This is a genomic window from Pseudonocardia oceani (assembly GCF_019263585.2).
GTDB classification, from domain to species: domain Bacteria; phylum Actinomycetota; class Actinomycetes; order Mycobacteriales; family Pseudonocardiaceae; genus Pseudonocardia; species Pseudonocardia oceani.
On record NZ_JADQDF010000001.1, the window covers coordinates 339450 to 564056 of the forward strand.

Annotated in this window: 228 protein-coding genes, 12 pseudogenes and 2 other annotated features (1 of these 242 cut by a window edge); of the genes and pseudogenes, 92 read left to right on the plus strand and 148 right to left on the minus strand. The window is 71.4% G+C overall.

Features of this window, described 5'->3' with window-relative positions:
* From I4I82_RS01630 to I4I82_RS01710, 17 genes are all read right to left on the minus strand, one after another.
* Positions 1-628, minus strand: partial view of a VOC family protein gene (locus I4I82_RS01630; RefSeq protein ID WP_218588706.1) — the 5' portion only. 287 nt of this gene lie to the left of the window's left edge; only the first 628 of its 915 coding nucleotides appear in the window; its start codon is at positions 626-628; the stop codon falls past the left edge of the window.
* Positions 629-702: 74 nt separating this feature from the next.
* Complete coding sequence (gene hcaB, locus I4I82_RS01635) at positions 703-1527, minus strand: 3-(cis-5,6-dihydroxycyclohexa-1,3-dien-1-yl)propanoate dehydrogenase (protein ID WP_218588705.1); 825 nt, start codon at positions 1525-1527, stop codon at positions 703-705.
* Positions 1528-1576: 49 nt separating this feature from the next.
* On the minus strand, positions 1577-2137 hold the full coding sequence (locus I4I82_RS01640) for an aromatic-ring-hydroxylating dioxygenase subunit beta (protein ID WP_218588704.1): 561 nt from the start codon (positions 2135-2137) through the stop codon (positions 1577-1579).
* 30 nt (positions 2138-2167) lie between these two features.
* Positions 2168-3541, minus strand: coding sequence for an aromatic ring-hydroxylating oxygenase subunit alpha (locus I4I82_RS01645; protein WP_218588703.1), 1374 nt, complete (start codon positions 3539-3541; stop codon positions 2168-2170).
* A 111-nt stretch (positions 3542-3652) separates the two neighbouring features.
* On the minus strand, positions 3653-4273 hold the full coding sequence (locus I4I82_RS01650; protein WP_218588702.1) for a response regulator transcription factor: 621 nt from the start codon (positions 4271-4273) through the stop codon (positions 3653-3655).
* Positions 4251-8321 carry an AAA family ATPase gene (locus tag I4I82_RS01655; protein WP_218588701.1) on the minus strand — a complete coding sequence of 1357 codons (4071 nt, stop codon included), beginning with the start codon at positions 8319-8321 and terminating at the stop codon, positions 4251-4253. The genes I4I82_RS01650 and I4I82_RS01655 overlap by 23 nt, the downstream gene beginning before the upstream one ends.
* Before the next feature lie 86 nt (positions 8322-8407).
* On the minus strand, positions 8408-9184 hold the full coding sequence (locus I4I82_RS01660; protein ID WP_218588700.1) for an SDR family NAD(P)-dependent oxidoreductase: 777 nt from the start codon (positions 9182-9184) through the stop codon (positions 8408-8410).
* The gene (locus tag I4I82_RS01665) at positions 9181-9696 is read right to left on the minus strand and encodes an aromatic-ring-hydroxylating dioxygenase subunit beta (RefSeq protein ID WP_226369822.1); all 516 of its coding nucleotides are present in this window, start codon (positions 9694-9696) and stop codon (positions 9181-9183) included. The genes I4I82_RS01660 and I4I82_RS01665 overlap by 4 nt, the downstream gene beginning before the upstream one ends.
* Complete coding sequence (locus I4I82_RS01670) at positions 9693-10976, minus strand: aromatic ring-hydroxylating oxygenase subunit alpha (protein ID WP_226369823.1); 1284 nt, start codon at positions 10974-10976, stop codon at positions 9693-9695. The genes I4I82_RS01665 and I4I82_RS01670 overlap by 4 nt, the downstream gene beginning before the upstream one ends.
* Entirely contained in the window at positions 10973-11830 is an 858-nt protein-coding gene (locus I4I82_RS01675) for an alpha/beta fold hydrolase (protein ID WP_218588699.1), read from the minus strand. The genes I4I82_RS01670 and I4I82_RS01675 overlap by 4 nt, the downstream gene beginning before the upstream one ends.
* Positions 11827-12918 carry a DODA-type extradiol aromatic ring-opening family dioxygenase gene (locus I4I82_RS01680; RefSeq protein WP_218588698.1) on the minus strand — a complete coding sequence of 364 codons (1092 nt, stop codon included), beginning with the start codon at positions 12916-12918 and terminating at the stop codon, positions 11827-11829. Before I4I82_RS01680 ends, I4I82_RS01675 begins: the two co-directional genes overlap by 4 nt.
* Entirely contained in the window at positions 12891-13943 is a 1053-nt protein-coding gene (locus I4I82_RS01685; protein ID WP_218588697.1) for an amidohydrolase family protein, read from the minus strand. The genes I4I82_RS01680 and I4I82_RS01685 overlap by 28 nt, the downstream gene beginning before the upstream one ends.
* Positions 13944-13968: 25 nt before the next feature.
* Entirely contained in the window at positions 13969-14214 is a 246-nt protein-coding gene (locus tag I4I82_RS01690; protein ID WP_218588696.1) for a hypothetical protein, read from the minus strand.
* The gene (locus tag I4I82_RS01695; protein ID WP_218588695.1) at positions 14211-15584 is read right to left on the minus strand and encodes a phenylacetate--CoA ligase family protein; all 1374 of its coding nucleotides are present in this window, start codon (positions 15582-15584) and stop codon (positions 14211-14213) included. Before I4I82_RS01695 ends, I4I82_RS01690 begins: the two co-directional genes overlap by 4 nt.
* An 8-nt stretch (positions 15585-15592) precedes the next feature.
* A complete protein-coding gene (locus I4I82_RS01700) occupies positions 15593-16384 on the minus strand; it encodes an enoyl-CoA hydratase/isomerase family protein (protein WP_218588693.1) in 792 nt (263 codons plus the stop codon).
* Entirely contained in the window at positions 16384-16710 is a 327-nt protein-coding gene (locus I4I82_RS01705; protein ID WP_267461567.1) for a MaoC/PaaZ C-terminal domain-containing protein, read from the minus strand. The genes I4I82_RS01700 and I4I82_RS01705 overlap by 1 nt, the downstream gene beginning before the upstream one ends.
* Before the next feature lie 26 nt (positions 16711-16736).
* Positions 16737-17129, minus strand: a complete 393-nt coding sequence (locus I4I82_RS01710) for an FAS1-like dehydratase domain-containing protein (protein WP_218588691.1) — start codon at positions 17127-17129, stop codon at positions 16737-16739.
* Between the two features lie 176 nt (positions 17130-17305).
* Between I4I82_RS01710 and I4I82_RS01715 the strand changes: the two genes are divergently transcribed.
* From I4I82_RS01715 to I4I82_RS01735, 5 genes are all read left to right on the plus strand, one after another.
* Positions 17306-18028, plus strand: a complete 723-nt coding sequence (locus I4I82_RS01715; RefSeq protein ID WP_218588690.1) for a Phenylacetic acid catabolic protein — start codon at positions 17306-17308, stop codon at positions 18026-18028.
* The gene (locus I4I82_RS01720) at positions 18028-18318 is read left to right on the plus strand and encodes a hypothetical protein (RefSeq protein ID WP_218588689.1); all 291 of its coding nucleotides are present in this window, start codon (positions 18028-18030) and stop codon (positions 18316-18318) included. Before I4I82_RS01715 ends, I4I82_RS01720 begins: the two co-directional genes overlap by 1 nt.
* Positions 18315-18596, plus strand: coding sequence for a hypothetical protein (locus I4I82_RS01725; RefSeq protein WP_218588688.1), 282 nt, complete (start codon positions 18315-18317; stop codon positions 18594-18596). The genes I4I82_RS01720 and I4I82_RS01725 overlap by 4 nt, the downstream gene beginning before the upstream one ends.
* 147 nt (positions 18597-18743) lie before the next feature.
* Positions 18744-19883 carry an alkane 1-monooxygenase gene (locus tag I4I82_RS01730; protein ID WP_218588687.1) on the plus strand — a complete coding sequence of 380 codons (1140 nt, stop codon included), beginning with the start codon at positions 18744-18746 and terminating at the stop codon, positions 19881-19883.
* Between the two features lie 66 nt (positions 19884-19949).
* A complete protein-coding gene (locus I4I82_RS01735; protein ID WP_218588686.1) occupies positions 19950-21005 on the plus strand; it encodes a 2Fe-2S iron-sulfur cluster-binding protein in 1056 nt (351 codons plus the stop codon).
* 4 nt (positions 21006-21009) lie between these two features.
* Here I4I82_RS01735 and I4I82_RS01740 read toward each other — a convergent pair whose 3' ends face one another.
* Both I4I82_RS01740 and I4I82_RS01745 read right to left on the minus strand, forming a co-directional pair.
* Complete coding sequence (locus I4I82_RS01740; protein WP_218588684.1) at positions 21010-22050, minus strand: BtrH N-terminal domain-containing protein; 1041 nt, start codon at positions 22048-22050, stop codon at positions 21010-21012.
* Positions 22050-22616, minus strand: a complete 567-nt coding sequence (locus I4I82_RS01745) for a PaaI family thioesterase (protein ID WP_218588682.1) — start codon at positions 22614-22616, stop codon at positions 22050-22052. The genes I4I82_RS01740 and I4I82_RS01745 overlap by 1 nt, the downstream gene beginning before the upstream one ends.
* A gap of 67 nt (positions 22617-22683) precedes the next feature.
* On the opposite strand from I4I82_RS01745, the gene I4I82_RS01750 reads away from it, so the two are divergent.
* On the plus strand, positions 22684-23286 hold the full coding sequence (locus I4I82_RS01750) for a TetR/AcrR family transcriptional regulator (RefSeq protein ID WP_218588681.1): 603 nt from the start codon (positions 22684-22686) through the stop codon (positions 23284-23286).
* A 34-nt stretch (positions 23287-23320) separates the two neighbouring features.
* Here I4I82_RS01750 and I4I82_RS01755 read toward each other — a convergent pair whose 3' ends face one another.
* Positions 23321-24025, minus strand: a complete 705-nt coding sequence (locus I4I82_RS01755) for a TetR/AcrR family transcriptional regulator (RefSeq protein WP_218588680.1) — start codon at positions 24023-24025, stop codon at positions 23321-23323.
* Positions 24026-24268: 243 nt separating this feature from the next.
* Here I4I82_RS01755 and I4I82_RS01760 point away from each other — a divergent pair, with 243 nt between their 5' ends.
* From I4I82_RS01760 to I4I82_RS01770, 3 genes are read left to right on the plus strand one after another with little or no spacing between them, the layout of a single operon-like run.
* Positions 24269-24895, plus strand: coding sequence for a DUF6230 family protein (locus I4I82_RS01760; RefSeq protein ID WP_218595004.1), 627 nt, complete (start codon positions 24269-24271; stop codon positions 24893-24895).
* Positions 24895-25329 carry a DUF6114 domain-containing protein gene (locus I4I82_RS01765; protein WP_225920470.1) on the plus strand — a complete coding sequence of 145 codons (435 nt, stop codon included), beginning with the start codon at positions 24895-24897 and terminating at the stop codon, positions 25327-25329. The genes I4I82_RS01760 and I4I82_RS01765 overlap by 1 nt, the downstream gene beginning before the upstream one ends.
* Positions 25326-26090 (plus strand): MerR family transcriptional regulator, encoded by a 765-nt coding sequence (locus I4I82_RS01770; protein WP_218588677.1) that lies wholly within the window; start codon positions 25326-25328, stop codon positions 26088-26090. The genes I4I82_RS01765 and I4I82_RS01770 overlap by 4 nt, the downstream gene beginning before the upstream one ends.
* Positions 26091-26313: 223 nt before the next feature.
* On the opposite strand, the gene I4I82_RS01775 is transcribed toward I4I82_RS01770, so the two are convergent.
* Positions 26314-30354, minus strand: coding sequence for an efflux RND transporter permease subunit (locus tag I4I82_RS01775; protein ID WP_218588676.1), 4041 nt, complete (start codon positions 30352-30354; stop codon positions 26314-26316).
* Positions 30355-30430: 76 nt separating this feature from the next.
* Between I4I82_RS01775 and I4I82_RS01780 the strand changes: the two genes are divergently transcribed.
* A complete protein-coding gene (locus tag I4I82_RS01780; protein ID WP_218588675.1) occupies positions 30431-30895 on the plus strand; it encodes a MarR family winged helix-turn-helix transcriptional regulator in 465 nt (154 codons plus the stop codon).
* A 96-nt stretch (positions 30896-30991) separates the two neighbouring features.
* Here I4I82_RS01780 and I4I82_RS01785 read toward each other — a convergent pair whose 3' ends face one another.
* Genes I4I82_RS01785 through I4I82_RS01795 form a run of 3 tightly spaced genes read right to left on the minus strand, consistent with a single transcriptional unit; the run spans position 30992 to position 34115 of the window.
* Positions 30992-31273, minus strand: a complete 282-nt coding sequence (locus I4I82_RS01785) for a hypothetical protein (protein WP_218588674.1) — start codon at positions 31271-31273, stop codon at positions 30992-30994.
* A gap of 11 nt (positions 31274-31284) precedes the next feature.
* A complete protein-coding gene (locus tag I4I82_RS01790) occupies positions 31285-31761 on the minus strand; it encodes a (2Fe-2S)-binding protein (RefSeq protein WP_218588673.1) in 477 nt (158 codons plus the stop codon).
* A gap of 11 nt (positions 31762-31772) precedes the next feature.
* The gene (locus I4I82_RS01795) at positions 31773-34115 is read right to left on the minus strand and encodes a molybdopterin cofactor-binding domain-containing protein (RefSeq protein WP_218588672.1); all 2343 of its coding nucleotides are present in this window, start codon (positions 34113-34115) and stop codon (positions 31773-31775) included.
* A 365-nt stretch (positions 34116-34480) separates the two neighbouring features.
* Here I4I82_RS01795 and I4I82_RS34830 point away from each other — a divergent pair.
* Positions 34481-34852 (plus strand): annotated as a pseudogene (locus I4I82_RS34830) (transposase); the annotation flags it as partial.
* 87 nt (positions 34853-34939) lie between these two features.
* Here the strand turns inward: I4I82_RS34830 and I4I82_RS01805 are convergent.
* Together I4I82_RS01805 and I4I82_RS01810 are read right to left on the minus strand one after the other, a co-directional pair.
* The gene (locus I4I82_RS01805) at positions 34940-35980 is read right to left on the minus strand and encodes a BtrH N-terminal domain-containing protein (RefSeq protein WP_218595006.1); all 1041 of its coding nucleotides are present in this window, start codon (positions 35978-35980) and stop codon (positions 34940-34942) included.
* Positions 35980-36546 carry a PaaI family thioesterase gene (locus tag I4I82_RS01810; RefSeq protein ID WP_218588682.1) on the minus strand — a complete coding sequence of 189 codons (567 nt, stop codon included), beginning with the start codon at positions 36544-36546 and terminating at the stop codon, positions 35980-35982. The genes I4I82_RS01805 and I4I82_RS01810 overlap by 1 nt, the downstream gene beginning before the upstream one ends.
* A 67-nt stretch (positions 36547-36613) precedes the next feature.
* On the opposite strand from I4I82_RS01810, the gene I4I82_RS01815 reads away from it, so the two are divergent.
* Positions 36614-37216 carry a TetR/AcrR family transcriptional regulator gene (locus I4I82_RS01815; RefSeq protein WP_218588681.1) on the plus strand — a complete coding sequence of 201 codons (603 nt, stop codon included), beginning with the start codon at positions 36614-36616 and terminating at the stop codon, positions 37214-37216.
* 123 nt (positions 37217-37339) lie between these two features.
* Here the strand turns inward: I4I82_RS01815 and I4I82_RS01820 are convergent, their stop codons facing one another.
* The 5 genes from I4I82_RS01820 to I4I82_RS01840 form a co-directional block, all read right to left on the minus strand.
* Positions 37340-37831 carry a hypothetical protein gene (locus I4I82_RS01820; RefSeq protein ID WP_218595007.1) on the minus strand — a complete coding sequence of 164 codons (492 nt, stop codon included), beginning with the start codon at positions 37829-37831 and terminating at the stop codon, positions 37340-37342.
* 275 nt (positions 37832-38106) lie between these two features.
* Positions 38107-38295, minus strand: a complete 189-nt coding sequence (locus I4I82_RS01825; protein ID WP_218589335.1) for a nuclear transport factor 2 family protein — start codon at positions 38293-38295, stop codon at positions 38107-38109.
* A 381-nt stretch (positions 38296-38676) separates the two neighbouring features.
* Entirely contained in the window at positions 38677-39822 is a 1146-nt protein-coding gene (locus I4I82_RS01830) for an acyl-CoA dehydrogenase family protein (protein WP_225920471.1), read from the minus strand.
* A 31-nt stretch (positions 39823-39853) separates the two neighbouring features.
* Positions 39854-41098, minus strand: a complete 1245-nt coding sequence (locus tag I4I82_RS01835) for a cytochrome P450 (protein ID WP_218589334.1) — start codon at positions 41096-41098, stop codon at positions 39854-39856.
* Positions 41095-42543, minus strand: a complete 1449-nt coding sequence (locus I4I82_RS01840) for a cytochrome P450 (RefSeq protein WP_372481293.1) — start codon at positions 42541-42543, stop codon at positions 41095-41097. The genes I4I82_RS01835 and I4I82_RS01840 overlap by 4 nt, the downstream gene beginning before the upstream one ends.
* Before the next feature lie 97 nt (positions 42544-42640).
* Between I4I82_RS01840 and I4I82_RS01845 the strand changes: the two genes are divergently transcribed.
* Positions 42641-43246, plus strand: coding sequence for a TetR/AcrR family transcriptional regulator (locus I4I82_RS01845; RefSeq protein ID WP_218595008.1), 606 nt, complete (start codon positions 42641-42643; stop codon positions 43244-43246).
* A 125-nt stretch (positions 43247-43371) separates the two neighbouring features.
* Here the strand turns inward: I4I82_RS01845 and I4I82_RS01850 are convergent, their stop codons facing one another.
* The 8 genes from I4I82_RS01850 to I4I82_RS01885 form a co-directional block, all read right to left on the minus strand.
* A complete protein-coding gene (locus I4I82_RS01850; RefSeq protein ID WP_218589331.1) occupies positions 43372-44898 on the minus strand; it encodes an ABC1 kinase family protein in 1527 nt (508 codons plus the stop codon).
* On the minus strand, positions 44898-45398 hold the full coding sequence (locus tag I4I82_RS01855) for an SRPBCC family protein (protein ID WP_218589330.1): 501 nt from the start codon (positions 45396-45398) through the stop codon (positions 44898-44900). Before I4I82_RS01855 ends, I4I82_RS01850 begins: the two co-directional genes overlap by 1 nt.
* Complete coding sequence (locus tag I4I82_RS01860; RefSeq protein WP_218589329.1) at positions 45388-45801, minus strand: hypothetical protein; 414 nt, start codon at positions 45799-45801, stop codon at positions 45388-45390. Before I4I82_RS01860 ends, I4I82_RS01855 begins: the two co-directional genes overlap by 11 nt.
* A 63-nt stretch (positions 45802-45864) precedes the next feature.
* Complete coding sequence (locus I4I82_RS01865; RefSeq protein WP_218589328.1) at positions 45865-46122, minus strand: hypothetical protein; 258 nt, start codon at positions 46120-46122, stop codon at positions 45865-45867.
* An 81-nt stretch (positions 46123-46203) separates the two neighbouring features.
* Positions 46204-47208: an NAD(P)/FAD-dependent oxidoreductase gene (locus I4I82_RS01870; RefSeq protein ID WP_218589327.1), complete on the minus strand. Its 1005-nt coding sequence runs from the start codon at positions 47206-47208 to the stop codon at positions 46204-46206.
* 5 nt (positions 47209-47213) lie between these two features.
* A complete protein-coding gene (fdxA, locus tag I4I82_RS01875; protein WP_185716994.1) occupies positions 47214-47531 on the minus strand; it encodes a ferredoxin in 318 nt (105 codons plus the stop codon).
* Between the two features lie 69 nt (positions 47532-47600).
* Positions 47601-48593 carry a R2-like ligand-binding oxidase gene (locus tag I4I82_RS01880; RefSeq protein WP_218589326.1) on the minus strand — a complete coding sequence of 331 codons (993 nt, stop codon included), beginning with the start codon at positions 48591-48593 and terminating at the stop codon, positions 47601-47603.
* A 47-nt stretch (positions 48594-48640) separates the two neighbouring features.
* Positions 48641-49747 (minus strand): NDMA-dependent alcohol dehydrogenase, encoded by a 1107-nt coding sequence (locus I4I82_RS01885; RefSeq protein WP_218589325.1) that lies wholly within the window; start codon positions 49745-49747, stop codon positions 48641-48643.
* A 153-nt stretch (positions 49748-49900) separates the two neighbouring features.
* Between I4I82_RS01885 and I4I82_RS01890 the strand changes: the two genes are divergently transcribed.
* Positions 49901-50356 (plus strand): hypothetical protein, encoded by a 456-nt coding sequence (locus I4I82_RS01890; RefSeq protein ID WP_218589324.1) that lies wholly within the window; start codon positions 49901-49903, stop codon positions 50354-50356.
* The gene (locus tag I4I82_RS01895) at positions 50346-51608 is read left to right on the plus strand and encodes a sensor histidine kinase (protein WP_218589323.1); all 1263 of its coding nucleotides are present in this window, start codon (positions 50346-50348) and stop codon (positions 51606-51608) included. Before I4I82_RS01890 ends, I4I82_RS01895 begins: the two co-directional genes overlap by 11 nt.
* Before the next feature lie 36 nt (positions 51609-51644).
* Here I4I82_RS01895 and I4I82_RS01900 read toward each other — a convergent pair whose 3' ends face one another.
* The 14 genes from I4I82_RS01900 to I4I82_RS01965 all read right to left on the minus strand — a co-directional run bounded on the left by I4I82_RS01900 (position 51645) and on the right by I4I82_RS01965 (position 68258).
* Positions 51645-52340, minus strand: a complete 696-nt coding sequence (locus tag I4I82_RS01900) for a response regulator transcription factor (RefSeq protein ID WP_218595009.1) — start codon at positions 52338-52340, stop codon at positions 51645-51647.
* 80 nt (positions 52341-52420) lie between these two features.
* The gene (locus I4I82_RS01905; protein ID WP_218589321.1) at positions 52421-52642 is read right to left on the minus strand and encodes a hypothetical protein; all 222 of its coding nucleotides are present in this window, start codon (positions 52640-52642) and stop codon (positions 52421-52423) included.
* Positions 52639-54027 (minus strand): peptidyl-prolyl cis-trans isomerase, encoded by a 1389-nt coding sequence (locus I4I82_RS01910; RefSeq protein WP_218589320.1) that lies wholly within the window; start codon positions 54025-54027, stop codon positions 52639-52641. The genes I4I82_RS01905 and I4I82_RS01910 overlap by 4 nt, the downstream gene beginning before the upstream one ends.
* Positions 54027-56276, minus strand: a complete 2250-nt coding sequence (locus I4I82_RS01915) for an MMPL family transporter (protein WP_226369824.1) — start codon at positions 56274-56276, stop codon at positions 54027-54029. The genes I4I82_RS01910 and I4I82_RS01915 overlap by 1 nt, the downstream gene beginning before the upstream one ends.
* A gap of 198 nt (positions 56277-56474) precedes the next feature.
* Positions 56475-57785: an MlaD family protein gene (locus I4I82_RS01920; RefSeq protein ID WP_218589319.1), complete on the minus strand. Its 1311-nt coding sequence runs from the start codon at positions 57783-57785 to the stop codon at positions 56475-56477.
* 9 nt (positions 57786-57794) lie between these two features.
* Positions 57795-59057, minus strand: coding sequence for an MlaD family protein (locus I4I82_RS01925; protein WP_218589318.1), 1263 nt, complete (start codon positions 59055-59057; stop codon positions 57795-57797).
* The gene (locus tag I4I82_RS01930; protein ID WP_218589317.1) at positions 59054-60367 is read right to left on the minus strand and encodes an MlaD family protein; all 1314 of its coding nucleotides are present in this window, start codon (positions 60365-60367) and stop codon (positions 59054-59056) included. The genes I4I82_RS01925 and I4I82_RS01930 overlap by 4 nt, the downstream gene beginning before the upstream one ends.
* Positions 60367-61665 (minus strand): MlaD family protein, encoded by a 1299-nt coding sequence (locus I4I82_RS01935; RefSeq protein WP_218589316.1) that lies wholly within the window; start codon positions 61663-61665, stop codon positions 60367-60369. Before I4I82_RS01935 ends, I4I82_RS01930 begins: the two co-directional genes overlap by 1 nt.
* Positions 61662-63032 carry an MlaD family protein gene (locus I4I82_RS01940; protein ID WP_218589315.1) on the minus strand — a complete coding sequence of 457 codons (1371 nt, stop codon included), beginning with the start codon at positions 63030-63032 and terminating at the stop codon, positions 61662-61664. Before I4I82_RS01940 ends, I4I82_RS01935 begins: the two co-directional genes overlap by 4 nt.
* Positions 63029-64261: an MlaD family protein gene (locus I4I82_RS01945; protein WP_226369825.1), complete on the minus strand. Its 1233-nt coding sequence runs from the start codon at positions 64259-64261 to the stop codon at positions 63029-63031. The genes I4I82_RS01940 and I4I82_RS01945 overlap by 4 nt, the downstream gene beginning before the upstream one ends.
* A 1-nt stretch (position 64262) precedes the next feature.
* Positions 64263-65102 carry an ABC transporter ATP-binding protein gene (locus I4I82_RS01950; protein WP_218589314.1) on the minus strand — a complete coding sequence of 280 codons (840 nt, stop codon included), beginning with the start codon at positions 65100-65102 and terminating at the stop codon, positions 64263-64265.
* 44 nt (positions 65103-65146) lie between these two features.
* A complete protein-coding gene (locus I4I82_RS01955) occupies positions 65147-66010 on the minus strand; it encodes an ABC transporter permease (RefSeq protein WP_218589313.1) in 864 nt (287 codons plus the stop codon).
* A gap of 13 nt (positions 66011-66023) precedes the next feature.
* Positions 66024-66818 (minus strand): MlaE family ABC transporter permease, encoded by a 795-nt coding sequence (locus I4I82_RS01960; RefSeq protein WP_226369826.1) that lies wholly within the window; start codon positions 66816-66818, stop codon positions 66024-66026.
* A gap of 273 nt (positions 66819-67091) precedes the next feature.
* Positions 67092-68258: a sensor histidine kinase gene (locus tag I4I82_RS01965; protein WP_218595010.1), complete on the minus strand. Its 1167-nt coding sequence runs from the start codon at positions 68256-68258 to the stop codon at positions 67092-67094.
* A gap of 106 nt (positions 68259-68364) precedes the next feature.
* Here I4I82_RS01965 and I4I82_RS01970 point away from each other — a divergent pair, with 106 nt between their 5' ends.
* Positions 68365-68778 carry a hypothetical protein gene (locus tag I4I82_RS01970; RefSeq protein ID WP_218589311.1) on the plus strand — a complete coding sequence of 138 codons (414 nt, stop codon included), beginning with the start codon at positions 68365-68367 and terminating at the stop codon, positions 68776-68778.
* Between the two features lie 92 nt (positions 68779-68870).
* Here I4I82_RS01970 and I4I82_RS01975 read toward each other — a convergent pair whose 3' ends face one another.
* The 4 genes from I4I82_RS01975 to I4I82_RS01990 all read right to left on the minus strand — a co-directional run bounded on the left by I4I82_RS01975 (position 68871) and on the right by I4I82_RS01990 (position 73089).
* Positions 68871-70502 (minus strand): long-chain fatty acid--CoA ligase, encoded by a 1632-nt coding sequence (locus I4I82_RS01975; RefSeq protein ID WP_218589310.1) that lies wholly within the window; start codon positions 70500-70502, stop codon positions 68871-68873.
* Positions 70503-70535: 33 nt separating this feature from the next.
* On the minus strand, positions 70536-70946 hold the full coding sequence (locus tag I4I82_RS01980; RefSeq protein ID WP_218589309.1) for an SCP2 sterol-binding domain-containing protein: 411 nt from the start codon (positions 70944-70946) through the stop codon (positions 70536-70538).
* A gap of 52 nt (positions 70947-70998) precedes the next feature.
* Entirely contained in the window at positions 70999-72498 is a 1500-nt protein-coding gene (locus I4I82_RS01985; RefSeq protein ID WP_218589308.1) for an aldehyde dehydrogenase family protein, read from the minus strand.
* Between the two features lie 138 nt (positions 72499-72636).
* Positions 72637-73089 carry a universal stress protein gene (locus tag I4I82_RS01990; RefSeq protein WP_218589307.1) on the minus strand — a complete coding sequence of 151 codons (453 nt, stop codon included), beginning with the start codon at positions 73087-73089 and terminating at the stop codon, positions 72637-72639.
* 97 nt (positions 73090-73186) lie between these two features.
* Here I4I82_RS01990 and I4I82_RS01995 point away from each other — a divergent pair, with 97 nt between their 5' ends.
* A complete protein-coding gene (locus I4I82_RS01995) occupies positions 73187-74212 on the plus strand; it encodes an ABC transporter ATP-binding protein (protein ID WP_225920474.1) in 1026 nt (341 codons plus the stop codon).
* A gap of 312 nt (positions 74213-74524) precedes the next feature.
* On the opposite strand, the pseudogene I4I82_RS02000 reads toward I4I82_RS01995, so the two are convergent.
* From I4I82_RS02000 to I4I82_RS02010, 3 genes and pseudogenes are all read right to left on the minus strand, one after another.
* Positions 74525-74766 (minus strand): annotated as a pseudogene (locus I4I82_RS02000) (integrase core domain-containing protein); the annotation flags it as partial.
* Between the two features lie 213 nt (positions 74767-74979).
* A pseudogene (locus tag I4I82_RS02005) lies at positions 74980-75267 on the minus strand (IS30 family transposase); the annotation flags it as partial.
* Positions 75248-75820, minus strand: a complete 573-nt coding sequence (locus I4I82_RS02010; RefSeq protein ID WP_218589305.1) for a helix-turn-helix domain-containing protein — start codon at positions 75818-75820, stop codon at positions 75248-75250. The pseudogene I4I82_RS02005 and the gene I4I82_RS02010, both read right to left, overlap by 20 nt.
* Before the next feature lie 231 nt (positions 75821-76051).
* Between I4I82_RS02010 and I4I82_RS02015 the strand changes: the two are divergent.
* Positions 76052-76933: pseudogene (locus I4I82_RS02015) on the plus strand (IS3 family transposase); the annotation flags it as partial.
* Positions 76934-77381: 448 nt separating this feature from the next.
* A pseudogene (locus tag I4I82_RS02020) lies at positions 77382-78628 on the plus strand (IS3 family transposase).
* Positions 77663-77791: a sequence feature (AL1L pseudoknot), on the plus strand. It overlaps the preceding pseudogene by 129 nt.
* Here I4I82_RS02020 and I4I82_RS02025 read toward each other — a convergent pair.
* The 3 genes from I4I82_RS02025 to I4I82_RS02035 form a co-directional block, all read right to left on the minus strand.
* The gene (locus I4I82_RS02025) at positions 78584-78823 is read right to left on the minus strand and encodes a single-stranded DNA-binding protein (RefSeq protein ID WP_218595011.1); all 240 of its coding nucleotides are present in this window, start codon (positions 78821-78823) and stop codon (positions 78584-78586) included. The pseudogene I4I82_RS02020 and the gene I4I82_RS02025 overlap by 45 nt on opposite strands.
* A gap of 380 nt (positions 78824-79203) precedes the next feature.
* Positions 79204-80805: a ParB/RepB/Spo0J family partition protein gene (locus I4I82_RS02030; RefSeq protein ID WP_218594565.1), complete on the minus strand. Its 1602-nt coding sequence runs from the start codon at positions 80803-80805 to the stop codon at positions 79204-79206.
* A gap of 228 nt (positions 80806-81033) precedes the next feature.
* The gene (locus I4I82_RS02035) at positions 81034-82335 is read right to left on the minus strand and encodes an IS110 family RNA-guided transposase (RefSeq protein WP_226369827.1); all 1302 of its coding nucleotides are present in this window, start codon (positions 82333-82335) and stop codon (positions 81034-81036) included.
* Here I4I82_RS02035 and I4I82_RS02040 point away from each other — a divergent pair.
* Positions 82225-83487, plus strand: coding sequence for an IS256 family transposase (locus tag I4I82_RS02040; RefSeq protein ID WP_225920475.1), 1263 nt, complete (start codon positions 82225-82227; stop codon positions 83485-83487). The genes I4I82_RS02035 and I4I82_RS02040 overlap by 111 nt on opposite strands.
* A gap of 6 nt (positions 83488-83493) precedes the next feature.
* On the opposite strand, the gene I4I82_RS02045 is transcribed toward I4I82_RS02040, so the two are convergent.
* Positions 83494-83790, minus strand: coding sequence for a hypothetical protein (locus I4I82_RS02045; protein ID WP_218595013.1), 297 nt, complete (start codon positions 83788-83790; stop codon positions 83494-83496).
* A 1367-nt stretch (positions 83791-85157) separates the two neighbouring features.
* Between I4I82_RS02045 and I4I82_RS02050 the strand changes: the two genes are divergently transcribed.
* Both I4I82_RS02050 and I4I82_RS02055 read left to right on the plus strand, forming a co-directional pair.
* A complete protein-coding gene (locus tag I4I82_RS02050; RefSeq protein ID WP_226369828.1) occupies positions 85158-85424 on the plus strand; it encodes a helix-turn-helix domain-containing protein in 267 nt (88 codons plus the stop codon).
* A gap of 86 nt (positions 85425-85510) precedes the next feature.
* Positions 85511-86629, plus strand: coding sequence for a site-specific integrase (locus tag I4I82_RS02055; protein ID WP_218591921.1), 1119 nt, complete (start codon positions 85511-85513; stop codon positions 86627-86629).
* A 508-nt stretch (positions 86630-87137) separates the two neighbouring features.
* Here the strand turns inward: I4I82_RS02055 and I4I82_RS02060 are convergent.
* From I4I82_RS02060 to ssb, 8 genes and pseudogenes are all read right to left on the minus strand, one after another.
* A complete protein-coding gene (locus I4I82_RS02060; RefSeq protein WP_218595014.1) occupies positions 87138-87359 on the minus strand; it encodes a hypothetical protein in 222 nt (73 codons plus the stop codon).
* 400 nt (positions 87360-87759) lie between these two features.
* Positions 87760-88545: a bifunctional DNA primase/polymerase gene (locus tag I4I82_RS02065; protein WP_225920848.1), complete on the minus strand. Its 786-nt coding sequence runs from the start codon at positions 88543-88545 to the stop codon at positions 87760-87762.
* A pseudogene (locus I4I82_RS02070) lies at positions 88542-88862 on the minus strand (integrase core domain-containing protein); the annotation flags it as partial. The pseudogene I4I82_RS02070 and the gene I4I82_RS02065, both read right to left, overlap by 4 nt.
* 7 nt (positions 88863-88869) lie before the next feature.
* Complete coding sequence (locus tag I4I82_RS02075; protein WP_218595016.1) at positions 88870-90264, minus strand: IS30 family transposase; 1395 nt, start codon at positions 90262-90264, stop codon at positions 88870-88872.
* On the minus strand, positions 90216-90968 hold the full coding sequence (locus tag I4I82_RS02080; RefSeq protein ID WP_218595017.1) for an IS3 family transposase: 753 nt from the start codon (positions 90966-90968) through the stop codon (positions 90216-90218). Before I4I82_RS02080 ends, I4I82_RS02075 begins: the two co-directional genes overlap by 49 nt.
* Positions 90876-91007: a sequence feature (AL1L pseudoknot), on the minus strand. It overlaps the preceding gene by 93 nt.
* On the minus strand, positions 90965-91291 hold the full coding sequence (locus I4I82_RS02085) for a transposase (protein ID WP_218595018.1): 327 nt from the start codon (positions 91289-91291) through the stop codon (positions 90965-90967). (Overlaps the previous feature by 43 nt.) Before I4I82_RS02085 ends, I4I82_RS02080 begins: the two co-directional genes overlap by 4 nt.
* Before the next feature lie 21 nt (positions 91292-91312).
* Entirely contained in the window at positions 91313-91504 is a 192-nt protein-coding gene (locus I4I82_RS02090; protein WP_218595019.1) for a bifunctional DNA primase/polymerase, read from the minus strand.
* A 216-nt stretch (positions 91505-91720) separates the two neighbouring features.
* Complete coding sequence (gene ssb / locus I4I82_RS02095) at positions 91721-92188, minus strand: single-stranded DNA-binding protein (RefSeq protein WP_218595020.1); 468 nt, start codon at positions 92186-92188, stop codon at positions 91721-91723.
* A gap of 658 nt (positions 92189-92846) precedes the next feature.
* Here ssb and I4I82_RS02100 point away from each other — a divergent pair.
* Positions 92847-93140, plus strand: a complete 294-nt coding sequence (locus I4I82_RS02100) for a histidine phosphatase family protein (protein ID WP_267461568.1) — start codon at positions 92847-92849, stop codon at positions 93138-93140.
* An 84-nt stretch (positions 93141-93224) separates the two neighbouring features.
* Here I4I82_RS02100 and nicT read toward each other — a convergent pair.
* Positions 93225-94319 (minus strand): annotated as a pseudogene (gene nicT / locus I4I82_RS02105) (Nickel transporter NicT); the annotation flags it as partial.
* A 343-nt stretch (positions 94320-94662) separates the two neighbouring features.
* Between nicT and I4I82_RS02110 the strand changes: the two are divergent.
* Positions 94663-94812 (plus strand): hypothetical protein, encoded by a 150-nt coding sequence (locus I4I82_RS02110; RefSeq protein WP_218595023.1) that lies wholly within the window; start codon positions 94663-94665, stop codon positions 94810-94812.
* A gap of 20 nt (positions 94813-94832) precedes the next feature.
* Here the strand turns inward: I4I82_RS02110 and I4I82_RS02115 are convergent, their stop codons facing one another.
* From I4I82_RS02115 to ctaD, 3 genes are all read right to left on the minus strand, one after another.
* Positions 94833-95339, minus strand: coding sequence for a hypothetical protein (locus I4I82_RS02115; protein WP_218595024.1), 507 nt, complete (start codon positions 95337-95339; stop codon positions 94833-94835).
* Between the two features lie 28 nt (positions 95340-95367).
* Positions 95368-95499: a hypothetical protein gene (locus tag I4I82_RS34345; RefSeq protein ID WP_267460598.1), complete on the minus strand. Its 132-nt coding sequence runs from the start codon at positions 95497-95499 to the stop codon at positions 95368-95370.
* 1238 nt (positions 95500-96737) lie between these two features.
* Positions 96738-98492 (minus strand): aa3-type cytochrome oxidase subunit I, encoded by a 1755-nt coding sequence (gene ctaD / locus I4I82_RS02120; RefSeq protein WP_218595025.1) that lies wholly within the window; start codon positions 98490-98492, stop codon positions 96738-96740.
* A gap of 513 nt (positions 98493-99005) precedes the next feature.
* Here ctaD and I4I82_RS02125 point away from each other — a divergent pair.
* A complete protein-coding gene (locus I4I82_RS02125) occupies positions 99006-100028 on the plus strand; it encodes a cellulase family glycosylhydrolase (protein WP_218595026.1) in 1023 nt (340 codons plus the stop codon).
* Between the two features lie 126 nt (positions 100029-100154).
* Here the strand turns inward: I4I82_RS02125 and mptB (I4I82_RS02130) are convergent, their stop codons facing one another.
* Positions 100155-100334 carry a polyprenol phosphomannose-dependent alpha 1,6 mannosyltransferase MptB gene (gene mptB, locus I4I82_RS02130; protein WP_267461569.1) on the minus strand — a complete coding sequence of 60 codons (180 nt, stop codon included), beginning with the start codon at positions 100332-100334 and terminating at the stop codon, positions 100155-100157.
* Between the two features lie 622 nt (positions 100335-100956).
* Here mptB (I4I82_RS02130) and I4I82_RS02135 point away from each other — a divergent pair.
* Positions 100957-101610, plus strand: a complete 654-nt coding sequence (locus I4I82_RS02135; RefSeq protein WP_218597207.1) for a CPBP family intramembrane glutamic endopeptidase — start codon at positions 100957-100959, stop codon at positions 101608-101610.
* 246 nt (positions 101611-101856) lie between these two features.
* Here the strand turns inward: I4I82_RS02135 and I4I82_RS02140 are convergent, their stop codons facing one another.
* The 8 genes from I4I82_RS02140 to I4I82_RS02170 all read right to left on the minus strand — a co-directional run bounded on the left by I4I82_RS02140 (position 101857) and on the right by I4I82_RS02170 (position 107570).
* Positions 101857-103107: a coiled-coil domain-containing protein gene (locus I4I82_RS02140; RefSeq protein ID WP_218595028.1), complete on the minus strand. Its 1251-nt coding sequence runs from the start codon at positions 103105-103107 to the stop codon at positions 101857-101859.
* 455 nt (positions 103108-103562) lie between these two features.
* Positions 103563-104867: a hypothetical protein gene (locus tag I4I82_RS02145; protein WP_218595029.1), complete on the minus strand. Its 1305-nt coding sequence runs from the start codon at positions 104865-104867 to the stop codon at positions 103563-103565.
* Positions 104867-105283, minus strand: coding sequence for a cupredoxin domain-containing protein (locus I4I82_RS02150; RefSeq protein WP_218595030.1), 417 nt, complete (start codon positions 105281-105283; stop codon positions 104867-104869). Before I4I82_RS02150 ends, I4I82_RS02145 begins: the two co-directional genes overlap by 1 nt.
* Positions 105280-106257, minus strand: coding sequence for a hypothetical protein (locus I4I82_RS02155; protein WP_218595031.1), 978 nt, complete (start codon positions 106255-106257; stop codon positions 105280-105282). The genes I4I82_RS02150 and I4I82_RS02155 overlap by 4 nt, the downstream gene beginning before the upstream one ends.
* Positions 106254-106376 carry a hypothetical protein gene (locus I4I82_RS34350; RefSeq protein ID WP_267460597.1) on the minus strand — a complete coding sequence of 41 codons (123 nt, stop codon included), beginning with the start codon at positions 106374-106376 and terminating at the stop codon, positions 106254-106256. The genes I4I82_RS02155 and I4I82_RS34350 overlap by 4 nt, the downstream gene beginning before the upstream one ends.
* 3 nt (positions 106377-106379) lie before the next feature.
* On the minus strand, positions 106380-106562 hold the full coding sequence (locus I4I82_RS02160; RefSeq protein WP_218595032.1) for an ArsR/SmtB family transcription factor: 183 nt from the start codon (positions 106560-106562) through the stop codon (positions 106380-106382).
* Between the two features lie 37 nt (positions 106563-106599).
* The gene (locus I4I82_RS02165) at positions 106600-107343 is read right to left on the minus strand and encodes a CbtA family protein (protein ID WP_218595033.1); all 744 of its coding nucleotides are present in this window, start codon (positions 107341-107343) and stop codon (positions 106600-106602) included.
* 17 nt (positions 107344-107360) lie between these two features.
* Entirely contained in the window at positions 107361-107570 is a 210-nt protein-coding gene (locus tag I4I82_RS02170; protein WP_218595034.1) for a CbtB domain-containing protein, read from the minus strand.
* 141 nt (positions 107571-107711) lie between these two features.
* On the opposite strand from I4I82_RS02170, the gene I4I82_RS02175 reads away from it, so the two are divergent.
* A complete protein-coding gene (locus I4I82_RS02175; RefSeq protein WP_218595035.1) occupies positions 107712-108293 on the plus strand; it encodes a histidine phosphatase family protein in 582 nt (193 codons plus the stop codon).
* Positions 108294-108377: 84 nt separating this feature from the next.
* On the opposite strand, the pseudogene I4I82_RS02180 reads toward I4I82_RS02175, so the two are convergent.
* Positions 108378-108896: pseudogene (locus tag I4I82_RS02180) on the minus strand (HoxN/HupN/NixA family nickel/cobalt transporter); the annotation flags it as partial.
* Between the two features lie 40 nt (positions 108897-108936).
* Here I4I82_RS02180 and I4I82_RS02185 point away from each other — a divergent pair.
* Positions 108937-109242, plus strand: a complete 306-nt coding sequence (locus tag I4I82_RS02185) for an integrase core domain-containing protein (RefSeq protein ID WP_372451707.1) — start codon at positions 108937-108939, stop codon at positions 109240-109242.
* 115 nt (positions 109243-109357) lie between these two features.
* Here I4I82_RS02185 and I4I82_RS02190 read toward each other — a convergent pair whose 3' ends face one another.
* Positions 109358-110110, minus strand: coding sequence for a cytochrome c biogenesis CcdA family protein (locus tag I4I82_RS02190; RefSeq protein WP_218595037.1), 753 nt, complete (start codon positions 110108-110110; stop codon positions 109358-109360).
* A 123-nt stretch (positions 110111-110233) separates the two neighbouring features.
* Between I4I82_RS02190 and I4I82_RS02195 the strand changes: the two genes are divergently transcribed.
* The 11 genes from I4I82_RS02195 to I4I82_RS02240 are packed head-to-tail and all read left to right on the plus strand — an operon-like array spanning position 110234 to position 117917.
* The gene (locus I4I82_RS02195) at positions 110234-110938 is read left to right on the plus strand and encodes an ABC transporter ATP-binding protein (protein WP_218595038.1); all 705 of its coding nucleotides are present in this window, start codon (positions 110234-110236) and stop codon (positions 110936-110938) included.
* Positions 110935-111615 (plus strand): heme exporter protein CcmB, encoded by a 681-nt coding sequence (locus I4I82_RS02200; RefSeq protein WP_218595039.1) that lies wholly within the window; start codon positions 110935-110937, stop codon positions 111613-111615. The genes I4I82_RS02195 and I4I82_RS02200 overlap by 4 nt, the downstream gene beginning before the upstream one ends.
* Positions 111612-112370, plus strand: a complete 759-nt coding sequence (ccsA, locus tag I4I82_RS02205) for a cytochrome c biogenesis protein CcsA (RefSeq protein WP_218595040.1) — start codon at positions 111612-111614, stop codon at positions 112368-112370. Before I4I82_RS02200 ends, ccsA begins: the two co-directional genes overlap by 4 nt.
* Entirely contained in the window at positions 112363-112485 is a 123-nt protein-coding gene (locus tag I4I82_RS34355) for a hypothetical protein (RefSeq protein ID WP_267460568.1), read from the plus strand. The genes ccsA and I4I82_RS34355 overlap by 8 nt, the downstream gene beginning before the upstream one ends.
* Complete coding sequence (locus tag I4I82_RS02210; protein ID WP_218595041.1) at positions 112482-112925, plus strand: cytochrome c maturation protein CcmE; 444 nt, start codon at positions 112482-112484, stop codon at positions 112923-112925. The genes I4I82_RS34355 and I4I82_RS02210 overlap by 4 nt, the downstream gene beginning before the upstream one ends.
* The gene (locus I4I82_RS02215; protein WP_218595042.1) at positions 112922-114901 is read left to right on the plus strand and encodes a heme lyase CcmF/NrfE family subunit; all 1980 of its coding nucleotides are present in this window, start codon (positions 112922-112924) and stop codon (positions 114899-114901) included. Before I4I82_RS02210 ends, I4I82_RS02215 begins: the two co-directional genes overlap by 4 nt.
* Entirely contained in the window at positions 114894-115385 is a 492-nt protein-coding gene (locus I4I82_RS02220) for a cytochrome c-type biogenesis protein (protein WP_218595043.1), read from the plus strand. The genes I4I82_RS02215 and I4I82_RS02220 overlap by 8 nt, the downstream gene beginning before the upstream one ends.
* On the plus strand, positions 115382-116203 hold the full coding sequence (locus I4I82_RS02225) for a tetratricopeptide repeat protein (RefSeq protein ID WP_218595044.1): 822 nt from the start codon (positions 115382-115384) through the stop codon (positions 116201-116203). The genes I4I82_RS02220 and I4I82_RS02225 overlap by 4 nt, the downstream gene beginning before the upstream one ends.
* The gene (locus tag I4I82_RS02230) at positions 116200-116856 is read left to right on the plus strand and encodes a TlpA family protein disulfide reductase (protein WP_218595045.1); all 657 of its coding nucleotides are present in this window, start codon (positions 116200-116202) and stop codon (positions 116854-116856) included. Before I4I82_RS02225 ends, I4I82_RS02230 begins: the two co-directional genes overlap by 4 nt.
* Positions 116856-117518: a TlpA family protein disulfide reductase gene (locus tag I4I82_RS02235; protein WP_218595046.1), complete on the plus strand. Its 663-nt coding sequence runs from the start codon at positions 116856-116858 to the stop codon at positions 117516-117518. Before I4I82_RS02230 ends, I4I82_RS02235 begins: the two co-directional genes overlap by 1 nt.
* Positions 117519-117536: 18 nt before the next feature.
* Positions 117537-117917 carry a hypothetical protein gene (locus I4I82_RS02240; RefSeq protein ID WP_218595047.1) on the plus strand — a complete coding sequence of 127 codons (381 nt, stop codon included), beginning with the start codon at positions 117537-117539 and terminating at the stop codon, positions 117915-117917.
* A gap of 6 nt (positions 117918-117923) precedes the next feature.
* Here the strand turns inward: I4I82_RS02240 and I4I82_RS02245 are convergent, their stop codons facing one another.
* The gene (locus I4I82_RS02245) at positions 117924-118730 is read right to left on the minus strand and encodes a CPBP family intramembrane glutamic endopeptidase (protein WP_226369829.1); all 807 of its coding nucleotides are present in this window, start codon (positions 118728-118730) and stop codon (positions 117924-117926) included.
* Between the two features lie 344 nt (positions 118731-119074).
* Here I4I82_RS02245 and I4I82_RS02250 point away from each other — a divergent pair, with 344 nt between their 5' ends.
* Positions 119075-119428, plus strand: a complete 354-nt coding sequence (locus I4I82_RS02250) for a L,D-transpeptidase (protein WP_226369830.1) — start codon at positions 119075-119077, stop codon at positions 119426-119428.
* Positions 119429-119655: 227 nt separating this feature from the next.
* On the opposite strand, the gene mptB (I4I82_RS02255) is transcribed toward I4I82_RS02250, so the two are convergent.
* From mptB (I4I82_RS02255) to I4I82_RS02265, 3 genes are all read right to left on the minus strand, one after another.
* Positions 119656-121131, minus strand: coding sequence for a polyprenol phosphomannose-dependent alpha 1,6 mannosyltransferase MptB (gene mptB / locus I4I82_RS02255; RefSeq protein WP_226369831.1), 1476 nt, complete (start codon positions 121129-121131; stop codon positions 119656-119658).
* Between the two features lie 438 nt (positions 121132-121569).
* Positions 121570-122301 carry a DUF305 domain-containing protein gene (locus tag I4I82_RS02260; RefSeq protein ID WP_218595050.1) on the minus strand — a complete coding sequence of 244 codons (732 nt, stop codon included), beginning with the start codon at positions 122299-122301 and terminating at the stop codon, positions 121570-121572.
* Positions 122298-123035: a thioredoxin-like domain-containing protein gene (locus I4I82_RS02265; RefSeq protein WP_372451721.1), complete on the minus strand. Its 738-nt coding sequence runs from the start codon at positions 123033-123035 to the stop codon at positions 122298-122300. Before I4I82_RS02265 ends, I4I82_RS02260 begins: the two co-directional genes overlap by 4 nt.
* A 2649-nt stretch (positions 123036-125684) precedes the next feature.
* Between I4I82_RS02265 and I4I82_RS02270 the strand changes: the two genes are divergently transcribed.
* Entirely contained in the window at positions 125685-126053 is a 369-nt protein-coding gene (locus I4I82_RS02270; RefSeq protein ID WP_226369832.1) for a BlaI/MecI/CopY family transcriptional regulator, read from the plus strand.
* 196 nt (positions 126054-126249) lie between these two features.
* On the plus strand, positions 126250-127089 hold the full coding sequence (locus I4I82_RS02275) for a M56 family metallopeptidase (RefSeq protein WP_218595053.1): 840 nt from the start codon (positions 126250-126252) through the stop codon (positions 127087-127089).
* A 197-nt stretch (positions 127090-127286) separates the two neighbouring features.
* Here the strand turns inward: I4I82_RS02275 and I4I82_RS02280 are convergent, their stop codons facing one another.
* On the minus strand, positions 127287-128186 hold the full coding sequence (locus tag I4I82_RS02280) for a cation diffusion facilitator family transporter (protein WP_218595054.1): 900 nt from the start codon (positions 128184-128186) through the stop codon (positions 127287-127289).
* Positions 128187-128247: 61 nt separating this feature from the next.
* A complete protein-coding gene (locus tag I4I82_RS02285; protein ID WP_308112758.1) occupies positions 128248-128697 on the minus strand; it encodes a L,D-transpeptidase in 450 nt (149 codons plus the stop codon).
* 883 nt (positions 128698-129580) lie between these two features.
* On the opposite strand from I4I82_RS02285, the gene I4I82_RS02290 reads away from it, so the two are divergent.
* The 3 genes from I4I82_RS02290 (at position 129581) to I4I82_RS34690 (ending at position 130872) form a co-directional block, all read left to right on the plus strand.
* Positions 129581-129733: a M23 family metallopeptidase gene (locus tag I4I82_RS02290; protein ID WP_225922732.1), complete on the plus strand. Its 153-nt coding sequence runs from the start codon at positions 129581-129583 to the stop codon at positions 129731-129733.
* 7 nt (positions 129734-129740) lie between these two features.
* On the plus strand, positions 129741-129854 hold the full coding sequence (locus I4I82_RS34285; RefSeq protein WP_267461570.1) for a hypothetical protein: 114 nt from the start codon (positions 129741-129743) through the stop codon (positions 129852-129854).
* A 574-nt stretch (positions 129855-130428) separates the two neighbouring features.
* The gene (locus I4I82_RS34690; RefSeq protein ID WP_218595056.1) at positions 130429-130872 is read left to right on the plus strand and encodes a VldE C-terminal domain-containing protein; all 444 of its coding nucleotides are present in this window, start codon (positions 130429-130431) and stop codon (positions 130870-130872) included.
* 23 nt (positions 130873-130895) lie between these two features.
* Here the strand turns inward: I4I82_RS34690 and I4I82_RS02305 are convergent, their stop codons facing one another.
* The 4 genes from I4I82_RS02305 to I4I82_RS02320 all read right to left on the minus strand — a co-directional run bounded on the left by I4I82_RS02305 (position 130896) and on the right by I4I82_RS02320 (position 135935).
* A complete protein-coding gene (locus tag I4I82_RS02305; RefSeq protein WP_218595057.1) occupies positions 130896-132851 on the minus strand; it encodes a cytochrome c oxidase assembly protein in 1956 nt (651 codons plus the stop codon).
* A 19-nt stretch (positions 132852-132870) separates the two neighbouring features.
* A complete protein-coding gene (locus I4I82_RS02310; protein WP_218595058.1) occupies positions 132871-133425 on the minus strand; it encodes a COG4315 family predicted lipoprotein in 555 nt (184 codons plus the stop codon).
* Positions 133422-134855, minus strand: a complete 1434-nt coding sequence (locus I4I82_RS02315) for a hypothetical protein (protein ID WP_218595059.1) — start codon at positions 134853-134855, stop codon at positions 133422-133424. Before I4I82_RS02315 ends, I4I82_RS02310 begins: the two co-directional genes overlap by 4 nt.
* A gap of 537 nt (positions 134856-135392) precedes the next feature.
* Complete coding sequence (locus I4I82_RS02320) at positions 135393-135935, minus strand: signal peptidase II (protein WP_218595060.1); 543 nt, start codon at positions 135933-135935, stop codon at positions 135393-135395.
* Positions 135936-136162: 227 nt separating this feature from the next.
* Here I4I82_RS02320 and I4I82_RS02325 point away from each other — a divergent pair, with 227 nt between their 5' ends.
* From I4I82_RS02325 to I4I82_RS02335, 3 genes are all read left to right on the plus strand, one after another.
* A complete protein-coding gene (locus I4I82_RS02325; protein ID WP_225920480.1) occupies positions 136163-137452 on the plus strand; it encodes an Nramp family divalent metal transporter in 1290 nt (429 codons plus the stop codon).
* A 195-nt stretch (positions 137453-137647) separates the two neighbouring features.
* The gene (gene lnt, locus I4I82_RS02330; protein ID WP_225920481.1) at positions 137648-139081 is read left to right on the plus strand and encodes an apolipoprotein N-acyltransferase; all 1434 of its coding nucleotides are present in this window, start codon (positions 137648-137650) and stop codon (positions 139079-139081) included.
* Positions 139082-139172: 91 nt separating this feature from the next.
* Complete coding sequence (locus I4I82_RS02335) at positions 139173-139706, plus strand: thioredoxin-like domain-containing protein (protein ID WP_218595062.1); 534 nt, start codon at positions 139173-139175, stop codon at positions 139704-139706.
* A 29-nt stretch (positions 139707-139735) separates the two neighbouring features.
* Here I4I82_RS02335 and I4I82_RS02340 read toward each other — a convergent pair whose 3' ends face one another.
* Positions 139736-140419: a cytochrome c oxidase assembly protein gene (locus tag I4I82_RS02340; protein ID WP_225920865.1), complete on the minus strand. Its 684-nt coding sequence runs from the start codon at positions 140417-140419 to the stop codon at positions 139736-139738.
* Complete coding sequence (locus tag I4I82_RS02345; RefSeq protein WP_226369833.1) at positions 140419-141702, minus strand: CopD family protein; 1284 nt, start codon at positions 141700-141702, stop codon at positions 140419-140421. Before I4I82_RS02345 ends, I4I82_RS02340 begins: the two co-directional genes overlap by 1 nt.
* Between I4I82_RS02345 and I4I82_RS02350 the strand changes: the two genes are divergently transcribed.
* The gene (locus tag I4I82_RS02350) at positions 141701-142531 is read left to right on the plus strand and encodes a DUF4394 domain-containing protein (RefSeq protein WP_218595065.1); all 831 of its coding nucleotides are present in this window, start codon (positions 141701-141703) and stop codon (positions 142529-142531) included. The two genes, I4I82_RS02345 and I4I82_RS02350, sit on opposite strands and share 2 nt — an antisense overlap.
* A gap of 204 nt (positions 142532-142735) precedes the next feature.
* Here I4I82_RS02350 and I4I82_RS02355 read toward each other — a convergent pair whose 3' ends face one another.
* The 7 genes and pseudogenes from I4I82_RS02355 to I4I82_RS02385 form a co-directional block, all read right to left on the minus strand.
* On the minus strand, positions 142736-143212 hold the full coding sequence (locus I4I82_RS02355) for a sensor histidine kinase (RefSeq protein ID WP_218595066.1): 477 nt from the start codon (positions 143210-143212) through the stop codon (positions 142736-142738).
* Between the two features lie 243 nt (positions 143213-143455).
* Positions 143456-145054 (minus strand): IS1182 family transposase, encoded by a 1599-nt coding sequence (locus tag I4I82_RS02360; RefSeq protein ID WP_218596403.1) that lies wholly within the window; start codon positions 145052-145054, stop codon positions 143456-143458.
* A gap of 54 nt (positions 145055-145108) precedes the next feature.
* A complete protein-coding gene (locus I4I82_RS02365) occupies positions 145109-145852 on the minus strand; it encodes a HAMP domain-containing protein (RefSeq protein WP_218595067.1) in 744 nt (247 codons plus the stop codon).
* Between the two features lie 1944 nt (positions 145853-147796).
* Positions 147797-148401, minus strand: a pseudogene (locus tag I4I82_RS02370) (transposase family protein); the annotation flags it as partial.
* A 132-nt stretch (positions 148402-148533) separates the two neighbouring features.
* The gene (locus tag I4I82_RS02375; protein WP_218615358.1) at positions 148534-149850 is read right to left on the minus strand and encodes a prolipoprotein diacylglyceryl transferase family protein; all 1317 of its coding nucleotides are present in this window, start codon (positions 149848-149850) and stop codon (positions 148534-148536) included.
* Between the two features lie 182 nt (positions 149851-150032).
* Positions 150033-150272 carry a hypothetical protein gene (locus tag I4I82_RS02380; protein ID WP_218595069.1) on the minus strand — a complete coding sequence of 80 codons (240 nt, stop codon included), beginning with the start codon at positions 150270-150272 and terminating at the stop codon, positions 150033-150035.
* Positions 150272-150466 (minus strand): hypothetical protein, encoded by a 195-nt coding sequence (locus I4I82_RS02385; RefSeq protein ID WP_218595070.1) that lies wholly within the window; start codon positions 150464-150466, stop codon positions 150272-150274. The genes I4I82_RS02380 and I4I82_RS02385 overlap by 1 nt, the downstream gene beginning before the upstream one ends.
* A gap of 148 nt (positions 150467-150614) precedes the next feature.
* Between I4I82_RS02385 and I4I82_RS02390 the strand changes: the two genes are divergently transcribed.
* The gene (locus I4I82_RS02390) at positions 150615-150800 is read left to right on the plus strand and encodes a zf-HC2 domain-containing protein (RefSeq protein WP_218595071.1); all 186 of its coding nucleotides are present in this window, start codon (positions 150615-150617) and stop codon (positions 150798-150800) included.
* A gap of 102 nt (positions 150801-150902) precedes the next feature.
* On the opposite strand, the gene I4I82_RS02395 is transcribed toward I4I82_RS02390, so the two are convergent.
* From I4I82_RS02395 to I4I82_RS02435, 10 genes and pseudogenes are all read right to left on the minus strand, one after another.
* Positions 150903-151259, minus strand: a complete 357-nt coding sequence (locus I4I82_RS02395; RefSeq protein WP_218595072.1) for a hypothetical protein — start codon at positions 151257-151259, stop codon at positions 150903-150905.
* A gap of 46 nt (positions 151260-151305) precedes the next feature.
* Positions 151306-152727, minus strand: a complete 1422-nt coding sequence (locus I4I82_RS02400) for a sensor histidine kinase (RefSeq protein ID WP_504739263.1) — start codon at positions 152725-152727, stop codon at positions 151306-151308.
* Positions 152720-153394 carry a response regulator transcription factor gene (locus I4I82_RS02405; RefSeq protein ID WP_267461571.1) on the minus strand — a complete coding sequence of 225 codons (675 nt, stop codon included), beginning with the start codon at positions 153392-153394 and terminating at the stop codon, positions 152720-152722. The genes I4I82_RS02400 and I4I82_RS02405 overlap by 8 nt, the downstream gene beginning before the upstream one ends.
* A 38-nt stretch (positions 153395-153432) precedes the next feature.
* Positions 153433-154302 (minus strand): cytochrome c biogenesis CcdA family protein, encoded by an 870-nt coding sequence (locus tag I4I82_RS02410; RefSeq protein ID WP_218595075.1) that lies wholly within the window; start codon positions 154300-154302, stop codon positions 153433-153435.
* Complete coding sequence (locus I4I82_RS34695) at positions 154299-154436, minus strand: hypothetical protein (RefSeq protein WP_308112872.1); 138 nt, start codon at positions 154434-154436, stop codon at positions 154299-154301. Before I4I82_RS34695 ends, I4I82_RS02410 begins: the two co-directional genes overlap by 4 nt.
* Positions 154437-154608: 172 nt before the next feature.
* Positions 154609-154815: pseudogene (locus I4I82_RS34700) on the minus strand (TlpA family protein disulfide reductase); the annotation flags it as partial.
* 70 nt (positions 154816-154885) lie between these two features.
* The gene (locus tag I4I82_RS02420) at positions 154886-155176 is read right to left on the minus strand and encodes a thioredoxin domain-containing protein (RefSeq protein ID WP_218595076.1); all 291 of its coding nucleotides are present in this window, start codon (positions 155174-155176) and stop codon (positions 154886-154888) included.
* A gap of 7 nt (positions 155177-155183) precedes the next feature.
* On the minus strand, positions 155184-155891 hold the full coding sequence (locus I4I82_RS02425) for a redoxin domain-containing protein (RefSeq protein WP_218595077.1): 708 nt from the start codon (positions 155889-155891) through the stop codon (positions 155184-155186).
* A complete protein-coding gene (locus I4I82_RS02430; RefSeq protein WP_218595078.1) occupies positions 155888-156838 on the minus strand; it encodes a cytochrome c biogenesis CcdA family protein in 951 nt (316 codons plus the stop codon). Before I4I82_RS02430 ends, I4I82_RS02425 begins: the two co-directional genes overlap by 4 nt.
* A 183-nt stretch (positions 156839-157021) precedes the next feature.
* The gene (locus tag I4I82_RS02435) at positions 157022-157270 is read right to left on the minus strand and encodes an SHOCT domain-containing protein (RefSeq protein ID WP_225920482.1); all 249 of its coding nucleotides are present in this window, start codon (positions 157268-157270) and stop codon (positions 157022-157024) included.
* A gap of 245 nt (positions 157271-157515) precedes the next feature.
* On the opposite strand from I4I82_RS02435, the gene I4I82_RS02440 reads away from it, so the two are divergent.
* The 5 genes from I4I82_RS02440 (at position 157516) to I4I82_RS34835 (ending at position 160598) form a co-directional block, all read left to right on the plus strand.
* Entirely contained in the window at positions 157516-157896 is a 381-nt protein-coding gene (locus tag I4I82_RS02440; RefSeq protein WP_218595080.1) for a BlaI/MecI/CopY family transcriptional regulator, read from the plus strand.
* 79 nt (positions 157897-157975) lie between these two features.
* Positions 157976-158938, plus strand: a complete 963-nt coding sequence (locus tag I4I82_RS02445) for a M56 family metallopeptidase (protein ID WP_218595081.1) — start codon at positions 157976-157978, stop codon at positions 158936-158938.
* 7 nt (positions 158939-158945) lie between these two features.
* On the plus strand, positions 158946-159899 hold the full coding sequence (locus tag I4I82_RS02450) for an alpha/beta fold hydrolase (RefSeq protein WP_218595082.1): 954 nt from the start codon (positions 158946-158948) through the stop codon (positions 159897-159899).
* Entirely contained in the window at positions 159893-160132 is a 240-nt protein-coding gene (locus tag I4I82_RS02455; protein WP_225920483.1) for a hypothetical protein, read from the plus strand. Before I4I82_RS02450 ends, I4I82_RS02455 begins: the two co-directional genes overlap by 7 nt.
* Positions 160095-160598, plus strand: coding sequence for a TlpA family protein disulfide reductase (locus I4I82_RS34835; protein ID WP_225920484.1), 504 nt, complete (start codon positions 160095-160097; stop codon positions 160596-160598). The genes I4I82_RS02455 and I4I82_RS34835 overlap by 38 nt, the downstream gene beginning before the upstream one ends.
* A 13-nt stretch (positions 160599-160611) precedes the next feature.
* On the opposite strand, the gene I4I82_RS02465 is transcribed toward I4I82_RS34835, so the two are convergent.
* From I4I82_RS02465 to I4I82_RS02500, 8 genes are all read right to left on the minus strand, one after another.
* Positions 160612-161241, minus strand: a complete 630-nt coding sequence (locus I4I82_RS02465) for a class I SAM-dependent methyltransferase (protein WP_218595083.1) — start codon at positions 161239-161241, stop codon at positions 160612-160614.
* The gene (locus I4I82_RS02470; RefSeq protein WP_218595084.1) at positions 161225-161884 is read right to left on the minus strand and encodes a DivIVA domain-containing protein; all 660 of its coding nucleotides are present in this window, start codon (positions 161882-161884) and stop codon (positions 161225-161227) included. The genes I4I82_RS02465 and I4I82_RS02470 overlap by 17 nt, the downstream gene beginning before the upstream one ends.
* Position 161885: 1 nt before the next feature.
* Positions 161886-164441: a heavy metal translocating P-type ATPase gene (locus I4I82_RS02475; RefSeq protein WP_218595085.1), complete on the minus strand. Its 2556-nt coding sequence runs from the start codon at positions 164439-164441 to the stop codon at positions 161886-161888.
* The gene (locus I4I82_RS02480; RefSeq protein WP_218595086.1) at positions 164434-164760 is read right to left on the minus strand and encodes a metal-sensitive transcriptional regulator; all 327 of its coding nucleotides are present in this window, start codon (positions 164758-164760) and stop codon (positions 164434-164436) included. Before I4I82_RS02480 ends, I4I82_RS02475 begins: the two co-directional genes overlap by 8 nt.
* A 59-nt stretch (positions 164761-164819) precedes the next feature.
* On the minus strand, positions 164820-166796 hold the full coding sequence (locus I4I82_RS02485) for a copper resistance CopC/CopD family protein (RefSeq protein WP_218595087.1): 1977 nt from the start codon (positions 166794-166796) through the stop codon (positions 164820-164822).
* A gap of 170 nt (positions 166797-166966) precedes the next feature.
* Positions 166967-167185 carry a heavy-metal-associated domain-containing protein gene (locus tag I4I82_RS02490; protein WP_218595088.1) on the minus strand — a complete coding sequence of 73 codons (219 nt, stop codon included), beginning with the start codon at positions 167183-167185 and terminating at the stop codon, positions 166967-166969.
* 18 nt (positions 167186-167203) lie between these two features.
* On the minus strand, positions 167204-168280 hold the full coding sequence (locus I4I82_RS02495) for an urease accessory protein UreH domain-containing protein (RefSeq protein WP_226369834.1): 1077 nt from the start codon (positions 168278-168280) through the stop codon (positions 167204-167206).
* Positions 168281-168403: 123 nt separating this feature from the next.
* Entirely contained in the window at positions 168404-168907 is a 504-nt protein-coding gene (locus tag I4I82_RS02500; RefSeq protein WP_226369835.1) for a hypothetical protein, read from the minus strand.
* 81 nt (positions 168908-168988) lie between these two features.
* Between I4I82_RS02500 and I4I82_RS02505 the strand changes: the two genes are divergently transcribed.
* On the plus strand, positions 168989-169264 hold the full coding sequence (locus I4I82_RS02505) for a MerR family DNA-binding protein (protein ID WP_226369836.1): 276 nt from the start codon (positions 168989-168991) through the stop codon (positions 169262-169264).
* On the plus strand, positions 169261-170499 hold the full coding sequence (locus I4I82_RS02510) for an MFS transporter (protein WP_218595090.1): 1239 nt from the start codon (positions 169261-169263) through the stop codon (positions 170497-170499). Before I4I82_RS02505 ends, I4I82_RS02510 begins: the two co-directional genes overlap by 4 nt.
* 25 nt (positions 170500-170524) lie before the next feature.
* Here the strand turns inward: I4I82_RS02510 and I4I82_RS34840 are convergent, their stop codons facing one another.
* The 5 genes from I4I82_RS34840 to I4I82_RS02535 all read right to left on the minus strand — a co-directional run bounded on the left by I4I82_RS34840 (position 170525) and on the right by I4I82_RS02535 (position 172919).
* Positions 170525-170605 carry an SHOCT domain-containing protein gene (locus I4I82_RS34840; protein ID WP_218596405.1) on the minus strand — a complete coding sequence of 27 codons (81 nt, stop codon included), beginning with the start codon at positions 170603-170605 and terminating at the stop codon, positions 170525-170527.
* Between the two features lie 238 nt (positions 170606-170843).
* Positions 170844-171305: a CBS domain-containing protein gene (locus I4I82_RS02520; protein ID WP_218595091.1), complete on the minus strand. Its 462-nt coding sequence runs from the start codon at positions 171303-171305 to the stop codon at positions 170844-170846.
* Positions 171302-171508: a rhodanese-like domain-containing protein gene (locus I4I82_RS02525; RefSeq protein ID WP_218595092.1), complete on the minus strand. Its 207-nt coding sequence runs from the start codon at positions 171506-171508 to the stop codon at positions 171302-171304. Before I4I82_RS02525 ends, I4I82_RS02520 begins: the two co-directional genes overlap by 4 nt.
* Before the next feature lie 14 nt (positions 171509-171522).
* On the minus strand, positions 171523-172515 hold the full coding sequence (locus I4I82_RS02530; protein ID WP_218595093.1) for a DF family (seleno)protein: 993 nt from the start codon (positions 172513-172515) through the stop codon (positions 171523-171525).
* Entirely contained in the window at positions 172512-172919 is a 408-nt protein-coding gene (locus I4I82_RS02535) for a MerR family DNA-binding protein (RefSeq protein ID WP_218595094.1), read from the minus strand. The genes I4I82_RS02530 and I4I82_RS02535 overlap by 4 nt, the downstream gene beginning before the upstream one ends.
* A 201-nt stretch (positions 172920-173120) precedes the next feature.
* Between I4I82_RS02535 and I4I82_RS02540 the strand changes: the two genes are divergently transcribed.
* The 8 genes and pseudogenes from I4I82_RS02540 (at position 173121) to I4I82_RS02575 (ending at position 180022) form a co-directional block, all read left to right on the plus strand.
* Positions 173121-173426 (plus strand): hypothetical protein, encoded by a 306-nt coding sequence (locus I4I82_RS02540; protein ID WP_225920486.1) that lies wholly within the window; start codon positions 173121-173123, stop codon positions 173424-173426.
* A 344-nt stretch (positions 173427-173770) separates the two neighbouring features.
* Entirely contained in the window at positions 173771-174382 is a 612-nt protein-coding gene (locus I4I82_RS02545; RefSeq protein WP_218595095.1) for a cadmium resistance transporter, read from the plus strand.
* Between the two features lie 190 nt (positions 174383-174572).
* Entirely contained in the window at positions 174573-175100 is a 528-nt protein-coding gene (locus I4I82_RS02550) for a signal peptidase II (RefSeq protein WP_218595096.1), read from the plus strand.
* Positions 175101-175362: 262 nt separating this feature from the next.
* Positions 175363-176000: pseudogene (locus tag I4I82_RS02555) on the plus strand (TlpA family protein disulfide reductase).
* Positions 175997-176785 carry a cytochrome c biogenesis CcdA family protein gene (locus I4I82_RS02560; protein ID WP_218595097.1) on the plus strand — a complete coding sequence of 263 codons (789 nt, stop codon included), beginning with the start codon at positions 175997-175999 and terminating at the stop codon, positions 176783-176785. Before I4I82_RS02555 ends, I4I82_RS02560 begins: the two are co-directional and overlap by 4 nt.
* Positions 176786-176946: 161 nt before the next feature.
* Positions 176947-178458, plus strand: coding sequence for an apolipoprotein N-acyltransferase (lnt, locus tag I4I82_RS02565; protein WP_225920487.1), 1512 nt, complete (start codon positions 176947-176949; stop codon positions 178456-178458).
* On the plus strand, positions 178458-179138 hold the full coding sequence (locus tag I4I82_RS02570; protein WP_218589645.1) for a TlpA family protein disulfide reductase: 681 nt from the start codon (positions 178458-178460) through the stop codon (positions 179136-179138). Before lnt (I4I82_RS02565) ends, I4I82_RS02570 begins: the two co-directional genes overlap by 1 nt.
* Before the next feature lie 26 nt (positions 179139-179164).
* Positions 179165-180022 carry a F510_1955 family glycosylhydrolase gene (locus tag I4I82_RS02575; protein ID WP_218595099.1) on the plus strand — a complete coding sequence of 286 codons (858 nt, stop codon included), beginning with the start codon at positions 179165-179167 and terminating at the stop codon, positions 180020-180022.
* Between the two features lie 102 nt (positions 180023-180124).
* Here I4I82_RS02575 and I4I82_RS02580 read toward each other — a convergent pair whose 3' ends face one another.
* Positions 180125-180835, minus strand: coding sequence for a permease prefix domain 1-containing protein (locus I4I82_RS02580; protein WP_218595100.1), 711 nt, complete (start codon positions 180833-180835; stop codon positions 180125-180127).
* Entirely contained in the window at positions 180817-181155 is a 339-nt protein-coding gene (locus I4I82_RS02585) for a PadR family transcriptional regulator (RefSeq protein WP_218595101.1), read from the minus strand. The genes I4I82_RS02580 and I4I82_RS02585 overlap by 19 nt, the downstream gene beginning before the upstream one ends.
* Positions 181156-181269: 114 nt before the next feature.
* Between I4I82_RS02585 and I4I82_RS02590 the strand changes: the two genes are divergently transcribed.
* Complete coding sequence (locus tag I4I82_RS02590; protein ID WP_218595102.1) at positions 181270-181758, plus strand: DUF2306 domain-containing protein; 489 nt, start codon at positions 181270-181272, stop codon at positions 181756-181758.
* Between the two features lie 23 nt (positions 181759-181781).
* On the opposite strand, the gene I4I82_RS02595 is transcribed toward I4I82_RS02590, so the two are convergent.
* The 3 genes from I4I82_RS02595 to I4I82_RS02605 are packed head-to-tail and all read right to left on the minus strand — an operon-like array spanning position 181782 to position 185443.
* The gene (locus I4I82_RS02595) at positions 181782-183008 is read right to left on the minus strand and encodes a cytochrome P450 (protein ID WP_218595103.1); all 1227 of its coding nucleotides are present in this window, start codon (positions 183006-183008) and stop codon (positions 181782-181784) included.
* A gap of 52 nt (positions 183009-183060) precedes the next feature.
* Positions 183061-185046 (minus strand): heavy metal translocating P-type ATPase, encoded by a 1986-nt coding sequence (locus I4I82_RS02600; protein ID WP_218595104.1) that lies wholly within the window; start codon positions 185044-185046, stop codon positions 183061-183063.
* Positions 185039-185443 (minus strand): ArsR/SmtB family transcription factor, encoded by a 405-nt coding sequence (locus I4I82_RS02605; RefSeq protein ID WP_372451478.1) that lies wholly within the window; start codon positions 185441-185443, stop codon positions 185039-185041. Before I4I82_RS02605 ends, I4I82_RS02600 begins: the two co-directional genes overlap by 8 nt.
* Before the next feature lie 155 nt (positions 185444-185598).
* Between I4I82_RS02605 and I4I82_RS02610 the strand changes: the two genes are divergently transcribed.
* Together I4I82_RS02610 and I4I82_RS02615 are read left to right on the plus strand one after the other, a co-directional pair.
* Positions 185599-186234 carry a class I SAM-dependent methyltransferase gene (locus I4I82_RS02610; protein WP_225920489.1) on the plus strand — a complete coding sequence of 212 codons (636 nt, stop codon included), beginning with the start codon at positions 185599-185601 and terminating at the stop codon, positions 186232-186234.
* Positions 186231-186923 carry a methyltransferase family protein gene (locus tag I4I82_RS02615; protein WP_218595105.1) on the plus strand — a complete coding sequence of 231 codons (693 nt, stop codon included), beginning with the start codon at positions 186231-186233 and terminating at the stop codon, positions 186921-186923. Before I4I82_RS02610 ends, I4I82_RS02615 begins: the two co-directional genes overlap by 4 nt.
* Here the strand turns inward: I4I82_RS02615 and I4I82_RS02620 are convergent.
* Positions 186917-187378, minus strand: a complete 462-nt coding sequence (locus I4I82_RS02620) for a hypothetical protein (RefSeq protein WP_218595106.1) — start codon at positions 187376-187378, stop codon at positions 186917-186919. The two genes, I4I82_RS02615 and I4I82_RS02620, sit on opposite strands and share 7 nt — an antisense overlap.
* Positions 187379-187440: 62 nt before the next feature.
* Positions 187441-189507 carry a bifunctional copper resistance protein CopD/cytochrome c oxidase assembly protein gene (locus tag I4I82_RS02625; protein ID WP_218595107.1) on the minus strand — a complete coding sequence of 689 codons (2067 nt, stop codon included), beginning with the start codon at positions 189505-189507 and terminating at the stop codon, positions 187441-187443.
* Between the two features lie 175 nt (positions 189508-189682).
* On the opposite strand from I4I82_RS02625, the gene lnt (I4I82_RS02630) reads away from it, so the two are divergent.
* The 5 genes from lnt (I4I82_RS02630) to I4I82_RS02650 all read left to right on the plus strand — a co-directional run bounded on the left by lnt (I4I82_RS02630) (position 189683) and on the right by I4I82_RS02650 (position 194777).
* Entirely contained in the window at positions 189683-191173 is a 1491-nt protein-coding gene (gene lnt / locus I4I82_RS02630) for an apolipoprotein N-acyltransferase (protein WP_218595108.1), read from the plus strand.
* Between the two features lie 56 nt (positions 191174-191229).
* Entirely contained in the window at positions 191230-191742 is a 513-nt protein-coding gene (locus I4I82_RS02635) for a thioredoxin-like domain-containing protein (RefSeq protein WP_218595109.1), read from the plus strand.
* Positions 191743-191833: 91 nt separating this feature from the next.
* Positions 191834-192535 carry a metal-dependent transcriptional regulator gene (locus I4I82_RS02640; protein ID WP_218595110.1) on the plus strand — a complete coding sequence of 234 codons (702 nt, stop codon included), beginning with the start codon at positions 191834-191836 and terminating at the stop codon, positions 192533-192535.
* On the plus strand, positions 192532-193575 hold the full coding sequence (locus I4I82_RS02645) for a multicopper oxidase domain-containing protein (protein WP_218595111.1): 1044 nt from the start codon (positions 192532-192534) through the stop codon (positions 193573-193575). The genes I4I82_RS02640 and I4I82_RS02645 overlap by 4 nt, the downstream gene beginning before the upstream one ends.
* A complete protein-coding gene (locus I4I82_RS02650; RefSeq protein ID WP_218595112.1) occupies positions 193572-194777 on the plus strand; it encodes a ZIP family metal transporter in 1206 nt (401 codons plus the stop codon). The genes I4I82_RS02645 and I4I82_RS02650 overlap by 4 nt, the downstream gene beginning before the upstream one ends.
* A gap of 42 nt (positions 194778-194819) precedes the next feature.
* Here I4I82_RS02650 and I4I82_RS02655 read toward each other — a convergent pair whose 3' ends face one another.
* Together I4I82_RS02655 and I4I82_RS02660 are read right to left on the minus strand one after the other, a co-directional pair.
* On the minus strand, positions 194820-195719 hold the full coding sequence (locus I4I82_RS02655) for a cation diffusion facilitator family transporter (protein WP_218595054.1): 900 nt from the start codon (positions 195717-195719) through the stop codon (positions 194820-194822).
* 61 nt (positions 195720-195780) lie between these two features.
* Positions 195781-196239 (minus strand): L,D-transpeptidase, encoded by a 459-nt coding sequence (locus tag I4I82_RS02660; RefSeq protein ID WP_226369837.1) that lies wholly within the window; start codon positions 196237-196239, stop codon positions 195781-195783.
* Between the two features lie 171 nt (positions 196240-196410).
* Between I4I82_RS02660 and I4I82_RS02665 the strand changes: the two genes are divergently transcribed.
* The 13 genes and pseudogenes from I4I82_RS02665 (at position 196411) to I4I82_RS02725 (ending at position 206076) form a co-directional block, all read left to right on the plus strand.
* Positions 196411-196956 carry a hypothetical protein gene (locus I4I82_RS02665; protein ID WP_218595114.1) on the plus strand — a complete coding sequence of 182 codons (546 nt, stop codon included), beginning with the start codon at positions 196411-196413 and terminating at the stop codon, positions 196954-196956.
* Positions 196957-196999: 43 nt separating this feature from the next.
* Positions 197000-197680: a TlpA family protein disulfide reductase gene (locus I4I82_RS02670; RefSeq protein ID WP_218595115.1), complete on the plus strand. Its 681-nt coding sequence runs from the start codon at positions 197000-197002 to the stop codon at positions 197678-197680.
* A pseudogene (locus I4I82_RS02675) lies at positions 197677-198471 on the plus strand (cytochrome c biogenesis CcdA family protein). Before I4I82_RS02670 ends, I4I82_RS02675 begins: the two are co-directional and overlap by 4 nt.
* Positions 198472-198639: 168 nt before the next feature.
* Positions 198640-199431 carry a M23 family metallopeptidase gene (locus I4I82_RS02680; protein WP_225920490.1) on the plus strand — a complete coding sequence of 264 codons (792 nt, stop codon included), beginning with the start codon at positions 198640-198642 and terminating at the stop codon, positions 199429-199431.
* Between the two features lie 15 nt (positions 199432-199446).
* Positions 199447-200460 (plus strand): VldE C-terminal domain-containing protein, encoded by a 1014-nt coding sequence (locus tag I4I82_RS34710; protein ID WP_218595116.1) that lies wholly within the window; start codon positions 199447-199449, stop codon positions 200458-200460.
* A gap of 55 nt (positions 200461-200515) precedes the next feature.
* Positions 200516-200911 carry a hypothetical protein gene (locus I4I82_RS02690; RefSeq protein WP_218595117.1) on the plus strand — a complete coding sequence of 132 codons (396 nt, stop codon included), beginning with the start codon at positions 200516-200518 and terminating at the stop codon, positions 200909-200911.
* A 237-nt stretch (positions 200912-201148) separates the two neighbouring features.
* Positions 201149-201829 carry a DsbA family protein gene (locus I4I82_RS02695; protein WP_218595118.1) on the plus strand — a complete coding sequence of 227 codons (681 nt, stop codon included), beginning with the start codon at positions 201149-201151 and terminating at the stop codon, positions 201827-201829.
* Positions 201830-201839: 10 nt separating this feature from the next.
* Positions 201840-202469 (plus strand): vitamin K epoxide reductase family protein, encoded by a 630-nt coding sequence (locus I4I82_RS02700; RefSeq protein WP_218595119.1) that lies wholly within the window; start codon positions 201840-201842, stop codon positions 202467-202469.
* On the plus strand, positions 202466-202753 hold the full coding sequence (locus tag I4I82_RS02705) for a hypothetical protein (protein WP_218595120.1): 288 nt from the start codon (positions 202466-202468) through the stop codon (positions 202751-202753). Before I4I82_RS02700 ends, I4I82_RS02705 begins: the two co-directional genes overlap by 4 nt.
* Entirely contained in the window at positions 202750-202941 is a 192-nt protein-coding gene (locus tag I4I82_RS02710; protein WP_218595121.1) for a hypothetical protein, read from the plus strand. The genes I4I82_RS02705 and I4I82_RS02710 overlap by 4 nt, the downstream gene beginning before the upstream one ends.
* 29 nt (positions 202942-202970) lie before the next feature.
* On the plus strand, positions 202971-203114 hold the full coding sequence (locus tag I4I82_RS02715) for a hypothetical protein (RefSeq protein WP_218595122.1): 144 nt from the start codon (positions 202971-202973) through the stop codon (positions 203112-203114).
* Between the two features lie 87 nt (positions 203115-203201).
* On the plus strand, positions 203202-203981 hold the full coding sequence (locus I4I82_RS02720) for a CPBP family intramembrane glutamic endopeptidase (protein ID WP_218595123.1): 780 nt from the start codon (positions 203202-203204) through the stop codon (positions 203979-203981).
* A gap of 352 nt (positions 203982-204333) precedes the next feature.
* On the plus strand, positions 204334-206076 hold the full coding sequence (locus I4I82_RS02725; protein ID WP_218595124.1) for a cytochrome c oxidase assembly protein: 1743 nt from the start codon (positions 204334-204336) through the stop codon (positions 206074-206076).
* A 6-nt stretch (positions 206077-206082) separates the two neighbouring features.
* Here the strand turns inward: I4I82_RS02725 and I4I82_RS02730 are convergent, their stop codons facing one another.
* The 5 genes from I4I82_RS02730 to I4I82_RS02750 form a co-directional block, all read right to left on the minus strand.
* Positions 206083-207066, minus strand: coding sequence for a cytochrome c oxidase assembly protein (locus I4I82_RS02730; RefSeq protein WP_218595125.1), 984 nt, complete (start codon positions 207064-207066; stop codon positions 206083-206085).
* On the minus strand, positions 207063-209519 hold the full coding sequence (locus tag I4I82_RS02735) for a heavy metal translocating P-type ATPase (RefSeq protein ID WP_308112760.1): 2457 nt from the start codon (positions 209517-209519) through the stop codon (positions 207063-207065). The genes I4I82_RS02730 and I4I82_RS02735 overlap by 4 nt, the downstream gene beginning before the upstream one ends.
* The gene (locus I4I82_RS02740) at positions 209452-209976 is read right to left on the minus strand and encodes a signal peptidase II (protein WP_226369838.1); all 525 of its coding nucleotides are present in this window, start codon (positions 209974-209976) and stop codon (positions 209452-209454) included. The genes I4I82_RS02735 and I4I82_RS02740 overlap by 68 nt, the downstream gene beginning before the upstream one ends.
* A 555-nt stretch (positions 209977-210531) precedes the next feature.
* Entirely contained in the window at positions 210532-212979 is a 2448-nt protein-coding gene (locus I4I82_RS02745; protein ID WP_226369839.1) for a penicillin-binding protein, read from the minus strand.
* A gap of 510 nt (positions 212980-213489) precedes the next feature.
* Entirely contained in the window at positions 213490-214005 is a 516-nt protein-coding gene (locus tag I4I82_RS02750) for a hypothetical protein (RefSeq protein WP_218595128.1), read from the minus strand.
* A 214-nt stretch (positions 214006-214219) separates the two neighbouring features.
* Here I4I82_RS02750 and I4I82_RS02755 point away from each other — a divergent pair, with 214 nt between their 5' ends.
* From I4I82_RS02755 to I4I82_RS02765, 3 genes are all read left to right on the plus strand, one after another.
* On the plus strand, positions 214220-214939 hold the full coding sequence (locus I4I82_RS02755) for a cytochrome c biogenesis CcdA family protein (RefSeq protein ID WP_218595129.1): 720 nt from the start codon (positions 214220-214222) through the stop codon (positions 214937-214939).
* Positions 214940-215055: 116 nt separating this feature from the next.
* Positions 215056-215424, plus strand: a complete 369-nt coding sequence (locus tag I4I82_RS02760) for a BlaI/MecI/CopY family transcriptional regulator (RefSeq protein WP_225920491.1) — start codon at positions 215056-215058, stop codon at positions 215422-215424.
* Positions 215425-215525: 101 nt separating this feature from the next.
* On the plus strand, positions 215526-216356 hold the full coding sequence (locus tag I4I82_RS02765; RefSeq protein ID WP_218595130.1) for a M56 family metallopeptidase: 831 nt from the start codon (positions 215526-215528) through the stop codon (positions 216354-216356).
* Positions 216357-216410: 54 nt separating this feature from the next.
* On the opposite strand, the gene I4I82_RS02770 is transcribed toward I4I82_RS02765, so the two are convergent.
* From I4I82_RS02770 to I4I82_RS02785, 4 genes are all read right to left on the minus strand, one after another.
* Positions 216411-217127 (minus strand): M23 family metallopeptidase, encoded by a 717-nt coding sequence (locus tag I4I82_RS02770; protein WP_226369840.1) that lies wholly within the window; start codon positions 217125-217127, stop codon positions 216411-216413.
* 451 nt (positions 217128-217578) lie between these two features.
* Entirely contained in the window at positions 217579-218199 is a 621-nt protein-coding gene (locus I4I82_RS02775) for a DUF305 domain-containing protein (protein ID WP_218595131.1), read from the minus strand.
* A gap of 57 nt (positions 218200-218256) precedes the next feature.
* Positions 218257-218658, minus strand: coding sequence for a DUF6153 family protein (locus I4I82_RS02780; RefSeq protein WP_218595132.1), 402 nt, complete (start codon positions 218656-218658; stop codon positions 218257-218259).
* A gap of 202 nt (positions 218659-218860) precedes the next feature.
* Positions 218861-219202 (minus strand): VldE C-terminal domain-containing protein, encoded by a 342-nt coding sequence (locus I4I82_RS02785; RefSeq protein WP_218615384.1) that lies wholly within the window; start codon positions 219200-219202, stop codon positions 218861-218863.
* A gap of 1045 nt (positions 219203-220247) precedes the next feature.
* Between I4I82_RS02785 and I4I82_RS02790 the strand changes: the two genes are divergently transcribed.
* Positions 220248-221339 (plus strand): IS630 family transposase, encoded by a 1092-nt coding sequence (locus tag I4I82_RS02790; protein WP_218595134.1) that lies wholly within the window; start codon positions 220248-220250, stop codon positions 221337-221339.
* 103 nt (positions 221340-221442) lie between these two features.
* Positions 221443-222147, plus strand: coding sequence for a response regulator transcription factor (locus I4I82_RS02795; protein WP_218595135.1), 705 nt, complete (start codon positions 221443-221445; stop codon positions 222145-222147).
* Here I4I82_RS02795 and I4I82_RS02800 read toward each other — a convergent pair.
* Positions 222141-223409, minus strand: a complete 1269-nt coding sequence (locus tag I4I82_RS02800) for a HAMP domain-containing sensor histidine kinase (RefSeq protein WP_226369841.1) — start codon at positions 223407-223409, stop codon at positions 222141-222143. The genes I4I82_RS02795 and I4I82_RS02800 overlap by 7 nt on opposite strands.
* Positions 223410-223606: 197 nt before the next feature.
* Here I4I82_RS02800 and I4I82_RS02805 point away from each other — a divergent pair, with 197 nt between their 5' ends.
* Positions 223607-224542 carry a hypothetical protein gene (locus I4I82_RS02805; RefSeq protein WP_218595137.1) on the plus strand — a complete coding sequence of 312 codons (936 nt, stop codon included), beginning with the start codon at positions 223607-223609 and terminating at the stop codon, positions 224540-224542.
* Positions 224543-224607: the final 65 nt, after the last annotated feature.

Below are 224607 nucleotides of genomic sequence, written 5' to 3' on the forward strand. Positions count from 1 at the left end.
CCATGATGTGGTGCAGTCCGCGCATCCCCGGGACCGCCATGATCGCCAGGGTGTGGTGCCGGGGGTTGACGTGGAAGAAGACGACCCGGTTGCCGAACATGTCGATCTCGTCGCTGATCTTGAATCCGAGTGTCCGGTGATAGAAGTCCAGGGCGGCGTCCATGTCGGGAACCACCAGCACGACATGGCCCAGGCCCTGACCGTCGGTCACGAAGCCGGACATCGCCCGGCCCGGCCGGAACGACGCGGGCACCACGAGCTGGCCGTAGAACAGCTCGTGGGTGAACCCGGCCGGGTCGGAGAACCGGACCAGCGCCCGGACCCGTGCGGCCCGGCACTGCTCGGCGGTGCCCCGCGTGACGCTCACCCCGGCCGCCTCCAGCTCGGCGACGGCCGCCTCGAGCTCCTCGGCGCCGGCCACCTCCCAGCCCGTGCGGTCCAGCCGGTTGTGCGGCCCCTCGGTGATCACGAGCCGGCCGGGGCGGTCGTCGTTGGTCAGCGACACCGAGTTCGGCGCTCCGTGCGGGTCGTCGGACACGGCCAACCCCAGCACCTCGGGACCGAACGTCTGCCATTCCTTGGCGTCCGGCGACTCCAGCCGGACGTAGCCGAGCGAGGTGATCTTCATGGTTGCTCCTTCCGGACGCCTTCGGGGCGCCGACGTGGTGGTGACCGGCTCAGCGGGTGCCGATCGGACCGGGGTCAGCCGCCGAGCAGCTGCCCCATCAGGGCCTGGTCGGCCTTGCGGCCGCGGACCCCGAGGCCGCCGTCGCAGTTGTGCACCGAGCCGGTCGTCGTCGGCGAGTTCTCCGACGAGGCCAGCAGCACGTAGGTGGCGGTGTAGGCGCTCGCGCTGATCGGCTGCTCCAGCGGTGACATGGCGATCATCAGCTGGTCGACCGGCATGGAGCCGAAGGACGTGTCCTGGAGCCCGAGCGCGGAGGGGCCGCGCAGGTCGGTGGGCATCCCACCGGGCGCGACCGCGTTGACCCGGATGTCGGGGGCGAGCTCGTAGGCCAGCTGCCGCACCAGGCCGGTGACCGCGTGCTTGGACGCGGTGTAGAGCGGCCCGCCGCCGCCGGGGTAGAAGGCGGCGTTGGACGCGGTGAAGATCATGGAACCGCGGGTCCGGCGCAGCGCGTCGATCGAGGCCTTGGCCCCGAGCAGGTAGCCCAGGACGTTGACGCCGAACAGCTGCTCGAACGCCTGCCCCAGCGCCTCGCCAGGCAGGGACTCGAGGCTCGACCCGAAGTCCCACAGCCCGGCGTTGCCGACGAAGGTGTCCAGCTGCCCGAAGGCGGCGACCGTGTCGGCGACCGCACGGGCGTTGTCCTCGAAGCTCGTCACGCTCCCCACGGTCACGCCCACCGCGTCACCGAAGTCGGCCGCGAGCTGCTTGGCCTTGTCCGGATCGATCTCCAGCACGCCGACCCGCGCTCCCTCGGCGACGAACCTCTCCACCAGGGCACGGCCCATTCCGGAGCCGCCCCCGGTCACCAGTGCAACGTTCCCGTCGAGCCATCCCATGGCGGTCGAGCCTCCTGTGTGACGATCGCTGCCGGTCGGGTTCGACCGGTCAGAAGAAGTTGCTGAGGTTCTGCGAGAGCAGGACCGTCTGCTCGAGCAGGATCTGCCGGCGGCTGATCAGGAAGGACCCCTCGTGCCGGCGCAGGGTGTCGCGCCGCGAACCGATCCAGGTGGTCTCCTCGGACTTGAGCCGGGTCCGGTAGAGCAGGAAGTTGGTGTGCACGTCCAGCTCGGCGCCGCGGTCGTCGACGACGTGCACGTTCGTCACGATGTGGCGGGTGCGCGACGGCGGGTCCTCCGCCCACGCGGTGCCACTCATGATCTTGGCGACCCGCCCCTGGAGCATCTGCTTGTTCTCGTCGAAGAAGGCGATCTCTCCGGGGCGGGTGAACTCCTGGTCGATCTCGCGGCGCAGCCGGGTCCGCCGGATCGGCATGAAGTAGTGCACGTCGTCGCTGAACAACGCCACCCACTCCGGGAACCGGCGGCCATCGAGCAGAGCCGCCTCGCCGGTGTAGAAGCGCTCGACCTCGAACTGGCGCAGCGCGGCCGTGAGCAGTTCCTGGTCGACCGTCCGGTCGACGGTCGCGATGGTCTGGTCGATCGTCATGGTGGTGTCCTGTCTCCTCGTGGTCGGCGGTCAGAGAACGTCGGGCGGAGCCGTCCGCTCGCGCAACTCGTCCCAGCCGGTGCCGCGCAGCCACTCCTGCCAGGCGGCGAAGGTCCACAACTGGCCGTGCTCGTTGATGCTGCACTCGATGTAGGGCGGGTCGAGGCCGTCCTCGTCGTTGACGACCTTGCCGCGCCGCAGGTTCATCGCGAGCACCTGTGGGACCCGCTTGCTCTCGGCCCCGAGGGTCTGCATCGTGCTCTGGGTCCAGTTCTCGCCGTCCTCCTGCTCGAGGAAGCCGGCGGGGCCGAACGCGTGGATCGCCCCCTGCACGGCCATCGCCCGCTGCTCCGGTGGGGCGTCCTTGTGGACGAAGGTGAACCACCAGATCTCGGTCTCCATCGGCCCGCGCGGGATCCGTAGCGAGATCTGGTTGAACGGCGGGGTGACCCAGCAGGTCGGGAAGATGTTGGCGTGCCCGACCGATCGCCGCGCCACCGGGCCGAGCCGCTCCACGACGTCCGGGCGGTCCCGCCACGAGTGGTCGATCATGCCGCCGAAGTTGCCCATCGCCTCGACGGTGGGCCCGGCGATCGCGTGCCCGAACGCGTCGATGAACACCAGCTGGTCCCCGGCGTCACCGGAGACCACCCCGCCGGGCAGCTGCAGGTCCGCCCCGTCCGGGCCGACCACCCCCGCCGTCTTCATCTGGGCGCCGGTGCCGTCCGGGGGCGTGGGCAGCAGCCCGGTCTGGAACGCCGAGAGGTGGGTGATTTGCGGGTGGTACCAGTCGAACAGGTTGTCGACCGCGAACTTCCAGTTGCAGGGGATGATGAACTTCTGGATCCCCGGAACGGCCTCCATGTCGCCCTGGGAGGCGATGAACTCGAGCCCCAGCCGTCCTGTCCGGCCGAGGAACTCCTCGAGCGGCGGCGCGGTCGCGTCCATCGTGGCGAACACGAAGCCCCGGTAGGACTCCAGCTGCGCCACCTCCCGCAGCCCGGTGGCCGGCATCTCGTCGTGGTACAGCTCGGAGAGCCCGGGGACACCGATCAGGTCGCCGGCCAGGTCGTAGGTCCAGCCGTGGTAGGTGCACATGAAGTTCTTGGCGTTGCCCTCCTCGGCCCGGCACACCGCGTTGCCGCGGTGGGCGCAGGTGTTGAGCAGGCCCTTGATGCCGCCGTCCTTCTGCCGCACGACCAGGACGTTGTCGCGGCCCATCGGGGCCTCGAAGAAGTCGCCCTTCTTCTTGATCTGGCTCTCGTGGCACAGGAAGAGCCAGCTGCGGGCGAAGATGGTGGTCAGCTCGCGCTCGAAGATCTCGGGATCGCTGAAGATCCTGCGGTCGATCTCGCCCCGTTCGAGGTTGACGAGCTGGTCGACCCGGTCCGTCTCGATGGTCATGGAGCTCCTCCTGCTGCTCAGCGGCGTTCTCGCACTCAGCGGCAAGTGAACTGCATCACCCGACGGCGGACATCCGGTGAAACTACGGACCCGACGGCAGCCGCACGCGGGTCACGCCGTCAACCCCACATCGCGGGCGACCCGGGCCAGCTCCGCCCGCGAGCGGACCCCGAGCTTGCGTTGCAGCGCGCCCCGATGGCTCTCCACCGTCCGGCTGGACAGGAACAGCTGGTCCGCGATCTCGGCGTTGGTCATGCCCGACGCCAGCAGCGCGAGCACCTCGACCTCGCGCGCGGACAGCGCGTCGGTCGCCCCCCGGCGCGCGCCGGAGCTGCGTTGCCCGACCGGTCGGAACGACACGAAGTCCGGATCCTCCATCACCCGTCGAACGGCGCCGATGAGCTCGTCCTCGAGGCACTCCTTGGTGACGTAGCCACGGGCTCCGAGCGCCCGCGCCTTCTCGACGTAGCCGCGCGCCCCGTACATGCTCAGCATGACCACCCGGGTGTCCGGGCGGATCCGGGCGACCGGACCGAGCAGGTCGAGGCCGCTGCCGTCGGCCAGCCTGATGTCCACGACCGCGACGTCGGGCCGGTGCTCGGCCACCAACGCGAGCAGCTCGGCGCCGGTCGAGGCCGCCCCGAGCACCCTGATGTCGTCGGTCCCGGCGAGGATCCGCCTGATCCCGGACCGGACAATTCCATGATCGTCACAAACCACCACACCGATCATCGTCGACCGGCACCTCCGCCATCACCGTTGTGCCGCCGCCGATGTGCGACACCACATCCACCCGACCCCCGACGAGCCGGGCCCGCTCCCGCATCCCGGCCAGGCCGAGGGAACGCCGCTCCCGTGCCGCGGCGGGGTCGAACCCGCCGCCGTTGTCCTCCACGACCGCGCGGACGCGGTCCCCCGACCTCACCACCAGCACGCTGGCCTCGCCGGCCCCGCTGTGCCGGCCCACGTTCGTCAGGGCCTCCTGGACGATCCGGAACAGCGCGGTCTCCGCGAGCGGCGACAACACCCCGTCCGCACAGCGCACCGTGAGATCGATCGGAATCCGGAACATCCGCTCGGAGTCCTCGACCAGCTGCTCGACACAGCCGATCACGCCGAGATCGTCCAGCCCCTCGGGCCGCAGGGACCAGGCGACGGTGCGGACCGCCCGGATCCCGTCGCGGGCGATGTCACGCAGGCTCGTCACGGCCGGCTCGAGGGATCCCGCGCGCCGGTCCAGAGCGCCGAGACCCTCGAGGATCCCGCTGAAGAGATGCCCGAGGTCGTCGTGCAGGTCCCGGGCGATCCGAGCGCGCTCGGCCTCCTGGACCTCCACCATCTGCGCCGCGGCCCGCCACCGCAGCGCCTGCCGGTCCAGCAGCGCACCGGACAGCGCGGCCAGCACCTCGACGGCCTGCACGTGCGCGGCCGCCTCGCCGAACGGGAAGGTCGCGATGACGACGTGCCCGGCGGGGCCGCGCATCGTCACCGGCACGACCACGCGCTCGACTGCGCCCGACACCGCGCCGGGCCCGGATTCGCCGACGTCGACCGCCGCGGCCCGGACCTGGACCTCCAGGGCCGCCGTGGCCGATGCGACCGCGTCGCGCAGCTCGGCCAGGATGTCCTCGGCCGACTCGAGACGGGCCAGCCGCCGGGCCGCGGCGATGACCGCGCGATGGCGGCTGATCTCGGCGAGTCCGGGGAGCATCGGCACGGCACGGTCCTCGACCAGCCCTCGATCCACGGTCAGCCGCGGATCGTCGGGCCGGCCCGCGACCGGGGCCGCACCGTCCACCGGCGCCGGGTCCCGGGGTCGCGTCCCGTCCGCCCGCGGTGCCCCGAACGCCTCGGCGGCCACTGCGGCGCAGGCCGTGAGGTCACCGTCGGCGTTCCGGTGCCGAGCACTGCGCGTCGCGATCCACAGCTGGAACCGGCCACGGTGCAGCCGGCCGCGGGCCAGCGAGAGCAGCGCCCATTCCCGCAGGGTGGCCGGCCGCTCGGCGCCGTACACGGCCGCGCTGAGCAGCGCGGCGGCCAGGCACCGGCGCGCCGCCCGGCGGTCCCGCCGTCGTCGCGACGCCGACCAGCTCGGCCGGGCGTCGGTGGCCAGCCGCAGGGCCTGCAACTGCCAGGTCCGCAGCGGTGCGACGAAGTGGTTGCGGATCCCGCTGCGGCGCAGCTCCCGTTCGACCGCGGCGAACTCCGCGAGTGCGGCGTCGGGGTTGCCCAAGTGCAGCTGCCGCCACCCCATGGCCCCCCGGATCAGTGCCCGGGTGTGGGCGTCGGAGTCCGCGATGCAGTCCAGCTCGCGGGCGAGGACATCGGAGCCGACCTCCGCGGGCAGGCACCGCACCCACACCGCGAGAGCCGTACCGGCGCCGATCCGGTCACCGATCGCCCGGCTCTCCCAGAACGCCTCCCGCGCCCGCGCGCCGGCCTCGTGCAACCGGCCACGGCGGTACAGGCACAGCGCCTGCTGCCAGGTCGCGGCGATCTGCTCCCACCGGTCACCGAGCACGGCGAAGGCCCGGACCGCCGCGTCGAACTCCGCGCTCGCCTCGTCGAACCGGCTCGCCGCGTACAGCACGAACCCGCGGAAGTGCCGCGACTGGGCGACGCCCCACTCGTCGCCCAGGGCGCGGCGCAGCCGCAACGACCGCCCGACCAGGCGCAGGGCGACCGGCGCCAGCACCGGCGCCAGCCCGGCCAGGCACGCCGCGCTTCCCGAGTAGGCCTGGGACAGCTGGCGGACGCTCCCGGCGGCCTGAGCGAACCGCAGGGCCCGCAGCATCGACCAGACGTTCCACGCCGGGGTGCTGGTGAACCACGACTGGTAGGACAGCCTGTTGTAGAGCCGGGCCGCCAGAGCGGCGCGGTCGGACACCGGGGCGGGCCGCACGATCTGGACCACGAGCAGCGTGACCCACCTCGCCAGTTCCACCACCGACCACCCCGCCGCGGCCGCGGCGGACGTCGGATGGCGCAGCCCCAGTGCCGCCACCGCGCGCGAGGTCCACAGGTCCGCGTCGCCCAAGGTCCCCTTCTTGAACGCCAGCTCGCCCCGCGCGATGGCCACCCGGCCGCAGTCGACGGGGTCCAGCCCGAGCGCGGCGCCGTACGCCGCGTCCAGGTGCTCCGCCGCGGTGTCGTAGCCGCCCTGCAGCATGTGCAGTGTGCCGATCCCCTCGTGCACCCGGAACCGGTCCCGGCCGGACACCCCGTCGGCCGCGTCGATGCCGGTGCGGGCGATCGTCAGGAACGTCTCGGCGACGTCGAGTGCGTGGCGGCGCAGCGCGGCCTCCCCCGCGCGCAGCGCGTGCGGCAGTGCCAGGGTCGACGCCCCGCCCCGGTGCAGGTGGTGGGCGATCGCGTGGTCGTCGGAGGTCTCCTGCACGATGAGCGCGCGGGCCGCTCGGCGGTGCGCCGCCCGCCGGCCGGGCTCGTCCAGGGAGGACAGGACGGCGTCCCGGAAGCCGTCGTGGACGACCTCCACGACCGCGGGTCCACCCGCTGCCCGATGGAGGAACCCGCGGTCGGCGGCATCGTCCAGCACGCGCTCGACGTCCCCGGTACCCCACCCGAGCGCCGAGGCCAGCACGGCGACCTGCACGCGCTGCCCGAGGACCGCGGCCTGCTCCAGCACCGTGCGCGTGATCGGGTCCAGCTGCGCCATCCGGGCGGCGACGAAGGCCTCGGATCGGAGATCGTGTTCGGGACCGGCCGATGCCGGCGGCAGCCCGCGCAGCCTCGCCTCGTCGACCGTCCACCGGCCGCCGACCGCGACGAGCACCCCGGAGTCGATCAACGCCCGGAGCGTGGACAACACGTACAGCGGGACACCGAGCGAGTGGCCGGCGATGTAGTCGCCGACCTCGTCGGGTATCTGCCCGGCCGCGGCGACGACCAGCGCACGCACCTCGCCCGGCCCCAGCGGCCCGAGCTCGACCTGCACGATCTCGGGCAGCTCCCAGGACCGGACCGCGGCCTGGGCCTCCGGCCGGAAGGCGAAGACGACGGTCAGGTGTCCGGCCCCGGCGCATACCGTCCGCGCGATCACCGCGAGCAGCTGCCAGCTCAGTTCGTCGGCGGTCTCGCAGTCGTCCAGGATCAGCAGGCCGGGGCGGGTCGCGGTGAACACCGCGACGAGCATCCGCGCGATCGCGGTCAACGCTCCGGAGACCTCGGTGGCGGGAGACGAGAGCTCGGCCCGGTCCCCCAGGACGCGCGCCATCTCCGGGACGAGCGCGACGACCGGGGCCGCGAGCCCCCCCGGGCGTGCGCCGACGTCGGCGACGACGTCGGGGCGGGCCACGAGGAGGTCCGCCAGCTCGGTGAGGGCGCTGCCGAACAGGCCGAGGGGGCGCCGGGCGCCGTGGTCCGCAGGCGTTCCGCGCAACACCGTGACCCCGGCAGCCGTCGCACCTGCGGCCACCACGTCGAGCACCCTGCTCTTCCCGGCCCCGGGCCGGCCGCAGAGCCCGACGACGGCACCGCGGCCCATCCCCGCATCGGTGACACAGCCGCGAAGGCGGCCGAGCTCCGCGTGCCGGCCCACCAGCCCGGGCTCGACGAACCGGACGGGGCCGCCCTCCTGCGTGCCCGACCCGGTGGCGGCGGCGCCGCGCACGGACACCGCTGTCCCGGAGGCTCCCGTCGGCACCCCGCCCGAGGTCGGCACGACCGGCTCCGCGCCGGAGCGGCGTGCCGCAGCACCGTGCCGCACCGCTGCGCCGGCGGGGTCCAGGACGGCACCCGGGTCGATCTGTGCACCGTGCACGGACGGTAACCTCCCGAGGACGCGTCGACCATGGCGGAGCGCGGGCCGACGTCGTCGCCGCCGGCCCCGGCGGGATCACCGACCGATCAGCCCATGCTGCTGCCGCCGTTGACACTGATGACCTGGCCGGTGACGAAGCCGGCCTCGGGGGTGGCCAGGAACGCGACCGCGGCGGCGACCTCCTCGACCTCGGCGGGGCGGCCCGCCGGGATCATCGCGACGGCGTCGGCGAGCACGACCTGGAACCGCTCGGCGACCTTCCCCGCCGCGAGGGCCGCGGCGTTCTCCGGGGTCGTCGTGTAGGACGGCGCCACCACGTTGACGGTGATCCCGGAGCTCGCGAACTCGCGGGCGAGCCCGGTGGCGATGGCGTGCACGCCGCCCTTGGCCGCGTTGTAGACGGCGTGGTCGGTCAGCCCGTTGCGGACCGACTCCGCACCGATGTTGACGATCCGGCCCCCGCCCCGGGCCACCATGTGCGGCAGGACCGCCAAGGTGACCCGGACGGTCGTCCACAGGTTGTTGTCGATCGTGGCCCGCAACGTCTCCTCGGTGTGTTCCAGGGTCGGGCGGATGACCCCGCCACCGGCGTTGTTGACCAGGATGTCGATCCCGCCGAGCGCGTCGACGGCGGAGTCGAGCAGCCGCTGCGCCTCCCCGGCCACGGAGAGGTCCCCGGCGAATACCGCCACCTCGAGCCCGTCGGCGCGCAGCGCCTCGGCGCCGCCCTTCACCTCGGCGTCGCTGCGGCCGGCGATGAGGACGCGGGCCCCGTCGGCGAGCAGGCGGCGGGCGATCCCGAACCCGATGCCGGTGGCGCCGCCGGTGACGACGGCCGTCCGGCCCGTCAGCGGGCCGGTCACAGGATGATCGCCACGTCGGAGACCTGACGCAGGGTGGTGTTGGACAGCAGGCAGTGCTTCATCACGATCCTCAGCTCACCGTCGACGGCGCGCAGGCGGTAGGTGTAGCGGCCGACGTAGCACATCGCCCGCTCCGCGCGGAACCGCCAGACCGAGAACTCGGCGCGGACCGTGAGCTCGTCGCCCTCGACCTCCCCGAGCCGGACGTTGGCGATCTGGTGACTGGTGTTGGAGTGCGGGTACTCGCGGTGGGCCTTGCGGCTGTTGAGGCGCTCGACCCTGGCCCGGAGCCGGAACATCGTGTCGTCGATCAGCATCAGGTCACGGGCCGCGTCGCCGTGCGGCGCGTCGTTGCACGGCACGTAGTAGCGGGCGTCCTCGGTGAACAACGTGATCCACTCGTCGAGGTCCCAGTCGTCGAGCAGCTCCGCCTCGCGGTAGAGGAACTCCTCGACCTCGGCCCGCCCGATCCCGGCAAGCCTCGAGGTGGCGAGCACGGCGTCGGCGGTCACCGGCCGACCCCGTCCCGGCCGGACACCTGTTCGTGCCAGCGGCGCCAGAAGGCCCGCATCTGCTCCTCGTCGTCGGCGTGCGGGTCGCGCGCCATCCCGCGGGAGATGTCGTTCCACTCGATGCCGCCGCTGCGGAAGCCTTGCTGGCAGGACTCGAGAGCCTCGATGTCGTCCGGCGTCGCGAAGCCGCCCGGGCCGAGGAAGGTGAGGAAGCTGTCCAGGCGCCGTTGCCGCAGCTGCGGCATCTCGTCGGCCGGCGCGAGCTCCCACGCCGTGACCTCCATGCGGTCGGCCGACACCGGCATGAACGTCCGCACCGTGACGGCCATGATGTCGTTGATGATCAGGTTGGGGTAGACGAACAGGTTGCGGTTGGTCTCGGCCATCCGCGCGGCCCGCTCCTCGCCGAAGCGCTCCACGAGGTCGGCCCGCAGCCGCGCGATCTCCTCACGGCCGTCCTCGCCGAACATCGGCTCCCACTTGGCCACCGGCCGTCCCCATGGGGCGTGGTAGTCGATCACCGCGTGCCCGTTGCCGAGCGACCGGCCGACGCCGTCCACGCCGGTCGAGAGATCGGTGCCGAGGGCGACGAGGTACTTGAAGTAGGTGTCGTGCGTCGGGACCGCGTGGTAGCCGTCGATGCTGTTCTCCACCAGCAGCTTCCAGTTGGCGTCGATCGCGTACTGGTTGCTGCCGGAGATGATCTCGGCGCTCCCGAGGCCGTCGGCCGCGAGGTCGAGGTACTCCTTCGCCCCGGCCAGGTACTCGTCGAGCTCGACGATGTCCGGGTCGTAGCTGGCGAAGACGAAACCGCGGTAGCTCGCCATCCGGGCGACCGGGCGCAGCCCGAGCTCGGAGAAGTCGAGCCCCTCGCCGTAGGCGTCGCGGCCCGGCACGCCGACCAGCTTGCCCTCGGTGTCGAACGACCAGGCGTGGTAGAAGCACTGGAAGACCTTGGCGTTGCCGGAGTCCTTGCGGCACACGACGGCGCCGCGATGGCTGCAGGTGTTGTGGAACACCCGGATCTCGCGGGACTTGGCCGCCCGCACCATGAACAGGGGCCGGCCGCCGACAGGACGCCGGACGTAGTCGCCGGGCTCGCGCACCTCCGACTCGTGCCCGACGTAGAGCCAGCTGTGGGCGAAGACCCGCTCGAGCTCGAGGGCGTGGATCTCGGGCGAGGTCATGCTGGAGCGGTGCACCCGGAACCGGTGCCCCTCCTCCTCGACGAGCCCGCCGCCGGTGCCGACGGCGGGTGGGGCGGAATCGGTGACGGTCACGACTCTCCTTCGGTTGCGGGGTCGGCGAGGAAGCCGGCGACGAGGCGGGAGAACTCGTCCGCCCGCTCGATCTGGGTCCAGTGCCCGCAGCGGGCGAACACGTGCAGGTCGGCGTCGGGGATGAGGCCGGCCATCGTCCAGCTGACGTCCACGGGGATGACCTTGTCGTGCATGCCGTGGACGAGCAGCGTCGGCGCGGTGACGGTGCGCACCGCGTCCGCCTCCAGGGCCAGGTCGTTGCCCGAGTGGCGGGGGTCGAAGAACATCGTCCGGTAGATCTCGTGCGCGTCGCCCTCGATGCTCGCCCGGTACCGGGCCTGCACCAGGTCGTCACCGATGATCGAGGGGTCGTAGGCGAAGTGCGTGGTGAGCAGCTCGCGCATGTTCTCCGGAGACGGCTCGTAGCTGCGCACCGCGGCGAGGCCCTCGGTGGGCCGCATCCCGACCCCGGGTGCGCCCATCAACACCATCCGGTCGATCCGCTGCGGCTGCGTGATCGCGATGTGCAGCGTGATCAGCCCCCCCATCGAGTTGCCGACGAACGACGCGCGGGGCACGTCGAGGGCGTCCAGGAAACCGATCATGTGGTCGAGCCAGGTGGCGACCCCGTAACGGATGTCGGCGGGCCCGCGGCTGGCGCCGTAGCCCACCATCTCCGGTGCCAGCACCCGGTACTGCCGGGCCAACGCCGGCATGGTGAGCCGCCAGTTCGCCCACGCGCTCACTCCCGGACCGGACCCGTGCAGCAGCACGACGGTGCGTGCCCCGGCGCCGGCCTCCAGGTACCGGGTGCGGATCCCGCCGACGTCGACGAACTTCTCGGCCAGCTCGGTGGCCGCGGCGGTGGTGGTCATGCCTTGTTCCCCTCGGAGACGGCGTTCCCCTCGAAGACCGCGAAGCACTTGTTGGAGTTGAGGACCTCGGTCTCGACGAACGTCGACCAGGTCGGCCTGTGGCCCAGCTCCGCCATCGCCCCGGCCAGGCAGAACCACAGCAGCATCTCCTGCTGGCCCGACCGCACGATGTCGTCCGCGCTGGTCTTGAGCCAGGCCTCGTAGTCGCCCGCCGCCAGGGACTCGTACAGGGCGCGGTCCGAGACGGTGTCCGGACGCAGGTGCCAGTTGTCGTCGACGAGGAAGGCGTGCGACCAGCTCGACGACGCGACCAGCGCCACCCGGTGCGGCCCGTCGCGCAAGGCCGAGGCCAGTGCCGCGCCGAGCGCGTAGCAGCGCGCCGGGGTGGGGCCGGGCGGGTCCAGCCGCTCGGTCGCGATGTCGGCGAACTTCGCGATGCCGCCCTTGCGGGCGATCACGTGCCGGCCGTAGCAGTTCACCGCCATCGGCAGCACGGGGTAGGGGAACTCGGTGCCGGCGTGGTCGTAGTCCAGGTAGAGCTGGGTGTTGGCCATCGCGTGCGGGAACGGCACGCCGTCGGGCTTGCGGTAGGAGTAGGCGATGTCGAACCCGGCGTCGAGCAGGTGCGCCGCGACCTCCCGGCCGATGTCGGGGGCACCGCGCATCAGCATCGGCATGTCGGCCGGCCGACCCCACGGGTTGGGTACCCCGCGCGACCCGGCGGGCTCCAGCGGCCGGACCTCCATGTCCTCGTAGGCCATCAGGCAGAACGACGGCACGACCTCCTCGCGGAAGGTCTCGTACTGGTCGTCCCCCCAGACCAGGACGACGTCGGGCGCGAACGCGTCGAGGGCCTCGCGGCACCTCGCCATCCCCGCGACCAGCTCGGCGCGGTGCCGGGCCGCGGCCGCGGTGCCCCCGTCGTCACCCCAGTCGGCGCGCATCCGCTCCGGCCAGTTCGCCGGGTCCTTCTGCTCGGCCGGGATGTCGGGGTCCGAGAGCGTGAGCCGCAGGATGTCGGCCATGTGCTCGTCTGTGACCGCGAGCGGCGGGTAGTGGGTCAGGCCGAGGCCGAGGATCTCGCCCACGAGGGGCCTCCCTTGTCGTGGACCGCGCTCTCCGGGTGGAGGGCGGCGATCATGTCCAGTGCGTTGTCACGGCCGATCAATCTGCGTAGGCCGTCGTCCAGGCCGTCGAGGACGGCCCCGGCCGGGGCCTCCCGAGCGGCGAAGGGGTAGTCGGTGCCCAGCACGACGTGCCCGGGCCCGAACCGGGTGACCGCCAGCCGCAGGCTGTCGGCGTCGTAGGCCAGCGAGTCGCACCACATGTCCCGGGCGCGCACCGTCGGTGGGCGCTCGCCCGGGCGGCCCGCGAGCAGCTCCCCGCGGTCGAGGCGGGGCAGCACCGCCGGCAGCGCCCCACCGGCGTGGGCCAGGCACAGCCGCATCCCGGGCCGCCGCTCGCGGCCGGTGAGCAGGGCCGCCGCCGCGACGGCGGTCTCGCCCGGCATCCCGATGCCGAACCCGATGCCCAGGGCCGCCAGCCGCGGGTCGAGCGTCTGGTCGACCGGGTGCACCAGGACGAAGGCGCCCAGCTCGGCAGCGGAGTCGAAGAACTCGTCGAAGCGCGGGTCGGCCAGCTCGGCGTCACCGACCCGGGTGCCGATCTCCACCCCGGGGAACCCCAGCTCGCCGACGCAGCGCAGCAACTCGGCCGTCGCCCGGGCCGGGTCCTGCAGCGGGACGGCGCCCAGGCCGAACAGCCGCCCGCCGCCCCGCCCGACCAGCTCCGCGAGGAACTCGTTCTGGGCGGCGGCCAGCACGGCGGCCCCGTCGGCAGGCTCCCCGTGACACAGCGTCACGGGGATCGGCGAGACGAGCTGCGCCGCCACGCCCTCGGCGTCCATGTCGGCCAGGCGGCGCTCCGCCGACCAGCACCGGTCGTCGACCTCCCGGTACGGGCGCCCGTCGAGCAGGATGCGGGCGGTGGTTTCGTCGATCCGCTCCGTCGAGGGCCACCGGCCGGGGTGGTCGGACAGGTCGGGCAGGTCGGGCGCGATCGCGTGCGTGTGGACGTCGATCGTGCCGGCGGGCAGCGCCGGGACGGACCTCATCGACACCTCCACAGCTGGGTCGTCGTCACGGCGGCGGCGCCTCGGGAGCCGACTCCCCCGGGAACAGCTCGTCGGTGTGGCCCAGGTAGCCCAGGGCGAGGAACAGGTACGCGTCGGCCATCTCCAGGGCCCTTCCGACGGCCGGGCTGACCGCGGCGGCCTGCTCGGACAGCAGGCCCGCCCGCAGGGCCGCGAGCCGCTCGCGCTGCAGGTCGGGCGGGCCCCCGAGCACCGACGGGGCCGCCTGCACCGGGATCTGTACCGTCGTCACAGGTTGTCTCCCAACGTCACGGTGGGCCGCTCGTCCACCGACCGGCTGTCGAAGATCCGCTTGGTCTTCAGCTCGTACCGCGGCAGCGCGCCCGCCGCGAGGATCTCGGTCTCCAACCGGACGCCGAGGTTGTCCCGGAGGTGGCCGCCGAGGGATCGGCCGAGCTCCGCGGCGTCGGCCCCCGGTGTCCCTGCCTCCACCTTGACCAGCATCCGGTCCATCCCGTCGACCCGGCTGATGTGCAGCTCGTAGTGGTTGGACAGGCCGGTCACCTCGCCGATCAGGTTCTCCACCGCCGTGGGATAGACGTTGACACCGCGGATGGTGACCATGAAGTCGGCGCGGCCGAGCACGGTGCCGGGCATGTGCTTCCACGTCCATCCGCAGCCGTGGTCGGGCGCGTCGTCGATGCGGACGAGGTCGTGGGTGCGGTACTTGATGAACGGTTGCGCGAAATGGGTGTAGCTGGTCAGCACGTGCTCGCCGACCGCGTCCGATGAGGTGACGGGCTCGCCGGACGCCGGGTCGACGGCGTAGGAGTGGCAGACGTCCTCGATCACGTGCACCCCGCCGGCCCACTCGTGGCAGGACTGGCTGATGAACAGCGCCTCGCCCACGCCGTAGGCGTCGTAGACCTGCTCGGCCCCCCACGCCTGCTTCAGCTGGTCGCGCGTGGCGGGGATGGAGAAGCCGGCCTCGCCGCCGCCGGCGAGCATGCGCACCCCGGCGTCGCGGACGTCGAGGCCCTCGCGCCTGGCCACCTCGGCGAGGTGCAGCAGGTAGGTGGGCGTGCCGCAGACGATGGTGGGGCGCCGCTCCAGGATCTGCCGGACGCGCTCCACACCGCTGGCCCCGCCGCCGGAGACGATCGTCAGGCCGAGGTTGCGGGCGCCCCAGTAGAAGCTCCAGAGCCCGATCCACATGCCGAAGTCGAAACAGAAGTACATCGAGTCCGACGGCCGGATGCCGTGGTCCCACAGGCCGTAGCAGTACTGCGAGCCCGCCTTGTGCAGCTCGTAGTGGGTGAAGGCCTCGTTGAGGAAACGGCCGGTGGTGCCGGTGGTGTGGAAGTACTGCTGCCAGGTCTCCGGCCCGCGGGCGATGCCACCGAACCCGTCGGCGCTGGCCTCCTGGTCGGCCACGTAGTGGGGCTTGTCGGTGAAGGGCAGCTTGTGGTGGTAGTCGTCCCACGTGCGGATGTCGGCGGGCTTGACGCCGGCCGCGTCGTAGATGCGCCGGTGCAGCGGCGAGTTCTCGTAGGCCCAGCCGACGAGGTGGCGGATGCGCGTCAGGTGCAGCGCGTCGAGCGTCTCGCGCGACGCGGTCTGGGTCGGCGCGTTCCAGAGCCGGGACTGCTCGATCGTGGTCACGACATCTCCTACCGGCCCAGCCACTGCGGCGGGCGCTTCTCGAGGAACGCCCGCGCGCCCTCCCGGTGGTCCTCGGTGGTCTTGAGCACGCTCTGCCCCAGCCGCTCCAGCCGGCGCCCCGTCTCGGCGTCGACGTCGGTGCAGGTGTTGAGCACGAGCTTGGCCATCCCCAGCGCCAACGGCGCCATCGTGGCGAGCCGGCCGGCCATCGCGACGGCGGCCTCCAGCGCACCGCCGTCGGCGACCACCTCGGTGGCCAGTCCGAGCTCCAGGGCTCGCGGCGCGCGCAGCGTGCCGCCGAGCATCACGAGCTCCTTCGCCCGCCCCAGCCCGACGTGGCGGACCAGCCTCGAGCAGCCGCCCGAGCCGGGGATCAGCCCGACCTTGGCCTCGGGCATGACGAACCGGGCGCTCTCCCCGGCCACCCGGAAGTCGCAGGACAGGGCGAGCTCGAAGCCGCCGCCAGCGGCGACCCCCTCCACCGCCGCGATGACCGGCGCCTCCATGGCCTCGACGGTGTCGAACACATCGTGGATGCCCCGGGCCAGCGCGCGGAACCCGCGGGTGCCCATCGCGGTGAGGTCGCCCATCTCGCCGACGTCCTCGCCCGCGGAGAACCCGCGACCGGCCCCGGTCAGCACCAGCACCCGGACCTGCGGGTCACCGGCGGCGTCCTCGACGGCGTCGCGCATCTCCGAGCGCATCCGGGAGTTCCACGCGTTGAGCCGGTCCGGGCGGTTGAGCGTCAGCACGCGGACACCGCCGGCCCGCTCCTCGGTCATGAGGTGCTCGTAGCCCATCAGGCACCGTCCGCGGCGGCGGCCGGGGTGAGTGCCACCGTGGCCACGACCGTCCCGTCGGCCTTGCGGACCTCGACCCCCTTGTCGGTGGGGGCGACCGTCAGCTCGTCACCCGGGAAGACCGGGGCCGACAGCCGCGCCGTGGCCGAGCGCAGCGCGTCCGGGCCGATCTGCGCGACGACGGCGTCCAGCGCCAGTGCGACGGTCAACGGGCCGTGCGCGATCACCGACGGCAGGCCGGCCGCCTTGGCGAACTCCTCGTCGACGTGCACCGGGTTGTAGTCGTCGACGGCTCCGGCGTAACGGGCGATCTGCACCCGGCTCACCGGGCCGAGGGTCGCTTCCGCGATGTTCACGACGTGGCCGCCCTCTCGACGAACGTGATCGACTGGCGCTGCACGACCGCACCGTCGCTGTCGGTGTACTCGGCGACGACCACCCCGAACTGGTTGGCGCCCTTGGCGAACACGTCGTCGACGATGACCCGGACGTGCACGGTCTCGCCCGGTACGAACGGGCGCTCCCACTCGTAGCCGAGCCCGCCCAGGAGCGCTCGCGACAGGTCCAGCCCGAGGCCGTCGACGACGGCGGACTCGCCGCCGACCGTCGCGGCGAAGGACGGCACGAGGGTGGCGGTGCGTGGCCCGCTGTCCGTTCCGAGTGCGCCCGCCAGGCGTGCCAGCAGCGCGGGCGTGACCACGAGATCCGCCTCTGCCAGGGTGCGCCCCTTTGCGCCCTCGTCCACGTCGACCTCCGTATCTGTGGGGGGCTCGAGTTCGCCCAACCCATTGGTCGGGACAATGGAGGACCGGGAGCGGCCGCGTCAAGGGCGCCCGCCGAATAATTCATTCGACCCGTCGGTTGACGAAACTCCGGCCGCCCGATTATGGTGCGGGTCACACGTCGACGAAGGGAGCGCCGGTGACGATCACCGAGGTGCCGCGCCGGGTCTACCGCGAGGGCGATCCGGAGATGCCCGAGGAGTTCCACGAGCTCCTCGTCCGCATGCTCAGCCACCACCTGGAGAACTCGACCAATCCGCACTACACCGACCTGCTCGGGAAGTTGTGGAACAGGTGCATGACGCTGTGCCCGACCGAGCGCCTGAAGACGACCTTCGCCAAACTCATGGCCCAGGAGGTGGAGCACGGGGTCATCACCGCCCGGATCCTGGAGGGGCTCGGGGTCGGCCCGATCGACGCCCCGATCAAGCAGTACTTGTTCCACCTGCCCATCGACTCGTTCTGCGACCTCGCCTACTTCAACGGCCTCGGCGACCGGGTGGGCTGCTACATCGGCGAGACGTGGGAGGGCGTGCCCTACGAGCCGCTGCTCTCCGTCGCCGAGCGCCTGCACAAGGACGAGGTCTTCCACGCCACGTTCGGCATGAGCAACCTCAAGCGCATCTGCTCGACGCCCGAGGGCCTCGACGAGGCGAACCAGAAGATCAAGATCTGGTGGCCGGCCGCGCTGGACATGTTCGGCCGGTCGGACTCGAACTTCTCCGACGCCTACGTCCGCTGGGGTCTGCGCACCAAGAACAACGAGGACCTGCGCCAGCAGTACGTCGCCGACACCCGGCCGATGGTGGAGGCCCTGGGCATCTCGGTGCCCGCCGACACCGCCAACCGGCGGTTCCTCTGATGACCGCCACCGACCCGTTGCTCGCCCGCGGGTCCGGCGGGTGGCGGGTGCAGGTGGTCCGGCCGGACCCGAAGGTGGCGCTGTTCGAGGTGGCGCTGTCGGACTACCGGGAGTTCTTCTTCGTGGCCGTCGGCGAGCGGTCGGTCTCGGTCACCATGTACGACACCAGCGACCAGACCTACCCGGAGCCGCAGACGTTCACCTTCGCCAAGCCCTACGGCTGGGACGCCGACCTCGGTGACGAGGAGGCGCTGCTGCAGGTGTGGCAGGCCGTCGGCGTGCAGCGATGAGCACCTTCACCGTCAAGGGCTCCCGCAACGGCAGCCTGGTGCACGTCACCTGGACCGACGGGCGGATCAGCGGCGACTTCCCCACCGTGGACCTGCTGCTGACCGAGGCCGAACTGGTCCCGATCCTGCACGCGGACGCCTACGCCGCCCGGGCCCTGCCCCACCTCGACGGGATGACCGCGGCCCCCCTGCAGGACGCGGCGGCGGCCTACCGGCTGATCGTGCACGTGATGGACAGCGTGCGCGAGACGACCGGCGACGTACCCGCCGTGACCTGAGCGACGGCCAACCTGCACGACAGCACGACCGGCAGGGCAGCACTACCGGCAGGGCAGCACGGCACGACACCGACACAGGCAAGAGGCAATGTCGCCGTCCGCGGAGCCGCCGCGGGGTCGACTCGAGCGTGAGGAATCGACGTCATCATGGGTGCACTTCGCTACTACATCGTCACGGCGGTCGTCGCGGCCGCCGTCGTCGGGCTCTGGCTCGGCGGATCGTGGGCGTGGCTCGGGATCGCCACCTTCCCGGTCCTGATGGCCCTGGACATCCTGCTGCCCGCCGACCACGAGCCCCGGAAGATCTCGATGCCGGTGCTGGCCGACATCCCCCTCTACCTCCACCTCCCGCTGCTGGTCGGGCTGTGGGCGCTGTTCATCGGCCGCCTCACCGAGTGGACCTCGGGCGCCGCCGGCGCGATGAGCGGCTGGCAGATCGTCGGGATGGTCCTGTCGGTCGGGTGGATCGGGGCGGTGCCCAACCTGCCCATCTCCCACGAGCTCATGCACCGTCGGCACTGGTTCCCGGTCGCGGTGTCGAAGATCTACAACACCGTGTACCTCGACCCGAACCGCGACGTGGGCCACAAGCTCACCCACCACCTCGACCTGTGCACCCCCGTCGACAGTGACACCCCCCGGCGCGGTCAGACGATCTACGCGTTCGTCTGGCAGGCCTCCTACGGGGCGTGGAAGGACGGCGTGGTCACCAGCGTCCAGTCCCTGCGCAAGCGCGACATGACGATCTTCCACCCGCGCAACGCCGTGTACGTCGAGATCCTGCTGCTGGCCGCCCTGTGCGCAACGGTGCTCTACTTCGCCGGCTGGGTCGGGCTGCTGGTCGCCGTCGCGACGATGATCTTCTCCAAGCTGCTGGTGGAGGGCTTCAACTACCTGCAGCACTACGGCATGGTCCGGGTGCCCGGCTCGCCCATCAAGCTGCACCACGCCTGGAACCACCTCGGGCCGATCATCCGGCCGCTCGGCGTCGAGATCACCAACCACATCGAGCACCACTTCGACAGCAAGCACCGCTTCTACGAGCTCGAGCCGCGCACCGACGGGGCGCAGATGCCCAGCGCCTTCCTCTGCTTCGTCTGCGCCCTGGTGCCGCCGCTGTGGACGAGCTACATCGCCAAGCCGCGGCTGCAGGACTGGGACACGAGGTTCGCCTCCCCCGACGAGCAGCGCATGGCGATGGCCGAGAACCGGCGGATCGGCTGGCCCGAGTGGGTCGGCGCCGCCACCGGCAAGAAGGTCGACCCGGAGCCCTCGGGCATGGCGTAGGCCCCGGCCGTGGGCGTCGGCGCCCACCGTGTCGCAGCTACTCACCCACCGAGAGACAGGACAGTGATGGGGTTCTTCACACGCGACCGGACGCCGCCGTCGGTCACCATCCGGCCGTCGGGCAGGTCCTTCCCCGCCACCGGCAAGGACTCGATCCTGAACGAGGCTCTCGCAGCCGGGATCCCGTTCCCGCACAGCTGCACCGTGGGCACCTGCGGCACCTGCAAGTCGCGGCTGATCAGCGGCAAGGTCCGGGAGATCACCGACGCCGCGATCGCGCTGTCGTCCGAGGAGCTCAAGGACCGCTTCATCCTCCCCTGCCAGTCACTGGCCCGCGGGGCGGTCGAGCTCGACGTCGCCGATCTCGCCGACATGCCCGACCACCCGCTGGTGCGCACCCATGGGGAGATGGTCGGCAGGCGCGAGCTGACCCACGACATCCTGGAGGTCGTCGTCCGGGTCGACGAGCCCTTCGAGTACTCGGCGGGCCAGTACGCCGAGGTGACCGTCGACGGCGTGTCCGGTCCGCGCAGCTACTCCTTCGCCACGGGGGGGGCCGACCGTCCGAAGGACGAGTTCACCTTCTTCGTCCGCCGGACCCCGGGGGGCGAGTTCACCGAGTGGCTCTTCGCCGACGACCGGACCGGCACCCGGCTCGGCGTCGTCGGGCCGTTCGGCAACCTGTGGCTGCGGCCGTCGACGGCGCCCGTGCTGTGCGTGGCCGGGGGCAGCGGTCTGGCCCCGATCAAGTCGATCCTGGAAGCCGCCCGCGACGACGACGTCCGGCGCGAGTTCGTGTTCGTGTTCGGGGCCCGCACCACCCGCGACCTCTACTGCCTGGAGGAGTCCGAGGCGCTCGCCGACGCCTGGGGGGCGTCCTACACCTTCCTGCCCGCGCTGTCGGAGGAGGCGCCCGACTCGGGCTGGTCGGGCGCCCGCGGCATGGTCACCGACGTCCTCGCCGGGCTCCCCGCCGAGCTACTCACCTCGTGCGACGCCTACGTGTGCGGCCCGCCGGTGATGGTCGACGCGGTGGAGGAGCAGTTGCGGGCCCTGCGGCCCGAGGGCGGCTTCTTCCACGCCGACAGGTTCCTCGACAAGAAGACCCAGCGACAGGGGTGAGCCGTCAGGGCGCCAGCCGCCGCGCCACGCCCGCCAGCTTCTGCACCCCGTCGTGTTCCAGGGCCGGCAGTGCGGCCGCGATGCGGCGCACGCCCGCGAGGCGATCGACGGCCGGGGCCTCACCCACCGCCGCCGAGGCGGTCTCCGACCACGTGTCGGCGAGCCGCCGGTACACCGCGGCCGCCGCGAGCACCACCGGATCGTCGATCCAGCCGCCGAGATCGGTCAGGAACTCCGCCTGCAGCCGCCGGAACAGCCCGCCGCCGGTTCCCGCCTTCTCCACGAACACCTGCAGGCTGAACAGCGCACGATCCAGCGCGTCCCCCGGGAACTGCTCGGCCCAGAGGTCGAGGTCGGCCACGAACGCAGCGACCCCGGCGGTCCCGGCGACCGCCGTCGCACCCATCGCCGCGGCCGGGTCCGACATGCCGTGCACCGCCTCGGCACACGCCCTCGCCGCCGCCGCCCGCAGGTCCGGGAGCGCGTCGGGGAAGCCGAGCCGGAAGCAGGTGTGCCGGGTGGGCACCGGGAAGCCGACGGCCGAGCGGGCCCGCGCCAGGTCGTCGCGGCCGATCGTCTGCGGCTCGGCCCGGTCGTTGTCCACCACGACAACCGTGCCCGCGTCGTCGTCGTAGCCGATCACGACGATGTCGTGGCGACTCATCCGCATCTTCACCCGCAGGTAGGGCAGCTCGGCCATCTCCGCCCAGCACAGGACCGGGCGGCCCGCATCGAGCTCGTCGCGCACCCACTCCCAGCCCAGCACCGGATCGTCGGTCGAGCGCAGCTCCTGGGCGATGCCGAGGTTGGCGCTGAACTGCTCGGTCAGCGCGGCGCCGCGCCCGACGAGGTAGATCGGGGTTCCGAGGCCGGGGCCACGGAGGTAGCTGAAGCTCAGGCTGCCGCCGAGCCCGAACACCGCGCCCTCGCCCATCGGCGCGTCGCCGTAGCTCAGGCCGGCCCAGTCGAGCAGGTCACGCAGCGAGCCGGACCCGCAGTGCCCGCCGATCCGGTGCGGGTACCCGGCGACCATCGAGCCGCCCATCAGGCACCCCGGGCGATCGTGCCGGGCACCGACGGGCCGGGCGGGCTCGTGTCCGACACCGTCGTGTCGGGTCGTGCGACGCGGAACCTGCTGACCGCGTCGGCCCCGTCGGCCGAGCCGAACCGTTCGAAGTGCGCGAGGTCCACCGTGACGAACACGGCGTGCGCGGAGAAACGCACCGCACCGTCGGCTGCGCGCCCCTCGGCCGCCATCGTCAACCGGCGGCCGTCCTGACTCACGAGCCGACCCGTCAGCCGGTGCGGCTCCCCCACCGGCACCGGTGCCAGGTACTCCACCTGGAGGCTGCGGGTCACGGCCGGCTGCCGCAGCACGTAGAGCAGGAACGCCACCAGGTCGTCGCAGGCCGACGCCAGCACCCCGCCGTGCACGACACCGTGGGCGCCGGCGTGCTTCGGCGCGAAGGACACGTCGGCCAGCACCTCGTCGCCGACGCGGTAGACCTGCAGCGCGACCCCGGCCGGGTTGTCCGGGCCGCAGCCGAAGCAGCGGTCCCCGTGCGGGTCGAGCAGGACCGCGTCCGCTGGCCGCGGAGGAAGCTCCGTCATCGGTGGACCCTTCGTTGCGGTGTGTCCGTCTTCTTGACAGCGGCGGGCCGTCTGTCAGGCTGCCATCATGGCACAGCGACAGCACCGGTTCCCGGGTGTCACGCGCCACCTGCTGCGCGAGGCCGCGATCGACGCCACCGCCGAGGTCGCCGACCGATCCGGCTGGGAGTCGCTGCGGATGGGCGACGTGGCGGCCGCGGTCGGCATCAGCCGGCAGACCCTCTACGCGGAGTTCGGCTCGAAACCCGCACTGATCCGCGCGGTCGTGCTCCGCCGGACCGACCGGCTCCTCGGTGCGCTGTCCGCCGTCCTCGCGGACGCGGGCGGCGACGAGCAGGAGGCGGTCCGCACCTGCTGCCGGTTCGTGCTGAACGCGGCCCGGGAGGACCCGATGGTCACCTGTCTGCTCACCGGGGCGGAGAGCGGCCTGCTCGACCTGGTCACCACCGACTCGGCCCCGATCATCGACCGGGCCACCGCGGCCCTCACCGGCCACGTCCTGCGACGCCGTCCCTCCGCGGACCCGCGCCGGGTGGCGGTGGCCGCCGACGCACTGGCCCGGCTGCTGGTCAGCCACGTGGTGCTGCCCGACCGCGACGTGGACACCGTGGCCGATGAGATCGCCGAACTCGTCGGGCCCTACCTCCGAGAGGTCCTCTCGACCGGATGAACCGGATGCGACGGTCCCTCGGGTCCGGGCGGCGTCACCCCGACGTCGCCGGGCCCGACCGCGCCGGGTCCGGTGGGACCCGGCCATCCGGGACCGGCACGCCCGGCCCGAGCACCAGACCGATCATCGTCCGGGCGACGTCCTCCGGGGTGTCGCGCACCGGGTCCATCCACTTGTAGACCCAGCTGGTCATACCCAGCAGCGCGTGGGCGGCGTGCCTGGCGTCCAGCCGGGTCGCGCCGTCCGCCGCGGTCGCGGCCTCGACGACCTCCGCGACACGCCGCACGTAGGCCCGCTCCTTGCGCCGGATGTCGGCGTCGAAGCTGTCGTCCAGCCGCGGGCGCTGGTCGAAGAACACGGCAAACAGGCTCGGCTCCTCGGCGACCATCCGCACCTGGTGGGCGATGAGCGTGGCGAGGCGCTCCCGAGGGTCGGGGATGCCGGACATCGCGTCCAGCCGGTGCAGCGACAGCGTGATCGCCCGGTCGAAGATCAGGTAGAGCAGCTGGGCCTTGCTGCGGACGTAGTGGTACAGGCTGGCCTTGCTCAACCCGAGCACGGCCGCCACGTCGTCGAGCGAGCCGGCGTCGAAACCGCGTTCGTGGAAGACCACGGTGGCGGTGTCGATGATCTCCTCGAGGCGCTTGCGGTACTCCGGCGACGGTTCGGTCAGCCGGGGACGGCCCGGGCGGCGCCGCGGCACGGCAGGCTCGGTGTCGCGATCGGCCGCTGCCGCCATCACTCGCCCCTTCGTACCCGAGCGCCTCTCGACCAGCAGGCGCCACTCGATCTCCGCCGGGTAGATGTTCTCACCACCGGACCTGATCAGGTACTTGGCCCGGCCGGCACATCGTGCCGACCCGGGTACCTACGGGAGGCGGGACGCACGATGAGCTGGCTCACACGGCGTCACCGTTCACCACTGTCACAGTTGACGATGTAGAGATCTCCGCCGGAGTTCGCGCTCAGCCAGGAGGCAGCGATGACCCACCGTGTCGGCACGCACCGCGCGCCGCCCTCCCCGGCCGGGCACGTCCGCGGGCGGCGGTTCGCGATGGTGTTCCTGCCTTCGATGCTGGCCCTGGGGCTGCTGACCGCCGGGGTCGCCACCGGCGCGGTGCCCGTCGCGCTGGCGATGGAGGGGCGGCAGACCCTGAAGTTCACCGCCGCGCGGTTCGATGCCGAGGCGCGCGGCGTACTGCCCTCGTTCGTACAGAACCAGGACGGCTCGCGCCAGCCCGTCGTCGTCCTGCAGCTGTCCGACATCACGATCGCCGGTGCGTGCGTGTCGACCGCGGTCGACACACCGCTCGGCTCCTACGTGCTACGCGCGGTCACCGAGGACTCGACGCCGATCGTCGTCGGCGATGCGCAGATCGCCATCGAGAGCCTCGACGGCGTGGGCGCAGCGGGACAGCAGATCCTCCTCAACCGCAGCGAGACGGCGCCGGACGGTACGCCGGTCGACACCTCCACCGGTGGCGTGCCGGTCACCGCGAGCGGTCTCGCGCTGGACATCAGCGCGACGGCCCGATGGGCGACGGTCAACCGGCTCACCCTGTCGGGGTTGCGCCTGCAGGTGGGCCAGGACCAGCCGGAATGCCTCTGATGCCCCGATCAGCTGCGGCACGACGTCGGCGCGACCGGGGCGCTGGAGGGGGCCGGTGGCGCCGGTGGTGGCGCTCGCACCCGCTGGCGGCGGTGATCCTGACCGCCGCGGCCGGCCTGGCGATCCTCTTCCTACCGGGCGGGCGGCTGACGGTGCTGCTGCTGCCCGGGCTGGCCGGGACCTCCGGGTTCCTCTTCGGCTGCGCCCTCTGCGCGCTCGCCGCATTCCTCTGGTTCGCACCGGGCCACCGGACGTTCACCGGGGTGGCGGTGATCCTCGTGTCGCTGACCTCGCTGGTGACCACCAACATCGGCGGCTTCCTGGTGGGGACGCTGCTCGGCGTCCTCGGGGGATCTCTCGGCTTCGCGTGGCACGGCACCGATGACCGGCCACCCTCGGAAGCCGGACCGGCCACCCGACGGGGCACCGGATGAACGGCCGCGAGTACCGCATCGACGAGCTCGCGCGCACCGCGGGGACGACGGTGCGCAACATCCGCGCGTACCAGGACCGTGGCCTGCTCCCGCCTCCGCGCCGGGCCGGCCGGGTCGGCCTCTACGACGAGGCCCACCTGGCCCGGCTGCGACTCGTCGGCCGCCTGCTCGAGCGGGGCTACACCGTGCAGAACATCGGTGAGCTCATCGCCGCCTGGGAGCAGGGGCGGGACCTCACCGCGGTGCTCGGTCTCGAGCAGGTCGTCACCGGCTTCTGGAGCGACGAGATCCCGACCATGGCCACCCCGGCGGATCTCAGCCCGTTCGCCGGTCCCGACGGCCTCGACACCGCCATCACCCGGCTCCACGACATCGGCGTGATCGAACGACAGGATGCGGACCGGTACAGGGTGCCGAGCCCGCGATTGCTCAACGCCCTGCGCGAGCTGGTCTCGTCGGGCCTCCCGGTCGACGCGGTGCTCGCCGTCGCCGAACAGCTCAGATCGTCGATGAACGGGCTGGCCGCGCGGTTCATCGGCGGGCTCGCCGATGCCGTGCTGGCCGGACACGAGCCCGGGTGGATCCCCAGCGGGAGTGAGATGACCCAGCTCACCGCCGCCATCGGCCGAGCAAGACCGGCCATCGGCGCGGCGGTCGACGCCGCGTTCGGCCAGGCGCTGGAGCGGCACAGCGGCGGCGCGATCGGCGACTACATCAGCGGGATCACGCCGCACGGCGGGAACATCCACGACGTCGTCTGACTCACCTACTCAACACCCCGGCGAGGATCTGGCGCCTTCCGCCGGGGGTGTGACCGCGGTGGGCCGGTTGGTGTTGCTGCTCGTCGTGTAGGTCCCGGCAGGAGCTGCTCGACGACGAGCTGGCCGGGCGCAGCTGCCCGACCGGCGGGCCGAGGCTGATGGGGGACGGTGACCGAGCAGTACGCGATAGGTCATGGGCATCGGCATGGCTGTTCCCCGGTTGTCAGGTGACGCGACCATTCTCCGCCTCGCTCGGGATGACCGGATCACCGAGCTCCAGGCTCGTGCTGACCGCCCCGTCGTGGCGCACGTCGACGGTGCCTGTGGCGGGAAGGCCGTTGCTGGCTGTGACGGTGTAGGTGCCCTCGGGCAGCCCTGTCAGCCGGAACGATCCGTCGGCGGCAGTGCGGCCGGTCGCCACCACCGTGCCGTCGGCATCGCGGACGGTGGCCACGGCGCCGCCGATCGGCATGCCCTGCCGCGAGCGGACCGTGCCGGTCACCTCGCCGGCCGGGGCGAGGTCGATGTCCTGGTGGACGGTGCCGGTCTGCGGCACCTGGATCAGCATCGAGGCCGAGGGCCCGGACGTGGGTGCGGCGAGGAGCCGGTGCTCCCCGGCGGGGATGTGGGTGAGCAGGTAGCGCCCGTCGGTGTCGGCCCGCCCGCCGGCGACGCGCTGCCCGGCGAGGTCGACGACGGTGACGAGCGCGGGCACCCCCGCTCCGCTGGCGGTCCGGATCCGGCCGGTCACGCACGCCGGGCCGTCGACGGCCAGGTCGTGTCGGACCGCGGCCTCGGTGACCTCGACCCACTCGGTCGCGGGCTCACGACCGCCGGACTGCCCGACGAGCAGGTACTCCCCTGCCTCAGGCAGGTCGGCGCGGTAGTCACCCCGACCGTCCGAGTAGGTGGCGGCGACCTGGCTGCCCGTGTTGTCGAACACGGCGACCGCGGCGGCGGCCAGCGGGTTCCCCTCGCGATCGGTGAGCCGTCCGTAGAGCGCCGGGCCGGCCGGGGCCTTCTGGAAGGTGTGCGGCTCGGGAGTCACGGCGAACCCGTCGGCGACTCCGGCGGTGTTCACGGGCATCGAGGCGCCCGCGGTCGCGCCGGCTCCGGCGCCCGGCGCCACCACGGCGAGAGGTTTCCGCCGCGCCGGTGCCTGCGAGTCGCCGGCCGGTCCGCGGCTCGCGAATCGCTCGTCCGCGGTGTCGTCCGCCGACGACCGACCGTCCCCACGGCGCTCGACGAGCAGATAGAGCACCGGCACCAGGACGAGGGTGAGCAGGGTGGAGGTGACCAGGCCGCCGATCACGACCACCGCGAGCGGCTGGGCGATGAACCCGCCACCGCCGCCGGTGAAACCCAACGCCAGTGGCAGCAGGGCGAACACCGTGGCCACGGCCGTCATCAGGATCGGGCGCAGCCGCTGCGCCGAGCCCTCGACCAGGGCTTCGTGCACGGTGTGCCCGGCGCGCCGGTACTGGTTGACCAGATCGATCAGGACGATCGCGTTGGTGACCACGATCCCGACGAGCAGCAGCATGCCGATCAGCGCGGGCACACCCAGCGGTATGCCGGTGATCAGCAGCAGACCGAGCGCTCCGGTCGCCGCGAACGGGATCGAGACGAGCAGCAGCAGCGGCTGCAGCAGGCTGCGGAACGTCACGACCATGACGAGGTAGACCACGGCGATCGCGGCCAGCAGCGCGAGTCCGAGCTGGGTGAACGCCTCCTCCTGATCGGCGCTGATCCCGCCGATCTCCGCCGTGGCGCCGGGCGGGAGGTCGAGTTCGTCGAGCTCGGCCCGCAGGTCGGAGGTGACGGCGCCGAGGTCCTCGGCGTCGGGGCGGGCGGTGATCTGTGCGCTGCGCTCGCCGTCGGTCCGCACGATCGTCGGCACGGTGGTCGTCTCGGTGATCGTGGCGATGTCGGCGAGGGTCACCGCGCCCAGCGGCAGCGCCCGCAGCGCAGCCAGGTCGGCCGGAGCGTCACCGGTGCGCAGCACGACGTCCTGCTCGACCCCGTCGATGGTCACCGTGCCGGCGGTGGAACCACGCAGCGCCGTGGCCACGGCCTGGCCCACCGCCGCCTCGGTGAGCCCCTGCTCGGCGGCGAGCCGCCGGTCCACCGCCACGTCCACCGTGGTCTGTTCGGCGGCGAGGTTGTTGCGCACGTCGGTCGCGCCCGGAATGGCCTCGACGGCCCCCTGGACCGTGGCGGCGGCCTCGGCCAGGACCTCGGGGTCCTGGGCGCGGACGTCGACGGCGAGCTCGTCGGCGCCGAATCCGCCCTGTCCTGCGGTGACCGTCAGCGTGCCTGCGTCGTTCAGGCCGTCGAACGTCTCGCGCAGGTCGGCGGCCACCGCCTCGACGTCCGCGTCCTCGGCGAGGGTCACCGCGAACCGGGTCGCCGTGCTCTCGAGGTCGCCGGGTGGGCCGAGCAGCACGGCGCCACCGGCCGGGGAGCCGACCGTGACCTGGTAGTTCTCGACCTCGTCGGTGCCGGCGAGGACCTCCTCCACCTGCCGTGCGGCGGCGTCGGCCTGGGGCAGCCCGGTGCCGGGATCGAGCTCCTGGGTCACGGTGAGGGTGTCGCCGCCCGTGCTGCCCAGGAAGTTGGTCTCCAGCAGCGGCACCAGTGCGACGGTTCCACCCAGGACCGCCACGGCGAGCGCGAGCGAGAGTACCGGGCGGGCGAGCGCCCCGTTGAGCACCGGAAGGTAGCCACGCTGCAACGCGGTGGGCTCCTCGGTGACGCGGCTCTCCGCGTGGGCTGGTGCGGACGGGCTGCGTAGGAACACCGATGCCAGCACCGGTACCACCGTCAGCGAGACGAGGAGCGAGGCGAGCAGCGCGGCGGTGACGGTCACCGCGAACGGTCGGAACAGCTCGCCGACCTGACCGCCGACGAAGGCGATCGGGAGGAACACCGCGACGGTGGTGATCGTCGAGGCGGTGATCGCGCCGGCCACCTCGCGGATCGCGGTGAGGATCGCCGCGCGCCGCGGGCCGCCGTAGCCGATGTGCCGTTTGATGTTCTCGATGACGACGATCGAGTCGTCGACGACGCGCCCGACGGCTACGGTGAGCGCGCCGAGGGTGAGGATGTTGAGCGTGTTGCCGCCCAGGTAGAGCACGATCAGCGCCAGCAGCACCGACAGCGGGATCGACACCGCGGTCGCGACGGTGGCCCGCGCCGAAAGCAGGAAGCCCAGGATCACCAGCACGGCGAACAGCAGGCCCAGCAGGCCCTCTGTGGTGAGGTCCTCGACCGACTGCTCGATGAACGGCGCCTGGTCGAACACCACGGTGACCTCGGCGTCCTGCGCAGCTCCACCGAGCAGGTCGGTGACCTCCCCGAGCGCCTCGGTGACCTCCTCGGACACCGCGATCGTGTTGGCATCGGGCAGTTTCGTGATGCCGATCCCGATGCTCGCCGCACCGTTGGTGCGGGTGTACCCGGTGGCCGGCGCGGGCTCGGCGGTGACGACGGCGATGTCGCCCAGGCGCACCGGGTCAGCACCCGGTGCCGCCGGGACGACGAAGAGCTCGCTCAGCTGCTCGACCGCCGTGATCGGGGTGCCGACCTCGACCGCCACCGGTTGGGTGTCGGGGGTCAGCTCGCCGGCGGGCACCCGCACGCCGTTGGCCTGAAGCACCTGGGAGATCGACGCGGGCGACACGCCGCGATCGGCCGCGGCCGCGGCGTCGAGGTCGATCGTGACACGTGGGTCCGCGATGCCCGACAACGTCACCTGCCCGACACCGTCGAGCGCGCCGAGCAGCGGTCGCACGTCGTCGCGCAGCACCGCCGCGAGCTGGTCGTCGGCCAGCGTGGACGATGCCGCGAGCTGCAGCACCGGGATCGCGTCGGTGGTGATCGCGCTGACCGTCGGTGTCACGCCGTCGGGGAGCGCGATGCCCACCACCGCGCGCTCCACCGCGGTGGCGGATTCGTCGATGTCGGTGCCGTAGGCGAACTCCAGGGTGATCGCGGAGACGCTGCCGCTGGACGTCGAGGAGGACCCGATCAGGCCGTCGACGCCGTCGACCGCCGTCTCGATCGGGTCGGTGACCTGCCGCTCCACGGACTCGGGTGAGGCACCCGGATAGGGGGTCACCACGGTGAGCACGGGCAGCTCGAGCGAGGGCAGCAGCTCCTGGCGAAGCGAGGTGGCCGCGACCACGCCGAATGCGAGGACGAGCAGCGTGACCAGTCCGACGATGGCACGGTTGGTTAGGCTGAGACGCGCGAGCCAGGTCATGGGGATCAGTGAATACTACGGTCAGGGCGAAGCTTCATCGGGAGCTGAGATTTCGCTGAGGCACGGAGGGCGGGTCATGGACGGCGAACGGTTGGAGCTGCTCGCGTCCATCGATCGGCACGAGGCCGTGCTGCGGCGGGCGATCACCCGGGCCGGGCCGGACCCGCTGTTCGACAGTGGGCTGACCATGCAACAGCTCCGGATCCTCCTGTTGCTCGACACGGACGGTCCCCTCCCGCAGGGCGACCTAGCCCACGCTCTCGGTGTGGCCCTGCCCACCGTCACCGGAATCGTGGATCGGCTGGTCGGTCGCGAGCTGGTGCACCGCATCGAGAACGCCGGCGACCGCCGGGTCCGACTCGCGGGCCTCACCCCCGAGGGCCTCGCCCTCGTCGAACAGATCGCCGCGGCCGGCCAGAAGCGGCGCCGGCGGTTGCTCATGCGCATCGACGTCGATGCCCTGCGCGGGCTCGAACGGGGACTGGCCGCGCTGCGCGAGCTCGCCCAGGACGACTCACCGCGGCGACGCAGCGAGCCGTGACCCACGCCCCCCGAGCCGCAGGGCCACGGCGTCGGGGGGGCGTGCAGCAGCGTGGCGGATCCACCGGACAGGCAGGCCATCTGCGTGCGCCGCGTCCTACCTCAGCGGACCATCGTTGATCAGGCCGCCGAGCGGGCCTTCGACGAAGCGGGGGTCCACGTCGGGCAGCTCGGTCTCCAGACCGTTGGCGCCCTCCGGCCTCGGCGCGTCGACGGCGTCGATCACCTGGGCCAACAGGTCCTCGACGAGGGTGGTGACGGCGTTGACGCCCTGACCCAGGTCGCCGGGGGTGGAGACGTCGGCCATGGCGACTCCGCCCCCGCCGACGAAGGTGGCGGCGACGATCGCGGCCACGACGAACTGCTTGCGAATCCTCATGTTCGATCTCCTCACATGTTCTCCGCGCCGGCGTAGATCGCCTCACGGATACGCTGGTAGGTGCCGCACCGGCAGATGTTGCGGATCTCCTCGATCGCCGCGTCGTCGAGCTTGCGACCCTCCTCCGCGCACTGCCGGACCTTCGCCGCCGCGGCCATGATCTGGCCCGGCTGGCAGAAACCGCACTGCGCGACGTCCTTGTCGATCCAGGCCTCCTGCATCGGGTGCAGGTCGGAGTCCACCGTGTCGGCCAGGCCCTCGATCGTGGTGATCTCGTCCTCGGAGGAAATCTCGGAGACCGGCACCGAGCAGGGGTTGAACGCCTTGCCGTTGATGTGGCTGGTGCAGGCCTTGCACACGTTGATCCCGCAGCCGTACTTCGGGCCGGTGACCCCGAGGAAGTCGCGGATCACCCAGAGCAGCCGGACGTCGTCCTCGACCTCGACGGTGACGGACTCCCCGTTGAGGGTGAAGGTGTGGGTGGGCATGTCTGGCGCTCCTAGAAAGTGAACTGCAGGCCGTTGGTGGGTGACTGCGGGACCGGCGGCACCACCGGCTTCGGCTCGTACGGGAACGGGTCCTTGTGGTTGATCGGGAAGTACTCCGGCGTGATGCCGGTGGCCCGCCGGTAGGCGTTGGCGACCGCCGCGCCGGTGGAGGCCACGCCGGCCTCGCCGATCCCGCCGGGCTCGGGGAAACCGGAGTCCACGATGTGGATGTTCATCTCGATCGGGGTGTTCCACTGCCGGGTGTAGAAGTAGTTGTCCCAGCTGGCCTCGACGAAGTAACCGTCGGTGAGATGCAGGCTGGAGGTCAGCACGTTGGCGATCGCGTCGTTGATGCCACCCATCATCTGGGCCTCGACGCCGCGCGGGTTGATGACCAGGCCGGGGTCGATCGCGAAGGTCACCTTCGTGACGCGGGGGCCGGTGACGCCCTCGCGGATCGGCCGGTTCACCGTCCCCGGGCGGCAGTCGATCTCCACCAGGCAGGCCGACACGCCCTTGTACTCGAAGTGGAAACCGAGGCCCTGGGCGGTGCCCTCGGGCATCGACTTCCCCCAGTCGCCCTCCTCGGCGACCTTGTCGAGCACCGCGCGGGCCCGGTCGGACTTGAGGAACTCCCGGCGGAACTCGTAGGGGTCCTTGCCCATCTGCTCGGCGATCCGGTCGACCATCAGCTCGCGGGCGGCGGTGACGTCGGGCGAGTAGATGTTGCGGGTGGACTGCGTGTTGAACCGCAGGTCGACCTCGTTGAGCAACCGGGTGCTCACCCCGAAGTTGTAGTGCGTCACCTGCGTCAGCTCGAAGATGGACTGGGACAGCGTGTAGTTCGCGGCCGGCAGCTTGAACACCGCCGCGGTCAGCGGCTCGCCCAGACCCGGGTTGGTCTCGGTCGCCACGCTGGCGTGACGCTGCTCGAAGCTGACCACCGTGTCCCCGGCGATGACGGCGCGCACGCGCGATGTGCACAGCGGGTGCACGCGACCGACGCGCGCGTCGTCGGCGCGGTGCCACATCAGCTTGACGGGCTTGCCAATCTTCTGCGAGATCTCCGCGGCCTCGAGCGCAGCGTCGAAGAACAGCTTGCGGCCGAACGAGCCGCCGCCCTCGATGACATGGAAGGTGACCGCGCTCGTCGGCAGGCCGAGGATCTTGGCGATCTCGGCCTGCGCGGCGATCGGGTTCTTCGCCGGGCCCCAGATCTCGGCCCTCCCGTCACGCACGTCGGCGATGGCGGAGTTGGTCTCCAGGGACGCGCCGCTGCGGAAGTAGAACGTGTGCTCGCTCTCCAGGCTCTCGCCCACCACCCCGGCCGGGACGACCAGCGGCAGCTCGGCCGCCTTGATCTCGGCGAGCACCGAGTCGTCGTTCGCGCCCTCGGCGGTCCCGGGGCCCCACCGGGCCCGCAACACCTGGATCGCGTCGATGCACTGGCCGAAGGTCAACGCACGGACCGCGATGCCCGTGCTGACCACCTCGACGTCGGTGACGCCCGGCATCCGCCGGACCTCGTCGACGTTGTCCACGGACTCGACCGTGCCGTTGAGCGTGGGTGCCCGGCAGACCATTGTGGGCAGCGCGTCGGGGACGTCCAGGTCGGTGACGAACTTCTTCGCACCGGTCACCATCGCGAGCTGGTCGGACTTGTTGCGCGGCTTCCCGACGACCGTGAACTCCTCGCGCGGCTTGAGGAGGACCTCCACCTCCTCGGTCACGTCGGCGCTCGCGACCTCGGCCAGGTCACCGATCGGGATCACCGCCCCGACGGTGCTGGTGATCAGGCCCGCGCGACTGGTCAGCAGGCCGACCTCCTGCTCCAGCTGGGCCGCCGCCGCGTCGAGCAGCCGCTTGTTGGCGATCGCGGCCGCCACGCGGATCGGGGTGTAGGTGGTGAACGTGGTGCTCGACCCGGCGGTGATCTGGTTGAACAGCAACTCCGGGCGGGCATCGGCCAGGGTGACGATCACCTGGTCGGGATCGAGTCCCATCTCCTCGGCGATGATCATCTGGGTGGACGTGATGATGCCCTGCCCGTTGTCCGAGCGGGGGAGCTCGAAAGAGACCGTGCTGTCGCGGTTGACCGTGATGCGGATCAGATTCGCCGTCGCGCGGGATGTCTCGCGCAGGAGATCGAGCAGGTCGTAGGCCTCCGGAACCTGCGGGGGCGACACGAGCGGGCTCGCGACTGCGGTCGGGCCCAGCCCGAGCGACTGGCGCCCCATTTCCGCGGCCACCACCAGCGTCGGGGCAGCGATGACGAAACCGAGGAACTTCCGTCGGCTGACGTCGACGCGCGGCCGAGCAGGTCGCGGTGTAGCGGCAGTGCGGTGGTGGGCCATCCGGGAGGTCCTCTTCCTGGCAGACGACGGGCTGGAGCCGGCCCGGTGGGAGCCGGGCGGTGAGCGGTGAGCGGGCACTGTCCTGGTCCCGGGTACGGCGACCCGAGGCACAAGCACTTTGTACGGAGCTAACGATTAACCGGACCAGAAGGTTCGCCCCGCTGTCGACACGGCGCCGTTGCCCTACGAGCCGCAGCTCTCCGTCGCCGAGCGCCTGCACGAGGACCCGGGTCTTCCACGCTGAGGCGCTGGGCCGGCCGATACCGCGAATCGGCGGTTCCTCTCACGACCGCCACCGACCCGTCGCTCACCTGCGGTCGTAACGGCAGCCTGGTGCGCCCGTCACCTGGACCGACGGGGGATCCGCGCAAAGACACCCCTGCCGCCTGGTCCTGGACGCGATCTTCTACCTGGTGATCGGCGGGATCGCCTGGGCGGCGCTCCCGCACGACTTCCCGCCCGCAAAGACCATCTACGGCCTCTACCTCCTCTGGGTCGAGACCGGGGCCTGGCTCCCCATCCACGACGCCTTGCGCGACCTGGTCGTCGCCTACACGAGGGCCGCGACCCCGCCCCGGCCGCTGCGATCAGCGGCTCCCAGAGCCTTCTCGGCGCTGACATGTCACGGCGCCTCGCCCGCACCGGCGACTGGTGACCGAGTTCCGAGTCGCACTCCTGGCGATGGACGCGGTCGGCACCGGCCCGGGTGTGGCTGTCAACGAGCCCGCCCGCGGTGACGGCATCGGGTTCGTGCCGTCCTCCCGGGGCGCGTGGCGTGCCCTGGACGAGGGAATCGGCGCCAGGGCTGGCCCCGGGGGGGCTGGTCAGGGCGCCAGCCGCTGTGCCAGCGCAGCCAGCCTTTCGACGCCCTCGCACTCCAGGGCGGGCAGCGCGGCGGCCTCGCGGCGCACCGCCGCGAGGCGGTCGGAGGCCGGGGCCCCGCCCACGGCAGCCGAAGCGGTTCGCGACCACGTGTCGGCGAGCCGCCGGTACACCGCGGCCGCCGCGAACACGGCCGGATCGTGGACCCAGCCGCCGAGATCGGTCAGGAACTCCGCCTGCAGCCGCCGGAACAGCCCGCCGCCGGTTCCCGCCTTCTCCACGAACACCTGCAGGCTGAACAGCGCACGATCCAGCGCGTCCCCCGGGAACTGCTCGGCCCAGAGGTCGAGGTCGGCCACGAACGCAGCGACCCCGGCGGTCCCGGCGACCGCCGTCGCACCCATCGCCGCGGCCGGGTCCGACATGCCGTGCACCGCCTCGGCACACGCCCTCGCCGCCGCCGCCCGCAGGTCCGGGAGCGCGTCGGGGAAGCCGAGCCGGAAGCAGGTGTGCCGGGTGGGCACCGGGAAGCCGACGGCCGAGCGGGCCCGCGCCAGGTCGTCGCGGCCGATCGTCTGCGGCTCGGCCCGGTCGTTGTCCACCACGACAACCGTGCCCGCGTCGTCGTCGTAGCCGATCACGACGATGTCGTGGCGACTCATCCGCATCTTCACCCGCAGGTAGGGCAGCTCGGCCATCTCCGCCCAGCACAGGACCGGGCGGCCCGCATCGAGCTCGTCGCGCACCCACTCCCAGCCCAGCACCGGATCGTCGGTCGAGCGCAGCTCCTGGGCGATGCCGAGGTTGGCGCTGAACTGCTCGGTCAGCGCGGCGCCGCGCCCGACGAGGTAGATCGGGGTTCCGAGGCCGGGGCCACGGAGGTAGCTGAAGCTCAGGCTGCCGCCGAGCCCGAACACCGCGCCCTCGCCCATCGGCGCGTCGCCGTAGCTCAGGCCGGCCCAGTCGAGCAGGTCACGCAGCGAGCCGGACCCGCAGTGCCCGCCGATCCGGTGCGGGTACCCGGCGACCATCGAGCCGCCCATCAGGCACCCCGGGCGATCGTGCCGGGCACCGACGGGCCGGGCGGGCTCGTGTCCGACACCGTCGTGTCGGGTCGTGCGACGCGGAACCTGCTGACCGCGTCGGCCCCGTCGGCCGAGCCGAACCGTTCGAAGTGCGCGAGGTCCACCGTGACGAACACGGCGTGCGCGGAGAAACGCACCGCACCGTCGGCTGCGCGCCCCTCGGCCGCCATCGTCAACCGGCGGCCGTCCTGACTCACGAGCCGACCCGTCAGCCGGTGCGGCTCCCCCACCGGCACCGGTGCCAGGTACTCCACCTGGAGGCTGCGGGTCACGGCCGGCTGCCGCAGCACGTAGAGCAGGAACGCCACCAGGTCGTCGCAGGCCGACGCCAGCACCCCGCCGTGCACGACACCGTGGGCGCCGGCGTGCTTCGGCGCGAAGGACACGTCGGCCAGCACCTCGTCGCCGACGCGGTAGACCTGCAGCGCGACCCCGGCCGGGTTGTCCGGGCCGCAGCCGAAGCAGCGGTCCCCGTGCGGGTCGAGCAGGACCGCGTCCGCTGGCCGCGGAGGAAGCTCCGTCATCGGTGGACCCTTCGTTGCGGTGTGTCCGTCTTCTTGACAGCGGCGGGCCGTCTGTCAGGCTGCCATCATGGCACAGCGACAGCACCGGTTCCCGGGTGTCACGCGCCACCTGCTGCGCGAGGCCGCGATCGACGCCACCGCCGAGGTCGCCGACCGATCCGGCTGGGAGTCGCTGCGGATGGGCGACGTGGCGGCCGCGGTCGGCATCAGCCGGCAGACCCTCTACGCGGAGTTCGGCTCGAAACCCGCACTGATCCGCGCGGTCGTGCTCCGCCGGACCGACCGGCTCCTCGGTGCGCTGTCCGCCGTCCTCGCGGACGCGGGCGGCGACGAGCAGGAGGCGGTCCGCACCTGCTGCCGGTTCGTGCTGAACGCGGCCCGGGAGGACCCGATGGTCACCTGTCTGCTCACCGGGGCGGAGAGCGGCCTGCTCGACCTGGTCACCACCGACTCGGCCCCGATCATCGACCGGGCCACCGCGGCCCTCACCGGCCACGTCCTGCGACGCCGTCCCTCCGCGGACCCGCGCCGGGTGGCGGTGGCCGCCGACGCACTGGCCCGGCTGCTGGTCAGCCACGTGGTGCTGCCCGACCGCGACGTGGACACCGTGGCCGATGAGATCGCCGAACTCGTCGGGCCCTACCTCCGAGAGGTCCTCTCGACCGGGTGACCCGCATGCTCCTGTCTCCCGGGCCGCGCGGTGTCGACCCGATGACGTTGGACGCGCCGCGCCGGGGACCGACGGGCCGGTCGGCGGAGATCGCCGACCCGCCCGCGGGTTGTGCCCCGGCTGCTATCGGCTCAGCACGTCGGCGAGGCGCCACCGCCCGTCCACCAGCTCGGCGGTGACGACCAGCCGGGCGCCACTGGCGGCTCCCTCGGGCAGCTCGAGGTTGCGGATCGTCTGGTCCACGAACACCAGCACCTCCGCGCGACTCCCCCGCAGGCTCTGCACGGCCGACTCCCGCACCGTGGCGGTGACCGTCGCCTGCTGGGCCGGAGCCAGCTCCCGCACGGTGACGAACTCCTCACGGAACCGGTCGGCGAAGGCGCCGACGACGGAGTCCTGCGCGGCGCGCTCGTCGGCGTCGAGCGAGTCGAACGCGTAGCCGTAGGTCCGCTCGACGGCCGCGTTGACGTCGCCGAGCAGCCGGGCGGTGCTCTCCTGGTCGACCAGCGCGGTGTTCGCGGCCGGGCCGCGCAGCTCGTCCGCCTGGGCCGCCATCGCCGCCGCAGCACCGAGGCCGAGCAGGCCGACCACGGTCGCGACGACGGTGGTGCGCACCGGCCTCGCCATCAGGCCCCGCCACACTTGGACCGCCTGCGCGCGCGCCCGCTCGCCGCGCACCGCCGTGCCCCTCGGTCGGCCCGGGCCGCCGCTGGGCGGGGGGTCCTCGGGGACGGCGGGAGGGTCGCCGGGGGCCCGGTCCTCCGGCTTGGCGGCGGCCGAGGTCTCCGGAGCGGTCCCCGACTCCGCCGGAACCGGCGCAGCTGCGGTGTCGGGGACAGGCGCGCTCGTCGCAGCAGGACCTGCGGCGGCACCGGGCCGGCGGCCGCGGGTCACGGGTTGAGCCCGATCACGCGCACGCCGCTGGCCTTCCAGCCCTCGTCGGTGCGGGTCATGACGATCTCCAGTCGTTGCCGGTTGGTCACCGGCTCCCCGTCGGGCGGGGTGGTGAGGATGTCGGTGGACACCAGGACCGTGGCGGTGCCGCCGGCGAGGTCGAGAGTCGCGACGGCGGAGTCCAACGGGCGGGCCTCCGTACTCCGCCGTCCTCGTCGAAACGCTCGGAGCGCCCCTGGACCACGGTCAGCCGCCGCGGGCGGTGCGCCGCCGCGGCGACGATCCCGATCACCGCGGAGCCGACGAGCGCCACCCCGGCGAGCACGAGCACCGACCCGATCACGGACCCGACGTCGTCGCGACCGATGCTCACCACGCCCGTCCAGAGCAGCAGCGCACCGAGCCCGAGGACGCACCCCGAGCGCAGGACGAGCCCGAACACCGACCGCTTCGGCCACTCCGCGGGCCAGCGCACCCCGGCCACGGCTTCGGACATCGCGCCTCCGGCGTTCGGATGTCGACACCGTATCGGAACCGGTCGAGTGCCGGATCGGGTCCGGCCTCGTTCAGAGCGTGCGCGAGATGATCTCCTTCATGATCTCGTTGGTCCCACCGTAGATCTTCTGCACCCGCTGGTCGGTCCACGCACGGGCGATCCGGTACTCGCTCATGTAGCCGTAGCCGCCGTGCAGCTGCACGCATTCGTCGATCACGCGCATCGCGCGCTCGCTGGTCCACCACTTGAGCATCGCGACCGTCGGGATGTCGAGCTCCCCGGCGAGGTGCTTGGCGATGCAGTCGTCGAGGAACACCCGGCACACCCGGGCCTCCGTCGCGGCCTCGGCCAGGGTGAAGCGGGTGTTCTGGAACGAGAAGACCTCTCGGCCGAACGCCGAGCGATCCTTGGTGTAGCGGACGGTCTCCCGCACGGCCATCTCCATCGCGGCCACCGAGGTGATCCCGATGAGCAGCCGCTCCTGGGGAAGCTGCTGCATCAGCTGGACGAAGCCCTGGCCCTCGGTACCGCCGAGCAGGTTCCCGACCGGAACGCGGACGTCGTCGAAGAACAGCTCGGCGGTGTCCTGGCCCTTGAGCCCGACCTTGTCCAGGATCCGCCCGCGGCGGAAGCCGGCGCGGTTCGCCTCCACGACGAGCAACGAGATCCCCTGCGCACCCGCCGCGGGATCGGTCTTGGCCACCACGAGGACCACGTCGGCCTGGCCCCCGTTGGTGATGAACGTCTTCGCCCCGTTGACCACGTAGTCGTCGCCCTCGCGGACCGCCTTCGTCTGCACGTTCTGGAGATCGGATCCGGTGCCCGGCTCGGTCATCGCGATGGCGCCGACCCACTCGCCGCTGGCCATCTTCGGGAGCCAGTCGAGCTTCTGCTGCTCGGTCCCGTAGGCGAGCAGGTAGTGCGCCACGATCGCGTTGTGCAGGGCCACTCCCCAGCAGCTGTCCCCGCAGGCGGCTTGTTCCTCGATCAGCACGGTCTCGTGCGCGAAGTTGCCGCCCCCTCCGCCGTACTCCTCGGGGATCGACAGGCACAGCAGGCCGACCTCCCCCGCCTTGTTCCACAGCTCGCGGTCGACCTGCTTCTGCTCCATCCAGCGGTCCTGATGGGGTGCGAGCTCCTTCTCGCAGAACGTGCGGGCCATGTCGCGGAAGTCGTCGAGGTCGGTGTTCATCCACGGGGATCGGGTGGCGCTCATGGTTCCTCCGGAAAGGGGGATGGATCGGACGTCAGGCCGGACGGCCCGGCGCGACGGGAAGGTGGGCGAGACCGCGGAACGACAGGCCGGGTCGCCAGGTCTCCGGGCCGGCGGCGGCCAGCTCGGGGAACCGGGCCAGCAGGCGGGGGAACAGCTCGACCGCCTCCAGCCGGGCCAACGGTGCACCCAGGCAGAAGTGCAGGCCGCCGCCGAGCGAGAGGGGCGCGGCCTGACGGCGGGTGATGTCCAGGGAGTCCGGATCGGTGTAGACCTCCGGGTCACGGTTGCCGGCGCCGAGCAGCATCAGGACGACCTGGCCTGCCGCGACCTCGATGTCGGCGACCACGGTGTCGACCAACGCCGTCCGGCCGTCGGTCTGCACCGGGGCGTCGAACCGCAGCAGTTCCTCCACGGCGGATCCGGCCAGGCCGGGACGCTCACGCAGCAGGTCGGCCTGCCCCGGCGCCGCGAGCAATGCCGTCAGCCCGTTGCCGATCAGGTTCGTCGTGGTCTCGAAGCCCGCCGCGAACAGGAGGATCGCGGTTCCGACGCACTCGTCGTCGTCGAGCTGGTCCTCGCCGCGCGCGGTGGCGAGCCGGCTGAGCAGGTCGTCGCCCGGACGTCGTCGCTTCTCGACGAGCAGGTCGCCGACATAGGCGGCGAGCTGGTCCTCGGCACGGACCGCGGCCTCCACCGCATCGACGTCGGCGCTGGGCTCCAGCGGGGCGACCAGGTCCCGCACCCACGGCGCGGCGACCGCGAGGTCGACGTCCGGGACACCCAGCAGGTCGCCGATCACCCCGACCGGCAACGGCAGGGCGAGTTCGGTGACGACGTCGACCACGTCGCGACCGGCGAACCCGTCGAGCAGCGCGGCGATCCGCCGCACGACCGCTGGACGCAGCGCCTCGACGTGCCGGGGGGTGAACACCGACGACACCAGCCGCCGCAGTCGTGTGTGGTCGGGCGGGTTGCGGAACAGCATGGTCCGGCGGAACCGGCGCAGGGCCTGCCGACGCAGGTCCTCGGGAACGGCGGCGAGCTGGAAGCCCAGCGACTCGTCCACCTTGCCCAGCGCGCGGTCGCGCAGCGCCGCCTCGCAGTCGCGGTACCCGCTGAGCACGAGCAGGCCGGCGGCGGTCCGCAGGCGCGGTGCCTGTTCGCGCAGGCGCCGGTACCCGGCGTACGGGCCGGGGGCCCCGTGGTCGGTGAGCAGTACCTCCACGAGCACCTGCTCCGCGTCCGGGTCGGCCCCCGCGAGCCCCTGTGCGATCACGCGGTGAGCCGGGTCAGGCGCAACGGGAGCCCGTCGGCCGGCACGGGCAGCGACGTGTTGTCCCAGCGGGGCCGGTACCCCGGCTCGACGCTCCACCGATGGGTCCGCAGCATCTCGTGCAGGATCGCGGTGACCTCCAGGGTGCCGAACGCCATCCCGATGCACTTGTGCACGCCGCCCCCGAACGGGATCCAGGCGTCGCGATGCGACCGGTCCTCGTGGCGGGGCTCGGCGAATCGGTCCGGGTCGAAGGTGTCGGGGTCGGTCCAGCAGCCGGGGTCGAAATGGTTGACCGCGCCGGCGACCACGACCAGCGTGCCCCGGGGGATGTGGTGGCCCAGCAGGGCGGTGTCCGCAACCGTGCGGCGCATGACGACCGGGACGGGGGCGACGAGCCGCAGCGACTCCTTGACCACCAGGTCGAGCGAGCGCAGGGTCCTCAACGCGGCCATGTCCAGTGGTGCGTCTCCATGGGCGAGTGACTCCTCGCGCGCCCGTTCCTGCCACTGCGGGTTCGCCGCGAGGTAGTACGCCGCGGCGGCGCAGGTGATCGTGGAGGTGTCGTGCGCCGCCATCATCAGGAAGATCATGTGATTGATGACGTCGGCGTCGCTGAAGGCCTCCCCGTCCGGGGTACGGGCCTCACACAGCGCGGAGAACAGGTCCTGCCCCGGTTTCGCGCGCTTGGCCGGCAGGTTCTGCGCGAAGTAGTCCTCCAGGACCGCCCGGCCACGCAGTCCCGCGCGCCAGCGGGTGCCGGGCACGTTCCACTTCACCAGCGCGCTCGCCGCGCGCACGCAGTCGACGAACGCCCGATTGATCCGCTCGGTCTCCGGCCCCGTGCGCTCGTCCATGAAGACCCTGGTCGCGACGTCGAGGGTCAGGCGCTTGAGCTCGGGGTAGATCCGGACCGGCCGGTCAGTGGGCCAGGTCGGCACGGTGTCGCGGGCGCACGGGACCGTCTGGTCGAGGTAGCCGGCGAGCCGGTCGGCCGTGAAGGCCTGCTGCATGACGCGGCGGTGGGCGCGGTGCTCGTCGAAGTCGAGCAGCATCAGACCGCGCCCGAAGAACCGGTCGATCAGGTAGCGCCACCCGTCCTGGGAATAGGCCTTGTCCGCGTTGGCCAGCACCGCCCTGGTGGCGTCCGGGCCGGCGGCCATCACCACGCGTTCGCCCAGAAAGCCGGCCCAGGACACCGGCCCATAGCGGGCGTGCCGGGCACGGGTGAAGTCGCTTCCGTACCGGATGTACTCGAGCGTGCGCCCGAGCACCGGCAACCCCTGATCACCCGGAACGGCCGCCAGGCCGGGCGGCGCGGTCGCGAGATCGACCGGGCGACCCCGGACCGCACCGCGCAGCAGCGCGGCATCGGCGGAAGCCGGCAGCGGCGCCAGGAACACCGTGGACAACCGCTCACGAGCCGTTCGGACCATCTGCGCAACCATGAGCACCTCCCGAGGAATGAATGACACCAAATTAGACACGGATGGCCAATGTGTCCAGTGTCTTGACTCAGCAGGCTCTGGCGTCGAAACTTCGTGCATGGTCACCCGTTCCCTCGCCGAGCGGACCCACCGACTCATGCGTGACGAGGCCCTCGACGTCGCCGCTCGTCTCCTCGTCACGGGTGGGTGGCGGGGCCTGCGTTTGCAGGACGTCGCCGACCGGGTCGGGATCAGCCGGCAGACCCTCTACAACGAGTTCTCCAGCAAACAGGGCCTGGCCGGAGCCCTGGTCCTCCGGCTGACCGAGCAGTTCCTCGACAGTGTGGAAGTGGCCCTCGGCGGCGAGCGGGATCTCTACACGGCCTGGGCCGCGGCCGTACGGATGACCGTCCGCCGGGCCGGCGACGATCCGCTGCTCCGCGCCATCCTGACCGGCCACGGCAGCGAGGAGCTCCTCCCCCTGCTCACCACGCAGAGCGAGCCGGTCGTGCAGGCGGCGCGCGACCGGGCGAGTGCCTTCCTGCTGCGACGCTGGCCCGATCTGGACCCGCGCGACGTCGCCACCGCGTCCGAGGTGGCCACCCGGCTCGCCATCAGCCATGTCGTCACCCCCCTGCACGACGCGTCGACGGTGGCCGAGCAGATCGCGACCGTGGTGACACGCTTCCTCGGCCAGGATCCGGAGCCCTGCCCGGCCGCGTGAGTTCTGGGGACTCCATCCGCCGGTTCACCTCGTCCAGCGCGGCGGGAGGCGTGCGGTCGCGGCCCCCGATGGCAGCCCCGAGCGCGGCGGAGACGGAATTCCCGGGCCCGGCGGGCCGGAGCGCGTCAACGCCTGCCGCGGCCCAGCGCCCACGCCCCGCCGACCGCCGCGACGAGGAGGGCCCGGTCACGGCGCCGGGAGCGCATGTCGGCGCGGTCCTCCTGCAGCGAGCCCCGGCGGTGGGCATCGCCGATCCGGAAGGTCAGGTCCTTGTCGACGACGTCGGCGAGGAACGTGCGGGCGGCGTGCGGGACCTCGGTCGCGGCGAGCAGGGTCTCGACCCCGGTGCGGATCGCCAGGTTCGGCGACAGGTAGTCGCGCGTCATCGCGAACAGGATGTCGTTGAGCTCGTCCTGGAACACGTCGACCATGGACAGGTGCGGCGCGAGGTAGCGCACGCAGCCGTCGAGGTTGGCGAACGACTTGGTGATCAGGGCGATCATCGGGCTGGTCGCCACGCCGCGGGCGGTCGCGAAGCGCAGCACGTTGGTCAGGGAGACGCCGAGGTTGAGGTTCGCCATCGACGCCCCGACCACGGTGGGGAGATAGCGGGTGACGTCGCTGGCGAAACCGGGCAGGTCGGCCCACGTGGTCGCGCGGCCGAGCTCGAGCCAGGAGCGGGCGAACCCGGCGCCGTCGTTGAGCGCCATGTTCAGCAGCAGCAGCGCCAGCGCGACCGACGTGCGGGTGTCGACCTTGCCGACCATGCCCCAGTCGATGATGTAGGCCGGGGAGCCGGGCTGGACGAAGACGTTGCCGGGATGCGGGTCGGCGTGGAACACGCGGTCGACGAAGAAGCTGCGGTAGGACCACGCCAGCAGCTGGCGGCCGATCTCGTCGCGCTCGTCGTCGGCGAACCGGTCGCGGTTGACGTCGCGGATGGACCCGCCCGAGGCCACCGTCTGCACCAGCACCTGCGGGGTGTCGTGCACGACCTCGGGGATGCGCAGCCGGTCGAACCGCGCCACGGTCGGCCGGCCGAGCTCCATGTTCTCGGCCTCGATCCGGAAGTCCAGCTCCGGGCGCATCGCGGTGAAGATGACCTCGAGGATGGCCTCCAGGTCGATCACCTCGTTGAACCGCGCGGTGCGCTTGGCCAGCATCCGCACGGCGCGCTGCAGCACGACCATGTCGTCCCGCATCGCCTCGCGGACGGCGGGCCGCTGGATCTTGAGGACCACGTCCTCACCGTTGCGCAGCGTGGCCTTGTACACCTGCGCGAGGGAGGCCGCGCCGAGCGGCCGGTCCTGCTTGATCTCGGCGAACATCTCGCGCCAGGCCGGACCGAGGTTGGCCTCGAGGACCGGCTCGAAGTCGGCGAAGGGCCGCACGGTGACCTGCTCGTGCAGGTTCTGGAACTCCTCGATCATGGCCGGCGGGCAGAGGTCGGGCCGGGTCGAGAGCGTCTGGCCGACCTTGATGTAGAGCGGCCCGAGGTCCTCCAGCGCGGCGCGCACGGCCCGCGCGCGGCGCCGCGAGCCGTCGACGTTGCCCCTGCCGCCGCGCCGGATGCCGACCGAGCCGGCCACCTCGCCCGCCACGAGGCCGGCGAGCACCCGCGCCACCAGGCGGACGCGGTCGCGGGTGGCCATCAGGACCGCCGGTGTGGTGCACCGGAGCGTCCGAGCAGTGCCCGCTCCGCCTGGTAGGAGCGTTCGGCCTGCCCCACGACGCCGTCCAGGACGAGGTCGACGTGGTCGAGAAGGATCTGCCGGAGCAGGAAGTGCAGACGGGCGATCATGGCGTGCTCGCAGGTGATCGCGCCCCGGTAGCCGACGCGCACCGCGCCGGCGCCCACGTCGGTCAGGCTCAGCGCTCCCTCGTAGCCGAGAACCAGCTTCGGCGCGGTGAGCTGCACGGCCACCTCCCGTCCCGGGACCACCGGGGTGACCGCGGCGCTCCCGGGGACCTTCCACTGCACCGGACCGACCTTGAGCCGCGCGTCGAAGGCGGCGGTGAGATCCGCGGAGTCGGTCTCGTAGGCGATGACCTCGGGGATGCAGTCGAGGTAGCCGTGCACGACGCTCACCAGCGGCCAGACCCGCTCCGCCGGGATGGCGAACGACCGCGTCTCGTCGGCCTCAATGCGCATCGTGTTCCGTCCCGTTCCAGTCGTCGGATCGATCGCGCCGGTCACCCGGCGCCTTCCTGGCCCGCCGCTCGACCCGCCGGCCCGGGCTGCCGGCTCCCGGTCGGGCGTCGCGGGACGGCAGGCCGCTGCCGAGCACGGCGGGCAGCAGCGCCGTGACGGCGTCGCGCAGAGTACCCAGACCCTGGGCGAGGGCGCCCGAGGCCTGCTGCCGCGCCTGGTGGCGCAGCAGGTCGGCCAGCACCAGACGCGTGCAGTCGGTGCCGCTGTCGTGCGCGACCGCGGTGAACGTGCCGCCGGACCGGACGTGGTCGGCCACGCGGTCGAAGTCGACCGCGTGCCGCCCGTCGAGGTCGTAGAGCCCGGCCGCCTCGTCACGCCGCAGCCGCAGGGGCGGGCACTCCATCGTGGTCCTCCTACGGAACGGCGGTGGGCCGCCGGAGCGGCCCACCGCCGGTGGGTGCAGCGATCAGCGGGCGGCCGTGGTGGCCGGCTTCGCCTTGGCCAGGGCGTCGACCTTGGCGCTGAGCTCCGCGAGCGAGACCTGGAGCCGGGCCAGGTCGGCGTCGGTGTGGTCGTCGTCCTCGTTGGACACGGCCTTCGAGACACCGGTGCGGACGTCGGACTCGACGTCGCGGCCACGGTCGATGAGGTCGTCGACGAGGTCCTTGCTGTTGTCGACGACGTCCTGCAGGAACTTGGTCAGGGAGTTGGAGCGCCGAGCCATGTGATCTCCTTCATCGGGTCGTGCCGGCGGCAGGATGCCGTCGGCTCCCCGGCCGCTGCGGCCGGAAGTCGTTGCGCGGGTTCAGACCGCGGCGGGTGAGGTGGCGGGAAGGGCGTCGCTGGAGTGGCCGGGGGCGAGGGACGCGTCGGGGTCGAGGGCGACCGCGGCGTTGTTGACCGCCGTGGCGACCTCCCCGAACCCGACGGAGATCAGCTTCACCTTGCCGGGGTAGGTGGTGACGTCACCGGCGGCGTAGATCCCGTCCAGGTTGGTGCGCATGGCGGTGTCGACGCGGATGGACCGGCCGTCCAGCTCCAGTCCCCAGTCCTTGATCGGCCCGAGGTTCATCAGGAAGCCCAGTGCCGCGACCACGACCTGGGCCGGGAGCACCTCCGGCTCCTCGCCCTTCGCCTGGACCTCGATCCCGTCGACGGCGCCGTTGCCCCGTACCGCGTTCACCGTGGCGTCGAGGATCAACCGGCAGGCGCTGTCGCGCAGCAGCTGCACGGAGTGCTCGTGCGCGCGGAACTGCAGGCGGCGGTGTACCAGGGTGACCGAGGTGGCACGTGGCAGGGCCGCGAGCGCCCAGTCCACCGCCGAGTCACCGCCCCCCACGACTACGACGTCCTTGCCGTCGAGAACGTCGAGCTGCGGCACGAAGTAGCGCAGCCCGCGGTCGAGGAAGTCCTCGGCCGAGCACGGCAGCGGCCGGGGGGTCACCGCGCCCACCCCGCTGGTGATTACGACCGCACCGGCGTGGATCCGCCGTCCGGTGGCCGTGCGGACCGTCCACCGCTGCCCGGAGCGCTCCAGCTCCACCGCCTGCTCACCCAGGACGTAGGTCGGGTCGAACTGTGCGGCCTGGCTGGCCAGGCCGTCGACGAGCTGTTGGCCCCGCACGGCCGGCAGGCCCGCGACGTCGTAGATGTTCTTCTCGGGGTAGATCGCGCTGACCTGTCCGCCGAGCTGCGGTTGGGCGTCGAGGACGGCGGTGCGGAGCCCGCGGAAGCCCGCGTAGTAGGCGCCGTACAGGCCGGCCGGACCGGCCCCGATCAGCAGCAGGTCGACGTCGATGTCGTCGGGCACGGACCTCAGTCCTCGTCCTTCTCGAACCCGGCGACGAAGCTGGTGTCGGTCAGCACGTCGACGTTCGAGGAGCCGCCGGGCGATCCCACCTCGTCGAACATGGCCTTTGCGGACTCCTGGAACGGCTTCCACTCCGCCGTGACCTTCTGCGCCGGGACGATCGCCTCGACCGGGCACACCGGTTCGCAGGCGGCGCAGTCGATGCATTCCGTGGGGTGGATGTACAGCATCCGGCCACCCTCGTAGATGCAGTCGACCGGGCACTCCTCGATGCACGACTTGTCCATGACGTCGACGCATGACGGGCCGATCACGAATGCCACGGGAACTCCTCAGATGTAGGTGGGACGGCGCCGGGCGCGCCGTATCGACTGCGCCCGGCGCCGACGCCGTCAGGCGTTCGCGCCGACCAGCGCGGCCTTGATCTCGCGCTCGTCCGAGTCGCCGAAGTGGTCCTCCATCTCCATCGGCGAGTAGTCCTCGTCGATCTCGTACACGTCGCGGCCGCGCGCGCTCTCGATGGACTCCATCCGCCGGTTCACCTTGTCCAGCGCGTAGTCGCTCATCTCGTCGATGGAGATGCCGAACGGGGTCGGCTTGCCCTCCAGCTCGAACTGGTCGAAGAGGGCGACGATGAGCTGCAGCGCGGGCGGCAGGAGCTCCTGCATCCGCTCGTCGACGACGTCCCAGTTCTTGTCGTTCGCCGCGACGTGACGGCGGCAGGTGAACGTGCCCCATGCCATGTGGCGCCGCTCGTCGTCGCCGATGAGCTTCACCAGGCGCTGCATGCCGGGGAGGATGTCGCGGCTCGCACACACCTTGGCCCAGGCGTAGTAGCCGGTGAGCGCGAGTGTGCCCTCGACGACGTGGTTGTAGGTGACCGAGGCCCGGACCTGGTTGGCCGGGGTCGGGTCCGTCATCAGGGCGTACATCGACTTCGGCAGTTCCTGCTTGAAGATCGTGTCGTAGGCGGGGCTGTACTCGACATGGCTGTGCAGGTCCGCACTGAGGCCGACCGCGTCGAACCACAGCCGGAAGGCCTGCATGTGCTTGGCCTCCTCGAAGATGAACTGCGTGACATACGCCTCGTCGGCCAGCCGGCCCTCGGCCGCCATCGCGTGCGCGAACGGCTGCATGTCCTGCGTCACCGACTCCTCACCGGCCATGAACTGCGAGGCCAGGACCAGCGTCATCCGCTGCTCGTCCTCGGTCATCGCCTCGAAGTCGGCCCTGTCCTGCGAGAAGTCGATGTCCTCGGGGTTCCAGAACTTCTTGTTGCCCTTGCGGAACAGGCGCATCGGGAACGACTCCATGCGGAGACCGTCGTGGGACAGGCTGCCCCAGCCGTTGCGCTTGTTGTGCTCGATGATCCGGTCGATGGCCATGTCCGGTCTCCTTCAGGTCGTAGCGGTGGGGTCGGTTCGCGCTGCTGTCAGTAACGGATGAGGCCGCGGATGTTGAGCCCGGCCCGCATGTCGTCGTAGCCCTGGTTGATCTCCTCGAGGCGGTACTCACGGGTGATCAGCTCGTCGAGCTTGAGCTGTCCGTTGTTGTAGAGCTCAAGAAGCCGAGGGATGTCGTGCTGGGCGTTGGACGAGCCGTAGAGCGCGCCCTTGATGGTCTTCTCGTAGAGGGTCATCTCCAGCAGTGAAGCGGTGATCGTCGTCTCCTCCGGGTGACCGATCGCCGTGATGACCACGCGACCGCGCTTGCCCACCAGGGCGAGCGCCGGGCCGGTCTCGGCCCCTTCGGCCACCCCCGTCGTCACGATGCAGGCGTCGGCGAGCTGACCGCGGGTCAGGCCGCTCACGATCTCCCACGCGGAGTCGGCGGACTCGGCGACGTGCGTGGCACCGAACTCGACGGCCCGCTGGCGCTTGTACTCCACCGGGTCGACGGCGACGATGTAGCGGGCACCCGCGATGCGCGCACCCTGGATGGCGTTCATGCCGATGCCGCCCGCGCCGAGCACCACGACGGTGTCGCCGGCGCGCACCTCGGCGGAGCGCACCGCGCTCCCGTAGCCGGTGGTGACGCCGCACCCGATGAGCGCGGCCTTGTCCAGCGAGGTGCCCTGGTCGACCTTGACGACGGAGGCGACCGGCACGACGGTGTACTCGGAGAATGTGCCGAGCAGGCACATCTGCCCGATGTCCTCGCCGCGGGCGTGGAAGCGATAGCCCCCGTCGAGCTGCGGACCCATCATCACCGCGCCACCGAGGTCGCACAGGTTGGTCATCCCGCGGGCGCAGTAGGAGCAGCGCCCGCAGGACGGCAGGAAAGTGAGGACGACCGAATCGTCGACCTGAAGATCCTCGACCCCGGTCCCCAGCTCGACGATCGTGCCGGCGCCCTCGTGCCCACCCACGACGGGCAGCGGGAACGGGAGGTCGCCGGTCACGAGATGCTCGTCGGAGTGACACAGGCCGCTCGCGGTCAGCTTGACCAGGACCTCACCGGGACCCGGCGGATCGAGGTCGATCTCCTCGACCTCCCACTTCTGGCCCAGGCCCCAGAGCACTGCTGCCTTGGTCTTCATTGACTACTCCTCATCATCGAGATGCTGTGCACAGCGTCACAACGATCTTCCGCTGCGTCACCGGGCCGGCCGCGCCAACGGTGGCCCGGGTGGGCCACCGGGGGACGCGCCGGCGGCAGCGCACGGACCACGCGGGCCGCTACGATCCTCGTCATGTCATCGTCCGGCGGGCCCGTCCCGCCCCGCTCGCGCGGCGCCATGCGGATCCCCGGCACCCTCTGGTTCGCCGCCGTCGCGTGGATCGGGCTCGCTCTCGTCGAGCTCTACGCCGCAGCCGACTCGCTCGCTGTCAACCGTCTCGACTCGGAGGCCGACCGCGTCGCCACGCAGCTGGGCCCCGACGCCGTGAGCGGTCCGCCCGCCGTCGCCTCGACCGCGGTGATCTCGATCCTGGCCGCGGTGTCGACCGTGGTGCTGGCCGCGGCGCTGCTGTCCGGCCGTGGGTGGCCCCGGTTCGTCCTCGTCGGGCTCGGGCTGTTCGTCGCGGTGGTCTTCGCCGCAGGCGGAACCTGGCATGCCGTCGCGGCATTCGTCCTGGTGACGCTCGGCGCGTTCGCGATGGTCCTGCCGAGCGCGCACCGCTTTCTCGCCGTGCCGGATGCTCGCTGACCGCGACACCCCGCGATCCGGGCCTGACGACCTGATCGTCATCGCGGTCCGGATCGGCGTGGTCGTGTCCCTGGGCGCGCTGGCCGTGCTGACCGATCCGTCAACCCGCGCCCCGCTGGCCGTGGTGTTCGCCCTGGTCGCCGTCGCCGCCGGCTACGCGCTGCTGCTCGCCGTCGCCCGGCTGGTCCGCGGGAGCGGGCCGAGCCCGATCGCGGTGTCGGGTACCGACGCCGTCCTCGCGCTGCTGGCCGTCGCATTGACCGGAGGCGTGGTGAGCCTCGCGGTCGCGATCCTCCCCCTCGTGGTCATCGCCAACAGCCTTCGCAGCGAGAACCGCCGTGGCGAGCTGTTCGCGTTGCTCGTGGGAGGCGCGTACCTCGGAGCCTGCGTCCTCGGCAGCCCGTCCACCACGACGGTCGCTGCGCAGATCTCCGCAGGGCTGTGGTGGACCTTCTACCTGGCGGCGGTGGCCACCCTGACCGGGGTGTTCGTGCGGCGACTCGACCGGCAGTACCGCGTGGTGGCCGAATCCCGCGCAGAGGTGATCGCCGAGCACCAGGCCCTCGTCGAGGAACGGGACCTGCGCAGCAGGCTGCTCGACTCCCAGCAGGCACGGCTCGACGGTCTGCGCGTGATCCTGCACGAGTTCCGCGCGCCGGTGTCCGCGCTGACCGCCCTCGCCCGGGCCGCCACCCGGTCGGCACCCGATCCGATGCTGGATCTGATCACCGCGAATGCCGAGCATCTCCAGGACATGCTCGACGGGCTCGCCGAGGTGGCGGTGACAGAGGGTGGGGCGGTCGGCAGGGTCCGTGAACGGCCCGTCCGCCTTCATGACCTCGCCCTGTCCGCTCTCGCCGGCACCGGGCTGCCCGAGGAACGCCGCTCGGTCATCGTCAGCCCGACCGATGCGATGGTGCGGTGCGACCCGCAGCGGCTGCACCGCATGGTCGGCAACCTGGCCGAGAACGCCGCCCGGTACAGCGGAGGCGAACCGGTCGAGGTGTACCTCGCTCGGGAGCGCAACGACCTGGTCGTCGAGGTCCGCGACCGTGGGCCCGGCCTCTCGGCGGAGCAGCTCGGCCAGGTCACCCAGAAGTACGTGAGCCTCGGGGACAAGCGTGGCACTGCGGGCCTGGGGTTGTGGATCGTCAGCGAGCTGACGACGTCGATGGGCGGGACACTGACCCTGTCCGCACGCTCTGGCGGCGGGCTTATCGCCCGCCTCGTTCTGCCCGTCCAGGTGTGGTGACGAGCGGCGGTCGCCGGTTCAGCTCTACCAGGCCTGTCACGGATACTTCTCGGGCAGCAGACCCTCGCGGACCGCCCGCACGACGGTCTCCGCGCGGGTCGCCGTGCCGAACTTGCGCATCACCCGCGAGAGGTACTCCTTTACCGTGTGGGACGACAGGTGCAGTTCCTCCCCGATCTGCCGGTTGGTCAGGCCGTCGGCGACCAGCGACACGATCGAAAGCTCGTGCTCGGTGAACCGGCAGTTCGGGTCACCACCTAGCACCGCCTGCGCCAGCCGAGAGTCGATCACGAGATGGCCCTCGGCGACCCGCCGCAGACCCGCGGACAACTCGCCGCACGAGGAGTCCTTGAGGAAGAAGCCCTTCACCCCGGCCTGCACCGCGGCCACCGCCGCGACCCGATCCTCGAAGCTGGTCAGCATCGCGACCCGGACGTCCGGGCGCAGCCGGACCACGTCCTCGACCAGGCCGATCCCGGAGCGGCCGCCCAGCCGGAGATCGACGACGACCAGGTCGAGCCGGGTGTGGGCGGCCATCCCCCGGGCCAGGAACTCCACGGCGCCGTCGGCGTCGAGGAACGCGCCCACGACGTCGATGGCGTCCCGGGCCAGCGCCCGCTGCAGCCCCTCCAGCACCAACTCGTGGTCGTCCACCAGTACGGCGGTGAGCCGACCCTCCTCGAAGTGCATCCGTGCGGGGTCCGTCGCCTGCCGCTGCCCCGGTCTGATCACCGCCGCCTCCCCTCGTGCCGTCCCAACGGCCGCGGAGACGGCTCGGAGGGATGTTCGCCCCCGCGTCGTGCACGGTTCGCTCACGGCAGGGTGGAGACGACGCCGACGGAGATCAGGAGCACCCCCGCGACCTGACAGGCCAGCGCGCCACGGCGGTACACGACCACCTTCCGCCGGCGGTCCTCGGTGCTCAAGGTCGCCGGCAGCAGACTCGCGGCGTTGCGGCGTCCCCACACCCCGACCAGGATCACGGCGGCCCCCAGCACCACCGACCCCACCAGGTTGACGACCACGGCGCTCACCGTGGCGGCTCCGGGCCCACGGCGGGAGCCGGCGACCCGAACGACGGCGGAGCGTCCGGATCGGCCGGGCGGAAGTCGTCGGCGTAGACCACGTCGGACTCCCGCACCTGCTGGGCGATCCAGTCCTGCCAGATCGCGAGGCTGCGCTCGACCTCCAGGGCCTGCCGCAGGCCGTCGGCGACCTGGTCGAAGGAGGCGGGGACGAAGGGTGCCACCGCATCCACCCGCCCGACGTTCCACCCGAACTGACCCTGGACCGGCCCGTACAGCTCGCCGGGCGCCACCGCGAACGCCGCGTCGCCCACGGGACCCTCCAGCTCGTCGCGCGCGAGGTCGCCCAGCAGCCCGCCGGTGCCACGGGTGCTCTCGTCCCGGCTGCGGTCGGCGGCGACCTGCTCGAAGGCGACACCACCCCGGATCTCGTCGAAGGCGGCCCGGGCCTGTTCCTCGGTCTCCACGACGATGTTGCGCAGCGTCCGCCGTTCGGGGGTGCCGAGCGTGCCCTGTCGCTCGGTGTAGGCGGCGCGCAACTCCTCGTCGGTGACCGTGACGGGGCCGACGACGTCCTGCATCAGCAGCCCGACCGTCATCTGCCGCCGGATCTCCTCGAGAACCGACTCCTCCGAGGTACCGACGTTGCCCAGCGCCCGCACGAACGCGTCGCGGCCGCCGGGGCCGAACTGCTCCTCGATGTAGCGGTCGCGGGTGTCGGTGACCTGCTTGTCGGCGACGACCACCCCACGTTCGACGGCCTCGCGGTCGAGTATGTCGCTGAGCACGACCGACTTGGCCACGTCACGCCGGAAACCGTCCGCGGCAGCGGGGTCCTCGGGGGCCTGAACCCCGTAGAGCGCCTGGAGCGCCACGATGCGCTCGTCGAGCTCCGCGACCGTGACGATGCGGCCGTCCAGCCGGTAGGCGGCATCGGCGGGCAGCGCCGAGGCCTGCCACCACACGGCGCCCGCCCCGACGGCCACGAGAACCAGGACCACGGCAGCAGCGACGGCCCGGCCGACCCACGTGGTGGGCAGCCGGAGCCCGCGGCGACGCGGTCCGGTGCCCGTGCGGGCCGCGGACTCCGGGTCCTCCGTGGACTCCGGGTCCTCCTCCGCCTCCCCCGCGGCCGCGCTCCCGGTCCCGGCGGGCAGCTCGGCGCCATCGGGGCCGCCGGGGTCGGGGGCAAGATCACCACCGTCTGCGGAACCGCCCGGCGCCGACGCGGCGCCGTCGTCGCCCGCCGGTGCCGGCCCACCCCCGCCCGCCACCGCGGGCGGGTCCGACGGGCGGGGCGCCGCGGCAGACGGTGGTCCGGGCGAGGTGTCCGCATCCGGTGCCCGAACCCCGATGGCGTCGACGTCGACGTCTTCCGTGCCCTGCTGGCTCATCACTGCACTCCCACGAGACGGTGGTCACGGTCCACCGTGTCCAACGGCCGGGCAGGCCCCGAGGTTCGGGCCAGCCACACGACGAACACCGCCGAACCCATCGCGACACCCACGGACACCGCGAGGAGCAACCCGAACTGGGCCACCACCGACAGCTGGGAGAACATCAGGACGGCGTATCCGGTGGCCGACGCGGCGGCCGCGAGCAGCACGGCGCGGTGCAGCGACCGGTCGCCGCGCCGCGCCGCCTCCGCGGCCAGCACCGTGAACTCGCAGCCGACGGCCGCGGTGAGTGACCCGATCGCGATCGTGACCGGTGTCAACCCGATCCCGGCGACCCAGACCGCCGCCAGGCCCCAGCCGGTCGCCAGCGCGGCCGCGACCACGGCGAGCGCGGCGTCGGAGCGCTTCCGCAGACCGAGCGCGAGGACCAGCCCGGCGACGACGATGCCCAGGACGTTGGCCAGGTACCGGTCCGCGGAGATCGTCTCGTAGGACCCCACGGCCACCATCGGCAGGCCGGTCAGCTCGACCTGCATGCCCGCGGGAGGGGGCGGGAGCACCGAACGCACGGACTCCCGCAGATCCAGCAGCTGCTCCGCGTCGTCGAGCCGGGTTCCGAACGTGAGAACCGCGAGCGACCGGTCGGAGTTGATCACACTGCCGGTCAGGTAGCGGGGCAGCAGGCGCAGCGCCGAGGTGAGCTGGCCGTCGGTCGGCGTCTCGCCGAGGAAGCCCAGCAGGCCGGGCGGCGAGATGATCGGCCGCAGCCGGTCCCCCTCGGCGGTGATCACCGCCTCCTCCGTGGCACGCATCCACTCCAGCGCCTCCGGCGTCGCCGCGCCCCCGCCGGACAGCGCGATCGTGAACTCACCGCTCGAGCCCAGCACGTCCTCGACGTGCTCGGCGTCGTCGATCACGGACAGGCCGCCGGCGAACCCCTGCAGGTCGGCCCGCAGTGGCAGGTCGGCGAGCGCGAACCAGCCCGCCCCGGCGAGCACCACGGCCGCGGCTCCGGCGGTGATCCGGGTGCGCGTCGAACCCGTCGGCGCCGGCGTGCGCACGGCTACCGGTTCCGGTTCCCGCACCGTCGCGGCGGGAGCGTCCCGCCGCCAGGTCACCGTCACCCCGGTGAGCACGGCGACGGCGATACCCACGGCGAGGGTGAGCCCGAGGTCACGCACGGTCGGGATCGGGCTCACCGTCAGGGCGCCGAAGCTCGCGGCGGTCGCCGCGCCGACGACCAGCACCAGTCTCCGCGACGCACCGGTGGCGAGGTAGGTGGTGAAGTCGCTGCCGACGCCGATCAGGACCGGGAGGAAGGCGATGACCCCCAGGGACAGCGGACGGCCCGCCCAGCCGAAGATCCCCAGGGTGATCACCGTGCCCACCGCTGTGGCCACCAGCGGCAGCACCCGGTGCCGCCGGTCGGCCCAGCGTACGGCGAGGAACCAGGCCCCGACCGCCAGCAGGGCGATGCCCCCGAGCAACGGGACCTCGGTGCGGACCCGGTCGCCCAGTGCGGCCGCGACGGCCGGAACCCCGGACACCGTGACGCGCTCGGCGTCCAGCCCCGCCGCCTCGACCGCGCCCCGGACGTCGACGACCAGTCGTTCCACGCCGGCCTGGTCCAGATCCTGACGGGGCCGGACGAGAACCGCGACGGCCGACGCCTCCGGCACCACGAATCTCCACTGCGGGCGCGGCTCGCCACCGTCGCCGAAGATCACCGAGCTGACGAACTCGTCGTTGCGCAGCGTGGGCAGCCCACCCGGAAGCCCCTGCACGACGAGGGCCCCGTAGCGCTGGTCGAACTCGGCCACGGCGGCCGCCGCGGCATCCTGGGCCGCAGCCTCGGACCCGCCCTCGGCGGCGACCCGCTCGGCCGCGGCGGCACGCACTCCGTCGCGGTAGCCCGACAGTTCGGCGAGAAGCTCCTGCGCCCGCCCGGCCACCTGGTTGAGCACCGTCGCGGGTCCGTAGACCGCGGCCACGTCCGGGGTCCGGGCCAGCTGCCCCTCCAGCCTCAGCAGGGCGGGCAACGCGTCGGCGGAGAGCAGCTGCCGCGGCTGCGCCGACTCCAGCAGCACCACGACGGGGTCACCGCCGAACGACGACCCGACCTCGGCGAGCGCGACGGCGGCGGGGTCGTCGGGCACGACGACGGAGTTCACGCCGGTGTCGACCCGGAGTCTCAGCAGGCCCGTCAGCACCGCGCCGACCAGGCCGGCCACGAGGAGCCCGGCCACCCATCGGCGCCATCCGTGCCGCACCACCCACCGGGGGAACGACCGCGGCGACGCGACACGGCCGGGAGGGCCGTCCCCGGATTCCTGCTCGCCTGGACCCGTCACCCTGCCGGCCTCGTCACCGTCATCGCACCATCATCCTCATCGCGCCGTGGCGGTGACCCGGGGGCCCGGGTCACCGCCGGTGGGACCGTCCCCTCAGTTCTCGGGGACCGGATCCCGCTCGACCCGTGGGTACTCGCCGTCGAAGGATCGGCGCGGATCGGAGTTGGCGTCCGCCTCCGGGTACGGGTTGTACTTCTCCAGCGGGCCGAACTGGGTGTGCAGCGGCTGGTTCACCGACTTCTCGTTGACGACGACGAAGGCGCGCAGCGCGGTCCCGTTCCCGTCGGCCGACACCCCGAGGGTCTGGGACAGGCCCGCGAACCACAGCGCCGTGTCCTTGCCGTAGGGCCGCAGGTAGGCCAGCGCCGGGTTCAGGTCCGACAGGTTGACCTGCAACGTCGGGATGAGGTCCCGGGTCACGTCGGTGAAGCCGCCCACCCGCGTCAGGGTGTCCGGCGCCCGTTCGAGGGTGGTGTCGAGCGAGGGCAGCAGGCCCCGCAGGTCCGCCGAGGTTTCCGGCAGCTCGCGCAGCGCGGCGGACAGGTCGGGCGCGGCGGCCTCCAGGTTCGCCGCCACCGGGGCGAGCGAGCCGGCGAGCGTCTTCAAGCTGCCGCTGGCGTTCTGCGCGGTGTCGAGGACACCCGGCAGCTCACGCAGCACGGCCTCGAGATCGGTCCGGTTGTCGGTGACCACTTGGGTGATCCGGTCGGCGTCGCGGACGAGGTCGGTGATCCGACCCTGGCCGGTGTCGAGCGCCCGCAACAGGGCGGTCGTGTTGCCGGTGACCTCCACGAGGTCCTCGGACTGGGCGGCCAGCGCGTCGAGGGCGCTGCCGCCCTCGCGACCCAGCGCGCCGAGCCCGGAAACGGCGGCCGCGATGTCCTCGCGGGACCCGTCGGTGACCAGCGCCGCGGATCGGATGGTGCGGCCCAGCGCGTCCCGGGTGGGCTGGTCGAGGCTGGTCAGCACGTCGTCGAGCTGGACGCTCGACCGGCCGGCGCTGCGCGGCAGGATCGCTTCGGTCGGGATCTCCGCGCCGGTGCCGTCGTCGATGTCGGCGTAGGTCTCCTCCACCAGTGTCTTGTTGCGGACCGTCACCGTGACGCCCTCGTGCAGCGGCGCGGCGTCCTCGTCGAGGTCCAGGGTGACGACCGCGGAACCCTCCTCCACGTCCACGGCCTGCACCCGGCCTATCACGACACCGGCCTGCCGCACGTCGGACTGCGGCACCAGGTTGTCCACGTCGTCCATCGCCAGCGTCACGCGATAGCCGGCCTGCGAGATGAGTGGGATGGTGCCACCGGAGTTCAGCCAGAGGAATCCGAAGATGCCTGCGGAGAGGCCGACGAACGCCAGGACCACGAGAGTCCGCAGGATCGGCACCAGGAACAGTGGGATGCGCATGTCCGGCACCTATCGAGGGGTCGGGGTCGCGAGACCCTGGAGCGGGAGCGGGAGCGTGGTCGGCGACACCTGGAGCAGGCCGCGCAGGATGCCGCGGTTGGCGTCGCGCAGGCTGACCACGGAGTTCGTGTTGTAGACGAACGCCTGCAGGTCGGTCAGGTAGGGGACGAGGCCCGCGGTGACCGGTTCGAGCCGCTCGGAGATCGGCACCAGGTCGTCGAGGCTGGCGTTCAGGTCGCCGACCACAGGCCGCAGGTCTCCGACCACCGGGCGCGCCGCGGCGATCACCGGGGTGAGCGTGTCCAGGGTCGTGTCCAGCCGCTCGACGGAGTCGTTGGTGCGGGAGAGCGCCTCCGGCAGCACGTCGGTGGCCTCCCTGAGGTTGACCAGCGCGGGATCGAGCTCGCCGGCCAGTTCCGTGACCCCCTGCGTCGCCGCACGCAGCTGCGCGTCGAGGTCCGGCAGCTGGGCGAGTGCGTCGTCCAGCGGCTGGCTCTGCCCGGCAACGGTGGTCAGGGTCGTCTGCAGGCTGGCGGCCAGCCGCGAGATCCGCTCGTCGTCGCGGCCCAGCGCCGAGGAGATCTGGCTCAGCGCGGTCACCAGCCGGGCGATCTTGTCCCGCCGCACGTCCAGCTCGGCCACGACCGGCTGCAAGTCGGTGAGCACCGCGTCCGCGCCCCGCAGCCCATCGGGCAGCGTCGCGGGCGCGTTGGCCAGCGCCGTGTCGGACTCCGACAGCAGGCTGGTCAGGGCGTAGCGGGCGTTGTCGTCGAGGTAGCCGGTCACCTCGTCGATCTGGATGGGCTCCGAGGACTGCCCCACGGGCAGCACCGCACCGTCCTCCAGTGGGGTGCCGGGGGGGCCACCCGGGCTGACCTCGACGTACATCTCGTTGAGCGGGCTCTTCGGCCGCAGCACGACCCGGGCGTTGTCGTAGACCGGGTACTCGGCCGCCACCGCGAGGGTGAGCACCGCGTCGCCCTCGTCGGAGACCCGCGCCTCGCGGATGTCGCCGACCGCCACGCCGGCGATCCGCACCTCCTGCCCGTTGCCAGGACTGATCGCCGGGGTGGCTTCGAACGTGGCCTCGAAGATCAGGACGTTCTCCCACGGCGGGTTGAACCGTTGCTGGCTCAGGATGTAGCCGCCCACGCCGAGGCCGAGCACGATCAGCGCGGCCATGACCACGACGTTGCGGAACAGGCCCGGTTCGCTGCGGGCATGGGCCCACATGCGGGGCAGCCAACCCTGTGAGTGGCGCGTGGCGCTCATCGCTGGATCTCCTGGAACTGGGCGAGGTTGGCGAACAGCTGCTCGACGCTGACCCCGGGCAGACCCGCGATGCTGCCGCCGTTGACGCCCGGGTTGAACCCGATGACCGCACCGTTCTCGTCGGTGAGGGCCGAGGCGCTGTCGAGGTTGGTCACCATGTAGGCCAGCTCGGTGTAGAAGGGGTTGTCACCGCCGCCGCCCTCGTAGGGGCCGGTCCCGTCGAACCCGGAGTTGATGGTGTCCAGCACCGGGCCGTTCACCCGGTCGAGCACGGGGCCCTCCAGGTTGTCCAGCACGGTGGTGAGGTCCTGGGTGGCCGGGACGAGGTCCTCGACCAGCGGGCGGGCGTCGACGAGCAGGCCGCGCAGGTCGGCGATGACCGGTCGGGCCTCCTCCAGGACGGGCTCGGCCGTGTCGAGCAGCTCGTCGAGCTCCTCGACGACCGGCAGCGCCGGACCCGCGGTGTCCCGCAGTTCGGCCAGTGTCCCGTCGAGGTCGCGCAGGCCGGTGTTCGCGATGCGCAGGGTCTCCGGGCTGTTGCGCAGGGACGCAGCGATGTCACCGCCGCGCCGGTCGAGCACGCCGGAGAGCACATCGAGTCCGGTGACGACCTCGTCGAGCTGTCCGTTGTTCTCCGACAGCGCGCGCGACGCGGACTCCAGTCCCTGGACCAGCTCGGTCAGATCGACCTCCGGCCGGGTGCCACGCGCGGCCTGCAGCACACCGCCGGCCGGACCGAGGGTGCCGGGGGCTGTCCGAGCGAGATCCTGCAGGGCCTCGGACCCACCTCGGGACAGGGTGTCGTCGAGGTAGCCGGTGCTGCGCTGCAGCCCGAGGAGGGCGTCCGGCTGCAGCGCTGCCGCGACCCGGTCCAGTTCGACCGGCACCGAGGTGCGGTCGACCGGGATGTCCCCCTGCAGTTCGCTCCGGTCGCCGCCGGGTTCGAGCTCCAGGTAGTAGCTTCCGCCGAGCAGGGTCGTGGCGCGGATCTGCGCGCTCGGGGTGGAGCCGAGCTTGTCCTTCTCACCCGGGTCGAGCTTGATCTCGATCAGGGCGGAGCCGTCATCCGCGCGCTCGACGCCGGTGACGATGCCGACCGGGACACCGGCGATCTTGACCGGCGTCTGGTAGGCGCGCATCCGGTAGTCCTGGCTGAAGTTCGCCCTGATCGTGTCCCCGGGGCTGAGCCAGGTGAGGATCTGCGCCTTGCTGAACAGCGCCACACCCAGCAGCAGCAGGACGATCGTGACCAGGATGCCGATGCCGACCGGTGACAGCGGCGTGCGGCGACGGAACGTGGTGGTGGCCATCAGTTGCGCCCCCCAAGCAGCGGGAGCGCCTGGCGGTCGGTCTCGAGCTCGCCGGGCTCCGGGTCACCGTTGCGGGCGACCGTCGGGTCCTCGACCGGCAGCACTCCGGACGCCGTTTCCGCCGAGACGATCGGGAAGAAGCGCAGCCAGTGTCCCGCCGCGTCACCGTTGCTGAGAGCACTCGTCCCGTTGGTGAAGAAGTGCGAGATCTCCGGGGAGAACGGCGCGACGTCGGCCAGCAGCGGGGCGGCCTCCCGCAGCGTCTGCACGAGCCTGGGGGTCAGCGGCCGCGCGTCGGTCATCAGCGCGGTCAGGTCCACCACGGCGGGCTCGGCCACGTCGGCGACGCCCGGCACCCGGTCGAGCGGCCCCACGCCTTCGCGCAGCACGCCCCGGACGTCCGGGGTGGCCCGCCCGAGCGCCTCGGCGCCCGGGCGCAGCTCGGTGACCGCCACCCGCGTGTCCGCGAGCGGGCCGTTGAGAGTGTCCAGCGCGGAGCGCACGTCCCGTAGGGTGCCCGGGGCCCGCTCGAGGGTCTGCTCGAACGGCTGGGTGTCGTCCACCGCCACCGCGTCGAGGGTGCTGCTGAGATTCGTCATGAGGGAGGCGATCTCCTGTTCCCGGCCCTCGAAGCGGCCGGCGAGGGTGTCGGCCGACTGCAGCAGGCCGACCAGGTCGGCGCCGTCACCGGCGCTCAGGGACCGGGACACCGTGCCCAGGTCGGGAAGCAGTTCCGGAGAGGTCCGGAACGCGTCCGCCAGGTCCTCGGACCGGCCGGCGAGCCCGCCGCCGAGCTCACGCAGCGTGGAGCCCAGTGCGGTGCGGGTCGGCTGGTCGAACACGTTGAACAGGTCGCTGACCTCCTGCGCGCCGCGGGTGACCCGCTTCTGGATGACCTCGTCCTCGCCGAGCAGGCCGGCGTCCTGGCTGCCGGGGTCGAGGTCGACGAACTTCTGGCCCAGCGCCGAGCGGGCGCCGACCGACGCCGTCGCCGCGCTGGAGTTGCGGTAGATCGGGCGGTCCCCGTCCAGCTTCAGCACGGCGACCGCGCCCTGTGCCTCGGAGTACTCGATGGCGTCGACGGTGCCGACGCGGGCGCTGGCGATCCGGACGTCGTCACCACGGCGCAGTGCGCCGACGTCGTCGAAGGAGGCCCGGACCATCGTCACGGTCGCACCCGGGATCCCGTACTGCGCCTGGAAGGCGAACACCACGGAGGCGACGAACAGGACCACGACCGTGATCCCGATGAACAGGGCCGAGGTACGGGAGTTGAAGGCCTTCTGGAGGTGCCTCACGAGCCGCCTCCCAGCAGCGAACCGAGCATGCCGCTCTCCTGTTCGGGGGTCAGTCCGGTCGCACCGTCGTCGTCGGGGCCGGGCGCCTGCAGCAACGACCCGCCGGCCGGTGGACTGATGGGTGTGCCGGGGACGTCGCTGCCGGGCTGCTCACCACCGGTCGGCGGCGGGGTGCCGAACAGCGGGGGGACGGGCACGGCCTGGGGCAGGAAGTTCGTCGCCGAGTCCTGGTTGACGATGATGTGCGCCCGGAAGTAGTGCGACACCCCGTCGTAGCCGTTGGTGGTCAGCGCCCAGTAGCGGACGAAGTTCAGCACGTTGTCGAGATTCGCGGAGAGGTCCTCGACGAGCGGCCGCGCGTTGGCCGACGCGGTGCGCAGGTCGGGCGAGGCCGTGCGCAGGTCGGCCGCCACCGGCTGCGCCTCCTCCAGGAGCTTGCGCGCCTCCTGCAGCACCGGCTCGGCTTGGGCCAGGGCCGGGTCGAGCGAGTCGGCGAACGTCCGCAGCTCGCCGGAGATCTCCGAGAGGTCCTCGGTGACCGGCCGCAGCGAGCGCAGCGTCGGGGTCGTCTCCTCCGCGGTGCCCGCGAGCTCGCCGAGTGTGGTCCGCGCGGAACGCAGCGCACCGGGCAGCTCGGCCAGGGTCTGGTCGAGTGCCTCCTGCTGGCGGCTGCTCGCCGCCAGCAGCCGGTCGGCGGACGCCACCAGCCGGTCGAGCGACGCGCCACCGTCGGTGGCCAGCGCGCCGGCCACCGGCTCGACCCGGTCGACCAGCGACCCGAGCAGGACGTTCTGGTCCTCTAGGACGGCCGTCAGGCCCTCCGTGTCGCGCAGCGCCGGGGCCAACGCCTTCAGCGCGGCGTCGACGTTGCCGCCGTTGTCGCGCAGGCCGTCGCCGAGCGTGGTGACGAGGAACGCCAGGGACTCGCCGGTCGGCTCGTCGATGGTGTTGAGGATCTCGTCGAGGTCCACGTTGGTCCCGGTCCGGTCCCGCGGGATGGTGCCACCCGTGGCCATCTCGGCCGTGCCGGGCGTGCCGCGTTCGATGTCCACGTAGCGCTCGCCGAGGAGGCTGATGGGCCGGATGGTGGCCGTCGCATCCCGGTAGAGGGGCAGTGCCGAGGGATCGAGGTCGAGGAGGACGTCGGCGTGGTCGCCGTCGACGACGATGTCGCCCACCTCGCCGACGACGACACCGTCGACCTTGACCTCGTTGCGCGTGAGCAGCGGACCGGCCGAGTCGAACTCGGCCACCACGATCATGCCCTGCGCCGACGGATTCTCCGCAGCCATGCCGCTCATCGCACCGGTGGCCCCGATCGCGGCGACCAGTCCCACCACGAGCGCGCGGGGCGTCGAGAGCTTCATCGCATTCCCTCTCCGAAGGCGTCCGTCCAGGGCTGGCCGACCAGCTCACCGGGCAGCGGGGCCAGGTTCTTCGTCGTACCCGGCGGCAGGACGCCCGGATTCACGTTGACGTTCTCCGCACCTGCGGTGACGTAGATGCGGGCGTAGTGACCGTTGCGGTCGAAGTTGGCGTTCGCCGAGTTCCAGTTGGTCAGGAACCCCGCCAGCTCGGGCGTGTACGGCCGCAGGAAGGCCAGAGCCGGCGTGATGCCGGCGACGGTCTGCTCGATGTCGGGAACGGTCGCCGTGCCGCTGTCGAGCAGCCCGGGGGTGAACTGCAGCAGCTCCGACGCGGAGTCGAGGGTGGGCCGCAGGTCGGCGATGGCCGGGCGGAGATCGCTGAGCAGCGGGCGCAGGTCTGCGGCGACGCCGGGCAGCCGCGCGGTCGCCGGCTCGAGCGCCTCGAGCAGCGGGGTCACCTCCTCGACCGTGCCGGGCACGCTGTCGAGCGTGGTGCGGGCCTGGCGGAGCGTGGGCGGCAGCTCCTGGAGGGTGCCGCCGAGTGCCTCGCGCTGCGCGACGATCTGGTCGACCGCGCCGCCGAGCTGGTCGACGACGCGGGACACGTCGCCGTCGCGGCGGGCCAGGATCGCCATCGTCTCGTTGAGCCGGGTGACCAGCTGGCGCACCGCCTCGCCGTCGGTGCCGAGGCCGCGCAGCACGTCACCCAGTGCGCCGATCGCCGGGCCCGCGGTCCGCAGCGTGGCGTTCAGGTCGGCTTCGCTGTCCGTCAACGTGTCGTCCAGGTTGCGGGTCAACGAGTTGAGCCTTTCCCGCGTCGGCGGGTCGAGCGCGGCCAGCACGGTGTCGAGCTCGACCGGGGCAGGCTGCTCCCCCGTCAGCATCCCGCCGGACGGGATCTCCGCGTTGCCGGCGGGCCCGTCCGTCAGGTTGACGAGCCGCTCGCCGAGCAGGGCCTTCCAGACCACGTTCACGGTGGCGCCGTCGTGCAGGGGGGCGTATTCTCGGTCCAGGACCAGCGACAGCCGAGCTCGGCCGTCCACCACATCCAGCTCTTCGATTCGGCCGGCGTCGAAGCCGTTGACCTTGACCAGGCTGCCCTGGATGAGGTTGGCCGCGTTGTCGAGGACGACCGTGACCCGGTACGGGCCGTTGAACGACAGGACTCCGGCTGCGGTGGTGGCCATGACGAGAACTGCGACCACCACGGCGGTGAGGATGCGCTGCACGTCAGTCCATCCCCAGGGGTCCGGCGGACTCGCCCGCGAGGAACTGCCGGACGAACGGGTCCTCGGAGGCGAAGGCGCCCGCTGCGTCGCCGTAGTGCACCACGTTCCCCTGCCAGATCAGGCCGACGTAGTCGCTGACCTTCTTGGCCGACCTGATGTCGTGGGTCACGATCATGTAACAACCGCCGTGCTCCGCGTGGATCTTGAGGATCAGGTCGCAGAGCAGGCTGGTACGCACCGGGTCGAGGCCGGAGTCCGGCTCGTCGAAGAGCACGATGTCGGGGTTCATCACCAGTGCGCGGGCGAACCCGGCGCGCTTGCGCATGCCACCCGAGACCTCGCTGGGGAACTTCCCGACGGCGGCCTCCAGGCCCACCTCCACGAGGTTCGACATGACGATCTCGCGGATGTCGCCCTCGGACATGTCGGTGTGCTTGCGCAGCGGGAAGGCCGTGTTGTCGTACATGTTCATCGAGCCGAACAGGGCGCCGTCCTGGAACAGCACCCCGAAGCGCTTGCGCAGCTCGTAGCGTTCACGTTCGGTGATGCGCCACATGTCCTGGCCGAAGATCACCACCTCGCCCTGGTCGGGTTCGAGGAGCCCGACCAGGTGCTTGATGAGGACGCTCTTGCCGGTACCGGACGGCCCGAGGATCGTCGTGATCGCGTCGTCGTGGAACTCCAGGTCCAGTCCCCTGAGGATCTTGAACGACCCGAAGGCCTTGTGCAGGTTGCGCACCGACATGGGAGACGGTCCGGTGTCACCGCCGGCGTCCTGCCCGCGTAGGCCATGGCGACCTGCGTGAGGGTGGACACCGACTGGTTCGGCTCGCGGGGACATCGGAGACCTCCGGGGGTGGGGCGGCGTCGCCCCGACGTGGTGGACTAGTTGGCGATCGGTGCGTTGGCGGACAGGCCCCAGAACAGCTGGGTGCCGAGGACGCCGACCACGTGGATCAGAACCATGTTGAGCATCATCGACTTCGCGGTGTTTCGTCCCACGCCGACCGGGCCACCGCTGGCGTTGTAGCCGTAGTAGCAGCCGACGAAGATGATGACGGTGCCCATCGCCATGACTTTCGAGAGCGAGTAGACGAAGTCGAGCGGGTTCTGGTAAAGCCAGAAGATGAAGGAGTAGCCGCCTGCCGAGACCCCGCCCAGCTGGATGACGACGGTCAGGTACTCGGCGATGTACATGATGCCGAGGCCGACGACGTAGAGGAACGGCATCGCGATCCAGGTGGCGATGATGCGGGTGCCCACGAGGTAGCTCCGCGAGCGGACCCCCATGACCTCCATGGCGTCGATCTCGTCGGAGATACGCATCGAGCCGAGCTCGGCGACCAGCCCGCAACCGACCTTCGCCGCCAGGATGTAGCCCCACATGTAGGGGCCCATCTCGCGGATCGCGCACCAGGCGGAGAAGATGCCCGAGTAGAGCGGTGCGCCGATCTGCTTGAGGGTGTAGTTCGCCTCCAGGCCGCACTGGTAGCCGATGACGAACATCATCAACCAGATGATCAGACCGCTGGAGAGGATGAGGATGCCGGACTGCCGGAAGACCTCGGTCGCGTAGTGCCGGACGTCGGGCAGGTCCCGGATGATCCGGGTGGAGAACTTGGCGATCTCGCCACCGGTGGTGAAGGCCTCCTTGACCTTCTGCTCACCGAGGGTGACCTTCGGTCCGAGCTTCTTCGGAGGTCCGGGAGGCGGGCCGGCGGGACCGGGACGATCCGTCGTGCTGGTCATGTCGCGCGCTCCTCTACTTGTAGACCTGGATGTCGGGGTTCAGACCGAGCAGGATCGTCGTGAACACCATGTTGAAGATCCAGATCGCCGCGAACGCGATGACGACCGCCTGGTTGACCGCACTGCCGACGCCGATCGGGCCGCCGCTCGCCTTGAGGCCCTTGTAGCAGCAGACGACCCCGATGATCAGGCCGAACAGCGCGGTCTTGACGACACTGCCCCACACGTCGGTGGCGGAGAGGTTGGCGAAGAGGCTGTCGGCGAAGGCAGCCGGGTTGGCACCGAGGATGGGCACCGCCGCGATGTAGCCGCCGAGCAGGCCGAACAGGATGGCCACCAGGTCGAGCAGGCCGGTCATGATGAACAGCGCGACGACCCGCGGGAGGACGAGGGTCCGGATCGGGTCGACGCCGAGGACCTCCATGGCGTCGATCTCCTCGCGGATGCGCCGGGCGCCGAGGTCGGCGGTGATCGCCGTACCCACGACGCCGGCGACGACCATGGCGTTCACCCAGGGAGCGAACTCCCGGACACTCGCCATGACGAAGAACGAACCGAGCCGCTCGGGGATGCCGAAGAGGTTGAAGATGTTGCCACCCTGCAGGCCCGGCGCACCCAATCCGAAGGCGGTGGTCGACACCGCCATCGGGATCCAGCAGAGCTTCAGGATGTCGAACATCTGGTCCCGGACCTCGGACCAGTAGCCCAGCGGGTGGCGCACCGCCATCCAGAGGACCTGGAACATGAGCCGGGTCATCTCGCCGGCCTGGACCAGCGGTCCTTCAAGACCCTTGAGCGGGTTGGACACCCGAGGTAGACGTCTGGTCGAGTCCTTGGGGATCGAGACTGTCGTCGGCGAACTCACGGTCGGTTCCTTCCTGATCGATTAAAGCCGGCTCACATCGAGCGGCGCCGGGGCAGCAACCGTCGACGGTGGCAATCGTCAGACGTGCGCCATGGAATCGCCCGCGTGATGCAGCTTACGATCGTGTTATCTGGGTAACGCGCGAGGAATGGGGGGGATACGCCGACGACCGGGGGGAATGAAGTCCCCCCGATCGGGGGGTCGACGGTGGCGCAGTCAGCGTGCGGACAGGGGAACCGCAACGCCCAATCGCAGGCCGTGTAGGCGCGGCGCGTCACTCACCCAGATCCGTCCACCGACCCGCGCGCATTCCTTTGCCAGGCTCGGCAGGCCGAACGAGTTGTTCCCGTGCCCGCTCAGAACCCGCTGGACGCCGACGGCACTGCCCGACCCGTCATCGTCGATCTCGACGGTCCACCACGATCCGCCCCGGCGCAGGTGCACCGCGATCTGCGTGGCGTGCCCGTGGCGCCCGGCGTTCGCCGCGCCCTCCCGCACCGCCCGGACGAGCAGGTCGGCCGACACGGCGTCGGGCTCGGGCCCCTCGCCGGTCACGTCCAGGTCCGGGGTCGGCCCGCCACCGGCCCCGGTCCGGGCCAGCACGTTGCGGATCCTCGTCGCCACCGCCTGGTCGCCGTCCTGCGTCCCGCGGTCGTCGGGCACCCCACCAGCAGCGATCTCGACCAGAGCCACCCGCAGTTGCTGCAGAGCGGTGCCGAGACGGTCCGCCAGCCGCTCCAGACCGACGGTTGCCCGCTCGCCCAGTACCGCGCCGGCGCGAAGCTCCTCGACCTCCAGAGTGGCGGCGAACATCTGCTGGGTGACCCCGTCGTGCAATGCCGCGGCGATCCGGGACCGCTCGCGCAGCTCCTGCAGGGAGACCGATCGACGGAGCAGCAAGGCCTGCTGGAACGCCAGGGCAGCCACCTCGGACAGCTCGGTGAGCGTCGCGAGGTCGGCCGCACTCGGCCGAAGGGTGGACGTCGGACCGTGATCGCAGAACACGATCCCGAGCAGTCCGAGCCGGTCGCTGTGCAACAGCTGGACGGCGATCGGGCCGTGTACGTCGAAGAGCCGCAGACATTGGTCGGGCACCATGTCGGCCACCTCGGAAGCGGGCACCACCAGGGGCGCAGCCGAAGCAGTTAGCTTCGAGATCACCGGGTAGTCCCCCACCGGTCCGCCTGCGGCGTCGACCTTCGCCGGGTCGACGCCGAAGCCCGCGCGTCCGCGCACGAGCCCTCGGACGGGGTCGACAGCCATGATCACCGACCGTCGGAAGGAGGTCCGCTCGCACGCCGCCCGCGCCACCGCGTCGAGGACGTCGGTCGGTTCGGTCGCCGAGAGGAACAGCCGGGCGAGCTCGATCGGGTCCACGCTCACGACCGGATCGCGGGGCGCCCGCTCGACAGGCGGGTGGCGACGAGCCATCTGTTCCTCCGACCCTGGCGTCGTCCGGCTGGCGAGCGCCCACTGTAGGCTCCCTGTCGTGAGCATCACAGGAGGCAGCGCCGCGGGTCGAGGTCCGGCCCCCATCCCGGTGGACGTGGCGGCGGCCGTCAGAGCGGCGTCCACGGGTCTGTCGGTCCTGCTCCTCGGTGGCCTGATGACCCCGATCGCCCAGGCCTACCTGCCCGTGGTGGGCCAGTTCTGGCTGCTGCTGGTCTCGGTGGCCGCCTTCGCCACGGCGGGCAGCCAGGTGGGAGATGCGGAGCTCACCCACGTGCACGGAGCCTGCGCGGCGCTCGGCAGTTTCCTGCTCGTACTCCCGCTGGTCTTCTGGTACCCGCCGGCGGGGGCCGGCCTCGACTTCGCGCAGATCGTCTCCGCGGCGGGAGCAGCCCTGGTCGTCGGGGGCGTCGCGGGTTACGTGGCAGGCCGCCGCCGCGACTCGGCTCGTTGATTTCTTCAGCATCGAAAGAGTGAGTTCTGCCCCGGAAGTCGCGCTCGACTCGACTCCGGGGCAGAACTCATTCGCGATACGCCCTCGGCGGATCAGCCGGAGATATTCTCCACAGAAAGCTCACCGTCGCTGTAGCGCTTACGGAGAACCTTCTTGTCGTATTTCCCGGTTCCGGTCAGGGGCACCTCGTCAATGAAGCTCCATCGCTCCGGCAGCCACCATTTCGCGACCTTCTCGGAGAGATAGTCGTTCAGCTCGCCGGGCGTGACGGTCGCCCCGGGGCGTCGCACGACCGCGGCCAGCGGCCGTTCCTGCCACTTCTCGTCCGGTACCGCGATCACCGCCGCCGACAGGACGTCCGGGTGGCCGATCAGCTCGTTCTCCAGCTCGACCGAGGAGATCCACTCGCCGCCGGACTTGATCACGTCCTTGGCCCGGTCGGTCAGGGTGATGAACTGGGCCGGATCGATCAGCCCGACGTCGCCGGTGCGCAGCCAGCCCTCGTGGAACTTGTCCGGGTCCTCGTCCCCGTAGTAGGAGGCGGTGACCCAGGGCCCGCGGACCTGGAGCTCGCCCACCGATTTGCCGTCGTGGGGCAGTGGCGTGCCCTCGTCGTCGACGATGCGCGCCTCGACCCCGGCGACGACACGACCCTGCGTACCGCGCAGGTGCATCTCCTCCTCAGGGGTCGCGGTGGCGGGCGGGAGCGCTACGGAGGCCAGCGGGGAGGTCTCGGTCATGCCCCAGGCCTGCACGATCCGGACCCCGAGCTCGTCGAAGGCCTGCATCAGCGAGCGCGGGACCGCGGAGCCGCCGCACGCCACGAACTTCAGCGAGCTGAGGTCGTGCCCGGGGTTGTCCCGGACGTGGTTGAGGATGTCGTTCCAGATCGTCGGCACCGCCCCCGACATCGTGGGCCGCTCCGACTCGATCATCGCCACCAGCGGTGCGGCCTGCAGGAACGGGCCCGGCAGCAGCAGCTGCGCACCCGCCATCATGGCCGCGTAGGGCAGGCCCCAGGCGTTGGCGTGGAACATCGGGACGATCGCCAGGATCGTGTCGTCGTAGCCGACGCCCAGCGCGTTGGTGGTGCAGGCCGCCTGGGAGTGCAACCACATGGAGCGGTGGCTGTACACCACCCCCTTCGGGTTGCCGGTGGTGCCCGACGTGTAGCACATCGCCGCGGCGGAATTCTCGTCCACCTCGGGCCAGTCGAACACCGGGGACTGCGCCGCGAGGACCTCGTCGTAGCGCAGCACCTGCTTGCCGTGGCCCTCCAGCGGCGCGAGGTCGCCGCCGCCGGTGACCAGGACCGTGTGCACCGTCTTCATGTCGGGCAGTGCGCGGGCCAGCAGCGGGGCCAGCGAGTCGTCGACGATCAGCACGCCGTCCTCGGCGTGGTCGGCGATGTAGGACAGCTGGTGCGGGGGCAGCCTCAGGTTGAGCGTGTGCAGCACCGCCCCCATCGAGGGGATGGCCGCGTACCCGTCGAGATGCTCCTGGTTGCTCCACTGGAACGTGGCCACCCGCTGATCACCGGTGACACCGAACCCGCGCAGCGCGTTCGCCAGCCGCGCCGCCCGCTCACCGAGCTCGGCGTAGCTGGTCCGCCGGGTCGATCCCGGCGTGACGGCGGTGATCGTCTCGCGGGCACCGTGCACGGTGGACGCGTGCCGCAGCACGGATCCGACGGTGAGAGGACTGTTCTGCATCGTGCTCAGCACGGCGGCACTCCGATCTCGACGGGCACGCGGCGGTCAGGCGTTGACGAGATCGTCGCGACCGGCTTCGGTGAGCATCTTCTCGTACTCGGGGAAGAGCTCCTTGGCGGTCGGGATCAGCTTGAGCAGCTTCGGCACCGGGCCCTTGGCGCGCACCGTGCCGCGGGCCATCGCCACCGACAGGTTGACCTTGCCGAGCCAGAACCGGTTGCCGGTGTCGGCCGTCATGAACAGCTCGACGTTGGGCTCCTTGGTGCTGGCGCCGCCGGTCTCGACCTCCTTGTTCGGCATGTCGACGGTGATGGTCGCATCGGGATCGGTGTAGTGGATCCGTAGGACCACCCCCGACCCGGCGAGCTTGTCGGACAGTCCGTCCTTCTTGGTCGCCAGCTCGAAGATGCCCCCGAGGTAGGTGTAGACCTCGGACTCGTCGGTGAACACGCCCATGTGCTTTCTCCTCCTGTGGTGGAACGGTGTGCGATGCCGGTACGAGTCGGCCTCAGTCGAGGCTGACCCACACGGACTTGGTCTGGGTGAAGCCGAGCAGCGACTCCTCGCCGAGGTCGCGGCCGTAGCCGGAGGCCTTGTAGCCGCCGAACGGGGCCGCCGGGTCGAGCATGTTGTACTGGTTGATCCACACCGTGCCCGCCTGCAGCCGGTGGGCGACCCGGTGGGCCCGGGTGACGTCCGAGGTCCACAGGCCCGCGGCGAGGCCGTACTCGCTGTCGTTGGCCCGGCGGACCACCTCGGCCTCGTCGTCGAAGGGCAGCACGGTCAGGACCGGGCCGAAGATCTCCTCCCGGGATATCCGCATCTCGTCCCGGACGTCGCTGAAGATCGCGGGGGTCAGGAAGTTGCCGCTCGCGAGGTCGCCGTCGGGCCGCTGCCCACCGCACACGAGGGTGGCGCCCTCCTCGGAGCCTGACCGCAGGTAGCCCTCCACCCGCTCGCGCTGGGCGGACGAGATCAGCGGGCCCATCTCGGTCCCGTCGGCGAGACCGTGGCCGAGCTGGATCTCCCGCGCCGCGGACTCGAGCACACCGAGCAACTCGTCGTGCACGCTGCGGTGCACGAACAGCCGTGAGCCGGCGCAGCACACCTGGCCCTGGTTCAGGAAGATCCCGGTGAGCGCGCCCTGGGCGGCGCCCGGCAGATCCGCATCCGGGAACACGATGTTGGCGGACTTGCCACCCAGCTCGAGGGTGAGCTTCTTGAGGCTCGCCGCACTCGCTGTGACGATCTTCTGCCCGGTCGCGGTCGAGCCGGTGAAGGAGATCTTCGCGATGCCCCGGTGCTCGATCAGAGCTTGCCCGGCCTCGTGCCCGTAGCCGGTGACCAGGTTGACCACGCCGGGGGGGATGCCGGCCTCGTTCGCCAGCTCCACCAGCCTCAGCGCGCTGAGCGAGGTCATCTCCGAGGGCTTGAGCACCACGGTGTTGCCGGCCGCCAGCGCGGGAGCCATCTTCCAGGACGCGATGAGCAGCGGGAAGTTCCACGGCACGATCAGCCCGACGACGCCGAGCGGCTCGCGACGGGTGTAGGCGAACGAGGTGCCGACCGGCGGTGACACCGGCAACGTCTGCCCACCGATCTTGGTGCACCAGCCCGCGTAGTACCGCCACACCTCGGCGGCGATGCCCACGTCGAGGAAGATCGACTCGGTGAGCGGCTTGCCGTTGTCGAGCGTCTCGAGGGTTGCCAGCTCCTCGGCGTGAGCCTCCATCAGCGACGCGATGTCGTAGAGCGCCCGGGCCCGGCCAGCGGCGCTGAGGTCGCCCCACGGGCCCATGGCACGGGTCGCCGCGGCGACGGCGCGGTCCACATCGGCCGCGCTTCCCGCGGCGATGGACGCGAGGACCTCCCCTGTGGCCGGGTCGCAGGTGTCGATGAGGCGGCCGTCGGCGGCCGGGGCCGGCTTGCCCGCGACGATGATGCTCTCGCCCGCTCGGGAGAGGACGTCACGGACGTCGTCGATCGCCTCGGACACCGCAGAAGTCATCGTCGGGTTCTCCTCACTGCGCTGTGACCGGGACTACAACGGAACGGAGTGTGCACGAGACGGACGGTGACGTGGACGGGCGCCGCGGGCCATCAGTGGCCCGGGCGGGCCGATGTCGACGGCTCTGCCGCGGACCCGTCAGCTCGTCGTGTGCACGATGAGGACGTCTGCACCGGCGGTGCGGGCCGCGGCCGACGGGACCGATCCCAGGACGCGACCGGTGAGGGTGTTCAGACCGCGGTTCCCCACGACCAGAAGGTCTGCGCGGTGGTCGAGGACCGCCTTGCGCAGGACGTCGACGGGGGCACCGTCCACCGCCTGGGTGAAGATCTCCTCGACGCCCAGCTCCTTCGCCGCTGCTGCGGCGACGCGCAGGTTCTCCTCCGCCGGCGTGGAACCGCGAACGAGGAACGACTCGTCGCCCAGGGCCTCCTCGGCAACGTCGACGTCCTCGCGACTCGCGGGCGTGTAGGCCGACACGATCACCAGACGAGCCTGCGCGTCCCGCGCGACCTGCGCCGCGCGCTGCACCGCGCGCAGGGCGGTCGTGGAGCCGTCCGTGCCAACGACGATCGAATGATAGGCGGACATGTGTACCTCCCGAGATGGTCGGACCGTCTGGTGACCGTCCGTGCGCGGAGGCTACACATCCCGTCACGATGACATGAACGGTCGAGGCCTCGAGAGCATGGACCGCTCGACTGCGCCATTCGGGGTAGGGCAGGATGCGCCCACTCGGCCGTCCACTCGTACGGGCCGGTCGGCCGTGGGAGCCATCGGAGGTCATCTCGTGCCCGACAGCGCAGCGCCCGACATCCGGTTCGAGAACATCTCGACCTCGCTGGGTGGCGAGGTCGTCCACCAGAGGTTGCGGGCGGAGTTCCCAGCCGGCCAGATCACCGTACTGATGGGTCCCTCCGGAGGGGGCAAGACCACCCTGGTCCGTCATCTGGTCGGTCTGGTCCCCCCCGACACCGGGCGGGTCCTGGTCGGTGGACGATCGGTGTGGGATCTCGACCCGAAGTCGTTGAAGGCACTGCGCGCGGAGATGGGCGTGCTGCTGGGTGGGGCCACCCTGTTCGAGCCGTCCGTGTTCGGGTCGCAGACGGTGCGCGAGAACCTCGCCCTGCCACTGCACCTGCAGAACGTGGACGAGGAGTCGATTTACGCCACCACGGCCTGGTGGCTGCGGACACTGGGCCTCGACACTGTCGCCGACCAGCTACCCGAACAGCTCTCGGCCCGCATGCGGCGCCGGGTCGCGCTGGGCGCCGCGATGGTGGGAGGCAGGCCGCTCATCGTCCTCGACGATGTCGACCTCGGCCTGGATGCCCCCACCACCGCGCGCACCGTCCAGGCCATCCTGACCAGCCAACGGCGCAGCGGCGCGACGATGCTCATCACCACCCACGACATCGACCTCGCCAAGGCGTTCGACGGACGACTGGCCGTCCTCGCGAACGGGCGGATCGTGGCGAACGGGCCGGTTGGCGAGCTGCTGACCGGCATAGACGGTGCCGAGCAGTTCGATCGCCGGTTCCACGTACTCGACTGGATGGGACCGCCGATGCCCGAGGCGGAGCCGCCGCACAACCGGTATCGCGAGCTGACGTTCGACCCCCAGCTCCTGATCACGGCCGCCATCGCTCTTGCGGTGATCCTCGCCGTCGTCCTCGCCCTGCGCGCAACCGCCGGCGGGCCGCTCAGCCCATAATCGGCCTGCAACTCGGGTGTCGTCCGACCCCGAATACCTACCCGGCATGGAATCGTTCGCCGGAACTTCACAGCCGAGGCACCTGCGGGGCTCAGCCGCTCGACTGTGCAAGCTACGTCGCGCGACTTCAGGCCGAGCAACCTCTGCTCGTCATCAGTAGGTGCGACTGCTGCGATTCGCCCGTGGCGCTCGTGACCGTCACGCCACAAATCCTGAGATGGACATCGCTGTCAGCGATCTCGGTGACGTCCACGTCCATGAATGCGGCGGCGGGACTGCTGACGATCTGGTTGACACTCTTGGTGAGTGAGTTCAGGCCGCGTCAGCGGCCGCGTGGTGGATGGTCTCGTACTCGATCGGGGTGAGCCTGCCGAGGCGGCGTTGGCGCCGGCGGCGGTGGTAGGTGCGCTCGATCCAGGTGATGATCGCCAGTCGAAGCTCCTCCCTGCTGCTCCAGGTCGCCGGTTCAGGACGTTCTTCTGCAGCAACGCGAAGAACGACTCCATGGCCGCGTTGTCCCCGGCCGCGCCGACCCGCCCAATCGACCCGACCAGGGGCCGGTGGATTCGAGCGACCGTCGCAACGATGACCGGATCTTGGTGCCACGAGGCCACCCATGAGCGCGGCGGGTGTTCGTCACCCGAGCGTCTTGCGCGGGCGGTGGTTGAGACGGTCCTCGACCGCGCGCAGAGGGCCGAGACCGTGAGCCGATAGTCGGTGCCTTTCGGGAAGTACTGGCGCAGCAGGCCGTTGGTGTTCTCGTTCGTGCCGCGCTGCCACGGGCTTGCCGGGTGGGCGAAGAAGATGCCTTCGCGGAACTGCTCGATGAGCAGGTGATGGTGGGCCATCTCCGAGCCCTGCTCCCAGGTCAACGTCAGCCGCGCCTGCGGAGCCAGGCCCGACAGCGCTGCGATGAGCGCAGCACGCAACTGCTCGGCGCTGTGTCCGTGGGGGAGGTGGATCAGGCGCAGGTAGCGGCTGGACCGCTCTACCAGCGTCCCGATCGCCGAGCGACTCATCCGGCCGACGATGAGATCACCTTCCCAGTCCCCGATCCGTCCGCGCTCCTCGACCGCGGCGGGTCGCTGTCGATGAGCGCCGCCGGCGCGATGAACCGGGTCTGCCGCTGGTGGGCTCGGCGACGTCGCTTCCGTAGCGGTCGCCCGGTCCGCAGCCGGCGGGTGAGTTCCTGCTCAGGCCACCTTTACCGCCGTGGTAGAGGCCTTGGTGGATGGTCTCGTGGCACAGATGCCAGTCGCGGCAATCGGGGTGCGCGATGCGCAGGTGGGCCGCGATCTGTTCGGGGCTCCATTCCAGCTCGAGCTTGGCCTGGACCAGCCGGCGCAGCTCGGGATCGCGGATCAGCCGAGTGCGTCGCACCCGGCGGGCCCGCTGCCGGGCGCGGGCATGGGCGAGGTCGGCGTCGTAGACGTTGTAGTCGTGGCGCAGCAGGTTGCGGTGCAGCTCCCGGCTCACCGTCGACGCCGCGCGTTCGATCCTCCGCGCGATCTCACGCACTCCGACGCCTTGTGCGCGCAGCGTGGCGATGCGCTGGCGCTCCAGCAGGGACAGGTACCGGTTCGACCGCGCAGAGTCGGCCACCCGCACCCGTGGCACGCCGCCGTTCTCCGCCCGCCACCGACCGCGGCCAGCGCAGCGACGTGCCCACGACCGCGGAGGTCGAGGAGCTGCGTCGGCTCCGGAAGGAAAACGCCGAGCTGCGCCGAGCGAATGAGTTTTTGAAGGCGGCGAGTGCTTTTTTCGCCCAGGAGATGGACCCGACAAAGAGGCGATATTGAAAGCCGTCGGCCATCTCCGTGACCGGTTCGGGTCGACCCGGTCCTGCGGGTCCTCGGCATCGCCGCCTCGACGTTCTATGGCTGGCTCGACCAACAACGGAACCCGTCGGCGCGGCGCCGGGATGATGAGCAGTTGCTCGCCGAGATCCTCGCAATTCACGACCGCTCAGGTGGCACCTACGGTTCTCCGCGGATCCACGCGATCCTGCGCCGCCGTGGGGTGCACGTCTCGCGTAAGCGGATCGAGCGATTGATGCGCGAGCACGGCCTGCAGGGAGCGTTCCTGCGCAAGAAGTGGCGCACCAGCTCGACCAGGCAGAACCCCGCCGCGACACCGGCTCCGGACCTGGTCAGCCGGGACTTCACCGCGCCGGCGCCGAACCGGCTCTGGGTCGCCGACGCGACTCGGATCCCGTGCGGGCAAGGCGTGTTCTGGCTGGCCGCGGTCCGGGACGCGTTCTCCAACCGGATCGTCGGGTGGCGGTGCTCGGACCGCTGCGACACCGACCTCATCCTCGGCGCGCTCGAGTATGCGGTGTGGTCACGCGGTATCCGTGAGGGCCAGGTCGTTCACCATTCGGACCGCGGCTCGAATTACACGTCGCTGCGATTCGGACAGCGACTCGACGACCACGGCATTCTCGCGTCGATGGGTTCGGTCGGGGATTCCTACGATAATGCGCTGATGGAGAACTTCTTCTCCACCCTGAAAACCGAGCTCGTCTATCGGAGGTCGTGGCGGACACGGGACGAAGCGGAGAACGCGCTGTTCGCCTACATCGACGGCTGGTACAACACCGAACGCATCCAGGCCCGGCTCGGCTGGTGCTCACCAGACGAGTACGAAGCGGCCTGGCATGCTCACACCGACAATCACCCAGCGGCTGCGGCCGCCGAACCTGACCCGGCCGCCGCCAGGTAGCCGACACTCCGGGCTACCGGGGGAACCTCACGACATCCAACTGCCGCTTCCGACCACGCCTGCCTGTGTTCAGGTATGTAGACGCAGTGCGCCGCAGTCACCGCCAGGCGTCCAGAGTTTGAAGCCACCACCGACGCGGTGCAGCTCCTCCCCGCCGAGATCAGCTGCGCCACCGCCGGCTGCACTGACACTTCCTCCGTCACCCGCTGCGTCGCCGACATTGCAGTAGGTCCAGCAGCGCTCGGCGTTCCGATCGGCGACACCCGACCGGGCGCGCCCCAGACACATGCAGGCTTGCCGACGACGGCGGCGACGGTCATCACGGCCGTGACCCGTGCTGCTCGATTCACGGTGTCAACGGCGGCTGAAAGTTGATCGTTGAGCGACCCCGTCGACTGTCCCGTCCCGGGTTTGATGGAGAGCATCAAGCCTGGAGGATGATCGACCGATGGCCGCCCCGAGGAAGTACCCCGACGAGCTGCGGGAACGAGCGATCCGGCTCGTGCTCGACGCGAAGGCCGCCCCGGACGGCGGCGGCGGGAACGTCTACAAGCGCATCGGCGAGCAGCTGGGGATTAACCCGGAGACGTTGCGCGGCTGGGTGAAGCAGGTCGAGATCGACAACGGCAGCAGGCCGGGCACGACCACCGACGACGCGACGCGGCTGGCGGAGCTGGAACGTGAGGTTCGGGAGCTGCGGCGGGCGAACGCCATTCTGAAGTCGGCCTCGGCTTTCTTCGCGGCGGAGCTCGACCGCCCCAACAGGTAGTCCTCGACTACATCGAGGCGAACAAGACCGAGTTCGGGGTCGAGCCGATCTGCGCGGTATTGAAGGACGCAGGCGTGAAGATTGCCCCGAGTACTTTCCATGCGTCGAAGAAGCGGCCGCCGTCGGAGCGCTCGCTTACCGATGCCGAGAATTTGAACGAGATCGAGCGAGTGCACCGCGACAACTTCAGCGTCTACGGCAGCCGGAAGGTGTGGGCTCAGCTGCGCCGCCAAGGAGGGGTCAACGGTCGCCAAGTGGCACGCTGCACCGTCGAGCGGCTGATGCGCCGCAACGGCCTGCGCGGGGTGTCCCGCCTGCGGGTGCCGCGCACCACGGTGCGAGCCAAGGGACAGGACCTGCGGCCGGACCTGGTCGACCGGGACTTCACCGCGCCCGCACCGAACCGGCTGTGGGTCGCCGACATCACCTACATCCGCACGTTCTCCGGCTGGGTATACGCCGCCTTCGTCATGGACGTGTTCTCGCGCCGCATCGTGGGATGGCAGCTGTCGCGCAATCTATACACCAAACTCGCCCTGGACGCCTTGAACATGGGGATCTGGACCCGGCAGCGCGCGGGTGCAGATCTCTCCGAATTGATACATCATTCGGACCGTGGCGTGCAATATGTCGCCGTGCGCTACGGCGAGCGACTCGCGGAAGTCGAAGCAGTGGCATCGGTGGGGTCGGTCGGCGATTCCTACGATAATGCGATGGCGGAGGCGTTCAACTCGCTGTTCAAGGCCGAGCTCGTGCGGAATCGGGGCCCGTGGCGCGGGATCGACGACCTCGAGCTGGCGGTCGCGGAGTACATCGACTGGTACAACCATCGCCGTCTCCACGGCGAGCTCGGCCTGATCCCACCCGCCGAGCACGAGGCGCTACACGCCGACACGAGCACCGCCCGGCAGCCCGCCGGAGCGTGAGAACCGAGCCTCCATCAAACCCGGGACTTGACAGACCCGGTGGAACACCGAGGGCAGGTCGGTCCAGGTGCCGGTCTGCCGGTTGAGCCGGCGGCGGTTGGTCGCGACGGTGAAGGTGGCGACCGGGACCCCCGAGCGGGAGAACCGCAGTTCGGGCTTGTCGGTGATGTTGCCGTGGATGGTGAGCTTGTTCATCAGGGTCTCCAGGTGGTGGTTGTGGGTGACGCGGCCCTGGCCTCAGCGCGGCGCGGGTGGGGTCCCGCAGGGACGGCGGGGGTTGCGGGCTCGTCCGAGCGGGTGGGAACGCCGCCAGGCGTCCGAGCGCAGCGAGGCCCGTCCCACCCGCTCGGACCGGGTCCGGGGTTCATCGCCGCTCGCCTCGCCCGTGCTGTGCTGACCTTCGGGCGTCTCCTGGCGAGCACCAGGCCTCGGAGGCAGTGATGCACACGCTCACTTCGGCATTGCTGGCAAGACTCGTGCAGCCGGCCGGGGCCGTGACCTCTCGCGCTTCGTCTCGCCATGACGGCTGACGTGCCTGATGGGCCGCCCCGGAGAGCGACCCACCAGGCCTGCTCTCAGTCGGTCGTCGGCGTCTCCGGCTCGGCGAGTTCATCGCCTCCGGCGGAATCACTGTCGGCGCCCGGTGCGGGTTCGTCGACTGCGTCCGGGTGCGGGCCCTCGGGGTCAGCGAGGACGAGCTGTTCGACCGTCGAGAGCGGGTAGCCCCACTGGCTCAGGGCAGTGAAGTAGGCCCGGTGGTCCGAGGTCGGGTTGCGCCAGGTCTGCCGGTCGGTGGCGTCCTCCGCCGCGCCGAGCAGCACCGCCAACGCCAGCATCGTCGCCCGCGGGGTGGCCGCCGTGGCCGCGGCCTCGGTGATCGGGTTCTTTCGGCCGGGGTAGACGCTGCCGACCGGGGCCATTCCGAGCAGTTCACATGCGCTGGGGTGGCCGGACTCCATCGCCCGGCGCAGGTCGTGCCCGGCGCGGGCGAGGGTGACCGCCAGATACGTCACCGCGTCCTTGGGTGCGGTGCGGCGGGCGAGGAACCCGCGCAGCCAGTCGCGGCGCACCGTGGTCGCGGAGTCCCATTCCCGGTTGTTCGCGATGACCAGTCGCCGCTGCGCCTTCTCCTGCTCGCTCATCGCCCCCGTTCGGGACCTGCCGGTGTGGGCGGTCGACTGGTCCCAGCGGGCGATGTGGCCGTGGGTCTCGGGGTCGGTGCACCAATGGGTGACCCGGACCTGGGGCTGGCGGTCCCAGCCGCGGCGGATCTCCACCTGCGCGGCGTGGCCCGGGCAGGATGCGTGCTGCTCGGCGGTGAGTTCGGTCCCGCTGGGCAGGTCCGCGTTCGCCCGGAGCCCGCTGATCTGTGCTGCTCCCCCGGTGGCGTCCGGGTCGAGGATCGACACCCCGGCGGTGGTGAGTTCGGCGACCTGCTCGGCCACCATGGCGGCGTCGGTGCGGTCGTCGCGTAGCCGCTGCGCGACGTGCTCGAACTGGGTGGGCTCCTTGGCCGCGGTCACCGTCAGGACCTTGGCCGCCTCGACGCCGGCGTCGGTGCCGTCGTCGAACTCCGCGATCACCGCGACCTGGTCCAGCGTCACCTCGTAGCAGTCCAGGACCGCCGCGGCGAGTTCGCTGCGCGCGACCGCGGCGGTGGCTTTCACCCGCGGGGTCGGGACGTGGGTGCGGCGGGCGATCTGACCGGCGGTCAGCCCGAGGTCGAGCAACTGCTGATGGGCCCGCACCTCATCGGCCTCGCTCGTGCCGGCGCGGTGCTGGTTCTCCTCCAGCTGATCGACGATCCGCTCGATCCGCCCCTCCGTCCCGACCGTGTCGGTGTCGGTGTCGTCGTCGGGGGTGCCGGGTTCGACGAGGACCGGGACGCTCGGGCGTCCGGTCTCGACCGCAGCAAGGGTGCGGCGCTTGCCCTTGCGCACCACCAACGCGCCGTCGGCGCGGCGGCGGACGGTGATCGGCTCCCGCACGCCGCGGTCGGCGATCGAGCGCAGGAACGGCTTGTCCAGTGCGACTTCGCGGCGGACGTTGGCGCCGATCACCAGCGTGGTGGGGTCGACGACGAGCAGTTCGCCCCACGTGTCGGTGCTCGGCTCGGGTGGGGGCGTGTGGTCCGGGTCGTTATCGCGTGTGGTCGGGCGGGCGTCGGTGATCGTCACGAGGTGCTCCTCGAGAGGGCCGAGTGGGCTCGGCGCTGCAGGTGCCCGGCGGATGCGGGGCGCACTCGACCAGGGCAGCGACTACCGGACGGGACGGGGCGTTCTGCTTGCGCCGACCGGCGCGTCGACGGCCAATGCCTCTAATCCGAAAATGACGTAGGGACGGGCGAACGGGATCACCGGCTCGGTCTCGTGTCGTGCCGTGTCGGGGACGGGCGTAGGGGTTGTTCAGGCGGCGGGTTCGAGGGTGACCTTGTAGCCGAGGGCTTCGAGTTGGCGGACGTGGGCGCGCTTCTTGCGTTCCGGGCCGATGCGGTGGGAGTAGAAGTCTGATCCGAGGTCGTGGAAGCGGGCATCGGGGTCAGATAGCAGGTGCCAGACGATGACCAGGATGGAGCGCCCAACCGCGACGACGGCCTTCTTCTTGCCTCGGCGCCGGGCGATGCGCCGGTAGCGTTCTCCGAGGAACGTGTCGGTGCGGCTCGCGGCCACGGCGGCCTCGCCCAGAGCGCGGGCCAGGTAGGGGTTGCCGTGCCCGGTGGATCCGCGGCCCTTGTTCTTGCCCGCGGATTCCTTGATCCCGGGGGCGAACCGGGCCCAGGAGCACAGGTGCGCGGCGGTGGGGAACCTGGTCATGTCGAGCCCGATCTCGGCGATCATGGCGTGCGCGGCGGTGCGCCCGACACCGGTGATCTCATCGAGGCGCTCCACCGCATGGGCGAAAGGGGCGACCAGCTCCTCGATCCTGGTTTCGACCGCGGCGATGTCGGCGCTGGTCTCATCGATGCGGGCCATCATGGTGCGCAGCAGGAACGCGTGGTGGTCGTTGAAGCGTCCGACGAACGCCTCCTCCAGCAAAGGGATCTTGCGGCGCATGCTGGCCCGGGCCAGTTGCGCGAGCGTTGTCGGGTCGCGTTTCCCGGCCAGCAACGCGGCCATCATCTCCCGCCCGGAGACCCCGAAGATGTCCGAGGCCACCACGGACAGTTTGATCTGGGCGTCTTCGAGGAGCTTCTCCACCCGGTTCTTCTCCGCGGTGCGCACGCTGACCAGGTCGACGCGGTAGCGGGTCAGATCCCGCAGCAGCCTGATCTGCGGGGGTGGGACGAAACTGGGGCGCAGCATTTGGCGCTCGGCGACCTTGGCCAGCCACACCGCGTCGAGCCGGTCGGTCTTGGGTCGTCCGGGCAGGTGCTTGACGTCCCTGGCGTTGACCAGCCACGGGTCCAGACCGGCGGCTTCGAGCCTGTCAGATGGTCTGTGTAACAAGATCCTCTTGAGTTGAGGAGTACACAGATGTCCGTGATCGATGATCAGGATGTGCATCCGCTCGGAGCCGCCCCCTCGGTCGGTGCCGAGCCCGAGACGGCCCGTGACGCCGTGAACCGGATGGTCGATGCCGGTCTGCTCGACGGGCTGATGTCCAAGGTGGATGCCGGTGAGCTCGCGCTGACCGGTGACGGGGGCTTCCTCCCCGAGATGATCAAAGCGGTCCTCGAGCGTGGCCTGGCCGCCGAGCAGACCGCTCACCTGGGCTACGAGCGTGGCGACCCGGCCGGGCGCGGGACCCCGAACTCCCGCAACGGGTCCACCCCGAAGACCCTCGCGACCGAGGTCGGCGACGTGGCGCTCGACGTGCCGCGGGACCGGGCCGGAACCTTCGAGCCACGGCTGGTCCCGAAGGGGTCACGGCGCACCGGCGGCCTCGACGAGATGATCGTCTCGCTCTACGCGGGCGGGATGACGGTGCGCGACATCAGCCACCACCTGGCCCGCACGCTGGGCACCGAGCTGTCCCACGACACGATCTCCAAGGTCACCGACTCGGTGCTCGAGGAGGTCAAGCTCTGGCAGTCCCGCCCGCTGGAGGAGATCTACCCGATCGTCTACCTCGACGCCCTCATGATCAAGGTTCGGGACGGGCACCAGGTCCGCAACCGGGCCGCGCACATCGCCGTCGGCGTCGACCTCGACGGCGTCAAGCACGTCCTGGGCATCTGGGTCCAGGCCGCCGAGGGTGCGAAGTTCTGGGCCGGAGTGTGCGCCGAGCTGCGCAACCGCGGCGTCCGGGACGTGATCATCGTGTGCTGTGACGGGCTGTCCGGGTTCCCGGAGGCGATCGAGGCGACCTGGCCGCAGTCGATCGTGCAGACCTGCACGGTGCACCTGCTGCGGGCGGCGATGCGGTTCGTGTCCTACTCCGACCGCAAGAAGGTGGCCGCGGCGCTCAAGCCGATCTACACCGCCCCGACCGACGAGGTCGCCCGCGTGGAGCTCGACGCGTTCGCCGCCTCCGACCTCGGGCGCCGCTACCCGGCGGCGGTGATGACCTGGACGAACGCGTGGGAGCGGTTCATCCCGTTCCTGGCGTTCCCACCGGAGTTGCGGCGGATCATCTACACGACGAATGCGATCGAGTCGCTGAACTACCAGCTCCGGAAGATCATCAAGAACCGTGGTCACTTCCCGAACGACGACGCCGCGATCAAGCTGCTCTGGCTCGCCATCCGCGATATCGAGGACAAGCGAGCCCGGGCACGGGAGAAGGAGAAGGGGCTGCCCGCCCACGCCCGCCGAGCGTCTGGCCGACTCGTCGAAGGAGCCGTCGTCCAGGGCTGGAAACAGGCCCTCGGCGCCCTCGCCCTGACCTACCCCGAACGCCTCAGCCCCTACCTGTCCTGACAATTTCTAGATCGACTTACACAGAGATCTTGACAGGCCCGCGGCTTCGAGCAGGTAGAACACCGGTTTCCAGTAGTCCGAGGTCGCCTCCATCACCACCCGGGTCACACCCAGCACTCGGAGCCGGTCAGCCAGGCCCAGCAACGAGCGCGTCATCGTCGAGTACGTCGCGATCTCCTGAGCGCGTCGGCCGGGCTTGTCGGGGTTGGGCACCCGGACACACGCCACCAGCTCAGCCTTACCGATATCGAGCGCCGCGACCCGCTCGATGATCTCCTCGGTGTCCTCGCTGTCCTGCAGCATCGCCATCCTCCTTGTCGGGCAAGGCGGCTGCCCGCAGGAGCTGCGCGGGAACAGGCGAATCTAATCCGCGTGCTCGAAGCAACACAGGGCCCACAGGGCAGCTCCCAGCGCCCGACTAGCTGACGACCTCCCACGGGCCATAGAGCGACGGCGTCTGCGGACAGCCGAGACCCATTTTCAGCCCGGAACGGGCCGCCCACCAGGGGGAACGGAGACTAGTAGGGACTCTCGGCCGCAGGTTCACCCGGGCGGCAGCGAGCAGGTTCATCGCCCGACGAACGGACGGCGCTGCCAGTGTGCCCAGCCCCGCACCGACACTGCGTTCGCCGACGCTCTGCCGATGACCGGGGTCCCGGCCCGGCGCGTGCACGGGCTTGTCGAGGTGCGGGGTCCGGTCGACGGCCGCGTCAATGCTGTCGTCGCGCTGACCCGCGAGGACGTGCAAGTCGCTTCCGGCCAGTTCGCAATCGCGATCTCACTCGCATTGGACGGGCGGTCGGCCTTCGGCCCGATGCGATGTCGGGCAGAGCCACACCCCTACGCTGACCGCGCGGCATGGCCGGGCCCCGGTTACGTCCCTCAGCGCGAGGTGCCCTCGTCCTCGCCGTCTGGAACGAGGAACGGCTGAGCGAGGTCGTACGCCGTGGTCTGCCGGATCCCCGTGAGTCGCGCAATCGCCGGCCAGGAAAGCCGGCCCCGGCGGTGAAGTTCCGCAAGCAGACGCCCTGTCCGTTGCCGGCCGGCACGTCGAACCTCCTCCGACCGCTGCACCGCATCGACCAGCTGGTCGTCGGTCAGACCACGGAGATCATCAGACGGTCCATCGTCCGCAGCCGGAGTTATCCCCATATAAGCAGTAGACCCTTGGCGCCTTTCGGATTCCGAAAGACTGACGGGATGTACAACGAACAGAGAGCCACAGGCAGCGTGTTCAACGTCCACGTGACGCGGCCTGACGACATTGGCGCAGCCGAGATCGTCTTCGCCGATCAGCAGCGCGCTTGCGACTACGCAGCAGACCGCTCACGAGATCATCGGGTCTCTTCGGCTTTGGTGACCCGCTTCGTGGTCGGTCAACTAGGACGCGCCATTCCGTGGCCTGGTACGTCGACGGCGTCGAGCAGCCACAACGGTTCGACAGGCAGCTCTATCCCGTGGACGGCCACGACCACGGTTCGACCACGCCTCGTGCCGGCCCGACGTGAAGCCAACCTGGCGTCCACAGCCGATCGGGCTACTTCGGTGAAGAACGGCACAGGAGCAAGAAGCTCGCTGTCATGGAGAGCCGACTGCGGTGCCGGCGGCGTGGATCAGTCTCGGATCGATCTCGATCGCCCTGGCTTGCTCGACCACGGAGGGCGCACGGCGTGACCACAGGAGTGGGGATCGTCGGCGCACGTCAGCTACTCGCGACGGCGCCGCTCGACCGGCGCCTGCCCCCCGGAGGCACCTACATGTCTGCACTGGAACTCCTCACCCTCAACCAGGTCGCGGAGCGCCTTCAGGTGTCGCGGTGGACGGTTTACCAGCTGATCTGGGCCGGCGACCTTCCCAGCATCCACCTGGGTCGATGCCACCGGGTGCGCGCGCGGGACTTCGAGGACTTCCTCGACCGACTTGGAGGCGACACGTGACAACCTCCCATACCCCGCAAGGGGGACGCGGTCGCAAGCGAGGAAACGGCGAGGGCACCATCGCCAAGCGGTCCGACGGCCGATATGTGGCTGCGGCCTACGTCACCCGCCCCGATGGGAGTCGAGGCAGGAAGTGGATCTACGGAAGGACAAGAACCGAGGTCGCCGAGAAGCTCGCAGAGCTGTCTCAGCGCGCCAACGCCGGTGCGGTCATTCCCACGCGCACGCCAACGGTGTGGGAGTACCTGGACTACTGGCTCAGAGAGGTCGCAGAGCCCAAGCTCCGTCCGACGACCATGGCCAAGTACCGGTCGACGGTCGAGCTCTACCTACGACCCGGTCTCGGGAAGCGCAAGCTGGCAACGCTCTCCGTCCGTCACGTACAGGAGTTCCTCAACAGCCGGCGGGCGGTAGGCGACTCGGTTCCCAAGCTCCGCATGATGCGCGAGGTCCTGAGTTCGGCACTGGGGCGCGCGGTGAGGGAGGAACTCGTCACGCGCAACGTCGCTCAGCTGACAACGCTGCCCGAGGAGCACAGGGCGCGACGAACCGCGTGGACCGCATCCCAGGCGCGCATGTTCCTGACCGCCTCACGGGGAGATGGCGCGTACGTCGTGTTCGTCCTCGCGATGATCTACGGCTTGAGGCGGGGCGAGATCGCCGCGCTGAAGTGGGAGAACATCGACTTCTCAGCCGGACGGATCGGTGTCGAGGCGACGCTGATCCGTGTGAGCGGCAAACTCGTCAGAGGCCCCACGAAGACCCGTGCCGGCACGAGAACTCTTCCCCTGGTCTCCTTGGCCAGGAAGTCTCTCCACGCCCAAGCGGTCAGGCAGAGGGATCAACGGATCGACGCAGGCGATGATTGGGATGAGTCCGGCTACGTCTTCACTACGCGCAGCGGTCGTCCGATCGAGCCTCGGAACCTGTCACGTTCCTTCGACAGGATCGTCGCCGCCGAAGCACTGCCGAAGATCGTCTTTCACGACTTGCGCCGCACTGCGGCCACACTTCTGAAAGACCTCGGAGTGCCGGCGCGCGACGCGCAGATGATCCTCGGCCATGCCAACATCAACGTGACCCTCGGCATCTACAGCGAGGTGTTCGACAGTTCGGTCGTCGAGGCACTGGAGCGCATGGAAAGAGCTCTTGCCGACGACACCGATCCTGGTCCTGAACAGGAGCCCACGACCGGCCACAACTGACGGATGTCGCACGTGTTGTTGTCAAAAACTGTGTCAAACGCCCCCCACCGCGTGCGGTGGGGGGCGTTTGTGCTGGTGGGCGATACTGGGATCGAACCAGTGACCTCTTCGGTGTGAACTGCGGGCGGCGAGATCGCTGACGGCGTATCAGCTGATCAGCGAGTTGGTCGAGGTTGGTCGCGCTCGCTGACGGCAGCTGCAGTAGCTGTACTTTCGAGCTGTACTTCAGCATCGCTGGCCATCTGAACACCAGAACGATGGTGCAGGTGTTCCTGCACCCACGCTCGACTCCGGGCGCCTGGGCGTCGGCGGTGAACTCCCGGTCGTTCGCGCGTACGACGTGTGGTCCCCAGAACCGGGGTATCCGTTCGCAGCGGCCAATCGCGTGCCAGCGGGGCGTGTCCCGATAGGGCGAGCTTGGCGGTGTAGTCGGTGATTGAGCAGGAGCACGCCAGCCAGCCTGCACGAGGGTGGCCCGCTCCGGGTTGGGGTGGCCCACGGGATGCGCTCAGCGCGGACTGGTCTCGGTGCTGAGGTCCGCGAGCTCCTGCACGTCGTGCTGCAAAAGCGTGGCCAGGGAGGCAACCGCGTCGATGGCGAGGGCCATGTCGTCGCAGAGACCGGCGACGTGGATGTCGTCGCGGGTCCCGCAGACCTGGGCTTCGAGGACCGCAAGCCGAGTCGCGCGAGTGTCGGACTCGGTGATCTCGGTGGTGGCGGTGATGTTCATGAGGGCCTCCGGTGCTCGGCGTTGGGGGAACGCGGCACAGCCTCAGCACGCCGGGGCAGGGGTCCCGAAGGGACGGCGGGGGTTCTGGCTCGCCCATCCCGGTGTGATCGCTTCCTAACCGGCGACCGATGTCGGGTCCGCACGCGATCTCACCGGAATGGGTGGGCCGGGTTCATCGCCACTCGCCCCCGGCCCCGGTGTGCTGACCTCCGGGCGATCCACCTGAGCCGAGCGCCGGAGGCCCGACCCATCGCGTCGGCGAACCTTGGGGCCCGCGCCGGACCACCAACCCTGGGCCGATCCGAGGAGGGGGCTGAATGACAGCGATACCGTGCGAGGGGAAGGTGCATCCCGGGCCGGGCGGCACGCGGCTGACGCCCGGAGCTATGTCCGGTTGCCGTCATCGTCGAAACAGCGGGGGAATTGGGCGCCGTAGGCGAGTCCGTCGTGTACGTCGCGGTCGACCTGCGCGGCGGTGTAGCCGTCGACGCCGAGGGTAGCCGCGCGCCGCATCGGTGAGTGCAGCGTGGGCGGCGGTCGCGCTGAGGGCAGATCCTCCGACCCAGTGCCCGAGCCTGCGCGCCGCGCGGAGCAGCGTCTGGTGGCGGTGTCCGACGGTCGCCGCCGCGACGGCGGCGCATTCGCCGTCGACGACTGCACGCAGGTAGGCCTCGGCCCTGCCGTTGAGCAGCGGTGTCATCGACGAATGGCGAGGCGTCGGTGGGGCGGGTGTCGGCGCTGAGGTGAGCGCCGCCATCAGCCAGTTCGGAAGCTCTGCGACCGGGCGGGCTCTGACGACCCGGTAAATGCCTTCGGCGCGGACGGAGCCGGCCGCGATGACGTATCCGCCGAGGCCGCGGCTGTCCACACTGGCCCCGAGAACACTCTGAGTGTTGCGCAGTTGTACGCCGTCGGGCTGGCGGAAGTACAGGTGCAGCCCGCCCGGCGTCGCGACGGTGTGGGTGTCGGTGGGCGGCGGCTCGCCGGCTGCGGCCGCAAGCAGACGCAGCATGGCGTACCCCTCCCGCGTGCTAGCCCCCCGCGACAGTGCGCAGGCGCCACGCCGGACGTCGAGGTCGATGACGAGAAGTCCGGACCTTCCCGCACTGACGGCCACGTTCCACGGCATCGCCCGCCACCACGCGGTGATCTGGTCGAGGTCGGTAGTGAAGCGCCCCGGGTTCAGTGGAGGCTGGGTTCTCCCGAGACCGGAGTGTCTCGGTCTGGTTGGTGAGCGTAGTAGTTCTGTTCGTACTCGACCGGCGGCATGTTGCCGATCATGGAGTGCAGCCGGTCGGTGTTGAACCAGTGCACCCAGCTCGCCGTGGCCAGCTCGAGATCCTCGACCGCGCGGATCGGTCCGTCGCGACGGATGCACTCGGTCTTGTAGAGCCCGATCACCGATTCGGCCAGGGCGTTGTCGTAACTGTCGCCGACCGAGCCGATCGAGGCGATCGCGCCGGCCTCGGTGAGGCGGTTGCCGTATCGAATGGCGCAGTATTGCCCGGATTCAACCGGTGGTTGCAACACCGGCCTGTTGAGCCGATCGTAGCTGCTCAGCGAATGCCTCCGCCGGCGTCTTCCAGCCGAGTGTCTTGCGGGGCCGGGTGTTCAGCGCGTGAGCGACCGCCTCAACCTCCTCGGTGGACCACCGTGAAAGATCGGTTCCTTTCGGGAAGTACTGACGCAGGAGCCCGTTGGTGTTCTCATTTGTGCCGCACTGCCAAGGGCTATGCGGGTCGGCGAAGAACACCGGGATACCGGTCTCGACCTTGAACTGCAGGTGCGCGGACATCTCTTTCCCGCGATCCCACGTCAACGATCGCGCCAGTTGCTGAGGCAGTGTCGACATCGCCGTCGTCAACGCGTTCTTCATCGTGATCGCCCCATAACCGGCCAACGCAGGACCGTTCTTGATGGTGTGCTTGTGCCGGTAGCCTTCTTCGCGCGGCAGATGGATCAACATCGTGAACCGGGTCGACCGCTCGACCACCGTGCCGATCGCGGAACGCTCCAGCCCGATGATCAGGTCGCCTTCCCAGTGCCCAGGAACGGCACGGTCCTCGACCTCGGCAGGCCGTTCACTGATCAACGCCTCGGGTGTGACGTGCGCCCACGTCTTGCGACGCGACCGAGCTCGCGGAGCACGTAACGCTCGACCAGTGCGCAGACACAAGATCAGTTCCCGCTTGAGTGCGCCCCGGTCCTGGATGTAGAGGGCCTGGTAGATCGCCTCGTGGCTGATGCGCATGGACTCATCATCGGGGAAGTCAACGCTGATCCTGTTCGCGATCTGCTCCGGGCTCCACGCCTGCACCCACGCCCGGTCCTGGCGATGGGGCTTGTTCCGTCCCGTCCACCGGCCAATTTCCGGACCAGCGATCGTCTCGCCGTCAGGGGTGCTGATCTGCCCGGAAAGGCGCTCCTGCACGTAGGCGTGCAGGAGCGGATTGACGACCAGCTTCGCGGTCTTCGGGCGGCGCGCGGCGAGGTCGGCCTTCCACTGCGCCACCGACGCCCGGTAGTCGAGCCTCCCGCCCCGGGTCGCGGCGTTCCGTCGCAGCTCACGAGAAATCGTTCCGGGATCCCGCCCGACATCACGAGCGATCTCACGCACGCCCCTCCCCTGGGCGTTGAGTAGGGCGATCTCCTCCCGCTCAGGAAACGACAAATACTGACCTGACGGCAATCGCGGAACGAACGGACGCATGCCCCCAGCCTGGCGGTACCAGCGTGTCGCAACGGCCGGCGCCACGCCGATGACGGCCGCAGCCTGTTCAGCGCGGAGGCCCTTGGCGATCTCGGCCCAGAACGCCGTCTCGACATGACGCTGATACTTCGGATGGCCCGGTGACCTCAACTTCGGGCGCACCGCCCGATCTGCTGACTGCTGTCGACGAACCATCCAACACCTCCGTGCTTGGGGTGTTGCGACGACCGGTTGAATCCACCTTGACTGCCCGCGTCGCTGTGGTGGATCAACCCTTCGAGCCGCCCATCAGCAGTCTGACCTGCGCTGTCGCGAGTCCACAGCGCCATCTCCAGGGCGTCGAGCGGGAGCTCGGTGGGCATCGAGGCGGCGCAGCGCCACCCGACGATCCGCCGGGAGAACACGTCGGAGACGAACGCGGTGAACACCATCCCCGACCAGGTCGGCACGTAGGTCAGATCGACCACCCACAGCGCGTTCGGCCGCTCGGCCCGGAAGTTGCGGTCGACCAGATCCGGCGCCCGTGTGGCCTGTCGATCGGGCCGCGTGGTCAGCACCGGCTGCCCCCGGCGGAATCCGCGTAGGCCCAGATGTCGCATCAGCCGCTCCACCGTGCACCGGCCGACCGGGTGCCCGCCCGCGCCCGCGACGCCGTCACGGCGCAGTTGGTGCCACATCTTGCGGGCGCCGTAGACGCCGCGGCCCTTCCTCCGGTCCCAGAACGTGGCCTCGATCGTCTCGGCCAGGGCGGCATCGCAGAGCGCTCGCCGCGAGGGTGGGCGGGTCTTGGCCGCGTAGTAGCCGCTCGGGGCGATCGTTACCCCGTGTTGACTCAGCACGGCGCAGATCGGCTCGACCCCGAACAGGTCCCGGTGAGCGTCGATGTAATCGACGATCACCGCAGTCGGCGGTCGAGCTCCGCCGAGGCGAAAAACGCCGACGCGGTCTTGAGGATTTCATTCGCCCGCCGCAGCTCGGCGTTCTCGCGACGCAGCCGAATCAGCTCATCGCGGTCGCTGCTCGTCGTCCCCGGCGCGAGACCGTCGTCGATATCGGCCTGTTTGCACCAGCCCCGCAACGTGTCAGGCAAGATCCCCAGCTGGGGGCCGATCCGCTTACAGGCGGCGTTGACCGATAGGCCCGGCTCCTGCTGGCGAGCCTCCCGGACCATGCGCTTAGCCCGCTCACGCATCTCGTCGTTGAACTTCCTGGGTGCCGGCACGAAGACCACCTTCCCGTGGCTTCAGAACCTCCACCAGACCCGGGGCGCTTCAGTAGTGGCGGCGTTCTGCCAGTCGGCGATCGCTGGCACCTTGCCACGGGGAACGGCGGGGAACACCCGCCAGCCGTTCCCGGCGGCGCGTGCGGCTGCGGCGCCGAGCCGGCCCAGGGCGGGCGTCGGCGCAGCGGGCGGGCGATGCGGGACGTCGTTCACGATGTTCTCCTCGCGTCGGAGCACCGGGACGGCCCGTGGTTCCGGGCCGCGCGCCGCATCGTGTCCGGGTGTGGGTGCTCGGGCAGCGGCTGGCGCGTGGTCCGGGTTCGCGGGCACGGTGCGACACCGACGCGAGGACGCCCACCGTGGTAGCGCGTCTCAGGGCACAGCGGCGGGCCCGGACCACTGTGGTTCGGGCCCGCCGTGTGGGCCGACTCAGTCGGATCCGACGACGCTCAGCGTCGGTCGCTCGGCTGCCTCGGTGCCGTCTTCGACCGCGTCTGCGGAGCGGTCGGGCTCCTCGGCTGGCTGTGCGGTGGCGTCGTTGCGTGGGTTCCTGGTGAGGGCGGCGGTGGCGTAGCGCAGGCTTGCGGCGACGTCGGCGGCCTCGATCTGGATCCGGCGGATGCTGCTGCCGTCCTCACGCTTGTAGCTGTCGTCGGCGAACTCGCCGGTGACCGCGACCGCGCTGCCCTTGTCCAGGCTCGCGGCGACGTTCTCGGCTAGGGCGTTGAAGCACACGACTCGGTGGAACACCGGCGGCAGGTCCACCCAGTTGACGCTCTGGCGGTTGAGGCGGCGCCGGTTCGCGGCGATGGTGAACGTGGCCACCGGGACCCCGGAGCGGGAGTGGCGCAGTTCGGGCTTGCCGGTGAGGTTGCCGTGGACGGTGATCTTGTTCATGACGGTTGCTCCCTGGTGCTCGGCGGTTGGTGGGTGACGCGGCCTGGGCCTCAGCGCGCGGCGGGGTGGGGTCCCGGTAGGGACGGCGGGGGTTCCGGGCTCGTCCGAGCGGGGTGGGGACGCCGCCAGGCGTCCGAGCGCAGCGAGGCTTGTCCCACCCGGTCGGAACGGGCCGGGGTTCATCGCCGCTCGCCCCGTCTGCGGTGTGCTGACCTTCGGGCGTCTCCTGCCCACGCCGTGCCCCAGGACGCCACCGCCGAACACACGATCATCCCGACGACAGGCGGCCCATGCCCCACCGATGCGCTCCAGCCGCGCCCTCGGTCAGCCCTACGTACCAGCCGGTGGACAATCCAACCCTGCGTCGGCGCGGACGGTGGCTGCCAACGGTCCTCGCCGGGATGTGCGACACCGTCGACGCTGATCGACCAGTCGCCGTCGGGCGCGTCGTCGTGGCGGCGGTGCCGGGTGCGGGTGCGGGTGCGCACGGTGAGTGGTTCGCCGGTGGGCAGGTGCGGTCGCGGTGACGTCGACGACGATGATCGCGCCGCTACCGTGCACGGTCTATTCGTAGCGCAGGCCGGTCGGGTGGGCGCCGGTGTGGCGGCAGGTCTCGACGAGCAGGCCGCGGGCGGTCGTTGCTGCGGAGCCGAACGCCGTGACGGCGTGGCTGTCCGAGCCAGACTCAGCGCCGCACGGCGGCGAGTCACGCGTGCAGCTGCTGGCCCGCGTGGCCGACTGGCTCGACACGGTGCCCGACGACGGCGGTCACACGGTGGCAGTCACACATCCGGCTGTCGTGCGGTCGGCGGTGCTCGCCGCGCTCGACGCCCCGCTCTCAGCATTCTGGCGCATCGACATCGCCCCCCTGACCGCCACCCAGCTTCGGGGATCGCCCGGTCGGTGGACGCTGCGATCCACCGCCGCGCCACTCGTCCCGCGGCATGACTAGACCGTTTGCGGTGTCGGCACCGGCCTGTTGCTCGAACCGCTCGTGGCGGTCAGTGGCCCCGGGCTCGGGGTTGCCCGGGCTGGTGGCGGTGCTGTAGCGCTCCTCGATACGGCCGAGCTTCCAGATCGCCAACGCGACGAGCCAGGTGATCACGAACAGGGCAACGACGGTGTAGCCGACGTAGTTCAGGTCGAGGGTGCCGATGGCGGCCAACGGACCGGTGTCGATGCCGAGCCTCTCCACAAGCAACCCGATCAGCACCATCACGCCGACGACCAGTGCGACGACGACAGAGAGCACGGTGACGGTCAGGTTGTAGAAGACCTTCCGCACGGGCTTGAGGAACGCCCAGCCGTAAGCGCGGGCCATGAAGATGCCATCGGCGGTGTCGAACAGGCTCATCCCGGCGGCGAAGAGCACCGGCAGGACGAGGATGGCGTACCAGGGCAGGGTGAGCGCCGAGCCGGCGGCGAGCACGAGCAGGGCGACCTGGGTGGCCGTGTCGAATCCCAGTCCCATGAGCAGCCCGACCGGGTACATGTGCCAGGGCTTGCTCACCCGTCGCATGACTCGCCCGAGTAGCCGGGCCAGGAACCCGCGGTTGTGCAGTTGACGTTCGAGTTCGGCCTCGTCGAGTTCACCGGTGCGCATCTTCCGGAAGACGCGGGCGATGCCGATGACGGCGAACAGGTTCATCAGCCCGATCAGGATCAGGAACACCCCGGCCACGATGGTGCCGATCAGCCCGAGGGTCTGCTGGAGCTGGGAGTTCGAGTCCTGGACCGGACCGACGAGCACGCTAACCCCCAGCGCCAGTAGCAGCGACAGCCCGAACACCACGCTGGAGTGACCCAGCGAGAACCAGAACCCGGTGCCGAGGCCGGGCTTGCCTTCACCGACCAGCTTGCGGGTGGTGTTGTCGATCGCGGCGATGTGGTCGGCGTCGAAGGCGTGGCGCACGCCGAGCAGGCACGCGGTGAAACCCAGCCCGACCCCGAACACCCCGGTGCTGCCCAGTGCCAGGTTCTGCGGGGCGATCACCAGGCCCAGCACGCCCCAGCCCACCACGTTGAGCAGCACGACGAACCCGACCATGCCGGCGATGGACAGCTTGTCCGGCCGGTCCCACCGTGCACCGCTGGGTGCCGTGGTGACCGGGGGTGAGATCACGTCGCTCATGCGGGCAACTATGCGACACATACTGGTTATTGCATAGCCTACGCAGCAGAGCGGGGTGAGGTGTAGGTGGTTGTAGGTGGTTGTGCGGGTGTATTGCATCCTTCCTCACAGATGTGGCGGCGCGCCCGGCCGCATCGATGTGGAGGGTGAGGCCGGGATCGGCAAGTCCACGGTGTGGACCGCCGCCCTCGACGACGCACGCCGGGCGAGGATCCCAGGTGCTGGCGGCCCGCGCTCTCGGCCGTGGTCGGACGGGCTGTCCTCACCGGCAACCCGAACCCCCCAATCCTGCACGGTCCCCGATCAGACGGCGGCCGGGGCCTCCGCCACGCGCCGGGGCGGGGTGGCTAGCGACGCAGGGCTCTGGGCGTTGGACCCGGCGCTGAACGTGTCCGTCGTGTCGGCGGGCCTTCCACGGGGCGAGCCCGGCCCCACGCTGCTGCCGCTGGCGTTCCGCGACGTCGAGGCCTACGACCTGCGCGGCGCGTGGTGACCCCTGGTCAGGCTGGATCTTCACTCGGTGCGGGCCGGATGCTGGGCTCCTGGGTGGCTGTTCGCGGGCGGGACGGAGCGCAGCAACGCGGTGGAGATGAACAGGCTCACTACGATGGCCGCGGCCAGCCAGGCCAGGTGGGTGGTCAGCGGGTAGGGCCAGAACATGGTGATCCCGACCCCAAGCAAGGCAACGAACAGCAAGGCCAGGGCGGGCCACCAGACGCGGCGCCACGCCAGCAGCAGGATGGTGGCGGGCAACCAGTAGGCCCAGTGGCTGGCGATGCCCATGGCGCGGACCGCGTCGGCGGGCGCGCCGGCACCGGGGATCGCGTCCACCCAAGCCCCGAAGAACATCGCGGCACAATGGAACGCCAGCACGAGCACGCTCAGGCCGGCCACACCCAGCTCGACGCGGCCGACCGCGATGGCGCGCCGATCCAGCAACGGGCGGGCGGTGCGCAACCGCAGCGCCGCGACGAGCACCGTCACGGTGAGCAGCGTCCCCCAGAAGATCGGCTGATCCATGATGACCCCTTCTCTGCGCTCGGCCGGGTCAGAACGGCCAGCGGTCGCCGTATCGGAGGGCGCGGCGGCCGCCGAGCCCCCACATCCGGCCGGCGAGCACGATCGCCAGCCGGAGCAGCACCCGGCCGACGGAATGGATCCGCTCGGGCCTGGCGGTCACGTGCACTGCTCCCACGACCGCTACCGGCGCGGCCGACCGACTCGCCGCCGATGTGGGAAGAAGGCACCGACGACCAGCACACCGACCGCACCAGCCGCGGCCACGGCCGCGATGAACCGTAGAAGCGCCGACGCGGCCCCCACACCGGTGGCCACCGCCCCGAGCACCACGACGGCGAGCGCAAGAGTGACCAGAGCGGCGGCCGCGAACCGCCCGCCAGGCCGATGGGGGGCAAGATTGGGGCCGCTGGATCGGGGGCCCTACAACCGGGCATGGACCGAGAGCACCCTGCGCATGATCAGTCTCGGCCACTCGTCATCATCAGCTCCAGCACCTAGCACCGACGCTGTGGCGCCCAGCACCGTGAACACGGTCGCGAAACCGGCGACGAACAACCCGTCGCCGAGCTGGCCCCAATGCCGCTGCGCAAGGCCGAACCAGCCTGCTGGCTCGGCCCGCCGGACGGTGTGCCGTACGGCTCGGACACGTTAGACGAGTAGCCGATGCAGCGGTAGGACGCACAGGGAGCTGAACGACGGCGCCCAGGTATGACATGGGGATTGGCCCGGTTCAGTGGAGTTGATCGACTGGAACGCGCTGGCCGCGCGACCCCCGGAGCAGGGTCGTGCGCAGGTCTGAGTATCTCGTGGGCAGATCTGGGTATCTGGCGCACGTGCTCGATCTGATGGCGGTCATGTGCTCCACAGAGCCGAGGTCGGGGCGGTGGTTGGGCTACTGGCGTGCAGCGGACAGTCAGGAGCGATCAGTGGAATGGTCCCCGCCGTGCTGCGGGTGTTGGGCAGGATGGGGCACCGACACCCTCGGGCCACGGCCTCCGCGCTGCCCGGCGCGCTGCTGCTCCCATGGTCCAGGCCCGGAGAACGGTCCCCCTGGGTGAGACGGTGACGACCTCGGGATCTGTCTCCGCGCCTGGGCGACAGTTGTCGTCCCGGCTCGTCAGCAAGCCGATGATGCATGAGCTGAGCGTGGAACACTGCCTGGTCGCCCAGACCCGTATGACTCGGCGGCCGCGCTGAACCTCACGGGGCTCGCGGCTCCTCGCGAGCGGGCCGCGACCCGCTCGGTCGACGGCTCCACCGGTAAGGGGCGCGGGCTAGTTCTTGCGTACAGACCCGCTTTCGAGCTGGGGGCTGATGTCCGAGTCAAAAGTAAAGGTGTCCGGGTGGAGCACGCCAACTCGTGTTTGCGCAAGCAGGCCGCCGACTGCCTTGCCCTGCTCAACGCGAGCGTGGGTCGTCGTCGGGCTGCGCTTCGCGGCCGACCGCTTGGCTCAGTTTCTCCCCCGGGTCGGCCTTGCCCCCGACGTGCGCCTCCTCGCGGAAGCGCTCGACCAGGTGCGGGTAGTGCAGCTCGAACGCCGGGCGCTCCGAACGGATCCGGGGCAGCTCGGTGAAGTTGTGCCGCGGCGGCGGGCAGCTCGTGGCCCACTCCAGGGAGTTGCCGAAGCCCCACGGGTCGTCCACGGTGACTACGCGGCCGTACCGGTAGCTCTTGAACACGTTCCAGATGAACGGCAGCGTCGAGGCGCCGAGCAGGAACGCGCCCACCGAGGAGATCGAGTTCAGCAGGGTGAACCCGTCCTGGGGCTGGTAGTCGACGTAGCGGCGGGGCATGCCGGTGTTGCCCAGCCAGTGCTGCACCAGGAACGTGAGGTGGAAGCCGATGAACGTGGTCCAGAAGTGGAACTTGCCCAGCGTCTCGTCCATCATCCGGCCGGTCATCTTCGGGAACCAGAAGTAGATGCCGGCGTAGGTGGCGAACACGATCGTGCCGAACAGCACGTAGTGGAAGTGCGCCACGACGAAGTAGGTGTCGGAGACGTTGAAGTCGATGGGCGGGCTGGCCAGCAGCACACCCGTCAGGCCGCCGAACAGGAACGTGGCGAGGAAGCCGATCGAGAACAGCATCGGCGTCTCGAACGTGATCTTGCCCTTCCACATCGTGCCGATCCAGTTGACGAACTTGACGCCGGTCGGGATCGCGATGAGGAACGTGGTGAAGGAGAAGAAGGCCAGCAGGACCGCGCCGGTGGCGTACATGTGGTGCGCCCACACGGCCACCGAGAGGACCGCGATGGCGATCGTCGCGTAGATCAGGGTCTTGTAGCCGAACAGCGGCTTGCGGCTGAACACCGGGAAGACCTCCGAGACGATGCCGAAGAACGGCAGCGCCACGATGTAGACCTCCGGGTGTCCGAAGAACCAGAACAGGTGCTGGTACAGGATCGTCCCGCCGTTGGCGGGGTCGTACACGTGCGCGCCGAGGTGGCGGTCGGCCAGCAGCCCGAACAGGGCGGCGGTGAGGACCGGGAACGCGATGAGGATGAGGAGAGCCGTCACGAAGATGTTCCACGTGAAGATCGGCATCCGGAACATCGTCATGCCGGGGGCGCGCATGCAGACGATCGTGGTGATGAAGTTGACGCCGCCGAGGATCGTGCCGAGACCGGACACGATCAGGCCGACGATCCACAGGTCGCCACCGGCGCCCGGGGAGTACGTGGCGTTGCTCAGCGGGGTGTAGGCGAACCACCCGAAGTCGGCCGCGCCGCCCGGCGTGAGGAAGCCCGAGACGACCGTCAGGCCGCCGAACAGGAACAGCCAGTACGAGAAGGCGTTGAGCCGCGGGAACGCGACGTCGGGGGCGCCGATCTGCAGCGGCACGATGTAGTTGGCGAACCCGAACAGGATCGGCGTGGCGTACAGCAGCAGCATGATCGTGCCGTGCATGGTGAACAGCTGGTTGTACTGCTCGTTCGACAGGAACTGCTGCCCCGGCACGGCGAGCTCGCCGCGCATCAGCAGCGCCATGGCGCCACCGGCCAGGAAGAAGCCGAACGACGTGACCATGTACAGGATCGCGATGTCCTTGGGGTCCGTCGTCCTGATCATCTTCAGGAACGTGGAACCCTTGCCGGTGCGCCGCGCCGGGTACGGGCGCGACGTGATCGGCTTGGGGGCGACGGCTGTCATTGAGGACTCCTGCACTGGGCCTACTGCTCGGACCCCGGACTTCGTGGGTCGGTGCGGACGGATCCGATCGTATCTCTACATGCTGTAGAATTTCCACGCGTCAACTCCTCTTCCTAGGGCGCCTCACTTCGGCGCCCGGAACGGCCCAGCAACAAGCCGAGCAGCAGCCGTAACGGGCTGGCGCGGCCGGCCCCGCCGGTCGCCACCGTCGCACCCGTGATGCCGCCGCCGCCGATGGTGTCCACATAGCCAGCGGACCTCCTCTCGGCCACCGAGGCGCCGCGCGATCCACGGGACAGGCTTGCCGCCTCACCTGTCCCGATCGACCGATGGAAGACTGTGCATGAATCCGACGGCAGGGGTAAGGATCTGATGCGAGACGCTGAGATGCCGAGCGGGGGCCCCCGCGAGCGCAGCTCTAGATCTGCAGGAGCCGCTGCCCGAGGCACTTCGGGGCGCCGCGACAGCCGCCGAGTTCCTGCGGTCGACTCGGCACGCCGGAGACGTCGCCTGGTGATCGGCACCGGGCTGGCGCTGCTGATCGTCGTAGGGGCGGTCACCGCGATCGTCACCGTCGGGGGTACCGGTTCTACCGTTGCTCCGCCCGTCGGCGACGGTCGCGGTAGCGACGTGCCGATCACCGTCGAGGGCGACCGGATCCTGCGCGACGGGCAGCCGTGGTGGTTGCTGGGCTACAACTCCTTCGTCTGGTCGGGCGATTGCGGCAACGCCGATGAGCAGATGTCGGCCGAGGACGTCGACGCCTGGTTCTCCTCGCTGCGCCGCGACGGGCACGCCGGGGTGCGGTTGTTCTTCTTCGAGAACTGGGACGTCGCGCGGCTTGACGCCGCCGTGGATTCGGCCAAGCGCTACGGCATCTACCTCACGATCACCCTCGACGATGCGATCGGCGGCTGCGGGGAGACGGAGAAGAACTCCGACTGGTTCGACGACCAGGGTGAGCGCGACGCCTTCCGCGAGCACATGTCCTCGGTAGTGGAGCGCTACCGCGGCGAGACCACGATCGCGTGGTTCGAGTACTTCAACGAGCCCGACTACGAGGACGGGGCGCTGCGCGCGTTCTACGACGAGATGGGCGCGGTGGCCGACGGGATCGACCCTGACCGCCTCTTCGCGACCGGCACCCTCGCGCCGTACGCGGTCGGGGAGGACGGGGACTTCGCGACGCTGAACGAGTCCCCGGGCGTCGACATCGCCTCGCTGCACGAGTACGACGAGAACGAGGTCGAGTCCAATCAAGGCCCTGGCACCCGCGCCGACGCGGCGGGCAAGCCGGTGATCGTCGGCGAGTTCGGGCTCTACGCCTCGGAGTCGGGCGCCGGCTGCGACCGCGACTTCGCTGCGCGCACCGAGCAGGTGCTCGCCAAGGCCAGGGTGTACACCACCGTCGGTGGCTACGCGGGCGCAATGATGTGGGCCTGGCAACCGGGCACGAACAACGCCTCGCAGTGCGAGTACGGCAATCTCGACGTCGACCCGGCCGTCCAAGACGCGTTGCGCACCTTCACTCCCTGAGTGCCTGCCGCTGCCCGACCGCGCGCGTCCACGACAAGAGGCGCAGCGCCAGCCACTCCACCTACGTCCAGGCCTTTCATGCGGGAGCAGGATGAACAGCGGCCCTAAGGAGACCGAGGTGCCCTGTCAGAAGTAGTGGATGTTCTCGCTGAGCACATTCCCAAGGACCTCGGGGCCGACCTGGTAAGGATCCTGGCCGCGCAGCGGCAGCGTTCCCTGGGCGAGGTGACTGAAGACGTCGCGGGTGAACAGCGGCGGCGCCACCAGCATCGGTGCGAGCCACACCCCCGCGGTGCTCACCACCACGCGCCCGCTCAACCGATCCGACGCCGCCGTGCCCGTAGCGCCAGAAGGTCGGCACTGAGTTCGTCGGCACCGGATCCCGAACCAGCACCCTGCTCAGCACGATCATGCCCGCCGCACACGCTCCCCCGGTCCTCACGCCCACCCAGCGTTCCTGACGCTGGTGGACCTGCCGCAGCCGGCGGCGCCACCCCACATCGAGCGGACAGGAGGGCGACGGGGAGCGGGCGCAGTGCCTGGCGAGCGCGCATCCGGGTTGCGCCGATCGCCGGCGGCAGGGGTTCGCCGCACGGCACGACCTCATGATCCTGACAGGCGTACGGCCAGCGTCGTGGCGACGTCGGCCGTTCGCCGGGCGGGAGGGGGCTGTGCAGGTAGCGTTGGGGGAATGGGCTCACCCGAGGGGGGATCGCCGACCGGGACGGGCCGGCCGGATGCGCGGCCGTACCCGCCCGGCTCGGACCAGCCGGCCACGAGGTACTCGCCGGACCCACTCCTCGCGCATTCGGGCCCGCAAGCCCACGGCAACCCCGGACCGGCGGCCTGCGGATCGCCGCCCGCAAGGCCGGATTCGCGGCCACCCGGGCGACCGCAGCGCCGCCACCGCTGGGGCCTCGGCGCTTTCGTGCTCGCCGAGCTGGTGTTCCTCGGCGTGTCGGCCCTGGTCGCCCCGCTCGTCGCGGGGGAGAACCCGAGCGCGGTCGCGTTGGGCGTGGTCGTCGCGGTGCCGACCGTGCTCGCCGCCACGGTGGCGCTGCTCATCACCCGGTGGCGCGGCGACGGTCCGAAGGCGGACCTCGGCCTGGTGTGGTCGTGGCGGGACCTCGAGATCGGCCTCGCGTTCGGGGTCGCGGGCTTGGTCCTCACGCTCGTCGCGACCGCGGTGTTCGTCGCGACGGTCGGGCCGGACGTGACGTCCGCGGTGGGCGACCTCTTCGGCGGTCGGCGCGCCGAACCCGCCGCCGCTGTGCTGATCCTCCTGATCGTCGTGCTCGTGGTACCGGTGTGCGAAGAGATCCTCTATCGCGGCCTGCTGTGGGGCGCTGTGGAGAAGCTGGGCGCGGGGCGCTGGGTGGCTTTCGGTCTCGTGACGGTGATCTTCTCGCTGGCGCACTTCGAGATCACCCGCGTGCCGCTGCTGCTGGTCATCTCGATCCCCCTCGGCCTCGCCCGGCTGTACACCGGACGGCTATTGGCCAGCATCGTGGCCCATCAGGTGAACAACCTCCTGCCGGGGATAGCGCTGTACCTCATGCTGACCGGCGCCGTCCCGGTATGACGCGATCCGGTTCGGGTGGCACTGTCGTGTACGGCTGTGCGGCGCCGCAGTCCGCCCCGGATCTGCCACCGGCGCTGGTCCGCGCGTTCACCGTAGAGGCTGTGCCTCGGCATGCGATCGAGCAGCTGGAGCCGGTCGCGCACGACCGGGACCGCAGCCGGGGCGACGCCTTCGTCCTCGTCGCCGAACACTCGGTTCGTCGCTGTGACGCTCTACGTCTCCGCGGGACGACGGCACCGAGTCCGGTCAGCACCGCACCGACGCGAGCGACCCGCCCGAGGCCGAGTCGAAGGAGATGTGCACATGCTCCATGTGGTTCTCCACCGGCGAGCCGCGGTCCTCCATCTGCCGCCATCCTGTGCCGCTGTTGATGCGCTGCCGGAAGATGACGTACTTGACGGCGAGCGGGCCGCGGTTGCGCATGGCGCATTCGGCCAGTGCGTCTCCCGTGGACCGGTCGACGAAGAAGTCGAGAGCCAGCCCGACCGGGTGGTCCGACGCCCGGCCACGGGGCCCCACCCCGCCCACCGAGGCGATGCCGAAGCGGCAGCGCAGCAGTTGGCCCGCGTCGGACACCCAGCGCTTCACCGGTCCCCAGCGAGGTACACCTGCCCGACAGCCGTACTCCGGCCCCAGGTCGGCCGCACGGGGTGGACCTGCCGCCGTATCCCCGGCGGCCGCCGCCTGCGCGGCGCGCTGACGCTCCTGCTCCACCGCTCGGTCCGCCCTCTCGCGGTATGACTGGTACTCCGCGCGCTGCCCACGCAGCCGCTGGTCGGCGGTCTGCACCCGCTGGAGTTCGGCGTCTACCGCGGCCCGCTCCGCGTCGAGCTCGCGCAGGCGCGACTCCTCCTCGCCGACGGCAGCGCGCGCCCCCTCGACTGCGGCCTCTGCAGCGACCCGAGCGCGCTCGGCTTCCTCGCTGAAGACCCGTGCCTCCTCCGCCGCGGCCCGCAGGGTCGACTCCGCGTTGACCTCCTCCACGAACGCCCGACCCAGCGCGTCCATGGCCCGGGCCTGCTCGGTCGCGACCACGTTCCCGAACTCTGCCCGCGCGATGAGGTCCTCGGGCGTGGCCGAGTCGGTCAGCAACCCGAGCGGTCCGAGGTCGATGGTCTGCTGATAGGCGGCAGCGACGAACACATCGAGCCGCTGCTGCGCCTCCTCGATCGCCGACCCGGCGGCGCCTGTCGCGATCCGGGCGCCTTCCACCCGGTCCGCAGCCGCGGCGGCGCCGGCCGCGGCCTCCTGAGCCTCGGTGAGCCGCGCGAAGGCCTGCTCCCGGCGGTCCTGCAGCGCCGCGCGCGCCTCGCCCGCCCGGCGATCGAGATCGGCGACGATTAGCGAAAGCCGTCCCAGCTCCGCAGCCTGCTCGACCACCGCCTCCCGGCCCGCCGCAAGCTCCTGGTCCGACGGGTTCGGTGGAGGCTCAGGCTGCGCCCACGCGCCCGGGGCCGTGAGGAGCAGGGCGGCGGCGGCGGACACCGCGACCAGCACGGTCCTCACTTCTTCCCTCCTCCGGGCGACGGACGGCCGCCGGCTCGGAGTCTGCCGCCCACAGCGAACGGGGCACGCGGACCACGCCGCATCCGCAGCCTCGTTCACCCAACAGAGTCCAACACTGGTCATGCAGGCTCGGCGTGATCAGCTCGTTGCTGCCGCTCGGCGCGCGGTGCTCGTGGTGGGCGCGGTGGTGGCTGTGTCGTTCGTCCAGCCCGTGCTTCCCCCCTGGCGGGGCCGATGGCGGCGTCGCGGCGTGGGCACCGGGCGCGAGTGTGCGGACAGCAAGGCGATGGCGGCAACGACGGCCGGGCCGAAGGACAACGGCCGTCACGACTCGGGGCGAACCCGACCGGGAGCCCTGTGCAGGGTGCACACCAGGTGCAACCGCAGTCCCCCAGAAGAACCGGAGTGGCCAGCTCCGCGTCACTGATCTTCGGCGTGATCACGGCCTACGGCGCGAACACCAGGCCCACTGCCCCGCAGGTCAGTGCCACCATCGCGCCAAGCAACGGATACTGCACGCGGGTGGCGATCGGCGCCGGGAACATCCGCAACGAGCGGTCGTGTGCGCTCACCGTGGCCGCGAGGTGTCCGACCACGATCGCGCCCAGCTGGACGAGCGCGATAGTCGTGGTGCTGACCACCGCGTAGTCCACGGTGCGGCTCGCGGTGCCGAACAGGTCAGCGCCGCTTCCCAGCGGGTCGCTGGCCAGGATGAACGTCAGCTGCCCGTCGAAGAGCAGCAGCGAGAAGTAATGGGCGATCGCGTAGCCGGCGGCGATTGGGACGAGGGTGGGGGCGTAGCTCGCCGGGAGCGGGGCCCGGCCGGCGCCGGGCCGCGGGTCCGGTCGGCGAGTCGCCGCGAGGTAGAGCGCGGCGACCGCGGCTGTGGCGATCACCAGGCCTACGGTGCGCCAGAGCGGCCCGTCGGGCGCAGAGGCGGCCCAGAACAAGGTCCGGGACAGCCCGTCGAACGCGGTGGATCCGACGAGCACGACCACGACCGCCACCAGCCCGGGTACGGCGGGCACGGAGCCCAGTCCGTCGATCGGGTTGCGCAGCACGAGCCGTCCGTCGGCGCGACGGCCCAGCGGGGCGAGGGATCCCAGCAGCGTCGAGTACACCTCGAAACCGTCGCCGCGGTCGAACCAGGACCGGCCGAACACCACCGCGGCGCCGACGTGGACGGCGGAGTATCCGAGGACGAAGGCGGCGACCAAGCGAGGGTTCGCGGGGTCCGGATGGACGAGCTCCAGCCAGATGAAGACCCCCAGCGACGCCGCTGCGGGCCAGATCCCGATGCGGTCGGGGAGCCGGCGCAGACCCTTGTCGGGGTCGATGCGTGCCGCGCGGGACGCGATCGCGTGCAGCAGGCGCAGAGGGTTGAGCAGCCGCCACACAGGCCCCAGCAGCAGGGACGCGGGTACCAGCCCGACCCAGAACGTCACGTACAGCGCCCACGGCGCCACGTTGTCGCTCGGGTCGTCCGGACCGGACAGCCCGACGACGACGACCGCCGTGGCGGCGAACAGGCCGGTCACCCGCAGGGCCTGGCGCAGCAGCGGGCTGTCGAGCACCGCCGCGATCGGGCCGGGGAGTGGAAGGCCCGCCGTAGCACCGTCGGGCCGGGTGGTGCTCCAACAGAGTGCGAGTACGGCGAAGGAGATCACCACCGCGAGGCCGGCACCGACCGCGGCGAGCGTGGCCGGGATCGGCAGGTCGTCGCGGGTGCCCACACCGTGGGCGAGCAGCATCAGCTCACCTCGAGCCGGGCGAGCGGTTCTCCCAACTCCTCGAGCTCGATCTCGAACACCCCGGGGATGTCGGCGGTGAATGACAGGGTCGCTGAACCGCCTGCCGTGACGAGCGCGGACCGGTCGTAGCCGTGCAGGTGCACCTCGTCCGCGACGTCGCTGGTGACGGTCAGCTCCACGGCCTCGCCGAGTGGAACAGCGATCCGGTCCGCGGCCCGGTCGGAGCGGCCGTCGGCGAAGGTCACCGCGATAACCTGCGCGGTGGGGACGGCGGTGGTCGCGGCCCGGGAGTCGGCAGTCGGGTCGTTGGTGGTCGGGGCGATGGCCGGGGGGTTCGTCGGCGGTGCGCCGCAGCCCGCCGCCAGGACAAGTGCCCCGAAGAGGGCCGCAGCGGCGACCTGCGAGGTCCGGCTCACCGCAGGCTCCCGGACCGCCTGGTGGCGTCGGCGGTCGCGGCGTCTCCCGCGGGCGGCGGATCGTCGTCACCCACCGGGAGGTCCGGGGTGAGGGCGCGGAGCACCGCGAACCCGGTGAGGAACAGCCCGATCCCGGCGCCGAAGGTCAGTACGGTGGTGAGCCGATCGATCCCGGCACTCCAGCCGAAGGCGAGCACGGCGTTGGAGAAGCCAACAGTACCGAATGCGGTGATCATCGCGAGGACAGCGCCGGCCAGCCCGCAGAGCAGCAGCCCGAACCGGCGCCCTAGCACGGTCAGGACCACGCCCACGGCCCCGGCGAGCCACGCTGCAAGCCCGAGCCCGGCGCCACTGACGACGACGAGGAGGTAGGCCTGGTCATCCGGGACCAGCGCCGCGCCGAGGACGTGAACCACATGCGCACCGACAACGAGCACCGTGATCGCCGCAGTCGCGAGGGCGGCCCACCTGCGGGTCACCCCCATGATGCCGATCATTCCGGCGACGACAGCGGCGACGGCCGTGGCCAGCCACCACAGTCCCGCGGTCGGGGCCGGTGGGAAGACCTGCTCGCCGCGTACGGTGACCTCGCGGTCGCCGACGAGCAGTGGGACCGACCAGGCGCGGACGCCCTCGGCAGGGATGGGGAGCATCGCGGCGTCGATCCGCGGGTCGGCCCAGCGGGCGGTCGTACCGGGGGGAACGACCGGCTCTACCCCGCGGGTGGGCCCGGCCGGCACGACCTGCACGGGCTCGCCGGTGTCGTTGACGATGCGCAGCCGCGCGCCCACCTCGATGACCGCGACGGCGAGGCCGGGCACCAGCGGATCCACCGCGAGGATCCGGGCGACGCTCGGAGATGCTTCGAGCCCGCCCCCGTGAGCGGCGGCGGTGCCGGAGGTCAGGGGGAACAGCACGGCGGTGAGCAGCAGGGCCGCGCCGACCCGGACGGCGCAGAGCAGGAACGATCTCAACGGGGCGCATCCTCGTGGTCGGGTCCGGCGGAGTCCACCACGCGGTCGAGCAGGTCGTTGACCGGGTGGAGGGCCGACCGGCACAGCACGGTGTGCCCGTCACGCTCGGTGCGCACCATGTCTTACACGCGCAGCAGGCGGAGCGAGTGGGACACCGTGGTGGCCTTGAGCCCGCTCGCGGCGGCGAGATCCGAGACCGAGATCGGACCGTCGCGGGCGATCAGGACGAGCAGCATCAGACGGCTGGGATCGCCGAGCACGGCGAACCAGGCCGCCCAGCCGACGACCTGTCGGGGATGATTCACCCGGCGCACTCCTCGTTCCGCGGAAACGAGCCCTGGACTATCCGGCGGCGGTGCTGACGGTGCTACCGGAGCGCCGCCGCGACCGGCCATCGATCAGCGCACCGAACACGAGCCCGACTACGGTCCACAGCACGAGCTGACCGCCGATCGCCGCCACCCGGAAGTCGTAGAGCACGGAGGCCGGGAAACCGGCCGGGGTCTCGGCGACCGTCGGCAGGAGGAACCCGACGATCCCCACCGCGACGAGATAGGCAGCGGCCGGCACCAGGGTGGCGTTCCACGAACCCATCCGCCCGGCGAGGCTACGGCCCAGCATCACCGCACCGACGGCGAGCAGCACCGACACGATGATCAGCACCATGAAGGGTCCGGTGCGCTGCCCGACCGTGGCGTCGAGCGTCGACGCCGGCGGGTTGGCCGGGTATTTGATGAACGGGACGAGGGCTACGCAGACGAACCCGATCCCCGCGATCACAGCCGCGGTCGCCCGCGCGCTGAGCCGGCCGACTCGCCCGACCACCGACGCGTACACCAGCGACAGGACGCCGCCGACCACCACGCCGTAGACCAGTGCGGCGGTGGCCAGCCCGAGGGTGCTCTGGATCCCACGGCTGACGAGCGGCTCCTCTGTGGAGACCTCGCCCGCCGCGGCGGCGACCTGGTCCTCGTAACCGATAGCCGCCTCGACGGGAGGTTCCCCGAACAGATAGGCGAACAGGAAGTAGGCCAGGCCGGCGACGAGCCCGGCGATCATGCCCCGGATCAGCAGGCTCCTCACCATGGTGGGGGTCCCGGCCGTCAGTGGCAGGGGAAGCCAAGGAGGTGGCGCCCGTCGTGCGCGAACTCGTGCAGCATGCTGCCCGAGATCAGCGACGTGGCGCCCTGGTCCATGCCCACTAGATAGAGCAGCGAGAGCAGGATGACCCCGGCGAACACCGCCCACGGGAGGAGCTCGTTCAGGGGGATGGTGACCGGGGTGGACGCGGGGAGTGCCGCCGCCTGAGTCATGATCGGATCTCCTTGTCGGGGAGGCTGCCGTCCACGTACTTTAGAACGACACCTACACTCATCTGAACAGATATTCAGATAAGTAGTGTGGGTGCGGGCCGAATCGGTGTCAAGGGGGCGTCAGGCCGCTTCGGAGGGTCGATGAGCAGCAGGATCACGCTGGTGTCCCATTCGTCGACTTCGGCCACCAACTCGGCCGCGTTCGCCTCGGACGAGCCGCTCGACGCCCGGGGGGCGGGCAGGGTCGAGCAGGCGCGCGGTCGGCTGCCCCGGGCGGTCCGGGTCCTGACCTCGCCGGCGCTTGCGTGCCGCCAGACCGCCGACGGGCTGGGACTCTCGGCTGTGATCGAACCGGCGCTGGCCGACTGGGATCCCGGCCGCTGGCGTGGCCGCATGCTCGACGAGGTCGTTGCTGCGGAGCCGCACGCCGTGACGGCGTGGCTGTCCGAGCCAGACTCAGCGCCGCACGGCGGCGAGTCACGCGTGCAGCTGCTGGCCCGCGTGGCCGACTGGCTCGACACGGTGCCCGACGACGGCGGTCACACGGTGGCAGTCACCCATCCGGCTGTCGTGCGGTCGGCGGTGCTCGCCGCGCTCGACGCCCCGCTCTCAGCATTCTGGCGCATCGACATCGCCCCCCTGACCGCCACCCAGCTTCGGGGATCGCCCGGTCGGTGGACGCTGCGATCCACCGCCGCGCCACTCGTCCCGCGGCATGACTAGACCGTTTGCGGTGTCGGCACCGGCCTGTTGCTCGAACCGCTCGTGGCGGTCAGTGGCCCCGGGCTCGGGGTTGCCCGGGCTGGTGGCGGTGCTGTAGCGCTCCTCGATACGGCCGAGCTTCCAGATCGCCAACGCGACGAGCCAGGTGATCACGAACAGGGCAACGACGGTGTAGCCGACGTAGTTCAGGTCGAGGGTGCCGATGGCGGCCAACGGACCGGTGTCGATGCCGAGCCTCTCCACAAGCAACCCGATCAGCACCATCACGCCGACGACCAGTGCGACGACGACAGAGAGCACGGTGACGGTCAGGTTGTAGAAGACCTTCCGCACGGGCTTGAGGAACGCCCAGCCGTAAGCGCGGGCCATGAAGATGCCATCGGCGGTGTCGAACAGGCTCATCCCGGCGGCGAAGAGCACCGGCAGGACGAGGATGGCGTACCAGGGCAGGGTGAGCGCCGAGCCGGCGGCGAGCACGAGCAGGGCGACCTGGGTGGCCGTGTCGAATCCCAGTCCCATGAGCAGCCCGACCGGGTACATGTGCCAGGGCTTGCTCACCCGTCGCATCACCCGCCCAAGCAGCCGGGCCAGGAAGCCGCGGTTGTGAGATCTCTCGGAATTGATACACCACTCGGACCGTAGAGTGCAATATGTTGCCGTACGCTACGGGGAGAGGCTCGCCGAAGTCGATGCGGTCGCTTCTGTCGGGTCGGTCGGTGATTCCTACGATAATGCGATGGCGGAGGCGTTCAACTCGCTGTTCAAGGCCGAACTGGTCCGAAACCGAGGGCCGTGGCGCGGCACCGACGACCTCGAGCTTGCCATTGCGGAGTACATCGACTGGTACAACCACCGACGCCTACACGGCGAACTCGGCCTGATCCCACCGGTCGAGCGCGAGGCCCAACACGCCGACACCGACACCGCCCGGCAGCCCGCCAGAGCGTGAGAACCGAGCCTCCACCAAACCCGGCACTTCACACTTCTCGGGCGCGGCGCATCGGTGATCCGGTCGAACTCGGCGGCGATCCGCCCACCATTCGATGGGGGCTGGGTGGGAGACGCTAGATCGGGGGCCATTGCAACCGTGCATACACCGAGAGCATCCGGCTCATGATCAGCGTCCAGCCGCCCGTCATCATCAGTACCCCGGTGATCGCCAGGCCGATCCCACCGGCAATCTCGATCCACCGGGCGTGGTTACGGAGCCAGCGGAAACGGTCGCGCCCCCGCGCCACGCCTGCGGCCAGGACCAGGAACGGCGCGCCGAGCCCGAGGGCGTAGGCCAGCAGCAGTACGGCGCCTCGCCCCGGGTCGGCCGAGCCCGCCACCGCGGTCAGGATGGACGCCAGCACCGGCCCGACGCACGGCGTCCAGGCGAACGCGAACGCCGCGCCCAGCGGGAACGCACCTCCCGGTCCGGTGCCGATTGCAGTCAGCTCGAACCGGGCCTGTCGCTGGAGCAACGGAATCCGCAGCAGACCGGTCATGGCCAGGCCCAGCACGACCACGACGGCACCGCCGACGAGGTTGATGATGCCGAGGTTCTGCCGCAGCAGCAGCCCCAGCGCCGACGCCGTGGCGCCCAGCACTGTGAACACCGTCGCGAACCCGGCGACGAACAACCCGGCGCCGAGCCGGACACGCCGCCGCTGCGCGAGGCCGAGCGTGCTCGCAGGCGCACCGACACCGGACGGCGCGCCGCACAGCGCGGACACGTAGGACACGTAGCCGGGCAGCAGCGGCAGCACGCACGGGGAGCTGAACGACACCGCCCCTGCCACCAGAGCCAGCGAGACCAGCGCGAACAGTTCCACGGCCGCTCCCTCCGATACCGACCCATACGCGCTCCGACCCGGTCGCGCGCCCGGAACTTCTACACGTCATAGTAGGGACACTCAGAGTAGAAGCTGCATGCGATGGGCCGAACCGGGGACGACATGGCACACACTGGACCCTCCACCGCGCGAGCCGCGCTCGCGGACGCGGCGGCAGGCGCCTGGGCGGTGCGCCTGGACGGGGTGGCGGTGACCGTCCACCGAGCACCGGTGCTGCGCGACCTGGACCTGCGGCTGCCCGCCGGTGCGGTGCTCGGCGTGCTCGGGGCCAACGGATCCGGTAAGACCACGCTGCTGCGATTGCTCGCCACCCTGGCCGTTCCCTCGGCCGGGCGGGCCGAGGTCCTCGGCCACGAGCTCGGCGGACCCGGTGTCACGGACATACGCACTCGCATCGCCATGGTCGGCCATTTCCCGGCGCTCTACCCGCAGCTCACCCTGGCCGAGAACCTGCGCTTCGTCGCCCGGCTGACCGGCCGCAGCGACGAGGCCGCGGACCGAGCGCTGGCCGCGGTCGGGCTCGCCGGCGCCGCCGCCCGCCGCGCGGAGAGCTGCTCGCAGGGCATGGCGCGGCGCGCCGACCTGGCCAGGGTGCTGCTGACCGAGCCGTCGCTGCTGCTGCTCGACGAGGTGCACGCGGGCCTGGACCACGGCGCCGCCGACCTGGTCGACCACCTCGTCGGGCAGGTACGGACGCGCGGCGGGACCTGCGTGCTGGTCTCCCACGAACCGGAGCGGCTCGCCGGGTTGTGCGACCGGCTGGTCCGGATCGTCGACGGGCAGGCACTCCCTGAGGTGGCGCAATGACCACGCCACTCGTCGCCCCGCTCACCCAGTGCCTGGCACTGGCCGCCAAGGACCTGCGCCTGGAACGCCGGGCCGGGGAGGCGATGCTGGTCACCGCGCCGTTCGGCGCGGTGGCGCTGCTGCTCGCCCCGCTGGCCGTCGGTACCGACACCCCGCTGCTGCGCCAGCTGGGCCCGGCCCTGTACTGGCTGGTGGTGCTGCTGTTCGGGGTACTGGTGACGATGCGCGCCAGCGCCGTCGACGGCCCCGCGCAACTGGCCATGCTGCGGCTGGCCGGGGTCAGCCCGCGGGTGCGCCTGGCCGGCCGGGCGCTGGCCAACGGGGTGCTGCTGCTGGGGTTCCAGCTGGTGCTGGCGCCGGTGGCGGTGCTGCTCTACGACCCCGACCTCACCGGCTGGCCGTGGCTGCTGCCGGTGTTCGTGCTAGTTGCCGCCGGATTGGCGGTGCTCGGCGCCCTCGCCGACGCGCTCGCCGTCGGTCTGGCCGGCCGGACCACGCTGGGCCCGCTGCTGGTCGCGCCGATCGCGGTACCGCTGCTGCTCGGGGCCACCGGCGTCGTGCAGGCCACCGATTACGGACGGTCACCGTGGCCGTGGCTGCTGCTCGTGACCACCGTCGATCTCGTCGCCGCGCTGCTGGCCGCGTGGTGCGCCCGCTACCTGGAGGACCTGGCATGACACCACTGACCACTCCACCCGGCCCGGTGTTCGGTCGCCGGTTACCGCTGGTCGTCGGCGTGGCTGCCGCCGCCGGCGTGACCGCGGCCGTGCTGTCACCGCCCGACGTCGTCCAGGGTGACCTGGTGCGGTTGCTGTACGTGCACGTGCCCGCCGCCTGGACGGCCTTCCTCGGCTACGGGATCACGTTCGCCGCCAGCCTGGGCTGGCTGTGGCGGCGCCGCCCGGGGATGGACCGGCTGGCCGCGGCCAGTGCCGAGGTCGGGGTGTTCTTCACCGCGCTGGCCATCGCGCTGGGCTCGATCTGGGGCCGCCCGACCTGGGGGGTGTGGTGGACCTGGGACGCGCGGTTGGTCACCACGGCGCTGATGCTGTTCATCTATCTCGGCTACCTGGCGCTGCGCCGGGCCACCCCCGACCCGCTCGACCGCGCCAAGCGGTCCGCGGTGTTCGGGGTGGTGGCGTTCGCGCAGGTGCCGCTCGTGCACTTCTCCGTGGTGTGGTGGCGGACCCTGCACCAGCCGCCCTCGGTCATCCGGCCCGGCGGCCCGACCATGGACCCCTCGATGCTGCTCGTGCTGCTCGGGAACGCCGTGGTGTTCACCCTGCTCTACGCGTTGATGGTGCGCGCACGGACCCGGATGGCGGCGGTGGAGGACGCGCTCGACGACGCCCGGGACGACGAACCGCTCGCCGGGAACGCGGTGGCCGCGCCGATGCTGAGCACCACCGGATCGGAGAAGACCGATGTCTGAGTGGGCGTGGGTGATCCTCGGCTACGGCACGACCGCCGTCGCCGTGACGGGCTACCTCCTCGTGCTGGCGTGCCGAGCCGCCGCGTTGCGACGTCGAGCAGGTGGCCGGACATGACCGCGTCGGGCACGGCCCCGCGCGGGGTCGTCAACCGCTACCGGCTGCTCGCGCTCGTCGCGCTGGGCGCGGTGGCGGTGCTGGTCGGGATGCTCGTGTTCGGCAACCTCAACCGCAACCTGGTGTACTACCTCACCCCCGACGAGGCCGTGGCCCGCCAGGCGGACTATCCGGACGGACGCCGGTTCCAGCTCGGCGGGCTCGTCGTCGAGGGAAGCGTGGCGACCATCCCGCAGGGCGTGTCGTTCACCGTCAGCTCCGACATCGGGCCCGCGGGCGTGGAGGTCCCGGTGATCTTCGAAGGCGCGCCGGCCCAGCTGTTCGGCTCCGGGATCGGCGTCGTCCTGGAGGGTTCCTGGCGGGCGGGGACGTTCACCTCCGACACCATGAAGGTCAAGCACGACGAGAACTACCGACCCGCCGAGCAGGGCACGACGTGACGACACTGGTCCCGGGCGCCGGATGGGCGGGCGCGATGCTCGGCCTGGCCGGCTCGATCGTGCTCGGCGTTCTGGGCCTGCGCGCGCAGCGCCGCCCCGACGCGGTGCGCCGCCGGCAGTTGCAGGCGGGCGTGTGGTGCATGCTCGGCGGCGCGGTGCTCGCGATGGCCGCGCTCGAGGTCGCGCTGCTGACCGACAACTTCGCGATGTCCTACGTGGCCGAGACCCACTCCCGGGCCACCCCGCTGCTGTTCACCATCACCAGCGCGTGGGCCGCCCTGGACGGCAGCCTGGTGCTGTGGGCGCTGGTGCTCGCCGGCTACACGGCCGTCGTGGCGCGCGGGGTGCCCGACACCTCCGATCGCCTCGGCACCGGCGCACTGGGGCTGCTGGGTCTGGTCGCGGCGTTCTTCTTCGCGATGATCCTGCTGGCCGCGAACCCGTTCGAGATCCTCGCGAACCCGCCCGCCGATGGGCCCGGGCCCAACCCGATCCTGGCCGACAACTTCCTCATCGCCCTGCACCCGCCGATGCTCTACCTAGGCTACGTCGGGTTCACCGTGCCGTTCGCGTTCGCGATGTCGGCGCTGCTGCTGCGCGAGGGCGGTGTCGACTGGCTGCGCCGCACCCGGCGGGCCAACCTGGTGGCCTGGAGCTTCCTCACCGGCGGGTTGGTGCTCGGTGGCTGGTGGTCCTACGAGGTACTCGGCTGGGGCGGGTACTGGGCCTGGGACCCGGTGGAGAACGCCGCACTGATCCCGTGGCTGGTCGCCACCGCGTTCATCCACTCCTCGGTCGTCCAGGTCCGGCGCGGGATGCTGCAGGCCTGGAACTTCGTACTGGTCCTCGCCACGTTCGCGCTGACCATCCTGGGCACCTTCCTCACCCGCTCCTCGGTCGTGGTGTCGGTGCACAGCTTCAGCCAGTCCCCGATCGGACCGGCACTGCTGGCGTTCTTCGGCGTCGTCGTGGTCTTCGGGTTCACGCTGATCGCGCTGCGCGCCGAGCGCGTCGCATCGTTGTCGCGGCCGGAGTCGCTGGCCAGCCGCGAAGGCATGTTCCTGATCAACAACCTGCTGCTGAGCCTGTTCGCCTTCGTCGTGCTGCTCGGCACCACCTACCCGATCCTCGTCGAGGCCCTGACCGGGCAGCAGATGTCGGTCGGGCGGCCGTTCTTCGACCGGATGGCGGTGCCGCTGGGTTTCGCGCTGCTGCTCGCGATGGGCGTCGGCCCGGTCACCCCGTACCGGCAGGCGACCGTGGCGGTGCTGTGGGAGCGGCTGCGGATCCCGCTGCTGGCCGCCGCCGCCGCCTCGGTGGCCGTCGTGGCCGTCGGTGTCCGTTCCCCCGGGGTGGTCGGGATCGTCGGCATCGCCGCCGGGATCACCGCGTCCACGGTGCGCCAACTGCTGGTCACCGCACCCGCGCGGACCCCGGCCGGGCTGCTGCGGCTGGTCCGCGGGCAGCGCGGCCACTGGGGCGGGCAGCTGGCTCATCTGGGGGTCGCGCTGACCGCCGTGGTGATAGCTGTGTCCGGCGGGCTCGCCGAACGCACGACGGTCACCCTCGACCGCGGCGAGTCCGTCGAGTTCGCCGGGTACTCGGTGAGCTTCGAGATCAGCGAGCAACACCAGCAGCCCGACCGGTTGGTCACCGACGCGCACATCGTGCTGCGCTCGGGGGGCGAGGTGGTCCGGGTCGCGGAACCGCGGCTCAACTCCTTCCCCGGCCGGCCCCAGGCCGTCGGCAACCCGTCGGTCTGGTCCACCCCGGCGCAGGACATCTACGTCGCGCTCGGCGCTCTGACGCCCGAGCAGGTGACGCTCAACCTGTTCCGCTACCCGTTCATGGTGTGGCTGTGGGTGGCCGGTGCGCTCGTGGCCGCAGGCGGCTTCTGGGCGCTGGGCGGGCGGCGCCGTCCCGACCCGGTTGCGGCACGTGGAGAGCCCCGGACAGAGGTGAACATCGGTGTCTGACAAGCGCAGATCGCTCGCCGTCGCCGTCCTGACTCTCGCGCTGTTCACGGTCACGGTGGTGGCGCTGCTCACCTCGGCCCGCCCGGCTCCTGACCGGGCCCAGGATCTCGCGGAGGCCCTGCGGTGCCCGGTCTGCCAGAGCGTCTCGATCGCCGACTCCCCCTCGGAGCAGGCGGTCGCCATGCGGCAGGTCGTTGCCGAGCAGGTGGCGCAGGGCCGCAGCGACTCCGAGATCGTCGCGTTCTTCCAGGCCCGCTACGGGGACTGGGTACTGCTCGACCCGCCCACGCGGGGCGTGACGCTCGCGCTGTGGCTGGTGCCGCCGGTCGTCGCGGCGCTGGGGGCGGTGCTGATCGCGGCCCGGGTCCGGGCCCGTCCGCGCGCGGGCGCCGGGCCCGAGCTGGACGAGTCGGACCGGGCCCGCGTCGATGCCGCGGTGACCCGCGCCCGCACTGCGACCACCGGGCGGGAGGACCAGCCGTGAGTACCCTTGAGCTGCAGCTGCGCCAGCTCGCCGACCAGGCTGTGCGCGACATCGTCGAGCTCGACGAGCAGGTCGCCGCGGGCGAGATCACCGAAGCCGACGCACGACCGCTGCGCCGGCGCTACGAGGGCACCGCGGCCCGTGCCCTGTCCGCCCTGGACGCCCGCACCCCGACCTCCGGCCCGGACATGCCGGAGCCCGCCCGGCCGCCGCGCCCCCGGGGGTGGGGGCTCGCCTACACGATCGTCGGCGTCGTCGCCGTCCTGGTGACCCTGGTCCTGCTACCCGCATCGGTGATCGACCGCCCGGTCGGCGGCTTCGTCACCGGCAACGAGATCGGCGAGGACGTGGGCCGTGGCATCGGCGCCGCACCGGCGTTGGACCCGAACACCGCCGTCACCGACCAGCAGTTGGAGGAGGTCGTGGCGGCCAACCCCGACGTCGTCGGGATGCGGCTGGCGCTGGCCGACCGCTACGTCGGCCAAGGGGACTACGCGGCCGCGATGCGACACTACCTCGACGCGCTGCGCCGCGAACCCGACAACGCCGCCGGGCTCGCCCGCCTCGGCTGGCTGCTGTTCCGGATCGACCAGCCCGTCGAGGCACTGGAGTCGGTACAGCAGGCCCTGGCCGTCGACCCGAACCTCGACGAGGCCCTCTGGTACCGCGCGAACATCCAGCTCGACGGCCTCGACGACCCGGACGGTGCGCTGACCAGCCTGCTCGTGCTCCAGGGCCGCGCGCTCGATCCCGAGACCGCCGCGCAGGTCGACGAGCTCACCGCGGAGGCCGAACGACGCGCGGCCGGCACCGGATGAGCGACCCGACCGGTATCGACGATGTGCTGGCGCCGTCCGGGCGGCGGCGGCTGTTCCGGGTCGCCGCCGTGCTGGTGGCACTGGTGGCGATCGGCACCGGCGCGGTGTTCGGCTCGCAGCTCGGCAGCGACCCCACGCTCGTCGACAGCCCGCTGATCGGCCGCCCCGCACCCGAGCTGACCCTGCCCCTGTTGGAGACCCCGGGCGAGCTGTCGCTGGCGGAGCTGCGCGGGCAGGTCGTCGTCGTCAACTTCTGGGCGTCGTGGTGTGTGGCCTGCCGGGAGGAACACGCCGCTCTGGTCGGGGCGGCCGACCAGTTCCGCGACGCCGGGGTCGTCTTCGTCGGCATCGACTACCAGGACACCGTCTCGGGCGCGACCGGATTCCTCGACGAGCTGGGCCGCGGCGGCGACAACTACCGCTACGTCACCGACACCGGTTCCCGGGCGGCGCTGGAGTTCGGGCTGTTCGGCGTGCCCGAGACGTTCGTCATCGACCGAGACGGCATGATCGTCTCCAAGATCACCGGAGCGACCACGCTGCCACTGCTGGCAGGGGCGTTGGACGCGGTGCTCGCGGGGCAGCGCCCGGGGACGCGGTCCGGTGGGCCGGTCCAGCCCGCGCCGGGGGCCCCGCTGGTCGGGGGCGGCTGATGCGCACGCTGTTGCGGTCCCCGGAGCTGCGCACGACGCTCGTGGTCGTGGTGCTCGCAGTGGCGGGGGTGTTCGCGCTGTGGCCCCGGTCAGATGCCCAGCCCGCCGGCGCTGCCACTCCGTGGTCGGTGGACGGCGCGGGGACGATGGCCGCCCCCGCCGGACCCGAGATCGACACGCTGCGGGCCGCCGCGGACCTGCGGCCCTGCCCCACCCCACAGCCAGGCGGGCCGCCGCCCGCCGGGCCGCTGGCCGGCATCGTCGTACCCTGTCTGGGCGGTCCGAACGAGGTCGACCTGGCCGCCGCCCTGGCCGGCCAGCCCGCGCTGCTCAACGTGTGGGCGTCGTGGTGCGGGCCGTGTCGCGCGGAGATCCCGGCCCTGGACGCCTACGCGAACCGTGCCGACGCGGTACCCGTGATCGGCATCGACGTCCGCGACGACGCCAGGGCGGCGTTGAGCCTGCTCGACGAGCTCGGTGCCCGCTACCCCTCGGTCGTCGACACCGACGGCGAGTTGTGGGCCGCCCTGCAGGTTCCGCTCGCCATCCCCACCAGCTACGTGCTGCGGGCCGACGGGTCGCTGCGGCGGGTGGGCCCGGTCGTGCTGCGCACCCCCGACGAGGTGGCGCAGGTCGTGCGGAGCAACCTCGCCGCCCCCTGATGCGAGCTCTGGAGTGAGATGTCGACCCTGCCCCCCGTCCCGCGCGGCAGCGCCACCGTCGTGGCCGTCACCTGGACCGCCGCCGGCGCGGTGCACCTGTGGATCGCGCTCGGCGCCGCAGGCGCGGCCGCTCTGGGGTTCGTCCTCGCCGCGGTGGCGTTCGCCGGTGCCGCTGCGATGCTCGCGGAGCCCCGCCCCGAGCTGCTGCTCGTCGCCGCCGTGGCCGGGGTAGTCGGGGTCGGTGCGTTCGCGCTGCCGCTGATCCTGCCGCTGATCGGTGTCGGTGACCCCGTCGCCGATCCCGTCGACCCGTGGGGCATCGGCGGTTTCCTCGTCGATGCGCTCACCGTCCGGTTCGCAGCCCTCGCGCTGCGGCGGGCGAGCCGCGCGCAGCCCTGACCCGCGCTACAGCCAGCCGACCTTACCGGCCAGCAGGGCGTAACCCAGGAACGCCACCACGTTGATCAACGTGTGCGCGCCGACGAGCATCCACAGCCGATTGGTGCGCTGCCAGACCCTTGCGAAGACCAGCCCCATCACCAGGTTGCCGACGAACCCACTCGCGCCCTGGTAGAGGTGGTAGCAACCGCGCAGGAACGCCGAGGCCAGCGCGGCACGGTTGGCCGACCACCCGAGCTGGCGCAGCCGGGTCAGCAGGTAGCCGACCTCGACGACCTCCTCGGCCCACGCGTTCGCCGCCGACGCGGCGACCAGCACCGGCAGCTCCCACCAGGTACCGCCCAGCGTCGTCGGCGCGATCGTCGCACTCAGACCGGCGGCCCGGGCGATCAGGTACAGGCCGAGACCCGGCACCCCGATCATAGCGGCGAGCCCCATCGCCCCGCCCAGATCGCGGCCGGGACGGGCGGCGTCCAGCCCCACCGACCGCAGCGCGAACCCGGCACGCAGCAGCAGGTAGGCGCCGAGCGCACCCCAGCCGACCAGCTGCAGCACCCGCACCAGCTGCAGCGTCAGATCGACCAGCTCGACGTCCGCGGCGGGAGCGTTGAGCACCACCTGCTGCTGCGCCAGCGGTGTCGGCGAGAGCACAGCGTCGACGAGGTTGAGCGCGCTGCGCAAGGCGGACAGACCGGTCGTCACGGTGAGCACCACGAGCAACTCGGTCAGGATCAGCCGCCGGTGCCGCGGGTCGACGACGACACGGGTAGCCGACGGAGGGGGAAGGAACCAGTCCCGCACGGTGCCCGCCACGGAGCCGACGCTATCGCCGGAGGCACCAGGCCGGTGACGGCACCCCTGGCCGGCCGGCGTCATGGCCCGCCGGCCGAGTGACACGCCAGGCACGGCTGAGGACCGCGGTGAGATTCGCCACGGCCGAGTTGACCTTTCGGCCATCACCTTCATCGGCTCCGCAGGGTTATCCGGTTGACACCATGAGGAGGAGTTCCATGCGCTCGCTCAGCCGGCTCCGCCATCGGGCTGCCATGGTCGGGCTGGTCGTGGCGATGCTGCTGTCGGCAGGTTCGGTAGCGCTCGCCGGGCCGATACCCGGGCCTCCCGTGCCCACGCCGCTCGTACCGGGCACCCCGTGCACCGTGTCAGCCAGGGCCTGCGCGGATCTGATCGGGCTGCAGGCCTGGCTGTTCCAGGACGGCCGGATCCTGCGCGGACCGGTCCCGATCAGCATCGGCGACGAGTTCGACCCCACCCCACCCGGCCGGTACGCCGTGGAATGGAAGGCCAAGGACTGGGTGAGCCGCGAGTACGGGACGCCCATGCCCTATTCGGTGTTCTTCGCCCCCGGCGGCATCGCGTTCCACGAGGGCAGCCTGCAGACCAGCTCCGCAGGGTGCATCCGCATGGAACGCGCCAACGCGGCGGCGTTCTTCGACCACCTCCAGGTGGGTGACGAGGTCCAGGTGCACAGCGACACCCCTGCGGTCGGGTAGCAGCCTCCGCATCCGAGGTCGAGGCTCGCCCTCGTAGGCGGTCGCAGCCACCGCTCGACCCGGCGCTCGACGACCAGCGACACCACTCGCTCACGATCACCGGGATCCGGGCCAGCGGTCCGTGGGTGCCCGGACCTGCCCTGGTGTCGGCCGGGAAGATCTACCCCGGCTCCCCAGCGGGTGTGGCGATCGCTCCGGAGAATCAGCCGCCGGGTGCTCGGCACCGCTCACAGCGGCGGTCGCGAACGGCGCGTCCTTGCGGGCTCTCGACGTGGCGAAGCGGGCGCGCGGGCTGCAGCGGCCAGGTGCAGCGGGTCCGGCCGCAGCAGCGAGACCGCCGCCAAGCCGGCGAGCAGCGCGCACACCGCCAGGTAGGGCCAGTTGTACAGCGCGGTCTCCCCGTCGGGGTAGTAGACGACGAGCAGCCACACCGAGCCGAACACCACGTACGCGAGTCCGCGCGGCGTCCAGGCCGTCATCGCCAACAGCGCCATGCCCCAGCTCACGTACCACGGCAGCATCGTCGGCGACAGCACGGCGACAGCGAGCAGCACGACGCCAGCCTGGCGGACGGCGTTGGGCCCTCCATCTCGGGCCGCCCACCACTGCCGGACAGCGATCACCAGCAGCACCGCCGCGCCGAGGATCCGCGCCACGTTCACGAACGGCTGCTTGTCGACCTCGGCGACGAGGTTGACGGCGGTGAACGCGAGCTCGCCGGCAGCGGTCGGCATCGACAACCAGTTCACGATCATCGACGGCGCGGACAGGGCGGGCAGCCAGCCCAGCCCGAACCCCGCGACGAGGGTCCAGAACGCGAACACGACACCGAATACGCCGAGCCCTGCCGCAGTCGCCTTCGCGAGCCGGACCCGCGACGAACCCGGGAGCCGGGCCGCCCACACGAGCACGAGGAACGGCAGCGCCACCCCTGCGGTGGCCTTGACCGCCATCGCGCACGTCACGAGCGCGATCGCGGTGACATGCCGCCCGCGCAGCGCGAACAAGCTGCCCGCGGCCAGCAGTCCGACGACCAGCAGGTCATTGTGGATCCCGCCGACCAAGTGGATCACCGTGACGGGATTCGCCACCGCAACCCACAGCGCTACCGGCACCCGCCCGCCCAGGCGCCGGGTGAGCTCGGGCAGCGCCCACACCAACAGCAGCAATCCGGACAGCAGGAGCAATCTCCACCCGACGACGCCGACGATCATGCTCTGTCCGGTGGCGGAGAACAGCCAGGCCATCCCTTTCGCGAGGAGGATGAACAGCGGCCCGTAGGGGGCCGGGGTGTCCTGCCAGAAGTAGTGCACGTTCTCGCTGAGCACATCCCCCAGAACATCGGGGCCGACCTGGTAGGGATCGTGGCCGCGCAGCGGCAGCGTTCCCTGGGCGAGGTAGCTGAAGACGTCGCGGGTGAACAGCGGCGGCGCCACCAGCATCGGTGCGAGCCACACCGCCGCGGTGCTCACCACCACGCGCCCGCTCACCCGATCCGCAAGGACGTCACGCCCCAGCCGCACCCACGCCCACACCAGGAGCCCGACGCCGAGGTACACCAGCGCCGTCGCCATCTCGCGGCCGTGCCCGTAGCGCCAGAAGCCCAGCACTGAGTTCGTCAGCACGGGATCCCGAACCAGTACCCCGCCCGCACCGAGCCCACCCAGGACCAGCAGCACCGAACCCGTGAGACCCAGCAGCACCGTGCGACGCGGCGGGCCGCCGAAGCGTGCGTGCCACCGCGGCGCAACGGGCGCAGACGCCTTGGGGAGGGACGCCCGTCCGTCGATCGGGGGGAAGGGCTGTGCGCTCACTGGTCACCCTGTCTTGTGTCGGTGATGCCGGTAGGCCGTCATCGGATGTGACTGAGGTAGCACCGGTGATCGTCCGCTGTGCTCGACGTTCGCCGTCCGCCGAGGTTGCGGCGCCGGTGGCGGATCGGGTCGTGCTGATGGATGACAGGGCTCCGCGCCGCGAGCGCCTCCAAGAGCGCGCGGGAGCCAGCGCGCTGCCACCGACGGCCGTGCCTGACTTGCGAGACAGCCACGCTGCCGACAGATGTCGCCGCCCCAGATGTTGGTTGACACCGAAGACGACACCGGAGGCGGACCCGAAACCCTCGGGCAAGGCGTCGAGGAGCATCAGCCCGGCAGCGGGGCTGCGCCCCGCTCGGCGAGCATCTGACGGATGGACTGACTTTCTGCGGTCTGGGCGGTGAGCATCTGGGCGGCCAGGTTCCGCACCTGCTGCCGCCCAGCCCGCTCGGCGGCGTAGCGCAACATCCCGGCGCCGCCTTCGTGATGACGCAGCATCAACTGCAGGAACAGCACATCGGCGGCTGGTCCGGTGCTCGCCCTGAGCCGGGCGAGATCCTCGGTCGAAGCCATCCCCGGCATCTGCGCCATGCCGTCTGTGGTGTGGCCCATGCCGAGCTCTGCGCTCATGTCCGACATCCACCGCATGTACCCGTTGACCGGAAACGCCGCTGCGTCCCACAAGGCGAGCCAGCCCTGCATCTGGCCGATCTGGGCGGTCTGGCCGGACTCGATGTCGAACGCGAGGGTGCGGACGGTCGGATCGCCGCTGTTATCGCGCGCCCAGCTGGCCATCTGCACAGCGTTGCGGTGATGCACGCTCATGTCCTGGGCGAACCCGATGTCGACCGAGTCCGCGTCCGGCACTCCCGTCTCCTCAGCGCCGGAGCGCCCGAGGAGCAGGCCTCCGGTTGCCGCCAGCAGCAACAGCGCCAGCACCGCACCCGCTGCGATCACCCTCCGGGCCCAGTGCGCCGGCCCGGCCGATTCGATCGACGATACGTCTACTGCTGTGGCGGCGCGGGTGTCAGCGCTGTCGGCAGGTGTCCGGCCGGTCATGATCCGCCTCCGATGGGCTCGTCTTCCGCGGTCTCGGACTCGGCCCGGACGCCGGGTTGCCCGGCCGCTGAGGCCGGTGGAGCAGGCTGGTAGGGCGGTGGAGCGTCCTGATCGAACTGGCCGGGCCCCAGCGCGTCACAGCTGGCCCCGTTTTCGGGGTGGGTGTTCGGGTTGGCGCGAAGCGCGGCCACGAACTGGTCGATACGGGGGTCGGCGGCGTCGGCGAGCTTGAGCTGATGCCCCCAGGACTGCAACGCGATCGGTTGGTCGAGACCCGGGTACGGTGACAGCGCCATGTACGGCCGGTCCTGAACACGGTCGGCGAGCTGCTCGAGGGTGGCACCGACGAGCTGGTCGGGGTTGTAGGCGATCCACACCGCACCGTGCTCCATCGAGTGCACCAGGTTCTCGCTACGCACCGGCTGGTCGTAGACCACGCCGGAGCAAGCGGCCCACGCCTGGTCATGCGCGCCACCGGTCGGTGGGGATTGAGTGTAGGCCACCTGTTCGGTTGGACCGACGTGCTGGCCGCCCTCGTAGGTCTGCTCGGAGACTCCCGGGATCTGGGTCGAGGGATCCTGGTTGGCCGCCGACGGAGTGAAGGCGGCGAGCGCCTCGGCACGCGCGTTGCCGGCCTGGGATTCCACGAGGGCGTAGCCGAAGACGCCGCTCGCGAACAGAACCACCACCAGGACGGCGGCGATCGTCCCCCATGGAGTGGACCGGCCGGTCACGAGCGAGGTCCTGGCCCGGTCCCGGCGGGTTCGCTTGCTCTGCTTTCCACTGACCATGATCTATTCCTCCTCACATTCGGCTCCGGCGACGGCAGGAGCAAGAGGGATGGCTGAGCAGCTCCTTGGAAGCTGCGTTTCTCGGCCACCAGGTGCAGTGCCTCGTGGCGTCGATTCTGATGCCCTTCGTGCACCCTTCATGTTTTCCAGGCGATCGTCGCCCGAGTGATCGGAGCCTGCAGCTGGTCCGGAGTAGGAATTGAAGGAGATCGCCTCGTTCGAAGTCGCCAACGACTCACGGCGGCGACCCGGCGAAGCCATCGGGGAAGGCACGCAGCTCAGTCGGAACTCAGCAGAATCGTGGCCGGCGACCGACCACTTCCTCACCGACGGATCAGCTGCATGGGCAGTGAACGGAACGAAAGACACATGCGAACGACGGCCCATCAAGCGCATTTCGGGCATCGCATCCTGGCGCCGGCGAGCCGCCAACCGTGCGCGGCTGTGACCGAGATTCCTTGGACCGGGCCGTAGAAATGCACAGGGTACAAGCCCTCGGAGTACCTGATGTCGCAGTCGGCACACCGCACTGTCCAGCACGCGCGCGTCGCGGTCCGGAGGGGCTCATCAGAGGAATCGTGCATCTCCCGGCCGTCGTCGGCGTGCCGCACGTTGCAGGGCACCTGTTCAGCTGCGATGCCGACCGGCGGCTCGAATCGCCGTGCCGCACGACGCGGTGCAGCGGCGAAGACGGCCGCTGCGATGACCCCGACGATGGCCAGCGGTATCCCGACGAACACCAGCACCGCCTCCGGGGTCCTCACCGTCGAGCCCTGCGGGCGCATGGAACTGCTTGGAGGTCTGTCACACAGTGAAGGTGCACGGCTACTCCGAGTACGGCGACCTGGGCATGGCTGTCGGACGACGAGGCGAACGGCGTCGAGCGGGACGCGTGGGAACCTGCACCGGCCTGTGGTCCGACCCCCTGGGCAGCACGTGCGGTCGCGTCAGGCGACGGCCAGCCTCGACGGAGGTCCACGGCGACGAAATTGGCAGGCCACGGGTCCAGGTACGGCTGCTGCGAGAGCGGCGGCGAACGGCTGCGTCGGTCGCGCGGGGACCGGGAGAGGGCGCCGCGGAAGCCGAAGCGCTCGCCACAACGCACGAGCCAGCAAGCACAGCGACTCCGCCCCAGCGACCCCGGCGATGATGAGCACGGCCAGCACCATCTGGAGCGGGAGCATCGCGCGGTCGCCGGAGTGCTCGGTCCCGTACGGGAGCACGGTCATCGCGGCATGCACGACAGGCTCGCTGACCAGCATGCCGCTGGCCGCGGCGAAGGGGCCCCGATGTCGGCCTGGCCGCGTCAGGCGCATCAGCCCCAGTGCGAATGCCGCCGCACCCAGAGTTGCTGTGTGCAGCGGGTGGCTCCCGGCCACAGCACCAGCAGCCAACGCAACCAGCAAGGTTGTTGCCGCCGCGAAAGCCGCGGTGTGCGTGTCGGGTGACGCGATGTCGGGGACCTGCCTCATCGCGCTGCCCTCCTCGCACTCGGCAGGCGGACCCCGGACCCGGCGTCAGGTCGATGCCCAGCAATGGGCGGTGCCGCACCGGGCGAGTCAGCGAACTGCACCCGGAATCCCCGGATGGGCCGCCTCGCTTCTACGCAGCATAGTAGGTGCACGGTCCGCCGGACCACGGGCCCGCGGGTTGGCGGGTGCACCTGCGGCTGTGCCACCGTTGCTGATCACCCAGTTCCGCACCCACTGCAGACCACCGCGCGAGCGCCGAGAGTGTCCGACGATGCTCGTCGCGCCTGGCCACCGCCCGCCGCTTCACGAACCGCGCGCAGTTCAGACAGATCGCCCCCCGGGCGAGCGCCAATCCAAAAAGATCGACCTCGGCGAACTCACCGGCAAACCCGACACCATCGGTTCCGACGTGGCGGTTCCGGCGTCAGCATCTGAACCTCAACCCCGCTGTACGCAGCAGACGCCGGTCAATGGTCAAACCAGCCGTCTTAAGACGTGATCACCGTACCGGCCGGCACTCAGGTCGGCCCCGCGATCGCCGGCGGGATCGTGCTGGTGCCTGCCTGTTGCGCCGAACTTGGCGTGCCGTTCCTCCTCGAACGCCCTGACACCGGCTGGGCCGTACGCACTGCCGCATGGTTGCACCGACGCCTTCGAGGATGCAGATCGCTGGCGGCGTCATGCTCATCCTGCTGGTGACCGGGCCTGGCGCGAGTTCGTCGCGTGGCTGCGCGGCCTATCGTCGGCTACGCCACCACTGATCGTCGTGCTCACCGTCGCCGGCCTTCGTCGCTTTCGGCCACGACCCGACGCCTACACCGGTGCGTCCGCCGAAACGAGGCCGGTCCTGGCTGAACGGCACGCACAACAGCCGAGCAACGCCCGCGGTCGGCCTGGCGATGGCCGACGAGCTCAACCCGTGCTGGGCCTCGCTTCGCGAACTCGGCAACGCCGTGCAGGCAGCCCTGGGGACACCCGCAGAGTTTCCATCAGCCGGTTGTTCGCCCGGGCTGCTCGGCCGTGCGCGTCACCGATCCGCTGGTTCCGCGACTTCGAGGAGGTCGCTGCCGCCATCGCAACGACGGGCTAGTCTGCGAAGTCGCGATGGGAGGGGGGACGTGTGCGCGGGTTCGGTGAGCTCGAGGTCGCCATCATGGAGCAGATCTGGACGTCGTCCGAGGGCGCTACGGTGCCGGAGGTGCACGAACGCCTTGAAGCCGAGGGCGACATCGCCTACACGACGGTGATGAGCGTCGTTCACAACCTGTACCGCAAGGGACGGCTCACACGACGGCGCGAGGGCCGCACGCACCGGTACCGAGCCACTGCGAGCAGGGTGCAGCACTGCGCCGACCTCATGAGCGTTGCCCTGCGGAGCGGTGGGGACCCGCACACGATCCTGACCCACTTCGTACAGCACATGGACACGGCCGACACCCGCCGCCTCGCCGAGCTGCTGGCCCAGATGGACGAGGACGGCATGGCGTAGTCGAACAGCATCTGATCGCGTCGCGACCAGTACACGTCGACGGCTAGCGTGTACCGAGGCGGAGGAGGTCGTGATGCGCGGGTTCGGCGGACTCGAAGCTGCGGTCTGCCTGATCGGCTACGGGATCGTCGTGGCGGTCCTAGCGCCACGCGTCCTCGTGCACCGCAGACACCTCGATCGGGTGCCGAGACTCGGAGTGACGGTCTGGTTGGCGGCTCTGCTCGGTGTCCTGTTCGCGTGGGTGGTCGCGGTGCTCCAGGTGGCGATAGAAGTATTCCTGTCCCCTGACGTCCGGCACGTCGTCGACCGGTGCGTCGCCTCGTTCTGCGCCGCGGCGCTCGGCGCCCACGGCACCGTCGGTCAGTGGCTGGCGGTCGGGTTGGCGGTCGTTCTGGTCGCCGGGGCCCTCGGTACCGCGTTCGGACTGAGCCGCGCTCTGCTGCGGTTCCGCGCTCGCACGCACCGCCACGCCGACGCCGCCCGGTTGCTCGGACGGCACGACGACGCGCTGGGCGCGGTGGTCCTGGACGTGCCGGAGAGGGTCGTCTACGCGATCGCCGGACGTACGCCCACGATCGTCGTGAGTCGCCCTGCGCTCAGCGCCCTCGACGAGAACCAGCTCGCCGTCGTCCTGGCGCACGAGCGGGCTCACCTGACGGGCCGCCACCATCTCGTTCGTGGCCTCAGCAGCGCGCTGGCCCGGGTCATGCCCCGGATACCGCTGTTCACGGCGGGTTACCGCGAGCTCGCCCGGCTGGTAGAGATGTGTGCGGACGACGCGGCGATCCGCGACCGCGACGCCCGACACCTCGTCAGCGCCCTGCTGGCGCTCACCGCACCAGTCAGCATCCCGGGGGCGGCCCTGGCCGCCGCCGCCACCAGCGTGGTCCGACGCGCAGAGCGGCTCCTGTTGCGCCCAAGTCGCGGCGCGCTCCTGTGGACGCGAGTACTGCTCACCGCTGGATCCGTCGCGCTGCTCGCCGGGCCCGTCGTGCTCGGCTTCCTGCTGTGCGGCGTCCTACCGTATGGGCTGTAGGACGTGGGCAGGTCCCGGTCCCGCCCGCGCCCCGACCCGTTCTCGCCCGACCTGGTCGGAGACCCGTCCGCCCACAACCAGCCAACAGCAGACCCCCGCCAGACCGACCAGGCGAACCTTTGCCTGATCGACGGCAAGGTCCGGCAACCTGGTGGCGTCGACGACCAGCCGAGTCGCCAGGCTGAGATGCAGGCGGGTCAGATCGGTGTGTCGCTCTCCTCGTGGTGGGCCGGTTCGCACTGGACGGTGACGTGCGTGATGCCGTAGTCGTCGGCCAGCAGGGCCAGCACCCGGTCGAGGACGTCGTGGTAGTCGGCTCCGTCGGCCACGACCACGTGCCCGGTGGCGTTCTCCAGGCCCGAGGTCAGCGTCCACACGTGCAGGTCGTGCACGTCCACGACGTCGGGCAGCTCGATGATGCGACGCCGGACCTCGTCGACGTCCATACCGGGTGGCGCGACCTGCATGAGGATGCGCAGCGCCTGGGCGGTGAGCGTCCAGGTCCGCGGCAGGATGAACAGACCGATCGCGGCGCCGACGATCGGATCGGCGTACGGCCAGCCCGTCGTGTAGATCACGATCGCAGCCACGATCACTCCGGCCGAGCCGAGGAGGTCGCCCAGCACCTCCAGGTAGGCGCCGCGGAGGTTGATGCTCTCCTTCGACCCGGCGGCCAGCAGCCGGAAGCTGATCAGGTTCACGACCATGCCGATGACCGCGACCACCAGCAGCGGGACCCCGGGCACGTCCGGCGGATCGGAGAACCGCTGCACGGCTTCGTAGAGGACGTAGCCGGCGACACCGAACAGCAGCAGACCGTTGGCCAGGGCCGCGAGCACTTCCAGGCGGTAGGTGCCGTAGGTCCGCTGGGAGGTGGCAGGCCGTGACGCCAGGGTGATCGCTGCCAGCGCCATGCCCAGACCGAGCACGTCGGTCCCCATGTGCGCGGCGTCCGACAGCAGCGCCAGCGATCCGAGCACCAGTCCGGCCACCAGCTCGACGACCATGTACCCGGCCGTGAGCCCGAAGGCGATCAACAGCGGGCGACGATGCCGACCGCCCGATGTCGCGATGCCGTGCCCGTGACCTTGCCCCATACCACTCGCCTCCGCGGGACGTCTCATGCACGTTTGTGCATGAGACGCACTCTAGCAGGCGTTACGCGGGTGCGGGATCGTCGTGCACCTGGACTTCATCCCCCACTTGGAGGTGGTCGAAGAACGCCGAGGCCTCGTCGCGCGACAACCGCACGCAGCCTGCGGACTTGGTCTGCAGGTTGCCTTCGTGGAATGCGATGCCGCCGGGCGCGAAGAACACCGCGAACGGCATCGGCCCGCCCGACTCGCCGCTGACGTGGTCCCTGTTCTTCCACTCGACCCGGAACCGTCCAGCGGGCGTGCGCGCCTCGCCGCCGGCTCCGATGCTGATCGGCACCGGACCCCGCAGGACCTGACCGTCCTGGAAGAGCCACGCCCGGAGGCCGACGAGGTCGACGCACGCGGTGGCGGTCGCGGTGCACGGAGTGCCGGGCACGACCGGCGGGGCGGCCTCCTGGGACGCGGCAGTGGTTCCGACGGAGACCAGCGTGGCGGCGACGAGGGCCAGCACGACCGCGCTTCGGCGCCCTCGCCACGGCACGCGCCGACCCATGACCCCGCAGCTACTCATACTGTCCTCTCCGCGCTCAACACCCCGTGCAACTGCCGTGTTCGAGTGAGGGCACGCGAGTGAACCCGATCGTGTACTCGGCCGAGCAATGGCCACGGAGCGCGACAGGACCGGCGGTCGGGGACTGAGCACCGAGAAGCACACTCACCGGGCCTCCGACGGCGCTGCGGCGGCCCTGCTGACGTGCTGACACTCTGATCACGACTCGAACACGACTCGATCAGGACGAAGGGACCGAGCTCCCACAGGCCCGCCACCGGACGACGTCGAGGGGGACTCTGTCGTGGCGCGCCACCGCTCCCCCAGCGGCGCGCGGGCGTCCGAGCCCGACCGGAAGATGCCGTCAGGCATCGTCGCGGCCGGGAGGACGCACCGCCTGCCACCGCCTCCCGCCGGTGCCGACTGCGCGCGCACTGGTCGCGGCGGTGGCGGCCTGAGCCACGGTGGCCGCGGCCGAGACGATGGCCGTCCCCGTCGGCAACGATCTCGAGCCCGTCGTGCTCAGCGCGATGCTCCCCGTCCCTGATCCGCACACGGCGGCGGCCGCCGCGGTCTCGTGGGACGGCGTCGGCGGTAACGAGCCCCTGTCCGACACCAGGGCCGCCGCACACGCCGGACGACTTCCCGGTCGACGTCCGCAATCTCACCAAGGCCGTCGAGATCGGGCAGGAACTCGCCCGGCAGGAAGCGATCCTCGACCGGCCCTCGCCGCTGGCGCTCCGGGCGCGGCACTGTTCGGGGACAGCGCGTTCGCCCAGCCGGTGACGGGCCGGGTCACCTCACAGTCCGGTCCCCGTTGAGGCCGTACCCACAACGGCTCGGCGTGGCCAACGCCATCGGCACGCCGATCTTCGCCGTCGCCGACGGTGTCATGGAGAATACGGGCCCGGTCAGCGGTTTCGGCCTCTGGGTGGTCGTGCGGCATCCCGACGGCACCCGGTCGGTCTACGCCCAACCGTACCTACGTCGACGTTGAGCAGCAGGTGTCCACCGGTGCCCAGATCGCCGAGGTGGGCAACCGCGGTTTCTCCAAGGGGCCGCACCTGCACCTGGAGATCTGGGACGACGACGGCACCAAACTCGCCCCGACCGCGTGATTCAGGAACGCGGCATCGACGTCTGCGCGGTCCAGCGGCTCGGTCCGGAGCACCGGTCCGGGCGTCGCCGCTCACAGCACCCAGCAGCGCGGTCGCCGCGTCGCCGGTGTCTCGACGCGCCGGGATCGGTGTCCGTTTCGTACGGTCACCGGACACGGCCCGGTAACGGAACGGAAACGGACGCTCCCCGCTCCGCCTGCTCCCCGCCCGCCTCCGACCGGCCGTCCGGCACGAAAGGTCCGTTCGTGGCACGGCACAGCGCCCCATCGCGCCGATCGACGGCGCGCGTACGCCCCGCACCCGCACCTTCTGCCCCAGGCGCGGCACCGTTCCCGCACTGGTCTGGTCGCGCGCTACGGACCCACCGGGGTCCTCGCCGTCACCGCCGTCAGCTTGCGGCGCTCTCGCGACCGGTGAGCACCTGCCGATCGCGGAGGCGGACGTCGCACCGGCGGCGGTCCAGCTCGACACCCTCACGTCACCGGCCCTCCCGGACGAACCCATACTCCTGCTGAGCGTCGCACCGATCGCGCCTGAGCCCACCACCTTCGACGCAGGCGCTCTGGTCAAGGCCGTGACCCTGGGCGAGGAACAGCGTGCCCGTCAGGAGGCCGAGGCAGAGGTCGCCGAGGTCGCCGAGGTCGCCGCTCGTGAGGAGGAGGAACGCCGCGCGAGCAGCTGCGCTGCTGGTGACTCCGGGTTCGAGACCGTCCAACCCGGGGTGACCGACGCCGGCACCGAGCTGCGCTGCCGGTTCGGCGTCGACACCGTCTACGGCGTCGCCGGCCGCGCCGGCACCTCCGACCACCCCGCCGGGCTCGCGCTCGACCTCATGGTCGACCGCGACCCCGGCGAGCAGCTCGCCGAGTACGCCGTCGAGAACATGGGCCGGCTCGGGATCAAGTACGTGATCTACCGGCAGCGCATCAACACTGGGTCGGGCTGGGAGGCCATGGAGGACCGGGGCGGAGTGACGGCCAACCACATGGACCATGTCCACGTGTCGTTCGACGGCTGAATGCTGCCCGCCCAGCTACGCGATCACCGGACGCCGCGAGGTCTGACCCCTGCGGCGAGCGTGGCGGGCAGCTTCGCTGACCCGATCGGCCGAGAGTCGCCGCGACCGGGCGACACGGTCGCCAGGAGCAGCCCGGCGGCAACGGGCAGACACAGCCACACGAGCGCGGCCCACCGCTGCTCGGCGAGCAGATCGGGCACCCAGGCGAGTCCGACGCCACGGAAGTGCTCCTCACCGACGACGTCCGGTCGGACGAGGAGTGCGATCCCGGTGGCCAGCTGCACGCCCAGGAGGGCGAGGACCTCCCACAGGCGCGGGCGGGACGAGCCGGTGAGGCCGGCCGCGACGACACAGCCCGTCAGGAACAGCAACGCGTCCAACCCCTGGCGTCCGACCGACGAGGCCAGCAGGAGGTCCAGCCAGCCGGCGCCGTACAGGGTGAGCTGAACCGCGGCGAGGACGAGCGGTGCGGCGCCCGGCCGGCGCAACCGCCGGACCAGGGGACGGCGCAGGAGCCACAGCAGACCGCCCTTCGGACTCGGCCCACCCGTCGCTCCGACCGCGGGCAGCGCGCGACGGGCGAGCCGAAGCGGCGCGCCGGCGGCGAGCAGCGCCGGAGCGACGGCCAGGAGGAGGACCTGGCCGACGGCGGCCACGCTCGGCATGGCCGCCCCGTAGCGGCCGATGCCGGACGAGGTGGCGACGAGCACGACCACCACGCCGGCGCACCAGGCGACGGTTCGGCGCAGCGGCCACGCGGCACCCGCAGCCCGGAGCGTGCCCAGCCCGGCGAGGTAGGTGATCAGGAGAACGGCCACGACGAGCGCGAACACCACGTCGAACCGGACCGCGGCCACGAGCTGCAGCGGCCCGTCCGGCGGGGCGAGCTCGTACCCGAGCGCCTCCTCGGTCCGGCCCGTCCCGCTCGTAGGCCCGGGTGGTGGTGGAGTGCGCCCGAGCCCGACCGCGAGTCCGATCGTGACCACCATGATCAGGAGTTCCAGCCCACCCCAGCGCAGTAGGTCGACCGTGCGGCCCCGGGCCGCGGCCGGCACGGTACGTCGCCGGTGGACGAGCCCGAGCAGGCCCAGCCCGGCAAGGGCCACGGTCTTGCCCACGACGATCGCGCCGTAGGGGGTGAGCAGGGCTCGTGGGTCGACGCCGACGCGGACCGCCAGGTTGACGAGTCCGGAGACGGCGAGCACCGCCCAGCACCACCCGGCGAGCGTGGAGAACCGGGGCAGGGCGGTGCGCAGCGCTCGCGGCGCCGTGGTCGCGACCAGCAGTGTCGCGAGCAGACCACCGACCCAGAGCGCCGCCGCCACGATGTGCAGCAGCAGGCTGTCGGTGGCGATGTCGTGCGACGCGCCGACCGCGGAGTGCCCCGACGCGGCCACGGGCAACAGCCCGCCGACGGCGGCGACGAACAGGCCGACCGAACATCCCCAGGTGAGCGTGCCCGCACTCGTGACGGCGACGGCAGCCGCGATGACTCCGGTCAAGAGCCAGGCCGATGACGTGGGCGGCACCGGCAACGCCGCGGAGCCCAGCGCCTCGACCAGGGGGCGACCCGACGCCTCGGCAACGGTGAGCGGCACCATCAGCAGCGCCGCCGCCGCCCACACCGCCGCGGACACCGCGGCCGTTCGCACCGACCGGAATCCGGCCACGTCGAGGTGCCCGCTGCGCTGCGGCGGCGCCAGGACGGCGGCGAGCAGCAGCATCCCGACCGTGACCGTCGCGGCCACCTCGGACAACACCCGGACCATCGGCAGCGCGACCGTCACGAGCGGTCCGGCGTCGGGCAGACCCGGAACCGTGGCCGCTCCCGCCACACCGAGCGCGACCGCCACGAGCATGCCCGCGACCGAACCGACCACGAGGAGCGCCACGACCGTCAGCTGCCGCGCGCCACGACCGGTGATCGGCACTGACACCGCGGGCACCGTGACCCGGGCGGGCTCGGCGATGCGCGGCATGTGCCTCCTCGGGTGCATCTCAGGACGGGGCCGTTGCCCGGTCCCCGGTCGGGGTGACGACGAACCACTGGTCGCTCTCGCCGTGCCGGCCGCTGTCGGTCAGGCCACCCCGGTCAGCCGGATCCCGGTACAGGGGCCACCCCGCCAGCGTCACCTGCGCCGTGCCGTCGGGCCGGACGAGCGTGCCCACCACCGCCGGATCGACGCCGAGCAGCAGCGGCTGCTGTCCGCTCCCGACGGTGAACGGCTTCCAGGATCCGCTACAGGCGTCGGCGCAGCGCGACGTGGGTGGCGCCGTGCTGTCGGCCTCCGACCGGTAGAGGAGCCGTCCGTCCCCGTCGGTCACGACGACACCGAGCGGGCCGCTCTGCACGGCGTACAGCACGGGTTCGCCGGTCGCCGCGGTGTGACCGTCCGTCTGCTCGCCGGAGGAGGCGCCCGGGGCGGCCTGGGCCGGAGTGGCCGGCGGCGGGGCGGCCGCCTCCGCCGCGCACCCGGCCGCCGCAGCGGCCAACGCGACGACCAGGACCAGCCGGGCGGTGCACGGGATCGGGCGGACGTGTCGTCGGTTCATGGCGATTCTCCGTGATCCGCTAGGTGGAGGTGGGTCCATTCGGGAGACGGGCCCCGGAGGCCGTGGCTGATCGCGGCGACACCGGCCGCGCCGATCAGGACCGTTCCCACCGCGACGTCCGGGTGCAGCAACCCGGCTGCGGCGAGCGGCACCGCGAGGGTCACGGTCCCCGCCGCCCACCTGCCCGCGGCACGAGCGGTGTCCGGGAGGCATCGGCCCAGCCGCACGAGCTCGACAGCCACGGTCGGGTCGGTGCCCGCGATGACGACATCCGCCACGTCCGCGGCCGGCGACAGCGAGATGCCGAGGTCGGCCGCAGCCAGCGCGGGAACTTCGTCGGGGTCACCGCTGATGACCGCGACAACGGCTCCTGCCTCCTGCAGCCGCCGGACGGCTGCAGCCGTCTCCGCAGGTCGTAGTCCCGCGACGACGGTGTCGACCCCGGCGAGACCGGCGTACGCCCGCGCGATGTCGTCGGCGCCACCGGCGAGCAGGACCGGGTCGAGGTCCAGACCGCGTAACCGGGCGACGGCCGTGGGGCCGAGGGGTCGCGTTCCCGCGCCGGCGCGCACGCCGTCCGGGCCGAGCGTGCTCGCTCCGGCGATCAGCAGGGCGGTGACCCGAGATGCGACCACCACGGCGTCCGTTGCACGGAGTGTGATTCCACGCCTGCGGAGCGCATCCGTCGCGGCGAGTGCCGCGGCGGGCCGCTCGAGGGCCAGCGCAACCGGGCAGGACGCCACCAGCACCGCCAGGGCGATCTCCAGTGCGGCGGTACGACCTGCGCCGGCGCCGAACCAGAAGGAGGCCCCGCCCACCGCGGAGAACAGGACGGCGGGAACGAACCATGTCCGCACACCGGCGGGGTCCGGCCCACCGGCGAGCTGCCGCGCGCCGAGCGCGGCGGTCGTGACGACCGCGGCCACTTCCAGATGGAGCTGACCGGAGCCGTCCCCCCAGACCACAGTGAGCGGAACCGCCTGCCGGTAGCCCGACGCGCCGGCGGGGCCCGCGAGCAGGCTGTACACCGACATGCCGAACGCCGCCGACACGGTGAGCGCGGCGAGCACGTCCAGTGCCGCGCTCCCGCGACGCACCGCGGCGAGAGCCGACCGGTATAGCGGCAGGGCACCCCACGTGACGATCGGCACGGTGAGCAGCACACCGACCCACTGCCAGGCGGGGAACTGCAGGGGCGGCACCCACGTCAGCACCGCCACCGGCACGGTGAGCACCGCGCAGCCGCGGACCCGGCCGGGCAGTGCACCGCGACCCGGCCGCCCGGACCGGGCGACGGCGGCCCGCGCCTCCGCGGCCGATCCGGTCGGCGGCAGCGGGGAGTCGCCGACCCGGGGCGGCGCGTGTGCGTGCTCCGCCGACGCGTCGGCACCGGGCGGCAGATCGGTCCGCTGCAGCGCATTGACGCTCACCGGCCGTGCACACCGTCGTGAACGGGGGCCACCCACCTCGGCCCGGCACCGTCGTCCGCGTTGCTGGTTCCCGCGGGTACTCCCTGGCCGGAGCCGCCGAGCACGGCCGGCCGCGGGAGGTCGGGGACGGGTACCAGCGAGTCGGACATCCGTCCGACCGTCCACGTTGCGCCGGCCGCCCACGCCAACGCGGTCAGGAAAACCGCAACCCGCGCGAGGGGCGGCAGCTCGGCATCGTCCATGTCCGCACAGTAGGAACCGGCCGGTGCGACGGGTTGCCTTCCTGAGAGCCCGCGCCGCCCTCCGGCGACTCAGGCGCGCCCAGTGGGGCGGCGCACCCCCGTCCGGGCGAGCGCGCTGCGCCGGACGAACCGGGTGGGTCTCAGGGCGCCGTCCGGCGCGAAAAGCGGCACGACGAACGGCACGTGGGTCGCGGGGACGGCCGAGAGCGCCCAGACCTCTTCAGCACAGCCGGGCGCTCGATCGACCACCCGGCCGTGTGGCCATCCTGGAGAACACACGGCGCCCACGTGCCGGTCACCGCGCCGGGCCGCCCGCCCCGCTCAGAACCGGCTGCCGGCGCCAGGACAGCACGAACGCCACGGCCACACCGGTCGTCAGCGCCACGTCGGCGAGGTTGAACGCGGCGAACCAGGCGACGTCCACGAAGTCGACCACCGCGCCCCGGCCCGGTCCCGGCGGGCGGACCAGCCGATCGATCAGGTTGCCGGCTGCTCCTCCGCCGACAAGGCCCAGCACCAGCGCCCATCCGGCCGAGGCGGCCCGACCTGCGAACCAGGCGATCGCGACGAGGACGGCGCCGGCGAAGGCGGTGATGAACGGGGTGAACGAGGTCCCCATGCTGAACGCCGCGCCGGTGTTGAACGACAGCGCCAGCCCGACACCGGGCAGGAGCGGCCAGGGTTCGACGAGCAGGCGCAGCGCCGCTTCCTTCGAGGCCTGATCGACGATCACGACCGCGACCAGCACGACGGCGACCAGTTGCCACCTCCGCCGATGTCGGCCGGCCCGAGCCTGCTCGGCGGAGCCCTGTGCGCTGTCGTCTGCATCCGGAGCCACGATCGGACGATACGGACACATTGCACGCAGCACCGCGGCGGCACCACCTGTTCCACCATGACGGCCACTGGTCGCCGGCAGCGGTTTTCCTGACGACCCTCGGTCTACGAGTTGCTCCCGGTCGAGCTGAGCATCGCAGTCGAAGTTGTTGACGATGCCCGTCGCCCCGCCGGACGGTCAGCCGGCTCACACCGGGCCGACATTAGCGGCGTCTACCATCAGCGGTAATGGCAGCTATGGACGCGACGACCGGCACCCACGGTCCCGACGCAGAGGCACCGACGATCGCCGAGATCCGCGCTCGCGGTCCGCTGCGCGGGCGGCTGATGTTCTTCGGACCCGCCATCGTCGCGGCCATCGCCTACGTGGACCCGGGCAACTTCGCCACGAACTTCTCCGCCGGCGCGCAATTCGGTTACCTGCTGCTCTGGGTGATCGTCGCGGCGAACCTGCTGGCGATGCTGATCCAGTCGCTGTCGGCGAAACTCGGGTTGGCCACCGGCCGGAACCTCCCGGAGACGTGCCGCGACCGGTTTCCCCGCCCGGTCTCCCGCGGGATGTGGGTGCAGGCCGAGATCGTCGCGATCGCCACCGACCTCGCCGAGGTGATCGGCGGTGCGATCGCGCTCAACCTGCTGTTCGGGATCCCGCTGTTCACGGGCGGGGTGATCACGGGGATAGTCGCCTTCGCCCTGCTGGCCCTGCAGTCCCGCGGCTTCCGGCCGTTCGAGCGGGCCATCGTGGGCCTGTTCGCCGTGATCCTGCTCGGCTTCCTCAGCACGGTGGTGCGCATCGAGATCGTCGGGGCCGACGCCGTCGCGGGGCTCGTCCCGCGGTTCGACGGGACCGACAGCGTGCTGCTGGCCACCGGCATCATCGGAGCCACCGTGATGCCGCACGTGGTCTACCTGCACTCCGCCCTCACCCAGACTCGGATCCGGGCCGACACCACGGCGGATCGCCGCTTCCTTCTCCGTCGCCAGCAGACCGACGTCGCGGTCGGGATGGGGCTGGCCGGCCTGGTCAACGCCGCGATGCTGGTCATCGCCGCCACGCTGTTCTTCGGTACCGACGTGCCCGACACCGACACCCTCGACGGGGTGTACGACGGGCTCGCGCGGGTCCTCGACCAGCCGGCCGCGTTCGCTTTCGCGATCGCGCTGCTCGCGTCGGGCTTCGCATCGTCCGGGGTCGGCACCTACGCCGGGCAGGTCGTCATGCAGGGCTTCATCCGACGGCAGATCCCGCTGCTGCTGCGACGCGCACTGACCCTGGCCCCCGCGCTCGTCGTCCTCGGCATCGGCATCGATCCCACGCGGGCACTGGTGCTCTCGCAGGTCGTGCTGTCGTTCGGCATCCCGTTCGCGCTCGTTCCGCTGGTCCTGCTCACGCGCCGCCGCGACATCATGGCCGAACTGGTCAATCACCGCCTCACCACGGCGGTCGCCAGCCTGGCCGCGGTCGTCATCATCGGCCTCAACGGATTCCTGGTCTGGCAGACCGTCACCGGGGCCTGACCTCGCACGGGTGCCCCCAGGTGGTCGACCCGAACTTCTACACGAGATAGTAGAAGTGTCGGCCGACCGGCCGAGCCGGACTGAAGGGACACGCCCATCCATTCGGATCCGCCGCCCGCACCGGTAGCAACCCCTGTTCGCGTCCAACGGCCGGGCGCCGCCGGTCCGGCGATCCGCCTGCGTCTCGCGATCCTGTTGGCCGCTGGCGCGGGTGCGACCTGGGCGCTCGGGGCGCAACCACGAGGATGGTGGCCGATGCTCCCGCTCGGGGTGGCCGCGCTGACCGTCGCCCTGCACGGGCGCGGGCTCCGCGCCCGGCTCTGGCTCGGCGGTCTGGCGGGCGTCGTGTTGTACGGCACCACGCTGGGCTGGCTCACCGGCTTCGCCGCAGCCGGGTACGTCGCGATCGCCGCGTTGGAGGCCGTCATGCTCGCCGCTGCGGTCGGTCTCGTGCCCACCGCGCGCAGCGGTCGTTGGGCGGGAGGCTGGTGGGCGCTTCCGGCCGGGCTGGTGCTGCTCGACGCGGCGCAGACCCGTTTCCCGTTCAGCGGCTTCCCGCTTCCCGCACTCGTGCATGCCCAGCTCGACGGCCCGTTCGTGTTCGCGGCGCCGCTGGGAGGCTCGCTGCTGGTCACGGCCGTGGCCGCCACCGCGGGCGTCGGCCTCGCCGCACTGGTTCTCACGAGCGGCCAGGCGCGGCTGATCGCGGTGGGTGTGGCGGTGGCCGTGGCGGGTGCCCCCGTCGCGGTGGGCGCGGCCGTCGCCACCGCCGACGCCGGCAGCCTGGACGTCGCGGTCGTTCAGGGCGGCGGGCCGCGCGGCCTCCGCGCGGTGTTCACCGATCCGCAGGACACCACCGACCGGCAGTTCGCCGTGGCCGAGCAGATCACCGGCTCCCCCGACCTGGTCCTGTTCGCGGAGACCGTGATCAGCGTCGACGGGTCGATCACCGGCTCGGCCGCCGACGTGCGCACCGCCGAGCTGGCCCGGCGCCTCGACGCGCCGGTCGTCGTCGGGGTCGTGGAGAACCAAGGCACCGGGTTCCGCAACGCGGCCGTACTGTGGGGCCACGACGGCACGATCCTCGGCCGCTACGAGAAGGAGCACCGCGTCCCGTTCGGCGAGTACATCCCCGGGCGCGAACTGCTCAGCCGCGTTACCGACCTGACCGCGCTCGTGCCCCGCGACGCCATCGCCGGCGAGGGCACCGCCGTGCTGGAGCCCCCGGCCGGGCCGCTCGGCGTCGTCATCTCCTACGAGGTGCTCTTCGCCGACCGCGTGCGCGAAGCCGTCACGGCAGGCGGGAGGATCGTCCTCGTTCCCACCAACGCGGCGTCCTACGTCACCGAGGACGTGCCGGCGATCGAGGTGGCCGGCGCCCGGCTGCGGGCCCTGGAGTACGGCCGCACGGTGCTGCAGGCGGCGCCCACCGGCTATTCCGTGGTGGTCGCTCCCGACGGGCGGGTGCTTGCACAGAGTGGGCTCGGCGGCCCGGCCCTGCTGCGCGAAACGGTGCCACTGCGCACCGGCCTGACGCCCTACGCCCGCACCGGCGACGGCCCCATGCTGGTCCTCGCCGCACTCGCGCTGCTGCTCCCGGTACTGCTACGCAGGCGGGCCGCCCGATGAGCGAGCAGCCGGAGGATCGGCCGGCCGATCGTCGCGGATCGCCGGACCGCTGGTCCTGCTGCTGGCCGGCGCGTCGTTCGGGGTGGTCGCAGTGAGCGTCCTGATCCCGACCGACGACGAGCGGGAGCTCGCCTCCTTCGTCCCCTCTGCAGAGGAGCCCGACCCATCGACGCGGATTCCCGGGATCGTCATCACACCGATCGCCGACCACGACCATGCAGCTGCCGCGATCGGCTCCCCAGCCGACCGCGGGGCCGTTCCCCCCGCCGGCGGCCCGCACGGCCCGGGGTACGCGGCGTGCGACGGGGTCGCCTACCCGGATCCGATCCCCGACACCGACGCCGTGCACGCCATGGGGAGGGGTGCGGTCTGGATCACCTACGACCCGGCCCGCACCGCTCCGAACACGGTGCAGGCCCTCCCCGTCACGCGGGTCACCGACGCCGACTTCCTGTTGATGTCACCCCTTCCCGGTCTCGACAGCCCGATCTCCCTGCAGGCGTGGGGACACCGGCTCGCCCTCGACACCCCCGACGACCCGCGTTTCGAGCAGTTCATCAGGGCGCTGAGCGACAACCCGTACACCGCTCCCCTGCCGGACGCCGCCTGCGTCCCTGGCCCCTGACCCCGGCCCGAGCGCGCTCCAGGCACGAATCACCGCGCTCGCGCCCGTGCCACCCCGACCGCGAGGATCGGAACGAGCGCCACCTGCCCCACCAGCCACACGACGCCGGCGAGGCGTTGCTGATCCAGCAGGTCGGGTACCCAGGACAGGCCCAACCGCCGGTAGAACGTCGCGGCGATCGGCTCGGTACGTAGCAACAGGCCGACGCCGACCCCGGCTTGGACGAGGATCAGGAGGGCCACGGCCCGGCCGCGGGCGACGGCCTCGCTCGTCAACGCCCCGACCAGGACGACACCGACCACCAGGAGCAACGCGTCCAGAGCCAGGCGACCCAGCTTTGACGAGAGCAGGGGGTCGATAAGCCCGAGCCCGTACAGCATCGCCATGGCTGCAGCGAAGGCGAGGACCGCGGGGACCGGACGGGCCAGCGCGGCGGCGGTCGGGTGCGCGAGCACCCAGTTCACCTCCGGCACCGATTGCCGGGCGAGCGCCAGTGGCGCCCCGAGGACCAGGAGCATGGGTGCCACCAGCGTCAGCAGCAGCTGCGCCGCCACACCGACGCTCAGCATGGCCGCGCCGTAGCGGCCGAGACCGGACGAGGTCGCGAGGAGCACCACACAGCATCCGGCCCGCCACGCCGACGAGCGGCGGATCGGCCACGCCCGTGCCTCCGCGCCCAGCCGCCGTACGCCCGCCAGATAGGCCACCAGCATCACCGCGACGACGGCGACGAAGACGAGGTCCGGGCGCCCGTCGACGACGAGACCGCCCACACCGGAGGGTGGCCCGGCCAGCTCGTATCCCAGCTCCTCACCGGTGCGCGAGGGTTCACCGGTCTCCACTGGGGCCGGGGTGGCGTCCGCCCCAGACCGACAGCCAGGCCGATCGTTGCCAGCATCAGCAGCACCTCGCCCGCCCCGAGCCGGAGCAGCGCGCGGCGGTCACCCTGGACGGCCGGCGCCAGGGCAGTCCGACGGTGCAGGTACCCGAGAACCCCGAGCAGCAGCAGCGAAGCCGTCTTGGCCATCGCGATGACCCCGTAGTCGGACAGCAGGTTCGGCAGCGTCAACGGGATGCGGACCGCCAGGTTGGCCAGCCCGGACAGCGCCATCAGTCCCCAGCACCACGCGGCGATCATCGAGAAGCGCGGCAGCACCGTGCCCAGCTGGTTGGGCGAGGGACGCGCGGCGAGCGACAGCACCGCGATGAGCCCGCCGACCCATACCGCCGCGGCCACGATATGGATCATCAGGCTGTCGGTGGCGAGGTCGTGCGATCCCCCGACCGCGGAATGTCCGGTGGCCGCCACCGGCAGCAGCCCGACGACAGCGGCCGCCAGGAGCACGCCGGCCCACCCCCACGTCAGGGTGGCCCGGCAGCCGGCTGCGATCAGCGTGGCCAGTACCCCCGTGAGCAACCATGCCGTCGACGTCGGAAGCAGGGGAAGGGCTGCGGTCAACGGACCGAGCGCCAGCACGTCGGCGACCGGGCGTCCCAGCACCTCGGCCACGGTCAGCGGGACCATCAAGAACGCTGACACTGCCCACAGCCACGCGCATCCGGCAGCCACACGGACGGATCGGTACCCCGCGATGTCGAGGTACCCGGTGGCCTGTGGAGCCGCAAGTACCGCTGCGACCAGCAGGAACCCGACCGTCGCCACCGCAGCGATGTCGGACACCACCCGGACCGCAGGCAGCCCGAATCGCACGACGAGCCCGGCCTCCGGCAATCCGAGGATGTCGGCGATCGCCGACCCGGCGGACGCCGTCAGCCACAGCGCGATCAGCAGACCGAGCGAGGTCCCGGCCAGGACGAGAGGTCCGAGGGCCGACCGATACCTCCATACCCGGGCCAGGTTGGCGGGTGTGACGTGCTGTTGCGGCATCGACTCACCGTAGAACCCGCCTGGTCGGGTGAACGCCGCGGGCGGGTCGTGCGTAAGAAGGGTCAGCGCACCACCGCGCCCGCGTTGCATACCGAAGGGCTCATTCATGCGCACGTTCCTGAAGGCCGGCTTCGTGACCGTCGCCACCGGCGCACTGCTCGCTGTGCCGCTGTCCGCCGCTTCGGCCACCGAGCGGCACGCCCTCGACGTCGTCGGCCTCGCCGACGGCAGCACGTTGGTCGACTTCGAGACCGACGACACCGATCAGCACGGCGCCATCGAGGTCACCGGCCTCGATGGCGACGTCTCGCTCGTCGGGATCGACTACCGCGCGCAGGACGGTGCGCTCTACGGCGTCGGCGACGCAGGCGGTGTTTACACGATCGACGGGCACGGCAAGGCCACCAGGGTCGCCCAGCTGAGTATCGACCTCGACGGCGAGCTCTTCGGCGTCGACTTCAACCCCGCCGCCAACGCACTGCGGGTCGTCAGCGACACCGGCCAGAACCTGCGCCAGCCCTTCGCCATGCCCGGTGCCCCGACGGTGACCGACACCGCCCTGACCAATCCGGCGGTCGCGCCCGCCACCGGCACCGCGCCCGCCGTGGGGGTGACCGCGGTCGGGTACACGAACAACGACGATGCGGCCGGTACGGCCACCACGTTGTTCGCCATCGACACGACCGCCGATCGGGTCGCGATCCAGTCCCCTGCCAATGCCGGGACGCTCGCCCCGACCGGCGGGCTGGGAGTCGACGCCGGCCCGGACGCCGGAGCCGACATCTACACGGGCGCGGGCGGCAACCGGGCCTTCGCGACGCTGCAGGTCGGCGGCACACGCGGTCTGTTCGAGGTGGACCTGCTCACCGGAGCGGCCGAGCACCTCGGGGCGCTCGACGGCGTCACCGACATCGCGCTGCCGATCGGCCAGGACTGATTAGCCTACTGGATGTGCGGCGCCGCGCGCTCGGGCAACGCCCCGCCACCACCGAGCCCCCGATCACCACGGCATCACCCACCCCCAGCCCGATTCGCTTCCCTGGACAGCGGCACGGCCTGGCTTCCGCGCACTGCGCCGCAGCGCATGCAATGACGGTTCGCGGGCACGACTAGTGACTCGAGATAGACCGAATGCAGCGATTCAGCGTGCGCGTTCGGCTGGCAGCAGCAGGGTGAACACCGGCGGTGACGGGTGCGCGAGACGCAGGTGTCCGCCTTCCGCCTCGGCTAGACGCCGGGCCAGGGCGAGGCCGACGCCGTGACCATTGGCTGCGGCGGAGCGGCGAGCGAACAGCTGGGTCGCGGCGTCGCCTGTGAGCCCCGGCCCGCCGTCACCGACCTCGATCCCCACCGCGTCGCCGGCGTCCCTTGCCGACACCCTCACCGGCCCGGCCCCATGGGTCAACGCATTGTCCAGCAGTACGGCCAGCACCTGGCGCACTGCCGCGGCCGACGCGACGGCGTGCGGCGTCTGCGGGTCGACGCTGACGTGCAACGCCCGCCCCTCGTTTCCGAGCCTCGCCGCCCACGGCTCAGTAGCCTCGCGCAGGAGGAGCGAGACGTCCAGCACATCGACTGACCCGTGGGTGTCGCGGGCCAACGCCAACAGCTCATCCACGGTGCGCTCGATCCGGTCGGCCGACTCCAGGCCCTTGTGGATGGCCGAACGGAGATCGTGCCCGGGCCGGACCAGCGCTGCTTCGAGCCCTAGGAGACTGCTGAAGAAGCGGGTGTTTGGCGGGCAGGGTGCCTCGCGGCAGTCTGGCTGCGAAGGTCAGCACCCGAGGGTGCGACAAGAGGTCACCCTGCCCGGTGCCCACCGTGGTGGCCGGGGACGGGGGCGGTCAAGCCCCCCTGGTGCTCAGGCGATCGCCCAGGTGCCCTCGTGGCGGTGCAGCCCGAGGGTGAGGAGGCGGCGCAGGTTCAGTCCGGCGACGCGGTGGTGCAGCCACAGATTGTTGGGTCGCGTTCCGCGGAACCGCAGTCGCCGGTTGCCCCCGGCGACCAGCCAGGCGATCGAGCGCTCGACCATCGGCCGGTGCCGTCGATAGACCGCCTGGAAGTCGGGGTCCTGTGCGCGGACGCGGTGGGCCCGTTGCAGGCCATCGTGGGGATGCAGGGTCAATGACCGCCCCGACTTGCTGGTGGTGCAGCGCCCCCGTAGCGGGCAACCACGACATGCAGCCCCGAAGATCACGTTGCGGGTCGGGGTGACGGGTCGGGTGACACCGCCCGGGCAGCTCACCGACCCTGCCTGCTCATCGACGACGAAGTCGTCGAGGGTGAACCCGCCCTGCACCGCCGACCGCAGCGGCCACGGTTTGATCACCGGTCGGTGCCCGGCCGTGGCCAGCGCGGCGAGCGCGTCCCCGGTGCCGTAGGCCGAGTCGGCCAACACCTCGAACCCGGTGTCGCTGCTGGTGTCGCTGCTGGTGTCGCTGCTGGTGTCGCTGCTGGTGTCGCTGCTGGTGAGGAGGGTGATCCCGACCGCGGCGTCGGAGTTGTGCGCGCCCGCGGCCGGGGTGAGTGCGGTGTCGGTGATGATCCCGGTGTCGGGCTCGATGACGATGTGGGCCTTGTAGCCGTCCTGGCGTCGTGCCCGGGTCTTGTGGGCGTGGCGGGTATCGGGGTCGACGGTGGAGATGACCCGGTCCGGGGCGACCTTGCGGGCGATCTGCCAGCGGCCCTCGCGCCCGTCGCAGTCCTGCGCGGGTTCGACGTCCTGCCCGGCGACCAGCGCCAACAACGCCACCGCTTCGCCGGCTTTCGGGTCGAGTTCCTGCTCGGGCAGGTGACCGAGGACCCGGTGCGCGTCACCGACCAGGGCGTCGACCAGTTCAGCGCGGGCAGCGGCGTCGTCCCAGGCGATCCGCGGTTTCCCCGGATCGCGGTAGTCATGGGCTCTCGCGTGCTCGGCGATCACCGCGGCCGCGCCGGGAACCTCGCGGGCGACCCGACGGACCGCGGCGATCAGCTGGGTCACTGTGTCCTGGGTCGCGACCGCGTCATCGAGCACGGTCGAGTCCAGCGCGCGGCGGGTCTTCCCAGTGAGCACCCCGGTCTCGGCGACCACGGTCTTGACCGCGTCAAAGATCCGGTTCGGACGCTCACTACGGGCCAGCCGGCGCCGCCAATAGGTCAACGTCGTCGGATGAAACCCGGGGTCGGTGACCGCGAGCCCGCACGCGGCCTTCCACCGCAGATCAAAAGTTAGTGCCTCGGCCGCTTCCCGGTCCGAGAGCCCGTGCAGGGTCTGCAACACGATCACCGAGGCCACCACCTCGACCGGGACCGACGGGCGACCCCGACCCGCGGCGAACAGGTCCGCGAACAACTCGTCGGGGAACAAGTCGTGGCGATGTGCGGCCAGGAACCCAAACACCCCACCCGCAGGCAGCAGATGACCGGCCAGCGACTCGACATCCAACAGCTCACGCTGCAGATCAGAACGACCCTGCACCCGAGCATCGTCCCAGCCCGGCCTCCGGCCGGACCGGACCGACACCCACGATTTTCAGCAGTCTCCTAGCCGCAGCGTCGTCAGTGGGGTGCGCAGCTGATGGGACGCGTCGGCCGAGAAGGCCCGTTCGCGCGACAGCAGGTCGTCGAGCCGGACGGCGGTCCGGTTCAGCGCGCTGCCCACCGCGTCGATCTCGGCGTACTTCACCGCAGGCACGCGCACGCTGAAGTCCCCGCTGCCCAGGCGCTGGGCCGCGAGCGACAGATCGTCGAGGGGACGGGCCAGCCGCGCAGCCTGCCTGCGCGCCAGGAGCCACACAACGCCGATCGCCAGCAGTGCGAGACCGAGCATGCCGAACCACGCGAGCCCGACCGGCCAGAGCAGGGCGTCTCGGAGGCCCGACACGCGCACGACGCCGACGACTTCACCGTCGTGGGTGACCGGTACTGCAACGATCAGCTCGCCGCCCGCGGAACCGGTGCTTGGGGCGCCCCCGACTGCGGCGCGCACGTACGGGTCGGGACGCTCCGGACCGCGACCGCGGATGAAGGTGCCGTCGTGGTCGTAGACGGACAGGAACGTCAGCGTGCCGTCGTCCTTCAGTTCGTCGGCCGAGGGAACTTCGTCGTCCGAAAGGGTGGCCGCCACCCGCAGCGCGGCGCGATCGGCCTGTCGCTCAAGATCGAGGGACTTGTACACCACGGCGTACTGGGCGACCGCCACCGCGAGCGGTAGGCCGAACAGGACGAGAGCCACGGCGGCGGCGATCACCGCGATCGTGACGATCCGGCTCCGCACCCGGTACCTCCCGTGCACCCCGGTCGATACCGGGTCAGGTCCCGGATCCTAGTCTAGACGGCTCCGGGCCCCGCCGACGCAGCTGGGCCGTGCTTGCGATTCGCTAACCCGCAGAGCACCAATCGCTTGCCGACCGCTCGTTAACGTCGGCAGAGTGAGCTCTCAGCACGCGCCGCCGTCGCGCAGCGTCCACCGATCTGCGGGATCGGAAAACGATTTGCCTCGGCCGACCTGTTACGGCGGTACGCTCACCCTCGCGTCCGTTCTGCGGGGCAGCGGAATCTCCTGCGCTGGGGCGGAAGTTTCGTGCGCGTCCGGCACAGGGGCACCTCGTTTGACCCACCCGCCGTCAAACGGATGCTCGACGAGCACACGGGGGAATCGTCGACCACAGACGCTGACTGTGGACCGGGCCGCAGTGAAGCGGGCGGTGCCCGCGCGTGATGCGACGGTCGCTGACCTGAACCCGAGGGCTTTACTGCACATGACCCGGTGGCGGGTCGGGTTGCCTGGGACCGCGCGCTTCGTCCGACGCTGGTACCAGGGCGTGCTACGGAGTCAGAACGGTGTGTTGCCGGTTCTCGAGCGCATCGACCGCCATGGGGCCGCCGTCTTGGGCTTTCTACTCGGCGCCACCCACCGGACCGCACTCCTACGCGACCTGCTGACACCCAACCGGACCGCCCTGGTCGGTCGCCCCAGCGCCTCGCTGCTCTTCGCTCGCACGAAGCTCCGCCGGTACACGCGCCAAAATCTTACCCTGGAAGCCGTCGGCGGGCCGGAACGTCACGTCGCCGATCTGAGTGCGATCGCGGTCGGAGGTCCGCTCGCGACCAGGGCGCGGGAGCGCACTCGTCCGCGGCTTCCTCGCGCGGTGCGTCGTGACCGGTCCGGATAGCCGGGCTCGTCTCCGAGATCGAAGGACCTGCCGAGTCCTTCTACCGGGGCTCGGTTGGATTCCACGTAAACCGATTAAGCGCTGTAGGACCACTTGCACTCTGGACACGTTTTGGACGGTGACGTCACCATCGCGAAGCCGCAGCGCGTCACCGCTGTAGCCTGCTTCCGCATTATCCCCCCAAATTCGCACTAACCTACACCTGCCGCCTCAGGAGTTGCTTTGACACCCTCTCCAAGTCATACAAGGAAAAATCACTTAGCGAAGCTGCATAGCGGGCCCTGCAGTAAAATACAGCCTTCGATACACGTCGGGGCGTTTTGATGGGCCGGCTAGCCGACGGGTTCCGGTTCGACGTGCACCACCCCGACGAGGAGGGCTTCTCTCTCACTGATTCCGACCCGATCAGAGGCCTCAGTCGAGTTATGGATAGAGATCCCTGGAGACCAGGACGAACAATCACCATCACCCCAGTGTGGGATCCGGACGTACCGGAGAGATGAGGTTTCAATTCAAGTGCACATCGTGTCAATCTGTCGGGCTCGAACATCACTACGGTGTCCGGCTCTCGGACGTTGACGCGCTGAGACAGCTCCGCGAGCTTCTGGGCGACCTCGGTCGTGGTCTTGCCGTCGATACACTTTCGGGCGAGCGCTGTGTGAACAGGACATCGCGTGAGTCGGCGGCATGACGGCGACGCCACGTAGCGGCCGTGGCGTGGCGCGGCTGGGTTGAAGGTGCTGGCCGTGGCGTCGCGATGCTACTGCTAGCCCGCTGCTCCTACGCCTTCCCGAGCGGGGACACCCCTGAGCCAGGCGCGGGAGTTCAACGGTCGATGCACCGCGAGTCCAGACCTCTACAACCCGCCCGCCCGGCACAGCGCGGTAGTGGGCCTATCTGGGGAGAGCCGACTGGAGCCGGGCGCCACCATCGGCCTGGAGGACTTGCCGGTCACGCGATCTCCATGCCACGATCGTCCGCGCGGCGCGCGCCGCGAACAGCGCGATGCCGGATCGGACCATCAATGAGCCCCTTCCAACCTGAGTTCAGCTGGCGAGGATCAGCGTCTGGACGGCCTTGACCAGGGTGTCCGCCCGGCTCGGGCTGGCCCGGATCTTGCGGAGGATCTTCCAGTTCTTGATCTCGGCGTTGGCCCGTTCGCCCGGCCCGCGGCGACGGGCATGGGCGGTGTTCACGTCCTTTTGCGATCGGGAGAGTCGCCGGTAGCGGCCGATGTCGGGGTCGCGACGGCGGCGCCGCTGCGGGACCCGGACTGCGGGTCCGCCGCCCTGGTAGGCGGTGTCGGCCAGGGCCTGTGTCCCGGCGGTGTTGAGGGCGTCGATGATGCCGTGTTCGCGGGCGGCGCCCATGTCGTGCCGGGCTCCGGGGAGATCCAGATCAACCTGTCGGCCGGGTCGGCGATGACCTGCACGTTTAGCCCGTGGCACTTGTGTTTCCCGGAGTAGAACCGGCGGTCCCGTCCGCCGGTCATGCCGACCCGGTCGATGCGCAGCAGCGTGCCGTCGAGGATGACGTGGGCCTTCCCGACCGCGACCTCGATCGCCTGCTCGAGGGTGGGTGCGAGCGCGGCGAGCAGGTCCAGGGCCTCACACAGGTAGCGGTAGGCCGTGGTGGTGCCGATCCCGAACCCGCCGCCGGGGACGTGTCCGGAGCGGCAGGGCAGCGCGCTGGACGATCCTTCGCAACCGCGACTTCGCGATCCGGGGCGTTCACCGGCTCGACGTCTCGAGAGGTGGACCTGGCGAGGATTTGCGACGTCCCGCTACGGGACGAGCACGGAGGCCAGCACCGCAGTCACGACGACCAGGCCGGCCGCTGCGAGGGTGAGCAGCCGCCCGGTCGAGGTCCGGCGAGACTCGCGCCGCAGCGGGAAGAGCAGTTGACGCCCGACCGTGTAGGCGGCGACAGCCCCGAAGAACAGCGCACCCGGTAGCGGGAGCGGCCCGGCGAGGAAGAGCGCGAGGGCCCCGATCCCGATCGCGATCGCTATCGCGGCCTCCAGGAGCTGAACCGGGATCCTGCGCACGCCGATGCGGCGGTCCGATGACCACAGGCCCCACCGCGACGAGGTGGGCCGCCCGACGCAGCAGCCACCCAGGAAGCATCCCGGACGGCCGATCGCCATCGCGAGGAAGACGCCCGGGGCGGTGGCGTCGAGGAGCAGCCCCACCGGCGCCCCGGTCAGCAGGGAGCCGACCGCGAGGGTTCCGAAGCCGCCGAGGAGGAACCCCTGGATGCACGTGCCGGCGACAACGAACCGTCGCAGGCCCTGCCGGTGCAGCGCCAGATACCAGAACTTCGCCGCCAGGTAGCCAGCCACGACCGCGACCACCGAGACGGTCATCGCCCCGCCCCACGCACCCACCGACCGCTGCAACAGCAGTGCCTGAGTCACCAGGGCGACGAGCACGCCGAGCAGGACCAGCGCCGGCCACGCCGCCTGACGCACCCCCGGGCCGTGCAGCAACGGCGCCGGCCGGGTCCGGGTCGTCACCCGCCGCACCGGCGGCCCCGGTCGGCCGTCCGGGCAACCGGTGATTCCCGCGACGGGGGCGGCTGCGACCTGCCACTGCCCCGCGTTGACACCCACCACCTTGGTGGTGATCGAGACCCGTCCGCTACCCGGCGGGAGTCCCTCGACCCGCTCGGTGCGGTCGAACCGGTCGCGCGGATCCTGGCCGGTGGCCCCGACGCGCCGGCCGACGAATCGGACCGTCACCGGTTCGGACGGGGTGCGGACGTGCTCGTCGGACTCCAGCCAGTAGGTGGCGCTGAGCCCGACCTGATCACCGCCGAGGTCGTCCGCGAGCTTCTCCGCACAGCCTCCCGCCGTGACGGCCTCCGCCGTCGGGACCGCGCCCTCCCGTGCCACCGGCGCGGCGGTCACGGTCTGATCCTGGACGCCGGCCGCGATCGGGTCTGCGCCGGTGGAGATGTCGCGCTGGCCCTGCACACCCGCTTCGTCACGCGCGGGGCGCGGGCGGCGTTGTGGTGCTCGGTGCGCCGGGGTGAGGACCAGGCCCGAGCGGGCGGCCAACGCGGAGGTCAGCTGCTCCAACCCCATTGCACCCCGGTTCACAGGCCTTCCTGCCGCTGCACGGCCGGTTGTCGGTTGTCTCCTGGTCGATCTCGTCCGTGACTTGGCCACTGGGCGTCATTCCCTGCTGATCGGTGTGGGGTCGGAGTCGTCGCCGGCGCTGTTCACCCGGCGCTCGGGTCGTCGCCCCATGGCCGGGTCGCGCTGCCGGTGTCGCGCCTGGTCTAGGTGCCGGTGGTCGGCGGCGTCGAGGGGCTGCGTGTGACGCGGCCGTCGTCGAGTGCGTCCTGGGCGCGCAGCATCCGCAGTTCCTCGCGCAGTTCCGCGATCTGTCGATCAGTGGCCGGATCGGTGCCGGTGGTCCCGCTCATCGCGCAGCGCCCGCGCAGCGCCGGCCGGACGCAGAAGAAGTAGGTGGCCGCGATCGCGGCCACCGCGACGAAGGCGGCGATCCAGGTCGACATCACAGGCCGCCCTTCGCGCGCTGGGCGGCACGTTCGGCCTTGAGCAGGTCGATCTCGGAGCGCAGCTCGGCGACCTGGTCCGGCCCCTTCAGGGTGCCGCTCCCGGTGCGCTGGCCGCGCATCATCATCCACATCATCGCGCCCATCCCGACCGGGCAGGCCAGCAGGGCCAGGCCGTACAGCAGTGACTCCATCGATGTCTCCTCGCGGGCTCGACAAGGGTGCGCCCTCGTCATCTACTATCTCCGTACCGACACAGTAGATGAACGCTTCGTCGACCGCCACGCTCGAAGACGTGATGGTCACCGCGAGCTCGGCGCCGACGCGCAAAGGAGGCAACACATGGCCCGGAACTGCTCCCACGCCATCGACGCCGGGGTGTACCTACTCGGGGACCTGCCCGATGCGGAGGTCGAGGCATTCGTCCGACATCTCGACGGCTGCCCCGCGTGCCGGGTGGAGATCGAGGAGCTGGCGCCGGTTGTGCGGCTGCTCATCGCGTCCCGCTCCCGCCTCGGCGGTTCCTGAGCCTCTGGTCGCGGTTGACCGTGTCAGGCCGCAAGTGCCGGTACGCGTCCGCGGTAGGCGCGCCTGCCAGCAGCACCACCCGGCCGCCCACGGGAGGACGGATCAACCGGTGGGCATCTCATCATGATGCCCGCCCATCTGGCCCATCTGGTTCATACGGGCCATGTCCCGGGACATCATCGATTCCATCGTAGGGCGCATCTCCTCGTGCATGCGGTTCGCGGCGTCACGCTGCTCGGCGGGCAGGTCCTGGACCATCTGCCGCATCATCTCGTCCATGCCCTCGAGAGCTGGCCCCTCGGTCAATGCATCAGCTGCGTCGTCCAGGTTGGCCTGGGTGAGCGCGCCTGCCGGTGCGGCCGGCGGGGCGGCGAAGGCGACGCCGGCGCCGGCTGCGCCGAGCACCGTCACCAGCACCGCACCGGTGATCGCCATTGCGGCCTTGTTCGTGATCGTCATCGTGGTCTCCTGTTCGTGGTCGTTGTCGAAGTGGACGATTTCGACGCTAGGAAGGGGCCATGAAGATCCGATGAAGACGCTGCGGTTCGGTGATGTGGTTCACCGGGAGCCGGACCAGGAACCGGCTGCCGCGGCCGGGGCGGCTGTCCACGGTGATGTCGCCGTCGTGGGCGCGGACGAGTTCCACCGCCACGGCCAGCCCGATCCCCGAGCCCCCAGAGGGTGCGGCGGCGCCGCGGAAGAACCGGTCGAACACCCGCGGCATCTCGTCGGCAGGGATCCCGGGGCCGGTGTCGGCGACCGCGATCTCGGCCCCGTCGGGGCCGCGGGCGAGCGTGACGGTGATCGTGCCCCCGGGCGGGGTCCAGATGGCGGCGTTGGTCAGCAGGTTGGTGACGACCTGGCTGATCCGGACGGGATCGGCGAACACGTCGACCTCGTCGAGCCGGCGGACGAGTTCGAGTTCGAGCTCGGCGAGGTGACCGGCCAGCCCGTCGAGGGCGGCGGTGACCAGCGGCCGTAGCGCCACCTCACGACACCGCAGGCCGAACCCGGCCGCGCCGGCGTCGGCGAGGGTCTCCAGGTCCGCGACGAGGCGACCCATCCGCAGCGACTCCTCGTGCAGCGAGTCGATCAGCCGGCGGTCCGGATGAGTGATGCCGTCCTGCACCGCCTCGAGCTGGCCCCGCAGGATCGCCAGCGGGGTCCGGAGCTCGTGGGCGATGTCGGCGGCGAACCGCTGCCGCAGCTCGTCCTCACGGTCCACCGTATCGGCCATGGCGTTGAACGACCGGGCCAGCTCGCCCACCTCGTCGTCGGAGGACACGCGGGCGCGGCGGTCCCGGTTGCCCGCGGCCAGCTCGTCGGCGGCCTCGGTCAGTTCGACCAGCGGCCGGGTGGTGCGCCGGGCGACCAGCAGCCCGAGGAGCAGGGCCGCCGCCGCGGCACCCGCCGCGGCCAGCAGCAGCAGCTGGTTCACCGCGTCGCGGAACTCGAGGTCCGCGGTCGGGGACACGGCCTGCGGGACCTGCACCGTCGCCGTTCCCACCGGGCGCCCCTCAACAACCACCGGAACGGCGACGGCAGGGCCGAGGTCGGGGACGCCCATCATCTCGCGATGCATCGCGCTGGTCGCGGGGTCGACACCGGACTCGGCGAGCGACCAGACGAACCGCCCGTCGGCTCCCTGCACCGTCACGGTCGAGCCGGACATCAAAAGACCCGCCGCCAACCGGTCCAGCGAGTCGGCGCGCCAGCCACCCGCGGTCCGGTAATCCGCGGTCAGCGACGCGACGACCTGCTTGACGCGGGCATGCTGTTGAGTGTCGAGGTAGCCCTCGAACCGGGCGCCGAAGGCCACGTTGACCACGATCGCGGTCAACGCGGCCGCACCCACCGCGGTCGCGATGACCGTCAGGGCGAGCCGACGCGCAACCCCGCGGCGCCTCCACCGAGCCGGGCTAGTCATCGCAGGGGACTCCGAGCTTGTAGCCGACGCCGGTCACCGTCAGCACCAGCCGCGCCGCCGCCGGCGGGTCGTCGAGCTTGCGGCGCAGGTTCTTGACATGCGCGTCGATGGCGCGCTCCTCGGCGCCACCGTCCCGCTCGCCGCGGATCCGGATCGCCAGCTCCCGGCGCGACCACACCCGTCCTGGCCGGGCCGCGAGCGCGCTCAGCAGGTCGAACTCCGAGCGGGTCATGGCGACGGGGTGACCGTCGACGCACACCTCGCGGCGCTGGTCGTCGATCCGCAGGATGCCCTCGCCGAACGAGCGGGCCCCGCCCGCGGGGCCCTCGGGGGCGCTTCGGCGCAGCACCGCCGCCACCCGGGCGACGAGCTCGCCGGGGCTGAACGGTTTGCCCACGTAATCGTCGGCGCCCAGGCGCAGTCCGGCGATCCGGTCGGCCTCCCCGGCACGCGCGGTGAGGATGATGATCGGCATGTCGAGGTTCTCCCGGACCTGGCGGGCGACATCCAGACCGGCCCGGTCGGGCAGGCCCAGGTCGAGGATCATCAGGTCGGCGCCGACGGACAGCTCCAGCGCCGCGGCGCCGGAGGAGGCCAGCAGCACCGTGTGCCCGTCACGCTCCAGGTAGGAACCCACGAGGTGCCGGATCTTCGGTTCGTCGTCCACCACCAGGACCACCGCCACAGTTGTGCCTCCGCTTCCGATCAGAGAGGAACGGTGAAGCCACCGATGGGGACACGCAGCCAGGCGATGAAGATCCCCCACAACCCGGTGACGAGCAGCACCCCGACCAGCACGAGCATCGCGCCGCCGGCGAGCTGGATGGCGCGGGTGTGGCGGCGCAGCCAGCTGGTGGTGCGTATCGCCCACCCGGCGGCCAGCGCGAGGAACACGAACGGCAGACCGAGTCCCAGGCTGTAGGCCAGCACCAGGATCAGCCCGCGCACGGTGGTCGGGCCGACCTGGGTGCCCGCGGCGAGGGCGAGCACCCCGGTCAGCGTCGGGCCCAGGCACGGCGTCCAGCCCAGGCCGAACACCGCGCCGAGGACCGGTGCGCCCCACAGCCCGCGGCGGGGACGGTGGTGCAGACGCAACTCGCGCTGCATCATCGGGACCACCCCGAGGAACACCAACCCCATCGCGATGGTCACCACGCCGCCGATGCGCTGCAGCACCTGCTCGTTGAGCAAGAGCAGGTCCGACAGGCCGAGCACGCCCATGATCGCGGCGGTGAACACCACGGTGAACCCGGCGACGAACAACAGCGACGCCAGGACCAGCCGCGCACGACCCGCACCGGGTGCGACCGCCTGCTTCGTGAGCGACAGCTCGCCGTCGACACCCGGTCCGGTTCCGCTGCTGACGTCAACGGCCGCAGACGCCGGTGTCCGAGAGGGTGGCGTCTGCGAGGGTGTCGGTGTCGAGGTGCCGGCGAGCCCGGCGAGGTAGGCGAGATAGCCCGGCACGAGCGGGATGCAGCACGGGGAGGCGAAGGACACCGCGCCGGCAGCGAGCGCGAGCACCGCGGCGAGCAGCAGCGGCCCGGAGATGGCCAGCTCGGTCAGGCCGTTCACGACCCCACCCCGATCTGAAATGCGGCGCCGTGTTGCTCGGCCGCGATGCGCTGCACCACCGGAAGCAGCTCGCCGAAGCGGACGGCAGTGAGGAACACCGCGGCCACCCGGTGCTCCCGATCGAGCACCACCATCGACGGGACGGGTGTTGCTCGGGAAACCGCGCAGGGACACCAGGGACCGGCCGGGGTTGTCGAAGATCGTCGACGGGTAGGTGAGTACGCGGTCGCGCATGAAGTCGCCTGTCGTCCGGGTGGTCTCGTGGACCTGTTGGAGGCCGGGTGCCTCCTCGCGACACGGACCGCACCAGGAACCCCACACGTTGAGCACCACGACCTGACCGGGGAAGTCCTCGAGCCCGACCGTGCGTGCCGGTCCGAGCAGGCTGTCCCCGGACAGACCGCGCACCGGTCCGCGGCTCTGCGGCGGGTCGTAGAGGATGCGGGTCTGCCCGCCGGGGGCGACGAAGGTGAACGTCCGCCGGCGGAGACCGCGTTGGTACCGACCCCGCACCCGCCCAGCAGCAGCGCGAGCAGCACGGCCACGACGGCGGGCGACCGGCGCCGACCGGGCACGGCTGCGGTCACCGCTGGATGTCCTCGCTGCCGCCGGCGTGCGGACGCGCGTCGCGGCCGGCCAGGTGGCGGCGCAGCCGCCGTTCTGACAGCCGCCCGTAGCCGAACATCTCCCCGTCGAGCAGCACGCCGGGGGCGAACGCGACGCCGTGACGCGCCGCTAAGGCCCGGCCGTCGTCGGTGTCCAGGCCGACGTGGCGGACGGCCATCGGATGCTCCTGCGCGACCCGGGCCAGTACCGCGACGGCGATCTCGCAGAACCGGCAGTCGGCCTGGGTCAGCAGGGTGACCTCGATCATCGCCGTCTCACCCGGCCTGACGGGTGGCGCGCAGGTCGTCGAGCAGCTGGCTGCCGGGGACGTACATGGTGTAGTTCGGCGGGCCGCCGTAGTCGGCGCGCCACTCGATCACCCCGTCCGGCCCGACCAGGACGAACGTGTGCCCGTTGCGGGAGTTGCCCATCATGCCGAAGCGGTTGGCCTCCCACTGGGCGGAGACGGCGAGGCCGGTGTCGGCCAGCGCCGGGGCGGTCAGCCCGTCGTCGCGCATCTTCTGCGCGATCAGGTCCTGCGGGCCGCTGGTGATCGTCAGCAGCCGGTCGATCCCGACCGAGGCCAGCAGGCCCGGGTCGGCCTCCAGGTCGCGGATCTGGTCCCAGCAGGGCTGGCAGCCCAGACCCTCGTGGAAGTACAGCAGCACCGTCTCGCCGCGATAGTCACTCAGCCGCACGTTCGCCGCCGGCCCGCCGGCGGCCGCGGCCGTCACGTCGGGCAGCACGAAGTCCGGTGCGGTGGCACCGATCCCCGGGTCACCGACGTCATAACGGTCGGACGCCACGGTGTCACCGGTGGTGCTCGAGGTGTAGACGGCGAACAGCGCGACCAGGGCCAGCACCACCGACCCGACCACGACGAACGGGGTCCGCGAGCGCTGCGAACGGCGCGCTCTCCCCACCACCGAGCGGCGGGCGCCGGCGGCCTCGGCCCGGCTGCCACTCATCTGGCTACGACTCATCGGGACTCCTTCGTGTTCATGGTGTCCACCGCGCTCGGCGGCGTCACGGGGGCAGGGGGGTCGTGCGGACCGGCATCCGTGAGGTCGAGCCGGCGGGCGACCCGGGTGCGGAGCCCGCGACGCAGGGCCACCGCGAAGGCCCCGACGAGCACGACGGCGAACACCCAACCGGGCACCCAGTCCAGGGCTTGCGCCGTGACGGTGGCGGTGTGCTGCAACCAGGCGCTGACCCGGACCTGCCAGCCGTCGGTCGACATCCCCGGCCCGGCGAACGCCAACACCCAGGCCAGCACACCCATGCCGACCATCAGCAGCCCGCTCAGCAGGACACCCAGCGGCATCCGCCGCCGCAGGTGTCCCAGCCGCAGCTCGACCGTGCGGGCGGTGAGCAGCCGGGTCGCGCGGTCGGAGTGCCGATCCCACAGCAACCCGGCGACGGCCAGCGGGGCGACCATCCCGGCCACATAGGCCAGCCCGATGGCAAGCGCGGCCGGGAACGACGCGGACGCGCCCGACAGGACCGCGATCCCGATCAGGACCGGCGCGCAGCAGGCGCTGGCGATCCCGGAGAACGCACCGAGCAGATAGGCTGACCCGAAGCCGCCGCCGGCGGACCCGCGCCCACCGGGCATCGGCAGCCTCGGCATCCACCCCGACAGCACCGCCGCCCCGGCGAGCACCATCACCGCACCGCCGACGAGATAGATCGTGGCGTGCTGCTCGAGGAACAACCGGCTCAGCACCGCAGCCCCCAGCCCGATCGGCAGGATCACCGTGGCCACCCCGGCACCGAACACCAGGGTGGCCACCAGCACGCCGCCCCGGTGCCGGAACCCGGTCGCCAGGTAGGCCGGCAGCATCACCGACACGCAGCACGGGGCCAGCAGCGCCACCATCCCGCCCAGGAACGAGACCAGCAACGTGGTCCCCACCAGCAACTCACCCATCGCGGCCGGCCTGCCCTTCGCCCCTACCCACCGCTATCTACGGTGTCGGTACGGAGATAGTAGCAAGCTGCTCGGGATGAACCTGGCGACCCGCTGACGGGACATGCGGCGCGCGCTGCTGAGGCCGGGCGCCTCTCGCCGGGGACGCGCCCGGCCCCCGACCCGCCATTCGGAGGGCAGCGATCAGCGCCAGTGGGTGAGTGCGGACAGCCGGCTCTCGTACTCCTGTTCGTCGATCTCGCCGGCGGCGAAGCGCTCGCGGAGCTTGCGCCTAGCGGGGTCCTCGTCGTCGCGGCCGGTGACCGTCGCGCCGTCGGGCTGCCGCCCGCGCAGCCGGCGGTAGAACCACACACTGCCCAGCGTCGCCAGCACCAGCACAGCGACGACGGTGAGGACCACGAGCAGCATCCAGATCCCCATCCCTGCCGTCATCCCGTCCATCATGAGAATCCGCCTTTCGTCGAGTGTGTCGAGGGCGTCAACCGAACCGGCTGCCTGGTCTGTTGCGGCCACGAGCGACCGACGAGCCGCGGGTAAACGGCCGACGGGTCGCGCGTGGAGGGCTCGCCGCAGAGCGCTCCGAGTCCTGGACCTACGACCTCCGTACCTAGACAGTATCTCCGGTATGGTAAGTACGCAGGGTCGGCGAGAAGCCGCATGGCGGACGGTGGGGGCGGATGGGCAGCCGAGTGCGGGTCTTCGGAGATCTGGAGACCCTGGTGATGGACCGGCTGTGGACCGCGGGTGGCTCGGGCACGGTGCGCGAGGTACTCGAGACGTTGCAGCGCGACCGCGCTATCGCCTACACCACCGTGCTGTCGACGATGGACAACCTGCACCGCAAGGGGCACCTCACCAGGGAGCGTGAGGGCAAGGCCTATCGCTACCGGACCGCGCTCACCCACGCCGAGCACACCGCCGGGCTGATGCGCCACGCGTTGACGGCCGGACCGGACTCCGAAGCTGTCCTGGCCCATTTCGTGGGCGAGATGAGCGCCGACGACCTGGACCGGCTGCAGCAGGTGTTGGCGCGCCGGGCGTCCGGACCCGATCGATGATCGCGGGCCGGACGATCGACGCGGCGGTCCGCGCAGGATCCACGCGACGCTGGCGGTCCAGCGGCGGGCGGGACACCCCGTGAGTCTTGCCGCGTGCCTGCTGGCCTACAGCATGGTCGTCGCCGTGCTCGGGCCGCCGCTGCTCGCGCGGGCGACCCGCAGCGGTGCGGCCCCCCGCCTCGGGATGATCACGTGGTCGGCGGCGATGGGCAGCGTGGTGCTGTCCTGGGCGCTTGCCGGTGCACTGCTGACGGCGGATCTCGTGCGTGGGTGGGGCCGGCTCGACCAGCTGCTGGCCGGGTGCTTCGCCACCCTGCAGGCGGCGGCGGTCGGCGGATACGGCGGGTTCCTGCAGGCCGTCATCGCGGTGGTGACCGCGACGACGGTCCTCGCTCTCGCCGTGCTGGCCGCGCGAGTCGCTGCCGGGGTCCGACGTGCCCGCGTGCACTCCCGGCGGCACGCCGAGGCCGCCGTGCTCGCCGCGCGCGGCGCCGCCCGCGGCCCCGGCGGTTCGGTCGTCCTGGAGGTCGAGCAGCGCAGCGTCTACTGCCTCGCCGGCCGACCCTCCACCATCGTCATCACCAGCGGCGCCTTGGCCGCGCTCGCCGACGACCAGCTCGCCGCCGTCCTGGACCACGAGCAGGCCCACCTCGCCGGGCACCACCACCAGCTCCTGGGCCTGGCCCGTGCGCTGGCCAGGACCCTGCCCGGGATACGGCTGTTCACCGAGGGCGCCGTCGAGCTCGCGCGCCTGGCCGAGATGCGCGCCGACGACGCCGCCACCCGGCGACACGGTGCCGACACCGTGGTGGGCGCGTTGCTCGCGCTGGCCGCACCGGGTCTCGTGTCCGCGTCCGCGCCGGCGCCCGCGTTGGGGGCGGGCGGGGTCGGGGTGGCCGAGCGGGTCGAGCGGCTGCTGTTCCCCCCGGCGTCGGCGCGCCTGCGGCTCGCGGTGGTCCTGACCGGGCTGCTGGTCGGGCCGGTCATCGCCGCCGCGTTGGTCGTCACCGAGTCGCCGCTGTGCATCACCACACTGGGCTGACGACGCTGTGCCCGGATCGATTCGAGGCCTGGCCGCGCTCGGCGTCGCCGGATCGATGGCCGGATGGGCGGCGCGTCACGCATCATCGCCGACGGCACGGCGGTGGGCGCCCGGCGCCGGCCGCGGTCGGCTCGCCGGCCGACTCCGGGTACGGGTCTTCGGCACCGGTGACCCGGTCATCGCGCTGCTGCACGGCCTCGTGGCCTCCGGCGACTACTTCGGCGCCGGGTTCGACCGGCTGGGCGAGCACGCCACGGTCGTGATCCCCGACCTGCTCGAGTTCGACGATTCCCCTGCGGATCCAGGCCTACTGGCCGCCGCCGACCACCTCGCCGCCCTCCACGACATGCTCGAGGCGCTGCACCTGCACCGGCGCCCGCTCATCACGGCGGGACACTCGATGGGATCGATCCTCGCCCTGCGCTGGGCCGCCGAGCTCGGCGGCCGGGTCCGCGCAGTGGTGGGAATCTGCCCGCCGCTCTACCGCGATGCCGCTGAGGCCGACGAGGGATTACGGCGGATGGGCCGGATGGAGGCGTTCCTCGCCGGCGACGGACCGCTGCCCCGCGCGATGTGCGCGTGGATGTGCGCCCACCGCACGACGGCCTCCTGGCTCGCGGTCGCAGCGCGTCCCGACCTACCCGTTCCGATCGCCCGCGCCGCGGTGAAACACACCTGGGACACCTACCGCGGCTCGCTGGTCGACATCATCCGCAACCCCGCGTGGGAACCTGCACTCCAACACCTGGGAGCGACCGGGGTCCCGATCTCGCTCCTGGAGGGCGCACACGACCCGGTGCCCGTCCCCGGCCGCGCCGCCGAGCTTCTCGCCGCCGTTCCGGTCGGCACGCACCGCGTGCGCCCCCATGCCGGGCACTACCTGCCGATGACCGGGGCAGCCTGGTGCGCGACGCAGATCGCCGCGCAGGCTCGCCAGCCCATCCGGGAGGGCTCGTGGTGAGCCGAACGGCTGCGGTCGGGGCGCTGCTGCGGCGGTCGGACGCGCGGTGGACGGTGGTGGTGGTCGTGCTCGCCGTCGCCGGGGTGGTCGCGCTGTGGCCCTCGGGGACCCCGCCCGCCGGCTCCCCCACTTCAGCGACGACGGCGACGCCGCAGCTCCTCGACACCGGGCCGCGCACGGCTCCCGCCCCCGACGATGCGGAACTGGCCGGGCGGCGCCAGCGGGCCGCGTAGGATCCGTGTCCATCGTCCACCCCGGGGAGTTCAGCTGCGACTGGGCCGCTGGCCGGGATCATCGTGCCCTGCTTGGGCGCCCCGGGCACGGTCGACCTGGGCGCCGCGCTGGCGGGCCGCCCGGCGCTGCTCAACGTCTGGGCCCTGGTGCCGGCCGTGCCGCGAGGAGATCCCGGTACTGGCCGCCTACGCCGCCCGCCCCGGCGCGCTGCCGGTGGTCGGGATCAACGTGCAGGACCAACCGGCCGACGCACTCGACGCGCTCACCGCGCTCGGCGCCCACTACCCGTCGGTCACCGATCCCGACGCGGCGCTGCTCGCCGCCCTGCGCAGCCCACCGGTCCTTCCCGTCACCTATGTGCTGCGACCCGACGGCTCGGTCGCCTGGGTCGACCCGCCGGTGGTGTTCCGGACACCGGACGAGGTGGCCGCGGCCGTCGCCCGCTCCGCCGAGCCGGCCAGGTGATCCTGGCCGGATGTCAGCTCGTGCGGCGGGCCGCGAGCCGCTCCACGACACCCGAAGCGAACCGGTCGCACTCCTCGATGCGCAGCCCGGCCGCGGTGACCAGCTCAAGGGGCCGGCGCCGGAAGTGTTCGCCGCCCAGCGGGACGCTGACCAGCTCGACCATACGCTGCCCGGCCCGCAGGACGGGATGGCTGCTGATGACGTGGTCGGCCAGCAGCAGCCGCCCGCCCGGGCGCAGCACCCGCACCATCTCGGCGACCGCCCGGCGGTGATCGGGGATGGCGCACAGCGAGAACGTGCACACCACGGTGTCGAACGTGGCGTCGTCGAACTCCAACGCCTCGGCGTCCCCGACCCGCAGATCCACCTCCCGGTCCAGCTCCGCGGCGCGGCGATCGGCGAGCGCGAGCATCGCGGGGCTCAGCTCGATCCCGGTCAGCGCCACCCCGGCCGGGTAGTGCGGGAGGTTGAGACCGGTGCCGATGGCCACCTCCAGCACCCGACCCGTGGCCTTGCCACAGACCCAGCGGCGGGTGTCGCCGAACAGGACCCGTTCCAGCATCCCCATCTGCCGGTCATAGGTGCGGGGTTGCCGGTCCCAGTGGCGCCGCCAGCGGCGGCGCCGTTCAGGCGTGATCGCCATCGGCGCTGCCCGTGTCTCCGGTGCGCACCGACGCGAGGGCCTGTTCGGCGCGCTGGACCTGTTCGAGCAGACCGACCTGCGAACGCAGCCCGGCCAGGGCGGTCTCCACCTGCCGCGCGCGGTCGGCGAAGCGGCGCTCGGCGATCTGCAGCTGCTCGAAGCGGGCCTCGGTCTGCGCCCGGACGGCGTCCCAGCGGTCCCGGGCGGCGTCCTCGAGCTGCCGCGCCCGCTGGTCGGCGTCCTCGAGGCGCTGCCGGGCGGCGTCGGCGTCGGCCTGCGCCGCGGTCCGCAGTGCCTGGGCCTGCCGGCCGCAGGCGGCGGCGGCATCCTCGGCCTGGGCGAGAATCAGCTCGGCGGCCCGCTCGGCACGGGCCCGGATCGCGGTGGCGGCGTCGTCCGCGTCGGCGCGGACCTGCTCGCCCGCCTCGCGTACGTCCCGGGTCAGGGCGTCGAGGCGGCCCGTCATCTCGTCGCGTTCGGTGCGGGCCCGGGCGCCGTCGTGGGCGACGGTGGCGACCTGGTCGATGGCGCCCATGTAGTCGGTGCCGACCCGGGCCAGGAACCCGTCGACCCGGTCGGGGTCATACCCACGCCAGCGGCGGCGGAACGACTGGTTGGTGATCTCCTCGGGAAGGACGGGCATGTCAGGCTCCGCGGTTGCTGGGTGCAGTGAGCGTCTCGATGCGCTCGGTGTCGCAGGCGGGAAGGAACGCCTCGCGCGGGCGGGGCGGGCGCGAGGCGGCGCCGCGGTGGTCTCCGGCCGCGACCGGATCGAGCAGCAGCACCCGGTCGTCGGTCACCGTCGAGGCTCGGCGGTACCCCTCGACCCAGCCGCCGTCGCGCAGGTGCACGCGCACATACTCGGCCACCACCGGATCGGAGGGCGCGGTGCGCCGCGTCCGTTTCGCGCGCGGGCGGGGGTCGCGGAAGCGCAGCAGGCGTAGCGAGTTGGCCACGACGCTGACCGAGGAGAAGCCCATCGCGGCGCCGGCGAAGATCGGGTTGAGCAGCCCGAGCGCGGCAAGCGGGATCAGCGCCACGTTGTACCCGAACGCCCAACCCAGGTTCTGCCAGATCGTCCGGTAGGTCCGGCGCGAGAGCCGGATCGCGGTCGGCACCCCGCCCAGGTCGGCGCGCATCAGGGTCAGATCCGAGGACTCGATCGCGACGTCGGTGCCGGTGCCGATGGCGATGCCCAGGTCGGCGGCGACCAGCGCCGGGGCGTCGTTCACCCCGTCGCCGACCATCGCCACGACCTCACCGGCAGCCTGGAGTCGGGTCACCTCGGTCTGCTTGTCCGCGGGCAGCACCTCGGCCAGCACCGTGTCGATACCCACCCGCTTCGCGATCGCGGCGGCGGTGCGCGCGTTGTCGCCGGTGATCATGGCGACCTTCAGGCCCATCCGGTGCAGCTCGGCGACGGTGTCCGCGGCACCCTCCTTGAGGGTGTCGGCGACCGCGAGCACGCCGCGGACCTCGTCGTCCCAGCCGGCGAAGACCGCGGTCCTCCCCTCGGACTCCAGCCGCCCGGCAAGGGTCTCCAGCTCGTCGGGTAGCGCGAGCCCGGCCTCGGCGAGCATCCTGCGGCGCCCGACCCAGACCGTGGTGCCCTCGACCTCGGCCCGAACCCCGTGCCCGGCGACCGCGGAGAACCCGGTGACCGCCGGCAGCGGCCCGTCGACGCGGGCAGCGGCCGCGATGGCCTGCCCGATCGGGTGCTCGCTGTCGGCCTCCACCGCCCCGGCCCGGCGCAGCAGCTCCGCCGGGTCGGTACCGGCGCCGGGCTCGGTGTCGGCGAGCGCCATGTCCCCGCGGGTCAGGGTGCCGGTCTTGTCGAACACCACCGTGGTGATCTTCCGGGTGCGTTCCAGCACCTCCACGCCCTTGATCAGGATGCCCAGGCTGGCACCGCGCCCGGTGCCGACCATGATCGCGACGGGGGTGGCCAGGCCGAGCGCGCACGGGCAGGCCACGATCAGCACGGCAACCGCGGCGATCAACCCGGCGACCGGGTCCCCGGCGAGCAGCCACCACGCGGTGAAGGTCGCCAGCGCGATCACGATCACCGTGGGAACGAAGATCGCGGAGATGCGGTCGGCCAGGCGCTGGGCCTGACCCTTGCCGGCCTGGGCGGCCGAGACCAGCGACACGATCTGGGCCAGCGCGGTGTCGCCGCCGACGGCGGTGGCGCGGACGGTGAGCACGCCGCTGGTGTTCACGGTGGCCCCGGCCACCGTGGCGCCGGCGGCCTTGTCCACCGGTACCGACTCGCCGGTCAGCATCGACTCGTCCACCGCGGAGGCGCCGTCGACGACCTCGCCGTCGGTGGGCACCTTCTCCCCGGGGCGGATGCGCAGCAGGTCCCCGACCCGGACCTGGTCGACCGGGACCATCACCTCGGCCCCGTCGCGGATGACCCGCGCCTCCTTGGCGCCCAGCTGAAGCAGCGCCCGGATCGCCTTGCCGGCACGGCGCTTGGCGCGGACCTCGAAGTAGCGGCCCAGCACCAGGAACGCGATCAGCAGCGCGGCGGTTTCGAAGTACAGCTCCGTGCTGCCGCGCAGCAGCTCCACCAGAGAGAACGTGAAGGCGGCCAGGGTGCCGATCGCGATCAGGGTGTCCATGTTCGCCGACAGGCGCCGGGCCCGCCGTGCGGCCCCGACCAGGAACGGCCAGCCCACCACGAACTGCACCGGGGTGGCCAACGCGAGCTGCGCCCACGGCGCCCACGCCAGTTCCATGGCGCCCGGCCAGAACGCGATGGCCATCGTCGCCAGGCCCAGCGGCCAGGCCACGACCACGCGCCACCACCAGGCCCGCTGCGCCGCAGCCTCCTCATCGTCGAGGGTGTCCTCCTCGGGAGGCACCGGTGCGGCGACCGCCTCACCAGCCGGAACCGCGGGAGCAGGGGCGGTGGCCACGGAGGTCCCGCTTCCCGCGCCGCCCTGCATGCGCAGTTCGTAGCCCGCCTTCGCGACGACAGCGCTCAGGGTGGTGGGGTCGGCGGGCTGCTCGGCCAGCACCACGTGCGCCGTCGCGGTCGCGAAGTTGACCTCCGCCCGGGCGACTCCGGGCTGCTTGTTCAGGGTGCGCTGCACCCGGTTCGCGCACGACCCGCAGGTCATGCCGCGCACCGCGAAGTCCAGTGCGGCCTCGGACGACCCGGCGGCGTCGCGCTCGGCGACCGCGGTGTCAGCCATGGTGGGTCCCTTCGGGGTCGAGCTCGCCGCCGTCGCGCACCTGCGGCGGCCGGAACACGTGCTTGTCGAACTTCAACGTCTCCATCAGCTCGTCGACGATCTCCGCGGTCCGGCCCTCCTGCATGGCCTTGACCACGCACGTCTCCAGGTGCCGGCGCAGCATCAGCCGGCTCGCACCCTCCAGCAGGCCCTGCACCGCGGAGAGCTGCTTCATCACGTCGGGGCAGTAGGCGTCGTTCTCGACGATGGTGATGATGCCGTTGACATGGCCGCGGGCGGTCTTCAACCGGTTGACCACGGACCTCTGTTGGTCGTCCACAGCACCACAATACCCCACCCCAGGTGGGGTGGGGTTACGGCCGCAGAACGAGGGGCGGGTCACATCGGCCCCGGCGGGAGGTAGGCGAACGTGCGGGTGATGAGGTGGTTGGGGCTGACCAGCACCTGCCGGGTGATGCGGTCGAGGTCGTCGAGCCACAGCTGGCTGGAGATGCCGTTGGCGGGGAAGGCGAACGCGAGCTGATCACCGTCCGGGCCGGACACCGTGACCGCATCGGAGACGCCCTCGGCGTACGGCTCACGAGCGATGAAGTCCGCACCCGTCGTGGGGAGCTCCCGGAGGATCCCGGGATCGGCGCGGGTGTCGCTGGTGACGGTCTCGACCACGGTGAAGGGGCCCACGTCGCGCATCGCGGTGAGGACCCGGTCGAGCCGCTCCTCCGCCGGGCGGGGTGGCCAGGTGACGTCGAGCCGGGCCGGACCGCCGGACCAGGGGGGCGCGGTCGCGTCCAGGTCGAGCGTCGTGGTTCCGGGGCGCCAGTCCACCGGCGCGGTGAAGCAGCCGGTCCCGCACGGGACCAGCGTGAGCTCGTCGCCGGGCGTGGTGCGCACCGTCAGCCGGTAGGGCGGCGACTCGGGTGGGTCGTCGTAGGGGCCGTCCAGCGGGGTGGTCAGCCGCACCACCAGCCGCCCGGCGCTGGCCGTGGCCGCCACCGTCACCTGACCGGCCAACGTACCCACCGGAAACGCCGGCCCGACCGGTGGCGGGGGCAGCGCGATGCCGGCGGCGGCCTGCGCGGGCGGGGTGAGCGAGGTCAGCGCACCGGTCAGCGCGAGGACACCGAACAAGGCGACGATCTCGACCAGGACGGCTCGCCCCACCGGCCTGCGCGGCGCCGGGCCCGTGCGTGGGCCCCGGTGGATCCGCCGCCGCGCCAGCACCGCGCACCCGATCACCACCGCCACCACGGCGAGCTTCGCGAGCAGCACCTGCCCGTACCCAGTACCGAACAGCTCGGCCGCGTCGGGCACGAGCAGGATGGCCTGCACGATGCCGGTGACGATCACCGCGATCACCGACCACACCGCGAGCCGGCCGTAGTCCGCCATCAGCAGCCGCGTCCAGCCCGACGGGCCACGCCACCGCGCCGCCACGTGCAGCACATGCGCCAACGCGCCCACCCACAGGGCCGCCGCCAGCAGGTGCACCGCGGTCAACACTCCCCCGGCGAGCGGATGCTGGGCCGCCACATGGGCGCGCAGGGCCTCCGCGGCCAGGACCCCGAGCAGCGGGATCGCCGCCGCGGTCCGCAGCCGGGACCATCCGGGGATCCGGGCCGCCGCCGCGAGGCCGAGCGCCGCGGCGAAGGCCGCCAGCTCGACGCCGAGCAGCGCCCCGGGGCGTGACGCGAGCACCTCCGTCAGGTCGTAACCGCCGGCCACGATCAGGCCCGCGGTCGCGACCACCCCCACCACGGCCGCCGCCGACACCGGCGCCGCCACGGACGCGAGTTCGACACCCTTGCCAGCGGCCTCGCGACGGATCCGCCCGACCAGGACCGCACCCGCCGCACCACCCAGACCCAGGGCGAGCGCGGCGAACAGGGTCCACCGCAGCGCGGCCGGCAGGTTCACTCCCGCCAAGGCACCTACGGGCGCCGCCGAACCGGCGCCCTCGACGAGCGGGGAGCCGGCGGCGTCGTCGCGTGCCGCCGGATCGGCGCCCTCCACGGGCGGGGGACTGACCGCGAAGGAGAACCCGCCCGAGACCAGGTCACCGTCCTCGCCGCGGACCTGCCACGCCACCCGGTAGACCCCGGCAGCCAGCGCGTCGGCGATGCCGACGCTCAGCCGGCGCCCCTCCTGCGACAGAGCGGCCGGCAAGGTCGTCACCGGCGTTCCCGCACTCGAGGTGAGACGCAACGAGTCGTCGAGCAGCCCGACCGACTCCCCGAAGTCGAGCGTGACCTCCCGCGGCGACTCCGCCACCGCGTAACCGGCCGCGGGCGAGGTGGCCTGCAAGGTCGGGTGGGCCGCCGCCGGAGGCGCCGCCAACACGACGAGTCCGACCACCACGAGGGCGGCGACCGTCCCGCCGAGCCGCAGGAACCACCCACGTCGTGGCGGCCCACGCCGGCCCGCGCCGCACCGCCGAGCAGTACGACCCATATCTACTACCTCCGTACCGAGAACGTAGCAGGCCGCGGGACGTACCCGGGCAGGGCGTCGTCCACGACGACGGGCGATCAGGACAGATGGTGCGCGGTGTAGCCGAGCTCCCTGACCGCGGCGATGACGTCGGCGGGAGTGGCGCCGCCCGGCCCCAGCTCGACGACGGTGCGCGCCCGCTTCATCGACGTCTGGGTGCTGCGCAGCCCGGGCAGATCCTCGAGCACGTCGTCGATGAGCAGTGCGCAGCTGCCGCAATGCATGCCCTCGATACGGAAGGTGTACGTGATGGACATCTCGATCTCCCGGGCGTCTCAGGCTGCCGTGATGGTGCCGGTGTACATGCCCATGCCGCACGAGTAGCGCAGCGTCCCGGGCTCGAGCACCCCGAGGTCGATGCGGGTTTCGCCGTCGGCGGGCAGTACCTCCTCCACCCCCCGCGACGGGATCAGGAACGACCGCACGCACCCTTGCGCGTCCTCCGACCGCACGATCAACGTGGTCGGAACTCCGGCCCGAGCCTGGACGGCGGACGGGCTGTAGGAACCGGTGCTGGCGGTGATCAGCACCTGCTGCTGCCCGCCTTGCTCGGACACCGCGGACACGTCAGGTTCCGGCTCACCTGCGCTGAACGCCTGGACGACCCGGGACGCGGCCACCGGCGACCCGGCCAGCTCCAGTCCACCGTTGAGGGTGAACAGGCCCATCGCCACCACGATGAGCCCGGTGACCATGGCCAGCCGACCCCGCCAGGCGGTGGCGGCGCGGCGGGCGGCGTAGCCGAGCAGCGCGAACAACGGGGCCGTGCCCAGCACGAACACCGCCATGATCACCGCCCCTGACAGGGCGGACCCCGACGCCAGCGCGAGCGCCTGCACCGACAGCGTCACCCCGCATGGGATGAGCACCGTCGCTACCCCCAGCAGCGCCGGCGCCAGCGCCGACTGCGACCGGGACCGGTTGCGCACGACCCGCATCCACGCCTGCGGCGGCTCGATCACCACCCCGCGGAACCCCGGCACGCCGACCTGCGCCAGGCCGAACACGATGATCACGGCGCCGGCGAGGAGTTGCAGCGTCGTTCGGGTACCGATCGACAGCTGTACCGCGCCCCCGAGCGCGCCGAGCAGCGCGCCGAGAGCGGTGTGCGAGACCAGCTTGCCGGCCAGGAATCCGGCGACCGGCGAGACGTCGTCGCCCAATCGGTGCCACGAAGAATCGGGCGGCACATCTGCGCCGCCGTCGCGAGGACGTCCGGTCGCCGCTACGGGTACTCCGACAGCGGCGGCGCGCTGGCGACTGATCAGACCGGTGAGCATGCCGCCCTGCACGGCGGCGCACGAGACACCGCCGGCGAACAAGCCGGTGACAAGGACTGCGGTGAGGTTCACGAAGGATCTCCTGTACGAGCGGAACGGACCGGACAAGGCCACGCCCGCGGCTCGACACGCCTTGGGCGGGCACCAGCACGCCCACACGGGTGCGGGCGTACCGATCGGGAAGATCCGCCGGTTCTACGTCCGCAGCACGCAGAGCTCGGCCAGGGTCAGCCCCGGGACAGCACGAGCGACGATTCGCGCACCGATGACCGGGTCATGCCGCACCGGGAACGACGACGCCGACCACGGCCGGCGCCACCAGAGTCCAGCCGCCAGGACCGCGATCAGGAACGCGACGCAGGCGAACAGCACGCCAGGCCCCGGTGCCGACCGATCGAGATCAGCCATCAGCGGCGACGGAACACCGGAGGCAAGCGGCCCCTCGCCCGACTCGACAGCAGGGTCGACACCAACACCGACGCACGCGTTGCCGCCGCCCATGGCGGGCGCCGACAGCGAAGCCGACGGGCTTCCGCTCGGGATGCAGGCTACGTCCTCGACGGCGTGGGAGGGCATCGCGGGCATGCCGTCACCGCACAGCGGCACGATCAGCACCAGCAGACCGACCGCCACCGCAACCGCCGTGACCAGCCGCGCGAGCGACCCACGCACAGCGTGGGTCCAGGCCGGCCGCGACACACCGCCAACCTAGAGGTGGCACCCACACGGCCGAACCCCAGCCCGGGGTTCTTCACCCGGCCGAGCGAGAGGCGGCTCGCCGTGCTGCACTTCATCCGGCAGGCCGGGACTCTCACTCTCACCTTGGAGGAGATCAACGACGTGCTGGACCTGCAACGCCGCGGGCAGCAGTCCTGCGAGCGGGTCACCGGCATCCTCGACGCCCACATCGCCAGGATCGACCGGAAGCCCGCCGACCTGCGTCGGCTGCACCGCTCCCTGCCGACCGCGCGCCGCGCCGCCGCCCGCCGCGGCGGGCACGACGCCGTGGTCTGTCAGATTATCGAGTACACGCCTGCCGAATCGATCCGCGCGTGACCCGCGCCCCGTCGTCCCGGGTCGGGCTGCGCACGGTGTTCGCCCAGCCCGGCTACCGGCGGTTGTGGTCGGCCCGCACGGTGTCCCAGGCCGGGGACGTGTTCGCCACCGTGGCGCTGACGCTGCTCGTGTTCGACCTGACCGGCTCCGCGCTCGGCGTCAGCGCAGTGGTGTTCGCCGAGATCGTGCCGGTGCTCGCACTCGCCCCGTTCGCCGGTACGATGGTCGACCGGCTGCCGCGGGTCGCGGTGATGGTCGCCGCGGACCTGTGGCGCGCCGTCCTGGCCGCCTCGCTGCTCCTGGTCGGGGACGACGTCATCGCGGTCTACGCCATCGCGTTCGGACTCTCGACGGGCGCGGTGCTGTTCAACCCCGCCGCCAACAGCGCCCTGCCCACGCTCGTGAAGGACGAGGAGCTCGTGGCCGCGAACAGCGGCATCTGGACCGCCGCGGTGCTGTCGCAGATCGCGCTGGCCCCACTCGCCGGGATCCTCTACGTCGCGCTCGGCGCCGCACCCGCGTTCGGGATCAACGCCGCCAGCTTCGCACTCAGCGCCCTGCTGCTCATCGGACTGCGCCTGCCCGCCACACCCGCACCGACCCACCGCCACGGTTTCTTCGCCGACGCCGCCGCCGGCGGCCGGCTACTGCTCGCCGACCCGCTGCTGCGCGCACTGGGCGCCGGGCAACTCCTCGCTGCCCTCTCGGCCGGCGCGACCAGCGCGCTGCTCGTGGTGTTGGCCCGCGACCACCTCGCGCTGCCGCCCAGTGGCTACGGGCTGCTCCTGGGTGCGATCGGGGTCGGCGCCGTACTCGGACCGTTCCTGCTCACCCGCCTGGTCAGCGACCCACGCCGACCCGCGTTCGTGTTCGGGCCCTACGTCCTGCGCGGCGTGGTCGACCTCGTGCTCGCCACGTTCACCGCGCTGCCACTCGCCCTGATCTCCCTCGCCCTGTACGGGATGGGAACCTCCAGCGGCGCGGTCACCTTCAACTCCTTGCTCCAGACCAACACCCCCGCAGACGCCCGCGGCCGGATCTTCGCCAGCTTCGACGTGTTCTGGCAACTCGGCCGGCTGATCTCCCTGCTCGTCGGCGGGCTGCTCGCCGCCGCGATCGGCATCCAGGCCGTCTACTACCTCGGCGGCGTACTGCTGCTACTCGCCGCCGCCATCGGATGGCACGGCGCCCGCGCCCACTCCGCGACACAAGGCGACGCCCAGGGCAGCGAATAGCGAGCGGCTCCACGAGGTGCCGAGGTCAGCTCCAGTGGTGCAGCGTGGAGAGGCGCCGCGCGTACTCCTCGTCGTCGATCACGCCGGCGGCGTAGCGCTCGCGCAACCTGTCCCGTGCGTTGTCACCACCGACGGCGGCGACGTCGCCCTACCGGGTGCGCAACCGCCGGTAGACCGAGACCGTGCCCACGGGCTGCCAGCACGAGCAGCGCGACGACCGTGACGAAGAACAGGACCATCCACAGCCCCATCCCCGCCGTCAGTCCATCGCTCATCATTCCGTCCATCACGTTCGTGACCTCCTCATCGATCCTGTCGGGTTCATGGGATCTGTTCTCGTGCGGTTACAGGTCGCCGGGATGGACCGTGCCCAGCAGGCGCCCGTCCGGGTCGGCGACGATCGCGTAGGTCAACCCCTTGTCGATCAGCCGGTCCTTGATCGCGGCGGCGGGTTCGTGCGGGCGCAGCGTCGACAGTCCGGCCTCCATCACCTCCTTCACCGCCCGGCTGGGATCGGCGTCGGCGAGGACGGCGGCACGCAGCCGCCCGAGCAGGGTGCCGTCGGCGGTGGTGACCAGCGCGAAGCGGTGTGCGGATCGGGCGACCCGGGCCCGGACCTGCGAGATGGTCTCGTCCGGCCGGGCGGTGGTCACCTCGTGGCGCAGGTGCCGGCCGATCGTCTCGGTGTCGGCGTCGGTTCCTTCGACCGGCTGGTTGCGGGCGAGCCAGTCGACCTTGCCCGGCACGTAGTCGTGGACCTGGGTGAACCCGAGCGTGGCGAGCCGGCACGCGGCTCGTGGGCTCATATCTCAAGCCCGTCCGAGCAGTACACGACCACCGGCCGGTCGTGGTCCAGGGCCGCGGTGGTGGCGGCGTCGAGGGTCTTGAGCGGGATGTTCACCGCGTCGGGCAGGTGCATCTCGGCGTACTCGCCGGCCGGCAGCACCTCCACGAGCTGCGCGCCGTCGTCGAGCAGCCGGCGCAGCTGCAGGTAGTCGATCGAAGCCATGTGTGCCGGTCTCCTCAGCGGTTCGGGTCACCGGCCTGGTTCGGCCGGAGCAGGGCGAGCACCCAGTCGTCGGACGGGGTGCCGCGCAGCCCGTCGGGGCAGGTGTAGAGGCGGCAGCTCAACCCGTAGTCGCGGCGCTGCCCGGCGGACGGGTCGACATCGCGACCGTTCACCCGGACCGTGGGCGAACCCAGAAACCGCTCACCCAACGCCTGCTCGGGGGAGGTGATCATCCGCACCCGCACCGGTTGCGCGATGCCGGCGCCGGCGACCAGCTCCCGCAGCCAGGGCAAGTACTCGATGGCGTTCGGGCAGCCCTCGGTGTGCAGCATCGTCACGGACACCCCCTCCGGGGCGAGCGACGGGCCGAAGAACCGGGCGGCGTCGTCGAGGGCCTGGACCTGGTCGAGCACGACCCCGGACAGCTCGGGTCGGCCGCGCAGGTGGTCCTCGGCGTGGCCGCGACTGGTGTGGAAGGTGATGGTCGGGCACAGGCAGTCCGCGGCCGCGCCGCGACTGCTGGTCTGCGCCAGCAGGACCGCCGTGCCTTCGGGCGCCCACCGCCACCTCTCACCGCGGCGCTCGATCCGGACGGGATGCCCGTCGCCGGGGTCGGCCGACACGATCACCCCGTCCCGCCCGGTCATCAGCGGGATACCGAGCGCGTCGATCGCGCACATCGCGTGCAGCACCGGGCCGCCGTCGAGCTGCACCATGTGCCCGGTCGGGCGACCGGAGAACGGGTAGGCCACCGCTACGTGCCCATCTCTGTCGAGATGCACCAGGTCGACATCGCTCAGCGCCCGGAACGCCTCATCCCGGCCGGCCCCGCCCACCGGGACGTCGTCGCGGTGAGGGGCCCGCCCGGTCATGAGGAACGCCCGCAGCACCCAGCGGTGCAGCTCGCGCACCGCGTCGGGTAGCCCGGCCTGCCGGGCGGCGACGCCGTCTTGGTCGAGGTCGCGCACCGATCCGATCCGCAGCGGTCGTCCTGGGGTCGTCGTCATGGCCGGTCCTCCCGGTCGTCGTCCTCCGGGTCGCTGGTGATCTGGGCCAGGATCGGACACTCCCGATGGTTGCGTGGCTGCTCGCAGGTCGCCACCAAGCGGGCGAGCGCCGCGCGCATCGCCTGCAGGTCGGCGATCCGCACGTCCAGGTCCGCGATCTTGTCCACCGACATCGCCCGGGTCGCGTCGCAGCCCTCCGGACCGCCCTCGGCCAACTGCAGCAGCGACTCGATGTCGTCGAGCGCGAACCCCAGGTCCTGGGCCCGTTTGATGAACCGCACGATCTGCACCGCCTGCGGGTTGTAGGCGCGGTACCCCGCCGCCGACCGCGCAGGTTCTGGCAACAACCCGCGACGCTCGTAGTAGCGCAGGGTCTGCGGATTCACCCGCGCCTGCGCGGCCACTTCGCTCGTCCTCACCTGCCCAGCATGAACCCCGTACCCGAGTACAGGGTCAAGCCCACTCTTCGGCCTCGGCGGAGGCCTTGCTCGTGCTGATCGTCATCCCGTTGACCCCGGCCTGGTCAAGGAAGGCCTGGGCCTCGCCCGGCTCCGGTCCGGCGTCGCATTCGCTACGGCCGCGGGTGCTGGTGGTGCCGCTCAGTGGTGGCGACGCTGCTGATCGTGGTCATGTTCCTCACGGTGATGGCGTTCGCCGGCGTCGGGGTGGACCGGCTGTTCCGGCTCGACCCGGTCGCCGGGCGGGCGATCGTGTTCACCGGCGCGACCCGCAACTCCTTGGTCGTGCTGCCGCTGGCCCTGGCCCCTCCCGACGCCCTCGCCGTCGCCGCGGTCGTCACCGTCACCAGATCCTCGTGGAGATCGTCGGCATGGCCGTCTGAGTCCGCGTGGGTGCCGCGACCTGCCAACCGCTGTTCGCGCCGCAACAGGGGTACCAATAGCGGCGATTAGCAAAATCGATGTGAGGCTGTGATAGCTGGATGAGATGCTAGCATCGCCATATGGCGATGCTAATAGATCGGGCGGCCCGTGCTGACAACTTTCGGTGTCGCTCCCTGGTCACGCATGCAGATGCCCGCGCCGCGTCATCGCAGCGGTCGCCCGGCCCGCGGCGACCCGCCGCTGACGCGGCCTGCAGGTCATGACGTAGCTCCCCGGGGTCGTAGCTCCCCGGGGTCGCGTTTCGCAGAAGCGGCGTGCCCGAACTACGACACACCGTCCATCACGTCGCCCGCTCACCCGGCGGTCCCCCCTCGCCGGCCGAGCGATGCCAGGCGATCACTTAGAAGGCAGCCATGGAACCCCTCACCTGGACCCTGCAGGCCATCGGCCTGTTCATGGTCACCAACATCGACGACGTCATCGTGCTGTCGCTGTTCTACGCCCGAGGCGCCGGCGTCCCGGGGACCACGGCCAGGATCCTCGGCGGTCAGTACCTCGGTTTCGGCGCAATCCTGGCCGCCGCGGTGCTCGTCGCGCTCGGCGCGCGCAGTTTCCTGCCCGAGGAGCTCATCCCCTACTTCGGCCTTATCCCCCTGGTCCTCGGCCTGCTCGCGGCCTGGCGGGCTTGGCGCTCCTGGCGCGACGATGACGACGATGACGACGAGGGCAAGCTCAGCGACAAGGCGCTCAGCGTGCCCGCCATCGCCGCGATCACCTTCGCCAACGGTGGGGACAACATCGGCGTCTACGTGCCGGTCTTCGCCACCGTCGGCACCGTCGGCATCATCGCTTACTCGATCGTGTTCCTCGCCCTGGTCGCCGTGCTGGTCGCCGCGGCGCGCTTCGTCGCCACCCGCAAGCCGATCGCGGAGGTGCTGGAGCGCTGGGAGCAGGTGCTGTTCCCGATCGTGCTGATCGGTCTAGGCATCGTCATCCTGGTCGAGGGCGGCGCCTTCGGCCTGTAGGTGCCGGCGTGGCCGCGGCTGCGGTCTGTTGAGGCGGCGCATCCGCGTACTGCTGGCGGCACTGCCTCTCTGCGGCGAGACGGAGCCGATGCGCTGTCATCGGCTCAGCCGTTTATCATCGCCCTATGCCGATTGCTGACGCTGGGGTGAGGTCGGGCTGGGGCCTGAGCGACCGGGCGGGGTCGTGGCGGTGAGTGCCTGGACGAGGTGGCGTTCGGTCGTCACGGCCGGGGTCACGGCGGCGGCCGCTGTCCTGGTCGATGTGGTGACCAAGCGGCTGGCCGACACCCAACTGCCCGGCGCGCCGGTGGACCTCGGGATCGGGCGGCTGCAGCTCAGCTACAACACCGGGGTGGCGTTCAGCTTGGGCGACGGGCTGCCGACCTGGGCCGTGCTCGCGCTGGCCGGGGTGGTCACTGGTGGTGTGCTGGTCGCGATCGTCGCCGGCTGGCTGCGCCCACCGGTGCCAGCGGGGCTCGTCCTGGGCGGTGCGGTGGCCAACATCGTGGACCGGGCCGGGGACGGCGCGGTCACCGACTTCCTGTGGCTGGGCTGGTTCCCGACGTTCAACCTGGCCGACACCGCGATCACCCTCGGGGTGCTCGCCCTGCTGTGGACATCGTGGCGCACCGATCCCGGCCCTTCCCGCGAGCAAGGCGCCGCCCCGGAGCAGGCACCGGCGGACCTCGGCCGCTCCGCCTCGGACGGCGCGTCGTGACCGCCGTCCTGCCGCCCGCGCGCTGGATCCGGCCTCTGGCACCGTCCGTGTCGGCCGCGGCCCCTCGGGGGGTGCTGTCCGGCGCCGGCGCTGCGCTGCTGAGGTGGCGACGTGGAGGTTGGTGGGTGACGTCAAGTGATGGGCGCAGCGGGCGAGCGCTGCGTGAACAGGACATCGCGTGAGCCGTCCGCATGATCGCGCCTCCACGCGGCGGTCGTGGCGTGGCGCGGCTGGACTGAGGGTGCTGGCCGTGGCGGCCGCGATGCTGCTGCTGGCCGGGTGCTCCTACGCCTCCCCGAGCGGGGACGCACCGAGTCAGGCGCGGGAGTTCACTTTCGTCGCCCCGGGCGGGCAGACCCGCATTTTCTACGATCTTCCCGCCCAGCGCGGCGCGGTGACGGGCCTGTCCGGGGAAAGCCTGCTCGAGCCGAGCGCCACCATCGGCCTGGAGGACTTCCCCGGGCAGGTGGTGGTGCTGAACATCTGGGGTGCCTGGTGCGGCCCGTGCCGGGAGGAGATGCCTGGGCTGCAGCAGATCCACGAACAGATGCAGCCCAGTGGGGTGACCCTGCTCGGGATCGACATCCGCGATGACGCCGACGCCGCACGGGACTTCATGCGCGATCGCGGCATCACCTACCCGTCGATCTTCGACAATCCGGGCCGGTCGCTGACCGCGCTGCGGGGGGGTTCCCGCGCAACACCGTGCCGTCGACGATCGTGCTGGACCGGCAACACCGGGTCGCCGCGGTGTTCCTGACCGCGGTGCGAGTCAGTGAGCTGCTACCGGTGGTGCAGCGGATCGCCGCCGAGCCGGACGCACCGGTCGCCGGTGGAGCGCCGAGCACCTCGTCGGGGAGTACCCCGGGCGCGGGCACACCGGCGGAGGGTACGGGATGAGCATCACCGAGCTGGCGATATCGGGGCCTCTGCTGGTGGCGGTCGCCTTGGCGCTGGCCGCGGGGGTGCTGTCGTTCGCCTCGCCCTGCGCGTTGCCCCTGGTCCCGGGCTATGTCGCCTACCTGGCCGGGCTGGTCGGCGCCGACGAGTCCAGCCCCGACGCCGCGGGCGCGGGCGCGACGGCGACCCGCACCGCGGGGCGGTGGCGGGTGGCCGGCGCGGCGATGCTGTTCGTGGCCGGGTTCACCGTCGTGTTCGCCGGCGGGGTGCTGCTGGTGCTGGGCCTGTCGGACTGGCTGATCGGCAACGAGCTGCTGCTGCAGCGCATCGGCGGGGTGGTGACCATCGCGATGGGGCTGGTGTTCCTCGGGTTCATCCCCACCCTGCAGCGCGATGTGCGGATCCACCGCCGCCCGCGGGCCGGGCTGGCTGGCGCGCCGCTGCTGGGCGCGGTGTACGGGTTGGGCTGGACCCCGTGCCTGGGTCCCACCCTGACCGGGGTGATCGCCCTGGCCACCGGCACCCAGGTCGGCCCGACCACGCTGCGCGGCCTGGTGCTGGTGCTGGCCTACTGCGCCGGGCTCGGGGTCCCGTTCGTGCTGATCGCGCTCGGCACTGGGTGGGCGGTGCGCACCACCGGCTGGATGCGCCGCCACATCCGCGCCTTACAGATCACCGGCGGGGTGATGCTGCTGCTGTTGGGCGGGCTGCTGGTCACCGGGGCGTGGGGGGCGTTCATCGCCTGGATGCGTGGCCCCATCGGCGGCTACACCCTGCCGCTGTGATGCCCGAATCCTGGGTGGCGGCCCTCCCCGCAGCGGTCGGTACCGGGCCCATCCTTCCATCGACGACAGCCCGCGGAGTCGAACGACCGCCGGCGCGGCAGCGCGGTGCACGGTATGGGCTGTGGTGGCCGTGCGCCGCCGCGGCCGCGGCGGGCGGGCTGTTGTATCTGAGCTTCCCGCCGCGGCCGCTGTGGTGGCTCGCCCCGCTGGGGTTCGCTGTGCTCGGGGTGGTGCTGGCCGGGCGCCGTGCCCGAGCCGGGCTCGGCTACGGCCTGCTCGCCGGGCTGGGACTGTTCGTGCCACTGCTGTCCTGGACCGGCGCCTACGTCGGGCCGCTGCCGTGGCTGGTGCTCGCGGTGCTGCAGGCCGGGTTCGTCGCCGCCGCCGGCGCCGGGATCGCCGCGGTGTCGCGGCTGCCCGGCTGGCCGCTGTGGGCGGCCGGGGTGTGGGTGGCCGGGGAGGCGGCCCGCTCCCGAGTCCCGTTCGGCGGGTTCCCGTGGGGGCGGGTCGCGTTCGGGCAGCCCGACGGGGTGTTCGCGCCGCTGGCCGCGCTCGGCGGGGCGGCGCTGATCGGGTTCGCCGTCGCGCTCGCCGGGTTCGGGCTCGCCACGCTGGTGCTGCCCCTCGCTGCCCGGCCGCGCCGGCCAGCAAGGAGGACCCTGCGGGCGGCGGTGTGGCTGCTGGTGGCGGTCGTGGCGGGTCTGGCCGCGTCTCCCCTCGTCGACGCCGCCCGACCCGGCGATCGGCTGTTCACGGTGGCGGTGGTGCAGGGCAACGTGCCCCGCCTCGGCCTGGACTTCAACGCCCAGCGCGCCGCCGTGCTCGGCAACCACGTGCGGCGCACCGAGCAGCTCGCCGCGGATGTGGCCGCGGGCCGGGTGGCGCGGCCGGAGCTGGTGATCTGGCCGGAGAACTCCGCGGACATCGACCCGCTGCGCAACCCCGACGCCGGCGCGGCGATCGACCGCGCGGTCGCCGCGATCGGCGTGCCGGTGCTGATCGGCGCGGTGGAGTCCCCGCCGGTCGGGGGGCTGCGCAACACCGCGATCCGCTGGGAACCCGGTGTCGGCCCGACCGGCACCTACGTCAAGCGCCGCATCCAGCCCTTCGGGGAGTACATCCCGATGCGCTCGGTGGTGCGGCTGTTCAGCGACAAGGTCGACCGGGTGCAGCGCGACTTCACCCCCGGCACCGAGGCGACGGTGCTGCAGATGGGACCGGCCGCGGTCGGGATCGCCACGTGCTACGAGGTGGTCTTCGACGACACCGTCACCGACACCGTTCGCGGCGGCGCGCAACTGCTGGCCGTGCCGGCCAACAACGCCACCTTCGGACGCACCGAGATGACCTACCAGCAGCTGGCCCAGTCCCGGATCCGGGCGATCGAGCATGGCCGCACCGTGCTGGTCGCCGCGACCAGCGGGGTCAGCGCCATCATCACCCCCGACGGCACCGTGCAGCAGCAGACCGGGCAATTCACCCCCGACGCGCTCGTCGCGCAGGTCCCGCTGCGATCCACCATCACACCGGCCACCGGGCTGGGCGGGGTCGTCGAAGCGGTCCTGGCCGCGATCGGCGCCGTCGCCGTTGTCGTCGCTGCCGTTCTCGCCGTCGCCGCCCGTGCCAGGATCCGCCGTGATCGGGGCGGGCGTGGTCGGGGTCGGTGGGCGTGATGCGCTCGGAGCTGCGGTGGACGATCGTGGTGATGGTGCTGGCCGTGGCGGGGGTGATCGCCCTGTGGCCGCGGGCGGCGACCATGAGCGAGCCGGCGGCCGGAGCTCGACCGGTCCCGTCCGAGCAAATCACGGCAGACCCCGACACCAGAGGCCCCGACACTGGACGCCCCGACGACGCCGCTCTGGCCACAGCCCGGGCGGCGGCAGAGCTGCCGCCCTGCCCGGCACCTGTGCCGGGCGGCCCGACCGCGCAGGGTCCGCTCGCCGAGATCGTGGTCGAGTGCCTGGGCGCACCGGGGACGGTGGCGCTGGGGCCAGCGCTCGCCGGGCGACCGGTGCTGCTCAACCTGTGGGCGTCGTGGTGCGGGCCGTGCCGCGAGGAGATTCCGGTGCTCAACACCTACGCCGCCAGTACCGGGGCGATCGCGGTGCTCGGGGTCAACGTCCGCGACCAGCCCGCCGCCGCGCTGGGTCTAGCCGCCGAACTCGCCATGGCCTACCCGTCGGTCACCGATCCGGACAACACGCTGCAGGCCGCGCTGGCCGGGCCGCCGGTACTGCCCAGCAACTGGGTCCTGCGCCCGGACGGCTCGGTGGTCCGGATCATCGACCCGCTGGTGTTCCGCAGCCCGGACCAGGTCGCCGCGGCCGTCCAGACGGCTCTGCAGCAGCAGTGATCAACCGCAGGAGAGGACCGAGCGAGATGAACACACCGCCCAAGGCGCTGCGGGGAACAGCCGCCCTCGCCATCGCGACAGTCGTGCTCACCGGATGCTCCTCCAGCACCCCGGACGCATCCACCGGCGGCCACACCGGTGCGACCGGGCTGCCGTATGAGCACGTGCACGGGCTCGGGGTGGACCCGGCCGACGGTGCGGCGTACGTGGCGACCCACGACGGGCTGTTCCGCGCCGACGCCGGCGGGCTGCAGCGCGCCGACGACACCGGCCGCGACCTGATGGGTTTCACGATCACCGGACCGGGCACGTTCCTGTCCAGCGGGCACCCCGGACCGGGTGAGCAGGTCGCGAACCCGCTCGGGCTGGTGCAGAGCACCGACGCCGGTGCGAACTGGACGACGCTCGGCCTGGCCGGGGAGGTCGACTTCCACGCCCTGGAGGTCAGCGCCGGCACGGTGTTCGGCTACGACGCCACCCATCAGGTCCTGCGCGCCAGCGAGGACGGCGGCCGCAGCTGGCAGACCCGCGCCGCGCTGCAGGCGCTCGACATCGCCGCCGACCCGGCGAACCCGGCCGCGCTGCTGGCCACCGTGCAGGGCGGCGTGGCGGCCAGCGATGACGGCGGTCGCAGCTTCGCTGCGCCCACCGGGCCGCAGCTGGCCTACCTGTCCTGGGCGAGCGACGGCACCGTCTACGGCCTCGACCCGCAGGGGGCGGTGTTCGTCAGCGACGACGGCGCAGCCAGCTGGACGCCCGCCGGGGTCGTGCCCGGCGGACGCCCGCAGGCCCTGACCGCCACCGACGGCGCGCTGCTCGCCGCCACCGCGGGCGGGGTGTACCGCTCCGATGACGGCGGGGCCACCTTCGTGCCGATGACCTGACCTCGGCGGACACACGCCCCGCTGCGCGGTCGCCACTGCCGGCCGAGATCATCGCTCGTGGACGTCTGGCCGCGCTCCAACCGCAGCGTCCCGGCAAGACCGTCAGCGTGGTGCCGCGGCGCGGGTCGTGCTGCCTCCGCTGCAACGGCGGGCCGCGCGGAAGGCGAGCACGAGGCGGGTAGCGCTGACCGCGACGGCGAGCGGGGCCGTCGGCCACGACAGGGCGGTGGGCGTGGCGACCGCGGTGTGGGCGAACGTGGTGAGCAGCAGCGCGTCCCCGACGACGCAGGCGGTGGCGGCGAAGGTGGCTGCGCGGGCGGCATGCGCGGGGTGGTGCGCGAGCCGGTGACCGAGCGGGCCGGTCAGAGTGATCGCGACAAGCGCGGCGGGCACCGCGACAGCGAGCACGGCCAGATACAGCGGGTGGGCGCCGAGAAATTCAGCGGGACGGGGCGGCCACAGCGGCGGGACGAGCGCGGCCAGCCAGACGATCCCGACGAGTGGGCCGGAGCCGACCAGGGCCGTACCGGTCCGGCGGGCCAGGTGTGCGGTGAGCTCGCCGTGGAAGGACGCGGCGACGGTGTCCGGGTCACCGAACTGGGCGACCGCGGCCCTGGCGGCATCGAGTGGGTCGGTACCGGTGGCGAGGTGCTGTTCGGCGGCGCTGTGCACCCCGTCATCAAGCTCCGCGACGATCCGTGCGCGCAGCCGCGCTGGGCCGCCCAGCGCGGCGCCGACCTGGTCCAGCCACGTCGCCAGGACCTGTCGAGCGGCCGGGCTCAGGACCGGGCCGGTCAGGCCGGCGTCGGCCACGGCCCGGCGTCGAGCAGCGCGGACACCGTCCGGGAGAACACGCGCCACCCGTCTCGCTGGTCGGCCAGCGCGGTGACCCCGGCCGGGGTGAGCTGATAACTGCGTCGGCGCCGGCCCGGCCCGTCCGACCAGGCGGAGCGGATCAGCCCGGCCCGCTCCAAGCGGTGCAGCGCCGGGTACACAGTGCCGGTCGGCAGGTCGAACGTGCCCCCGCTGCCGGCCCGCAACGCCTCGATCACGCCGTAGCCGTGCAACGGCCCCCGCTCGAGAGCGGCGAGCAACAGCCCGTCGAGGTGACCCTTCAACGCCTCCGCCCGCATACGTAGCGACGCTACTCCTTTGCGGTGGCCGGTGACCAGACCGCGTGCGCCGGCACCGCCCGTAATAGTAGCGTCGCTACCTATAGGGTCGGAGCGGACCCGGAGGGGTCGGTCATGGACATCGCTGTGCCGCTGGCCGTGACGATCGCGGTCCACGTGGGGTGCGGTGTGGTCGCGGTGGTGTGCGGGCCGGCAGCGATGCTGTCCCGCAAGGGCAGCCGCCGGCACCGCGGCTTCGGCCGGATCTACCTGGGCGCGCTGGTCGGGCTGGGCCTGACGGCGCCGGTCCTGGCCGCGGTCGATTGGGCGCATCGATGGCACCTGGCCGCGCTCGGCGGGCTCGCTCTCGGCGCGGCCGTCGTCGGTGCCGCCGCGCTGCGGTTGCTGCGCCCGATCCGGCTGGCGGTCCACATGACCGGGATGGGCAGCGCCTACGTCGTCATGCTGACCGCGTTCTACGTCGACAACGGGCCCCGGCTCCCGCTGTGGGACCAGCTGCCACCGGTCGCGTTCTGGGTTCTGCCGGCCGCAGTAGGGACACCGGTGCTGCTGGGCGCGCTGCACCGCCACCGCGCCGTGCGGCCGCCCGCTCGCCCGACCTGACGGGCCGGCCTGCGCCCGCCGGGTCAGGGGGCGGTGGGGGTGAGGAGCACGCCGCTGCGGGGGCGGGTCGGGACCCGGGACAGGTCGACGTCGAGGTCTTGGGGCGGCAGTGTGTAGTCCAGGCGGGCCAGCGTGCGGGCGGCGACGGCGATCATGGTGAGTACGACGTCCTCGCCGGGGCAGCGGTGCCCGGTGGCCACGTCGCCGCCGCCTTGCGGTACCAGGGTGTCCGGGTCGATCGGGTCGGCGAGGAAGCGGTCCGGGTCGAAGCGGTCGGGGTCGGGCCAGTGCGCCGGGTCGTGGTTCGTGCCGTGCACGTCGAGCACCACCAGACCGCCGCGCGGGATCGGGACGCCGAGGACGTCCTGGTCCTCGCGGGCCACGGCGGCCAGCACCGGCACGAACGGGTAGCGCCGGCGCACCTCCTGGGCGAACGCGGCGACCGCGCGCTGGTCGGGGGCGGGGTCGGCGAGGCGGTGGCGCCATTCGGGGTGCTCGTGCAGGGCCAGGCCGGCGAAGGCCACGTACCAGGCCGCGGCCACGGTCGGCCGCACGAAGTTGATCAGTGCGACGCCGGCGATGCGGGCGGGCAACGGCCGCCCGCATAGGTCGCGGGCCGTCGCGACCGTGTGCAGCGCGGTGCCGGGCGGGGGGTGGATCTGCCCGAGGCGGGTCCGGCGGACGAGTCCGGCCGCCCACCGGTCCAGCCGCGCGCGGGCGAGGGCGGCCCGGGCGAAGGGCCGGCCCGGCGTGCCGAACCCGTCGACGATGTCGGCGAGCTGCCGCGCCCGCCGGGGCAGTTCCGCGGACGCCACCGGGATCCCGGCCCAGGGCAGCACGGCCGCGCCCAGGACCTGCACGGCCTCGTCGAACAGCCGCACCGGTGCCCCGCCTGCCCAGCGCCGGGTGACCGCCTGCCACTCCTGCTCGGCGCGCAGACCGAGGTCGGCGACCGCGTCGGCGGTGAGCACCTGCAGGTACAGCGCCTTGCGGTGGTGGTGCTCGGCGTCGTCGAGACCGTGCACCGTGGCCCGGCCGAACAGCACCAGCTTCAACGGGGCCGGCAGCGATCCGCGGCGGCGTAGCCGCGGATCGTAGAAGCGGCGCACCCCAGCCGGGCCGCCGATCAGCACCGCGCGGCGGCCCAACAGCCGGGTCGGTACCGCCCACGGGGCCGTCGGGGGTTCTGGCCGCAGCCCGCCGGCCCAGCGGTACCCCTGACGGATCAATTGCAGTGTCTGGTCCTTCATCACCTCGCCCACCTACCCCTCGACCTCGTGATTCGTCCGTTGTTGATCGACATCAGGCCCGATGGGCGGCGTCGAGCGGTTGCGGGTGTGTCGGCGCCGGCAGCGGGAGCGCTGTGGCGGCGGTGGGGGACAGCCCGCGGGTGCGTCCGGCGCGCACGGCGTTGGCGATTACCAGGATCTCGGCCAGTTCGTGCACGGCGACGACCGCGGCCAAGCCGAGCACTCCGAGCAGGGCCAGCGGCATCAACCCGACGATGATGGCCAGCGACAACCCGACGTTCTGCAACATGATCGCCCGGGCGCCTCGGGCATGGTCCAGGGCCTGGGGCAGGTGGCGCAGGTCCTCGCCCATCAGGGCGACGTCGGCGGTCTCGATGGCCACGTCGGTGCCCATGGCGCCCATGGCGATGCCCAGATCGGCGGTGGCCAGGGCGGGCGCGTCGTTGACGCCGTCGCCGACCATCGCCGTCGGCCGCTCGGCGCGCAGCGTCCGGACTAGGTCCGCCTTGTCCTCGGGCCGCAGTTCGGCGTGCACCTCGGTGATCCCGGCCTGGGCGGCGAGCGCGGCGGCGGTGGCGTGGTTGTCCCCGGTGAGCATCGCGACCCGGTAGCCGTCACGGCGCAGCCGGGCGACGACCTCGGCGGCCTCGGGGCGGAGTTCGTCGCGGACGGCGACCGCGCCGAGCAACTGTCCGTCGGCCTCGATGAGCACCGCGGTCGCCCCGGCCTCCTGCATGCTGAGCACGGGCCCGGCCAGGTCGCCGGGGTCGATCCAGCCCGGCCTACCCAGCCGCAGCGCCCGCCCGTCCAGGCGCCCGGTGAGCCCGGCGCCGGGCACGGCCTCGACGTCGGCGGCCGGGCTGACCTGGTCGACTGCGGCCAGGATCGCGCGGGCCAGGGGGTGCTCGCTGCGAGCCTCCAGGGCGGCGGCGAGCGCGAGGACCTGCTCGCGGGTGGCGCCGGCGGTGGTGGCGACATCGATGACGGCGGGTTGGTTGCGGGTCAGGGTGCCGGTCTTGTCCAGCGCGACCCCCCGGATCCGGCCCAGGGCCTCCAGCGCGGCACCGCCCTTGACCAGCACGCCCATCTTGCTGGCCGCACCGACCGCGGCGACCACGGTCACCGGGATCGAGATCGCCAGCGCGCACGGTGACGCGGCGACTAGCACGACCAAGGCTCGTTCGATCCACACCAGCGGGTCGCCCAGCAGGCTGCCGATCGCGGCGATCAGCGCGGCGGCGATCATCACCCCGGGCACCAGTGGGCGCGCGATCCGGTCGGCGAGCCGCTGCGCGGCGCCCTTGCGGGACTGCTCGGCCTCCACGATCGCCACGATCCGCGCCAGGGAGTTGTCGGCCGCCGTGCTGGTGACCTCGACCTCCAGCACACCCGTGCCGTTGATCGAGCCGGCGAACACCTCATCGTCGGGGCCGGCCTCGACAGGTACCGACTCGCCGGTGATCGCCGACACGTCCAGCGCGGTACGCCCTGTCCGGACGGTCCCGTCGGTCGCGACGCGCTCACCCGGGCGCACGAGCATGGTGTCGCCGACGCGCAGCTCGCCTGCGGCGACGACGACCTCCAGGCCGCCTCGCAGCACCGTGGCCTGCTCGGGCACCAGCGAGAGCAGCGCGCGCAGGCCGCGACGCGTCCGGGCGATCGAGTACTCCTCCAGGCCCTCGCTGATGGAGAACAGGAACGCCAGCATCGCGGCCTCGCCGACCTCGCCGAGCGCGACAGCGCCGACCGCGGCGATGGTCATGAGGGTGCCGACGCCGATCTTGCCCTTGGCCAAGCGGCGCAAGGTTGACGGCACGAACGTCCACGCCCCCACCCCCAGTGCCGCCAACTGCAGGGCGAGCTCCACGAGATCGGGCCCGCCGGACCAGCCGACGACCAGCGACGCCGCCAGCAGCACCCCGGCCACAGCAGCGGCACGCAGCTCGGAGACCTCCCACAACCGCTCCGGCTCACGCTCCTCGCCAGCATCCCCCTTCGCGCTGGGCTCGTCGCCGCCGCACCCGCACGCGTCACTCATCACGCGCCTCCACGACGTCGTCGGCGCAGACGCCGGTACGGCCGATCGAGCCGTCCGCTGATCCGGTGCCGAAGTTCGGGCACAGCACCACCGCCGACCCCGTCGCCGCGAGGAGTGTCTCCGCGGCGGTGAGGAGGTCCAGCAGCTCCGGGCGGGTCAGCGAGTAGAACATCTGCCGGCCTTCGGGTCGACCGACCACCAAGCCGCAGTCGCGCAGGCACGCCAGGTGCGCCGAGATGGTCGACTGCGCGGACCCGAGCCGCTCGGTCAGATCCACCACGCGCGCCTCGCCCAGGGCGAGGTGCTGCACGATGGCGAGCCGGGTCGCGTCTGACAGGCTGTGGAACAACGCCGCCGCCGGCATCAGCTCCTGGCGCGGGCCCACCGCACTTGGCATCGTCATGCAACGATAATAACGCATTGAACCGGTGTCAGAGTGACTCTGCAGCCCTCCAATCCATCAGCCCGTGCTGGACATCTCCTCGACTCGTCTGCTATTCATCGTTGTATGACGATGACACCGCACGCTATCGATAGCTGGAGGGTTCGGTCATGCTGATGAACAGGATGGAGACGGTCCTGGTGAACAGCCCACCGCGGCGGGCGTTGCAGCGGCTCTACGAGACCCCGACACTGCTGCGATTGGGCGGAATGCTGCCCGCGGACGCACAGGTGCTTGAGGTGGGGTGCGGGGCCGGGTACGGCACCGAGCTGATCTTGCGCCGATTCGCCGCAGCCCGGGTGGACGCGATCGACCTGGACCCGACCATGATCACCCGGGCCCGGCGCCGGCTGTCGGCCTACGGGAACCGGGTGCGGCTGGCCACCGGCGACATGACCGACCTGCGGACCGCGCTCGATGCCGAGGACGACAGCTACGACGCGGTGTTCGACTTCGCAATCGTCCACCACGTCCCGGACTGGCGGGCCGCCCTGGCCGAGATCGTCCGGGTGCTGAAGCCCGGCGGCCGGTTCTACTTCGACGAGGTCACCGCCGCCGCGCTGGCTAGCCGCGCATACCGTTGGCTGTTCGATCACCCCACCGAGGACCGGTTCACCGCCGGTGAGTTCGTCGCCGAACTGGAGCGCCAGGGACTGCAGGTGGGCTCACGGTGGCGCAGCCGGATCTACGGGCACTACCTGCTCGGGGTCGCCCAGCGCCCCTGCATCGACGGAGCACGACAGTGAGCACAGCGGAGTGGACTGCCGGAGGGACCTGGGGCTGGGCGTGGGCGGCACTGACGCTGTACGTGGTCGGGCTGCTCCTCGCGTTCGGGCTCAGGACCTGGGTCCAGTTGCGTCAGAACGGTACCAGTGGGTTCCGGGGCATCACGGGCAGGCCGGGGTCGGTGGCCTGGTGGGGCGGAGTGCTGTTCCCGATCGCGTTGCTGCTCGGACTGGCAGCACCCCTGCTGGTGATCCTCGGCGTGACCCCACACTGGCAGTGGCCGGCGCATCCCGTGGTCGCAGGCTCCGGCCTGGCACTCGGGGTCGTCTCACTGGCGGTCGTACTGCTCGCACAACACACCATGGGCGCTTCCTGGCGGATCGGGGTCGACGAGCGCGAACGCACCGAACTCGTCACGACCGGGATCTTCAGCCGGGTCCGCAACCCGATCTTCACCGGCATGGCGGGAGTGTCTGCCGCGGCAGCGCTGATGGCCCCCACACCGGTCGCGGCCGTGGCTGTCACCGCCCTCGTCGCCGCGGTGCAGATCCAGGTCCGCATCGTCGAGGAGCCCTACCTGCGCTTGACGCACGGGCAGAGCTACGAGCGCTACGCGGCAACAGCGGGGCGCTTCGTCCCCGTCCTCGGACGGCTCTCCGACACGGCAGCGGCGGGTTTGGATCCTGCCGCAGGTGCTCGTCGTCAGTGATCGTGTCCGGGGTCGTCGACCAGCAGGACGAACCACGGTGTCGGGAAGAGCCGCCAACGCCCGTCGAGGAGGACGAAGCAGTCGAGGTCGATGCCGAAGGAGGCGCCGGGCTCGAGGAACGTGATGCGGTGCAGCCTCAGCCCGGGACGGAGGTGCGGAGCGACGTCGCGGTAGCCACGGGGGAACGTCGAGGTCGCACCGGTGCCCGCCAGGAGCTCCTCGGTGCTGACCGCAGTCAGGCGGTATGTGGTCTGCAGCCTCGTCGGCGCGATGACACGGGGACGCAGCCAGTAGCCGTCGTAGTGCCGGACAGCGGCAACGACGGTGTCGGCCGCGTACACGTCGTCGAAGTCCGTGAGTTCGGGACGCAGTCGCTCCAGCAGAGTGGAGATGTCACCCGAGCTGCGGATGAAGTCCTCGGCCACCGCGTCCAAGCTGTCCGGTACGGCGTCCACCGCCCGGTCGGTTCCGCAACCCGCGATCCCGGCGGCTGCCGCACCGAGGAGGAGCACACGCATCAAGTCACGTCGGGCCCACGGCTCCGGGACGTGGGCTGAGGTGCGCATGCTGCTCCGGAGACGGTCGGGTCCTGCGAGTGTCCCCGATCGCCCACGCCCGGTCCATCTCGTCCATCGCCGCAGACCGCTCGACTGACGGCAGCTCTTCCTCCAGCGGCACCCGGCGCACGCGGCCGACCGGCCCGGGTCGACCCGCGCGGCCAGAGCCACATGACGAGCAGCGGCAGGGCTCCGACGGTGCCGACGATGAAGACCACGCCCGCTCTCGTCTGCTCGGCTGCGAGATCAGGAACCCAGGGCAGGGCGAGGCTGCGGAAGTAGGTTTCTGCGATCACGTCGCGGCGGGCCACGAGCAGTACACCGACAGCCGCCGGCACGGCGAGCACCGCGCAGGCGAGCGTCCCGCTCCCCCGGCGCCTCGTCGACACGGCCGCCGCGACGAGGCATCCCGTCGACAACAGCAGTGCATCGAGGGTCTGACGACCAATCTGTGACTGCAGTAGCTGGTCGAGCAGTCCGAGCGGTAGGGAGACCAGCACACCGATGAAGACCACGGCAGTGGGCAACGGTCGACGCATCGCGCGCACGAGCGGTCGACGCAGCAGCCACTCGAGACTGCCGCGCGGGCTCGGGGTCCCCGGACTGCCCCGCCGCGACAGAGTGCGACGGGCCAGCTCCAACGGCGACCCGGCGACGAGCAGCACAGGCGCCACGAACGCCATCAGGATCTGCGCGATCGCGCCCAGACCGAGCGTCGCCGCGCCGTACCGGCCGAGTCCCGACGACGTGGCCAGGACGATGACGAGGCACCCCGCCACCCAGGCTGCCCCTCTGAGGGGGTCCCAGGTCCAACCCAGGACTCGAACACGTCGCACCGCAACGAGGTAACCGACGAGCATCCCTCCCGCGAGCAGGGCGAACACCAGGTCGAGTCGCCCAGCCAGCAGGAACCCCGGGCCCGGCGGTACCAGGTCGTAGCCGAGGACCTCGCCGGTCCGGGAGGGCCGGACCTCGTCCACCGGCCCGGGCGGCGCGGTGCGGCTGAGACCGACCGCGAGCCCGATCGTGGCGAGCATGAGGACCACTTCGGCGCCACCGAACCGGAGGAGGGCGCGACGATCACCCTGCACGGCGCCGGAGATCGTGCGCGTTCGATGAACGTGCCCGAGCACTCCGAGCAGCAGCAGGGCGACGATCTTGGCCGCAGCGAGTGCACCGTAGGCAGTGAACAGGGCGTCCGGTACCAGCGGCACGCGCACGGCGAGGTTGGCCGTTCCGGATACCGCCATCAGGGCCCAGCAGCCCGCAGCGATGGCGGAGAACCGCGGCAGTGCGACGACGATCTGGGCGGCGGACCGGGAGAGCGCGAGGGCCAGGACGGCCACGAGTCCGCCTACCCAGATCGCAGCCGCCACGACGTGCAGCACCAGGCTGTCGGTGGCGATGTCGTGGGAGCCGCCCACGGCCGAGTGCCCCGATGCCGCCACCGGGAGCAGCCCGGCCACCGCGACGCCGAGCAGCGCGACCGTCCATCCCCAGCTGAGCACCGCACGGCAGCCGATCGAGATCACCGCCGCCACGAGCGCCGCGACCACCCAGGGAACCGCGGTGGGCAGGAGCGGCACCGCGGCGGCCAGCCGGCCGGGTGTGAGCACGTCGACGACGGGACGCCCGAGCGCCTCTGACACCGTCAGAGGCACCATGAGCAGCGCTGAGACGGTCCACGCGCCGGCCGTCACCGCCGCCGTCCGGACGGCGCGGTAGCCGGCCACGTCGAGGTACCCGGACACCTGCGGAGGGACCAGGACCGTCGCGAGCAGCAGGAACCCGACGGTGAGCGCGGCGGCAGCATCCGCCACGACCCGAACGACGGGCAGGCCGACCGTGGTGAGGCGGCCGGCATCGGGGAGCCCGAGGGCATCGACGATCGACGCGCCGGACACGGCCACCACCCCTGCGGCCACGAGCATGCCGATCGCCGTGCCGAACACCATGACGGGCCACACGGTGGCCCGCCGACGGGTCCGTGGACCGGCACCCTGGCCCAGGGTCGGCGACACTGTCATCTACTCAGCGTAGAAGGCGCGCGCACCGCCGCCGCCGCCAGGAGTTGGAACGCGGTACCCGGGTCGTCGGGCGTACGGGCCCCGCCGGATAGTTCGACCGGTACCTCCAGGTGAGAAGGAGAAAGTCATAGTCACCGACCAGCCGCCACGATCCGGATCCATCGACGTCCACCCCGTGCGACCGGCGCTCGGCCGGCCGGCCCGCCGGATGCTCACGGGACTGGCGCTGGCCGTCCTGGCCGGTGGTTGCTGGGCGCTCGGGGCGCAGCCCCGGGGGTGGTGGCCACTGCTCCCGGTCGGAGTGGCAGTGCTGACCGTCGCGCTGCACGGACAGGCGCTGCGGCGGCGCCTGATCGTCGGCGTCGTCACCGGACTCGTGTTCTACGGCAGCACGTTGGGCTGGTTGACCGACTTCGCGCTGGTCGGCTACGTCGGCATCACGGTCGTCGAGTCCCTCATGCTCGCCATGGCGGTCGGGCTCGTTCCGACAGCCGGGCACGGGCGATGGGCAGGCGGGTGGTGGGCGCTACCGGCAGGCCTGGCCGTGCTCGACGCGGCTCAGACCCGATTTCCGTTCAACGGGTTCCCCCTGCCTGCGCTGGTCCACTCACAGGTAGACGGGCCGTTCGCGTGGGCCGCACCCATCGGCGGGTCGCTGCTCGTCACGGCAGCGGCCGCAGCGGCCGGGGTCGGGCTGGCCGCGATCGTCCTCACCGCCGGTCGCGCTCGCCTGACGGTCGTCGGGGCGGCGGTCCTGGTCGCCGGACTGCCGCCGCTCGTCGGAGCCGTGGTGCGCACGGAGCCCGCGGGCACGCTCGACACCGCGGTCGTGCAGGGAGGTGGCCCACGGGGACTGCGCGCGGTCTTCACCGACCCCCAGAACACCACCGACCGCCAGTTCGCCGTGGCCGAGCAGATCACCGGGACTCCCGATGTCGTCCTCCTCCCCGAGACCGTGATCAGCGTCGACGGGTCTGTCGCCGGGTCTGCGGGAGATGCGCGGGCCGCCGGGCTGGCCCGCTCCCTCGACGCAGCGGTCGTCGTCGGCGTCGTCGAGAGGCAGGGCCCCGGCTTCCGCAACGCCGCCGTCCTGTGGAGCCCGGACGGACGGATCAGCGGTCGCTACGAGAAGGAGCACCGCGTCCCGTTCGGCGAGTACCTCCCCGCCCGCGATCTGCTCGAGCGCCTCACCGACCTCACCGCGCTCGTTCCGCGTGATGCCATCCCCGGTCAGGGGATCGCGGTCCTGGAGTCGTCCTCCGGCACGCTCGGGGTGGTGATCTCCTACGAGGTCCTCTTCGCCGACCGGGTCCGGGAAGCAGTACTGGCCGGAGGGGAGGTGGTGCTGGTGCCCACGAACGCCGCGTCCTACGTCACCGAGGACGTACCGGCCATCGAGGTCGCCGGGGCACGGATGCGCGCACTCGAGTTCGGGCGCGCGGTCGTGCAGTCGGCCCCCACCGGCTACTCCGTGGTCGTCGATCCTGACGGCACGGTGGTCAGCCGGAGCCCGCTGGGAGATGCCGCCCTGCTGCGAGAGACCGTGCCGCTGCGGACCGGACTCACGCCGTACGCGCACACCGGGGACGCTCCGACCTTCGGTCTCGCGGTGCTCGCCCTGCTCATCGGGCCGCTCCGGCTCCGGATCGGGCGGGCCGTCCGGTGACCGAACCGCCCGAGCGAGGAGGCGGCCGCTGGTCACGACTGAGCGGACCGCTCGTAATGCTGCTGGCCGCGGCCTCCTTCGGCTCCGTCGCCGTGACAGCGCTGGTCCCCTCCTCCGCCGAGCGCGACCTCGCGGCCTTCGCCCCGACAGCCGACATCCCCGACCCGTCGACGACCATCCCCGGAGTCGCGATCGTCGCCGGTCGACCGTTCGTCGAGGACGTGTCGACGACCACTCCCATCCAGTGCGACGGCGTCGCCTACCCTCAGCCGGTTCCCGACGCCGTGGCCGCGCACGCGCTCGCCCACGGCGCGGTCTCGATCACCTACGACCCCGCTCGCACCTCTCCCCGCACCATCGCGGCGTTGACGGACCGCGTCACCGGCAGCCCCTACCTCCTGCTCTCGCCCGCACCCGGGCTGCCCACGGCGGTGTCTCTCGAGGCCTGGGAACGGCAGCTCGCGCTCGACACGCCCGACGATCCCCGGTTCGAGCAGTTCATCCGAGCGCTGGCCGAGAACCCGAACCTCGCTCCCGAGGCCGGCGGCGAATGCGAAGCGGAGGGTTGAGTGAGCGGCTTCGCCGCCTGGTAGGCGCGACGATGTAGCAGAGTGAGACGTGGCTAACCCTCGGGTGCGGTTTCGGCTATCGTCCTGCTTCGTGAAGCCTTCCGGGCGCGCTCCGCAGCACCATCCGTGCTGCTCCAGGCCTCACACCGCCGCTGTCGACGACTACCTCAAGGCGATATTCGACCTCTGCGCTGGAGGCGGATCGGCCACGACCACCTCGATCGCCGCGCTCGTGGGCGTCGCCGCACCGTCGGTCTCGGCCATGCTCGCCCGCTTGGCCGACGACGACCTGATCACGCGGCCGGGCCCTCACCGGGTCGAGCTCACGGACCACGGCAGACGGCACGCTCTCGCCGTGGTGCGCCGCCTCCGCATCGTGGAGGAGTTCCTCGTCCGCGCCCTGGACGTGCCATGGCACGAGGTCCGCCCGGAGGCCGAACAGCTAAGCCGAGCCGTGAGCGAGCGCCTGCTCGAGCGGATCGACGCCCACCTCGGACACCCGACGCACGACCCGCACGGCGACCCGATCCCACCCGCGCACGGCGAGCACGACGAGGCCAGACCGCAAGCGCTGTCGCGCGCCCGACCCGGCACGCACGTCATCGTCAGCCGCGTCTCCGACCGGGACTGCGAGCTCCTGCTCTACCTGGGCCAGCTGGGCATCCGGCCGGGCGTCGTCCTGGACGTCCTGGAACAGGCACCCTTCGGCGGCCCGCTGTGGGTGGCGATCGACGGGCGCCGCGTCCCGCTCGGTCCGCAACTCACCGATCACGTCTTCGGAGGAACCACGTGACGAGTCGACGCCGATTCCTCGCCGGCGCAGGTGGGGCCGCCCTGACCGCCCTCCCGCTGCACGCACCCGTGGCCGCCGCCGACGAACCGCCCGGCACCCCGATGGACGGACACGGTGCTGCGCACGCCGGTGGCGGCGGAGCGAACGGAGCGACGTTCCGCGGCGGCGCAGGCGTCGACCACGCCGCGAACGGGTTCGACCCGCGCACACTGCTGCGCGAGTTCGACTACGGCACGGTCACCGCGGAGAACGGCCGCACCGTCCGCAGCTGGGAGATCCACGCGCTGGATCGTGAGATCGAGGTGGCCCCGGGCGTGCGCTTCCCGGCGTGGACGTTCAACGGCAGCATCCCCGGACCGACGCTCCGCGCCACTGCCGGTGACCTGATGCGAGTGCGCTTCGTCAACGACTCCGAGCACCCCCACACCATGCACTTCCACGGCATCCACCCGGCCGACATGGACGGTGTACCGATGGTCGGACGCGGCATCATCTCGCCGGGCGAGGAGTTCACCTACACCTTCGACGCCGAGCCGTTCGGCGTGCACCTCTACCACTGCCACGTCGGCCCGCTCGCCGAGCACATCGCCCGCGGCATGTACGGCACCTTCATCGTCGACCCGCCCGGCGGCCGGCCCGAGGCCGACGAGATGATCATGGTGCAGCACGGGTTCAACACGACGTTCGACGGCCTGGGCAACCAGCTCTACGCCGTCAACGGCATCCCGTTCGTCTACATGAACGACCCGATCCAGGTCCGCCGCGGGGGACTCGTACGGATCTACCTGGTCAACATCCTCGAGTACGACCCGATCAACAGCTTCCACCTGCACGGCAACTTCTTCGACTACTACCCCACGGGTACCCGGCTGGAGCCCAGCGAGTTCACCGACACCGTCATCCAGGCCCAGGGGCAGCGCGGCATCTGCGAGATCCGCTTCCCCTACACCGGCAAGTACATGTTCCACGCGCACAAGACCGAGTTCGCCGACCTCGGCTGGATGGGCTTCTTCGACGTCGTCGACGGCGAGACGACATGAGCTCCTCCGAGAACAGTCCGGACGACCGCGCCACCGGACGGGCACCGCTGTGGACACTGGTCTGCGGGGTCATCGCGATCATCGCCGCCGCGCTGACGGCCCTGGCCGTCTTCGGGGGACAGACCCTGCCCGAGCGCACGGGACCGCCGGTCGAGCAGCTGGCAGTCGAGCGCGCGGTGCTGAGCCAGGGCGTGATCGAAGTCGTGGTCCGCAACACCGGACCGGACCCGGTGCAGGTCGCGCAGGTGTTCGTCAACGACGCCTACGTCGACTTCACCGGCCCGGCCGAACCGATCGGCAGGCTCGCCTCCCGGACACTCGCCCTGGACTACCCGTGGATCACCGGGCAGCCGTACACCGTCTCGATGCTGACATCGACCGGGCTGGTGATCGAGCACGTGATCCCGGCCGCCGTGGCGACCCCCGTCCCGCAGCCGGGGTTCTTCGGGCTCATGGCCCTGCTCGGCACCTACGTCGGCGTCATCCCGGTCCTGCTCGGCATGCTGGTGCTGCCGGTGCTGCGACGAACCGGCAGCGGGGTCGTACGGGTCCTGCTCGCCGTCACCGTCGGACTGCTCGCCTTCCTCGCCGTCGACGCCCTGCTGGAGGGCCTCGACCTGGCTGCGCTCTCGGGCGGCGCGTTCGGCGGACCGGCACTGGTACTGCTCGGCGCCGCGCTGGCCTTCCTGGCCCTCACCGCGATCGATCGCGCGGGTGCGAGTCGCGTACGCCGGGAGACCGGCACGCGCTCCGGGATGCGGCTCGCGCTGATGATCGCGGTCGGGATCGGCCTGCACAACCTGGGCGAGGGGCTCGCCATCGGCTCGGCCTACGCCGTCGGCGAGCTCGCGCTCGGCACCTCGCTCGTGGTCGGGTTCGCAGCGCACAACACCACCGAAGGCCTGGCGATCGTCGCCCCGCTCACGGACCGCCGCCCCTCGCTCGCCGCACTGGCCGGCTTGGGCGTGGTCGCGGGTGCACCCGCGATCATCGGTGCGGTCATCGGTGCCTCGGTCAACAACGCCGCGCTGACCGCCGTTCTCCTCGGCGTCGGGGTCGGCGCCATCGTGCAGGTGGTGGTCCAGATCGCTCCCGGTCTGCGCTCCCGCACCACGGGCAGCCTCCTCGACCCGGCCGTGATCGGCGGTCTCGGCGCCGGAGTACTGGTCATGTACCTGACCGGCCTGCTGGTCGCAGCCTGAGGAGCGCCGAGTGCGCCCGGCCGTCGGAGCCCGCGACCTTCGTCAGATCGGCGTGTCGCTCTCCTCGTGGTGGGCCGGTTCGCACTGGACGGTGACGTGCGTGATGCCGTAGTCGTCGGCCAGCAGGGCCAGCACCCGGTCGAGGACGTCGTGGTAGTCGGCTCCGTCGGCCACGACCACGTGCCCGGTGGCGTTCTCCAGGCCCGAGGTCAGCGTCCACACGTGCAGGTCGTGCACGTCCACGACGTCGGGCAGCTCGATGATGCGACGCCGGACCTCGTCGACGTCCATACCGGGTGGCGCGACCTGCATGAGGATGCGCAGCGCCTGGGCGGTGAGCGTCCAGGTCCGCGGCAGGATGAACAGACCGATCGCGGCGCCGACGATCGGATCGGCGTACGGCCAGCCCGTCGTGTAGATCACGATCGCAGCCACGATCACTCCGGCCGAGCCGAGGAGGTCGCCCAGCACCTCCAGGTAGGCGCCGCGGAGGTTGATGCTCTCCTTCGACCCGGCGGCCAGCAGCCGGAAGCTGATCAGGTTCACGACCATGCCGATGACCGCGACCACCAGCAGCGGGACCCCGGGCACGTCCGGCGGATCGGAGAACCGCTGCACGGCTTCGTAGAGGACGTAGCCGGCGACACCGAACAGCAGCAGACCGTTGGCCAGGGCCGCGAGCACTTCCAGGCGGTAGGTGCCGTAGGTCCGCTGGGAGGTGGCAGGCCGTGACGCCAGGGTGATCGCTGCCAGCGCCATGCCCAGACCGAGCACGTCGGTCCCCATGTGCGCGGCGTCCGACAGCAGCGCCAGCGATCCGAGCACCAGTCCGGCCACCAGCTCGACGACCATGTACCCGGCCGTGAGCCCGAAGGCGATCAACAGCGGGCGACGATGCCGACCGCCCGATGTCGCGATGCCGTGCCCGTGACCTTGCCCCATACCACTCGCCTCCGCGGGACGTCTCATGCACGTTTGTGCATGAGACGCACTCTAGCAGGCGTTACGCGGGTGCGGGATCGTCGTGCACCTGGACTTCATCCCCCACTTGGAGGTGGTCGAAGAACGCCGAGGCCTCCTCGCGCGACAACCGCACGCAGCCTGCGGACTTGGTCTGCAGGTTGCCTTCGTGAAACGCGATGCCGCCGGGCGCGAAGAACACCGCGAACGGCATCGGCCCGCCCGACTCGCCGCTGACGTGGTCCCTGTTCTTCCACTCGACCCGGAACCGTCCGGCGGGCGTGCGCGCCTCGCCGCCGGCTCCGATGCTGATCGGCACCGGCCCGCGGAGTACCTGCCCCTCCTCGAACAGCCACGCACGGAGCCCGACGAGGTCGACGCACGCCACTGCGGTCGCGCTGCACGGGGTGCCCGGCACCACCGGAGCGGCGGGTTCCCGGGCTGCGGCGACCCCTTCGACCAGCATCACGGCGGCGGTGGCGAGGGCCAGCACGACGACCACACCCCTGCGCACGCTTCCCCGTACGCATCCGTCCGCGGTCCCACCCCTGCTCATCCCGACCCTCTCGTCCGACACCACGTGCAACGCCACGACCCGCGTGAGGGCACGACATTGAACCCGATCGTGTTCGCGACCGTGACATGGTCACGGAACGACGACGAAGGAGTGTCGATGACGGATCAGAGAACGCGGCTGCTCGGGGCCGTCGCCGCCGGATGCCTGCTCGCACTCACGGCGTGTGGAGCTCCCGACGGAGCCGCGACGCCTGCGGATCCGCCGCCTGCACCCGCCGCCTCGTCCGGGCAGGCGCACCCTGCCGGCCACGGGACGGACGACGACGCACGTCCGGTCCTCTACGCGGTGCAGAGCGGACCGCTCGGGATCGTGGTCACGGACGGTTCGGGACGCCTGATGTACCGCTCGGCGGAGGACAGCACCGACCCGCCGGTGTCGAACTGCGCCGGCAGCTGCGCGGCGACGTGGATCCCCGTCGCCGCCGCGAGCGAAGGCCAGGAGCCCGACCTGCTGGGGGTGGACCCGGCCCTCGTCGGCGTGGTCCGGCGCGACGACGGCATGCGGCAGCTCACCCTCGCCGGCTGGCCCCTGTACCGCCATCGCGACGACACAGGGACCTTGGAGACGACCGGCCAGAACGGGGCGGACGCCACGTGGTTCGTGGTCACCTCGACCGGCGAGGCGGTGACGCCGCAGCCCTGAGCCGGCACGCGGCCATCACACGCCGACGTCTATCGTCGGCCGCATGGAGACCGGCACCGGGCAGGCCCGAGCCCGCGCCGGGGTCGCTCGGCGCAGCACGCGGGGCGCGACGCAGCGGCTGGTCGTGTTCCTGACCGTCCTACTGGCGGCCTCCGCATGTTCCTACTCGACCCCGACCGGCGATGCCCCCAGCCAGGCCGGTGACTTCACCTTCGTCGCCCCCGGCGGACAGACCCGGATCTTCTACGATCCTCCGGACCAGCGGGGCACGGTGCGCGGACTGTCGGGGGAGAGCCTCCTCGAGCCCGGTCGGACCATCGGCATCGACGACTTCCCCGGTCAGGTCGTGGTGCTCAACATCTGGGGCGCCTGGTGCGGCCCGTGTCGGGAGGAGATGCCCGGACTGCAGCAGATCCACGAGCAGATGCGGCCGTCCGGCGTGACCCTGCTCGGCATCGACGTCCGCGACTCCGCAGACGCGGCGCGGGACTTCATGGACGACCGCGACATCACCTACCCGTCGATCTTCGACAATCCCGGCCGCTCCCTGCTGGCGCTGAACGGTTTTCCCCGCAGCACCGTGCCGTCCACCATCGTGCTGGACCGGCAGCACCGGGTCGCCGCGGTGTTCCTCACCGCGGTGCGCGTCGCGGAGCTCCTTCCGGTCGTGCAGCGCGTCGCCGCCGAGCCCCCCGGTCCGCCAGAGACCGGGCAGCCATCGTGAACACGCTGACCGAGCTGGCGATCTCCGGTCCGCTGATCGTCGCGTTCGCTCTGGCTCTCGCCGCAGGAGCCCTGTCGTTCGCATCTCCATGCTGCCTGCCGCTGGTACCCGGCTACGTCGGCTACCTCGCCGGGCTCGTCGCTACGGACGGTCAGGCCACCTCAACCGTTCCTGCCGACGCCACCGCCGGTTCCCGATCCCCCGATCGGTGGAGGGTGGCTGGGGCGGCGTTGCTGTTCGTCGCCGGATTCACGGTCGTCTTCACCGGCGGCGTGCTGCTGGTGCTCGGTCTGTCCGACTGGCTCATCGGCAACGAGTTGCTGCTGCAGCGGTTGGGGGGCGTGGTCACCATCGTGATGGGACTCGTGTTCCTCGGCTTCGTTCCTACCCTGCAGCGTGACGTCAGGATCCACCGGCTACCCCGTGGAGGTCTCGCCGGCGCACCGGTCCTCGGTGCCGTGTACGGGCTGGGCTGAACCCCCTGCCTCGGGCCCACCCTGACTGGGGTCATCGCTCTGGCCACCGGCACCCAGGTCGGGCCGTCCACCGTGCGCGGGCTGGTGCTCGTCCTGGCCTACTGCGCGGGCCTCGGCGCGCCCTTCGTGCTCATCGCGCTGGGCACGCAGTGGGCGGTGCGCACCACGGTCTGGATGCGCCGCCACATCCGGGCGCTGCAGATCGTCGGCGGCGTGATGCTCTTGTCCCTCGGGGTCCTGCTGGTCACCGGCCTCTGGGGCTCCTTCATCGCGTGGATGCGCGGCCCCATCGCCGGGTACACGCTCCCCCTCTGACGACCCCGGCCCGATCCCCCTGCTACCGTCCCGACGTTCGATCACAACACGGTCACGACGGACAGGCCGAGCTCCCCCCAGGCCCGCCGACTGATCGACGTCGAGAAGGACACCGTCGTGGCGCGCCACCGCTCCCCCAGCGGCGCGCGGGCGTCCGACCCTCACCGCATGATGCAGGTGGGCGTCGGAACGCACCGCCTGCCGCCGCCCCCGGGCGGCACCTCCCGCGCGCGCGTCCTCGTTGCCGCGGTAGCCGCCGGGGCCGCCGTGGCCGGAGCCGAGACGGTGATCGCATCCGTCGACGACGGGCTGGAACCCGTCGTCCTCAGCGCGGTGCTGCCCGTTCCGGATCCGCACACGGCCGCAGCGCCCTCGACGGCCGCGTGGAACGGCATCGGCGGGGACCAGGCTCTACCCGCCGCCGTGGCCGCCGCTCACACGGACGACTCTCCCGAGGTCGACGTCCGCAACCTGACCAAGGCGGTGGAGATGGGGCAGGAGCTGGCTCGACGAGCGGCCATCCTCGACTCGGCCCTCGCTTCCGGCGCACCCGGAGCCGCCCTCTTCGGCGACTCCGCCGTGGCCCAGCCGGTCGTGGGTCGCGTCACATCCGCGGCCGGGCCCCGGTGGGGCACCACCCACAACGGCCTCGACGTGGCCAACGCCATCGGCACGCCGATCTTCGCTGTGACCGACGGTGTCGTCGAGAAGTCGGGCCCGGCCAGCGGTTTCGGCCTATGGGTGGTCCTGAGGCATCCCGACGGCACCCGGTCGGTGTACGGGCACATCAACCGGACCTACGTCGAGGTCGGACAGCAGGTGTCCGCAGGTGAGCAGATCGCGGAGGTGGGGAACCGGGGCTTCTCCACAGGACCGCACCTGCATCTGGAGATCTGGGACGCCGACGGCACCAAGCTCGACCCGGCTGCCTGGCTGCGCGAACGCGGCATCGACATCTGAGCTACCAGGACTGGCATGGGCTCGGCGTCCAGGAACCGGTCGCACTTCCCCGCCGTCGGCCCACTGACCGCTCACAGCACCCGGCGGCGCGGTCGTCGCGCCGGAGGCGCCTCGACGCGCACGGATCGCTGTCCGTTTCGTACGGTCGCTGGACCACGGCCCGGTAACGGAACGGAAACGGACGCTCCCCGCTCCGACTGCTCCCCGCCCGCATCCGACCGGCCGTCCGGCACGAAAGGTTCGTCCGTGGCACGGCACAGCGCCCCTGCGCGCCGCTCGAAAGCGCGTCTTCGCATCCCCACCTCCACCTCCGGGCACACGCGGCACACTCCCCGCGCCGGTCTGACCATCCGGCGCGGGTCCACCAGCGTTCTCGCGGTCACCGCCGTCGGGTGCGGTGCTCTGGTCGTCGGAGAGCACCTGCCGCCGGCCGAGGCGGATGTCGCACCGGCCGCGTTCGAACTCACCGCCCCCGAACCGCCATCCGTCGACGACGGTGGCCCCCTCCTCTCCAGCGTCGCACCGGTCGCGCCGGAGCCCACCACCTTCGACGCCGCGGCCCTGGTCAAGGCCGTGGTCCTGGGTGAGGAACAACGTGCCCGGCAGGAGGCGGAGGCGGCTGAGGCCGCTGAGGCCGCCGCGGCCGCGGCGGCCTCAGCAGCCCGCGAGGAAGAGGATCGGAGCCGGATCTGTGCCGCCGGGGACTCCGGCTTCGAGACCGTCCAGCCCGGAGTGACGGACGCAGGCATCGAGCTCCGCTGCCGGTTCGGGGTCGACGTCGTCTACGGCGTCGCCGGGCGAGCGGGCAGCTCCGACCACCCCGGCGGCCTCGCGCTCGACCTCATGGTCGAACGCGACCCGGGCGAACAGCTCGCCGAGTACGCCGTGGAGAACATGGACCGTCTCGGCATCAAGTACGTGATCTACCGGCAGCGCATCAACACCGGGTCCGGCTGGGAAGCCATGGAGGACCGCGGCGGTGTGACCGCCAACCACATGGACCACGTCCACGTGTCGTTCGAGGGGTAGTGCCGCCGCCCCACACCGTCCACACCGCGTCCGCGTTGCTATCGTCGTCGCCGTCATGAGCGACACCGGCAACCTCAGGTACCGCCGCTCCAACGCGGGGTGGGGCACGCGTGCTGTCCTGGTGCTCGCGATCCTGGCCCAGCTCGTCGCCTGCCAGGCGCTGCTCGCCCCGGCCGGCGCCGGACCCGCCGTCATGGTGCAGGACGTGGGGCACGGGATCGGGCACGACGCCGTGTGCGAGGCCAGTGCGGTACTGACGACCGTGGGCACGGCGCGCGCGGGCGTCCTCGAGTGCCTACCGCTGGCCGAGGCCGCACTGGCGCTCGTAGCGCTGGCGACAACGGGCCTCCTGGTCGCGTGGACCGCTGCAGGGGGAGCCCCGCCGTGGGCTCCGCGTCGCCTGGTGCCGGGCCGTCGGCGTCTGCTCGCAGTCGGCATCACACGGGTCTGATCCGCACCGGCCGGCACTGTTCTGACAGATCGCGGCCCCCTCGGACCTCGGTGCGTGGGCATCCGATCCGTCGAGTTCCGGTCGTTCGCCTGCTCCCGCAGCGGCGCACCTGATCCGTCGCGACCCGTGCTCGTCCTCGGCGCGCCACCGCCACGGCGTGGCGGTGCCGGGCGACGGCATCCGCTCCGCTTCGTCGGGCCTGTCGCACCCGCCATGCCGCACCCCCAGAGAGGGATCATGACCAAGAACCTCCGGGCCACCGTGACCGTCGTCCTCGTGGTCATCGCCGTGCTCGTCCTCGCCCTGCTCCTCGCCCGCAGGGAGACCGCGGTCCCCGATTTCGCCGGGCGTGCCTCCGGTTCATCAGCCGCTCAGCAGGTGCCGGGCGACGTGCTCGTGCGGAGCGACAGTCACCGGCTGTCCACGCCCTCCCAGAGCCAGGCCACGTTCGTCGAGTTCCTCGACTTCGAGTGCGAGGCGTGCCGGGCGGCGTTCCCCGCTGTTGAGCAGTTGCGCGCCGAGTACGGCGACCGCGTCACCTTCGTCGCCCGCTACTTCCCCATCCCGAGCCACGCCAACGCGGAGAACGCGGCTGTCGCGGTGGAGGCCGCTGCACAGCAGGGCCAGTTCGAGAACATGTACAAGCGCATGTTCGAGACGCAAGCGCAGTGGGGCGAGCAGCAGGATTCGCAGGCACATCTGTTCCGCGAGTTCGCCGGCGACCTGGGCCTCGACCTGCTCGCCTACGACCAGGCCGTGTCGGATCCGGCGACCCTCGAACGGGTCCGCCGGGACCGGGCCGACGGCGAGACGGCCGGGGTGCAGGGCACCCCGACCTTCTTCCTCGACGGGACGCGCGTCGAACCCGAGTCCCTCGACGACCTGCGACTCCAACTCGATCGCGCGATCGCGCGCTAGGAGACCTCCGATGTCTCTCCTCGGCACGCAGCCGCGCAGCACCCCCACTGCGCCTCAGGGCACCTCGGTCGTGGAGCGAGCGATCGGCTGGGTCCTCCTCGTCGGAGGGGCGATCGGCGCCGTCGCCGCCTTCGCACTCATCCTCGACCGCATCTCACTGCTCGAGGATCCCGAGTTCGTTCCCGCGTGCAGTATCGACCCGGTCCTCTCCTGCGGATCGATCATGGCCTCGCCGCAGTCCGAGGTGTTCGGGTTCCCCAACCCCCTCATCGGTGTGCTGACGTTCCCGATCGTCGCGACGCTCGGCGCCGTCGTGGTGGGTGGTGCCGCCCTGCCCAGGTGGGTGTGGCTCGGTCTGCAGATCGGAGCCACCGCCGGGGTGCTGTTCGTGCACTGGCTGATCGCGCAGAGCCTCTACGTGATCGGCGCCCTGTGTCCGTACTGCATGGCCGTGTGGATCGTGACCATCGCGGTGTTCTGGTACACCACCTTGCACACCCTCCGCGGCAGCCAGGGCCGGCAGCGCTGGTTCGCACGGGTCGCCGAGTACCACGGGGCCGTGCTCACAGGGTGGCTGGTCGTCATCGGCGCACTCGTCGTGGTGCGCTTCTGGCCCTACTGGTCGGGGCTGTCGGGATGACCATCTCCTTTCTGGCGAGCTACGCGACGACGGGACGCCGCGAGATCTGGCCCCTGATCGTGGTCGCCGGACTGCTGGTCCTGGTCGTCACCGGTCTGGTGGTCGCGCAACTGACCGATCCGGACCGCAGGCACCGGGCGGCGGAGCGGCGGGCCCTGATCGCGGGCGTGCCCTCCGACCAGTCCGGTCCGGACAGGGCCGACTCCGCGGCACCGAATGCTGACGGAACTCCTGAGCAGCCTGCCGACCTCGACCTACCGCACCAGGACCGGCGGACCGAGTGATCGGCATCGTAGTCAGCTCCGGCGACGGGATGCTCGCAGCCCAGCCCCTCCAGCACCTGCAGCAGATCATCGGGTTGGGCCTGCTGTGGGAACTGCGCGACGTCCTCGCCATCCTCGTTCTCAGCAGCATCGCCTGCCGGTGGGAACCCACCGGTCGAACTGGCGAAGCCGGACCTTCCTCCACCTGAGCAGGAGCACGCTCCATGATCGGACTCTCATGACCACTCTGCAGGCGATCGGCGTCTTCGCCGGCATCCCCGCACTCGTTCTGCTGGCGATCGCCCTTCCGCTCTACGGCGGCCGGTGGTTCCGGCGGGCGACCCGCCGCACCGATGACGCGGACCGTTCACCCCCCGAGTAGACCTTGCCGGGTCGGGGCATCGCCGGCACCAGCCCAGCGGAGTGGAGTCGAACTCGTGGCCGATGTTGATGGGGACGGAACCTGTTCATGCCTCCACCGGCCGGAACGCACGTCGTCACGGACCAGCGGCAGCGCAGGCTGATCGGGCTCGAGGTGCTCGTGGTCCTCACCGTGACCACCGGCCTCTCCGCGATGCGCAGTGCACTGAGCCTCGTCGAGTCCCTGCTGGCGTCGACCCCCCTGGCCGAACAGCAGGTGGCGCTCAATGCCCCCGCAGCCCGCATCGAGCTCGTGGACCTGGCCCTGCAGCTGGTGCGCGTGCTGCAACTGGTGGGGTGGGGCGCTCTGGGTGCTTACCTGTTGCTGCGAGCGGGGTTCGCCCTGCGATCGGTCGGTCTCGACGCGGAACGACCGGGACGCGACCTGACTGGGGCGACCGTTCTGGCTGCGGCCATCGGCGTACCCGGTCTCGGGCTCTACCTCATCGCCCGCTCGGTCGGCGTCAGCGTCAGCATCGCCCCGACCACACTGGGTGGTCTCTGGTGGGAACTGCCGGTGCTGGTCGCCTCGGCGGCGGCGAACGCCTGGGCAGAGGAGGTGGTCGAGGTCGCCTACCTCCTGACGCGGCTGCGCCAGCTGGGGTGGTCGGAGAACAGGGCCGCGGCCGCATCCGCGTTCCTGCGCGGCTGCTACCACCTCTACCAAGGAGCCGGCGGTTTCGTCGGGAACATCCTGATGGGCCTCGTGTTCGCCCGGCTGTGGCAGCGCACCAACCGCCTGTGGATCCTCGTCGGAGCGCACACGCTCATCAACGTGGTGGCGTTCGTCGGCTATGCCCTGCTGGCCGGCCGGGTGGCCTGGTTGTAGCCCTGTCCGCGAAGGGTGAAGACCGCCAGCCGCACGGTCAGCGCGTTCAGGACGAACGCGGCCAGGGTCCATGGCGTGACAGCGATGGAGGCACCGCCGGCCCCCAGGACTGGAAGGAGCAGAGGGATGACGAACGCGGCGACACCCACCGTGCCGGCCACCGCCGAGGCCACGAGCAGCGCGGGCCGCGCAGCCAGGCACAGGAGGAGAGCGCCGACGAGCGCGGTGGCGGCCAGGACGTAGTGCAGCGCGGGAGCCGCGGCGCTCCGGCGGCCGGGATGCGGGCCCGCGCCCTGCCTGACCGCACCGTCCTTCGACGCCCAGTACGGTGCGAAGGAGATCCAGGAGGGTGATGGACGTCGGTTGGGTGGCGGTGCTGCGGGTCGTCGTCGAGGTCAGCGGCGCACTGACCACCGGCGGTCTGCTGGTCGCGCTGTTCCTCGCACCGGTGATGCACAACGGTGCGCTCTCCGGCGCCGGGGTCGCGTCGTTGCGCTCGGCCGCGTGTGCAGCCGGGGTATGGACGGGGGGTCTCGCCGCGCTCAGCGCAGGCGGCGTGACCTCCTGGACTGGACCGACCTCCGCGGGATGCGCCTTCCTCGTGGCAGTGGGGTGCGCCTGCGTTCGGCGGTGGTCGCCCACAGCGGCCCTGGTCGCGCCGGCCGGCGTCGCGCTGCTCCTGCCTCTCGTCGATGCACCGGTCCTCGCGGGGGCGCAAGGAGACCTGGTGGGTGCCGCGTTGGTGTGGATGGTGCTGGCTCCCGCCGTGTGGGCGGGCGCGCTGTTCTGGGTGCTCCTCGGGCTCCGCCGCGGACACGACGTCGTCTTCAGGCGGCACGGTTCCCTCGTCCGCACCTGCTGGCTGTCGGCGGCAGCAGCCGGTGCCGTGCTCGCCCTGGCCCGCGAAGCTGTCCCTCTGGCACTCACCGTCGCGGCGATCGCATTGATGGGACTCGGCGGCCTCGCGGTGCTCGTTCGTCGGCGTGCACAGCGCGCCGATATCCGATCGACGGACGCGGTCCTCGTCCGGTCGCTGTTCGCGCAGGCAGTGCTCCTCGTCGTTCTGATCGTGGCAGTGGGCCGGGTGGCTCGGTTCCCTGTCTCCCCGGTGAACGGACCGCTGGAGGCGGCAGCCGGCTACTCCCTGCCCGGCCCGCTGGACTGGCAACAGCTCCTCGCGACCTGGCGGCCCGACCTGCTGCTCGGACCGGTTGCGCTGCTGGCCGCGACCGCCTACGTCGCCGGGGTTCGGCGTCTCGGACGGGCGGGACGGCCGTGGCCGGCCGGGCGCACGGCGGCGTGGATGACGGGGTGCGCGCTGGTGCTGCTCGCCACCAGCTCAGGCGTGGGCGCCTACGCACCGGCCGTGTTCAGCGTGCACATGGTCCTGCACATGGTCCTGAACATGATCGCGCCGCTCGCGCTGGTGCTCGGCGCCCCCGTGACCCTCGCCCTGCGGGCTCTGCCCGCTGCGCCCGCAGACCGACCGGCGGGGCCGCACGAGTGGCTGCTCGCCACGGTCGGTTCGCCGTTCGCCCGAGCACTGGCGCACCCCGTCCTCGCGGCGTCACTGTTCGCGGGGTCGTACTACCTGCTGTACCTGACGGACCTGTTCGAGGTCGTCATCGCGGAGCACTGGTCGCGGACGGTCCTCAACGCGGCCATCCTGGCGATCGGCTACCAGTTCTGCTGGCTCGTGGTCGGGCCGGACGCGGCACCGCGGAGGCTCCCCCATCTGGGGCGACTGGGCCTCGGGTTCGCGGTGATGCCGTTCCACGTCCTTTTCGCGATCATCATCCTCAGCCTTCCGACAGCGGTCGCCGGCGGCTTCTACGAGTCACTCGACCTGGTGTGGTCGCCGGACCTGCTCGCCGACCAGCGCCGGGCCGGACTGCTGTCCCTCGTCCTGGGAGAGGTCGTGCTCGTCGTCACCCAGGTGGTGCTGCTGGTGCAGTGGCACCGCCACGACCAGTTCGCGGCGTTCCGCGCCGACCCGCTCGACGAGGACGCCACCGCCTACCGCGACCTCCTCGAGACGCTGGAACGCAACCGCCGTCCCGCTCCGCCGTTCGGCCAGGACCGCACCGATACGTGACCGGACTCAGCTCTCGCCCTTCGGGGTGACCGGAGTCGCGGATCCCTCGTGCTCGGGTTCGAGCCACCACGGCGGCGTCGTCGGCGAGGAGCCGTGCAAGCGGTCGAGCTGGCGATCGGTGCGGCGCGCCTCGCGCTCGTCCGAGCGGTACCACTGCACTACGAAGGCGCCGATCAGCGCGGCCGAGGACACGTCGCCGAAACCCCACAGCACTCCACCCCCGACGGCCTGGTCGTCGAGCAACGTCGGCCCCCAGTCGCGCCCCACCTCCAGGTAGAAGTCCTCGGCGAGCACGGCGTTCATGAGCATGATCGGGATACCGAGCAGGATGTGCATCGGCGCCAGACCGAGCACCAGCATGAAGCGCAGGAAGAACGGTGGCCGATGAGGCACCGGATCGACCCCCAGCAGCGCCCAGAAGAAGAGGAACCCGACCAGCACGAAGTGCACGTGGGACAGGTCGTGGAGCCAGACGTTGCGCAGTGACAGTTCGTAGAGGGGCGAGTAGTAGAAGGCGAACTGGGTGATCGCGAAGAAGGCGAACGCGATCGCCGGGTGACCGATGAAGCGCACCGGTCCGCTGTGCACGACGGCGAGCACCACCCGGCGCCAGGCGACGGGGAACGTCCGCATCGCCAGGCTGATGGGCGCTCCCATCGCCAGCCCGACCGGTGCGATCATCTGCAGCAGCATGTGCTGGATCGCGGGCACGACGAACAGGGTGCGGTCGTACACGCCCAGCGCGGACGAGGTGGCGACGAACACCAGCAGCAGCCCCGCGAACCAGTACACCGTGCGGAGCACCGGCCACTGATCACCACGCCGGTGCAGCATCCGTACCCCGGCGAGGTAGAGCCCACCGGCCAGCAGCACGGGCAGCACCATGAACGGGTCGAACGTCCACGCGGTCAGCATCCGCGACAGCGTCAGCGGCGGCTGGTCCGCAGGTGGCATCCACGCCAGCACGGTCGTGGTCAGCAGTGGTGTCATAGCTCCTCGGATCCCAGGGGGAGACGGCGCAGTCGCAGACTGTTCGACACGACGAACAGCGACGACACGGCCATGGCCGCTCCGGCGACGATCGGGTTGAGCAGTCCCGAGGCTGCGAGCGGGATCGCCGCCACGTTGTAGCCGAACGCCCAGAAGAGGTTGCCGCGAACGGTGCGCAAGGTGGCGCGGGCCAGTCGGATCGCGTCCGGCACCACCCGCAGATCGTCCCGGACGAGCACGAGGTCGGCCGTCTCGATGGCGAGGTCGGTACCGGTGCCGACAGCCATGCCGAGGTCGGCGACAGACAGAGCGGCGGCGTCGTTGACCCCGTCCCCGACCACGGCGACGGTGGCGCCGGCGGCTTGCAGACGGCGCACCTGCTCCGCCTTCTCCCCCGGCAGCACCTCGGCGACGACGGAACCCACCCCGATCTGGCGCGCCACCGCTGTCGCCGTAGCGGTGTTGTCACCGGTCAGCAGCAGGGTGGACAGTCCGAGCCGGTGCAGTTGGGCCACGGCCGCGGTTGCGGAAGGGCGGACCTCGTCCGCGAGACCGAGCAAACCGATGACGCTCTGCCCACGCGCGACGAGGACCGTGGTCCGTCCCTGCTCCTCCCAGAGCAACCGCTTCTCCTGCAGAGATGCGGGTTCCGGCGGTCCCACGTCCACGAACAGCAGGTGCCGACCGACCATCACCCGCTCGCCGTCGACCTCGCCTGTGACCCCCAGCCCGGGCTCATCGACGAAACCGGTCGGGCGCGGCAGCGCTCCGAGCTCGGCGCGGGCGGCGGCGCTGACAGCGGTGGCGACAGGGTGCTCCGAGTCCTGCTCCAGCGCACCGGCGGCACGGAGCACCTCGGCACGACCGACGCCCTCGGCGCACGCCACTTCCACCAGTGCCATGCGTCCCCATGTCACCGTGCCGGTCTTGTCCAGCACGACGGTGTCGACCGCCCGTGTCGCCTCCAGCGCCGTGTAGCCCTTGACGAAGATGCCCAGCCGCGCCCCGCGGCCGGCGGCGACCATCAACGCAGTGGGTGTGGCCAACCCGAGCGCGCACGGACACGCGATGACGAGGACCGCGAGCGCCGCCCCGAAGGCGCGCTCCGCCGGACCACCGGCCAGCGACCACCCCGCCAGTGTGAGCAGCGCGAGCACGACCACTGCTGGGACGAACCACGCGCAGATGCGGTCAGCGAGCCGCTGCACGTCGGCCTCTCCGGTCTGGGCCTGTTCGACCAGCCGGATCATGGCGCCGAGCTGGGTGTCCTGCCCCAGCGCGGTCGCCTCCACGACGAGCGAACCGTGCAGCAGGAGCGTGCCACCGACCACGTCGACGTCGGGTCCCGCGGCACGGGGCATCGACTCACCGGTCATCACCGACGTGTCGATCGAGCCCTGGCCGGTGACGACCCGGCCGTCGGTGGCCACCGTGCCGCCGGGCCGGACGAGGAACCTCTGCCCGACACGCAGTGATGCCGCCGCAACCGTCGTCGGTGTGCCGTCCTCGCCGATGAGGTCCACGTCGGAGGTCCGCAACGCGGCCAGGTCGCGCAACGCCGTACCGGCCGACCGCTTGGCCTTCGCCTCGACGTAGCGGCCCGCGAGCACGAACGCGGTCAGCCCGGCCGCGACCTCGAGGTAGATCGCTCCGTCGGGGCGCCAGAGCAGCGCCAGACCGGAAGCGCCGACGACCGGATCCGGCACCGCGAACATGGCGTAGACCGACCAGCCGGTCGCCGCCAGCACTCCGAGGGAGACCAGGGTGTCCATCGAGGCAGCACCGTGCCGGAGTGCGGCGGCAGCGGCGCGGTGGAACGGCCATGCCGCCCATCCGACCACCGGTGCCGCCAGTGCGATCAGGAGCCACTGCCATCCCGGGAACCGCCACTCCGGCAGCACGGTGAAGGTCACGGAGAGATCGGCCAGCGGTACGAACAGCACCACGGCGACGACGAGTCGGCGCCACACTGCACGTGCGTGCTCGGCATCAGCCCGGGCGGCTACATCAACGACATCGGGCGCATGCAGCGCTACGCCGAACCCACTGCGCTCCACCGATTCCAGCAGTGCTTCGTCGGTGACCGTCGCGCCTGCGGTCACGGTCGCACGTCCCGTCGCGAAGTTGACGTCCGCGCTCACGTCCGGCAGCCGGTTGAGGGTGCGCTGCACGCGCGAGGCGCACGCAGCGCAGGTCATGCCCGACACGGTGAGCTCGACGCGACGGCGGGTATCGGCGATCGGTGGCGACGTCATGCGTGGACTCCCTCGGCAACGTCTACTCACTGTAGAAGGTGTGGCGGACCGGCACGAGCGCGGCTGCGGCCAGCAGCCCGAGCAGGCACCTGGAGCGCCACCAGACGTGAGCGAGCCCGAGCACTCGCCGCTACTGCTGATCGACGGGCGGAGCCCCGACGGCGTCACCAGCCAGCGGCCGCCACAGCGGCGTCCCACGCAGCGAGAGCACGGCAGCCACCACTGCACCGCACGTGATGGCGACATCAGCGATGTTGAACGAGGCGAACCAGGACACCTCGAGGAAGTCGACCACCGCGCCTCGCGCGAAACCGGGCGGGCGGGTCAGCCGGTCGGCGAGGTTGCCGGCCGCACCGCCTCCGACGAGGCCGGCGGCGACCGCCCACGCCCGTGTTGCGATGCGCGGTGCCCGCAGCACGAGGTATCCGACCACGGCCGCCGCAATCAGGGTGAGGACCGGCGTCAGGCCGGTCCCCATGCTGAAGGCCGCACCAGTGTTGAACGACAGCCTCAGCGCGAAGGTGGGCAGAACAGGGATCGGATCGACCAACAGGACCAAGGCGGCGGCCTTGCTCGCCTGATCTGCCGCGAGGGCCAACACCGCACAGGCGGCAGTTGTCGGCCAGGTGCGATGTGCGGGCTGCGGTCCTGTCACGGGCCAACGGTATCCGTCGCTGGGAGATGATCTCCTCGTACACCCAAGGTGCCAGCCCCCTCTGACTCGACTGCGCCATCGGGGCCCGCTCCAGCGACAATTCGGCTCGCCACTTGAGGTCGCCCGCTTATGGCACTTTCGGCTGGAAAGGCGAGCCGCCATCAGGTCGTGCTCAGCGACGCTATCGATGTTGACTCGCTCACCACCTCCTGCGCCAGCACCCCGCAGACAGCACTGGCGTTTCGCCGCCTCGAACTGCGATTGCAGCCTTGCCAGTCAAGATCTTGAAGAGGGACACGGCACGGAGCGAGCTTCGGTGCTGCCACCGCCACCGCCAGCGGCAGCGGCAGCCCGATTACGAAGACCGCTACTACGGCAGCGAAGACGCCCCGCCGGCGACCGCTTTGCAACATGCGCGCTGTTCGACTACCAGCAGGCTTTGGAGCCGATCGTGACTGGCTGCCGCTCCGCCGACTCGCGCTCCTACCGACGACGACCCGGCAAATCGGCTGCGCAGGTCAACGGCAGGGGTCGAGATCGCCGAACTGTGATCGCTCATACAGGGCCGCAGCCTCTAACCGCCACCCCCCTCCTCGCCGCCGCCGCCGTCGTCGTCACCCCGCCGTCGCCTTCTTCTGCGGGAGGCGGCTGCTCGCCCTCGGCCGGGGCCTCGCTGGGCGCGGCCGGGGGCGGCGGCACCTCGCCGCTGCTGACCGTCAGCACGATCGTCTCGCCGGGCAGCGCCGTGCCGCGCGGGCTCTGCCCGATCACGGTGCCGCGCGGCGCCGCGTTGTCACGCTCGCGGGTGGTGACGGCCCAGCCCGCCGACTCCAGCGTGGCGCGCGCGTCGTTCTCGCTACGGCCGACTACATCGGCTACCTGCGACTCCGCGCCACCCTCCAAGTACCGCTCATCGACGGGTGGCAGTGGGATCACCGCCTGTCCCTCCAGGAGGGGGGACATCGTGCCGAACCAGGTCTCGGCCGGGGTCTTGCCGCCGAAGATGTTTCCGCGCGCGCAGGCGAACGGCGATCCGGCGCCGTCGCAGAGCGCGTCCGGGCGGTTATCGTTGTCGTAGGTGATCACGGCGCCCGACAGCTGCGGCACCACCCCGAGGAACGCCGCGGACTTGTTGGCCTGGGTCGTGCCGGTCTTGCCCGCCATCGGACGGTCCCAGCCGACCTGGCTTGCCGCGCCGGCTGCGGTTCCCCCGGGGAGCTCGTCGCGGCCCAGCGCGTTCATCATCGCGTTGGCCAGGCCCGGCTCGACGACCTGCTCGCACGGCGCCTCGGTGACCGTCACCGGGTTGCCCTCGGGGTCGGTGATCGACGCGATCGGCGTGGGCGGGCACCACATCCCGCTGCTGGCCAGCGTGGCGCCGACGTTCGACAGCTCCAGCACGCTCGTCGGGCTCACCCCGAGGGTGAACGACGCCTGCCGCTGCGCCTTGGTGACCTCGGCGATCGACCGGTCGGTGGGCTGGCCGGTGTTCGGGTCGACGAAGCGCTCCGTGGCGAGTGAGCGCATGCCCAGCCGCACCGCCATGTCGACGACGTCGGGCACGCCGGTGAACTCCATCAGCTTCACGAACGCGGTGTTGGGCGACTGCGCCAGCGCGTCGGAGAGCGAGAGGCGCTCGGCGTAGTCGCCCGAGTTCTGCACGGGCAGCGGGCGGCCGCCGCCGTCGACGTAGATCGGGGACGCGTACCCGCTCGGCGGCACCGAGAGCTGGTAGTTGATGCCCAGCCCCTTCTCCAGCGCCGTCGCGACGGTGAAGGTCTTGTACACCGAACCGGCACCGAGCGGGACGGGGGTGTAGGGCAGCCCGTAACTGGTTTCCAACGCGTCTGCGTCGAGCCCGAAAACCCGACTCGACCCCATCGCGAGCACCCGGTGTCCCTCCGCTCCCGGCTCGACAGTCGCCATCACGTTGGCGACGTTGGGCTGATCGGCAGGAACCTCCGCGACGAGCGAAGCCTGCATGAGGTCCAGGACGCCCCGGTCCAGGGTGGTCCGGATGGTGTAGCCCCCGGTTCGGAGCTGCTCGCCGGAGATCCCGGCCTCGCTGAGGTACTCCTGCACGTACTGGCAGAAGAAGCCGGCCGGGCCCGCGCCGATGCAGCCGTTGGCCTGGGTGTTCAGCGGCGACGCGATGCCCAGCGGCTCGGCCAGCGCCGCGTCGGCCTGCGTCCGGTCGATCATCTGCTGCTCCAGCATCTGCTGGATCACCAGGTTGCGCCGCTCCTGCGCGGCCTGCGGGTTCGTCACCGGGTCGGTGGCCGTGGTGCTGCGCACCATGCCCGCCAGCAGAGCGGCCTGCGGCACCGTCAGGTCGGCCGGGGTGACGCCGAAGTAGGTGCGCGCGGCGGAGGCGATGCCGGCGGCGCCGTTGCCGAACGGGACGATGTTGAGGTAGCGGGTGAGGATCTCGTCCTTGCTCAGCGACTGCTCGAGCTGCAGCGCGATCTGGGCTTCCTTGAGCTTGCGCGCGGGCGTCTGCTCGGTGGCCTTGAGCCGCTCGGTCTCGGTCTGCGCGTCGACGTAGAGCAGGTAGTTCTTGACGTACTGCTGCGTGAGCGTGGAGGCGCCCTGCTCGATGCTGCCCGACACCGAGTTGGTGACGACGGCGCGCACCGTGCCCTGCCAGTCGACGCCCTGGTGCTGGTAGAACCGGCGGTCCTCGACGGCGACGATCGCGGCCTTCATGGCCGGGCTGATCTCGTCGGAGGTGACCGAGCGGCGGTTCTGGTCGGGCACGAACAGCTGCGCGATCGTGGTGCCGGCGCTGTCGGTGACGATGGTCGTCTGCGGCAGCGGCTGGTCCAGCACCTCGGTCGACACGCTGCCGACGCTGTCGCTCGCGTCGTTGGCCACCAGCCCGAGCCCGATCGCGGCGGGGAACGCGATGCCGGCGGTGACGATGCCGCCGAGCAGGCTGAGACCGAGCAGCAGACCGATCAGGCGCACGACACCGCGCGGAGACACATCCTTGACCCGGTTCACCTCGACTCCACGCCCGGCTGGGTCTCACCGCTGTCGGTCCTAGCCGCCGGTCGTGGTGGGAGCGGGCCATCCGACCGTTCGGATCGATCCGACCGAACACCACGATGCGGGTCGGTTCGCTGCGCGATCACGATCAACAACATGAGCGTGGCGATGACGCCGAAGATGACAAGAACCCGCCATCCTCCACTCACTCCGCCAGCGGCAGCAGCACCTAAAAATAAGGAAGAGTACACAATAGCTCCAATACTGACGCGATCATCTGATCAACGAGCGCCACGCGATGGCAGATCGCCTCAACGATGCAGGCAGATACCTATTGCCGTGGATGCGGCTTGAGCTCGTCCAACTACTCTCGTGAGCGTCCTGCGCGTCCTGGCCATAGTTCTCAGGTCCGCAGAGTTTGATCGGCGCCGCGGCGCCAGATCCTGGAAACGCTTTATCATTGCTGACCACCGACAACCATAGCCACGTCGGCAACCAATTGTTTGATTGAATACCGGCAGAACCTCAGGCGACCAGGGTTCGAGATGCAGGTGGACCACGCCGGGCGATCACGCCTGGTCGATACCGATTCGTCAGCAGCTCGGGGCTTGGAGCCGGACGCACCGCCGGGACCGGCTCGGTGATCTGCGCGTGGCGCGCCCCGTTCCAGGTGACGCGGATGACGCCGACGACTGCCACCACAACCTGCTCGACCAGCGACGTCACACAGACAATCGCCGTTGCGACGACGACCTGATTGAGGGTCACCGCGATATCGGCCTGCCCTATCTGCTGGCCGACCCCGTGCTCGACCTGTCCGTGCGGCACGAGCTTTGCCGCCGCGTGCAGAGCGGGTTGAACCAGAACACAAGCCTTCAGGAGACGAAGTAGGTCCGGAGATGGACTTGCTAAGCGCAACCTCGCAACGACGACCATCGCGATGACCGCACCGAGCGTCAGCACGTGCAGCGGCGCCTCGTCCGCCGAGAGGTCGGAGGCGACGGCGACCAGGCATACGACTCCTGCCGCGGTCAGAAGCATGCGGGAGTCGAGCGGTAGGCGACCACCAACCGGACACACGCCCCAAAGCCTACGTTCTGTCGATGCTCCGGGCCGCCCAGGCCCGCCCCGCGCTGCTGAACGTGCAGGCGTAGCGCAGACGACCTTCGTTCGAGCTGTACGACAAGCCGCTGAGCTGGGCGTCGACCAGTGGGGAACAATCCTCCTCCGTTCCCGCAGTTCGTTGCATCACTCAATGATCATCGGCCACGTCGAGGTGGGAACCGATACCGGCAGGAGGACGTCGTTGCCGTCGAGGACGCGGGCGGACAGCGCAGGCCTGGTGGGAGCCGAGGCCACCGCCCGCACAAGGGAAGCTTCCTCGACGGAGCGTCGGCGTGTCGCGGTCGCCGCCCTGCTGTTCGTCAGCGGTTTCAGCGCCGTCTTCGTCGCGGGAGTACTGCTCGTCCTCGGCGTGTCCGACTGGCTGGTCGGCAACGAACTCGTGCTACAACGCATCGGCGGAGCGGTCACCATCGCGATGGGGCTGGTGTTCCTGGGATTCGTCCCCGCCCTGCAGCGGGACGTCCGTTTCCATCACGTCCCGCAGGTCGGACCGGCCGGCGCACCGGTGCTCGGGGCGGTCTACGGGCTGGGATGGACACCGTGCTTGGGCCCCACCCTCACCGGTGTCATCGCCCTTGCCACGGGCACACAGGTCGGTTCGTCGACGATCCGGGGATTGGCGCTGGTGCTCGCCTGCTGCGCCGGGTTGGGGGCGCCTTTCGTTCTGATCGCACTGGGCACCCGTTGGGCGGTGTGGACGGCAGGTTGGATGCGCCGCCACACCCGCGGCCCGCAGGTCTGCGGCGGTGTCATGCTGCTCGCGCTGGGGACCCTGCTCGTCACCGGCGCGTGGGGCGGGTTCGTCGCCTGGCTGCGCGGGCCTATCGCCGCGTACACGCTGCCGCTGTGACGATGGGCATGTCGCGGCGCCGCAGGCAGATGACGTCCGGCCGATCTGCCGAGTGTCATCGCCAGGTTGTCGAGTCGTCCTGCCCACTAGAGTCCATCGCGCGGGGAGGAGGTCGGATGCAGGGCTTCGGCGAGCTCGAGGTTGTCATCATGGAGCAGTTGTGGGCTTCACCCGACGGAGCGACCGTTCCCGAGGTGCATCGACGGCTGTCCGCTCAGCGGGAGATCGCCTACACCACCGTCATGAGCACTATCCACAACCTGTACCGCAAGGGGCGTCTCACGCGCACGCGCGAGGGCCGGAAGCACCGCTACCAGGTGACGGCCAGCAAGGCCGAGCACAGTGCTGGCCTGATGCGGGATGCACTGAACAGTGGCGGCGACGCGCACGCGATCCTGAGCTATTTCGTGCAGCAGATGGATCCGGAGGACACCCGTCGCCTCGCGGAACTCCTGGCTGGCATGGAGGAGGACAGCGACCTGTGAGTACCGGTGCGTGCCTCATCGCCTACGGTACGTTAGTCGCGTTCCTCGCCCCGCGTGCGCTCACGTGCGGTACCTGGGCGCACAGGATACCCGTGCTCGGCGTGGCGATCTGGATGTCCGCGATGGCCAGCGTGCTGGCGGCCTGGCTCGTCGCGATCGGGGCGGTCATCGTCGACCTGAACGCTGGACTCCCATGGCGTCACGTCTTCGACACGTGCACCACCACCCAGTGCGCGCTGTCGCATGGGACACCGGGATCGTGGCTGAAAGTCGGCATACTCACCCTGGCCACGTTGGTCACCGGCGGAGCGCTGGTCGGCCTGGGCCGTGCCCTGCTCCACGCGCGTCGCCGCACGCACCGCCACGCCGAAGCGGCACATCTGGTCGGCGAACGAGACCAGCTGCTGGGCGCCGTGATCCTCGATGTGCCTGAGAAGGTTGCGTACGCGGTGGCCGGTCGCCCCTCGGCCATCGTGCTCAGTCGCCCGGCAATCCGCGCTCTCACCGCCCAGCAGCTCCGCGTCATCATCGCGCACGAACGAGCGCACCTGGCCGGCCGACATCACCTGGTGCTTGCTGTGAGCAGCGTCCTGGCCGACCGGATGCCGAGGATTCCGCTGTTCACGAAGGGGAGGACAGAACTACGACGGCTCGTCGAGATGTGTGCCGACGACACCGCCACGCGCGGGCGCGACGTACGTGATCTGCTCGGGGCCCTGCTCGCCCTGGCGGGGCCGGCGCCACAACCTCGCAGCGCGCTGAGTGCGGCCGCGACCCACGTACAGGAGCGCGCGAAACGCCTCGTCTCCCGCCCTGGCAGCCGCTCCGTCCGGAAGACCCGTGCGTTGCTGCTCGCTGGGACAGCCGCGCTGCTCGCAGGCCCGGTCATCACCACGACCGCGCTCTGCAACCTGCTACCCCTCGGCTTGTAGCACTGGGGCCCCTTGTGGCTGTCGTGCGGGCTCGGAGCGGATCGCGTCGACATGTCAGGTCACCTTGACGCCTCGGTCCTCCAGCCAGGGGGTCGGATTGATGTTGCCGGCTCCTGCGGCGATGACCTCGAAGTGGAGGTGAGGCCCGGTGGACTGGCCGCGGTTACCGACCTCGGCGATGACCTCCCCAGCAGTGACCTGCTGCCCGACCTCCACCATCGCGCGATCCATGTGGCCGTAGAACGTGACAGTGCCGTCGCCGTGCCGCACGCGCACCCACAGGCCGAATCCGCTGGCCGGTCCGGAGTCGATGACGACGCCGTCTAGGGGGACACGAATGGGGCTACCGACCGGGGCCGCGATGTCCAAGCCCTTGTGCTGCGCGTCCCAGCGGGGGCCGTAGCCGGATGTAGTGCGCCCGGTCATCATCTGCACGCCGCCTCCGGCCGCCCGGGGCGCTGCACTGGGGTCGTCGGCGTGGCGGGCCTCCTCGGCCGCTCGAGCCTCCTCCGCAGCACGTACCGCCTCCTCCAGCCGTACCTCCTCCGCAGCGGCCTCGACGACCTTGACCAGTGCGGCTGCATCGACGACCTCCGGTGCAAGCGGAACCGGAAGGACGGCAGCCCGCAAAGCGGTGCTCGCCGTCGTCGGACCGGGCGGGTCGGTGGCGGCGACCCGAAACACACCGCCATCGACGAGAGGCGCCGCTGCCGCGGCAACAGCCGCATCGCCGGCCAGTGCCAGCAGCCCACCGGCGACGGCGGCTGCCACGACGTGGACGGGTGCGGGAGCGCCTGCGGACGTGGTGACGGCCGAGGGTGCCGGGGCCAGTCGCAGTCCGGGGTGCACCGGGACAGGGAGGAGGCTCCAGCCGGGCCCGGTTTGCATGTGCCGGTTACGTGGGGAGCGGTGCCGCGCCACAAAGATCCTTCACGGAGTCGGGGTCTCGTCCTGGCGTCCTCGCGCGCGCGGCGCGTGCCCGTCGACCGATACCGAATCGAAATCTACTGATGCCGACAGTAGTAGCGGGGACGGCGGAGACGATGCACTCGAGCGACTCGACGACGACCGGTAGTGAGCCTGCGGTCAACGGGGCATTGGCATGCCGCCGCTCGGTCCTCGCCTCGCGGGCACAACTTCCGCAAGGCGCAGCAATCCCCCCGCACGGCCCTGGCAACGGGCTCCGGTGGCGGTCCGGGCGACCGAACCGCCACCGGTGGGGTCACGCCCCCTGGAGCAGCGACTCCATCTCGCTGATCTCGGCCTGCTGAGCGTCGACGATCTCCTGAGCGAGTGCGAGCGCTTCGGGGTCGCTGCCCTCCTCGATCTCGGTTTGCGCCATCTCCACCGCGCCGCGGTGGTGCTCGACCATCATCTCGAGGAACATCCGGTCGAACTCTGCTCCGGAAGCCTGCTGCAGAGCCGACATCTGCTCGGGCGTCATCATGCCGCCCATGCCGCTGTGGTCCATACCGTCCATGCCGCCCATGCCGTTCTCAGCCGGCACCTCGGCACCCCACTCCTGCAGCCAGGCGGTCATCGTCGTGATCTCCGGCTCCTGCGCACCCCCGATCCGAGCGGCCAGGTCGAGGACCTGGGGAGTCTCGGTACGGCCCGCTGCCAGCTCGGCCATGGCCACCGCCTGCCGGTGGTGCGGGATCATGCCCTGGGCGAACGCGACGTCCGCGTCGTTGAACTGCCCCTGAGCCGCAGCCGAGGACGCAGATCCCCCTGAGGCCGCGCCGGGGGCGCTTGTATCGTTCCCGGACGCGCAGCCGACCAGCGCGAACGTCGTGATCGCGGTGCCTGCCAGCAGGCGCGCGAGGGCCTTCTTCGTGGTCATCGTCAGTCGTGCCTCTCGTACGTGTGTAGGACATGAGGTCGGGTCGTTCGACCTCGTCTATGTCCGCAACACGCAGAGCAGTGCGAGCCGAGCCGGAGCCGTCGGCGGGGGCGCCCTCGGCGACGTCCGGGGACGGCTGCCGCGGCGGATCGTCGGCCATGCGACGGACCGTCGTGCCGGCCACGCCACGAGAACGGCGAGCACCGTGCCGAATGCAGTGAGCACGGCCAGGCACAGATGCAGGAGCGCCGTACCATGATCATCCTGGCGCTCCGACGTCAGATCACCATCGTCGTGTCCGAGGGGCACTGCCGGTTCCGACACGGTCGACATCGGAGGCTGCGCGTCGGAGAGAACGGAGACGTGGTGCATGCCGATCAGGCCGACGAGCAGCACCGCGGTGAGTGCGGCGAGCAGGAGCGCTCGGTGCACCGCCGATGCGGCAGGATTCGTGGCCATCAGTGGCAAGATTACTCGCACAGATCGGGGCCGTTCGGCGCCCGTCCCTCGTCTCAGCGCACCTGTCATTCACTACTCCTGCTGATCCGGCGCCCGTCTCGTCGGCGCGGGCTACTGGTTCCTCACCGGCCTCGTTCATCAGGACCGTCCTCCACACCGGCATCACCCCGACGAAGCTGGCCGCCGTCGCCGGTGAGTGCGCTCAGCACCGCACGGACGCGAGCGACCCGCCGGGCGCCGTGTTGAAGGAGATGTGCACGTGCTCCATGTGGTTCTCTACGGGAGAGCCGCGGTCCTCCATCATCCGCCATCCTGACCCGCTGTTGATGCGCTGCCGGAAGATGACGTACTTGACTGCGAGCGCCCCGCGATTTCGTACAGCACATTCGGCCAGGGCGTCCCCCGCCGCTCGGTCGACGAAGAAGTCGAGCGCCAGCCCGACGGGATGGTCCGATACGCGCCCGCGCGGACCGACGCCGCCGACGCTCGCAATGCCGAAGCGGCAGCGCAGGAGCTGCCCGGCATCGGCGACCCACCGCTTCACCGGGCCCCATCGGGGCACCCCGGCTCGGCATGCGTACTCCGGGCCGAGCGTGGCGGCCAGGGCCGGAGCACCGGTGGCATCCGAGTCCCCGGCAGCAACCGCCCGAGCCGCACGCTGCCGTTCCTCCTCCGCGGCACGTGCGGCCCGCTGCTGGTAGGTCTCGTACGCCACCCGCTGTCCGCGGAGTCGTTCGTCGGTATCCCGGAAGAATCCCGCCGGGGTTGAATCCTTCGAGCTTGGCCCAGAACCCGCGGTCGTCGTCGGTGAAGGGCCGTCCGATCCTGACGAGCGGAGTGCTGCCGACAACGAGCGGGAGCCGGAGCGCCGGCACACCGCTCGAGGTCCTTCGGGAATCGGAACGAATCGGTGCATGTGCGGTCACAGGAATTCTTCCTCGGACGTGCCGCTACTGCGGCGAGGGACGGGACGGGAACAACCCGTCACGTCACGTCCGGGCGATGCACACCTCTTGGAGGAAGGTCCGACCTGCGGGCGGCGCCCGTCGTCCTTCGGCCCGGCCTGTCCCATGATGAGAACCCACCGCAACACCCTCGTGACCGATGACCGCAACAGTCGGTCCGACGTCGACGGCCGCGCCGACCGCACCACGCCGTGATTCGGCGGGGGCAGCCCGGTCAGGCGTGCCGTCATCGACGCAATGGGAGTCGTCGTGGTTCGCCGTGAGGACGCCCGGCGCGCTCACGGGCGTGGAGCCAGAACAGAGACCGGCCGACAGCACGGCGAGAAGAGCGAGCAGCACGACGACCGCGCCGCCGGCGCGAGTCGTCGCGGAAATGCTGCTCACAGTGATGGAAGAGTAACAGCGAGTGCACGCCTCGTCCGAGTGATACCTGTATGTTCGTCGAGCTCCTACCGGACGAGCCGGTGCCGGAGTACCGCTGTTCATCCTCCGCCGCGCAGCGTCTGCGGCAGTGCCTGCGAACCCGGACGACGACAGCGGAGCAACTACGGTCGCCGATGTGCGCTCTGCTCGGGACTAGTGTCCTGCGCCTCAAATTCGGGTCGTAAGTTGTAGGGTCGGGCGATGGCGAGGACGGGACGCCCGAAGGCCGAGTTGATCGTGACCGACGCCGAGCGTGAGCAGTTGCAGCGCTGGGCGCGACGCAGGAAGTCCTCGCAGGCCCTGGCGTTGCGGTCGCGGATCGTGTTGGCGTGCGCCGAAGGGCACGACAACAAGACGGTGGCGGCGCAACTGGGTTGTGCGGGCGCCACGGTGGGCAAATGGCGGTCCCGGTTCGTCACCCACGGCCTGGACGGGCTGACCGACGAGCCCCGCCCGGGGCGCCCGCCCACGATCGGCACCGACCGGGTCGAGGACGTCGTGGTCGCCACCCTGGAGAGCGTTCCGCGGAACGCGACGCACTGGTCGCGGGCGAAGATGGCCGAGCGGACCGGCTTGTCGAAGTCGACGATCGGGCGGATCTGGCGCTCGTTCGAGCTCAAGCCGCACCGCACGGACGGGTTCAAGCTGTCCAACGACCCGCTGTTCGTGGAGAAGGTGCACGACGTCGTCGGGCTGTATGTGAACCCGCCCGATGCCGCGGTGGTGCTGTGTGTAGACGAGAAGTCGCAGGTCCAAGCCTTGGCCCGGTCTCAGCCGGCGTTCCCGATGATGCCGGGCATGCCCGAGAAGCGGACCCATGACTACATCCGTCACGGCACGACCAGCCTGTTCGCGGCGTTCAACACCGCCGACGGCACGGTGATCTCCAGCCTGCACCGTCGCCATCGATCCACGGAGTTCCGCAGGTTCCTGGCCAAGATCGACGCTCAGGTCCCCGAGCACCTCGACGTGCACCTGGTCTGCGACAACTACGGCACCCACAAGCACCCGACGATCATCGACTGGCTCGCGAAGCACCCGCGCTTTCACATGCACTTCACCCCGACCTACTCGTCCTGGCTCAACCAGGTCGAGCGGTTCTTCGCCTACGTCACCACCGACCTGCTCCAGCGCAGCGACCACCGCAGCGTCCAAGCCCTCGAACGCGACATCCGCAACTGGGTAGCCGCCTGGAACGACGACCCCAAGCCGTTCATCTGGACCAAGACCGCCGAACAGATCCTCGAGTCACTCGCACGATTTCTGCAGCGAACTACTGGCGCGGGACACTAGATCAGCGGCGCCCATCACGCGAGCCACCGGAGACTACGTACTAACTCCGTAGAACGGGAGGGCCACCCATGGGTTCGGATGACACGAACCCTAGGCTCACGGGGTGGCCCGACTTCTCGTCATCGAGGATGACGCCGAGATCGGCGGTGCACTGCAGGCCGCCCTCGAGCGACACGGCCATCATGTGGCAGTGGTGGCGACGGGCGCTGCCGGCTTGCGGGCAGCAGCAGGAGATCCACTGGACCTGATCGTGCTCGACCTGGGGCTGCCGGACCTCGACGGCGTGGAGGTGTGTCGTCGGCTGCGCTCGACGCTGCCCGCAGTGGTGATCGTCATGCTCACGGCGAGGTCGCGAGAGATGGATGTGGTCGTCGGTCTCGAGGTCGGCGCGGACGACTACCTCACGAAGCCTGTCAGCTCGTCAGAGCTGGTGGCCCGGATCCAAGCGCACCTGCGGCGCACAGAGCCGTCGCACACGTCCTGGCGATCGAGGTCGCTCGGGGCCCTGGTGGTCGACGTCGCGTCCCGTCGGGTAACTGTGGCCGGGGAGGAGGTGCCGCTGCGTCGCAAGGAATTCGACCTGCTCACGCGGCTCGTCGCCGAGCCCGGCGTGGCGGTGACCCGGGAGACCTTGATGGCCGATGTGTGGGACGAGCACTGGCACGGGTCGACCAAGACGTTGGACGTGCATGTTGCGTCGTTGCGCCGCAAGCTCGCTTCGGTGGGCGCTGATGCGCCGCGTATCGTCACCTTGCGCGGTCACGGCTACCGGCTTGAGGCAGACCCCACCGCCGCTCGTGATCAGTGAGGGTCCGCCGCCCGCAGCAGGAGCGTGAAGACCGGGGGCGCCGGCCGCGCCAGCCGCAGATGGCCGCCCTCGGCCTCCGCCAACCGACGGGCCAGGGCCAACCCGATGCCGGTGCCTGCCGCCGAAGCGGACCGGCGCTCGAACAACGCACTGTCGGGAAGCGAGATGCCGGGACCCTCGTCCGACACGTCGACGGCGACGACGTCGCCGGCGTCGCGCACCGTCACTTCGACCGTTCCCGCTCCATGTTCGAGCGAGTTGTCGAGCAGGACTGCCAGCACTTGGCGGAGCGCCGCAACGGATACGCTCGCGTGCGGCGCCTCCGGCTCGATCACGGTGCGGAGATCGCGCCGGACGGCGGTGAAGTCGGCCGACCGTTGCTGAACGGCCTCTCCGACGAACCGACCGACATCCACGGGAGCGACGTCGGACCGGGTGTCCCGCGCGAGCGAGAGCAGTTCGTCGATGGTGTGCTCGATGCGTTCTGCGCTGCGCAGCCCAGCCGTGACAGCCGATCTCAGCTCCTCACTCGTTCCATCCAGGGCCGTCTCGAGCCGCAGCCGCAGGCTGGTCAGGGGTGTTCGGAGCTGGTGTGACGCCTCGGCGGAGAACGCGCGCTCCCGAGCCAGGAGATCGTCGAGCCGAGCCGCCGTGCGGTTGAGGGAGTTGCCCGCAGCGTCGATCTCGAGGACGTCGACTGCGGCGAGCCGCACGGCGAAGTCCCCGTCGCCCAGGCGCTGCGCCGCCTCCGTCAGTTCCTCGAGCGGGCGGGCGAGCTTGACGGCCTGCCTGCGAGCGATCAACCAGACGACGCCGACGGCGAGCACGGCGAGGCCGACCAGACCCGCCCATGCCGCGGCCACCGGCCAGAGCAGCGCCCGCGTAGGCCCTGCGATACGAATGGCGCCCACGACTTCGCCGTCGTGCGTCACCGGCACGGCGACGACGAGTTCGTCGCGGTCGGTCCCTGCGGCGGAGATCCCGTTCAACGCCTCGTCGACGAAGCGATCAGCCGGATCGGGACCGCGCCCGCGGACGAACGCGCCGTCGTGGTCGTACACCGACAGGTAGGTGAGTGTGGCGTCGTCCCGGAGTTCCTCGGCGCTCGGCGCTCCGTCGTCCGACAGCGATGCCGCGACCCGCAGTGCGGCGCGGTCGGCGAGGCGCTCCAGGTCGAGCAACTTGTAGATCTGCGCGTACTGGGTGACCGCCACGGCCAGTGGCAGACCGAAGAGAACGACCGCCACCGTCGCGGCCAACACGGCCAGACGGACGAGACGCCTACGCACGCAGCGACCTCCCGTCCGGCGCGCGCCCTCGGCGCCGTCCGGCCGCGATTGTAGATCGCTCGGTGCACGAGTCGGAGGAGGTTTTGCTTTGCGCTCACCTCTGACCCGCTGAGACGTTGCCAAGCCCCACCTAGCGTCGGTACTGGGGACGACGACCGAAAGGCACCATCGTGCGGAACACCGACCTGGTCGGACAGCGGTTGATCATCGTGTACCGCTCGACCGACGCCGAGAACGACAAGCCCCGTCCGAGCTACTACAGCAAGGACCTCGCGCTCGCATCGATCCTGCGGTCAGCGGAGGCGTTGCCGTGCTCCCCCCGATTTCACTTCCTTAACGACGGCGACCTCCCGATCGAGCGCCTCGCCGTGATGCAGCGCTACGGGAGAGTGCACCGCTTGTCCGGCGGGAGTAACCGTGCCACCTTCCGCTCGGCGGTCGCGTGCCACGCCGCCGTCCGAGCCGGCGACCGCGACATCGTCTGGTTCGCCGAGGACGACTACCTGTACCGACCCGACGCGCTGTCCACTCTGATGGCCGGCGCCGTGCGGTTTCCCGAGGCGGACTACTTCTCGCTGTACGGATCGGACGCCCTGGACACGACCGCCCATGGGTCAGATGCCGTGCGTCGGACCCAGCCCGGGGCGGAGGGCAACCCCGCAGCGCGCAACACCGGGGATGCGATCTGGTTCCCCGCTCACTCCACCACCAGCACCTTCGGGGTCCGCGGTCGAGCACTGCGCGAGGACGCGGCGCTCCTGCGGGCCATGCCGTGGACGGGCGGAGCGTGGGATACCGCCACTTGTCTCGCCCTTCAGGGCTACCGTCCGTTCCCCGTGCGCGACCAGTGGCCAGGGAGAACCGATCTCTCAGGCCGTCTACTGCTCCGTGCGCTGGTGCGGATGGGCGCGAACGTCTGGTCCTCGCGACGGTCTCAGCGTCGACGGGTCCTGCTCGGCACGGACCCGGAGCTGATCTGGCACATGGAGGTCCACGACCACACGACGCGGCTACCGCCGAGCGCGCGCACCCGGGCAACGCCGTGGGCGCTCACCGCCGCGGAGACGTGTGTCTGGGCGAAATCCCGGTCACTGCCCTGCGCCTGAGCAGTGGCCCCAGCGTCTCCTCGGCTCACTCCACGACATCCAAAAGGGGAGCGAGCAGGGCTACC

Excerpts from the sequence above, each read along its gene's own strand:
- I4I82_RS34835 (WP_225920484.1), top strand. The coding sequence starts at position 160,095 with ATGCGGAACTGGCCGGGCGGCGCCAGCGGGCCGCGTAGGATCCGTGTC.
- I4I82_RS02040 (WP_225920475.1), top strand. The coding sequence starts at position 82,225 with ATGTCCAAGGTGGATGCCGGTGAGCTCGCGCTGACCGGTGACGGGGGC.
- I4I82_RS01810 (WP_218588682.1), bottom strand. The coding sequence starts at position 36,546 with ATGACGGAGCTTCCTCCGCGGCCAGCGGACGCGGTCCTGCTCGACCCG.
- ctaD (WP_218595025.1), bottom strand. The coding sequence starts at position 98,492 with ATGACAGCCGTCGCCCCCAAGCCGATCACGTCGCGCCCGTACCCGGCG.
- I4I82_RS01740 (WP_218588684.1), bottom strand. The coding sequence starts at position 22,050 with ATGGGCGGCTCGATGGTCGCCGGGTACCCGCACCGGATCGGCGGGCAC.
- I4I82_RS01685 (WP_218588697.1), bottom strand. The coding sequence starts at position 13,943 with ATGAGGTCCGTCCCGGCGCTGCCCGCCGGCACGATCGACGTCCACACG.
- I4I82_RS02060 (WP_218595014.1), bottom strand. The coding sequence starts at position 87,359 with ATGAACATCACCGCCACCACCGAGATCACCGAGTCCGACACTCGCGCG.
- I4I82_RS02665 (WP_218595114.1), top strand. The coding sequence starts at position 196,411 with ATGACGGATCAGAGAACGCGGCTGCTCGGGGCCGTCGCCGCCGGATGC.
- I4I82_RS02720 (WP_218595123.1), top strand. The coding sequence starts at position 203,202 with ATGCCTCCACCGGCCGGAACGCACGTCGTCACGGACCAGCGGCAGCGC.
- I4I82_RS02755 (WP_218595129.1), top strand. The coding sequence starts at position 214,220 with ATGATCATCGGCCACGTCGAGGTGGGAACCGATACCGGCAGGAGGACG.
- I4I82_RS02305 (WP_218595057.1), bottom strand. The coding sequence starts at position 132,851 with ATGCCGCGCATCGCCGAGCCCGCCCGGGTCACGGTGCCCGCGGTGTCA.
- I4I82_RS02230 (WP_218595045.1), top strand. The coding sequence starts at position 116,200 with ATGAGCGACCCGACCGGTATCGACGATGTGCTGGCGCCGTCCGGGCGG.
- I4I82_RS02345 (WP_226369833.1), bottom strand. The coding sequence starts at position 141,702 with ATGAATGAGCCCTTCGGTATGCAACGCGGGCGCGGTGGTGCGCTGACC.
- I4I82_RS01755 (WP_218588680.1), bottom strand. The coding sequence starts at position 24,025 with ATGGCGGCAGCGGCCGATCGCGACACCGAGCCTGCCGTGCCGCGGCGC.
- I4I82_RS02175 (WP_218595035.1), top strand. The coding sequence starts at position 107,712 with ATGAGCAGCAGGATCACGCTGGTGTCCCATTCGTCGACTTCGGCCACC.
- I4I82_RS02025 (WP_218595011.1), bottom strand. The coding sequence starts at position 78,823 with ATGAACAAGCTCACCATCCACGGCAACATCACCGACAAGCCCGAACTG.
- I4I82_RS02600 (WP_218595104.1), bottom strand. The coding sequence starts at position 185,046 with ATGAGTGACGCGTGCGGGTGCGGCGGCGACGAGCCCAGCGCGAAGGGG.
- I4I82_RS02525 (WP_218595092.1), bottom strand. The coding sequence starts at position 171,508 with ATGGCTTCGATCGACTACCTGCAGCTGCGCCGGCTGCTCGACGACGGC.
- I4I82_RS01865 (WP_218589328.1), bottom strand. The coding sequence starts at position 46,122 with ATGGCTCGGCGCTCCAACTCCCTGACCAAGTTCCTGCAGGACGTCGTC.
- I4I82_RS01850 (WP_218589331.1), bottom strand. The coding sequence starts at position 44,898 with ATGGCCACCCGCGACCGCGTCCGCCTGGTGGCGCGGGTGCTCGCCGGC.
- I4I82_RS01720 (WP_218588689.1), top strand. The coding sequence starts at position 18,028 with ATGACCGCCACCGACCCGTTGCTCGCCCGCGGGTCCGGCGGGTGGCGG.
- I4I82_RS01640 (WP_218588704.1), bottom strand. The coding sequence starts at position 2,137 with ATGACGATCGACCAGACCATCGCGACCGTCGACCGGACGGTCGACCAG.
- I4I82_RS01815 (WP_218588681.1), top strand. The coding sequence starts at position 36,614 with ATGGCACAGCGACAGCACCGGTTCCCGGGTGTCACGCGCCACCTGCTG.
- I4I82_RS02605 (WP_372451478.1), bottom strand. The coding sequence starts at position 185,443 with ATGCCAAGTGCGGTGGGCCCGCGCCAGGAGCTGATGCCGGCGGCGGCG.
- I4I82_RS01855 (WP_218589330.1), bottom strand. The coding sequence starts at position 45,398 with ATGCGCATTGAGGCCGACGAGACGCGGTCGTTCGCCATCCCGGCGGAG.
- I4I82_RS02730 (WP_218595125.1), bottom strand. The coding sequence starts at position 207,066 with ATGACACCACTGCTGACCACGACCGTGCTGGCGTGGATGCCACCTGCG.
- I4I82_RS01750 (WP_218588681.1), top strand. The coding sequence starts at position 22,684 with ATGGCACAGCGACAGCACCGGTTCCCGGGTGTCACGCGCCACCTGCTG.
- I4I82_RS02430 (WP_218595078.1), bottom strand. The coding sequence starts at position 156,838 with ATGGGTGAGTTGCTGGTGGGGACCACGTTGCTGGTCTCGTTCCTGGGC.
- I4I82_RS02170 (WP_218595034.1), bottom strand. The coding sequence starts at position 107,570 with ATGACTCAGGCGGCGGCACTCCCCGCGTCCACCCCGGTCACCATCCCC.
- I4I82_RS01795 (WP_218588672.1), bottom strand. The coding sequence starts at position 34,115 with ATGGCCCACCACCGCACTGCCGCTACACCGCGACCTGCTCGGCCGCGC.
- I4I82_RS02760 (WP_225920491.1), top strand. The coding sequence starts at position 215,056 with ATGCAGGGCTTCGGCGAGCTCGAGGTTGTCATCATGGAGCAGTTGTGG.
- I4I82_RS02310 (WP_218595058.1), bottom strand. The coding sequence starts at position 133,425 with ATGAACCGACGACACGTCCGCCCGATCCCGTGCACCGCCCGGCTGGTC.
- I4I82_RS02325 (WP_225920480.1), top strand. The coding sequence starts at position 136,163 with ATGGCAGCTATGGACGCGACGACCGGCACCCACGGTCCCGACGCAGAG.
- I4I82_RS01890 (WP_218589324.1), top strand. The coding sequence starts at position 49,901 with ATGTCATCGTCCGGCGGGCCCGTCCCGCCCCGCTCGCGCGGCGCCATG.
- I4I82_RS02790 (WP_218595134.1), top strand. The coding sequence starts at position 220,248 with ATGGCGAGGACGGGACGCCCGAAGGCCGAGTTGATCGTGACCGACGCC.
- I4I82_RS02590 (WP_218595102.1), top strand. The coding sequence starts at position 181,270 with ATGGACATCGCTGTGCCGCTGGCCGTGACGATCGCGGTCCACGTGGGG.
- I4I82_RS01880 (WP_218589326.1), bottom strand. The coding sequence starts at position 48,593 with ATGGCCATCGACCGGATCATCGAGCACAACAAGCGCAACGGCTGGGGC.
- I4I82_RS02350 (WP_218595065.1), top strand. The coding sequence starts at position 141,701 with ATGCGCACGTTCCTGAAGGCCGGCTTCGTGACCGTCGCCACCGGCGCA.
- I4I82_RS01765 (WP_225920470.1), top strand. The coding sequence starts at position 24,895 with ATGCCCCGATCAGCTGCGGCACGACGTCGGCGCGACCGGGGCGCTGGA.
- I4I82_RS01860 (WP_218589329.1), bottom strand. The coding sequence starts at position 45,801 with ATGGAGTGCCCGCCCCTGCGGCTGCGGCGTGACGAGGCGGCCGGGCTC.
- I4I82_RS01830 (WP_225920471.1), bottom strand. The coding sequence starts at position 39,822 with ATGAGCGCCACCCGATCCCCGTGGATGAACACCGACCTCGACGACTTC.
- I4I82_RS01650 (WP_218588702.1), bottom strand. The coding sequence starts at position 4,273 with ATGATCGGTGTGGTGGTTTGTGACGATCATGGAATTGTCCGGTCCGGG.
- I4I82_RS02115 (WP_218595024.1), bottom strand. The coding sequence starts at position 95,339 with ATGGATCAGCCGATCTTCTGGGGGACGCTGCTCACCGTGACGGTGCTC.
- I4I82_RS01735 (WP_218588686.1), top strand. The coding sequence starts at position 19,950 with ATGGGGTTCTTCACACGCGACCGGACGCCGCCGTCGGTCACCATCCGG.
- I4I82_RS02380 (WP_218595069.1), bottom strand. The coding sequence starts at position 150,272 with ATGTCGACCTGGATCGCCGCCTTCGTCGCGGTGGCCGCGATCGCGGCC.
- I4I82_RS02780 (WP_218595132.1), bottom strand. The coding sequence starts at position 218,658 with ATGGCCACGAATCCTGCCGCATCGGCGGTGCACCGAGCGCTCCTGCTC.
- I4I82_RS01805 (WP_218595006.1), bottom strand. The coding sequence starts at position 35,980 with ATGGGCGGCTCGATGGTCGCCGGGTACCCGCACCGGATCGGCGGGCAC.
- I4I82_RS02440 (WP_218595080.1), top strand. The coding sequence starts at position 157,516 with ATGGGCAGCCGAGTGCGGGTCTTCGGAGATCTGGAGACCCTGGTGATG.
- I4I82_RS02260 (WP_218595050.1), bottom strand. The coding sequence starts at position 122,301 with ATGACCGGCCGGACACCTGCCGACAGCGCTGACACCCGCGCCGCCACA.
- I4I82_RS01790 (WP_218588673.1), bottom strand. The coding sequence starts at position 31,761 with ATGCCCACCCACACCTTCACCCTCAACGGGGAGTCCGTCACCGTCGAG.
- hcaB (WP_218588705.1), bottom strand. The coding sequence starts at position 1,527 with ATGGGATGGCTCGACGGGAACGTTGCACTGGTGACCGGGGGCGGCTCC.
- I4I82_RS34695 (WP_308112872.1), bottom strand. The coding sequence starts at position 154,436 with ATGGTGGTGCTCGATCGGGAGCACCGGGTGGCCGCGGTGTTCCTCACT.
- I4I82_RS02705 (WP_218595120.1), top strand. The coding sequence starts at position 202,466 with ATGACCATCTCCTTTCTGGCGAGCTACGCGACGACGGGACGCCGCGAG.
- I4I82_RS01895 (WP_218589323.1), top strand. The coding sequence starts at position 50,346 with ATGCTCGCTGACCGCGACACCCCGCGATCCGGGCCTGACGACCTGATC.
- I4I82_RS01725 (WP_218588688.1), top strand. The coding sequence starts at position 18,315 with ATGAGCACCTTCACCGTCAAGGGCTCCCGCAACGGCAGCCTGGTGCAC.
- I4I82_RS02200 (WP_218595039.1), top strand. The coding sequence starts at position 110,935 with ATGACCACGCCACTCGTCGCCCCGCTCACCCAGTGCCTGGCACTGGCC.
- I4I82_RS01730 (WP_218588687.1), top strand. The coding sequence starts at position 18,744 with ATGGGTGCACTTCGCTACTACATCGTCACGGCGGTCGTCGCGGCCGCC.
- I4I82_RS01925 (WP_218589318.1), bottom strand. The coding sequence starts at position 59,057 with ATGAGCGCCACGCGCCACTCACAGGGTTGGCTGCCCCGCATGTGGGCC.
- I4I82_RS02775 (WP_218595131.1), bottom strand. The coding sequence starts at position 218,199 with ATGACCACGAAGAAGGCCCTCGCGCGCCTGCTGGCAGGCACCGCGATC.
- I4I82_RS02075 (WP_218595016.1), bottom strand. The coding sequence starts at position 90,264 with ATGGTTCGTCGACAGCAGTCAGCAGATCGGGCGGTGCGCCCGAAGTTG.
- I4I82_RS01700 (WP_218588693.1), bottom strand. The coding sequence starts at position 16,384 with ATGGGCTACGAGCACCTCATGACCGAGGAGCGGGCCGGCGGTGTCCGC.
- I4I82_RS02700 (WP_218595119.1), top strand. The coding sequence starts at position 201,840 with ATGTCTCTCCTCGGCACGCAGCCGCGCAGCACCCCCACTGCGCCTCAG.
- I4I82_RS02560 (WP_218595097.1), top strand. The coding sequence starts at position 175,997 with ATGAGCATCACCGAGCTGGCGATATCGGGGCCTCTGCTGGTGGCGGTC.
- I4I82_RS01980 (WP_218589309.1), bottom strand. The coding sequence starts at position 70,946 with ATGGGCGTGTTCACCGACGAGTCCGAGGTCTACACCTACCTCGGGGGC.
- I4I82_RS02210 (WP_218595041.1), top strand. The coding sequence starts at position 112,482 with ATGACCGCGTCGGGCACGGCCCCGCGCGGGGTCGTCAACCGCTACCGG.
- ssb (WP_218595020.1), bottom strand. The coding sequence starts at position 92,188 with ATGAACAAGATCACCGTCCACGGCAACCTCACCGGCAAGCCCGAACTG.
- I4I82_RS02340 (WP_225920865.1), bottom strand. The coding sequence starts at position 140,419 with ATGCTGGTGGCCTATCTGGCGGGCGTACGGCGGCTGGGCGCGGAGGCA.
- I4I82_RS02545 (WP_218595095.1), top strand. The coding sequence starts at position 173,771 with ATGGAACCCCTCACCTGGACCCTGCAGGCCATCGGCCTGTTCATGGTC.
- I4I82_RS01885 (WP_218589325.1), bottom strand. The coding sequence starts at position 49,747 with ATGAAGACCAAGGCAGCAGTGCTCTGGGGCCTGGGCCAGAAGTGGGAG.
- I4I82_RS01950 (WP_218589314.1), bottom strand. The coding sequence starts at position 65,102 with ATGTCCCCGCGAGCCGAACCAGTCGGTGTCCACCCTCACGCAGGTCGC.
- I4I82_RS01780 (WP_218588675.1), top strand. The coding sequence starts at position 30,431 with ATGGACGGCGAACGGTTGGAGCTGCTCGCGTCCATCGATCGGCACGAG.
- I4I82_RS02435 (WP_225920482.1), bottom strand. The coding sequence starts at position 157,270 with ATGACGGCAGGGATGGGGATCTGGATGCTGCTCGTGGTCCTCACCGTC.
- I4I82_RS02610 (WP_225920489.1), top strand. The coding sequence starts at position 185,599 with ATGCTGATGAACAGGATGGAGACGGTCCTGGTGAACAGCCCACCGCGG.
- I4I82_RS01940 (WP_218589315.1), bottom strand. The coding sequence starts at position 63,032 with ATGAAGCTCTCGACGCCCCGCGCGCTCGTGGTGGGACTGGTCGCCGCG.
- I4I82_RS02470 (WP_218595084.1), bottom strand. The coding sequence starts at position 161,884 with ATGCCCGTCCTTCCCGAGGAGATCACCAACCAGTCGTTCCGCCGCCGC.
- I4I82_RS01955 (WP_218589313.1), bottom strand. The coding sequence starts at position 66,010 with ATGACCAGCACGACGGATCGTCCCGGTCCCGCCGGCCCGCCTCCCGGA.
- I4I82_RS02635 (WP_218595109.1), top strand. The coding sequence starts at position 191,230 with ATGCTGCTGGCCGCGGCCTCCTTCGGCTCCGTCGCCGTGACAGCGCTG.
- I4I82_RS01785 (WP_218588674.1), bottom strand. The coding sequence starts at position 31,273 with ATGAGGATTCGCAAGCAGTTCGTCGTGGCCGCGATCGTCGCCGCCACC.
- I4I82_RS02750 (WP_218595128.1), bottom strand. The coding sequence starts at position 214,005 with ATGCTTCTGACCGCGGCAGGAGTCGTATGCCTGGTCGCCGTCGCCTCC.
- I4I82_RS02490 (WP_218595088.1), bottom strand. The coding sequence starts at position 167,185 with ATGTCCATCACGTACACCTTCCGTATCGAGGGCATGCATTGCGGCAGC.
- I4I82_RS34350 (WP_267460597.1), bottom strand. The coding sequence starts at position 106,376 with ATGGTGCGCACCGAGCGTGACGGGCACACCGTGCTGTGCCGGTCGGCC.
- I4I82_RS02145 (WP_218595029.1), bottom strand. The coding sequence starts at position 104,867 with ATGCTGCTCGCCCACGGTGTGGGCACCCGCGACGACCTGCCGATCCCG.
- I4I82_RS02520 (WP_218595091.1), bottom strand. The coding sequence starts at position 171,305 with ATGAGCCCACGAGCCGCGTGCCGGCTCGCCACGCTCGGGTTCACCCAG.
- I4I82_RS02625 (WP_218595107.1), bottom strand. The coding sequence starts at position 189,507 with ATGACAGTGTCGCCGACCCTGGGCCAGGGTGCCGGTCCACGGACCCGT.
- ccsA (WP_218595040.1), top strand. The coding sequence starts at position 111,612 with ATGACACCACTGACCACTCCACCCGGCCCGGTGTTCGGTCGCCGGTTA.
- I4I82_RS02655 (WP_218595054.1), bottom strand. The coding sequence starts at position 195,719 with ATGGGGCAAGGTCACGGGCACGGCATCGCGACATCGGGCGGTCGGCAT.
- I4I82_RS01645 (WP_218588703.1), bottom strand. The coding sequence starts at position 3,541 with ATGACCATCGAGACGGACCGGGTCGACCAGCTCGTCAACCTCGAACGG.
- I4I82_RS02195 (WP_218595038.1), top strand. The coding sequence starts at position 110,234 with ATGGCACACACTGGACCCTCCACCGCGCGAGCCGCGCTCGCGGACGCG.
- I4I82_RS01845 (WP_218595008.1), top strand. The coding sequence starts at position 42,641 with ATGGTCACCCGTTCCCTCGCCGAGCGGACCCACCGACTCATGCGTGAC.
- I4I82_RS34710 (WP_218595116.1), top strand. The coding sequence starts at position 199,447 with ATGGGCTCGGCGTCCAGGAACCGGTCGCACTTCCCCGCCGTCGGCCCA.
- I4I82_RS02725 (WP_218595124.1), top strand. The coding sequence starts at position 204,334 with ATGGACGTCGGTTGGGTGGCGGTGCTGCGGGTCGTCGTCGAGGTCAGC.
- I4I82_RS01840 (WP_372481293.1), bottom strand. The coding sequence starts at position 42,543 with ATGGTTGCGCAGATGGTCCGAACGGCTCGTGAGCGGTTGTCCACGGTG.
- I4I82_RS02595 (WP_218595103.1), bottom strand. The coding sequence starts at position 183,008 with ATGAAGGACCAGACACTGCAATTGATCCGTCAGGGGTACCGCTGGGCC.
- I4I82_RS02530 (WP_218595093.1), bottom strand. The coding sequence starts at position 172,515 with ATGACGACGACCCCAGGACGACCGCTGCGGATCGGATCGGTGCGCGAC.
- I4I82_RS02475 (WP_218595085.1), bottom strand. The coding sequence starts at position 164,441 with ATGGCTGACACCGCGGTCGCCGAGCGCGACGCCGCCGGGTCGTCCGAG.
- I4I82_RS02280 (WP_218595054.1), bottom strand. The coding sequence starts at position 128,186 with ATGGGGCAAGGTCACGGGCACGGCATCGCGACATCGGGCGGTCGGCAT.
- I4I82_RS02425 (WP_218595077.1), bottom strand. The coding sequence starts at position 155,891 with ATGAGTCGTAGCCAGATGAGTGGCAGCCGGGCCGAGGCCGCCGGCGCC.
- I4I82_RS01930 (WP_218589317.1), bottom strand. The coding sequence starts at position 60,367 with ATGGCCACCACCACGTTCCGTCGCCGCACGCCGCTGTCACCGGTCGGC.
- I4I82_RS01920 (WP_218589319.1), bottom strand. The coding sequence starts at position 57,785 with ATGCGCATCCCACTGTTCCTGGTGCCGATCCTGCGGACTCTCGTGGTC.
- I4I82_RS02240 (WP_218595047.1), top strand. The coding sequence starts at position 117,537 with ATGTCGACCCTGCCCCCCGTCCCGCGCGGCAGCGCCACCGTCGTGGCC.
- I4I82_RS02680 (WP_225920490.1), top strand. The coding sequence starts at position 198,640 with ATGATGCAGGTGGGCGTCGGAACGCACCGCCTGCCGCCGCCCCCGGGC.
- I4I82_RS02575 (WP_218595099.1), top strand. The coding sequence starts at position 179,165 with ATGAACACACCGCCCAAGGCGCTGCGGGGAACAGCCGCCCTCGCCATC.
- I4I82_RS02690 (WP_218595117.1), top strand. The coding sequence starts at position 200,516 with ATGAGCGACACCGGCAACCTCAGGTACCGCCGCTCCAACGCGGGGTGG.
- I4I82_RS02420 (WP_218595076.1), bottom strand. The coding sequence starts at position 155,176 with ATGATCGAGGTCACCCTGCTGACCCAGGCCGACTGCCGGTTCTGCGAG.
- I4I82_RS02585 (WP_218595101.1), bottom strand. The coding sequence starts at position 181,155 with ATGCGGGCGGAGGCGTTGAAGGGTCACCTCGACGGGCTGTTGCTCGCC.
- I4I82_RS01770 (WP_218588677.1), top strand. The coding sequence starts at position 25,326 with ATGAACGGCCGCGAGTACCGCATCGACGAGCTCGCGCGCACCGCGGGG.
- I4I82_RS02650 (WP_218595112.1), top strand. The coding sequence starts at position 193,572 with ATGAGCTCCTCCGAGAACAGTCCGGACGACCGCGCCACCGGACGGGCA.
- I4I82_RS01745 (WP_218588682.1), bottom strand. The coding sequence starts at position 22,616 with ATGACGGAGCTTCCTCCGCGGCCAGCGGACGCGGTCCTGCTCGACCCG.
- I4I82_RS02390 (WP_218595071.1), top strand. The coding sequence starts at position 150,615 with ATGGCCCGGAACTGCTCCCACGCCATCGACGCCGGGGTGTACCTACTC.
- I4I82_RS01910 (WP_218589320.1), bottom strand. The coding sequence starts at position 54,027 with ATGAGCCAGCAGGGCACGGAAGACGTCGACGTCGACGCCATCGGGGTT.
- I4I82_RS02670 (WP_218595115.1), top strand. The coding sequence starts at position 197,000 with ATGGAGACCGGCACCGGGCAGGCCCGAGCCCGCGCCGGGGTCGCTCGG.
- I4I82_RS01990 (WP_218589307.1), bottom strand. The coding sequence starts at position 73,089 with ATGTCCGCCTATCATTCGATCGTCGTTGGCACGGACGGCTCCACGACC.
- I4I82_RS02385 (WP_218595070.1), bottom strand. The coding sequence starts at position 150,466 with ATGGAGTCACTGCTGTACGGCCTGGCCCTGCTGGCCTGCCCGGTCGGG.
- I4I82_RS01985 (WP_218589308.1), bottom strand. The coding sequence starts at position 72,498 with ATGACTTCTGCGGTGTCCGAGGCGATCGACGACGTCCGTGACGTCCTC.
- I4I82_RS01760 (WP_218595004.1), top strand. The coding sequence starts at position 24,269 with ATGACCCACCGTGTCGGCACGCACCGCGCGCCGCCCTCCCCGGCCGGG.
- I4I82_RS02465 (WP_218595083.1), bottom strand. The coding sequence starts at position 161,241 with ATGGCGATCACGCCTGAACGGCGCCGCCGCTGGCGGCGCCACTGGGAC.
- I4I82_RS02235 (WP_218595046.1), top strand. The coding sequence starts at position 116,856 with ATGCGCACGCTGTTGCGGTCCCCGGAGCTGCGCACGACGCTCGTGGTC.
- I4I82_RS02570 (WP_218589645.1), top strand. The coding sequence starts at position 178,458 with ATGCGCTCGGAGCTGCGGTGGACGATCGTGGTGATGGTGCTGGCCGTG.
- I4I82_RS02715 (WP_218595122.1), top strand. The coding sequence starts at position 202,971 with ATGACCACTCTGCAGGCGATCGGCGTCTTCGCCGGCATCCCCGCACTC.
- I4I82_RS01775 (WP_218588676.1), bottom strand. The coding sequence starts at position 30,354 with ATGACCTGGCTCGCGCGTCTCAGCCTAACCAACCGTGCCATCGTCGGA.
- I4I82_RS02400 (WP_504739263.1), bottom strand. The coding sequence starts at position 152,727 with ATGACTAGCCCGGCTCGGTGGAGGCGCCGCGGGGTTGCGCGTCGGCTC.
- I4I82_RS02395 (WP_218595072.1), bottom strand. The coding sequence starts at position 151,259 with ATGACGATCACGAACAAGGCCGCAATGGCGATCACCGGTGCGGTGCTG.
- I4I82_RS02165 (WP_218595033.1), bottom strand. The coding sequence starts at position 107,343 with ATGGTGAGGAGCCTGCTGATCCGGGGCATGATCGCCGGGCTCGTCGCC.
- I4I82_RS01995 (WP_225920474.1), top strand. The coding sequence starts at position 73,187 with ATGGACCGCTCGACTGCGCCATTCGGGGTAGGGCAGGATGCGCCCACT.
- I4I82_RS34355 (WP_267460568.1), top strand. The coding sequence starts at position 112,363 with ATGTCTGAGTGGGCGTGGGTGATCCTCGGCTACGGCACGACCGCCGTC.
- I4I82_RS02695 (WP_218595118.1), top strand. The coding sequence starts at position 201,149 with ATGACCAAGAACCTCCGGGCCACCGTGACCGTCGTCCTCGTGGTCATC.
- I4I82_RS01675 (WP_218588699.1), bottom strand. The coding sequence starts at position 11,830 with ATGACCACCACCGCCGCGGCCACCGAGCTGGCCGAGAAGTTCGTCGAC.
- I4I82_RS02045 (WP_218595013.1), bottom strand. The coding sequence starts at position 83,790 with ATGCTGCAGGACAGCGAGGACACCGAGGAGATCATCGAGCGGGTCGCG.